At 54.6% G+C, this 207,337-nt stretch carries 197 protein-coding genes, 4 tRNA genes, 1 other RNA gene, 4 pseudogenes and 1 riboswitch; of the genes and pseudogenes, 117 read left to right on the top strand and 89 right to left on the bottom strand.

The window, feature by feature from the left end; genetic code table 11:
- Nucleotides 1-446: 446 nt before the first annotated feature.
- Together ACB040_RS04995 and ACB040_RS05000 are read left to right on the top strand one after the other, a co-directional pair.
- Complete coding sequence (locus ACB040_RS04995; RefSeq protein ID WP_257119733.1) at nucleotides 447-824, top strand: hypothetical protein; 378 nt, start codon at nucleotides 447-449, stop codon at nucleotides 822-824.
- 15 nt (nucleotides 825-839) lie between these two features.
- Nucleotides 840-1,220, top strand: coding sequence for a DUF2513 domain-containing protein (locus ACB040_RS05000; protein ID WP_019840385.1), 381 nt, complete (start codon nucleotides 840-842; stop codon nucleotides 1,218-1,220).
- A 370-nt stretch (nucleotides 1,221-1,590) separates the two neighbouring features.
- Here the strand turns inward: ACB040_RS05000 and ACB040_RS05005 are convergent, their stop codons facing one another.
- Together ACB040_RS05005 and ACB040_RS05010 are read right to left on the bottom strand one after the other, a co-directional pair.
- The gene (locus ACB040_RS05005) at nucleotides 1,591-1,989 is read right to left on the bottom strand and encodes a hypothetical protein (protein WP_128830517.1); all 399 of its coding nucleotides are present in this window, start codon (nucleotides 1,987-1,989) and stop codon (nucleotides 1,591-1,593) included.
- Nucleotides 1,990-2,252: 263 nt separating this feature from the next.
- Complete coding sequence (locus ACB040_RS05010) at nucleotides 2,253-2,816, bottom strand: hypothetical protein (RefSeq protein ID WP_371153582.1); 564 nt, start codon at nucleotides 2,814-2,816, stop codon at nucleotides 2,253-2,255.
- Between the two features lie 64 nt (nucleotides 2,817-2,880).
- Here ACB040_RS05010 and thiI point away from each other — a divergent pair, with 64 nt between their 5' ends.
- The gene (thiI, locus tag ACB040_RS05015; protein WP_371153580.1) at nucleotides 2,881-4,329 is read left to right on the top strand and encodes a tRNA uracil 4-sulfurtransferase ThiI; all 1,449 of its coding nucleotides are present in this window, start codon (nucleotides 2,881-2,883) and stop codon (nucleotides 4,327-4,329) included.
- 74 nt (nucleotides 4,330-4,403) lie between these two features.
- Here the strand turns inward: thiI and ACB040_RS05020 are convergent, their stop codons facing one another.
- Both ACB040_RS05020 and ACB040_RS05025 read right to left on the bottom strand, forming a co-directional pair.
- The gene (locus ACB040_RS05020; protein WP_047437431.1) at nucleotides 4,404-4,796 is read right to left on the bottom strand and encodes a hypothetical protein; all 393 of its coding nucleotides are present in this window, start codon (nucleotides 4,794-4,796) and stop codon (nucleotides 4,404-4,406) included.
- Nucleotides 4,797-4,896: 100 nt separating this feature from the next.
- Nucleotides 4,897-5,529 carry a trimeric intracellular cation channel family protein gene (locus tag ACB040_RS05025; protein ID WP_005333975.1) on the bottom strand — a complete coding sequence of 211 codons (633 nt, stop codon included), beginning with the start codon at nucleotides 5,527-5,529 and terminating at the stop codon, nucleotides 4,897-4,899.
- 373 nt (nucleotides 5,530-5,902) lie between these two features.
- Here ACB040_RS05025 and ACB040_RS05030 point away from each other — a divergent pair, with 373 nt between their 5' ends.
- From ACB040_RS05030 to ACB040_RS05065, 8 genes are all read left to right on the top strand, one after another.
- Entirely contained in the window at nucleotides 5,903-6,919 is a 1,017-nt protein-coding gene (locus ACB040_RS05030; protein ID WP_338771476.1) for a flagellin, read from the top strand.
- A 584-nt stretch (nucleotides 6,920-7,503) separates the two neighbouring features.
- Nucleotides 7,504-8,517 (top strand): flagellin, encoded by a 1,014-nt coding sequence (locus ACB040_RS05035; RefSeq protein ID WP_338771473.1) that lies wholly within the window; start codon nucleotides 7,504-7,506, stop codon nucleotides 8,515-8,517.
- Nucleotides 8,518-8,550: 33 nt separating this feature from the next.
- A complete protein-coding gene (locus ACB040_RS05040; protein WP_338771470.1) occupies nucleotides 8,551-8,991 on the top strand; it encodes a flagellar protein FlaG in 441 nt (146 codons plus the stop codon).
- Nucleotides 8,992-9,018: 27 nt separating this feature from the next.
- On the top strand, nucleotides 9,019-10,431 hold the full coding sequence (gene fliD, locus ACB040_RS05045; protein ID WP_338771467.1) for a flagellar filament capping protein FliD: 1,413 nt from the start codon (nucleotides 9,019-9,021) through the stop codon (nucleotides 10,429-10,431).
- Nucleotides 10,432-10,467: 36 nt separating this feature from the next.
- The gene (gene fliS, locus ACB040_RS05050) at nucleotides 10,468-10,881 is read left to right on the top strand and encodes a flagellar export chaperone FliS (protein ID WP_338771464.1); all 414 of its coding nucleotides are present in this window, start codon (nucleotides 10,468-10,470) and stop codon (nucleotides 10,879-10,881) included.
- Nucleotides 10,878-11,171: a hypothetical protein gene (locus tag ACB040_RS05055; protein WP_338771461.1), complete on the top strand. Its 294-nt coding sequence runs from the start codon at nucleotides 10,878-10,880 to the stop codon at nucleotides 11,169-11,171. Before fliS ends, ACB040_RS05055 begins: the two co-directional genes overlap by 4 nt.
- Nucleotides 11,172-11,183: 12 nt before the next feature.
- Nucleotides 11,184-13,268 carry a 6-hydroxymethylpterin diphosphokinase MptE-like protein gene (locus ACB040_RS05060; RefSeq protein ID WP_338771458.1) on the top strand — a complete coding sequence of 695 codons (2,085 nt, stop codon included), beginning with the start codon at nucleotides 11,184-11,186 and terminating at the stop codon, nucleotides 13,266-13,268.
- Nucleotides 13,269-13,476: 208 nt separating this feature from the next.
- Nucleotides 13,477-14,397, top strand: coding sequence for a hypothetical protein (locus ACB040_RS05065; protein ID WP_371153574.1), 921 nt, complete (start codon nucleotides 13,477-13,479; stop codon nucleotides 14,395-14,397).
- 453 nt (nucleotides 14,398-14,850) lie between these two features.
- Here the strand turns inward: ACB040_RS05065 and ACB040_RS05070 are convergent, their stop codons facing one another.
- The 14 genes from ACB040_RS05070 to suhB all read right to left on the bottom strand — a co-directional run bounded on the left by ACB040_RS05070 (nucleotide 14,851) and on the right by suhB (nucleotide 27,995).
- The gene (locus tag ACB040_RS05070) at nucleotides 14,851-15,186 is read right to left on the bottom strand and encodes a GNAT family N-acetyltransferase (protein ID WP_338775002.1); all 336 of its coding nucleotides are present in this window, start codon (nucleotides 15,184-15,186) and stop codon (nucleotides 14,851-14,853) included.
- Nucleotides 15,187-15,391: 205 nt separating this feature from the next.
- Nucleotides 15,392-16,438, bottom strand: a complete 1,047-nt coding sequence (gene pseI / locus ACB040_RS05075; RefSeq protein WP_338771452.1) for a pseudaminic acid synthase — start codon at nucleotides 16,436-16,438, stop codon at nucleotides 15,392-15,394.
- Nucleotides 16,439-16,569: 131 nt separating this feature from the next.
- A complete protein-coding gene (locus ACB040_RS05080) occupies nucleotides 16,570-17,208 on the bottom strand; it encodes a formyltransferase family protein (protein WP_331378286.1) in 639 nt (212 codons plus the stop codon).
- Nucleotides 17,209-18,162: a hypothetical protein gene (locus tag ACB040_RS05085; RefSeq protein WP_371164846.1), complete on the bottom strand. Its 954-nt coding sequence runs from the start codon at nucleotides 18,160-18,162 to the stop codon at nucleotides 17,209-17,211.
- Nucleotides 18,163-19,452 (bottom strand): aminotransferase class III-fold pyridoxal phosphate-dependent enzyme, encoded by a 1,290-nt coding sequence (locus ACB040_RS05090; RefSeq protein ID WP_338771445.1) that lies wholly within the window; start codon nucleotides 19,450-19,452, stop codon nucleotides 18,163-18,165.
- Entirely contained in the window at nucleotides 19,449-20,204 is a 756-nt protein-coding gene (locus tag ACB040_RS05095) for a glycosyltransferase family protein (RefSeq protein ID WP_338771443.1), read from the bottom strand. The genes ACB040_RS05090 and ACB040_RS05095 overlap by 4 nt, the downstream gene beginning before the upstream one ends.
- A complete protein-coding gene (locus ACB040_RS05100; protein WP_338771440.1) occupies nucleotides 20,201-21,046 on the bottom strand; it encodes an aldo/keto reductase in 846 nt (281 codons plus the stop codon). The genes ACB040_RS05095 and ACB040_RS05100 overlap by 4 nt, the downstream gene beginning before the upstream one ends.
- Nucleotides 21,037-22,179, bottom strand: a complete 1,143-nt coding sequence (gene pseC, locus ACB040_RS05105) for a UDP-4-amino-4,6-dideoxy-N-acetyl-beta-L-altrosamine transaminase (protein WP_338771438.1) — start codon at nucleotides 22,177-22,179, stop codon at nucleotides 21,037-21,039. The genes ACB040_RS05100 and pseC overlap by 10 nt, the downstream gene beginning before the upstream one ends.
- Nucleotides 22,176-23,180 (bottom strand): UDP-N-acetylglucosamine 4,6-dehydratase (inverting), encoded by a 1,005-nt coding sequence (gene pseB / locus ACB040_RS05110; protein ID WP_338771435.1) that lies wholly within the window; start codon nucleotides 23,178-23,180, stop codon nucleotides 22,176-22,178. Before pseB ends, pseC begins: the two co-directional genes overlap by 4 nt.
- Nucleotides 23,181-23,285: 105 nt before the next feature.
- Nucleotides 23,286-24,119 carry a cobalamin-binding protein gene (locus ACB040_RS05115; protein WP_371153570.1) on the bottom strand — a complete coding sequence of 278 codons (834 nt, stop codon included), beginning with the start codon at nucleotides 24,117-24,119 and terminating at the stop codon, nucleotides 23,286-23,288.
- Nucleotides 24,112-25,074: a cobalamin biosynthesis protein gene (locus tag ACB040_RS05120; protein ID WP_320545953.1), complete on the bottom strand. Its 963-nt coding sequence runs from the start codon at nucleotides 25,072-25,074 to the stop codon at nucleotides 24,112-24,114. Before ACB040_RS05120 ends, ACB040_RS05115 begins: the two co-directional genes overlap by 8 nt.
- On the bottom strand, nucleotides 25,071-25,763 hold the full coding sequence (gene mtnN, locus ACB040_RS05125) for a 5'-methylthioadenosine/S-adenosylhomocysteine nucleosidase (protein WP_021230869.1): 693 nt from the start codon (nucleotides 25,761-25,763) through the stop codon (nucleotides 25,071-25,073). Before mtnN ends, ACB040_RS05120 begins: the two co-directional genes overlap by 4 nt.
- Nucleotides 25,764-25,932: 169 nt before the next feature.
- Nucleotides 25,933-26,865, bottom strand: coding sequence for a ZIP family metal transporter (locus ACB040_RS05130; RefSeq protein ID WP_047440409.1), 933 nt, complete (start codon nucleotides 26,863-26,865; stop codon nucleotides 25,933-25,935).
- A 326-nt stretch (nucleotides 26,866-27,191) separates the two neighbouring features.
- Nucleotides 27,192-27,995 carry an inositol-1-monophosphatase gene (suhB, locus tag ACB040_RS05135; protein WP_005352992.1) on the bottom strand — a complete coding sequence of 268 codons (804 nt, stop codon included), beginning with the start codon at nucleotides 27,993-27,995 and terminating at the stop codon, nucleotides 27,192-27,194.
- Nucleotides 27,996-28,194: 199 nt separating this feature from the next.
- On the opposite strand from suhB, the gene ACB040_RS05140 reads away from it, so the two are divergent.
- The 3 genes from ACB040_RS05140 (at nucleotide 28,195) to emrD (ending at nucleotide 30,931) form a co-directional block, all read left to right on the top strand.
- Nucleotides 28,195-28,641, top strand: a complete 447-nt coding sequence (locus tag ACB040_RS05140; RefSeq protein WP_371153566.1) for a hypothetical protein — start codon at nucleotides 28,195-28,197, stop codon at nucleotides 28,639-28,641.
- A 168-nt stretch (nucleotides 28,642-28,809) separates the two neighbouring features.
- The gene (locus ACB040_RS05145) at nucleotides 28,810-29,472 is read left to right on the top strand and encodes a glutathione S-transferase family protein (protein ID WP_005333923.1); all 663 of its coding nucleotides are present in this window, start codon (nucleotides 28,810-28,812) and stop codon (nucleotides 29,470-29,472) included.
- Between the two features lie 262 nt (nucleotides 29,473-29,734).
- Nucleotides 29,735-30,931 carry a multidrug efflux MFS transporter EmrD gene (emrD, locus tag ACB040_RS05150; RefSeq protein WP_005333920.1) on the top strand — a complete coding sequence of 399 codons (1,197 nt, stop codon included), beginning with the start codon at nucleotides 29,735-29,737 and terminating at the stop codon, nucleotides 30,929-30,931.
- Between the two features lie 51 nt (nucleotides 30,932-30,982).
- On the opposite strand, the gene ACB040_RS05155 is transcribed toward emrD, so the two are convergent.
- Entirely contained in the window at nucleotides 30,983-31,891 is a 909-nt protein-coding gene (locus tag ACB040_RS05155; RefSeq protein ID WP_371153563.1) for a LysR family transcriptional regulator, read from the bottom strand.
- 160 nt (nucleotides 31,892-32,051) lie between these two features.
- Here ACB040_RS05155 and fdhD point away from each other — a divergent pair, with 160 nt between their 5' ends.
- A complete protein-coding gene (fdhD, locus tag ACB040_RS05160) occupies nucleotides 32,052-32,849 on the top strand; it encodes a formate dehydrogenase accessory sulfurtransferase FdhD (protein WP_346201297.1) in 798 nt (265 codons plus the stop codon).
- Nucleotides 32,836-35,127 carry an FdhF/YdeP family oxidoreductase gene (locus ACB040_RS05165; protein ID WP_371153561.1) on the top strand — a complete coding sequence of 764 codons (2,292 nt, stop codon included), beginning with the start codon at nucleotides 32,836-32,838 and terminating at the stop codon, nucleotides 35,125-35,127. Before fdhD ends, ACB040_RS05165 begins: the two co-directional genes overlap by 14 nt.
- 164 nt (nucleotides 35,128-35,291) lie before the next feature.
- Here ACB040_RS05165 and ssrS read toward each other — a convergent pair.
- Nucleotides 35,292-35,473: non-coding RNA, 6S RNA (gene ssrS / locus ACB040_RS05170), on the bottom strand.
- Between the two features lie 16 nt (nucleotides 35,474-35,489).
- Nucleotides 35,490-35,822, bottom strand: a complete 333-nt coding sequence (gene zapA, locus ACB040_RS05175) for a cell division protein ZapA (protein ID WP_005333910.1) — start codon at nucleotides 35,820-35,822, stop codon at nucleotides 35,490-35,492.
- 173 nt (nucleotides 35,823-35,995) lie between these two features.
- Between zapA and ACB040_RS05180 the strand changes: the two genes are divergently transcribed.
- The 6 genes from ACB040_RS05180 to gcvP all read left to right on the top strand — a co-directional run bounded on the left by ACB040_RS05180 (nucleotide 35,996) and on the right by gcvP (nucleotide 44,520).
- The gene (locus ACB040_RS05180; RefSeq protein ID WP_005333908.1) at nucleotides 35,996-36,565 is read left to right on the top strand and encodes a UPF0149 family protein; all 570 of its coding nucleotides are present in this window, start codon (nucleotides 35,996-35,998) and stop codon (nucleotides 36,563-36,565) included.
- Nucleotides 36,566-36,742: 177 nt separating this feature from the next.
- Nucleotides 36,743-37,966 (top strand): 2-octaprenyl-6-methoxyphenyl hydroxylase, encoded by a 1,224-nt coding sequence (ubiH, locus tag ACB040_RS05185; RefSeq protein ID WP_201906697.1) that lies wholly within the window; start codon nucleotides 36,743-36,745, stop codon nucleotides 37,964-37,966.
- A gap of 122 nt (nucleotides 37,967-38,088) precedes the next feature.
- Nucleotides 38,089-39,357, top strand: coding sequence for an FAD-dependent 2-octaprenylphenol hydroxylase (locus ACB040_RS05190; protein ID WP_371153609.1), 1,269 nt, complete (start codon nucleotides 38,089-38,091; stop codon nucleotides 39,355-39,357).
- Nucleotides 39,358-39,773: 416 nt separating this feature from the next.
- Nucleotides 39,774-40,871: a glycine cleavage system aminomethyltransferase GcvT gene (gene gcvT, locus ACB040_RS05195; RefSeq protein WP_371153558.1), complete on the top strand. Its 1,098-nt coding sequence runs from the start codon at nucleotides 39,774-39,776 to the stop codon at nucleotides 40,869-40,871.
- An 84-nt stretch (nucleotides 40,872-40,955) separates the two neighbouring features.
- Nucleotides 40,956-41,345 carry a glycine cleavage system protein GcvH gene (gene gcvH / locus ACB040_RS05200; protein ID WP_005333898.1) on the top strand — a complete coding sequence of 130 codons (390 nt, stop codon included), beginning with the start codon at nucleotides 40,956-40,958 and terminating at the stop codon, nucleotides 41,343-41,345.
- 298 nt (nucleotides 41,346-41,643) lie between these two features.
- Nucleotides 41,644-44,520 (top strand): aminomethyl-transferring glycine dehydrogenase, encoded by a 2,877-nt coding sequence (gcvP, locus tag ACB040_RS05205; RefSeq protein ID WP_371153555.1) that lies wholly within the window; start codon nucleotides 41,644-41,646, stop codon nucleotides 44,518-44,520.
- A 91-nt stretch (nucleotides 44,521-44,611) separates the two neighbouring features.
- Here gcvP and ACB040_RS05210 read toward each other — a convergent pair.
- Nucleotides 44,612-46,164, bottom strand: a pseudogene (locus tag ACB040_RS05210) (methyl-accepting chemotaxis protein).
- 203 nt (nucleotides 46,165-46,367) lie between these two features.
- Between ACB040_RS05210 and ACB040_RS05215 the strand changes: the two are divergent.
- Nucleotides 46,368-47,078, top strand: a complete 711-nt coding sequence (locus ACB040_RS05215; RefSeq protein WP_139747419.1) for an HAD family hydrolase — start codon at nucleotides 46,368-46,370, stop codon at nucleotides 47,076-47,078.
- Between the two features lie 125 nt (nucleotides 47,079-47,203).
- Here the strand turns inward: ACB040_RS05215 and ACB040_RS05220 are convergent, their stop codons facing one another.
- Nucleotides 47,204-48,274, bottom strand: a complete 1,071-nt coding sequence (locus ACB040_RS05220) for a permease (protein ID WP_157161002.1) — start codon at nucleotides 48,272-48,274, stop codon at nucleotides 47,204-47,206.
- 106 nt (nucleotides 48,275-48,380) lie between these two features.
- Between ACB040_RS05220 and ACB040_RS05225 the strand changes: the two genes are divergently transcribed.
- Nucleotides 48,381-48,707, top strand: coding sequence for a helix-turn-helix transcriptional regulator (locus tag ACB040_RS05225; protein WP_108542054.1), 327 nt, complete (start codon nucleotides 48,381-48,383; stop codon nucleotides 48,705-48,707).
- A gap of 88 nt (nucleotides 48,708-48,795) precedes the next feature.
- Here ACB040_RS05225 and ACB040_RS05230 read toward each other — a convergent pair whose 3' ends face one another.
- Nucleotides 48,796-50,178, bottom strand: coding sequence for an amino acid permease (locus tag ACB040_RS05230; RefSeq protein ID WP_371153552.1), 1,383 nt, complete (start codon nucleotides 50,176-50,178; stop codon nucleotides 48,796-48,798).
- A 386-nt stretch (nucleotides 50,179-50,564) separates the two neighbouring features.
- Here ACB040_RS05230 and ACB040_RS05235 point away from each other — a divergent pair, with 386 nt between their 5' ends.
- Nucleotides 50,565-50,861: a hypothetical protein gene (locus ACB040_RS05235; RefSeq protein ID WP_371153550.1), complete on the top strand. Its 297-nt coding sequence runs from the start codon at nucleotides 50,565-50,567 to the stop codon at nucleotides 50,859-50,861.
- A gap of 239 nt (nucleotides 50,862-51,100) precedes the next feature.
- Here ACB040_RS05235 and ACB040_RS05240 read toward each other — a convergent pair whose 3' ends face one another.
- On the bottom strand, nucleotides 51,101-51,913 hold the full coding sequence (locus tag ACB040_RS05240) for a pyruvate, water dikinase regulatory protein (protein ID WP_371153548.1): 813 nt from the start codon (nucleotides 51,911-51,913) through the stop codon (nucleotides 51,101-51,103).
- A gap of 347 nt (nucleotides 51,914-52,260) precedes the next feature.
- Between ACB040_RS05240 and ppsA the strand changes: the two genes are divergently transcribed.
- Nucleotides 52,261-54,633, top strand: a complete 2,373-nt coding sequence (gene ppsA / locus ACB040_RS05245) for a phosphoenolpyruvate synthase (RefSeq protein WP_338771402.1) — start codon at nucleotides 52,261-52,263, stop codon at nucleotides 54,631-54,633.
- Between the two features lie 102 nt (nucleotides 54,634-54,735).
- Here ppsA and ACB040_RS05250 read toward each other — a convergent pair whose 3' ends face one another.
- Together ACB040_RS05250 and ACB040_RS05255 are read right to left on the bottom strand one after the other, a co-directional pair.
- A complete protein-coding gene (locus tag ACB040_RS05250; protein WP_064342001.1) occupies nucleotides 54,736-55,194 on the bottom strand; it encodes a hypothetical protein in 459 nt (152 codons plus the stop codon).
- An 18-nt stretch (nucleotides 55,195-55,212) separates the two neighbouring features.
- A complete protein-coding gene (locus tag ACB040_RS05255) occupies nucleotides 55,213-57,087 on the bottom strand; it encodes a S8 family serine peptidase (protein ID WP_338771398.1) in 1,875 nt (624 codons plus the stop codon).
- Between the two features lie 607 nt (nucleotides 57,088-57,694).
- On the opposite strand from ACB040_RS05255, the gene ACB040_RS05260 reads away from it, so the two are divergent.
- Nucleotides 57,695-58,480 (top strand): MetQ/NlpA family ABC transporter substrate-binding protein, encoded by a 786-nt coding sequence (locus ACB040_RS05260; protein WP_050552791.1) that lies wholly within the window; start codon nucleotides 57,695-57,697, stop codon nucleotides 58,478-58,480.
- A gap of 85 nt (nucleotides 58,481-58,565) precedes the next feature.
- On the opposite strand, the gene ACB040_RS05265 is transcribed toward ACB040_RS05260, so the two are convergent.
- Entirely contained in the window at nucleotides 58,566-60,416 is a 1,851-nt protein-coding gene (locus ACB040_RS05265; protein WP_005352950.1) for a DUF3413 domain-containing protein, read from the bottom strand.
- A gap of 47 nt (nucleotides 60,417-60,463) precedes the next feature.
- A complete protein-coding gene (locus ACB040_RS05270; protein WP_005333874.1) occupies nucleotides 60,464-60,691 on the bottom strand; it encodes a YejL family protein in 228 nt (75 codons plus the stop codon).
- 73 nt (nucleotides 60,692-60,764) lie between these two features.
- Here ACB040_RS05270 and yejK point away from each other — a divergent pair, with 73 nt between their 5' ends.
- The 5 genes from yejK to ACB040_RS05295 all read left to right on the top strand — a co-directional run bounded on the left by yejK (nucleotide 60,765) and on the right by ACB040_RS05295 (nucleotide 67,240).
- The gene (gene yejK / locus ACB040_RS05275; RefSeq protein WP_371153545.1) at nucleotides 60,765-61,814 is read left to right on the top strand and encodes a nucleoid-associated protein YejK; all 1,050 of its coding nucleotides are present in this window, start codon (nucleotides 60,765-60,767) and stop codon (nucleotides 61,812-61,814) included.
- Between the two features lie 408 nt (nucleotides 61,815-62,222).
- Entirely contained in the window at nucleotides 62,223-63,404 is a 1,182-nt protein-coding gene (gene malE, locus ACB040_RS05280) for a maltose/maltodextrin ABC transporter substrate-binding protein MalE (RefSeq protein ID WP_005333871.1), read from the top strand.
- A 75-nt stretch (nucleotides 63,405-63,479) separates the two neighbouring features.
- A complete protein-coding gene (malF, locus tag ACB040_RS05285) occupies nucleotides 63,480-65,132 on the top strand; it encodes a maltose ABC transporter permease MalF (protein ID WP_005333870.1) in 1,653 nt (550 codons plus the stop codon).
- Between the two features lie 12 nt (nucleotides 65,133-65,144).
- Nucleotides 65,145-66,035 (top strand): maltose ABC transporter permease MalG, encoded by an 891-nt coding sequence (gene malG / locus ACB040_RS05290; protein ID WP_005333868.1) that lies wholly within the window; start codon nucleotides 65,145-65,147, stop codon nucleotides 66,033-66,035.
- A gap of 68 nt (nucleotides 66,036-66,103) precedes the next feature.
- Nucleotides 66,104-67,240 carry an ABC transporter ATP-binding protein gene (locus ACB040_RS05295; protein WP_005333867.1) on the top strand — a complete coding sequence of 379 codons (1,137 nt, stop codon included), beginning with the start codon at nucleotides 66,104-66,106 and terminating at the stop codon, nucleotides 67,238-67,240.
- Nucleotides 67,241-67,352: 112 nt separating this feature from the next.
- Here the strand turns inward: ACB040_RS05295 and ppk2 are convergent, their stop codons facing one another.
- Complete coding sequence (gene ppk2 / locus ACB040_RS05300; RefSeq protein WP_005361444.1) at nucleotides 67,353-68,168, bottom strand: polyphosphate kinase 2; 816 nt, start codon at nucleotides 68,166-68,168, stop codon at nucleotides 67,353-67,355.
- Between the two features lie 128 nt (nucleotides 68,169-68,296).
- On the opposite strand from ppk2, the gene ACB040_RS05305 reads away from it, so the two are divergent.
- Nucleotides 68,297-69,097, top strand: coding sequence for an alpha/beta fold hydrolase (locus tag ACB040_RS05305; RefSeq protein WP_338771395.1), 801 nt, complete (start codon nucleotides 68,297-68,299; stop codon nucleotides 69,095-69,097).
- Between the two features lie 111 nt (nucleotides 69,098-69,208).
- Here ACB040_RS05305 and ACB040_RS05310 read toward each other — a convergent pair whose 3' ends face one another.
- From ACB040_RS05310 to ACB040_RS05320, 3 genes are read right to left on the bottom strand one after another with little or no spacing between them, the layout of a single operon-like run.
- A complete protein-coding gene (locus ACB040_RS05310) occupies nucleotides 69,209-70,015 on the bottom strand; it encodes a MipA/OmpV family protein (RefSeq protein WP_338771393.1) in 807 nt (268 codons plus the stop codon).
- A 35-nt stretch (nucleotides 70,016-70,050) separates the two neighbouring features.
- The gene (locus tag ACB040_RS05315; RefSeq protein ID WP_005333851.1) at nucleotides 70,051-71,121 is read right to left on the bottom strand and encodes an AI-2E family transporter; all 1,071 of its coding nucleotides are present in this window, start codon (nucleotides 71,119-71,121) and stop codon (nucleotides 70,051-70,053) included.
- Between the two features lie 25 nt (nucleotides 71,122-71,146).
- Entirely contained in the window at nucleotides 71,147-71,380 is a 234-nt protein-coding gene (locus ACB040_RS05320) for a sulfurtransferase TusA family protein (protein WP_139731935.1), read from the bottom strand.
- Nucleotides 71,381-71,501: 121 nt separating this feature from the next.
- On the opposite strand from ACB040_RS05320, the gene ACB040_RS05325 reads away from it, so the two are divergent.
- Nucleotides 71,502-72,956, top strand: a complete 1,455-nt coding sequence (locus ACB040_RS05325; protein ID WP_005333848.1) for a M48 family metalloprotease — start codon at nucleotides 71,502-71,504, stop codon at nucleotides 72,954-72,956.
- 90 nt (nucleotides 72,957-73,046) lie between these two features.
- Here the strand turns inward: ACB040_RS05325 and ACB040_RS05330 are convergent, their stop codons facing one another.
- A complete protein-coding gene (locus tag ACB040_RS05330; RefSeq protein ID WP_115521799.1) occupies nucleotides 73,047-73,529 on the bottom strand; it encodes a TlpA disulfide reductase family protein in 483 nt (160 codons plus the stop codon).
- Nucleotides 73,530-73,589: 60 nt separating this feature from the next.
- Between ACB040_RS05330 and arsC the strand changes: the two genes are divergently transcribed.
- Both arsC and ACB040_RS05340 read left to right on the top strand, forming a co-directional pair.
- Complete coding sequence (gene arsC / locus ACB040_RS05335) at nucleotides 73,590-73,940, top strand: arsenate reductase (glutaredoxin) (RefSeq protein WP_128835936.1); 351 nt, start codon at nucleotides 73,590-73,592, stop codon at nucleotides 73,938-73,940.
- A complete protein-coding gene (locus ACB040_RS05340) occupies nucleotides 73,937-74,320 on the top strand; it encodes a DUF2069 domain-containing protein (protein WP_107684428.1) in 384 nt (127 codons plus the stop codon). Before arsC ends, ACB040_RS05340 begins: the two co-directional genes overlap by 4 nt.
- 56 nt (nucleotides 74,321-74,376) lie before the next feature.
- On the opposite strand, the gene ACB040_RS05345 is transcribed toward ACB040_RS05340, so the two are convergent.
- Nucleotides 74,377-74,985, bottom strand: a complete 609-nt coding sequence (locus ACB040_RS05345) for an ACP phosphodiesterase (protein ID WP_338771380.1) — start codon at nucleotides 74,983-74,985, stop codon at nucleotides 74,377-74,379.
- Nucleotides 74,986-75,372: 387 nt separating this feature from the next.
- Here ACB040_RS05345 and ACB040_RS05350 point away from each other — a divergent pair, with 387 nt between their 5' ends.
- Nucleotides 75,373-76,155, top strand: a complete 783-nt coding sequence (locus ACB040_RS05350; protein ID WP_019445361.1) for an ABC transporter substrate-binding protein — start codon at nucleotides 75,373-75,375, stop codon at nucleotides 76,153-76,155.
- A 66-nt stretch (nucleotides 76,156-76,221) separates the two neighbouring features.
- Entirely contained in the window at nucleotides 76,222-77,352 is a 1,131-nt protein-coding gene (gene iadA / locus ACB040_RS05355) for a beta-aspartyl-peptidase (protein ID WP_136501248.1), read from the top strand.
- Nucleotides 77,353-77,455: 103 nt separating this feature from the next.
- On the opposite strand, the gene ACB040_RS05360 is transcribed toward iadA, so the two are convergent.
- Nucleotides 77,456-78,358: a lysine exporter LysO family protein gene (locus tag ACB040_RS05360; RefSeq protein ID WP_338775000.1), complete on the bottom strand. Its 903-nt coding sequence runs from the start codon at nucleotides 78,356-78,358 to the stop codon at nucleotides 77,456-77,458.
- Between the two features lie 533 nt (nucleotides 78,359-78,891).
- Between ACB040_RS05360 and ACB040_RS05365 the strand changes: the two genes are divergently transcribed.
- The 11 genes and pseudogenes from ACB040_RS05365 to ACB040_RS05415 form a co-directional block, all read left to right on the top strand.
- Nucleotides 78,892-79,662 (top strand): ABC transporter ATP-binding protein, encoded by a 771-nt coding sequence (locus ACB040_RS05365; protein WP_005337310.1) that lies wholly within the window; start codon nucleotides 78,892-78,894, stop codon nucleotides 79,660-79,662.
- 49 nt (nucleotides 79,663-79,711) lie between these two features.
- The gene (locus ACB040_RS05370; protein ID WP_005337307.1) at nucleotides 79,712-80,485 is read left to right on the top strand and encodes an ABC transporter substrate-binding protein; all 774 of its coding nucleotides are present in this window, start codon (nucleotides 79,712-79,714) and stop codon (nucleotides 80,483-80,485) included.
- Nucleotides 80,486-80,696: 211 nt separating this feature from the next.
- The gene (locus tag ACB040_RS05375; protein WP_005352911.1) at nucleotides 80,697-81,437 is read left to right on the top strand and encodes an ABC transporter permease; all 741 of its coding nucleotides are present in this window, start codon (nucleotides 80,697-80,699) and stop codon (nucleotides 81,435-81,437) included.
- Nucleotides 81,438-81,440: 3 nt separating this feature from the next.
- Nucleotides 81,441-82,133 carry an ABC transporter permease gene (locus ACB040_RS05380; protein ID WP_005337302.1) on the top strand — a complete coding sequence of 231 codons (693 nt, stop codon included), beginning with the start codon at nucleotides 81,441-81,443 and terminating at the stop codon, nucleotides 82,131-82,133.
- A 176-nt stretch (nucleotides 82,134-82,309) separates the two neighbouring features.
- Nucleotides 82,310-82,969 (top strand): TIGR01621 family pseudouridine synthase, encoded by a 660-nt coding sequence (locus ACB040_RS05385; RefSeq protein ID WP_021230823.1) that lies wholly within the window; start codon nucleotides 82,310-82,312, stop codon nucleotides 82,967-82,969.
- Nucleotides 82,969-83,679: an HAD family hydrolase gene (locus ACB040_RS05390; protein WP_338771375.1), complete on the top strand. Its 711-nt coding sequence runs from the start codon at nucleotides 82,969-82,971 to the stop codon at nucleotides 83,677-83,679. The genes ACB040_RS05385 and ACB040_RS05390 overlap by 1 nt, the downstream gene beginning before the upstream one ends.
- A 224-nt stretch (nucleotides 83,680-83,903) precedes the next feature.
- Nucleotides 83,904-85,040 carry a 4-hydroxyphenylpyruvate dioxygenase gene (gene hppD / locus ACB040_RS05395; RefSeq protein WP_338771372.1) on the top strand — a complete coding sequence of 379 codons (1,137 nt, stop codon included), beginning with the start codon at nucleotides 83,904-83,906 and terminating at the stop codon, nucleotides 85,038-85,040.
- Complete coding sequence (locus ACB040_RS05400) at nucleotides 85,033-86,184, top strand: homogentisate 1,2-dioxygenase (RefSeq protein ID WP_267511446.1); 1,152 nt, start codon at nucleotides 85,033-85,035, stop codon at nucleotides 86,182-86,184. Before hppD ends, ACB040_RS05400 begins: the two co-directional genes overlap by 8 nt.
- A 10-nt stretch (nucleotides 86,185-86,194) precedes the next feature.
- Nucleotides 86,195-87,190: a fumarylacetoacetate hydrolase family protein gene (locus ACB040_RS05405; RefSeq protein ID WP_338771368.1), complete on the top strand. Its 996-nt coding sequence runs from the start codon at nucleotides 86,195-86,197 to the stop codon at nucleotides 87,188-87,190.
- Nucleotides 87,191-87,329: 139 nt separating this feature from the next.
- A complete protein-coding gene (gene maiA / locus ACB040_RS05410; protein WP_005361400.1) occupies nucleotides 87,330-87,965 on the top strand; it encodes a maleylacetoacetate isomerase in 636 nt (211 codons plus the stop codon).
- A gap of 66 nt (nucleotides 87,966-88,031) precedes the next feature.
- Nucleotides 88,032-88,513: pseudogene (locus tag ACB040_RS05415) on the top strand (IS3 family transposase); the annotation flags it as partial.
- Here the strand turns inward: ACB040_RS05415 and ACB040_RS05420 are convergent.
- The 3 genes from ACB040_RS05420 to ACB040_RS05430 form a co-directional block, all read right to left on the bottom strand.
- A complete protein-coding gene (locus ACB040_RS05420; protein WP_338771365.1) occupies nucleotides 88,476-89,393 on the bottom strand; it encodes an IS5 family transposase in 918 nt (305 codons plus the stop codon). The pseudogene ACB040_RS05415 and the gene ACB040_RS05420 sit on opposite strands and share 38 nt — an antisense overlap.
- Nucleotides 89,394-89,549: 156 nt before the next feature.
- On the bottom strand, nucleotides 89,550-90,425 hold the full coding sequence (locus tag ACB040_RS05425; RefSeq protein WP_338771363.1) for a flagellar motor protein MotB: 876 nt from the start codon (nucleotides 90,423-90,425) through the stop codon (nucleotides 89,550-89,552).
- On the bottom strand, nucleotides 90,403-91,161 hold the full coding sequence (locus tag ACB040_RS05430) for a flagellar motor protein (RefSeq protein WP_005351127.1): 759 nt from the start codon (nucleotides 91,159-91,161) through the stop codon (nucleotides 90,403-90,405). Before ACB040_RS05430 ends, ACB040_RS05425 begins: the two co-directional genes overlap by 23 nt.
- A gap of 324 nt (nucleotides 91,162-91,485) precedes the next feature.
- Here ACB040_RS05430 and ACB040_RS05435 point away from each other — a divergent pair, with 324 nt between their 5' ends.
- The 4 genes from ACB040_RS05435 to ACB040_RS05450 all read left to right on the top strand — a co-directional run bounded on the left by ACB040_RS05435 (nucleotide 91,486) and on the right by ACB040_RS05450 (nucleotide 94,219).
- Nucleotides 91,486-91,971 carry a hypothetical protein gene (locus ACB040_RS05435; RefSeq protein ID WP_338771361.1) on the top strand — a complete coding sequence of 162 codons (486 nt, stop codon included), beginning with the start codon at nucleotides 91,486-91,488 and terminating at the stop codon, nucleotides 91,969-91,971.
- Between the two features lie 129 nt (nucleotides 91,972-92,100).
- Complete coding sequence (locus tag ACB040_RS05440) at nucleotides 92,101-92,886, top strand: Sir2 family NAD-dependent protein deacetylase (protein ID WP_338771359.1); 786 nt, start codon at nucleotides 92,101-92,103, stop codon at nucleotides 92,884-92,886.
- 47 nt (nucleotides 92,887-92,933) lie between these two features.
- Nucleotides 92,934-93,200 carry a cyclic-phosphate processing receiver domain-containing protein gene (locus tag ACB040_RS05445; RefSeq protein ID WP_371164847.1) on the top strand — a complete coding sequence of 89 codons (267 nt, stop codon included), beginning with the start codon at nucleotides 92,934-92,936 and terminating at the stop codon, nucleotides 93,198-93,200.
- A 416-nt stretch (nucleotides 93,201-93,616) separates the two neighbouring features.
- Complete coding sequence (locus tag ACB040_RS05450) at nucleotides 93,617-94,219, top strand: hypothetical protein (RefSeq protein WP_338771357.1); 603 nt, start codon at nucleotides 93,617-93,619, stop codon at nucleotides 94,217-94,219.
- Nucleotides 94,220-94,604: 385 nt separating this feature from the next.
- On the opposite strand, the gene ACB040_RS05455 is transcribed toward ACB040_RS05450, so the two are convergent.
- From ACB040_RS05455 to ACB040_RS05495, 9 genes are all read right to left on the bottom strand, one after another.
- Nucleotides 94,605-94,692: transfer RNA gene (locus ACB040_RS05455), tRNA-Ser, on the bottom strand.
- 145 nt (nucleotides 94,693-94,837) lie between these two features.
- Nucleotides 94,838-95,455, bottom strand: a complete 618-nt coding sequence (locus tag ACB040_RS05460) for a TPM domain-containing protein (RefSeq protein WP_005337196.1) — start codon at nucleotides 95,453-95,455, stop codon at nucleotides 94,838-94,840.
- 20 nt (nucleotides 95,456-95,475) lie between these two features.
- Complete coding sequence (locus tag ACB040_RS05465) at nucleotides 95,476-96,201, bottom strand: YgcG family protein (protein WP_371153531.1); 726 nt, start codon at nucleotides 96,199-96,201, stop codon at nucleotides 95,476-95,478.
- Entirely contained in the window at nucleotides 96,198-96,788 is a 591-nt protein-coding gene (locus ACB040_RS05470; RefSeq protein ID WP_005346564.1) for a LemA family protein, read from the bottom strand. Before ACB040_RS05470 ends, ACB040_RS05465 begins: the two co-directional genes overlap by 4 nt.
- 85 nt (nucleotides 96,789-96,873) lie before the next feature.
- A complete protein-coding gene (mepA, locus tag ACB040_RS05475) occupies nucleotides 96,874-97,611 on the bottom strand; it encodes a penicillin-insensitive murein endopeptidase (protein WP_005359850.1) in 738 nt (245 codons plus the stop codon).
- Entirely contained in the window at nucleotides 97,605-98,510 is a 906-nt protein-coding gene (locus tag ACB040_RS05480) for an amino acid ABC transporter permease (protein ID WP_371153528.1), read from the bottom strand. The genes mepA and ACB040_RS05480 overlap by 7 nt, the downstream gene beginning before the upstream one ends.
- Complete coding sequence (locus ACB040_RS05485; protein WP_368177239.1) at nucleotides 98,510-99,331, bottom strand: transporter substrate-binding domain-containing protein; 822 nt, start codon at nucleotides 99,329-99,331, stop codon at nucleotides 98,510-98,512. The genes ACB040_RS05480 and ACB040_RS05485 overlap by 1 nt, the downstream gene beginning before the upstream one ends.
- A gap of 2 nt (nucleotides 99,332-99,333) precedes the next feature.
- Nucleotides 99,334-100,131: an amino acid ABC transporter permease gene (locus ACB040_RS05490; protein WP_371153525.1), complete on the bottom strand. Its 798-nt coding sequence runs from the start codon at nucleotides 100,129-100,131 to the stop codon at nucleotides 99,334-99,336.
- On the bottom strand, nucleotides 100,124-100,894 hold the full coding sequence (locus tag ACB040_RS05495) for an amino acid ABC transporter ATP-binding protein (RefSeq protein WP_075115892.1): 771 nt from the start codon (nucleotides 100,892-100,894) through the stop codon (nucleotides 100,124-100,126). The genes ACB040_RS05490 and ACB040_RS05495 overlap by 8 nt, the downstream gene beginning before the upstream one ends.
- Nucleotides 100,895-101,000: 106 nt before the next feature.
- Here ACB040_RS05495 and ACB040_RS05500 point away from each other — a divergent pair, with 106 nt between their 5' ends.
- Nucleotides 101,001-101,543, top strand: coding sequence for a hypothetical protein (locus ACB040_RS05500; RefSeq protein WP_368177241.1), 543 nt, complete (start codon nucleotides 101,001-101,003; stop codon nucleotides 101,541-101,543).
- A gap of 216 nt (nucleotides 101,544-101,759) precedes the next feature.
- Nucleotides 101,760-102,041: an RNA recognition motif domain-containing protein gene (locus tag ACB040_RS05505; RefSeq protein WP_371153523.1), complete on the top strand. Its 282-nt coding sequence runs from the start codon at nucleotides 101,760-101,762 to the stop codon at nucleotides 102,039-102,041.
- Nucleotides 102,042-102,112: 71 nt separating this feature from the next.
- On the opposite strand, the gene ACB040_RS05510 is transcribed toward ACB040_RS05505, so the two are convergent.
- Nucleotides 102,113-103,012, bottom strand: coding sequence for an aldo/keto reductase family oxidoreductase (locus ACB040_RS05510; protein ID WP_371153521.1), 900 nt, complete (start codon nucleotides 103,010-103,012; stop codon nucleotides 102,113-102,115).
- Nucleotides 103,013-103,159: 147 nt separating this feature from the next.
- Between ACB040_RS05510 and ACB040_RS05515 the strand changes: the two genes are divergently transcribed.
- The 3 genes from ACB040_RS05515 (at nucleotide 103,160) to ltaE (ending at nucleotide 105,488) form a co-directional block, all read left to right on the top strand.
- On the top strand, nucleotides 103,160-103,567 hold the full coding sequence (locus ACB040_RS05515) for a helix-turn-helix transcriptional regulator (RefSeq protein WP_033137628.1): 408 nt from the start codon (nucleotides 103,160-103,162) through the stop codon (nucleotides 103,565-103,567).
- Nucleotides 103,568-103,654: 87 nt separating this feature from the next.
- The gene (locus tag ACB040_RS05520; protein ID WP_371153518.1) at nucleotides 103,655-104,356 is read left to right on the top strand and encodes a short-chain dehydrogenase; all 702 of its coding nucleotides are present in this window, start codon (nucleotides 103,655-103,657) and stop codon (nucleotides 104,354-104,356) included.
- Between the two features lie 112 nt (nucleotides 104,357-104,468).
- Nucleotides 104,469-105,488: a low-specificity L-threonine aldolase gene (ltaE, locus tag ACB040_RS05525; protein WP_069527969.1), complete on the top strand. Its 1,020-nt coding sequence runs from the start codon at nucleotides 104,469-104,471 to the stop codon at nucleotides 105,486-105,488.
- 89 nt (nucleotides 105,489-105,577) lie between these two features.
- On the opposite strand, the gene ACB040_RS05530 is transcribed toward ltaE, so the two are convergent.
- From ACB040_RS05530 to ACB040_RS05540, 3 genes are read right to left on the bottom strand one after another with little or no spacing between them, the layout of a single operon-like run.
- Nucleotides 105,578-106,009, bottom strand: coding sequence for a PAS domain-containing protein (locus tag ACB040_RS05530; protein WP_201938066.1), 432 nt, complete (start codon nucleotides 106,007-106,009; stop codon nucleotides 105,578-105,580).
- 8 nt (nucleotides 106,010-106,017) lie between these two features.
- Entirely contained in the window at nucleotides 106,018-107,040 is a 1,023-nt protein-coding gene (locus ACB040_RS05535) for a response regulator (protein WP_201938065.1), read from the bottom strand.
- Between the two features lie 54 nt (nucleotides 107,041-107,094).
- On the bottom strand, nucleotides 107,095-108,033 hold the full coding sequence (locus ACB040_RS05540; protein WP_005337171.1) for a LysR family transcriptional regulator: 939 nt from the start codon (nucleotides 108,031-108,033) through the stop codon (nucleotides 107,095-107,097).
- Nucleotides 108,034-108,894: 861 nt separating this feature from the next.
- On the opposite strand from ACB040_RS05540, the gene ACB040_RS05545 reads away from it, so the two are divergent.
- The 5 genes from ACB040_RS05545 to ACB040_RS05565 all read left to right on the top strand — a co-directional run bounded on the left by ACB040_RS05545 (nucleotide 108,895) and on the right by ACB040_RS05565 (nucleotide 114,857).
- Entirely contained in the window at nucleotides 108,895-110,847 is a 1,953-nt protein-coding gene (locus ACB040_RS05545) for a bifunctional diguanylate cyclase/phosphodiesterase (protein WP_013723827.1), read from the top strand.
- A gap of 143 nt (nucleotides 110,848-110,990) precedes the next feature.
- Nucleotides 110,991-112,556, top strand: coding sequence for an AbgT family transporter (locus ACB040_RS05550; protein ID WP_338771340.1), 1,566 nt, complete (start codon nucleotides 110,991-110,993; stop codon nucleotides 112,554-112,556).
- Nucleotides 112,557-112,627: 71 nt separating this feature from the next.
- A complete protein-coding gene (gene nfsA / locus ACB040_RS05555; protein WP_338771338.1) occupies nucleotides 112,628-113,353 on the top strand; it encodes an oxygen-insensitive NADPH nitroreductase in 726 nt (241 codons plus the stop codon).
- Between the two features lie 191 nt (nucleotides 113,354-113,544).
- A complete protein-coding gene (locus tag ACB040_RS05560) occupies nucleotides 113,545-114,309 on the top strand; it encodes a hypothetical protein (RefSeq protein WP_005337161.1) in 765 nt (254 codons plus the stop codon).
- Entirely contained in the window at nucleotides 114,303-114,857 is a 555-nt protein-coding gene (locus ACB040_RS05565; protein WP_236272064.1) for a VOC family protein, read from the top strand. The genes ACB040_RS05560 and ACB040_RS05565 overlap by 7 nt, the downstream gene beginning before the upstream one ends.
- 142 nt (nucleotides 114,858-114,999) lie before the next feature.
- Here the strand turns inward: ACB040_RS05565 and ACB040_RS05570 are convergent, their stop codons facing one another.
- Complete coding sequence (locus ACB040_RS05570; RefSeq protein ID WP_338771335.1) at nucleotides 115,000-116,223, bottom strand: MFS transporter; 1,224 nt, start codon at nucleotides 116,221-116,223, stop codon at nucleotides 115,000-115,002.
- 95 nt (nucleotides 116,224-116,318) lie between these two features.
- Between ACB040_RS05570 and ACB040_RS05575 the strand changes: the two genes are divergently transcribed.
- Nucleotides 116,319-117,194 (top strand): LysR substrate-binding domain-containing protein, encoded by an 876-nt coding sequence (locus tag ACB040_RS05575; RefSeq protein WP_338771333.1) that lies wholly within the window; start codon nucleotides 116,319-116,321, stop codon nucleotides 117,192-117,194.
- Nucleotides 117,195-117,257: 63 nt separating this feature from the next.
- On the top strand, nucleotides 117,258-118,214 hold the full coding sequence (locus ACB040_RS05580) for a LysR substrate-binding domain-containing protein (protein WP_371153513.1): 957 nt from the start codon (nucleotides 117,258-117,260) through the stop codon (nucleotides 118,212-118,214).
- A gap of 81 nt (nucleotides 118,215-118,295) precedes the next feature.
- Here the strand turns inward: ACB040_RS05580 and ribA are convergent, their stop codons facing one another.
- On the bottom strand, nucleotides 118,296-118,889 hold the full coding sequence (gene ribA, locus ACB040_RS05585) for a GTP cyclohydrolase II (RefSeq protein ID WP_005351157.1): 594 nt from the start codon (nucleotides 118,887-118,889) through the stop codon (nucleotides 118,296-118,298).
- Nucleotides 118,890-119,137: 248 nt separating this feature from the next.
- On the opposite strand from ribA, the gene cmk reads away from it, so the two are divergent.
- From cmk to pyrF, 6 genes are all read left to right on the top strand, one after another.
- Complete coding sequence (gene cmk, locus ACB040_RS05590; RefSeq protein WP_120414083.1) at nucleotides 119,138-119,830, top strand: (d)CMP kinase; 693 nt, start codon at nucleotides 119,138-119,140, stop codon at nucleotides 119,828-119,830.
- 94 nt (nucleotides 119,831-119,924) lie between these two features.
- The gene (gene rpsA, locus ACB040_RS05595) at nucleotides 119,925-121,595 is read left to right on the top strand and encodes a 30S ribosomal protein S1 (RefSeq protein ID WP_005337148.1); all 1,671 of its coding nucleotides are present in this window, start codon (nucleotides 119,925-119,927) and stop codon (nucleotides 121,593-121,595) included.
- A gap of 92 nt (nucleotides 121,596-121,687) precedes the next feature.
- Entirely contained in the window at nucleotides 121,688-121,972 is a 285-nt protein-coding gene (ihfB, locus tag ACB040_RS05600) for an integration host factor subunit beta (RefSeq protein WP_005299934.1), read from the top strand.
- Between the two features lie 158 nt (nucleotides 121,973-122,130).
- The gene (locus ACB040_RS05605) at nucleotides 122,131-122,415 is read left to right on the top strand and encodes a LapA family protein (protein WP_005337143.1); all 285 of its coding nucleotides are present in this window, start codon (nucleotides 122,131-122,133) and stop codon (nucleotides 122,413-122,415) included.
- A gap of 9 nt (nucleotides 122,416-122,424) precedes the next feature.
- On the top strand, nucleotides 122,425-123,591 hold the full coding sequence (gene lapB, locus ACB040_RS05610; RefSeq protein ID WP_338771325.1) for a lipopolysaccharide assembly protein LapB: 1,167 nt from the start codon (nucleotides 122,425-122,427) through the stop codon (nucleotides 123,589-123,591).
- 18 nt (nucleotides 123,592-123,609) lie between these two features.
- Nucleotides 123,610-124,311 carry an orotidine-5'-phosphate decarboxylase gene (gene pyrF, locus ACB040_RS05615; protein ID WP_338771323.1) on the top strand — a complete coding sequence of 234 codons (702 nt, stop codon included), beginning with the start codon at nucleotides 123,610-123,612 and terminating at the stop codon, nucleotides 124,309-124,311.
- Here pyrF and rrtA read toward each other — a convergent pair.
- Entirely contained in the window at nucleotides 124,286-124,879 is a 594-nt protein-coding gene (rrtA, locus tag ACB040_RS05620; RefSeq protein ID WP_162838995.1) for a rhombosortase, read from the bottom strand. The genes pyrF and rrtA overlap by 26 nt on opposite strands.
- On the opposite strand from rrtA, the gene ACB040_RS05625 reads away from it, so the two are divergent.
- The 5 genes from ACB040_RS05625 to ACB040_RS05645 all read left to right on the top strand — a co-directional run bounded on the left by ACB040_RS05625 (nucleotide 124,878) and on the right by ACB040_RS05645 (nucleotide 127,766).
- Nucleotides 124,878-125,501: a tRNA-uridine aminocarboxypropyltransferase gene (locus ACB040_RS05625; protein ID WP_338771320.1), complete on the top strand. Its 624-nt coding sequence runs from the start codon at nucleotides 124,878-124,880 to the stop codon at nucleotides 125,499-125,501. The two genes, rrtA and ACB040_RS05625, sit on opposite strands and share 2 nt — an antisense overlap.
- 20 nt (nucleotides 125,502-125,521) lie before the next feature.
- Nucleotides 125,522-126,229, top strand: a complete 708-nt coding sequence (gene queC / locus ACB040_RS05630) for a 7-cyano-7-deazaguanine synthase QueC (protein WP_113740692.1) — start codon at nucleotides 125,522-125,524, stop codon at nucleotides 126,227-126,229.
- A 61-nt stretch (nucleotides 126,230-126,290) separates the two neighbouring features.
- Nucleotides 126,291-126,962, top strand: coding sequence for a 7-carboxy-7-deazaguanine synthase QueE (queE, locus tag ACB040_RS05635; RefSeq protein WP_204479532.1), 672 nt, complete (start codon nucleotides 126,291-126,293; stop codon nucleotides 126,960-126,962).
- Between the two features lies 1 nt (nucleotide 126,963).
- Nucleotides 126,964-127,194, top strand: a complete 231-nt coding sequence (locus tag ACB040_RS05640) for a DUF3820 family protein (RefSeq protein WP_005337126.1) — start codon at nucleotides 126,964-126,966, stop codon at nucleotides 127,192-127,194.
- Entirely contained in the window at nucleotides 127,191-127,766 is a 576-nt protein-coding gene (locus tag ACB040_RS05645; protein WP_026034843.1) for a cob(I)yrinic acid a,c-diamide adenosyltransferase, read from the top strand. Before ACB040_RS05640 ends, ACB040_RS05645 begins: the two co-directional genes overlap by 4 nt.
- A 69-nt stretch (nucleotides 127,767-127,835) precedes the next feature.
- Here the strand turns inward: ACB040_RS05645 and ACB040_RS05650 are convergent, their stop codons facing one another.
- Entirely contained in the window at nucleotides 127,836-128,240 is a 405-nt protein-coding gene (locus tag ACB040_RS05650; protein ID WP_005337123.1) for an H-NS family nucleoid-associated regulatory protein, read from the bottom strand.
- Between the two features lie 302 nt (nucleotides 128,241-128,542).
- Nucleotides 128,543-128,714: riboswitch (Lysine riboswitch) on the top strand.
- Nucleotides 128,715-128,802: 88 nt separating this feature from the next.
- On the opposite strand from ACB040_RS05650, the gene ACB040_RS05655 reads away from it, so the two are divergent.
- Together ACB040_RS05655 and ACB040_RS05660 are read left to right on the top strand one after the other, a co-directional pair.
- Entirely contained in the window at nucleotides 128,803-130,383 is a 1,581-nt protein-coding gene (locus ACB040_RS05655; protein WP_338771309.1) for a Na+/H+ antiporter NhaC family protein, read from the top strand.
- 91 nt (nucleotides 130,384-130,474) lie between these two features.
- Nucleotides 130,475-131,056 (top strand): thymidine kinase, encoded by a 582-nt coding sequence (locus ACB040_RS05660; RefSeq protein WP_005351181.1) that lies wholly within the window; start codon nucleotides 130,475-130,477, stop codon nucleotides 131,054-131,056.
- 80 nt (nucleotides 131,057-131,136) lie between these two features.
- Here the strand turns inward: ACB040_RS05660 and ACB040_RS05665 are convergent, their stop codons facing one another.
- On the bottom strand, nucleotides 131,137-132,474 hold the full coding sequence (locus tag ACB040_RS05665; protein WP_338771306.1) for a flavohemoglobin expression-modulating QEGLA motif protein: 1,338 nt from the start codon (nucleotides 132,472-132,474) through the stop codon (nucleotides 131,137-131,139).
- Nucleotides 132,475-132,632: 158 nt separating this feature from the next.
- Here ACB040_RS05665 and ACB040_RS05670 point away from each other — a divergent pair, with 158 nt between their 5' ends.
- The 7 genes from ACB040_RS05670 (at nucleotide 132,633) to ACB040_RS05700 (ending at nucleotide 138,161) form a co-directional block, all read left to right on the top strand.
- A complete protein-coding gene (locus ACB040_RS05670) occupies nucleotides 132,633-133,088 on the top strand; it encodes a YbjN domain-containing protein (RefSeq protein ID WP_005337119.1) in 456 nt (151 codons plus the stop codon).
- A gap of 134 nt (nucleotides 133,089-133,222) precedes the next feature.
- Nucleotides 133,223-133,310, top strand: a tRNA-Ser gene (locus tag ACB040_RS05675).
- Between the two features lie 137 nt (nucleotides 133,311-133,447).
- Nucleotides 133,448-135,172 carry a DUF6538 domain-containing protein gene (locus ACB040_RS05680; RefSeq protein WP_371153504.1) on the top strand — a complete coding sequence of 575 codons (1,725 nt, stop codon included), beginning with the start codon at nucleotides 133,448-133,450 and terminating at the stop codon, nucleotides 135,170-135,172.
- Between the two features lie 9 nt (nucleotides 135,173-135,181).
- A complete protein-coding gene (locus ACB040_RS05685) occupies nucleotides 135,182-136,120 on the top strand; it encodes a hypothetical protein (RefSeq protein WP_371153502.1) in 939 nt (312 codons plus the stop codon).
- Nucleotides 136,121-136,498: 378 nt separating this feature from the next.
- Nucleotides 136,499-136,636: a hypothetical protein gene (locus ACB040_RS05690; RefSeq protein WP_010674054.1), complete on the top strand. Its 138-nt coding sequence runs from the start codon at nucleotides 136,499-136,501 to the stop codon at nucleotides 136,634-136,636.
- A 112-nt stretch (nucleotides 136,637-136,748) separates the two neighbouring features.
- A complete protein-coding gene (locus ACB040_RS05695; RefSeq protein WP_371153500.1) occupies nucleotides 136,749-137,291 on the top strand; it encodes a recombinase family protein in 543 nt (180 codons plus the stop codon).
- A gap of 51 nt (nucleotides 137,292-137,342) precedes the next feature.
- Nucleotides 137,343-138,161 (top strand): tetratricopeptide repeat protein, encoded by an 819-nt coding sequence (locus ACB040_RS05700; protein WP_371153498.1) that lies wholly within the window; start codon nucleotides 137,343-137,345, stop codon nucleotides 138,159-138,161.
- Between the two features lie 498 nt (nucleotides 138,162-138,659).
- Here ACB040_RS05700 and ACB040_RS05705 read toward each other — a convergent pair whose 3' ends face one another.
- The 6 genes from ACB040_RS05705 to ACB040_RS05730 all read right to left on the bottom strand — a co-directional run bounded on the left by ACB040_RS05705 (nucleotide 138,660) and on the right by ACB040_RS05730 (nucleotide 144,755).
- On the bottom strand, nucleotides 138,660-139,358 hold the full coding sequence (locus ACB040_RS05705) for an AcvB/VirJ family lysyl-phosphatidylglycerol hydrolase (protein ID WP_371153496.1): 699 nt from the start codon (nucleotides 139,356-139,358) through the stop codon (nucleotides 138,660-138,662).
- Between the two features lie 11 nt (nucleotides 139,359-139,369).
- The gene (gene mprF / locus ACB040_RS05710) at nucleotides 139,370-141,919 is read right to left on the bottom strand and encodes a bifunctional lysylphosphatidylglycerol flippase/synthetase MprF (RefSeq protein ID WP_371153494.1); all 2,550 of its coding nucleotides are present in this window, start codon (nucleotides 141,917-141,919) and stop codon (nucleotides 139,370-139,372) included.
- A 153-nt stretch (nucleotides 141,920-142,072) separates the two neighbouring features.
- Nucleotides 142,073-142,255 (bottom strand): hypothetical protein, encoded by a 183-nt coding sequence (locus ACB040_RS05715; RefSeq protein WP_005337116.1) that lies wholly within the window; start codon nucleotides 142,253-142,255, stop codon nucleotides 142,073-142,075.
- 54 nt (nucleotides 142,256-142,309) lie between these two features.
- Nucleotides 142,310-143,635: a two-component system sensor histidine kinase RstB gene (gene rstB, locus ACB040_RS05720; protein WP_371153492.1), complete on the bottom strand. Its 1,326-nt coding sequence runs from the start codon at nucleotides 143,633-143,635 to the stop codon at nucleotides 142,310-142,312.
- A 21-nt stretch (nucleotides 143,636-143,656) separates the two neighbouring features.
- Nucleotides 143,657-144,367, bottom strand: a complete 711-nt coding sequence (gene rstA / locus ACB040_RS05725) for a two-component system response regulator RstA (RefSeq protein WP_338771295.1) — start codon at nucleotides 144,365-144,367, stop codon at nucleotides 143,657-143,659.
- A 312-nt stretch (nucleotides 144,368-144,679) separates the two neighbouring features.
- Nucleotides 144,680-144,755: transfer RNA gene (locus tag ACB040_RS05730), tRNA-His, on the bottom strand.
- 370 nt (nucleotides 144,756-145,125) lie between these two features.
- Between ACB040_RS05730 and ACB040_RS05735 the strand changes: the two genes are divergently transcribed.
- The 5 genes from ACB040_RS05735 to ACB040_RS05755 all read left to right on the top strand — a co-directional run bounded on the left by ACB040_RS05735 (nucleotide 145,126) and on the right by ACB040_RS05755 (nucleotide 153,063).
- Nucleotides 145,126-146,526 (top strand): tyrosine-type recombinase/integrase, encoded by a 1,401-nt coding sequence (locus ACB040_RS05735; protein ID WP_164091218.1) that lies wholly within the window; start codon nucleotides 145,126-145,128, stop codon nucleotides 146,524-146,526.
- A complete protein-coding gene (locus tag ACB040_RS05740; protein WP_182927755.1) occupies nucleotides 146,523-149,495 on the top strand; it encodes a VPA1269 family protein in 2,973 nt (990 codons plus the stop codon). Before ACB040_RS05735 ends, ACB040_RS05740 begins: the two co-directional genes overlap by 4 nt.
- Nucleotides 149,492-150,166, top strand: coding sequence for a gamma-mobile-trio protein GmtX (gene gmtX, locus ACB040_RS05745; protein ID WP_076575968.1), 675 nt, complete (start codon nucleotides 149,492-149,494; stop codon nucleotides 150,164-150,166). Before ACB040_RS05740 ends, gmtX begins: the two co-directional genes overlap by 4 nt.
- A 360-nt stretch (nucleotides 150,167-150,526) precedes the next feature.
- Nucleotides 150,527-151,852 (top strand): hypothetical protein, encoded by a 1,326-nt coding sequence (locus tag ACB040_RS05750; protein ID WP_245131231.1) that lies wholly within the window; start codon nucleotides 150,527-150,529, stop codon nucleotides 151,850-151,852.
- A 350-nt stretch (nucleotides 151,853-152,202) separates the two neighbouring features.
- Nucleotides 152,203-153,063, top strand: coding sequence for a TIGR02285 family protein (locus ACB040_RS05755; protein WP_245131229.1), 861 nt, complete (start codon nucleotides 152,203-152,205; stop codon nucleotides 153,061-153,063).
- A gap of 146 nt (nucleotides 153,064-153,209) precedes the next feature.
- Here the strand turns inward: ACB040_RS05755 and ACB040_RS05760 are convergent, their stop codons facing one another.
- From ACB040_RS05760 to norV, 4 genes are all read right to left on the bottom strand, one after another.
- Nucleotides 153,210-154,427, bottom strand: coding sequence for a 4Fe-4S binding protein (locus ACB040_RS05760; RefSeq protein WP_371153488.1), 1,218 nt, complete (start codon nucleotides 154,425-154,427; stop codon nucleotides 153,210-153,212).
- Between the two features lie 108 nt (nucleotides 154,428-154,535).
- A complete protein-coding gene (locus tag ACB040_RS05765) occupies nucleotides 154,536-154,877 on the bottom strand; it encodes a DUF1971 domain-containing protein (protein ID WP_017408673.1) in 342 nt (113 codons plus the stop codon).
- A 62-nt stretch (nucleotides 154,878-154,939) separates the two neighbouring features.
- Nucleotides 154,940-156,109, bottom strand: coding sequence for an NADH:flavorubredoxin reductase NorW (norW, locus tag ACB040_RS05770; protein WP_042024864.1), 1,170 nt, complete (start codon nucleotides 156,107-156,109; stop codon nucleotides 154,940-154,942).
- Nucleotides 156,106-157,587, bottom strand: a complete 1,482-nt coding sequence (gene norV, locus ACB040_RS05775) for an anaerobic nitric oxide reductase flavorubredoxin (RefSeq protein ID WP_371153485.1) — start codon at nucleotides 157,585-157,587, stop codon at nucleotides 156,106-156,108. Before norV ends, norW begins: the two co-directional genes overlap by 4 nt.
- A 170-nt stretch (nucleotides 157,588-157,757) precedes the next feature.
- Here norV and norR point away from each other — a divergent pair, with 170 nt between their 5' ends.
- Entirely contained in the window at nucleotides 157,758-159,284 is a 1,527-nt protein-coding gene (norR, locus tag ACB040_RS05780; protein WP_047437273.1) for a nitric oxide reductase transcriptional regulator NorR, read from the top strand.
- A 125-nt stretch (nucleotides 159,285-159,409) separates the two neighbouring features.
- Nucleotides 159,410-160,072: a response regulator gene (locus ACB040_RS05785; RefSeq protein WP_052200038.1), complete on the top strand. Its 663-nt coding sequence runs from the start codon at nucleotides 159,410-159,412 to the stop codon at nucleotides 160,070-160,072.
- Nucleotides 160,073-160,185: 113 nt separating this feature from the next.
- On the opposite strand, the gene ACB040_RS05790 is transcribed toward ACB040_RS05785, so the two are convergent.
- From ACB040_RS05790 to ACB040_RS05800, 3 genes are all read right to left on the bottom strand, one after another.
- On the bottom strand, nucleotides 160,186-161,145 hold the full coding sequence (locus ACB040_RS05790; RefSeq protein ID WP_123172652.1) for a sensor domain-containing diguanylate cyclase: 960 nt from the start codon (nucleotides 161,143-161,145) through the stop codon (nucleotides 160,186-160,188).
- A gap of 257 nt (nucleotides 161,146-161,402) precedes the next feature.
- The gene (locus tag ACB040_RS05795; RefSeq protein WP_107683372.1) at nucleotides 161,403-162,155 is read right to left on the bottom strand and encodes a hypothetical protein; all 753 of its coding nucleotides are present in this window, start codon (nucleotides 162,153-162,155) and stop codon (nucleotides 161,403-161,405) included.
- Nucleotides 162,156-162,343: 188 nt separating this feature from the next.
- Nucleotides 162,344-163,303 (bottom strand): sensor domain-containing diguanylate cyclase, encoded by a 960-nt coding sequence (locus ACB040_RS05800; RefSeq protein ID WP_245131223.1) that lies wholly within the window; start codon nucleotides 163,301-163,303, stop codon nucleotides 162,344-162,346.
- An 836-nt stretch (nucleotides 163,304-164,139) separates the two neighbouring features.
- Here ACB040_RS05800 and ACB040_RS05805 point away from each other — a divergent pair.
- On the top strand, nucleotides 164,140-165,705 hold the full coding sequence (locus ACB040_RS05805) for a diguanylate cyclase (protein WP_371153481.1): 1,566 nt from the start codon (nucleotides 164,140-164,142) through the stop codon (nucleotides 165,703-165,705).
- Between the two features lie 372 nt (nucleotides 165,706-166,077).
- On the opposite strand, the gene ACB040_RS05810 is transcribed toward ACB040_RS05805, so the two are convergent.
- Entirely contained in the window at nucleotides 166,078-166,629 is a 552-nt protein-coding gene (locus ACB040_RS05810; RefSeq protein ID WP_201976755.1) for an antitoxin Xre/MbcA/ParS toxin-binding domain-containing protein, read from the bottom strand.
- A gap of 12 nt (nucleotides 166,630-166,641) precedes the next feature.
- On the opposite strand from ACB040_RS05810, the gene ACB040_RS05815 reads away from it, so the two are divergent.
- The 4 genes from ACB040_RS05815 to ACB040_RS05830 all read left to right on the top strand — a co-directional run bounded on the left by ACB040_RS05815 (nucleotide 166,642) and on the right by ACB040_RS05830 (nucleotide 170,100).
- A complete protein-coding gene (locus ACB040_RS05815; protein WP_042032933.1) occupies nucleotides 166,642-166,833 on the top strand; it encodes a hypothetical protein in 192 nt (63 codons plus the stop codon).
- A 600-nt stretch (nucleotides 166,834-167,433) separates the two neighbouring features.
- Nucleotides 167,434-167,841, top strand: coding sequence for an H-NS family nucleoid-associated regulatory protein (locus ACB040_RS05820; RefSeq protein WP_216961655.1), 408 nt, complete (start codon nucleotides 167,434-167,436; stop codon nucleotides 167,839-167,841).
- Nucleotides 167,842-167,909: 68 nt separating this feature from the next.
- Nucleotides 167,910-169,790 (top strand): hypothetical protein, encoded by a 1,881-nt coding sequence (locus ACB040_RS05825; RefSeq protein WP_371153478.1) that lies wholly within the window; start codon nucleotides 167,910-167,912, stop codon nucleotides 169,788-169,790.
- 49 nt (nucleotides 169,791-169,839) lie between these two features.
- Nucleotides 169,840-170,100, top strand: coding sequence for a hypothetical protein (locus ACB040_RS05830; RefSeq protein WP_216961649.1), 261 nt, complete (start codon nucleotides 169,840-169,842; stop codon nucleotides 170,098-170,100).
- A gap of 76 nt (nucleotides 170,101-170,176) precedes the next feature.
- Here the strand turns inward: ACB040_RS05830 and ACB040_RS05835 are convergent, their stop codons facing one another.
- The 4 genes and pseudogenes from ACB040_RS05835 to ACB040_RS05850 form a co-directional block, all read right to left on the bottom strand.
- Nucleotides 170,177-171,004, bottom strand: coding sequence for a Fic family protein (locus tag ACB040_RS05835; protein ID WP_245131266.1), 828 nt, complete (start codon nucleotides 171,002-171,004; stop codon nucleotides 170,177-170,179).
- A 66-nt stretch (nucleotides 171,005-171,070) separates the two neighbouring features.
- Nucleotides 171,071-171,304, bottom strand: a pseudogene (locus ACB040_RS05840) (DUF4172 domain-containing protein); the annotation flags it as partial.
- Between the two features lie 610 nt (nucleotides 171,305-171,914).
- Nucleotides 171,915-173,018: pseudogene (locus tag ACB040_RS05845) on the bottom strand (DUF3289 family protein).
- Nucleotides 173,019-173,258: 240 nt separating this feature from the next.
- On the bottom strand, nucleotides 173,259-173,465 hold the full coding sequence (locus ACB040_RS05850) for a helix-turn-helix domain-containing protein (RefSeq protein WP_080631368.1): 207 nt from the start codon (nucleotides 173,463-173,465) through the stop codon (nucleotides 173,259-173,261).
- 118 nt (nucleotides 173,466-173,583) lie between these two features.
- On the opposite strand from ACB040_RS05850, the gene ACB040_RS05855 reads away from it, so the two are divergent.
- The gene (locus ACB040_RS05855) at nucleotides 173,584-174,150 is read left to right on the top strand and encodes a hypothetical protein (protein WP_201976688.1); all 567 of its coding nucleotides are present in this window, start codon (nucleotides 173,584-173,586) and stop codon (nucleotides 174,148-174,150) included.
- 104 nt (nucleotides 174,151-174,254) lie between these two features.
- Here ACB040_RS05855 and ACB040_RS05860 read toward each other — a convergent pair whose 3' ends face one another.
- Nucleotides 174,255-174,464, bottom strand: a complete 210-nt coding sequence (locus ACB040_RS05860) for a hypothetical protein (RefSeq protein WP_164091211.1) — start codon at nucleotides 174,462-174,464, stop codon at nucleotides 174,255-174,257.
- Between the two features lie 744 nt (nucleotides 174,465-175,208).
- Nucleotides 175,209-175,285, bottom strand: a tRNA-Pro gene (locus ACB040_RS05865).
- A 213-nt stretch (nucleotides 175,286-175,498) separates the two neighbouring features.
- On the opposite strand from ACB040_RS05865, the gene folD reads away from it, so the two are divergent.
- Nucleotides 175,499-176,353, top strand: coding sequence for a bifunctional methylenetetrahydrofolate dehydrogenase/methenyltetrahydrofolate cyclohydrolase FolD (gene folD, locus ACB040_RS05870; protein ID WP_064338144.1), 855 nt, complete (start codon nucleotides 175,499-175,501; stop codon nucleotides 176,351-176,353).
- Between the two features lie 117 nt (nucleotides 176,354-176,470).
- Here the strand turns inward: folD and cspD are convergent, their stop codons facing one another.
- Nucleotides 176,471-176,689, bottom strand: a complete 219-nt coding sequence (gene cspD, locus ACB040_RS05875; protein WP_005300025.1) for a cold shock-like protein CspD — start codon at nucleotides 176,687-176,689, stop codon at nucleotides 176,471-176,473.
- 229 nt (nucleotides 176,690-176,918) lie between these two features.
- Between cspD and clpS the strand changes: the two genes are divergently transcribed.
- Together clpS and clpA are read left to right on the top strand one after the other, a co-directional pair.
- Nucleotides 176,919-177,236 (top strand): ATP-dependent Clp protease adapter ClpS, encoded by a 318-nt coding sequence (clpS, locus tag ACB040_RS05880; RefSeq protein WP_005337111.1) that lies wholly within the window; start codon nucleotides 176,919-176,921, stop codon nucleotides 177,234-177,236.
- 59 nt (nucleotides 177,237-177,295) lie between these two features.
- Complete coding sequence (gene clpA, locus ACB040_RS05885) at nucleotides 177,296-179,551, top strand: ATP-dependent Clp protease ATP-binding subunit ClpA (protein WP_338771292.1); 2,256 nt, start codon at nucleotides 177,296-177,298, stop codon at nucleotides 179,549-179,551.
- Between the two features lie 68 nt (nucleotides 179,552-179,619).
- Here the strand turns inward: clpA and infA are convergent, their stop codons facing one another.
- The 3 genes from infA to aat all read right to left on the bottom strand — a co-directional run bounded on the left by infA (nucleotide 179,620) and on the right by aat (nucleotide 181,327).
- A complete protein-coding gene (infA, locus tag ACB040_RS05890; RefSeq protein WP_005300033.1) occupies nucleotides 179,620-179,838 on the bottom strand; it encodes a translation initiation factor IF-1 in 219 nt (72 codons plus the stop codon).
- 68 nt (nucleotides 179,839-179,906) lie between these two features.
- Nucleotides 179,907-180,623, bottom strand: coding sequence for an arginyltransferase (locus ACB040_RS05895; RefSeq protein ID WP_019445526.1), 717 nt, complete (start codon nucleotides 180,621-180,623; stop codon nucleotides 179,907-179,909).
- Nucleotides 180,620-181,327, bottom strand: a complete 708-nt coding sequence (gene aat, locus ACB040_RS05900) for a leucyl/phenylalanyl-tRNA--protein transferase (protein WP_236268225.1) — start codon at nucleotides 181,325-181,327, stop codon at nucleotides 180,620-180,622. Before aat ends, ACB040_RS05895 begins: the two co-directional genes overlap by 4 nt.
- Before the next feature lie 19 nt (nucleotides 181,328-181,346).
- Here aat and ACB040_RS05905 point away from each other — a divergent pair, with 19 nt between their 5' ends.
- A complete protein-coding gene (locus ACB040_RS05905; protein WP_338771282.1) occupies nucleotides 181,347-181,817 on the top strand; it encodes a glycine zipper 2TM domain-containing protein in 471 nt (156 codons plus the stop codon).
- Here ACB040_RS05905 and ACB040_RS05910 read toward each other — a convergent pair.
- From ACB040_RS05910 to ald, 3 genes are all read right to left on the bottom strand, one after another.
- Nucleotides 181,811-183,043 carry a diguanylate cyclase gene (locus tag ACB040_RS05910; protein ID WP_236295460.1) on the bottom strand — a complete coding sequence of 411 codons (1,233 nt, stop codon included), beginning with the start codon at nucleotides 183,041-183,043 and terminating at the stop codon, nucleotides 181,811-181,813. The two genes, ACB040_RS05905 and ACB040_RS05910, sit on opposite strands and share 7 nt — an antisense overlap.
- 100 nt (nucleotides 183,044-183,143) lie before the next feature.
- Nucleotides 183,144-184,094, bottom strand: a complete 951-nt coding sequence (gene trxB / locus ACB040_RS05915) for a thioredoxin-disulfide reductase (RefSeq protein ID WP_019445530.1) — start codon at nucleotides 184,092-184,094, stop codon at nucleotides 183,144-183,146.
- A 185-nt stretch (nucleotides 184,095-184,279) separates the two neighbouring features.
- Nucleotides 184,280-185,395 carry an alanine dehydrogenase gene (ald, locus tag ACB040_RS05920; protein WP_005337098.1) on the bottom strand — a complete coding sequence of 372 codons (1,116 nt, stop codon included), beginning with the start codon at nucleotides 185,393-185,395 and terminating at the stop codon, nucleotides 184,280-184,282.
- Between the two features lie 150 nt (nucleotides 185,396-185,545).
- Here ald and lrp point away from each other — a divergent pair, with 150 nt between their 5' ends.
- The 5 genes from lrp to serS all read left to right on the top strand — a co-directional run bounded on the left by lrp (nucleotide 185,546) and on the right by serS (nucleotide 192,461).
- The gene (gene lrp, locus ACB040_RS05925; protein WP_005300047.1) at nucleotides 185,546-186,037 is read left to right on the top strand and encodes a leucine-responsive transcriptional regulator Lrp; all 492 of its coding nucleotides are present in this window, start codon (nucleotides 185,546-185,548) and stop codon (nucleotides 186,035-186,037) included.
- Nucleotides 186,038-186,239: 202 nt separating this feature from the next.
- A complete protein-coding gene (locus ACB040_RS05930; RefSeq protein ID WP_371153470.1) occupies nucleotides 186,240-188,756 on the top strand; it encodes a DNA translocase FtsK 4TM domain-containing protein in 2,517 nt (838 codons plus the stop codon).
- A gap of 80 nt (nucleotides 188,757-188,836) precedes the next feature.
- Nucleotides 188,837-189,445, top strand: coding sequence for an outer membrane lipoprotein chaperone LolA (gene lolA / locus ACB040_RS05935; protein WP_041236057.1), 609 nt, complete (start codon nucleotides 188,837-188,839; stop codon nucleotides 189,443-189,445).
- 76 nt (nucleotides 189,446-189,521) lie between these two features.
- Entirely contained in the window at nucleotides 189,522-190,859 is a 1,338-nt protein-coding gene (locus tag ACB040_RS05940; protein ID WP_021230553.1) for a replication-associated recombination protein A, read from the top strand.
- A 306-nt stretch (nucleotides 190,860-191,165) separates the two neighbouring features.
- Nucleotides 191,166-192,461 (top strand): serine--tRNA ligase, encoded by a 1,296-nt coding sequence (gene serS / locus ACB040_RS05945; RefSeq protein ID WP_005351225.1) that lies wholly within the window; start codon nucleotides 191,166-191,168, stop codon nucleotides 192,459-192,461.
- Nucleotides 192,462-192,463: 2 nt separating this feature from the next.
- On the opposite strand, the gene ACB040_RS05950 is transcribed toward serS, so the two are convergent.
- Entirely contained in the window at nucleotides 192,464-192,640 is a 177-nt protein-coding gene (locus ACB040_RS05950) for a hypothetical protein (RefSeq protein WP_155396129.1), read from the bottom strand.
- Nucleotides 192,641-192,648: 8 nt separating this feature from the next.
- Here ACB040_RS05950 and ACB040_RS05955 point away from each other — a divergent pair, with 8 nt between their 5' ends.
- From ACB040_RS05955 to ACB040_RS05995, 9 genes are all read left to right on the top strand, one after another.
- Nucleotides 192,649-193,137, top strand: coding sequence for a CvpA family protein (locus ACB040_RS05955; protein WP_005337086.1), 489 nt, complete (start codon nucleotides 192,649-192,651; stop codon nucleotides 193,135-193,137).
- A 21-nt stretch (nucleotides 193,138-193,158) separates the two neighbouring features.
- Entirely contained in the window at nucleotides 193,159-194,679 is a 1,521-nt protein-coding gene (gene purF, locus ACB040_RS05960) for an amidophosphoribosyltransferase (RefSeq protein WP_005351229.1), read from the top strand.
- A gap of 205 nt (nucleotides 194,680-194,884) precedes the next feature.
- On the top strand, nucleotides 194,885-195,643 hold the full coding sequence (locus tag ACB040_RS05965; protein ID WP_005346385.1) for a tRNA-(ms[2]io[6]A)-hydroxylase: 759 nt from the start codon (nucleotides 194,885-194,887) through the stop codon (nucleotides 195,641-195,643).
- A 303-nt stretch (nucleotides 195,644-195,946) separates the two neighbouring features.
- Nucleotides 195,947-196,591, top strand: coding sequence for an adenylate kinase (adk, locus tag ACB040_RS05970; RefSeq protein ID WP_005337083.1), 645 nt, complete (start codon nucleotides 195,947-195,949; stop codon nucleotides 196,589-196,591).
- A gap of 98 nt (nucleotides 196,592-196,689) precedes the next feature.
- On the top strand, nucleotides 196,690-197,664 hold the full coding sequence (gene hemH, locus ACB040_RS05975) for a ferrochelatase (RefSeq protein WP_076494673.1): 975 nt from the start codon (nucleotides 196,690-196,692) through the stop codon (nucleotides 197,662-197,664).
- 34 nt (nucleotides 197,665-197,698) lie between these two features.
- A complete protein-coding gene (locus ACB040_RS05980; RefSeq protein ID WP_338771263.1) occupies nucleotides 197,699-198,091 on the top strand; it encodes an MAPEG family protein in 393 nt (130 codons plus the stop codon).
- Nucleotides 198,092-198,276: 185 nt separating this feature from the next.
- Nucleotides 198,277-199,581 (top strand): inosine/guanosine kinase, encoded by a 1,305-nt coding sequence (locus tag ACB040_RS05985; RefSeq protein WP_005337079.1) that lies wholly within the window; start codon nucleotides 198,277-198,279, stop codon nucleotides 199,579-199,581.
- 180 nt (nucleotides 199,582-199,761) lie between these two features.
- On the top strand, nucleotides 199,762-200,124 hold the full coding sequence (locus ACB040_RS05990; RefSeq protein WP_005337077.1) for a DUF2750 domain-containing protein: 363 nt from the start codon (nucleotides 199,762-199,764) through the stop codon (nucleotides 200,122-200,124).
- 175 nt (nucleotides 200,125-200,299) lie between these two features.
- A complete protein-coding gene (locus tag ACB040_RS05995) occupies nucleotides 200,300-200,794 on the top strand; it encodes a hypothetical protein (RefSeq protein ID WP_042055706.1) in 495 nt (164 codons plus the stop codon).
- Here ACB040_RS05995 and ACB040_RS06000 read toward each other — a convergent pair.
- Nucleotides 200,757-202,397 (bottom strand): EAL domain-containing protein, encoded by a 1,641-nt coding sequence (locus ACB040_RS06000; protein WP_371153462.1) that lies wholly within the window; start codon nucleotides 202,395-202,397, stop codon nucleotides 200,757-200,759. The genes ACB040_RS05995 and ACB040_RS06000 overlap by 38 nt on opposite strands.
- 189 nt (nucleotides 202,398-202,586) lie before the next feature.
- Here ACB040_RS06000 and glgC point away from each other — a divergent pair, with 189 nt between their 5' ends.
- Nucleotides 202,587-203,861 carry a glucose-1-phosphate adenylyltransferase gene (gene glgC, locus ACB040_RS06005; protein WP_005337070.1) on the top strand — a complete coding sequence of 425 codons (1,275 nt, stop codon included), beginning with the start codon at nucleotides 202,587-202,589 and terminating at the stop codon, nucleotides 203,859-203,861.
- Nucleotides 203,862-203,945: 84 nt separating this feature from the next.
- On the opposite strand, the gene ACB040_RS06010 is transcribed toward glgC, so the two are convergent.
- The 3 genes from ACB040_RS06010 to ACB040_RS06020 form a co-directional block, all read right to left on the bottom strand.
- Nucleotides 203,946-205,943, bottom strand: a complete 1,998-nt coding sequence (locus ACB040_RS06010) for a hypothetical protein (protein WP_371153459.1) — start codon at nucleotides 205,941-205,943, stop codon at nucleotides 203,946-203,948.
- Nucleotides 205,944-206,138: 195 nt separating this feature from the next.
- Complete coding sequence (locus ACB040_RS06015; protein WP_338771254.1) at nucleotides 206,139-206,690, bottom strand: lipoprotein; 552 nt, start codon at nucleotides 206,688-206,690, stop codon at nucleotides 206,139-206,141.
- Between the two features lie 325 nt (nucleotides 206,691-207,015).
- Nucleotides 207,016-207,337 (bottom strand): integrase core domain-containing protein (locus ACB040_RS06020; RefSeq protein ID WP_371153457.1); only part of this gene is annotated, 322 nt, incomplete at its 5' end.

Raw genomic sequence — 207,337 nt, forward strand, 5'->3', positions numbered from 1 at the left:
CCTTCATCTTCTTCCTATTGCTTCAACGGGAGTCCTTGTCGGTGTCACGCTGTCACATTAAGGTCTTAATCTGATGGGACTTAGATTATGAAACAGAAATGAGACAGTCAATAGCCCCGTGTGAAAGAAGTTCATTAGGGTATACCTCAATGGGACGAAGAGGCAGTCTGAGAGACACTGCAGGAGGCAATAGGAAGATGCAGGTGCTCGCCTGTGTGTTAGCAATAGGATGGCTTGGGGCAGGGACAAGGAGAGGGACAGGCAGGCGCTCGGACGGTGAGAGAAAGAGGACGGGAGGGCTGTCTAATGGCTGGTTCTTGTGGGGTGGACGGGGGGAAATCGCGGGCGCTTAATCACTGAAGAGGACATTCAGATTTTTCCAGAATTTACCGAAGGGTCCCTATTGGGTAAGATGTGATCTTGTCCAAATTTGACTGAGAACCCACATGGATCAAGCCACGAATACCTTAATAGCCCTTGGTGGGGGACTACTAATTGCTCTGCTAGGGTGGGCATTTTCATCTTCTAAAGTTGAAATGCAAGTGGTTGACGCCGATGATGCTTGGTCTCAGTTTGATGGGGTTACTTCTTTCCAGCTCACCTTCTATCGACAATCAGGGAATACCCATCGTGTCGTGCAAATTCATGGCACCCGAGAGGACGTAGAGGCAGAAATCAGGAAGGTGTTCAACCGCGCAGGAATAAGAGACCAGTACATGGTGGGAACACGAGGGGATGCAATTGATTACTGCCGTGCATACCATAACCACCGTGGGTCAAACGAAGGTAAAAAGGTCGGTGGTTGCTTGGTATCAGCAGTGTAATAACAAGGACAGAAGATGAAGCGTGATTGGGATACCGTAAGGGATGTACTTACAAAATTAGAAGGATTGCCAAACACAGACCACTACTTGTCACTTGGGAATTTTGAGCTTACCGATGCGAATGCCGCGTATGCAATCTCCTACCACATGGAGTTGCTGATTGAAGCGGGGCTAGTTGAAGGGAAAATGAGCCGAGTTCTTGGTGGTGGTCCCATAAACTTCACCGCGACGCGTCTTACATGGACAGGTCATGAATTCCTAGACGCAATCCGCAGCGATACCGTGTGGAACAAGACTAAAGAGACCTTTACAACCAAGGGGCTCGACATGACTTTTGAGACCATCAAAGCCGTTGCTGCTGCTGCAATGACCTCCATGCTTGGACTCTCTGCCTAACACTTATCTAACATTACTCCTACTTGAAATCTTAGCCTCTGTGGACCTGAAGTTTTTACGTAAGAACGCGTTATGATCTATGAGAATGATTTGCTTCAAACCTTGGTCCATTCTTCCTGCCCAGCACACTGTTGGAGGCCATAGGAAGATGTCGGGAATCGTCTATGATGGGCTGGGAGCAGGAGAGGGGCGACATGCGTTCAGACTGCGAGAGAAATAGGACAGCAGGCTGTCTAGTGCCTGATTATTGGGGGGGCACGGGGGAAATCATGGGTGTCTAATCACTGAAGAAACCGTTCAGATTTTTTGAGAATTTACCAAGGGGCAGACTCAATGCTGCTACCCCCTGTTCTCTTGCTCTCCCGCCTTCTTAGAGACTCTGGATAAATTGCATGGTCTCGAATGTATTATTGCCAGTACACAAATCTGTCACTAGCTCAGAAGGCACTTCTTTGACGCTCGCATTGTACGCATTATTTTGCTCAGCAAGCAGAAGACCAAGGTTCGAGACAAAGTAAACCGAAGTCCCCACATACGCACCAAGACGATTCTTCGCGTTAACTTCGACACAGTACCCCAACTCAGTCTTTACGATGTCGCCAAATTTCGCAGAGCCAGGATCAACAAGCGTCTTTTCAACTGCCTGCATAACATCACGGTTTTTCCCAAATAGCTTGGAAAAACTGAATGAGTCTTGGGTTGTGTAAATCGCCAGCGCGATCATAAATCCTGCGCCAAGTATTGAGTAACTAATCGCTTTAGTGCTCATGCTTGCTCCGTTTTGACTGTATTCTCAGCAATTTAACTCTCTTTATCTGGCTGGTCAAAGCTAAGCGAGAGAGTCGCTGGGGTACCATTGAAACCTCGGACCAGTCCTCCAGCCCTGCACACGGCCCGACCGCTTGCTCACCTTCCGGTACTCACCGCCCAGCAGTATTTCCCAAACGCTCCCATTCTCTCCCAGCACAGGGAATTCCTGGCCCTCGGTTATCCCCAGTCCAGCCTCCACGCATACCAGCTTTTTCTGTCCGTTCATCGTTGTGCCCTCAGCATGTCCTTGAGCTTCTGTAGGGCGTTCCTGTTGTGCTCTTGGCTGGCCTTCTTGCAGGCATCCCATTCCTCCGGTGTCTTGATGACTCGCTTGTGGTCGAACATGGCGAACTTACTAACAGACGAAGAAACGGGTGCGTGATCCTTGTTACTTTGTTTCTGTTTAGAAGAAGTCAAAGACTTAGCCGGACGCTTGGTGCTGGGGGTACGGAAAAGGGCTAGGAGTGCCGACCCGATTCGGTACACAGAGGCCAGATTCCAGTTGGCTATCTGGTCGTGCTTCCGGAACTCGGTCTTGAAGAAGCCGATGGCTTCCAGACGACGCAGAGAGTTACGGACAGTGCGGGTGGTGCAACCGATACCCTTAGCGATGGTCCGCAGGTAGAGACTCGCAGCCCAGCCTTGGGCCTTGTTAAGGTGCCGTGCGATGAAGAGGGCGACTTCCTTGGTGTAGTGGGTCCCGAAGGTGGACACTGGCTGCTTGGCAAGGGTGGTAACAAGCTGGTCGCTGTGAGATAATGTGTAGCTGTTCACGGGAACTCCCATTCTAACATTCGTTCCCACATCTATTTGTAAGTCATTGATTTACCTTAAAATTTAAAGAGCCCCCATGAAGTTCATTATCAAGCTGTTCCCGGAAATCACCATCAAGAGCAAGTCGGTTCGCCAGCGCTTTATCAAGATCCTGCAGGGCAATATCCGCAATGTCCTGCGCCGCTTCGACGACGATGCCCGCGTACGGATGGATTGGGACAAGCTGATCGTGAGCTCCCGCAACGACCAGTTCCGCGAGCAGGCTATCGAAGCTTTGGCCTGTATTCCGGGCATTCAGGCCTTCCTCGAGGTACAAGCCAGCAAGTTTACCGATCTGCACGACATCTTCGAGCAGGTGAAAGCCGTTTGGGGCGACCAGCTCAAGGGCAAAACCTTCTGCGTGCGCGCCAAGCGCCACGGCAAGCATGAGTTCTCCTCCCTCGAGGTTGAGCGCTATGTGGGGGGCGGTCTGAACCAGCACTGCGAAAGCAATGGTGTGCGCCTCAAGAACCCGGACGTGAAGATCAACCTCGAGATCGACGGCGAGGAGCTCTTCATCGTCAGCGCCATCCATCAGGGCCTGAGCGGCATGCCCATCGCGACCCAGGAAGATGTGCTGAGTCTGCTCTCCGGCGGTTTTGACTCCGGTGTGGCGTCGTTCCAGTTCATCAAGCGCGGCTGCCGTGTGCACTACTGCTTCTTCAATCTGGGCGGTGCTGCCCACGAGATCGGCGTCAAGCAGGTGGCCTATCACCTGTGGAACCGCTTCGGTTCATCCCACCGGGTACGTTTCACCGCTGTGGACTTCGAGCCGGTGGTTGCCGAGATCCTCGAGAAGATCGACAACGGTCAGATGGGCGTGGTGCTCAAGCGGATGATGATGCGTGCTGCCGCCAAGGTGGCCGACGAGTTCCAGATCCCGGCGCTGGTGACCGGTGAGTGTGTGGGTCAGGTCTCCAGCCAGACTCTCACCAACCTGAACGTGATCGACCGGGTCACCGACAAGGTGATCCTGCGCCCGCTTATCACCTGGGACAAGCCGGATATCATCAACGAAGCCCGCCGTATCGGCACCCTGGAATTTGCCGAGACCATGCCGGAGTATTGTGGCGTCATCTCCAAGAAGCCGACCGTGAAGGCCGATTTGGCGCGCATTGAAGAGGAGGAGGGTAACTTCGACTTCGCCATTCTGGACAAGGTGGTAGCCGAGGCCCGTTACCTCGATATCCGCCGTATCGGTGAAGAGACTGCCGCTGAAGTGCAAGAGGTGGAAACGACTCAGGTGCTGGGCGCTGACGAGGTGATCCTGGATATCCGCTCTGCCGATGAACACGACGAGAAGCCGCTGGTGGTGGAAGATCGTGAAGTACTGCATATCCCCTTCTTCAAGCTGGCCACCGCCTTTGGCGATCTGCCCAAAGAGAAGACCTACCTGCTCTACTGTGATCGCGGCGTGATGAGCAAGCTGCAGGCGCTTTACCTGAAAGAGAAAGGCTTTGCCAACGTCAAGGTGTACCGCCCGTAAGCGTGTTTTTCACTTTCAATAAAAAATCCGGCCAATGTGCCGGATTTTTTATTTCACAGAGTGAGCAATGACTATCAGGGACAGGGAACCGGAGTGAAAGAGTCTTGCCCCTGACAACGCCAGCCCATTTCCGCCTCCCGCATCTGCCACAGGTTGTTGCTGCGATAGAGGGTCAGAATGTAGATCATGTCGCTCTTGCTGCCGTCGAGGGCGACTGAGAGCACCAGATCATTGTCCAGTTGCTGGGCATGGATGCGACTGGGTGTGTCACCATGACCGACGAATCGCAGAGCTACCTCACGGTAGTCATTGACCCAGTTTTGCTGTTGATGGCTTGCCTGGCGTATCTGATGGTTGAACTGCTGCACCGGCGCCGAGGCCAGTCGTCCAAATACCACTTGTGCCTCGGCGTGGGCTGCCGTCACGTTCGCCAGGAGGAGGGTGGTAAGCATACCGATTTTGCGCATGAGAAGTTCCGGCTAACAACGACTGCTTCTATGACAACAGAAAAGCCTATTTGGTTCAACGCGCGGCCCACAGCGACATGATGACGCTGTGGGCCTGCTCTCAATTGCGTTGCAGGGAGAAGGTCGGTAGCGAAAGATGCCAGTAGATAGCCGCGACCCGCAGGCCAAACACGGCCGTCATGCAGATGAGCATGGCCGTTACCCTGTCCATGTTTGCCTCCAGCGCCAGGGTATAGAGAATGCCGCCGAGGATACAGGCGGTGGCATAGATCTCTTTTTGCAGCACCATGGGGACCTCCCGCGCCAGTACATCGCGGATCATGCCACCGGCTACCCCGGTCATGGTGCCCATGATCACGGCAATCAGCCCCGGGGTGCCGAAGTTGAGGGCCTTCTGGGCACCGATCACGGTAAAGAGGGCCAGTCCGAAGGCATCCGCCACCGGCAGTACATACCAGGGCATCCTGCGGGGCAGTTTGACCATCCACATACCGATCAGCGCCGTCGCAATGACGACCCAGATATAGAGCGGGTCTCGCACCCAGAATACGGGGGTGGCTCCCAGGATCATGTCACGGATGGTGCCGCCGCCGATGGCAGTGACCGCCGCCAAAACCATGACGCCAAACCCGTCCATTCTGAGTCGGCCAGCCACCAATACCCCTGAAAACGCGAATACCGCAGTACCAAACATGTCGCTGATGTAAACAATCTGCTCAACCAGTGTCTGCATGGAGAACAACTCACGCCAAATTGTTGATGGGGCCGCGATTTTAGGGGCTGGAGCGCCCAATCGCCAACTGTGCTCGACAAAATTGAGAGTCGGGACGGATTTTTTCTCGCGGCACGAACGGTAGTGTCTCGTTTGCCCCCTGCCGTTGGCGAGCTTCAGAAGGTTGAGTCTGTCACTGGTTTAGCCCCGATTTTTTCCTTAAGTTTCCCCTCGACTCACCGATATATAAGGTAAGCGGCGTTAATGCGATGAGGCGTTTAAAAAAATGCTAAAGACATCCAAAGACGAGCCGTTAAATAAGACGCATCGGGCACGAAACATAATAAAGCTCGAGCAAATAGAAGAGTAAATTTAATAGCTTAGGAGAATAGTCATGAGCCTTTATATCAACACTAACGTTTCATCGCTCAACGCCCAGCGTAACTTGATGAATACGACCAAATCACTGGATACGTCTTATACTCGCCTGGCATCAGGTTTGCGTATCAACAGCGCAAAAGACGATGCTGCCGGTCTGCAAATTTCCAACCGTTTGACCTCTCAAATCAACGGGTTGGATCAGGGTAACCGCAATGCCAACGATGGGATTTCGGTAGCGCAAACGGCTGAAGGCGCGATGGATGAAATTACCTCCATGTTGCAAAGAATGCGTACATTATCGCAACAATCTGCGAATGGTTCTAATAGCAAGGACGATCGTGATGCCTTGCAAGCCGAGTACAAGCAGCTATCAACAGAGATTAATCGGATTTCCAATGACACTACTTTTGGGGGACAGAAGTTGTTGGCCGGTGGTTATTCAGGCACTTTCCAGGTCGGTGCCGATGCAGGGCAAACAATCTCTTTCAAGATGACGAGTGCTTTTAGCATGTCAGGCATCGCCAGTGCAACCAAAGGTAGCGCCACCATTGCTAAGGCGACTGCGACCAGTGGCGATGATGCTTGGACTGTAACGCAGCAGAATGGAACAGCTTCGACAGCATCGGTTGCGTCTGTTGCTTCCACAGGAACCACAGCTGGAATCCCCGCAGTGCCGGCGCAACCAGCTACGGCTGCAACGCCAGTTAACTGGGCCAATATAGATGATATATCCGGGTCTACAGGTTCTAATGCCCAGCTGGCTTTTGCCAACCTTGACAAGATGATTCAAGTTGTTGACAGCAAGCGTGCAGAGTTGGGTGCGGTGCAAAACCGTTTCGATTCAACTATTCGCAATCAGGCAAATGTCTCCGAAAACGTCAGCGCCGCTCGCTCACGGATCCGTGACGCAGACTTTGCGACAGAAACCGCAAACCTGACCAAGCAAAACATTTTGCAACAAGCAGCCTCCACCATCTTGGGCCAGGCCAACCAGCGTCCTCAGTCAGCCCTTTCGTTGCTGCAAGGTTAATAAAAGAAAACAGGGCGGTTGTTCAGGCCGCCCTGGTCAAGAGATGGAACAAAGGGGTGTTCGGGTTGCACTCTGTTCTATCGGGAGAGATATAATTCTCTACTAGTAATGCCAAGTGTTGTACAGCTGTTCAGTTATGTCACGCTTGGTCATATTCTCCTGAGCATATGCTCATCTTTAGGCCGGTTTACCGGCCTCTTTTTATTGTGTCGTCAAATTGGCGACACTCTGTTTGTATCAAGCATGAATCATGCCAATGCACTCGTACTATTGACGAGAGACTTCGTCAGTGGTCGGTTACTGGACTCAGTCGCTTTGTTCACATTTGATTGCCGCTTACCGGAGAAAACTTGCCGCTTTAGGCAACAATTTTCCTAAAGCTTGTCTCTGCGCAGCCGTTAAATAAAGTGAAGCAATCGAGGGGTGTTCGGAATCCAACGTTTGCACTACTGCGGGTGACCTGTTCGTTCAAACAGACACCCGCCAGAAGAGACAGGCATGTTCAACCTGCTCTTCAAACGGTGGGACGTCGTCTCGTTTAGACGGCGCAACCTGCAGTCGCATGTTCTTCGGGAGAATTTTTTATGGCCATGTATATCAACACGAATACTTCATCACTGAACGCTCAGCGTAACTTGATGAATACCACCAAGTCCTTGGATACTTCGTATACTCGACTGGCATCCGGCTTGCGTATTAACAGTGCTAAAGATGATGCTGCCGGTCTGCAAATCGCTAACCGTTTGACCTCTCAGGTTAATGGTCTGGATCAGGGAAATCGTAACGCTAACGATGGGATCTCTGTTGCTCAGACTGCAGAAGGCGCAATGGATGAAGTGACATCCATGCTGCAACGCATGCGCACTTTGGCTCAGCAGTCAGCTAACGGATCCAATACGAAAGATGATAGGGATTCTTTGCAGGCTGAATACAAGCAGCTGTCTACCGAGATCAATCGTATTTCCAATGACACTACCTTTGGGGGACAGAAGCTGTTGTCCGGTGGTTATTCAGGCACTTTTCAGGTCGGTGCCGATGCAGGGCAAACAATCTCTTTCAAGATGACGACTGCTTTTAGCATGTCAGGCATCGCCAGTGCAACCAAAGGTAGCGCCACCATTGCTAAGGCGACTGCGACCAGTGGCGATGATGCTTGGACTGTAACGCAGCAGAATGGAACAGCTTCGACAGCATCGGTTGCGTCTGTTGCTTCCACAGGAACCACAGCTGGAATCCCCGCAGTGCCGGCGCAACCAGCTACGGCTGCAACGCCAGTTAACTGGGCCAATATAGATGATATATCCGGGTCTACAGGTTCTAATGCCCAGCTGGCTTTTGCCAACCTTGACAAGATGATTCAAGTTGTTGACAGCAAGCGTGCAGAGTTGGGTGCAGTGCAAAACCGGCTTGATTCTACGATTCGCAACCAGTCCAACGTGTCCGAGAACTTGAGTGCCGCACGTTCTCGTATCCGTGATGCTGATTTTGCGACAGAAACCGCCAACCTGACCAAACAGAACATTCTGCAGCAGGCTGCCTCAAGTATCCTGGCGCAAGCCAACCAAAGACCGCAATCTGCTCTGTCCCTGTTGGGTTAACGAGTAGCGATGAGATAGAAAAGGAGCGACGATATGGCCAATGACATTGGAATTCCCTCATCGGTCACTCCTTCTTCTCTTCAGTCAAGTAGCAAGAGCGGCCAATCGGCCGCTCAAGTGCTATCTGGCATGGCGGAAGAGCAGCGGGTGATGACACCGGATATTGAAAAACAGCAAGTGGAACGAGCAAAAGACACGGTTAACAAGTTCGATGTTTCTGAAAAGGAAATTGAAAAAGTGGTGCAAAACTTGCAGGAGTTTGGCAAGTTGCAGGGATGGACCGTTAACTTCAGCGTCGAAAAGGATCTCGAGCAGGTTGTTATCAAGGTGATGGACGCCAATACCAAGTCAATGATCCGTCAGATCCCAAGTGAAGAGTTGCTGGCTATCAGCAAGCGCCTCAAGGATCTACGTGAAGGTGATGTAACTGGTGGTGGCTCAAGAGTCGGATTACTGCTTGATAAAGAGATTTAATACGCAAGTTTTACGAGGAGAGTGAGAATGGCCACTATTACGTCTGCTGGTGCGGGTTCAGGACTGGAATTAGAGAAAGTCATTGCTGCTAGTGTTGATGCCAAAACGGCCCAACTGATGGGGCCCATCACCACCAAGAAGACTAACACTCAGGTCACTCTCTCTGGAGTAGGGCAGTTGAAGTCCGCGATTGCTTCGTTTGTGACAACACTAAAGGCCATGGCGAAAGACGATGCATTCAACAAGCGTACTATTAATGTTACTCAGGATAAGGACAAACCCGTACTCAAGGTGGAGAGTAAGGAGGGCGCATCCAACGGGCAATATGCTGTCAGTGTCGAACAATTGGCGAAGACAAGTAAATTTGACGGTACCTTCGACTCATCGACGACCCCGCTTATCACCCAAGACGGGAAACTGACCTTCAACGCTGGTGACAAAACTTTTGATGTTGATGTAAAGGCGGGGGATTCGTTACAGTCCATCCGAAAGCGTATAAACAATGACTCTGGTAATTTTGGTCTCAGCGTCAACATCATGAATACCTCAGATGGTAAATCCAGGTTGATGATTGATTCCGGAGTGAGCGGTACCGGTAAAGATTTGCAGATAACTGGTAGCACTACCGAGTTGACCGATCATCTCGTGTCCAAGCTGACTAAGAACCAAGATGCTCAGGATGCGAAAATAACTGTTGATGGCAATACACTGACCAGTTCGACCAATACCTTTGATGGCACAATTGTCGGGCTAAAACTGACTGTATTACGGGAGTCGGACAGCACGACCACTACCGATACCAGTGGTAATCCGGTCAAGATCTATAGCTCAAACAAAGTTGACGTAACCACCGACAAGGCTGGCATCAAAGACATGGTTAAAAGCTTTGTCGACGGCTACAATTCGCTGGTGAAGAAAAGCAATGAGCTCGGCAAGCGTAATACGATTGTTGAAGGGAAGAGCAAGAACGATGGCGGTGCTCTTGCGGGCGATGCGACGACGCGAGCCGTGGTCAACATGATGAATGGTATCATCACCGACCCCTCTCAAAATTCCTCCACTTATAAAACTATCTTCCAGATGGGTATAAAAATGGACAATAAGGGGGTGCTATCTATCGATGATACCAAGTTCAATGAGGCTATCGATAAAAACTTTGACCAAGTGGTTGCTTTATTTGGCGGTAAGGATGGGGTAGCTGACAAGCTAACCAATCAGCTTGATACTTATTCCAAGACCGGAGGACTGCTAGCAAAACGTGAAGATACTCTTAATTCTGAGCTACGTGATGTTAACCGTAAACAATCAGACGTTAATGCACAAGTGTTAAGATATGAAGAGAGTTTGCGAGCTCGTTACGGTAGTCTAGATACTCTATTGGCGAAAATGAATAAGTCAGCTTCATATTTGAGTATTATAAATTCCAAAAACTCCTCATAATGATATTTATGTCATGCCGAGTTGAGGTGGATTATTATGTCACTTAAAAACATCAAAGCATATACGACTCAGAATCTTCAGGCTGAAATGGCTGTGGCAGATTCATACCGGATTATTCAGTTAATGATGCAGGGGTTTGTTGAGCGTTTGGCTCAGTCAAAAGGTGCAATTGAGCGCAGAGATTTTGAGGCAAAGTCTATAGCTATATCTAAATGCATGGCCATATTAAATGGTTTGCAGGACTCACTTGATCTCTCTTATGGTAAAGTTCCGGAGAATTTATTTGCTCTTTATGATTACATGAGAATTCGCTTGCTTGATGCGAGTCGAGATATGGATATATCTCCCTTGGATGAAGTCTGTCAACTCATGTTAACAATCAAGAGTGGTTGGGATGCCATACCTTTAGACGAACGCGAAAAGGTGTTATCTAAGCAGGTAACACGATGAATGATGCTGAAAGATTATGTCAACTTACGCACAGCATCGCTGATGCTTTCGCGATAAATGATTTGTTATATGTAAATAAATTGATTGATGAGAGACTTCTATTATTAGAATGCATTTGCAACATGAAACCATGGAGTGTGGAGTTGAAGGCGGTAGCTAAATTAGTTTGTGAGCAGGATAAAATCATATCGTTGCGTATAGAGTCAGAAATGAATGATATACAACAGCATTTGGCTAATCGTGTAATCGCTATTAAAGCGGTCAAATCATATAAAAATCACTCCAAATGAAAGGTTAAACTCATGGATATACGTAAAGATATCGAGTTCCTTGAAGCAGAACTTTTACGATTAAAGAATCAAAGGACACAAGAAGCAGCAATGCTTGATGTACTTCCCATTCGATTTGAGCGTAACATGACGGCTTTTAAGAAATATATACCATCGATATATGAGCAGTTTCATAACTATACTCCTCAGAGGAGCTTTAAATTTTTCTGTAATGAAAATGGTATACCAAATTTGTTATGGGAAGATTCACTTAGTCCTTTTTACGGTGTGGATCCATATTTCGATTGTAAGACTCAGATTGAAGGCGTATTGAACAGTGGTAAATCTATTCAAACTGTGGGTTTTGCGATAGAGGATAATCCATTAGAATTTGTTCATTTGAATTTTATGAACAAGATGATGAATAAACAAATCGCAGCATTTGATTTATTACCTACACTAACATCTGTTGGTAGTGAAATACCTCTTATGCTTATGTATGGGGTTGGGTTGGGGTACCAAATTTCGTATATATATGAGAAATGCTTACCCAGTTTGTTCTATATTATAGAGCCGGATCTTGATCTTTTCTATGCATCGCTATTTGCATTTGATTGGTTTGATTTTTTAAACTTTATTGATAACGAAAACTTGCAGGTTCATATATTTATTGGTCAGGATAAAAATGACATCATATTGGACATTGTTGCTGCATCTGTTAAGTATGGTTCATATCTTTCAGCAGCAACAGTCGGGTTCTGGCATTATAAAAGCAAAAATATATTTGAGCTTATACAAAAAACAAAGAAGGAGTTCAGTTTACTGGTAAGTGGTTGGGGCTTCTTTGATGATAACACTATTGCCATGTCTCATACTATTGCTAATGTAAGACGAAACTTACCATTTTTAATTAAAGATAAGTTTATTGACAATAAATGGGAAAGCATACCAGTATTTATCGTAGGCAATGGTCCGTCTCTTGACTCAGCCATAGAAAAATTAAAAAAGTATCAGAATAATGTAGTTGTGTTGAGTTGTGGCAGTGCCTTATCGGCTTTATATAAAGTTGGTATTAAACCAGATATTCATGTTCAAATAGAAAGGACAAAAATAATACCTGACTCTCATAAGCTATTGAATGATGATGCTTTTTTAAAAGATATATTATTTTTAAGTGTAGATGTGATACATCCTGATTGTGCTGACCAGTTTGAACGTGTTGGTTTAGCTTTTAAAGGATTTGAAGCTGGGGTGTCATTTGTTGGCATGAATTGCCCTATTGCCGCTCAGAGAGATATTTTGCGGTCGGCCAACCCTTTGGTTGGAAATACCGGTGTCGCCACCGCGTGTCGACTTGGATTTAAAAATATCTATCTTTTTGGTATAGACAATGGATTTAAATGTGATGGGCATCATCACTCTAAATTGAGTTTTTATTTTGATGATAAAGGTAATTCAAAAGAAAAGCTATTGCCATCTGTGATGCTGAAAAAAAACAATTATCGATTACCTGGAAATTTTGGGGGGGAAGTTGAAACTACCAATGTAATGTTACATTCAAAAATTGTTATGGAAAAGCTAATTCTCTCATATAAAAATATAAATGTTTATAATTGTTCAGATGGAGCCATGATTGAGGGTGCTAAGCCACTTGGTCTAAATGATATTGATATCGGTTGTGGTTTGGTAGATAAGCAAGTATTGATTAATCATATTTTTAATGATATTTATAGACCTATGGATATTAATGTTGATATGTTGTCCAATAATCTCAGGAGCGATTTGTTTGATGACTTTGTGGACAGGTTTTTATTGGATTGGGGGAGAGAGTTTTCTTCTAGACAACAAATCATTTCATCTATGCACACAAGTCACTCTAATCTGAAAGTCATATCTATGTGTGGTTATGAATATATATACAGACCTTTGATTGGTTCTCTAAATTATTCTTTTAGCGTTATATTATCGACATTATATAAATTTGAAGAGTCAGAATCATTGTATTTTATGATTAATGAAATGATTGGTGAAATGAGAGAATACTTTCGTACGATGAAAGAGAAGTATAAAAATACTTTAGACTGCGTAGATAGAAAAGCACACGGCCTATTTGATTAATTATTACTCATGATTGGTCTTTAGTTTTTGTTAAACCATATATAATAACAAAATGATTATTACATGTCGCGGTTTTTATTGATAGTGCTTTGCATGTTAAGTTTCTTAAATGGGTAAATTCCTCCATGACTGTTTTGTGGAAACTAGTTGTTTTTATTTAATAGCTACATTATTTACCCGCTAACATTTACGTTTAGTGAAGGTACTTATGGAAAAGAAATACTTAGAAATTATAGACGCGAGAAAAGCGTATTCAGAAGGTAATAATGTTACCGAATTGTTGCGTATTCAAAATGGCATTAACATTAATACTCCTGATATTATTGAGGTCGCTTATGATTTACAAGCCGGGACATATATCGATTTTGTAACAGAACACCATAATGATGCATCTTTATTTGCAACCGAAGTTGGGAAGATTTTAGATAATAACATCACACATGGAGATACATTGCTTGATATTGGAGCTGGTGAGCTTACAACATTAAGTTTAGTTTTATCTAGCATGGAAATGAGACCCAGTGAGATATTTGCTTTTGATATTAGTTGGTCAAGAATATATAAAGGTATTTCTTTTGCTAAGAATAACATGGGAGTGGACTATAAAAATTTAAAAGCATTTGTTGGTGACATAAGTGAGATACCTTTACATGACAAATCTATCAATGTGACTACTTCTTGTCATGCGCTAGAGCCGAATGGTGGAAAGTTAAAAGAGTTATTGCTAGAGTTATTTAGAGTGACGATTGATAAGTTGGTTTTATTCGAGCCATGCTACGAAATAAATAGTGAGAAAGGGAAGGCAAGGATGGATAAGCTCGGATATATTAAAGATATTGAAGGTGTTGTTAAGAAACTAGGTGGCGAAATAATTGAAATATTCAAAATTGAAAATTCTATAAACGAGTTAAATCCGACGGCATGTTTTATTATTAAACCCCCAGTAATAGCTGATCAAACTATTAATAAAGATACAGGTGGTTATTCTTTGCCTGGTACAAATATGTCTCTCAAAAAAGTGGGAGATTTTTACCATTCAATAGAGACAGGTTTAACCTTCCCTATATTAAAAGGTATACCAGTGATAAAATCGAAATGTGCAGTTCTCGCTACATCACTAACAAAATAACGGTGTTGCTGCCCAAATGGATATGGATGCAGCTTGAATGGAGCTAACTTAACCATAATCCCCTTCAAGTCTGCATCATGGGCACATCGCTTTATTCCATTGCCAATCGGCCTAAATACAAAAAGTCTTTGATTAACTGCGGTTTACTCAACTTCTGGATTGATGCCAACATCATGAACAGCTTGTTCAGGACTTTTTTGCTAAAATTTATGCGACACCACCGATTGGAAGCCGTATGATCATTCCCTTTTGTGAACGACTGTCAGGTTAATATCATTTCCATACAAATGGTCAGATGAGTACGGTCTGAATATGCATTATATTGTAGCTCCTTCGACATAGACTTTAAAACGGTATGTATAGCGTTTTAAAATCTATTCCTAAAATAATTGACTGATATGTCATTTCATTTAAGCTTACCTAAAAGAATTAATGAAGTCCAACCGTGAGACATCAAAAAATGCTCTTTCTTTCACCCTCAATGTAATATCCATTTTTTAAAAATGCTTTTATGGAACCTAAGTTTTCTTTATAAGCACCAGCGGTGACCTTATGTAGCTCTAGTTTTGAAAAACAATAATCAGTGGCTAAATTGATTGCTTCTGTTGCTACACCCTTCCCCCAATAATCCTTATCGTCAATTAAAATCCCTAACTCAGCTCTGCGATGTATTTCATCGATGGCAGATAGTTTTAGATTTCCTATATGTTTGTTGTTTTTTTTATCTATGATAGCCATCAGTATATCTATATCATCGTTGATTAGATAATAGTGACGCAGTTTCTCGATGTCCCAATAATTAGTCGTGCTTCTAGATAGCGATTAGTATCGGGGTCATTCAACCATGAGCAATATGTCTCATTAATATCAGAAAGCAAAAGCTTTCTGAGGGTTATGTTATTACCTTGAATTGGATTATATTTAAGGGGAACTAAATCAGTCATATATTATCACTCATATCACATATCATGTTATAAATCGGTCTTGCTTCACACTATATGAAATCATCCATACTAACAGCTTTGCCACGATGTATGTTGTGATGAGTCTTCTTTCCAAGTATTTGCGATAGGACTTCAGGGGGTAATCCATAACCTGGCCGGATCCGCCGAATGTGTTCCGGTTTTATGGTGGTGCCAGCAGGAAGGTCGACGACAAAATAAAGAGAACGACGAAATATTAAGCTGGATTTTTCAGCATGGTTGTTACCACTCTCACCGGATCCCAATGCTTGCCAACAGAGGTTGGTCTGGTCGCATAATGCTTTCAATTCATCTGGCTCTAAAGAAAATTCAGCATCAGGTCCACCATCTGCGCGAGCAAGAGTCACATGCTTCTCGATGGCAACCGCGCCCAAGGCGACAGCCAGCTGAGCGGCGGTATTGCCCAGTGTATGATCAGACAGGCCTACGGGTACTGAAAAAGTTTCCGCTAAACGAGTGATTCGTTTGAGGTTGATATCGGCAAGCGGTGTCGGGTAGCCGCTTACACAATGAAGCAATAGAATCTGTGTGCATCCATTGTCACGTAGAATGGTCAGAGCTTGGGCTATTTCAGCTTCACTAGACATTCCTGAAGAAATAATGACTGGTTTTCCTTGCTGGGCCACATACTTTATCAAAGGGTGATCTGTGATTTCGAATGAGGCAATCTTGTATGCAGGTGTGCCTAGACTCTCTAAAAAATCGACAGCACTCTCATCAAATGGTGTCGAGAAAATAATTAGTCCTCTAGTTTTTGCTCGCTCGAAAAGTGCTTGATGCCATTCCCACGGCGTATGGGCTTGTTTATATAAGTCATACAGTGTATACCCATCCCATAATCCACCTTGAATATGAAACTCTGGCAAATCGATATCCAATGTCATTGTATCAGCAGTATAGGTTTGTAATTTTATGGCATCAGCACCAGCATCCGCAGCTGCATCGATGAGCGCTAGTGCATTTTCTAATCTCCCATTATGATTACCTGATAGCTCCGCAATAATGAAGGGTTTTTTGTGATGCCCAATCTCTCTTCCATCAATAGAAAAATATGACATGGTGTCCTACTTGCTTAACATGTGATCATAGTTGAAGTATTCATTTTTGCAGGCAATCTGTCAAATAAACAGTTACCATCATAAAAATTGACTACATTGCCTTTTGCTATGTATTACTTACTCGAAGTAAATTATTTTATGATTTTTTCAATTTTTATTTTATACGTGTGACCATTTCTTTCAAAGAAAGCGGGATAGCGTTCTGGATCGGCCACGCGTAGCAAGTTAAATTGCTCATCAATGGTCTTTTTGATATCAATTCTACTATCTTCAGGTGTTCGCTTTCTGTAGAAAGTTGGTTCACCAACTTGTTCAAATGGAGAGGATGTGTAAATATTTTTTATTGCCCATGACATCAACTCTATTTCGGATGAAAAAATTTTATTATTTATTTCATCGAAAAGCTCACTACCATCAAAGAATATTTCTTTTTGTTTCCATATTTTCCCAGAATCTAGTTTGTCTTCTGCATCTAAAAGTGTTAGGAGAATACGGTTTTTCCCTTCAACTATTTGCCAAATATGAGGAGACATGCCCCTTCCATAAGGCAGATTACTTGCGTGGAGGACTAGTGTATAATCGAAATTGTCTCTTGTTTCTTTATCTATTATTTCATGGCAAGAAACTAAAAAGAGAATGTTGCCTGTGGTTAACTGGTTTGATTTAGTTACTATGTTGATCTCGTGTCGTGCACTTATATTGTGCGCCCAAGTGTGAATCCAACTATTTACAGGGTGGTTACTCTCGGAACAAATTATTGATATCTTCATTTAAGAACCTATCAGCACATTAATTAATTTGTTAACGCCCTGCCCATCGATGAGTGATTGTGCATGTTTGGCAATTGAATCTCTATATATGGGGGATGACATTTTCGTTAACTGAGTGGCTATTTTTTCATCAAACAATGGATCATCCCAATATATCCCATCTGGGAATAAGCTATTTTCCTGACTCCATTTAAATTGTTTTTTTTGATTGTCAACAACACAAACCAAAATGCTAGGTAAGCCACATTTAGCAAGTTCAAACATGGTTTGTCCCGCCGAACTAATGGCAAGGTCACATTGAGACATCAATTGCAACATCTCAATGTCATTAATATTTTTGTAGATGGTGCACTCTTTATTAAACGCAACATCTTGATTGTTTGAAATAATATTTACATGTGCGTTTGGATACATGGCAATAACTAGGTTGAATATACGCCCAGTCAGATTTCTGATATCTGTTGCACCCATAACAATTAAAATATTAGTAATGTCGCTGGTCGATTTTTCCCTCACAGCAGTATTCCAAAAAGCTGGCCTCAATGGTTGCCACTCAATACCCATAAGCCATTTTGCATCAACAAGATGATCAGGTTTTTGCTCTGGTATACAGTGAACTGCTAATCCATTCGGATAATTCAATCGGAAAGTATCATCAAGATACACAGTTTGTAAAAAACAATCAGAAATCTTTTTTAAAACAGGTGGTGATGCATAGTAACTATCAATAAGTGCAAAGCCAGTGATGCTATTAACTACCCCCGGATTATCTTGCCAGCATATCCAGGAGATATTTTCATTTGGAATAAAATTCTGCGCACATGAATCTCCATCTATTATCCAATAGACGTCACCCCCTCTTTGTTTCCATGCACATGCATAGGCGCTACAGCGGCTTATATGTCCCATGCCGCGCTGTAGATCTCCTTCGGTAAATATCCATAGTGGTAGCAATTATCTCACCTTGAATACAGGTTGAATGGACTCGCCATCAAGCGCACTGGCCAGTGTCAGATCTCTATCGTGGCGAATGAGCGCTGGCAGTATGTCGCGATAGGCGGCCAGCAAAGCGGCCACATCCTGTTCGCTGTGTGCCAGATTCATATTGTGACTGCCAAGGGTGAGGATCCCTTGCTTGCACAACTCCTGGAGCAGATAGCTCTTGAGAAGCCAGGTTGAGTGGTTTACTGAATCCGCAACCAGCAGAAAGCTCCAGCTCGGATGTCCGGCGGTATGCAGCCAGTCCGGGGCATCGATCTCTTTTAGCAAGCTATCGAGCCCATCCAGTACCTGTTGTCCCCGCTCTGCAAGCCTCTTTGGTACATCCAGTCGCTGCATCTTCTTGATGACGGCGTTGGCGGCGGCGAGCGCAATCACGTCCCCGCCGAAGGTGCCGGAGAAGAAGATATCTTCCATCCGTTTCATATATTGGCGGCGGCCAACAACGGCGGAAATCGGGAAACCATTGGCCATGCCTTTGCCGAACGCAGCAAGATCCGGCGTCACACCAAAGAGGCTCTGTGCCCCGCCCAAGTGGTAGCGAAAACCGGTAATGGTCTCATCAAAGATAAGTAGTGCGCCATGGGCATCGCAGAGTTGGCGCAGACCGGGCAGAAAATCCGGGGTTGGCCAGGTTACATTCATCGGTTCCAGAATGACGGCTGCAAACTCGCCCGGGTGAGCTTCCAGCAGGCACTGCAGCGAGGCAAGATCGTTGTAGTCAAATCTGTGGGTCAGCTCTCTCACGCACTCGGGGACCCCCAAATGGCGGGTGGTTGAGCCGATGTACCAGTCTTGCCAGCCATGATAGCCACAGACGGCTACCCTCTCGCGGCCTGTGACTGCTCTGGAGAGCCTGATACAGGCTGAGGTGGCATCAGTCCCGTTTTTGCCAAAGCGAACCATTTCGGCGCAGGGGATGAGCTCAATGAGCTGTTCAGCGACTTCAGTCTCCAGCCGGTGGGGAAGGGAGAAGATCGAGCCAAGACTGAGTTGCTCCATTACCGCTTCATTCACATCTGGATCGCAATATCCAAGACTGATGGCCAGTAGGCCGCTGGCAAAATCAAGATACTCGTTGCCATCTACATCCCAAACATGCGCCCCATTGCCGCGCTCGATAAAGAGTGGGGCTGCGCCATAGGGGAAACAGAGGCGACTTTTGGAGAAGGTTTGGGAGCCGAGTGGAATGCTCTGTTCCGCCCGAACCGAGAGAGCGAGTGAATGTTGATAACGTGAGGTCATATATGATTCTCCTTGGCCAGCGAATTAGCCAATCCTTCGTTGCGCTTGTGCCGGGTATTCAGTGTTGTCAGCTCCGGTTGCTGCGCCAGCAGGGCGAGGATATCGTCGGTCGTAAAGGTTGGGTTGACAGGATAGAGAGTCTTATAAATGTGCTCTACCAGCTCAAAATCGGCAGGCTCATCGACAGTCCAGCGCAGGTGGGCCAGCGAAGGCGAGCGCTGCAGTTCACCAATGGAAAACTGCTCGGGATGACAGCGAACGTAATAGGTGACATGTTCCCGCTCGGTCTGCGTGGTGGCCTTTTCCTGCAAGGTTGCCAGAGTCGCTCCAGTCATGATCTCGGCATCCAGCCCATCCGGATAACTGGGATTACCGCAGTTGCTGCTGTAGTCGAACTTGCCCGAGAGATGGAGGGCTATCAGCTCGTCTATTACCATTGGGTCTGCCAGTGGGCAGTCAGCTGTGAGACGCACAACATGGGTCGGACTATAGGGTTGGGCCGCCAGATAGAAACGCAGCAATACATCGTCAAGAGGACCGCAGAAACAGGGGATATGCAACTTTTCGCACAGTTCGGCAATGGCACGATCTTCTGGCTTATCGCTGGTGGCAACCAGCAGCTTGTCCAGTAGTTTGCTCTGTTGCAGCCGTTCAATCTGCCTTGCCAGCATGGGTTCGCCCAGCAGTTCCTTCAGTACCTTGTTGGGCAGGCGGGAAGAACTGGTTCTGGCCTGCAGAATACCTAGGATCATCGTGTTCTCCAGAGTCCGGGGTTGATAAGTTCCTGTTCCATAGACGCCAGATGGGAGATATCGGCCTCGTAGCAATCGTGCAACGCTTGACTGGCCGCAACGATAGCGGCCAGCTCTTGGGCATGACAAACACCGACAACAAAGCGGCTTACCTGTGGTAGGGCCGTCATGATGGAGAGGGCTCTGCCAAGCGGGGCCATTGAGGGATGCCAGTGGTCAAACCGTTCAAGTGCGGTAGCGAAACGCTGAAAATAGTCAGGTCGCTGTGCTGGCTGCATCAACAACAGTCCCTGCAAAAAGAGCGAGCGAACATGGATTTCACACCCCATATCTACCAGTTTGTCGAGCCATCCAGTGCGTAAAAAGCGTTGATCGAGCAAATTGGCAGGTAATTGCACCAGTTCCAGAGGATAGCCAGCAGCGCTCCAGGTATCGAGCTCCTCCGGGGAGTAGACGGAGAGCCCGAGTTTTCCGATCGTGCCCTGTTGCTGCCAATCGGTGAGTAACTCGAACAAGGCAGGTGAGGCATCTTGGCTACGGTGCAGCAGCAAACCATCGAGCCGTTTTCGCCCCAGCCAATGCAAGCTGTTGTTGAGCGCTGCCTTGACATCGGACAGCGGTAGCCCTGGTGCCAGCTTGTCGATGAGAGTGAAGTCGGTGATATCTCTTTGCCCCAGCCTCTGCTCGGCATTGCCATAGGCTTGCGCCGTATCCAGGGTATCGATACCTGCTTGACGAGCTAACGCAATGATCCCGTCGAGTTCCTCATCGCTGACTTGTCCGTCGTGATTGCTGATCCCGTAATCCAGACCGAATTGCACTGTGCCCAGAGCTAGCCGCATAGTGCCTGCTCCAGCGCATCTACGACCTGTTGCTGATCCGAGTGTGTCAGAGCCGGGAACAGCGGAAGGGAGATTGCGCCCTGATAGTAGGCTTGCGCGCCCGGATAGTTTGCTGGGTTATGTCCCAGCCCACGGTAGTAGGGTTGGGCAGGGATAGGAATATAGTGAACGTTGACGCCAATGCCGGCAGCCCGCAGGCGGGCAAACACCTGATCGCGTTCAGCCACCTGAATGACATAGAGGTGATAACCGCTCTGGCGATTATTACTCTGCTGCAACGGCTGGACTGGCAAGAGGGATAACAGCGCGTCATATCGTCTGGCAAGTTCACGACGCTGGGTAATGAACTGATCAAGACGGCTCAACTGACTAAGCCCTAGTGCCGCCTGAATGTCGGTCAAGCGATAGTTGAAGCCCAGAAGTTGTTGCTCGTAATACCATTCTCCGGGAGAGGGCATGAACAGCGCTTGCGGATCGCGAGTTATCCCGTGGCTGCGATAGAGTCGCAATTTGGCTGCGAGTTCCGGATCCCTGGTGGTGATGGCGCCTCCTTCTGCGGTCGTAATCGGTTTGACTGGATGAAAGCTGAAGACCGTCATATCGCTGTGACGGCAACTACCGATAGGTGACCCCTGATAGTGGGCACCCAGTGCATGGCAGGCATCCTCGATCAGAACGATTCCGTACTGGCGACAGAGCGCACCGATCTCTTCGAGATCGCAGGGCTGTCCGGCCAGATGTACAGCAATCAGCGCTTTTGGAAGGGAGCGGGTGAGCACTGCTTGCTGTAGTTTCTTATCCAGTGCTAATACATCGAGGTTACCGGTAGCAGGGTCAACGTCGACAAAATCAACGTTGGCATTGCAGTAGCGAACGCAGTTCGCCGAGGCAACAAAACTGACCGCAGAAACCCAAACTGTATCTTTGGCGCCAAGCTCCAGTACTGCGCAGGCCAGATGAAGCGCAGTGGTGCCGTTACTGCAAGCAACCACATGCGGCACGTGGCAGTAATCGGCCAGTCCTTGTTCGAAAGCGGGAACGGCTTCGCCTTGGGTCAGATAATCAGATTTCAGTACGGTAACGACAGCTGAGATATCGGCATCGCTGATCGATTGGCGGCCATAAGGGATCATTCGGATAACACCTGCTGGTTCATGCTCTGTAGTTCAGCTATCGACAGAAAGTGCTGATTATTTAGAGAATTGTATTCAAAGCCCGGTGCAACCAGCGTGGCTGTTTCACCCAGAGCATTAATGCTGAAATCATTGTTGCGGCTGGTGAAGCTGATGCTGGGGGCAATCACGTAGTAATCATTGAACTCATAAGTGTGGAAAGAGTCGTCAGCCGGACACATCACCTCGTGCAGCTTCTCCCCGGGGCGGATGCCGATGATCTCCTGTTGAAGGGCCGGTGCCATGGCCGCCGCCAGATCGGTGATCTTGACCGATGGAATTTTCGGCACGAACAATTCCCCACCGCGCATACGATGGAAGTTGCTAAGAACAAAGTCTACGCCTTGCTGCAAGGTCAGCCAGAAGCGGGTCATCTCGGGGTGGGTGATAGGCAGCGTACTGGCGCCGCTCTTGATCAGATTGTCGAAGAAGGGAACTACTGAGCCCCTTGAGCCGACCACGTTGCCATAACGTACCACCGAGAAGATGGTCGGGTTCTTGCCCGCCATATTGTTGGCGGCGACAAAGAGTTTGTCAGAACAGAGCTTGGTTGCCCCGTAAAGGTTGATCGGGTTGGCAGCCTTGTCGGTTGAGAGTGCAATGACCTTCTGCACGCCATTGTTGAGAGCGGCCTTGATGACGTTTTCGGCTCCTCCAACGTTGGTCTTGATGCATTCCATCGGGTTGTATTCGGCAGCTGGCACTTGCTTGAGCGCAGCGGCATGCACCACAAAGTCGACGTCGCGCATCGCCATGTCGAGGCGCTCGGCATCGCGAACATCGCCGATAAAATAGCGCATGCAGGTATGGTTGAAACGCTGCTGCATTTCAAACTGCTTGAGCTCATCACGAGAGTAGACGATCAGTCGTGCCGGTTGGTAGCGGGATAGCACGGTTGCGATGAATTTTTTGCCAAATGACCCTGTGCCACCGGTAACCAGGATTGTTTTTCCATTAAACATGACGGTGTCCCATGATGAAGATTGGTATCTATGGAATTCTAAAGCACTTTTTATGCCATTTGCAGACGTAAATTGGAAGGCGTGATCTGAATGGCTGTTTTTTGGCTATTTGTTGCTGCGTTGGGCAATGGCTCGGCAAGCCTGCTCCACTGCATTGAGGGCTCTCGGCGTGAAACGGTGCAGCTCATCCGAGTTGATCAAATCGAGTCGCTGATGCTGCACCGCGTCGAGATTTGGCCACTTTCGCCAGTGACGCAGGGCGTCAGGATCTTGACTCCCGGCCAGGATCAGAGCTGGGTTGGCCCTGATGACCTGTTCAATATTCACCTGAGGGTAGGGTGTTCTGGCATTGCTCATGACGTTGACTCCGCCACAGAGCTCGATGGCCTGAGCGGGCCAGGCATTGCCGCTCACACTGGTGAGGGGGGGATACCAGAGCTGGTAGAACACCTTGACGTCGGTTGGCCTGCCATAGCGCTGTTGCAGGGAATGCAGGCGTGCCAGATAGCGATCGGCGGCTTCGTTGGCGCTCTTTTCCACCCCCAGCAATTTGCCCAGCGCCCGCATCTCGGCAGCCAGCGAGACAAAATCGGTAGGCTCAGAGTAGAAAACCGGGATACCCAGCTGCTCCAACGGGGCCAGCATCCGTGATTGAGCCGAGCGCCAGCCGAGAATGAGGTCCGGCTTTTGCGCCAGCAGGGCCTCGACATTGATGCTGCGATAATTCGCCACCTTTGGCTTGGTTTTGACCTCGGGGGGATAGTCTGAGGCATCGTCGATGGCCACCAGCTTGTCACCGGCGCCGATGTCATAAAGCAGCTCGGTAAGATGGGGTACTATGCTCACCACCCGGGTCGGCGTTGCGGCCTGCAGGGCACCGGGCAACCAGGCAATCAGTACGCAGGGCAGCCAGAGCGGCAATCGCAACCATCTAACCATGAAGTAACCCCGCCACAGTGACAAGCAGCGCCAGCATCAACCAGCCCCAGCCAATTCCTTGCAGAATATTGAGCACCTTGCGCGGTGTCTCGCTCTCTGGCTCAGCACCAGTGCCGATGACGGGCCAACGCTGGAGAGTCCCCTGATAGTAGCGGGGGCCGCCAAGGCGGAGCCGGCACTTGTCAGCAAGTAGCGTCAACAGCATCCCGATGGTGGGAGAGGGCCAGAGCGTCCCACTGCGCAGCAGTTGAGTGGCTTGCTTGAGCCGCGGGAGCAGGAGTGGCAGCCCCAGCAGCAGGATGATGGGTGCATTGAGCCCCTGATAGAGGGCGCTGGCGGCGCGACCAAAGTGGTCGAAGGCGGGATCTTTGCGACTCCAGCTCTGATTCATCAGCTGCACCAGTCGCCAGAGCAGGGCGCCCTGTACGCCAGCCAGGGCAAATCCCAGCAGCGGGCCAGCCCATTGGCCGATCAGACGCAGGGCGCAGCTCTCCGTCACCGCTTTGGCGAGCCCCATGGCCGAGAGTTTGCCGGTTTCCCGTTTGAGCCAGGGGGCGGACTGCAATCTCGCCAGCGGCAGCGTCTCCTGCGTAGCGAGCGAGCGGGTGGCATGGGCGAGTTCGCGCAGCGGACGGGATTCGAGCATCAGCAGCAGGAACAGCAGGTCGAAGATCGGCTCGCTCAATGCCAGATTGCGCAACGACCACAGCCCGGCGGCGCAGGGTACCCATACCACCAGCATCGCCAACATACCTGCTTGCACCTGCTGGCGTGGCGTGCCATCGGCCCTGTGCACCTTGCGCCCCAGCCGGGTCAGCAGGGGCGTGACGGCCGAAAGACGCAGATGGGATGGCCACGGGATCACCGCCTCCAGCAGGGCTGCCCCCACCAGAATGGCCGCCATCGTAGAAAGGAGGGCGTCGGCCATCAAATCAAGCGAGCCGGTCTCGATCACAGCTTGCCGAGCATCTTGATGATCACTTCGGCGGAGTGCTTGCCAGCCACTTCGATAAAGGCATCGAAGGATTCAACCTGTTCCTTGCCAGCGATATCGGACATGGCGCGTACCACCAGATAGGGCACCTTGAACATGTGGCACACCTGACCGATCGCTGCACCTTCCATCTCGACCGCCAGCATCTGCGGGAAGTCGGCGCGAGCCTTGGCGATGGCGTCCGGTTTGCACATGAACTGATCGCCGGTGCAGATAAGGCCGACCTTGGTCTGGTGTTTGCCTTGTTCGGCGATGCAATCCTGAGCGACCGCGATGAGTTTCTCGTCGCAGGGGAAGGCGGCGGGTTGCTGCGCCATCTGGCCCATCTCGTAACCAAAGGCGGTCACGTCCACATCGTGGAAACGCATCTCGCTGGCGATCACCACATCACCGATATGCAGGTCTTGGGCAAAGCCGCCCGCAGAGCCGGTATTGATGACGCAGTCGGGGGCAAATTTTTCCAGCAGCAGGCTGGTAGCCACGCTGGCGGCGACCTTACCGATACCGGAGCGGGTCAGGATCACCTCTTTGCCTGCCAGCTCCCCTTGATAGAACTCGCAGCCGCCCAGTTGCAGGGTAGTGGGGTTGCTCATCTGGCTGCGCAGCAGGGCCACTTCTTGCTCCATGGCGCCGATAATACCTACTTTCATTGCTGACCTCGTCTTGATAGCCGTGTGGCTGAATTTAAGTTGCTGTAGATCATAACAAAAGATGGCGTCGGCGCCGAGAGGCACAAGCGAAAGGAGAGATGAAACGCGGCGCTCCATATGGGAGCGCCGCAGGTGACAAAAAGCATTGATGAGAGAGGGGCTAGTGTCTTTAGCCGAGCGCGGTATCGAGGGTCATCATCAGGGCAAAGCCTGCCATCAGGCCGAGGGTGGCATAGGTCTGGTGACCGTTGCGGTGAGTCTCCGGAATTACCTCGTGCGAGACCACAAACAGCATGGCGCCGGCGGCGAGCCCAAGTCCGATGGGGTAGGCGATGGCAAGGCCGCTGGAGAGCCCGACCCCGAGCAGGGCGCCAACCGGTTCGAGCAGGCCGCTGGCGATGGCGACCAGCACCGCCACCGAGGGGCGAAAACCGGCGGCGCACATGGCCAGCGCCACCGCCAATCCTTCCGGAATATCCTGCAGTGCGATGGCAGTGGTAAGCGGCAGCCCCACCGACATATCCCCCTGCGAGAAGCTGACCCCGATGGCCATCCCCTCCGGCAGGTTGTGCAGGGCGATGGCAAAGACGAACAGCCAGACCCGGGAGCAGCTCTCGTGGCCGGGACCGCAGGGGCCGGTCTTGTCATGCTCGTGCGGGGTGAACTGATCCAGCCCCAGCATCAACAGCACCCCGAGGGTCATGCCGACCACCACCACGGCGGCGGCGCTAAAGCCGTTGCCGGTAATCCCCTCGGCGGCCTCCAGCCCCGGCAGCAGCAGGGAGAAGGCACTGGCCGCCAGCATCATACCGGCGGCAAAGCCCAGCATGGTGTCCTCAACCTTTTGCGGTACCGAGCGCAGAAACAGGGCGGGCAGGGCGCCGATGGCGGTGGCGGCAAACCCGGCAGCACCACCGACAAGGCCGTAGCGCACGCCGCTGGTCACCTCTCCGGTAGCGAGCATGATGAGACTCTGCAACAGTAGCAACAAGACGGCAGCCAGCGCGATAAAGAGGCCGAGAGCAGTGAGTGGGCGACTTTGCATCTGGCTGCGCAGTTGCTGTGACCAGGATAACGGAGGAAGAGCTGAGAGATGGTCCATGGTATGACCTCAAGGTGTGCAAAGTGGATGGTGGCATTACATCCACTTGGCCACCCCTTGTCCATGTCTGCAAGGCGATTGCCGCTATCTGAAAATCTGGAAAGAGTTTATCCAGGCAAACACATGGGAATCTTATCGGTAGCCAAAGGCGGGGGGGCAAGAGGGGTTGTCTGCAAATGACTGAAGTGGATGTTGAGTGGCAAGTGGGGATGCATCGCTAACTCTTTTAAATCAGCTGCAGATGTCTGCCTTGGTGTTCGGATAACAGAAACAAAAAAACCGGCTTGCGCCGGTTTTCTTGTCTTGGTGAATGCTGGGGAGCTGGCTTATTTGGCCAGGGACTCCGGCAGCTCTTCACGGATCTTGCCCAGCATCTCTTTCAGGACGCGCGGGTTGGCAACCACGATGTTGCCGGAGTTTTCGTAGTTATGACCACCTACGAAGTCAGTGACGATGGCGCCGGCTTCTTTGGCCAGCAGTTCACCGGCAGCTGTGTCCCAAGGCTTGAGGCCGATTTCCCAGAAACCGTCGACGCGACCGGCAGCCACGTAGGCCAGATCCAGTGCGGCAGAGCCGGAGCGACGGATGTCGGCACATTCGATGAACATGCTCTGGAACATCTTCAGGTAGGACTCGATGTGGTGCTTTTGCTTGTAGGGGAAACCTGTGGCCAGTACGGTGCCAGCCAGCTCTTTGGCTTTGCCGACACGAATGCGGTAGCCGTTCAGCTGGGCGCCGCTACCACGGGTAGCAGTAAACAGCTCGTCACGGATGGGATCGTAAACAACGGCTTGTTCAGTCTTGCCCTTGACACGCAGGGCGATGGAGACGGCAAAGTGCGGAATGCCTTTGACCAGGTTAGTCGTGCCATCCAGTGGGTCAATGATCCATTGGTAGTCCGGATTGGTACCGGCAATCTCACCAGACTCTTCAGCAACAATGCTGTGCTCCGGGTAAGATTTTTTGATGGTGTGAATGATGGCCGCTTCGGCTTCACGGTCAACGTTGGTCACGAAGTCATTGCTGCCTTTTTGGATAGCCTCAATGTTCTCAGGCTGGGAGAAGGCTTTTACTACAACTTGACCGGCGTTGCGCGCAGCGCGCACGGCGATATTCAGCATCGGATGCATAGGTTCACCACTGGATGTTAAAGAACGGGGGATAAAAGGACGCGATATGATACCAGTATTTTGTGCGATGGCAACTGTTATCCCCCTACGACCAATTGATTACCACTGCCAGATTTGACGGCTCCAATATAGACCAGATCTGCGCTAGTCTTATCCCAGCAGCCGGATACAGGCTGTCATGAGCATAGGGATGTGAACCATGAATTTGTCATTAGTGAGTCAGAACGTGTCAGCGGCCAGCGAGGGATTGTTGGCCATCTTGCGGTCATCACCCGAGTATGGTGATCACTTTGCCCACATCACCGTGACCCCCCTGGCCCAGTGGCAACCGGCCAAGACGGAGGCGGCGATCCTGCTGATCGACGGCGATGCGCCCTGGCAGGATGCCGGATTTGCCCGGGGAGAGGATGAGACGATCGGTTTGCCGGTCTTGCCGCTGCTGGTCCGCAAGGGGGACAAGGAGCTGACGGTCTACGGGCCGGATGTGCGTGACTATTTTGTCTCAAACGGCATCGTGCTGGATGAGTCAGAGCTGGCCGAGCCTGCCTGCAGCCGGGTGCTGTTGCGCAAGCTGGAGTCCTACTTCCCGCTGCTTTCCCGCCTGATCATGCTGCGCCAGCGCAAGCCGGTCGCCGTGATCAACTAATATCTACCATCGCCAGAGCGCACCAGCGGCGCACCGTGGCCTTGTTTGGCCTACGGTGCGCCGCTTTTTAATGGTCTGGAGCCGGTCACTTGTTGCAAGATGAGGCGACTATGGTGTTGCACCCTGTTCCAACCGTGCAATCTGGCTATGACCAACAAGGAGTGAATCATGATCGACTTTTACACCGCCGCGACCCCCAATGGTTTCAAAGTGGCGATCGCCCTCGAAGAGCTGGGTTTGCCCTATCGGGTCATTCCTCTCGATCTCTCGGCGCTGGATCAGAAGAAGCCCGAGTTTCTTGCCATCAATCCCAATGGCCGCATTCCGGCCATCGTCGATCGGGATAACGACGATTTCGCCGTATTCGAGTCGGGGGCCATCCTCATATATCTGGCGGAGAAAGCAGGCAAGTTGCTGCCCGCTGATCCCAAACGCCGCTCTCAGGCCATCCAGTGGCTGATGTTCCAGATGGGCGGGGTAGGACCCATGATGGGGCAGGCCAATGTCTTCTACCGCTATTTCCCCGAAAAGATCCCCGCCGCCATCGAACGTTACCAGAAGGAGGGGCGCCGTCTGTTCGAGGTGCTCGACAGCCATCTGGCCCACCACGAATATCTGGCGGACGAGTACAGCATCGCCGACATTGCCACCTGGCCCTGGGTGCGTATTTATGACTGGAGCGGCATCTCCATCGAGGGATTGCCCCATCTGCAAGCCTGGATGGATCGCATGGCAGAGAAGCCTGCCTGCCAGAAGGGGATCACCATACCGCCGCGTAAGGAGCAGCCCGATGAGCTGATCAAGCAGGCGCAACAGATGGTAACTCGTTGATTTTTAACTGCTGACGGGGCGAAGTGCCCCATAATATTAGAAAAACTAAGGCAAGCCGATTATAAAGATTCGTTCGTTTTTTGTGAGCTGAATCACTATGATGCCCCCATACCACCAAACGTCCTGTGCGGTGGCTTGGCGGGCTCCCCGCCTACTGTTTCCAACACTGTTTTTGATTGCATCACAACCTCTGTGATCAGATTCCTCTGGGCCATTTTGTGCCAGAGGGGCGGCAGCATTTTTTCGATTTTTTGGGACTGATATGGATCGGCACAGTTTTTATCCGTTGTTTTTATTGACCATTCTGATGGTCGCTGTGGGCCAGATGACCCAGACCCTTTATGTTCCCTCCATTCCCATGATGGCGGGGGACTTCAATGTGGCCTCGGGCCAGTTGCAGGCGGTGATGGCCTGTTACCTGATCCCCTATGGCCTTTCCCAGTTTGTCTACGGGCCGTTGTCGGATCGCATCGGCCGTCGCCCGGTGCTGATCGTCGGCATGATGGTGTTTCTGGTGGGCACCCTGATCATTCAGGTCATCCCCCATTTTGCCGCCCTGCTGGTGGGTAGCTTTATTCAGGGGCTGGGTACCGGTGCCGGTGGCGCCATGAGCCGTACCGTGATGCGCGATCGCTACAACGGCGCCGAGCTCAACCGCGCCAACAGTCTGGTGAGTATGGGGGTGATCTTCTCCCCGCTGCTGGCACCGGTGCTGGGGGGATGGCTGACCGAGCTGTTCAACTGGCGCGCCGGTTACTGGTTCCTGTTCGGTTTTGGTGCCGTAGCCACCCTGGCGATCATGGCCTGGTTTGGCGAGACCCTGCCTGCTGCTGCCCGTCAGCCACTGCGCGTCGGTGCTGCCTATCGTCATGTGCTGGGCAACCCCAAGTTTCAGGGCAACCTGCTCTGCCTAATGGCGACCTTTGCCGGTTTGGCAGTGTTCGAGGCTGCGGCCGGTGTGCTGCTGGGCGATGTGCTGAAACTGAGCGCCCGTACCGTGAGCGTGCTGTTCGTGCTGCCGCTGCCCGGCTATCTGTTCGGGGCCTGGCTCTCTGCCAAGCTGAGCTTCCGTTTGACTCAGGGCAAACTGATGCGTCTGGGAATCGCCTTTCTTGCGCTCGGCTCACTCATCATTCTGGTGCCGGGGCTGTTCGGGGTGGTGAGTGCCGCCTCGCTGGTTGGTGGTGCGGCTGTCTACTTCATCGGTAGCGGTATTCTCTACCCGACCGCAACTTCCTGTGCCATCGAGCCCTTCCCGGGTCAGGCCGGCACTGCGGGGGCCATTCTCGGCGGGATGCAGAATCTGGGAGCGGGCGTGGTGACCCTGCTAGCGGCCGGTTTCCCGATGACCGGTCAGGTGACCCTGGGGGCCATCATGACACTGATGGTGCTGATCGTGGCGCTGAGCTTTGTCTGGCTGCGTCACCACGGCTCCCCCCACGAGCAGATGGCCATCTAAATTTGCTTGCCAGTTGCAAAACAAAGCCCGCCTGTTTGGCGGGCTTTGTCGTTATGGCTGCTTGTTGGCGGGGCCATCTTCCGCCACCAGATCGAGAAAGGCCCGCATGGCGGGGGTGACACTCTGCTTGCGAGTCAGAAAAACGGTGGTACCGGCATCGAGCGGTTCGAGGGACAGACAGACGAGATCTGAGAGCTGGCTGGCAGAGCTTGCAAGCCCGGCACTGACGATGGCCCAGCCCAGCTGGTGGCGCACCGCGCTTACCAGATGGAACATGGAGTCGGTCTCCAGCACCACATTGAGCGAGACCCCGGCCCGCTCGGCTGCGAGATCCAGATAGTTGCGAAACTGCATGGTGCGGCTTGGCAAGACCAGCGGCTGCTGTTGCAGGCTGGCAAGGGTCATGGGGATATCGGAGGGGAGGGGCGTTGCCGCGCTGCGGCGCATCAGCACGGCCATCCGGTTTCGCCCTTGCGGATAGATGTGAAAGGCCCGCTTGTCGGGATCGCTGGCGGGAACGTCAAATCCCAGCCCGATATCGCATTGATGGAGCGCCAGCTGTGACAGCAGGACCTCGTTGCTTAGCACTGACAAGCGGATGACGATATCGGGGTAGCGCTGCTTGCACCTGGCGATAAACGGCATGATGTCGACATTGGATTGCGGCACTATGCCGATGCGCAAGGTACCTGATAATTCGCCATGAAACAGCGCCAGCTCCTGTTTGAGTGCCTCCTGCTCCAGCAACATCCGCTCGGCATACTGGCGCACCAGCTCGCCCGCCTCGGTCAGGGCGACAAACTGGCTGGTGCGTACCACCAGATCGGTGCCGACACTCTTTTCCAGCGCGGTAATGCTGGCCGAGAGGGTGGGTTGGGTGATGTGGCAGGCTTTGGCCGCTTTGGCAAAATGTCGGTGTTTGGCCAGCTCGTGAAAGTAGTGCAGTTGCTTGATGTTCATCTGGTTGTAGGGGAGGCAGTGGAACCGGCTATTGAAAATTAATCAATTGAAAAAACATCTTCGATAGAACAACTCTATCAGGATATAGATTTATTTCATTGGTTTTGCGTCAGTCGCCTCTCTAAACTTGAATGCAGTTTGCATTTTTAGGCCAACCTGCATGCCTGCCTACACGCCTGTCGACATCCCCGTCAATTTGCCTGCCTCGCCTTCATTGGATCATCTGGTGGAGGAGGTCGCCGTCGCCATTAACATCAATGGCATCAATCATGCGGTGATGATGGCGACCCCGGACGATCTCGACGACTTTGCCGTCGGCTTTCTGTTTGGCGAGGGGATCATCCGGCATAACCACGAGGTCCACGACATCGAGAGCGTGCCAGCCGAACAGGGTATTGTGCTGGATGTGACCATCGCCAACCGCTCTCTGGCCGAACACAAGCGCCGGCTGACCGGGGCAACTGGCTGCGGCATCTGCGGTGTGGCGGCGGTAGAGCAGGCGTTGCCCGCACTGCCTGTGTTGCCGCTGACGCCGCCGCTGGATGGGGCCTTGCTGGCGGGGCTGCGTGCGCAGATCGCCCAGTGGCAGCTCAAGGGTCAGCAGCACGGCGCCCTGCATGCAGCGCTGGCGCTGGATGCCGAGGGCCGGGTCCTCCACTGCCGGGAAGATATCGGGCGCCACAATGCCCTCGACAAGCTGATCGGCCTGCTGCTGCGTCAGCAAAGTGCGTGCGACACCCTGGTGGTGACCAGCCGCTGCGGTAGCGAGTTGGTGCAAAAAGCCGTCCGCTTCGGCGCCCGTCATCTTATCTGCCTGGCATCGCCCAGCCAGCTGGCGGTCAGGTTGGCCCTCAAATACAACCTCAACGTCGTTCATATTCCCAAGTTTGATGCCCCGGTCAGCTATTCGAGCTATCGCCCGGCGGATCCCATCGGAGAGTGCCATGAGTCATATTGAAAAGCCCGCCAAAGCCGGCGGTTTTTCGTCCCTGCAATCCACCATGAAACAGGTGCTACGCAGCCAGAAGACCCGTCAGAACATCAAGAACCTGCTGCGGGTCAACCAGACCGACGGTTTCGACTGCCCGGGGTGTGCCTGGGGTGACAACGACCACGGCACCTTCCAGTTTTGTGAAAACGGCGCCAAGGCGGTGGCATGGGAGTCTACCGGCAAGACGGTGGGGGCCGAGTTTTTCGCCGCCCACTCGGTGCGCCAGCTGGCCAGCCAGAGTGACTACTGGCTCGAGTATCAGGGGCGGCTGACCGAGCCGATGCGCTACAACCCGGCGACCGATCACTACGAGCCGGTAAGCTGGGACGACGTCTTCACCCTGATTGCCGACACTCTCAAGGGGCTAAATAGCCCAGATGAGGTGGAGTTTTACACCTCGGGGCGTGCCAGCAACGAAGCTTCCTACCTCTATCAGCTGTTTGGTCGCCTGTTTGGCACCAACAACTTCCCCGACTGCTCCAACATGTGCCATGAGGCGAGCGGGGTAGCGCTGATCCAGTCGGTCGGCATCGGCAAGGGCACTGTGGTGCTGGATGACTTCGACCAGGCCGATGCGGTGTTTGTCTATGGCCAGAATCCGGGTACCAACCACCCGCGCATGATGAATGCCCTGCGTCAGGCGGCGCGTGGCGGCTGCAAGATCGTCAGCTTCAACAACTTGAAAGAGGTGGCGCTGGAGCGCTTCGCCAGCCCGCAGAGCCCGCTTGAACTGCTGACCCCGGCGGCCACCACCATCAGCCACCAATACCTGACGCCGAAACTGGGGGGCGATATGGCCGCCATCCGCGGCATGGCCAAGTACATCCTGGAAGAGGCGCCAGAGGCGGTGGATCGCGACTTTATCGCCCGCCACACCCACCACTTTGCCGAGTATGAGGCACAGGTGCGTGCCACCGACTGGGCGGCGATCGAGCAGCAATCCGGCCTGACCCGCGCCGACATCGTGCAGGCGGCCCGGGTATTTGCCGCCAGCCAGCGCATCATCAGCTGCTGGGCCATGGGGGTGACCCAGCATCTGCACTCGGTCGATACTATTCGTGAAATAGTCAACCTGCACCTGATGCGCGGCCAGATTGGCAAGCCGGGGGCGGGGCTTTGTCCGGTACGGGGCCACAGCAACGTGCAGGGCAACCGCACTATGGGAATCAACGAAAAGCCGACCGCCGCCTTTATCGACCGGCTCGAGCGTCACCTGCAGGTGAGCCTGCCGCGGGCTCGTGGTCACAACGTTTACGAGGCGCTCAAGGCGCTGGACGAGGGCAAGAGCAAGGTGCTCATCTGCCTGGGTGGCAACCTGGCTGCAGCGGCGCCCGACACCTACTTCACCTACGGGGCGATGAAAAAGGCCGAGCTCAACGTGCAGATCAGCACCAAGCTCAACCGCAGCCATCTGCAGGTGGGCAAGGCGGCGCTGATCCTGCCCTGTCTCGGTCGCACCGAGCTCGATATCCAGCGCAGCGGCAACCAGAAGATCACGGTGGAGGACACCTTCAGCATGGTGCACGCTTCGACCGGCGCGGCCGAGCCGGTATCGCCCCTCTGCCTCTCCGAGACCGACATAGTGGCGCGGATGGCTCATGCCACCGTGGGCAGCGAGCGGGTCGACTGGCTGGCCCTGCGCGATGACTATGCGCGTATTCGCGATCTCATCGAGCAGACCATCGCCGGTTTTGCCGATTTCAATGCCCGCATCCAGCAGCCGTGCGGTTTTCATCTCGATAACTCTGCGGCGCAACTGACGTGGAATACCCCCAGCGGCAGCGCCGAGTTTCGTGCCAGCACCCTGCCGCGCTCTGTGCTGCCGGAGTGTACCCGCCATGCCGAGCAGATGGTGGATCAGCCGGTGTTGCTGCTGCAGAGCCTGCGCTCTCACGATCAGTACAACACCACCATCTACGGCATGGACGATCGCTATCGCGGCATCAAGGGCCAGCGCAACGTGGTGTTCATGAACGGAGCGGATGCCCGTCGCCTCGGTTTTGCCGAAGGGGACAAGGTCGATATGGCGGCCATCTGCAACGATGGGCGTGAGCGCATCGTGACCGGCTTTAGCGTGGTGATCTATGACATTCCGCAGGGCAACATCGCGGCTTATTACCCGGAGACCAATCCGCTGGTGCCCATCGACAGTATCGGGGCCGGGTCGTTTACCCCGACCTCCAAGTTGATCCCGGTGCTGGTGACGGCCTCCCGCCAGCCAGAGAATCTGTTGCTGGTCAAATAAAAGCGTTAACGCGACTGGCTGCGTTAACACAGCCTGCACAGAGAATGCGGTGATGCCCCGAGTGAGTTTTTCATCCGGGGCATTTTTCAGCTCTGAAAGGGGTAGGGATCGTTGATCATCAGGCAAAGAAAAAGCCCGTCACGCTGGTGACGGGCTTTTGCTGTTGGTACCCCGAGATGCCGTTGCCGGTTTGGGCCCTTGAACCGTCGGTTCAAGGCGGGGATCGGATCTGACCGCAGGCTTCTCGGTCGTGCCGAGCATGCGCAATAGCCAGAAGGCAGATCCCCTGTTTGGTATGAATATCGGCTCGGGGACTTGAACCGGCTGACAAACATCCCAGGGAATTTTAAAACGGTTTGCGATTAGGGCTGTTGCCCCTCTTCGCTGGAATCACCATATTGTCCGTGCTCGATCAGGGCCGCTTCGATGGTGCGCTGCAGCATCTTGATCCGCTTGTCCATGGTCTCAGAGTATTGGTGGTTCTTCTCTTTTTCAAGGCAGAGCTCATGACAGAAATTGAGCGCCGCCATGATAGCCAATTGCTCGTTGCTGGAGACTTTGGAGCGTTGACGCAGGTCGATCAACTTGTCGGTCAGCTGCTCGGCGGCCTGGCGCAGGGCATCCTGCTGTCCCAAGGGACAGGATACCTTGTAGGGACGTCCCAAAATGACGATTTCTACGGCCTCTGTGCTCATGCCTTCCTCAATACGGCGGAGCTGATTTCCGCCTTTATCCACGTGGACAACTGGGCGGGACTATATAGCGCAGATGCATAAGTTTCAAGGCCTTGCTGGCTCTGCAAGAGGGAGAATGCTAGGATCCTGACCATTAATTCTGCAAATTTGACTGAACTTTGAGCGGATCCTCGATGAGCAAAACGAACCCCCTTAAATATGCGGCAGTGGCCGACATCATGGAACAACATGAGCTGATGGCCAGCGCAGTAGAGGCCCATGGTGTGATCTGCGGTCTGGTGTGCGGCGGTGTGGCACTGGACGACAAGAGTTGGCTGCCCCATTTCAATGATCTGGTGAACGACGGTTTCGGCCTGCCGGCCCCGGTGCGCCAGGTGATGACCGATCTTTATCACAATGTAGTCGAGAGCCTGATGGCCCAGAAGGGCGTCGAGCTGCTGCTGCCAAGTGATGATGCCCCCCTCGACGAGCGCATCGATTCGCTGGTGGACTGGTCACAGGCGTTTCTGGCCGGTTTCGGCGTGGTGCAGCAGGAGCTCTCCCGCGCGTCGGAAGAGCTGCAGGAGATGATCCAGGATATCGCCAGCATCACTCAGGTCTCTGCCGAGTTCGATCAGGAAGATGACGAGAACGAAGCCTCCTTCCTGGTGCTCTACGAACACGTCAAGCTGGGGGTCATGATGGCCTTCGAAGAGTTTGGCAAGCGCCCCGATACCCCGAGCGCGCCGCCGACCCTTCATTGAGGTGCGGGTCAACGCGACCCTTACTGAATCTGCAAGAGCGCCTGATGGCGCTCTTTTTTATGGCGCTGTTGTGGCTAACCCTGTGAGGCACAACCGGTTTTTTGCCGTTGACCTCGCATTCGGCCTGCGGCTTTGTGATAGCATGAGGCCACCTTTTTCACTTCTTCCTCTCTGCTTATGTCTCAATCTGATGTGCGACAGGTCGATGTCACCTTGGTCGGCGGTGGAATGAGCGGTGCCGTGCTGGCCCTCTCGCTGGCAGCCCTGCTTCGATCCGATGGCTCCCCCCTCGAGATCCTGCTGCTGGAGGCAAGCGTCCCCGAACAGCACACCCATTCAGGGTTCGACGCACGCGCCATTGCGCTCTCGGCCGGTACCTGTGATGCGCTGTTGCGACGCGGACTCTGGCCGCTGTTTGCCCCCCATTGCGCCCCCATCACCCAGATTCATGTTTCGGATCGGGGCCACTTCGGTCAGGCTCGCCTGTCGGCTGCCGAATACGGTCTGCCCGCGCTGGGCCAGGTGATCGAGCTTGCATCCGCTGGCAAGGAGCTGCAACGGGCGATGGCGGCCTCTCCCAATATCCGGGTCTGTTGTCCGGCCCGGGTGAGCGAGATTGCGCCCGATGAGGAGAAGGTGACCCTCACCCTCGAGAGCGGTGAACAGATTGAGACCCGCCTGCTGGTGGCGGCAGACGGCGGCAACTCCTTTGTGCGTCAGCACTTCAAGTTGCCGGTGACCCGCCACGACTTTGAGCAGCACGCCATCATCGCCACGGTCAAAACGGCGCAAGACCCTGAGGGATGCGCCTTCGAGCGTTTTACCGAAGGGGGGCCGCTGGCCCTGCTGCCGATGCAGGAGGGGCTCTCCTCGCTGGTGTGGAGCGTCGGGCAGCATGAGGTGGATGAGCTGACGGCCCTCGATGAGGCGGCGTTTCTTGCCCGTCTGCAGCAGGCCTTTGGCTGGCGGCTTGGTCGCTTCGAGCGATGCGGCGTGCGTCACGTCTATCCGCTCATTCTGACCGCCTGCGATTACCCGCTGGCCCAGCGCACCGTGCTGGTCGGTAATGCCGCCCACGCCCTGCACCCGATTGCCGGACAGGGCTTCAACCTCGGGATGCGGGATCTCGACCTGCTTACCGGCGCCGTAGCCAAGGCGTTGGCAGAGGGGGAGGATATCGGTAGCTTCAAGGTACTGAGTGGCTACTGGCAGCAGCGTCAGCGCGATCAGGAGCAGACCGTCTGGCTCACCTCTTCGCTGGCCCAGCTCTTCTCCAATGGTCACGATCCGCTGGTGGCGGGGCGCAATCTGGCGCTCACCCTGATGGGGCGATTCCCGTGCCTCAAGGCGCCGCTTGCCTCGCGCACCCTGGGCTTTGTCGCCGATGTGTGCGGCAACTAGCCAGCACTTGTTGAGTGGAACCTGTTGACCACCATTCGTTGAGCAAAACCTATTGAATAAAGAGGTGATGCCTGCGGGCGTCCCCTCGCTGGCCAGCCGGTCAGCCCTGAAAGGATGAGATGATGCAGATGCAAAATGTGGATGTGGTGATTGTCGGTGGCGGCATGGTGGGGCTGGGGCTCGCTGCGGCCCTGAAACATAGCGCCCTCAAGGTGCTGGTGGTGGAGGGACAACTGCCCGACCCGCAGCTGGGGGAGGTGGCCGATAACCGGGTCAGCGCCCTGAGTCTGGCCAGCCAGCAGATCCTGCGCCATGTTGGCGCCTGGGACGGCATTGAAGCGCGCCGCCTGCAGGCCTACGACAAGATGGCGGTGTGGGAGCAGGACAGTTTTGGCCATATCGACTTCGATGCCGCCAGCCTGCGTCAGGCCAACCTCGGCCACATCGTCGAGAATCGGGTGATCCAGCTGGCGCTGCTTGAGGCAATTGAAGGTGCCAGCAATATCCAGTTGCTGACCCCCGCCAGAGCCAAGAGCCTGCAGAGCGGCCCGGCGGGCGCCTTGCTGCTCCTTGAAGATGGTCAGGCCATCTCTGCCAAACTGGTGGTGGCCGCCGATGGCGCCCACTCCTGGGTTCGCCGTCAGGCTGATATCCCGCTCACCAGCTGGGATTATGGCCACCACGCGCTGGTGGCGACGGTGCGCTGCGCCGAACCCCATGAAGCTGTTGCTCGCCAGATCTTCACCCCGGATGGCCCGCTCGCCTTTTTGCCGCTGTGGCAGGAGAACCTCTGTTCCATCGTCTGGTCGCTGCCTGCGGCCCGCGCCGAGGCGCTCTGCGCCTGCGATGACGAGCAGTTCAATCGCCAGCTTACCGCCGCCTTCGATGTCCGGCTCGGCCTGTGCAAGGTGGAGGGGCCGCGCAGCGCCATTCCCCTCACTGCCCGCTATGCCCGCGACTTTGCTCGCGAGCGGTTGGTGCTGGTGGGAGATGCCGCTCATACCATCCACCCTTTGGCGGGGCAGGGGGTCAACCTTGGCCTGCTGGATGCTGCCGCGCTGGCGGAGCAGATCTTGCAAAATCATGCCGCGGGCGAGGATATCGGCCTGCTCGCCAACCTGCGCAGCTACGAGCGCTGGCGCAAGAGCGAGGCGGCTCGCATGCTGGCGGCGATGGAAGGGCTCAAGCGGCTGTTCAGCGGGGCCAACCCGCTCAAGAAGCTGGTGCGGGGCGTGGGATTGCGCGCGGCCAATCTGCTGACGCCCTTCAAGGAGGGGGTGATCCGCGCCGCCATGGGATTGGAGGGCGAGTTGCCCGCATTGGCCCGTCCTGACTGGGTCGTTGCGGCGACCAAGGGCAGTGCCATGCAGGCCAAGGGTGAAAAAAACTAATATTACTCGCCATTTTTGACAACAAAAGTAATCCGACAAGGCTGATGACCCATTTTGGGTGTCAGCCTTTAATTTTGCTCTGGAGCGAAACGTTTTTCTGCAAATTGTGACGAAACGGTAAAAATCAAAATTTAATCTCGCCTGAGTCGGCTTATGGCTGTTTTTATCACTGCATTTATCTTAGTGTCTGGGGTCAGTTTTACGAGAGGGGATTAGTTTTTTTTGAGCGGCACGCTCGCCTGCTTGTCATATAATCCGCTCCGTTCAAGGAATCCCTCTTGCCTGGCAAGGGCAGGAGCGAGCACACACTTTTGGATCCGGTCGCTTTTTGCTGTACGTAGTGCAGTCAGAGCGGTGGCACGGATCGCAAGGGTGGTCGCCAAAGCGAAAAGGCTTTTTGCTAAGGAAAGAATGCGATGATCCAGACTACTGTACTGCATCCCAAACACCTGGAAGCCGGCGCCAAGATGGTGGACTTCCACGGTTGGGAAATGCCCATCAACTACGGCTCCCAGCTGGAAGAGCACCACGCGGTGCGCAGCGATGCCGGTATGTTCGATGTCTCCCACATGACCATCGTCGATTTGACCGGCGAACGGGTTAAAGCCTTTCTGCAACACCTGCTGGCCAATGACGTGGCCAAACTCACTGCCCCCGGCAAGGCCCTCTACAGCGGCATGCTCAATCCGGAAGGCGGCGTGATCGATGATCTCATCACCTATTACCTAACCGATACCTTCTACCGGCTGGTGGTCAACTCCGCTACCCGCGAGAAGGATCTGGCCTGGATCCGCCATCACGCCATCGATTTTGACATCACAGTGACCGAGCGTCCGGAGCTTGCGATGATTGCGGTGCAGGGCCCCAACGCCAAGGTCAAGGCTGCGGCCGTGCTGAGCGCCGCTCAGCGTACCGCCGTGGTGGGGATGAAACCCTTCTTCGGCGTGCAGGCTGGCGATCTCTTTATCGCCACTACCGGCTACACCGGCGAAGATGGTTATGAAATCGTAGTGCCGCAAGAGAAAGCCTGCGAGCTGTGGCAAGCGCTGCTAGATAACGGCGTGGCCCCGTGTGGTCTCGGTGCTCGCGATACCCTGCGCCTCGAGGCGGGGATGAACCTCTACGGTCAGGATATGGACGAGTCAATCTCTCCACTCGCCGCCAACATGGCCTGGACCATCGCCTGGGAGCCGAGCGATCGCAATTTCATCGGCCGTGATGTGCTGGAAGCGCAGAAAGCGGCGGGCAACCAGCCCAAGCTGATGGGGCTGGTGATGGAAGAGAAAGGGGTGCTGCGTGCCGGTATGCCCGTTACCTTCACCGCGGCAAACGGTGAGAAGCGGGAAGGTGTGATCACCTCCGGCTCTTTCTCCCCCACCCTGGGCTACAGTATTGCCCTGGCGCGGGTGCCCCGCGATATCGGTGAGCTGGCCGAGGTGGAGATCCGCAAGAAGCTGGTCACCGTGAAGGTCACCAAGCCCGCTTTCGTCCGTAACGGCCAGAAGCTGGTTTAACATCGTCTTGGGGGAGGGCAGTGCCTCCCCCATCCCTTTTCATATTCGTTTTTAAACGCGACTCAAAGATCAAAGGAAGCACAAATGAGCCATATCCCGAGCGAACTGAAATATGCCACTTCCCACGAGTGGATCCGTGTAGAAGCCAACGGCGAGGCCGTGGTCGGTATCACCGAGCACGCCCAGGAGCTGCTGGGTGACATGGTGTTTGTCGAGCTGCCGGAAGTGGGCAAGCAGGTCAGTGCCGGTGACGACTGCGCCGTGGCCGAGTCGGTCAAGGCGGCCTCCGACATCTACAGCCCGGTGAGCGGCGAGATCATCGCCGTCAACGAAGAGCTGGAAGGGAGCCCCGAGCTGGTCAACTCCGACCCCTACAGCGCTGGCTGGCTGTTCCGCATCAAGCTCGATGACGAGAGCGAGCTGGCCAACCTGCTGGATGCCGAAGGCTACCAGAACGTGGTGGACGAAGAGTAATGCCCCCGGGCCCTGCCAACACCGCAGGGCCCCTTTGTATGACCGCCAGCCGGGCAAGCACCGGCCGGTGGAAGGGTGAAGTCGCCCGCGCCTGCCGTTTGCTTGCCTGCTTTTGCCAGGGCAAACGGGCCGGTTCGCAACAAGGCGATCCCCTCTTGATGCTGCCGCAGCATCCGGTGCCGCACCCTCTCTGCGGGCCCCAGAACATGAGTGGCGTCGGTATCAGCCGACGATCAGGAACATCAGGTCTTGGTTATCAGGATGTCATGCCAGGACTTATTTATCAGGAAATAGGGAAATGACCCAGTCACTGTTTGAACTCGAGCAAAAAACCGATTTTGTCCGCCGCCATATCGGCCCGGGCGAGGAAGAGCTGCGCCAGCTGCTGGCGACCGTCGGGGCCGAAAGCCTGGACGATTTGATTGAACAGACCGTGCCCGCCGCCATTCGCCTGCCGGGTCCGCTGGGGATCGGTGCCGGCATGACCGAAGTGGAGGCGCTGGCCAAGCTCAAGGGCTATGCCGCCCAGAACAAGATTGCCAAGAGCTACATCGGCATGGGTTATCACGATACCCATGTGCCCCACGTTATTTTGCGCAATGTGCTGGAAAATCCGGGCTGGTATACCGCCTACACCCCCTACCAGCCCGAGCTGGCACAGGGCCGTCTCGAAGCCCTGCTCAACTTCCAGCAGCTGACGCTGGATCTCACCGGCATGGATCTGGCAAGCGCCTCCCTGCTGGATGAAGCGACCGCCGCCGCCGAGGCGATGGCGCTGGCCAAGCGGATGGCCAAGTCCAAATCCAACCTCTTCTTTGTGGCTGATGATGTGCACCCGCAGGTGATCGACGTGGTCAAGGAGCGTGCGGTTCACTTTGGTTTTGACGTGGCGGTTGGCGCCGCGAGCGATGCAGTGAGCGAAGAGGTGTTTGGTGCCCTGTTCCAGTACCCCACCACCACAGGTGAGGTGAAAGATCTGCGTGCCCTGATTGCCGCGGTACAGGCCCAGAAAGGACTGGCCTGCGTCAGCGCCGATCTGCTCTCCCTGCTGCTGCTCAAATCCCCGGGCGAGCTGGGCGCCGACGTGGTGTTGGGCTCCGCCCAGCGCTTTGGCGTGCCCATGGGTTACGGTGGCCCCCACGCCGCCTTCTTCGCCACCCGCGATGCCTACAAGCGCTCCATGCCGGGCCGCATTATCGGCGTCTCCAAGGATGCCCGTGGCAAGGCTGCGCTGCGTATGGCGATGCAGACCCGCGAGCAGCATATTCGCCGCGAGAAGGCCAACTCCAACATCTGTACCGCTCAGGTGCTGCTGGCCAACATGGCGAGCTTCTACGCCGTCTACCACGGCCCGGTAGGGCTGAAAACCATCGCCTCCCGCGTGCACCGTCTCACTACCATTCTGGCGCTTGGCCTCAAGGCCAAGGGCGTGGCCCTCAAGCATGCCAGCTGGTTCGATACCCTGACCGTGCAGACTGCTGACAAGGCCGCGCTGATCGCCAAGGCCGAGGGGCTCGGCATCAACCTGCGCGCCGATCTCGACGGTGCGGTAGGGGTCTCCCTCTCTGAAACCACCACCCGTGGCGATGTGGTTGAGCTGTTTGATCTGTTCCTCGGCCAAGGCCATGGACTGGATATCGAGGCCCTCGACAAGGCGGCCCAGACTCATCACGCCATTCCGCTGGATCTGCTGCGCACCGACGCCGTGCTGACCCACGAGGTGTTCAACAAGTACCATTCCGAAACCGAGATGTTGCGTTATATCCACCGTCTCGAAGCCAAAGATCTGGCGCTCAACTACGCCATGATTTCGCTCGGCTCCTGCACCATGAAGCTCAACGCTACCGCCGAGATGATCCCGGTGACCTGGCCCGAGTTTGGCAAGTTGCACCCGTTTGCCCCGTTGGCGCAGGCCAAGGGCTACCAGCTGCTGCTGGCCGACCTCGAAAACTGGCTGGTGAAAGTGACCGGTTACGATGCGGTCTGCATGCAGCCCAACTCAGGTGCGCAGGGCGAATACGCAGGTCTGCTCGCCATCAAGAAATATCACGAGTCTCGTGGTGAAGGGCATCGCGACATCTGCCTGATCCCAGCTTCTGCCCACGGCACCAACCCGGCCTCTGCCCAGATGGCGGGGCTCAAGGTGATCGTCACCGCCTGTGACAAGTCCGGCAACGTGGATCTCGACGACCTGCGCGCCAAGGCGGCCGAGGCGGGGGATCAACTCTCCTGTCTGATGGTGACCTACCCCTCCACCCATGGGGTGTATGAGGAGACCATCAAGGAGGTGTGCGACATCGTTCACCAGCACGGTGGCCAGGTCTATCTGGACGGCGCCAATATGAACGCGCAAGTCGGGTTGACGGCGCCGGGCTTTATCGGGGCGGACGTCTCTCACCTCAACCTGCACAAGACCTTTGCCATTCCTCACGGCGGTGGCGGCCCGGGCATGGGCCCCATCGGTGTGAAGAAACATCTGGCACCGTTCGTGGCTGGTCACGCCGTGGTCAAGACCGACAAGGAGAGCCGTGACAATGGCGCCGTGTCGGCGGCACCGTTCGGTTCGGCCAGCATCCTGCCCATCAGCTGGATGTATATCGCCATGCTGGGTGACGAAGGGCTGAAGAGATCCACTCAGGTGGCCATCCTCAATGCCAACTATCTGGCCAAGAAGCTGGGTGAATCCTTCCCGGTGCTTTATTCCGGACGCAACGGTCGGGTAGCTCACGAGTGCATTCTGGATATCCGTCCGCTCAAGGAGGCTTCCGGCATCAGCGAGATGGACGTGGCCAAGCGGCTGATGGACTACGGCTTCCACGCGCCGACCATGAGCTTCCCGGTAGCGGGCACCTTGATGGTCGAGCCGACCGAGTCGGAATCCAAGCGCGAGCTGGATCGCTTCGTCGAGGCGATGACGTCCATCCGCGCCGAGATTGCCAAGGTGCAGGAGGGGCAGTGGAGCCGCGCCGACAACCCGCTGGTCCATGCACCTCACACCCAGGATGACGTGATGGATGCAGAGTGGTCCCGTGGCTACAGCCGCGCCGAGGCGGTCTTCCCGTCCGAGGCGGTACGCGCTGCCAAACTGTGGCCGTCAGTCAACCGCATCGACGACGTCTACGGCGATCGCAACCTGTTCTGCTCCTGTATCCCGACTGAGGATTACGCCAAGTAAGTGGCGTTTAGGAGCTACAGTTAAGCCTTATAAACAACAGGGCCACCCAGACGGGTAGCCCTTCGTTTACATGGACTTTATCTGCATGCTGCTATCCAAATGTCCGGCTTAAGTCCTTGAGCTGGCTCGCTTTGCTCTGCAAATTGGCACTGGTTTCACTGACCTGATCGATTTTGAGACTGTTATCGTGAGAGAGCGAGGATATCTGGTTGATATTGCGACTGATCTCCTCGATGACCGCTTGTTGCTCGGTGGCCGCGGCGGTGATCTGGTTGGAAAAATCAGAGACCTTGTCTATCTCGACCACAACCTGATTCAGGTTGCCGGTACTTGCCCGGGTGGTGGCGAGGCAGGCGTTGGTTCTGGTCACATTGAGATGCATCATCTCTTTCCATCCCCCCAAGGTTTGCTGGATATGGCCAATGCTGTTCTGGATCTGCTCTGTCGCCTTGTGAGTTCTGGTCGACAGGCTGCGAACCTCGTCCGCCACCACTGCAAAGCCGCGCCCCTGATCGCCTGCCCGTGCGGCTTCGATGGAGGCATTGAGCGCCAGCAGGTTGGTTTGATCCGCAATGCCGCGAATTTCGCTCATGATGGTGCCGATCCGCTCGGATTCGCTCGCCAGCTCGACAGCTGACTGAAAGGCTTGCTCCGCCTGGGTGGCCAGCGCCGACATCTCTTCTCCCGCTTCCGAAAGCTGGGTGCTGGTGGTGATGCAGTGGCGGCGGGCCTCTTCAATCTGGCTGTTGCTGTCTTGAATATTGCGGTTGATCTCCTCGGCGGCCGAAGCCATCTGGGTGACGGCGGTGGCAATCTGCTGGATCTGCGTGTCTTGCGAAGAGATATCCTGGCTGGCCAGCGAGGCGGAGCCGCGCAGGTCATTGGCCATGGCATTGAGCGACGCGGTGGTGTCATCCACCCGGCCGAGTACGGTACGGATCCTCGCTTGCCCGAGTTTGATATGGAAATCGGCGATGCTGTGGGGGGCATCCCCCGAGAAGATAAGGCGGCTGATGCTGTCGTAATCCTGCTCGAGCTGCTGCAAGAATCGCGGCGTGAGGAAGAGAGGGTGGCGATTGAACCAGATTATTGCCAAGAGGGGTATGATGACCCAGAGCGCCTGCAGCGGTGAGATCAGCCAGAGCGCGCTGATCACGCTGACGAGCAGCAGGGGGATGGTCATCATGGCTGGCGTGAGTTGACGCAGGCCCATGTGAATGGCAGAGCCGGTTTCACGGGCTTTAAGGGTTTTGTACATCTGGCTGGCACGCGCTTTGTGCTCTGCGGCGGGGCGGCAGCGGACGGATTGGTAACCCACCATCTTGCCATCTTCATAAATCGGGGTGACATAGGCATCAACCCAATAATAGCGACCATCCTTGCAGCGGTTTTTTACCATGCCTCGCCATGGTTTGCCCGCCTGCAGGTGGGCCCAGAGATCGGCAAACGCTGCCTTGGGCATGTCGGGTGGTGCACCAGATTGTGATGTTGCCCCAACATCTCTTCCAGGCGATAGCCTGCCACCTGACAAAACGCCGGATTGGCGTAGGTGATGTCCCCTTTGAGATCGGTCGTCGATACCAACTGGATATCGTCGGCAAATTCAACCTCGGTATCTGTGGTGTGAAGCGAGCTGGTTACCATGATCAGACTCCGGTTTCGGCGTAACGGAATACTTCGTCTGAGTATGGCAGAGGATGTTCATTTATTGTGTTGTTGCACATTAACTCTTGTGCTACTGCGTGGGGACGGGATGGGTCTCACATTTTTACAGCGCGGTTTGGCGAGGGGAGGCAAGCCAAGTAACATGGCGTGACTTATGGCTGTGAAGCGAGACAGGTAACGCAATGAAGTTGGATGCGATTTTATGGGATTATGACGGTACTCTGGTCAATTCGGTGCCGAAGAATATCGATATCACCAAGCAGATCCTGGCTGAGGTCGCCCCCCATCTGACCGGAGAACATCTGCCGCGCTATCTGCGCAGCGAAGCGGAGTATCACCATGCCAATCACGCCGCCAAGAACTGGCAGGCGCTCTATATGGATTACTACGGTTTGTCGCGGGACGAGATGGTGCTGGCTGGCAGTCTGTGGGCCAAGCATCAGGAGATGAACCGGACCGAGGTGCGTTTTTTTGCGGGGCTGGAGGCGGTGATTGACCATTTCTCTGCCATTCCCCACGGAATTTGTTCGCAGAACTCCCAAAAGAACATTCGCCGGGTACTGGAGCAGCATGGCGTGAACAGCCTGTTCAAGGCTGTGGTCGGCTATGATGACGTGCCCGGACAGCAGCAAAAACCCCATCCTTACGGTGGCCTCAAATGTCTGGAGTCTATCTTCGGCCCAGCTAGGTGCCAGTCGCTGATCTATATCGGTGACCATGAAGCGGATGTGCAGTTTGCCCGTCATTTGCAAGCGGCGCTTGGCGAGCAGAGCCGTGTGATATCGGTGGCTGTCGCCTATAGCCGCGCGACTCCGGAGCGCTGGGAACACCAACCCGACCATATCGCCCGTGACGTCGAGGATCTGCTCCCCATCGTCGGGCAATATCTGTAACGCCGGTTGCAGATTGCCGTACGGAATAGACAAACGCCGATCAGTTGATCGGCGTTTGTCTATGGGAAGCCTGATGGTTTCACACTCTGCTGGCTTAACACCCTGTCTGTTTAATGATGGGCGACTTAAAACAGCAGTTGTATCAGGTAGCCCATCAGTATCGCCATGCCGAGGATCACGGTAAGGAAGGCCGCAATCATCGGGGTTCTGAACATGGATTTGAGCAGGATCACCTCGGTCAGGCTGGCGCCGGCACTGCCGATGATCAGCGCCATGACGGCGCCCATTCCCATCCCTTTGCCCAGTAGTACCGACGCCAGCGGGATCACGGCCTCGGCACGGATGTAGAGCGGGATCCCGACGATGGCGCTGAAGGGAATGGCCAGCGGGTTGTCGGCACCAGCATGGGCGGCGATCCACTCGGCCGGAATAAAACCGTAAATAAATGAGCCGATAAGCACCCCAAGCAGCAGGAAGGGCAATACCGCTTTGAACTGCTGCCAGGCATCAATGCGAGCTTTGACCCAGGCGGTGGGGAGTTGTGGCGCACGGGTCAGGGTTGCCGTGCCATCGCCGCAGCAGGAAAGGGTGGACTGCTCTGCCATCTCTGGTTGCGGTGCCGGGCAGCACGCTGCCCCGTTGAGGGGTTTGATTGCGCGAATGGCGCCGCGTTGGTTGTCACTGCAATGTGCTTGAGTGGTGGTGCGGGTCGCCGGGCCACAGCCACTACCGCAAGAGGGGGTGGCCTCTTTGGGGTCGATGACATGGCGCTCGAACCCCAATCTGTCGAGCAGCATGCTCGCCATGACGGAGACGCTGGCGGCGATCACGGCGTAGAGCAGGGTCACTTTCCAGCCAAAGGTGGCCCACATCAAGCCGACGATGATGGGGTTCAGCAGTGGGGAGATAAACAGGAAGGTGAGAGTGGGGCCAAAGCCAGCCTTGGCCGAGAGCAGCCCTCTCAGCATGGGGATGGTGGAGCAGCTGCAAAAGGGGGTGACGGCACCGAGCAGGGCCGAGAGCAGATAGCCCTTGCCATGTCTCGCCCCCAGCATCCGCTGGATCTTCTCGTCGGGGATCTTCTGACGGATCAGGCTGACCCCGGCGCTAATGACCAGAAACAGCACCGACAGCTCGACAGCCAGAAACAGGAACATCTGGGCTGCATCGGTCAGCATGGTTAACCACTCATTCATTGTCGTATCCTCACTTGGTTTCTATATTTCCAAAATAATCGAAATGAATGGTCGGTCAAGATATTTCTGGTATTATCGAAATATCAAATTCGTGGAGGGCGCAGAGATGCAACTAGAAGAGGTCGCCAAGGCATTGAAAGAGCTGGGTCATCCGACCCGGCTGTTTATCTTCAAGCATCTGGTCAAGGCGGGAGAGCAGGGGCTGCCGGTGGGTGAGCTGCAAAAGCAGCTGGCGATCCCCGCTTCCACCCTCAGCCACCATATCGCGGCGCTGGTCTCGGTGGGGCTGGTGAAGCAAAACCGGGAGAGTCGCACCCTGCTTTGCGTCTCTCAATACGCGGTGCTGGAGGAGATCATCGCCTTTTTCCGCGATGAGTGTTGCATCAACAGCCCGGAGCATCGGCAAGATCAAAGGCAAGAGCTGCCTTCCTGAGGGCTATGGCTGCTAGTAGTGCTGCTCGCAATAAAAAAACGCCGATCATGCGATCGGCGTTTTGCATTGTTTTTCTCAGTTGCGGGTATTAACCCAGATTGGCTGCAACCTTGCTTTGGGCCTGTCCCTTGCGCTTGATGACAAAGCCAATGCCCAGTACCACCAGCCAGGCGGGGATCAGTTCGACCGAGATGCGGAAATCGGGGGTCATGTACATGATCACCAGGATACCAGCCATGAACGCGAGGCAGAGGTAGTTGCCGAAGGGATACCAGAACGCCTTGAACTTGGGCTGGACGCCTTCTGCGACCTTGGCCTTGCGGAACTTGAGGTGCGCGAGGCTGATCATCGCCCAGTTGATCACCAGTGCGGAGACCACCAGCGCCATCAGCAGGCCGAACGCCTTGCCCGGCATCAGGTAGTTGATCAGCACGCAGAGCAGGGTGGCGATGGCCGAGACCGAGAGGGCAACCAGTGGCACGCCGCTCTTGTTGGTCTTGAGCAGGGCTTTCGGGCCGTTGCCCTGTTTGGCCAGACCGAACAGCATCCGGCTGTTGCAGTAGACGCAGCTGTTGTAGACCGACAGTGCCGCCGTCAGCACCACGATGTTGAGTACGGTGGCGACCAGATTGCTGTCCAGAGCGTGGAAAATCATCACGAACGGGCTGCCGCCTTCCACCACTTTACCCCAAGGGTAGAGGGACATCAGGATAGCCAGAGCACCGATGTAGAAGATTAGGATGCGGTAGATCACCTGATTGGTGGCCTTGGGAATGCTCTTCTCGGGGTTGTCCGCTTCGGCGGCGGTAATGCCCACCAGCTCCAGACCGCCGAAGGAGAACATGATCACCGCCATCGCCATCACCAGACCGCTGATGCCGTTGGGGAAGAAACCGCCCTGAGCCCACAGGTTGGTGACGCTCGCCTCGGGTCCGCCGGCACCGGAGATGAGCAGATAGCCGCCAAAGCCAATCATGCCGATGATGGCGACCACCTTGATGATGGCGAACCAGAACTCCATTTCGCCAAACGCTTTGACGTTGGAGAGGTTGATGGCGTTGATCAGCACGAAGAAGAAGGCGGCCGACATCCAGGTCGGGAGCTCGGGCCACCAGTACTGGACATAGATGCCCACCGCGGTCAGCTCGGCCATGCTCACCAGCACGTAGAGCACCCAGTAGTTCCAGCCGGACGCAAAACCGGCAAACTCACCCCAGTATTTGTAGGCAAAGTGGCTGAAGGAGCCGGCTACCGGCTCTTCCACCACCATTTCACCGAGCTGGCGCATGATCAGGAAGGCGATAAAGCCGCCGATGGCATAACCCAGCAGGACTGAGGGGCCTGCCATCTTGATGGTTTGGGCAATGCCCAGAAAGAGGCCGGTGCCGATGGCGCCGCCCAAAGCAATCAACTGAATGTGGCGGTTTTTAAGGCCGCGCTTCAGCTCCTCACCGTCTTGTTTCAAATCCATGGGTCTGTCCTTACGTCTCTGTTGTCTCTGGTCGGTGTTGGGCTCATCCTGAGCAGGCCGCAGTGCGTAGCCAAAACCTGACGAAATCTGTATTTATTTCGTTACGCCATGCCATTTTCAATTTTTAGTGTTGGCTGGCAACCGAAGCAGAATAGTGATAATCCGCCATGAATGCACCTATTTTCCATCTCTAATGGCCGTATTTTGTACCAAAGGCAGCTTTTTCATGATTTGAAGAGGCTTCTTGGTAGTTTTTGGTTGATGTTTGTGCAATCGAATTCTGTTTTGTTGACATTTTGTCTTGTTAGTGCGCTTTTGTGGTGCCGAGCCACAAATGGATGCAAATGATGCCAAACAAGCGAGAGTACAGGGAAGAGTGCAGGGAGTTGGAGCACAGGGAACGCGAAAGCGTGCTGCAACAAGGGGTTGCCCGGAGTGTGCTGGTGGCGCTCTGGTTAGGGATTGCCGCCAGTCCGCTGCTGTTGCTGGTGGTCGCCACCATGCTGCTGGGTTGGCTGTTACTCGGTGATCAGGAGTTGCTGCACTACTGGCAGTCGCTGTTGCTGGTGGGTGGGGTAACGGGGGCGCTCGTTGGCGGCTGGCTGGCGGAGCGGGTTCGCCTGCGCCACGGTTTGCTGGCCTTCTATGCCCGGTTGATGAACAACCCTGAGCTCAATCGTTAGTTAACGCTGGCTGTTTGCCGAGCGCAGCAGAACGGAATCGAATAGCGGCTAACTGGCAGCAGGTGACAAGGGCACAACGCCAAGGTCGACAAGAAGAGGGATAAGCATTTGTGGTGCTTATCCCTTTTTTATCCACGCTTTTCACTGTCATCTATGTGAATTGCAGTTCGCCACAGCTGACTTTCGCCGCGACACTGTAATTTTTATCTTTTGTTGATGCCGATAGCTGTCAAGCTGGCTTAACAGAGCTGGCGGCGCAGACCGGTCGCCTCGAGGACCTTGGCGCTGATCTCCTCCACCGAGTGGGAGCTGGTATCGAGGAAGCGTATCGCCTCCTGGCGAAACAGCCTCTCCACGCAGGCCAGCTCCTGCTCGCACTGTTCGATGGAGGAGTAGCGGCTGTTGGCACGGCGCTGGTTACGGATCTCGTGCAGCCGCTGCGGCGCTATGGTGAGGCCAAACAGCTTGTGACGGTTGGCCTTGAGGGGGGCGGGCAGCTCCAGCATCCCCATGTCCTGCTCGATAAAGGGGTAGTTGGCGGCGCGAATGCCAAACTGCAGCGCCAGATAGAGGCTGGTGGGGGTCTTGCCGCAGCGGGAGACCCCGATCAGGATGATGTCCGCTTCATCGTACTCCCTGGTGGTGATGCCATCGTCGTTGGCCAGCGCAAAGTTGACCGCCTCGATGCGATCGTCATAGAGCTTGCGATTCTCCATACCGTGGGTGCGGTGGAGGCGGGGCTCGGCTTTTACCCCCAGCTCCTGCTCCAGCGGGCTGACGAAGGTGTTGAGAAAGTCGTGGCCGCACGCTTCCGATTTCAGTACCTCTTCCCGTACCAGCGAGTCGACGATGGTGTGAAACAGGATGGGGCGCACCCCGGTCTGGCGAAACTGTTCGTCGATCCGCATCCGCACCTGACGCGCCTTCTCCAGTGTCTCCACAAAGGGGATAGTGATCTGCTCGAAGGCCAGCGGAAACTGGCTCAGTACCGCGTGACCGAACACTTCGGCGGTGATGGCGGTGCCGTCTGAAACATAAAATACGGTGTGCACGTAGGGCTCCTGTGATACCGCGGGTGGGGTCGCATGGGGTAAGGGGTGAGAAGTATCTCCCGAAACCATACCAGTTTTGTCAACCGGTCTGCTGTGCCCAAGTTGTGAAGTGGCTTGCAAACCTGAATCGTTATCTTTTTGTGTCGCCATTGTAGAATGTTCCGGTCATTCGACCATCCCCAACGCTTGCTCGGGGATTTTTTTGAAAATAAATAGAAAACGTTTTCATGGTCGTTGGCAACAAAAGAAACAGACAATAACGCACCTGACTTACCCATAACCTCATCGATTAAATCGGGCGCACGAGGTGCTATGGCATCGGTGCCCACCAACCTGGAGACATCCAAGTGCAACAGTACGTGCTCTGGTACGAACAACTCGGAATGCAGGACGTAGAACGAGTTGGCGGCAAGAACGCATCCCTTGGCGAGATGATCAGCAACCTCTCTGGCGCCGGCGTATCCGTGCCGGGGGGCTTTGCTACCACCGCCTTTGCGTTTAACGAGTTTCTGGAGTCAAGCGGCCTAAACGGCAAGATCCACCATCTGCTCGACAATCTCGACGTGGACGATATCGCCGCCCTCAACCGGGCCGGTCAGCAGATCCGCGACTGGGTGATCGAAGCCCCGTTCCAGCCCGAGCTGGAGCAGGCTATCCGGGTTGCCTATGAAAAGTTGAGTGCCGGTGTCGAGGCCTCGTTTGCGGTGCGCTCCTCCGCCACCGCCGAGGATATGCCGGACGCCTCCTTTGCCGGTCAGCAGGAGACCTTCCTCAACGTACGTGGCATCGATGCCGTCATGACGGCGGTCAAGCATGTGTTTGCTTCCCTGTTCAACGATCGCGCCATCTCCTATCGGGTGCATCAGGGCTATGACCACAAGGGTGTTGCCCTCTCGGCCGGGGTGCAGCGGATGGTGCGCTCGGATCTCGCCGCCTCCGGCGTCATGTTTACTCTGGATACCGAGTCCGGTTTCAACGACGTGGTCTTTATCACCGGCGCCCATGGTCTTGGCGAGATGGTGGTGCAGGGAGCGGTCAACCCGGATGAGTTCTATGTGCACAAGCCGACCCTCAAGGGGGGGCGCCCGGCGGTGGTGCGCAAGACCCTCGGCTCCAAGCTTATCAAGATGACTTACTCTGACGATGCTGGTCACGGCCGTCAGGTGAAGATTGTCGACACCAATGAGGCCGAGCGCAGCCGCTTCTGCATCACAGATGAGGAGGTGATGGCGCTGGCCAAGCAGGCTCTCATCATCGAGCAGCACTATGGCCGCCCGATGGATATCGAGTGGGCCAAGGATGGTCAGGATGGCCAGCTCTATATCGTGCAGGCCCGCCCGGAAACCGTGCGCAGCCGCCAGGAGGCCAACACCCTCGAGCGTTTTGCCCTCAAGCAAGCGGGCAAGGTGCTGATCGAGGGGCGGGCCATCGGCCACAAGATTGGCGCGGGTCCGGCGCGGGTCATCTCCTCCATCAGCCAGATGGACGAAGTGCAACCCGGCGACGTGCTGGTCACCGACATGACCGACCCGGACTGGGAGCCCATCATGAAGCGGGCCTCCGCCATCGTCACCAACCGGGGCGGGCGTACCTGTCACGCCGCCATTATCGCCCGTGAGCTGGGCATTCCGGCAGTGGTGGGCTGTGGCAACGCTACCGATCATATTCAGCCGGGCCAGCGGATCACCGTCTCCTGCGCGGAAGGGGATACCGGTTTTATCTATGACGGCGAGCTGGACTTCGACGTGGCGGTGACCGAGGTGGGTAATATGCCGCGCCTGCCCATCAAGATCATGATGAACGTCGGCAACCCGGACCGCGCTTTCGACTTTGCCCAGTTGCCCAATGCCGGGGTAGGGCTGGCGCGCCTTGAATTCATCATCAACCGGATGATCGGCGTGCACCCCAAGGCCTTGCTGGAGTTTGACCAGCAAACCCCAGAGCTCAAGGCCACCATCGGCAAGATGATCGCCGGTTACGACAGCCCGCGTGAGTTCTACGTGGCCAAGCTGACCGAGGGGATCGCCACTCTGGGCGCTGCGTTCTGGCCGGAGCGGGTGATCGTGCGGATGTCGGACTTCAAGTCCAACGAGTACGCCAATCTGGTGGGCGGTCGTGGCTACGAGCCCCACGAGGAGAACCCGATGATCGGTTTTCGTGGTGCGTCCCGCTACATTGCCGACAGCTTCCGCCCCTGCTTTGCCCTCGAGTGCGAGGCGATCAAGCGGGTGCGCGATGTGATGGGGCTGACCAACGTCGAGGTGATGATCCCCTTCGTGCGCACCGTGGGCGAGGCGGAGCAGGTGATCGAGATCCTGGCCGAGAACGGTCTGCGCCGTGGCGAGCGGGGGCTCAAGGTGATCATGATGTGCGAGATCCCAAGCAATGCCCTATTGGCAGACAAGTTCCTCGAGCACGTGGATGGCTTCTCCATCGGCTCCAATGACATGACCCAGCTCACTCTTGGGCTGGATCGGGACTCGGGGCTGATTGCCCATCTGTTCGACGAGCGTAACGAGGCGGTCAAGGCGCTGCTGGCGATGGCGATCCAGGCTGCGCGCAAGGCGGGTAAGTACGTGGGGATCTGCGGTCAGGGGCCATCCGATCACCCTGACTTTGCCGCCTGGCTGGTGGAGCAGGGGATCGATTCGGTGTCGCTTAACCCCGATACCGTGGTCGATACCTGGCTCTATCTGGCGGAGCAGCATGGCGCCAAGTAAGTCACTGTCAAAATGAGCAGCATGGCGCCAAGTAAGTCACTGTCAAAATGAGCAGCAGAAAGGGGGCCATAATGGCCCCCTTTGTTATCTGTGTGTCGCGACCTATTTCGGCTGCTGTTCGGCCCCCGACAGCTCGATCTGCACATTAACCCCTTCGCTCTTGAGCTTGGTGGCGATGGCGTTGAGATCGGTGCCCGATTTGGCCTCCAGCAGGGCGATACCGCCGCTGCTCTGTTTGAAGTTCAGGCCGTGGCGAGTCGCCAGCGCCTTGGCGCTGGCATCGTCAGCTTCCACCAGCAGGGTGCCGCTTACAGTCAGCTCCGGGCTAGCGGCCCCTTGCATCAACACGTCACCGCGGCGCAGGGTCTGTTGCGGGACCTTGCTGTCAAGGCTGCGGGCGACCCGCTTCTTGCTGCCGTTGTCAGGAATGAGGTAGGTCTGGCCGTTCACCTCTATGGTGCTGTACTGCTTGCCATCCATGGTGATGGACTCCTGTGCGCAGAGCTGTCCCGAGAGGGGGGCCAGCAGGGTTGCCAGAAGCAAGGTAACAGGTTTGTTCATGGTAATACTCCTAGCGTGTTAGCTGCGGTTGGCATCGTGACCCAGGACCCGCAGGGACCATGAGATCAGCTTGCCCGGTTGGCGATTGTTGCGCTCGGTCAGAGTGGTACGCTCACGGGTTTCGCGATTGAGCAGAGAGACCTGACGGGTTCCGTTGGCAACATCGGTTACTTCCAGTCGCCATGTGCCTTGCGCCGATTCGCCGTAGAACTTGTTGGATAGCATCCGCATGTCGCGCAATCCCTTGGTTCGTACAAAGCCCAGCTGCTGCTGGTCGAGAGATTGGCCGACCAGGCTGTTGAAGGGGCTCAGCAGGATGCTGCGGGTGCCGGCGGGGGAGACCAGTTCGATCAGCAGATCGGGCAGGCGCTGATGATCCAGACTCACCATCACCTGAACCGCTTCTACCGTCAATGGTGTCGCGATGCGGGTAGTGGAACGGGTCGGGCTGTTGCCCACATCCGGGATGGCGGCGGCACTGCCGCTGACATTGATCTTCTGCCACGGCAGTTGCACCAGCGGGGGCAGGGGCTGGTGATTGGCTGCCAGCTCAAGGGCCTTGTTGACGTCGATCAGACCAAAACCGTAAGTGGGGTTGAACCACATGCCGGCGGCATTGCGCTCCCACCCTTCCAGCCCTTTCACATCGCGCACTTTGCCGGTGCTGCTGGTGTAGCTGACCATCACAGGTTTCTGTGTGGCATCGACCCGGGTTGCGCTGCGCGCCAGCAGATCCCGCAGGTCACGTACCGACAGATCCGGGTAGGCAGACATCAGCAGCGCCATGGCGCCGGAGGTGCTGGGGGTGGCGGAGGAGGTGCCGTTCATCACGCCGTTGTAGTCGCAGCTGGCATCCAGTTGCGGGTTGCCGTGCAGCCGGTTGGTGCTGGGATCGTCGGTGCGGTTGTAACCCATGTCGCAGCCGGGCAGATCCGTGGTCACCATCGCCGGAGCGTCGGTACCGTACTCGCCGCCGGTCGCGCTCAGGAAGATGTTGCTGCCGACGCTGGAGTAGGAGGATCTGACGCCATCGGCGTTGAGCGCGCTCACCACCAGGTTCCAGAAGTTGCTGTTGGAGGGATCGAGGTTGCTGTTTTCAAACGGCAATTTGGGACCATTGCCGGTGCGGTTAAGCACATAGCCGCCCGCCGCTATCTTGTTGAAGCCGTTGCCGGCGGCCTTGATATAGGCCGCGCCCTGCGCCTTGAGGGTCTGCTGTTCAAACAGGCGATCAAGCTGGGATTGATCCAGAGAGTTGGCAGAGCGGGGATCCACCACACTCATGCCGTAGCTCTGGTTGAACACCCGGTTGTCGCGGCTGGCATCGCTGTCGCCAAGGGCGTAGAGCCAATCCTTCTGCAACTGCTGGCTGTTGTCATCCAGCAGGTTGAACCCCTGCAACTGGGCTCGCGGGGCAATCCCCTTGGTACCGATGGCGTTGTCCACCGCCGCAATGATGCCGGAGACCGAAGTGCCGTGGGCCGTATCCGGATCGGTCGGTGTCGGGTCATCGCTGCCGGTCACCACGTTTTTCGAACCCGGACGCACGTTGTCCGCCAGATCCGGGTGGGTGATGGCCAGACCATCATCCACCACGGCCACATTGACTCCCTGGCCCAGCACGCCGGTGCGATGAGCCCACCAGAGGTTGAGATCATTGCCCGCTATACCGCCACGGGCGCTGAATCCATCCTGGCCGCTGTTGAGCAGATACCACTGCTGATCCTGCAGGGGATTGGCACCTGGCAGGCAGCGCTCGGTGCTGCTGCGTCCTATATCCATGCCGCTCTCCTTGCCGGTGAGCGGCGCACAACCTTCATTTGCCTGAACGAGGGCACTGGGCAGGGTCGACAGCAGTGCTGTGATCGCCAGTGCTAACGATGTTTGCTTCATTATTTTTTTAACTCCATCTTGGATCGCACCATCCTGAGTGCGACGGAAATCTATACACGGGTGGTAGGGGTTCAAAAAGAGCCATTTTCAAAAAACGCAATGAGGTTCAAAGAAATCCGATCTGGTTTGTGGTAGGTATTCCAATGACGCTGGTTATGTGTTTTATTGAGAATGGTTCTCACCGCTCACTACTGATCTTTTTATCTGTAATTCACTCCTCTCGCGACTCTCCTTCGCCGCAGCCATCTCGATTCGGAGCAATCCCGAGGGGAGCTCGTGCGCTCTTGAACGTGAGTGGCATGGTTGTGTGTGCCAACGTGAGTGCAGCTATGCATTCGGGGGTGACAGCAAGGGTGATGAGGTGGAACCAGCGGTTTATTGCTTGGCGGCGGTGGATGGCTCTGTTATGGTAGTCAAAATAGCCGTTTGGATGGCTAGATTGCTGCGGTTTGAGGGGGGAGGGTAATCTCTGAGAGCCACCCCGCCGCAGTCCCATAGCTTGATGCGTACCTGACAGGGAGTCCCTATGCCGTTTCGTTCCTTCTTATCTTCTCCTTTGACTGCTTCCTTGCGCGCCACTGCTGGCGCCAGCACCTTTATTGCCGCGATGGCGGTCGGGAGCCTCTCTTTTTCCGCGGTTGCCGCCGATGCGTCCTTGCCGACCAAACAGGAGATCGTGATTGGCACCACTGTGGGGGATTTTGCCGACATGGTGACCGATTCCATCAAGCCGCAGCTGGAGGCCAAGGGGTATAAGGTCAAGCTGGTGGAGTTCACCGACTATGTGACTCCCAATATTGCTCTGGCTGACGGATCACTGGATGTGAACTGTTTCCAGCACAAACCTTATCTGGAGAGTTTTGCCAAAGATCGCGGCTTGTCGCTGGCGCCCATTACCCAAGTGCCAACCGGTCCGATGGGGCTCTACTCCGGCAAGTTGGCAGCACTCGACAAGGTGAAAGAGGGGAGCACGGTGGCCATCCCCAACGATCCCACCAATCAGGCGCGGGCGCTGCTGATGCTGCAGGATCTTGGTTGGCTCACTCTCAAAGAGGGGATAAACCCGCTCAAGGCGAGCGAGTTTGATGTGGTGAACAATCCGCACAATCTCAAGCTGGTACTGCTGGAAGCCGCGCAACTGCCACGCTCGCGGGAGGATGTGGATTTCTCGGTGATCAACGGTAATTTTGCCGCCTCCAGCGGTATCCCGTTCAGTGAAGGACTGTTTCTGGAGCGCAGCTACGATTTCATCAACTGGGTGGTGGTGAAAAGCGCAGATGCGGATCAGCCTTTTGCCAAAGATGTGGCGGCGGCCTACAACTCGGCGGCTTTCAAAGCCTATGCAGCCAAGCGTTTCGTCGGCTACAAGTACCCGCAAGGGTGGGGTGGCTAACAGTCGTGAACGTGGCCCGGCTATACAACGAAAAACGCCCCGAATTCGGGGCGTTTTTTATGGTATCAAGCCATCAACGGGCGCTTCACTGGTTGCGATAGAAGCGGTTCAGCTCGTTCATCACCTGGATCATGGCGCCCATATCCGGGGTACCGTGCTTGATCGGGCGATAGCTGTTGCGCTCCAGCAGTTCGAAGTCACCCTGCTTGTTGAAGTGGGTGATGGTGTCCCCTTCATAGATGGCGAAGTCATTCTGATCCCCGGCCAGCAGCCAGTTGCGCGGGCTGGTATCAAACAGCGAGCGGCCAACGCTGTAATCGCGCGCCGGATTGCGCACACCCAGCATCCCCTGCATCAGGGTCGGCGCCAGATCGAAATGGCTGCTTGGTTGTTCCCGAACATCACTGCCGCGCCCCGGCCAGGCCAGTACCAGCGGTACCTGCACCTGATAGGGTGAGTAGTTGCTGCCTGCGCCCCAGCTGTTGCTGCGGGTGTCGTTGAACTCCTGACCGTGGTTGGAGGTGATGACGACGATGGTGTTGCTGTCCATCCCCTGCGACTGCAATTTGGTCAGCATCTGCTCAAGCAACTGGTCGGTATAGAAGACCGAGTTCTTGTAGCGGTTCTCCAGTTTTTGCAGGTTCTCCGCCCGATAGGCGGTCGCCGGATTGAAGTTGGCGAGCTCCGGTTGGAACGGCCCCTTCATGGTGGCGGGCAACTGGTAGTCGCCGGGGCTCGAGAGATAGACCAGCGAGAACCAGGGACGCTCGGGAGAGCGCTTCTCCAGCCACTGTTGCCAGTCGGTCAGCAGCTTGCCATCGTCACTCTGTTCGGAGACAAACACCTGTTTGCGCAGACCGGCGAGGATGCTCTTGCGATACTTCTGGGCATCTTCCATCGCGCCGAACAGCCCGAACTGGTAATCCTGACGCAGCATCTCGTCGAACAGCACCGGCGGACGCTTGTCGCTGCTGATGTCCTTGTAGTAGTGACCGGGCAACCCGTAGAAGAGGCTGAACATGCCCATCAGGTCGTCATTGCCACCACTCAGGTGATTGCGGAACGTCAGATGCTGATCCGCATAGCGCTGCAGATTGGGCATGTTGATGTTGTTGAGCATGTCAAAACGCAATGAGTCGACCACCACAATCAGCAGATTGTTGTGAGTCAGGGGGGCGTTGACGTTGAGCGGGCGCAGCGGATAGTGCATCCGGCTGTCGCTGTTATCCCCCTGGGAAGCAGCCTGCTTCTCGTACTGATCCAGATCCAGCCAGCCATGTTTGGCCAGGAAGGAGCGGGCCGTCATGGGGTAGGAGAGGGGGAAGTTGGCTCTCTGCATGGTGATGGGCTGATAGAGGGTCGCATCCGCCCAGCTGTTGACCACGTGGGTCAGAATAAAGCAGATCAGCAGGGCCAGCCCCACCTGATTGCCGTACTGGCGGCGCTTGCGCTTGTTGATCTTGCGCCAGACATAGGCCGACAGCAGCAGTTGCAGCAGGAAGATGGTGGGCACGGCAACGAAGATGATGCTCCAGATTGAGCCCTCTTCGGTTTGCGCCTGATCCAGCAGCAACTGCCACACCTGACTGTTGAGGTGGAACTTGAACAGCCGGAATACCTGGGTGTCGATCAGCAGCAGCACCAGCGCCAGGGTAGCGATGATGGCCGAGATGAACCGCAACGACTTCTCCTTGGGCAGCACGAAGCTGAGCGGGAAGATCGTCAACAGGTAGGTGACAAAACTCAAAAACGAGAAGTGGCCAATCCAGCTTACAACGAGATAGATCACGCCAAGCGTGGTCGATGGCCAGCTGATGGCACCCAGATAACGGGTGGCGATGAGCATGGCCAGAATAATGTTGAAGAAGGAGAACCAATGCCCCCAGGTGATCAGGCGAGAGACATTATCACGATAGGGGTTACCGGTTTCGACCATAGTGATCCATCTGCGTTGAGAAACGTCAAATCAACAGAGTCGGGGACTCAGTGTGCGTCGTGGCGATTATCGACCGATGCGGTCAGGGCCTGGACAAACTTTTCAGTGATGGCCTGGCGCTGGGCCGGTGCCATACCGTTGATGATATTGGTGGTCAGATTGCCAAGCACCATAAGGCTGAGATCCACCGGCGCTTTATGCTTTTCCAGGGCGGTGATCAGGTCGTTCATCAGGGCGTCAAATTGCTCGTTATTGTACTTTGATACGATAGGCATAATCTTCAGTTCATCTCGGTTCAAAGCGCCTTATAATACTTCACCCTTTCGGCTAACACTATGGCTTTGTGACATGAGTCTCGATATCGACAAGATCATTCTTCACTCCTTGCGCCAGGGCGGCGATGGTCAACCCCACGCCGATACCCGCAGCCAGACCCTGCCCCCTGATGAGGCGGTACAGGGACTGATGGCGGAACTGCATCGGATCTACAACGGCAAGGGCGGCAAGGGCTTTGGCTTCTTTGCTGACCCCGAGGCCGCCGTCGCCGAGCTGGCCGACGGTGAAGAGGCTCCCAAGCAGCCTTCACCCGCGTTTCGTATCGCCCTCGAACAGCTGCTCGACGAGCAGACCGAATTCGTTCCCTTCTCGGTCACCGTGACCCAGATGCTGGTCAAGCAGCTGGTGGAGCACGCCCTCGATGAGCAGGGGGTGCTGCTGTTTGCCAAATATAACTACGTCGGGGTCGATTATCTGCTGATTGCCCTGCTGGAGGGCAAGGAGAGCGTCACCGTCAGCGAAGCGCTGGAATTGCGCCATATCCAGTATCTGGATATCGGCAAACTCAATCTGGTGGCCCGTATTGATTTGACCGAATGGAAAACCCAACCTGATTCGCGCCGCTATATCACCTTCAGCAAGGGGCGCATTGGTCGCAAACTGGGCGACTTCTTTATGGATCTGCTGGGGGCCCGCGAGGGCATGGATGCCAAGGTACAAAATAAAGGCTTGCTGCAGGCGGTTGAAGATTATTGCGACAGTCGTCAGCTCGAACCGACCGAGCGCAATAACTATAAAAAGCAGGTCTTCAAATATTGCACCGAACAGGCGAGTGCCGGTGAAGAGATCGAAATCAAGGAGCTGTCTGCAGAATTGCCTGGCGACGGTGACCTCGATTTTTACAGCTTTATCGGTCAGGAGTATGAGCTGGAAGAGCGCTTCCCGGCGGATCGCTCTACCCTGCGTGGTTTGACCAAGTTTGTTGGCTCCGGCGGCGGTCTGACTCTGAGCTTTGAGCAGAAGCTGTTGAACAGCCGGATCTTTTACGACCCTCAGACCGACACCCTGACCATCAAGGGTGTGCCGCCCAATCTTAAGGATCAGCTGCTGCGCCAGTCGTAGTCATGCTCCCGAGTGTGATCAACTCGTCATTTCTGGCAAAAAGAGACTCCGCCCCGGCGTGGTCTCTTTTTTTATCGCGCCCGGGCAGACCTCGAAACTGGCGCGGTACTTTGTTAACAAATCAAACAAAATAAACCACCTGAAAGGGTTTTCATTGAGGTGAAAACCCTTTCATTAATGAAATTTTATTTCATTTTGGTAATTATTATTCTGTGGTTGTCTGGAATTAAGCCGATAAATGGCCGTAATTCCCTGAAATAAGAAAATGTTTTCAAAACTTTCTGGAAGGAAATACGTAATTGCATTTCAAAAATGCGAGTTGCGTCATGTGAGCCGTTTGCCGCTTGGGATAATATTCATCTCGCACACAATGCTCTTACAGCGCGGAACTAATACAAGGAAAGGCTCATGAAAAAGAAATTGCTGTCATCCCTGATCGGTCTGGCCACTCTTGGCGTCGCTTGCTCTGCTACTGCTGCCATCGATGAAGGCCAGCTGACCATCTGGATCAACGGTGACAAGGGATACAACGGTCTGGCTGAAGTGGGTAAGAAGTTTGAAGCAGAAACCGGCATCAAGGTTACTGTGGCTCACCCGGATCAGGTTGAAGTGAAATTCCAGCAAGCCGCCGCCACTGGCAACGGCCCGGACATCTTCTTCTGGGCTCACGACCGTTACGGTGAGTGGGTCAAAGCCGGTTTGCTGGTTCCGGTAACGCCGAACGCTGCCACCAAAGGCAAATTTGAACAGCTGGCATGGGATGCCATGACTGTTGATGGCAAAACCTATGGCTACCCGGTTGCCATGGAAGCTGTCAGCCTGATCTATAACAAAGACCTGCTGCCCGAGCCGCCGAAAACCTTCGAAGAGATCGCCAAGATTGACGAGACTCTGAAGAAAAATGGCAAGCGCGCCATCATGTGGGCTTATGACACCCCGTACTTCAGCTATCCGCTGGTGGCTGCCAACGGTGGTTATGCCTTCAAGAAAACCGCTACCGGTTATGACGTCAAAGATACCGGCGTGAACAACGCAGGTGCCAAGATGGGCGTGGGCTACATCTCCGAGATGATCAAGTCCGGTCACCTGGAAAAAGGCATCGACTACGGTGTGATGGACGCCAAGTTCAACAAGGGCGAAGTGGCCATGATGATCAACGGTCCCTGGGCCTGGAGCAACCTGGACAAGAGCGGCATCAAGTACGGCGTAGCGCCGCTGCCGACCCTGAACGGCAAGCCGGCCAAAGCCTTCGTTGGCGTACTGGGTGCCACCATCAACGCTGCCAGCCCGAACAAGGATCTGGCTATCGAGTTCCTGGAAAACTACCTGCTGACCGATGCCGGTCTGGCGCCGGTTAACGCCGACAAGCCGCTGGGTGCCGTTGCGCTGAAATCCTTCCAGAAGACCCTGGAATCCGATCCGCACATCAAGGCCACCATGCTGAACGCCCAGGCTGGTGAGCCGATGCCATCCGTTCCCGAGATGAGCCGTTTCTGGTCTTCCTTCGAAACGGCCCTCAAGAACGTGACCTCCGGTCGTCAGGGTGTTGACGAAGCTCTGGATACCGCTGCCAAGCGTATCGTTCAGTAAGCACGCACTACCCGGGAGGCCGTCATGGCCTCCCACTCTCTCAAATCTCTCTTGGCGTTATAAAGGTTAATTGGCATGGAAGTAGTACCTTCTGTTGAGTCCTATGCCGGTCCGAAGGATAAGCACACCTGGCTTAAGTGGACCATAGCGGCCCTGGTTGCCATCCTCAACGGCTACGCAGCCGTGATGATGTACGCCAGTGGCGAGTGGGTATTCGCGCTGCTGGATCTGGTGGTGGTTTCCGTCGGTCTGTATGTCTTCATGAACAAGAAGACCTATGCCCATCGCTACATCTTTCCGGGTGTTGCGGGCATGGTTGTGTTTATCATCTTCCCTCTTGCCTACACCATTGGCATTGCCTTCACCAACTATTCGGGGTCCAACTTGCTCTCCGTGGAGCAGGCGCGGGACTACCACCTGAAGAAAACCTACAAGGTGGCGGGCGGTGAATTCGATTTTACCCTGCTGGGTGGCGACAATGGCCAGTTCCAGCTGCTGCTGACACAGGATGATCAATCCTTTATCAGCCAACCTGTTTCCCTTATGACCAACAAGGCCCGTGAGCTGGCGTCCCGCGAGGGCCGTGTGCAGAACACCCAGCAAGTGGTCGAGCTGCAGCCCTTCACTGGCGAAGCGGCCAGCAAGGCCGCACCGATCCGCGCCATTGTTGAACATCGTACTCATCTGAGTGACCTTGATCTGGTACTGCCGGATGGCGGTACCCACCTGACCCTGAGCAGCCTGCGCAAGTTTGCCGCCCAGAAGCAGCACTACACCCGTCTGATGGATGGTGCCGTGCTCAAGTCCGGCGTGGTGATCAAAGACAGCAACCTGCTGCGTGATACCCAGAATGGCGAGCTGATGCTGCCCAATGGCGAGACCGGCTTCTATCAGTACATCGACGAACAGGGTCAGTTTGTCGGCAAGGGTATTGCTCCGGGCTTTGTGGTGAGCGTCGGTTGGAAGAACTTCGCGCGCATCGTCACCGATCCGGGCATCCAGTCACCCTTCCTGCAGATCTTCATCTGGACCGTGATCTTCTCAACCTGCTCCGTCGCTTTCACCTTGGCTATCGGCATGGTGCTGGCCTGTCTGGTGCAGTGGGAAGAGCTCAAGGGGCGCGGTTTCTATCGGGTCATGTTGATCCTGCCCTATGCGATCCCGGCGTTTATCTCCATCCTGGTGTTCAAGGGGTTGTTCAACCAGAACTTCGGTGAGATCAACATGTTCCTGGAAGCGGCGTTTGGCATCAAACCGGACTGGTATACCAACCCCTTCCTGGCCAAGGTGATGATCCTGATAGTCAACACCTGGCTCGGCTACCCCTACATGATGATCCTCTGCATGGGCCTGCTCAAAGCTATTCCGGAAGATCTCTATGAAGCGTCCGCCATGGACGGTGCCGGCCCGGTACAGAACTTCTTCAAGATCACCGTGCCGCTGCTGATGAAGCCGCTGACACCGCTGTTGATTGCATCGTTCGCTTTCAACTTCAACAACTTCGTGCTTATCCAGTTGTTGACCAACGGTGCGCCCGACATCATCGGCGCCAGCACTCCGGCCGGTACCACCGACTTGCTGGTGAGTTATACCTACCGGATTGCGTTCCAGGGATCGGGTGGTCAGGACTACGGTCTGGCCAGTGCCATCGCCACAGCTATCTTCCTCATCGTGGGTGCGCTGGCGCTGCTCAACCTGAAATTGTCCAAAGCCGACAAGCAGCTGTAAGGAGGCTTCAACATGGCAATCGTACAACCCAAATCAGTCAAATACCGGGTGTGGGCAACCCACCTGGTCATGTGGGGCTTCCTGGCGTTGATCATCTTCCCGTTGATCATGGTTATCGCCATCTCGTTCCGTAACGGTAACTTCGCGGTAGGGGAGATCATCCCCTCCAATCCGACGCTGGATCACTGGAAGCTGGCGCTGGGCATGTCCATCACCAACGCCGACGGCAGCATCACGCCGCCGCCGTTCCCGGTGCTGACCTGGTTGTGGAACTCCATCAAGATCGCCGGCATCACTGCCCTGATGATCGTGACGCTCTCCACCACCTGTGCCTACGCCTTTGCCCGCCTGCGTTTTCGTGGCAAGTCCACCATCCTGCAGGGCATGCTGATTTTCCAGATGTTCCCGGCGGTGTTGGCGCTGGTAGCCATCTACGCGCTCTTTAACAAGATTGGTGACTACATCCCCTGGCTCGGTCTCAACACCCACGGTGGCCTGATCCTGGCGTACATGGGTGGTATCGCCCTCCACGTCTGGACCATCAAGGGCTACTTCGAGACCATCGACTCCTCCCTGGAGGAGGCGGCGGCCATCGACGGTGCGACCCCGTGGCAGGCATTCCGTCTGATCCTGTTGCCCCTGTCGGTGCCCATCCTGGCGGTAGTGTTTATTCTGGCCTTTATCGGTTCCATTACCGAGGTGCCCATGGCCTCCATCCTGCTGCAGGATGTGAACAATCTGACCCTGGCGGTCGGGGCCCAGCAGTACCTCTATCCGCAGAACTATCTGTGGGGTGATTTCGCGGCGGCCGCAGTGCTCTCCGGTTTCCCCATCACTGTGGTCTTCCTGTTGGCACAGCGCTGGTTGGTTGGCGGTCTGACTGCTGGCGGTGTGAAAGGTTAAGTTTATGGCCGGGGGAGCAGACTCCCCCCGCTATCACGATTTGCAAAGATTCAAGAGCGGAGCTCGTCATGGCTGAAGTAGTACTCAACAACGTTCGCAAAAATTACGATCCGGCTGTTCACAAGGACACCCTGCGCAACATCAACCTCTCCATCAAGGAGGGCGAATTCATCGTCTTCGTCGGCCCGTCCGGCTGCGGTAAATCCACCCTGCTGCGGATGATCGCGGGTCTGGAAGACATCACCAGCGGTGAGCTGACCATCGGCGGTCGCTACATGAACGACGTGCCGCCGGTAGAGCGCAACGTCGGCATGGTGTTCCAGTCCTACGCCCTTTATCCGCACATGAACATCTACGAGAACATGGCCTTTGGTCTGAAGCTCAAGAAAATGGACAAGGAGAACATCCACAAGCGGGTGATGCGCGCCGCCGAGATCCTGGGTCTCGAGCCGCTGCTGGACAGAAAGCCCAAGGCGCTCTCCGGTGGTCAGCGTCAGCGTGTCGCCATCGGTCGCTCCATCGTGCAGCAGCCGCAGGTGTTCCTGTTTGACGAACCGCTCTCTAACCTGGATGCCGCGCTGCGGGTCAAGATGCGGATCGAGATCGCCAAGCTGCACAAAGAGCTTAACTCCACCATCATCTACGTGACCCACGATCAGGTGGAAGCCATGACCCTGGCCGACAAGATTGTGGTGCTGAGCCCGCTCAAGGCCGAAGCTGCCACCAACCTGGAACAGTTCGGTTCACCGCTGGATCTCTACCACAACCCGGACAACAAGTTCGTGGCGGGCTTTATCGGCTCTCCCAAGATGAACTTCCTGGCGGGCGAGCTGCTGGAGATTGGCGAGCAGGAGTGCCTGGTCAAGTTGACCTCTGGCGATACCGTGCGGGCCCGGGTCGATGCCCGCAGTGGCGCTGTGGGTGACAAGGTGGAGCTGGGTATTCGCCCCGAGCACCTGATGCCGCTGGATCACCCCCATGCGCACAGCAAGGTGAGCGGGATCGTGCAGGTGGCCGAGCACCTGGGGGCCGAGTCCTTCGTTTATATGGATGTGGATGGTCACGACTTTACCGTCAAGGCCACCTCGGATGTGGATGTGGCGACCGGTCAAACCTACAGCGTGGGTATCCCGGCCGAAGCCTGCTATCTGTTCGATGCCAAGGAGCAGGCGTTCCCCCGGACCGCCAAATATATCCGTACCTGATTTTTTGTTGTGCTGGTTTTCCTTTCTTAATAATCAATGCCTTTTTGCCGGTCGTCAGACCGGCTTTTTATTGCCTGCGATCTGAACATGCAGATAGGCAAGGTAACCCGGTTCAAGCCTCGAGTTCGGCGGTAATATCGGGCACAAAGGTCTGGCTGGCCAGCGGCGGGCGCTCATACCCTTCGGTCTTGATGGGGGGGAGCTTGATAGGCTCGTAGTGGATCGCCTCGTAGGGCACCTTGCTCAGCAGATGGGCGATGCAGTTGAGGCGGGCACGGCGTTTGTCATCTGCCTCCACCACGAACCAGGGACAATCCTCGGTGTCGGTGTAGGTGAACATGTCATCCTTGGCGCGGGAGTACTCCACCCAGCGTGAGCGGGATTGCAAATCCATCGGGCTGAACTTCCAGCGCTTGATGGGGGTGTTGATCCGCTCCTTGAAGCGCTTCTCCTGCTCCTCATCGCTGACCGAGAACCAGTATTTGATCAAGGTGATGCCGGAGCGGATCAGCATCCGCTCAAACTCGGGGCAGGCGCGCAGAAACTCGCGATACTCGGCATCGCTGCAAAATCCCATCACTCGCTCGACTCCGGCCCGGTTGTACCAGGAGCGGTCAAACAGCACCATCTCGCCAGCGGCGGGCAGGTGGGCCACATAACGCTGAAAGTACCACTGGGAGCGCTCTCGATCGGAGGGGGCGGGCAGCGCCGTGACCCGGCAGACCCGGGGGTTGAGCGGCTCGGTGATCGCTTTGATGACGCCCCCTTTACCGGCGGCGTCCCGTCCCTCGAACAGCACCACCACCTTCAGTCCCTCCTGCTTGACCCACTCCTGCAGCTTGACCAGCTCCTCCTGCAGATGGGCAAGGTGGTGCTCGTAGCACTTCTTGTCCAGACGCGGCCGCTTCTTGCTCTTCTCCTTCGCCATGGGCTTCTCCTTTTGGCATCCTTTCATGGGTGACTTCTTTGAGTCACTGTCAGCTTGCACCAGGGAGGCGTCACCTGCCAAGGGGGACGTGATACACTGCCCGCCCATCGCTGGCAACAGGAGATAACATGAAGCATTTTATGGAGATAGCGGGCCGCCGGATGGCCTATCTGGACGAAGGGCAAGGGCCGGTACTGCTGTTTGGCCACAGCTATCTGTGGGACAGCGCCATGTGGGCACCGCAAATCGAGGCGCTCAAGGGCAGCTATCGCTGCATCGTTCCCGATCTGTGGGGCCACGGTGATTCCGACCTGCTCCCCGAAGGTGGCTGCTCCCTGGCGACGCTGGCGCGGGATCACCTGGCGCTGCTCGATGCCCTCGGGGTTGACGAGTTCGTACTGGTGGGCCTCTCCATCGGCGGCATGTGGGGTGTTGAGCTGGCGCGCATGGTGCCAAACCGCCTCAAGGGGCTGGTGCTGATGGATAGTTTTGTCGGCCTCGAGCCGCAGATCACCTGCGAGCGCTACCTCGGCATGCTGGCGATGATCGAGCAGCTTGGCACCGTGCCGGCGCCCATCGTTGAACAGGTGGCGCCGATCTTCTTTGCCAGCCAGCCTGATGAGGCGCTGATGAGTGGTTTCAAGGCGCGTCTTGCCGCTTGGCCAAACGAGAAGATCGCCGCCATGGTGGCGGTGGGCCGCAGCTTTGTGACCCGCGAAGATCGTATCGAGTGGCTGGAGGAGATCACCACTCCCGCGCTGGTGATGACAGGCTGCGAGGACAAGGCCCGTCCGGTGCTGGAGGGCTATCTGATGGCCGAGGTGCTGGGTTGCCCGTTCAGGGAGATCCCGATGGCTGGCCACATCTCGTCGCTGGAAAATCCGGCCTTCGTCAATCAGGCGCTGGCTGAGTTTCTGGCGGCGCTGTAAGCCTGAATTGGACGCCTGAGCAGGCTGTACGACCAGCCTGATGGTCGTGAAAAAGGGAGCCAAGGGCTCCCTTTTGTTTGGTCGTGTCTCACGGTTCAAGACTCATAACCGTTACCAGATATAGCCCAGCGCAAAACCCGCATAGAGCTCGCCATCGTGCTGGACGATGGGGCTGTTTTTGATGTCCCGATCATACCATTCGTAGTTCATGGCAAACATGCCAATCCAGTTGGGGCTGAAGCGGTAGCTGGTGATGAGGGCCGCCATCGGGGATAGGGTGGTGCCGGTATTCCAGGCGGGCCGCTGGGCAGTCGCCTCGCTCTCGGAGATGCCGCCGAAGTAGTAGTTGGCCATCTTGTCGCTGCGCAGCATCAGCCCCATCCCCGGCATGATCAGCAGGTTGTCACGCAGGATGGGGAAGTCGGCCCACAGCAGCAGCTCCTGACCCTTGCTGCGGCCGGTGACATCGCTGTTGGCACGCACGGTCAGCAGGGCGTAGGGGGTGATGATGTTGCCACCGATCCCGCCTTCCAGCTGCCATTTTCGCTGCTCCATGCCAGTAAAGGCTGGAGAATCCTCGGGATCCAGATTGCCAAAACGGACCCGGCCATAGCCGTAGAGGGCGACGTTCTCATCCTTGTGGAAGTAGTAGCGGGCCCGATCCCCCAGAAACATAAAGTCGTCGCCGAAGTAGATAAAGCCCGGGATGGCGTAGAGGCTGTTATCTTGCGCTTCATAACGGGCCTGTCCCCCGATGAGCGCTGCACCGGCGACAAAGCCCTGTGGCACCGGGCTGGTAGGGCTGTCGCTGGTGAGCAGATCCATGGCGCCAAGATCGATATCGGCACGCGCTGGCATGGCGGCAGCGAGGAGCAGGGCCGTCAGTCCTGCCGTTCTGATTTGACGAAAAAAGGTCATGGACACTCCGTTGTCACGATTGCAGGGGAAGCAGGTTATTTTGCGGCACCGGGCATCTCTTCGCGTTTTGGCCAGGCATTGATCACCGCCTTGACCAGGGTGGCGAGGGGAATGGCGAAGAAGACTCCCCAGAATCCCCACAAGCCGCCGAAGACCAGCACGGCGATGATGATGGCCACCGGATGGAGGTTGACCGCTTCCGAGAAGAGCACCGGCACCAGCAGGTTGCCATCGAGGGCCTGAATGACCAGATAGGCCACCATCAGCCAGGCGAACTCGGGGGTGAGCCCCCACTGGAACAGGGCGACCATGGCGACCGGTACGGTCACCACGGCGGCGCCAATATAAGGGATCAGCACCGAGAAGCCGACCGCGACCGCCAGCAGCACCGAATAGCGCAGCCCCATCAGGGCGAAGGGAACATAGGTGGCGATGCCGACGATGAGGATCTCGATCACCTTGCCGCGGATGTAGTTGATGATCTGGTTGTTCATCTCGACCCATACCCGGTTGACCAGGGTGCGGTTGCGCGGCAGGAAGCGGCGCAGGCTGCCCATCAGTACCCGCTTGTCTTTGAGCATAAAGAAGACCATCAGCGGTACCAGAATGAGGTAGATCATGATGGCGACCACGTTGACCAGCGAACTGAGGGAGGCGCTCACCAGATGCTCGCCGCCACTGAGGATGCGCTGGCGAATATTGTCGATGACGGTCTCCACCAGACTGACGTCGATGAGCTCGGGGTATTTGTCAGGCAGGGTGCGCACATAATCCTGAGCGTGGGTCAGCATGGCCGGCGCCTCTTTGGCCAGATTGATCCCCTGACTCACCAGCGTCGGGATAAGACCCAGCAAGGAGGCGACTGCTACCGCAATAAAGAGGATCAGAATGACGCTGGTGGCCAAGGTGCGCGACAGCCCCGCTTTTTGCAGCCGGGCGACCGGCCACTCCAGCAGATAGGCCATTACCAGCGCCACCAGCAGGGGGGCCAGCAGATCGCCAAACAGCCAGATGATGGTGAAGCAGAACACCAGCAACAGAAAAAGGGTAACGGCATCGGGATCGGAAAAACGGGTCTGATACCAGCGCTTCAATACTTCTAACATGACGGCATCCTTACATCACTGGGGCTCAAGATGGTTGTTTCGCCCCGACAACCAACTGCAAAGAGAGGGTTTTGTCCGCTTCTTGCTGCACCTCGACATGGTGGCCCTGACGGTGCAGATAGGCCGGAATATCCTGCCGGGAGCCCGCATCGGCCAGCCGGATGGTGACGGTTTGACCGCTTTGGGCCCCCCTTAACCAGAGCTTGAGCCGGATCAGCGGCTCGGGGCAACGCCAGGGGGTCAGGTCGAGAATTTCCATGGGGGCTCCATCAGGCAGGTGGCCGCTATTATGGCCGTGATAAGAGCATGAAACAACGCTTGTAGCCCTTGATGGGCAAGGGTATTCTGCCGAGGCCCTTTCTGATGGAGATAGAGATAACGTGGCACGTTTTTCCCCCCTGATGGCATCGCTTCCCCTGCTGGCTTCCCTGATGGGCGCCACGTTTCATGCCGAGGCCAACAATCAGCTTCCCGACATCGGCACGGCCGGGGTTGCTGCCCTGCCCATCGAGCAGGAAGTGCGTTACGGCAACGCTTTTATGCGCTTTGCCCGTGCGGGTCTGCCGATCATCGATGATCCGGTGCTGAGCCAGTACATTGACGATCTGGGTCAGCGACTGCTGACCAACGCCGATGGGGTGCGTTTCCCGTTTACCTTCTTCCTCATCAATGATCCCAGCATCAACGCGGCCGCCTTCCTCGGCGGGCGGGTCAAGGTGCACACCGGCCTCTTCCTCTACGCCGACAGCGAGAGCGAGCTGGCCTCGGTACTGGCCCACGAAATCACCCACGTGACCCAGCGCCATATCGCCCGTTATATGGAAGCGCAGGCGAGCAGCTCGGCGGTGACCCTGGCCGGTCTGGTGGGCTCCATCGCGCTGGCGGTGATCAACCCGACTGCCGGTATCGCTGCGTTGCAGACTACGCTGGGCCTCTCCATGCAGTCGGCCATCAACTACACCCGCGACAACGAATATGAAGCGGATCGCATCGGCATGAAGACCCTCTATGATGCCGGTTTCGATCCCATGGGGATGGCCAACTTCTTCCAGAAACTGGCTGCCGAATACCGTTACGCCAGCAAGCCGCCGGAAATGCTGCTCACTCACCCGCTGCCGGAGACCCGGATCAGCGAGGCCCGCGCTCGGGCGGGCAGCTATGGCCGCCGCGACTTGCCGCCCAGCCTCGACTTCTGGCTGGCCAAGGTGCGGATTCAGGTGCGTTTTGGTACCGATACCCCGCAGGGGCTGCTGAGCTACTTCGATAGCCGGATCCAGAAGGGGGATTATCCGCTCAAGGATGCCGCCATCTATGGCAAGGCGCTGGCGCTGATCCAGCTCAAGCGCACAGACGAGGCTGATACCCTGATGCAGGAGCTGGCGGCCCGTCATCCGGAAGATCTCTTTATCGTCGATGCCCAGACCGACATCGATCTGGCCAAGGGGCGCAGTGCCCAGGCCATCGCGCGCCTCGAGAAGTTCCGCAGCCGGATGCCGGATAACGAAGTGGTGGTGGTCAACCTCGGCAACGCCTACCTCGAGAGCGGCAACTACAAGAAGTCCATCGCCATCCTTGACCCTTATGCCCGTGCGCATGAAGAAAACAATCTGGCCTGGAACCTGCTGGCCGATGCCTATCGCAAGGCGGGCAGAATGACCGAGCTGCATATGGCGCGGGCCGAGATGCTCGCACTGCGCGGGGATTATCAGGCGGCCATCGACGAGCTGATCGTGGCACGCGGTACCACCAGCGATCGGATGACCCTGGCTCGTCTGGAGGCGCGCATCACCGAGCTGGAGCGGGCCAAGAAGGATCTCGACAGCCTCAAGGGCTAACGAAACCTATCAAACAAGGGCGCACTCTGGTGCGCCCTTGTTGTTTATGGCGGTGGCGTTGATGTGGGGGACGGTGATAGCAGCTATAGGCTAGTGACTCAGGCTGCTGGCGGTCGCCTTGAGCATCTCGATCTGCTGCTGGTCGAGCTCGCCGACCAGCGTCTGCTTGAGCTTGCCCTCGCTATCGAGCAGATAGCTGGTGGGCAGGCCGCTTGGGCGAGGGAAGGGGAGCCTGGCATCTTCATTGGCAATAAGGAGCGGCACCTTGATGTGATACTGCGCAGCCAGCTTGTTCAGCTCTGCTGGCGTGGTCGGGTCGTAGTTGATGGCCACCACTGTGATCTGGCCCTCCGCTGCCAGCCCGTTGAGGCGCGGCATCTCCCGCAGGCAGGGGGCGCACCAGGGGGCGAAGTAGTTGATCAGCAGCGGCTTGCCGGCAAAGTGGCGCAGGCTGACCGACTTCCCTGTTGCATCGGTAAATTCGGGGGCGGGTGTGCAGGCGCCCAGCAGGCCAGCCACAATCAGCCAACAAATTCGTTTCAATTCCTTTCCACTGCCGCTTACCCTGACCATCACTTTCCCCTACAATAGCGCCGTTTCTAATCCCATCTTGCGATTAATCAGGGAGTTACCATGAGCGAGACCCAAATCTACCACAATCCGCGCTGCTCCAAGAGTCGCGAAACCCTGGCCCTGCTGGAACAGCACGGGATCGCCCCTGATGTGGTGCTCTATCTGGAGCAGGCCCCGAGCGAAGATGAGATCCGCAACCTGCTCTCTCTGCTCGGCTTTAACGATCCCCGCCAGCTGATGCGCACCAAGGAAGAGCTCTACAAGGAGCTGGGATTGGCCGATGTCAGCGGTGATGCCCTTATTCGCGCCATGCACCAGCATCCCAAGCTGATCGAGCGTCCCATCGTCATCAAGAATGGTCAGGCCCGCATTGGTCGCCCGCCGGAGCAGGTGCTGGAGATCCTCAAGTGAGCACCCGCTTCGCACGTTGGCTGACTCTGGTCGGCTTCTTCGGCCTGCTGGGCTGGGTCATCCTCTGGCATCTGTGGCTGTCTCCTCATCCGGACCTCAACCCTTGGCTGCTGCCGGTGATCTGGACGGTACCGCTGCTCTTCCCCCTCAAGGGGATAGTGCAGGGCAACCCCTACACCCACGCCTGGGGCAACTTCGTGTTGATGCCCTATTTCCTCCACGCCCTCACCCTGATCACCACGGATGAGGGGGAGCGGTGGCTGGCGGTGGTGGAGCTGCTCTTCACCACTCTCGCCTTTGTCGGCACCATCTATTACGCCCGACTGCGTGGTCGCGAACTTGGCTTAAGCATTCGCAAAAAGAAAGACGAAGCCAACTGATGACAAACGCCCCGCAAGGGGCGTTTTTTATGGGGAAGCTGCTCTATCCAGAGGGATCACTGTGCCCCTTGGGCTGCCCGATATTGGGCCAGCTGCTGCTGGCTAAAGGCCATCAGCTGGGGATAGAAGCGCAGAAATCCCGCCTCGCATGTTTGCCACTGCGACTCATCAAGGGTCAGCAGCGCCTCTCCCAGTTGTACCGGGCGGCGCAGTCGGCGACCTATGCCATTCAGCGCTTGCCCCAGCCCCTCCCTGTGGCGGTAGGAGGCGATCCAGTTCTGCTCGGCCATCCGCTTGAGGGGAAGCGGCAGTCCATCCGGCAGGCGTGGGTGATCGGCCAATAGCTGATCATAACTGCGTTGCAGGAAGCGGGGCAGGGGTTCGGTACTGAACAGCCCCCAATGCTGGCTCAGCCAGTGGTCGTAGATCATATCCACCACTATGCCACCAAAGCGGCGCCAGGGGGCCTCGAAACAGGCGACGGCCGCCTTGTGCTCTGGGTGGCTGTCGGTGAAGGCATCAATTTTGCGGTGTAGCCAGATCCCCTTATCGAAGTGGGCGGCAAGCCCCGTGGGCAGCGTGCCTTTGACGAAATCGCCGAGCAGATTGCCGGTGAGGGAGCTTCGGGTGTGGGCAGCCAGATGGAGATGGGCCAGAAAATTCATCGGTTGCTGTGGGTCTGTTATGGGATGGCAAGGTGCTTCGAGCCTAACGGATCCTGCCCGCCTTGACCATGATCGGGATTTTGCTACTGCTCGGCGGCTGCCTCTTGCCGGGCAAATTTGGGGCGTGCTAAGGTGATTGCCATCTTTGTCACAGGACGCGACAAACCACCATGATGCGCAAAGCCAGAGGCTTTTTTCTGGCCTTCTACTTCAAGCCTTTCTATCTCTCCGAGTGGTTCGACGAATAGATCGAACCCCTGGAGCAGTCCACTGACGCCCGCTCGGGCGTGATCTCGCTCATCCAGATTTTGCCGCTTTTGGTCATCGCATGCATTCGCCTGCGGTGCCTTGTCCGCGCCTGTGCGCTTTTTATGTAATGGAGTACACATGATGAAGATCAGACTGACCCTCTCAGCCCTGTTTGTTGCCAGCCTGCTGGCCACCCCCGCCATGGCCAAGGAGTGGAAAACCGTGCGCTTCGGGGTGGAGGGGGCCTACCCGCCCTTCTCCTGGACCGATGCGTCGGGCGAGATCAAGGGGTTTGATATCGATCTCGCCAACGCCCTGTGTCAGCAGATGGCGGTCAAGTGCGAGCTGGTGGCGCAGGATTGGGACGGCATGATCCCGGCCCTGCTGTCGCGCAAATACGACGCCATCATCGCCGCCATGTCGATCACCGACGAGCGGCGCCAGAAGGTCGATTTCACCGAGAAATATGCCCATATTCCCAATCGCTTTGTGGCGGCCAAGGGGACCGAGCTGACATTGACCCCGGAAGGCATGGCGGGCAAGCGCATCGGGGTGCAGCGGGCCACCACCCACGATAAGTACCTGACCGACAATTTTGGCTCGAATGTCACCATAGTCCGCTACGGCAATGCCGATGAGGCCTATCTCGATCTGAAAGCGGGTCGGGTGCTGGCCCTGCTGGCCGATGCCTCTGCCATCGAGCAGGGGCTGCTTGGCAAAGAGGGGGGCGACAAGTTCGACTATGTGGGGCCCGCCCTGACCGATCGCCAGTGGTTTGGTGATGGGATGGGGATCGCCGTGCGCAAGAGTGATAAGGAGCTCAAGGGCAAGCTGGACGAGGCGATCAAGGCACTGCGTGCCAACGGCACCTATCAGCAGATCAACCAGAAGTACTTCAAGTACGATATATATGGTGGTTGACGGGGGGAGGGAGCTTGCTCCCTCTCTTTTCATTGGGCAAGCGACAATCGTGCAAGGAGGATCGCCATGTTGACCCTGATCGAGGGAGCCGAGATCTTCAACCCCACCCACCTTGGCCAGCAGGATCTGCTGGTGGCTGATGGCCGTATCGCCTGGATGGGCCAGGGGCTGACCGTGCCTGAAAACTGGCCGCTGCACAGGGTCGATGGTCGAGGCCGCTATCTGGTGCCCGGGTTGGTGGATCCGCTGGCCCATATCACCGGCGGCGGCGGTGAGGGGGGCTTTGCCTTTCGCACCCCGGAGCTGGCGGTGAGCGAGGCGCTCAAGGCCGGCGTCACTACCTTGGTGGCGGCGCTTGGCACCGACAGCCTGACCCGCACTCCCGCGCAGGTGCTCGGCAAGGTGCGAGAGTTTCGCGCCGCCGGGGTGAGCGCCTTTATGTATACCGGCTCCTACCATCTGCCGGTCAAGACCCTGACCGGCACTGTGGAGTCGGACATCATCCTGATCCCCGAGGTATTGGGGGTGGGGGAGGTGGCCATCAGTGACCACAGATCCAGTGCGCCGACCCACGATGAGCTGGCCAGACTTGCCAGCGAGGCGCGAGTGGCCGGGCTGCTTGCGGGCAAGAGCGGGGTCAGCTTCTTCCATATCGGGGATGGCAAGGGGGCATTGGCCCCCCTGCGGGCCCTGCGCGATGAGACCGACATTCCGCTGCGCCAGCTCTATCCCACGCACTGCAACCGCAACCCCTGGCTCTTTGCCGAGGCCATCGAGTGGGGCAAGGCGGGAGGCTGGGTCGACCTCACCACCTCGAGCTTTCCCGATCTGCTGGAGGATGGCGAGCGGCTTGCCGCCGATGCGCTTCTCGAGCTGCTGGCCGCCAATGTGCCTGTCGAGCGCATCACCTTCAGCTCGGATGCCAACGCCAGTCTGCCGCGCTTTGATGGCGAAGGGCGGCTAATCGAGATGCGCTGCGGCCAGATTGCCAGCCTGTGGCAGCAGTGCGTGTGCGCGACCCGGCTCGGTGTCTCGCTGGAGACGGCATTGACCGTGGTGACGAGCAATCCGGCGCAGGCGCTGGGGCTTGGCAGCAAGGGGCGTATCGGGGTCGGGCAGGATGCGGATCTGCTGCTGGTGCACGACCGGACGTTTGCTATCGAACGGGTGATGAGTGGCGGCCAGTGGCGCGAATAAGGCTGCGGGCAATATCGTAGTCAGTGCGAGAGCGTGGTTGCTCCAAACAGCCAAAGCCCGACAACAAGGTCGGGCTTTTTGATCTGCAATGTGGGAATAAGGCTTAGATCGCCAGAAACCCGAGGATCAGGATGGGGCCGAGCAGGCTCAGGATAAAGCCGGAGACAATGGCCACCGGCACCACCTGAATGCCCCCTGATTTCTGGATAACCGGCAGGGTGAAGTCCAGCGCCGTGGCGCCGCCGTAACCGATGGCCGCCGAGGGGTGGCGTCGCATCAGGACCGGGATGATCAGAATGGCGATAAGCTCGCGCCCAAGATCGTTGATAAAGGCAGCAGAACCGAGCACCGGCCCCAGTTTGTCGGCCACCAGAATGCCGGAGAGCGAATACCAGCCGAAGCTCGAGCTCATCGCCAGACCATGGGTAAAGGGCATGCCCAGCAACTGGGCCGCCAGCAGGCTGCCCAGCCAGCTGCTGAGGATGACGGTGGCGGCTATCTTCATCCCCCAGGGATTGAGCAGGATCTGGCGCAGCCGCATGCCGGAGTTGCGCATCTGCACCCCGATGAGAAACAGCAGCAGCATCAGGGCCCATTCGCTCCACTTGTCGATGGGCAGGGCGCGCAGATCCACCAGCAACCCGAGCAGCACACCGCCGAGCACCACAAAGCAGAGCTGCAGGGATTCCCACAACAGGTGCAGCTTGCCCGGCATCTTGGCATCGCTCGCCTCATGGGTCGGCGGCGTGCGCTTGTCGAGCCACCAGAGGGCCAGCAGGTTGCAGAGCGTGATCGCGGTGAGCATCACCCCGGCGACCTTGAAGATCACCGCCAGATTGCTGCCCAGGTTCTCCACATAGGCAAGCCCGAGCCCCATCAGAAACAGAATGAGGTAGACCATCTTGCCCAGACTCTGGTTGACCAGCTTGATCAGCCGGGCAGAGGAGAGGGGAATCAGATAGCCGATTGCCAGTGGCAACAGGATCAGCAACACATTGAGCAGCATCGAGGCCTCGATCACAAAAACTGATAAAAACACCACCTTATCATTACTTATTGGCTCTGTGTCACATATCTATCGCTTTCATGGCCGAAAACAGCCCTTTTGGGGGCGGATTGTTACTTTTTTGCCACAACCTCTCTGTTTGATAAGGTTCTGTGCGAGCCCGAGTGCACCAATGAAATCAAGTTGATCCGATCGGGGGGCCGATATTTCGCTCGGCAAGGGGGTGCATAAAGCCATTTTGGTGCCGGTTTGGCACACATCACGCTTTTCTCTTGCCACTGATATGATTGGGGTATAAAAAGGCGTTATCGGAATAGCCATTGAAACGGCTGTTTATGCAAACAAAGTGCTGAAAAATACGCAAAGAGCGAATAAAAATAGAGCGAATCCCCTGAAGACCCTCGTTCTGTATTGTTTTTTCACTATCCGGGTGATATTTTCGCTGAAGGTTGCCATCGGTTAACTTTTTGTTAAATGGACGATGGTTGAGTCACGCCCCCTGCGGCGTCTAGGGACAGACAAGGTTGTAATGGATGAGCGACGTTGCCGCACTGGAAGTACGTGATCTGCACAAATATTTTGGCACCCACGAAGTGCTCAAGGGCATCGACATGACCGCCCACAAGGGGGATGTGATCTCCCTTATCGGCTCCTCCGGCTCGGGGAAGTCGACCTTTCTTCGCTGTATCAATCTGCTCGAAACCCCCTCATCCGGCACCGTCTCGCTCCATGGCGAGTTGATCCGGATGAAAACCAGCCGCGCCGGCGAGCGGTTGCCCGAGGATATGCGTCAGGTTGAGCGGATCCGCAGCCGGCTGGCCATGGTGTTTCAAAGTTTCAATCTCTGGTCACACATGACCATCATGCAGAACATCATCGAAGTGCCGATCCAGGTGCTCAAGGTACCTCGCGCCGAAGCACTGGCCAAGGCAGAGCAACTGCTCAACCGGGTTGGACTCTGGGAGCGGCGTGACTACTATCCCGGCCACCTCTCCGGTGGTCAGCAGCAGCGGGCCGCCATTGCCCGTGCGCTGGCGGTAGAGCCCGAGGTGATGCTATTCGATGAACCCACCTCGGCGCTGGATCCCGAGCTGGTGGGGGAGGTGCTCGGCCTGATGCGCGAGCTGGCCGAAGAGGGGCGCACCATGCTGGTGGTGACCCACGAGATGTCGTTTGCCCGGGATGTATCGAACAAGGTGATGTTTCTGCATCAGGGGCGGGTGGAAGAGGAGGGCAACCCCAAGGAGATTTTCGCCCATCCCAAATCCGAGCGGTTCAAGCAATTCATCTCCTCCATCTACTGATGGCGGGATGCCTGGTTACCCAATCAACTGTTTTATCAAGGAGAGATACATGAACAAGCTGATGCTGGCGACAGCCGTAGTTACTGCCCTCGCGTCCGGTAGCCTTATGGCCAAGGAGTGGAAAGAGGTCCGGATCGGGGTTGAGGGTGCCTATCCCCCCTTCTCCTGGACCGAGCCCAGTGGCGAGGTGAAAGGCTTTGATATCGACATCGCCAACGCCCTGTGCGAAGAGATGAAAGTGAAGTGCACCCTGGTCAAGCAGGACTGGGACGGCATCATTCCGGCGCTGCTGTCGCGCAAGTTTGACGCCATCATCGCCACCATGGACATCACCGAAGAGCGCAAGAAGAAGGTGGACTTCACCCAGAAGTACCAGCACATTCCGGCCCGCTTTGCCGCCAAGAAGGGCACTGACGTGCAGCTCGACAAAGCCTTTATGGAAGGCAAGTCCGTCGCGGTGCAGCGTGCAACCTCCATGGATACCTTTATTACCGACAACTTCCCCAACGCCACCATCAAGCGTTACGGCACGGCCGATGAAGCCTATCTCGATCTGAAATCCGGTCGTGTGGACTATGTGCTGGCCGACTCTGCCGCCATCACCGACGGTCTGCTGAAGAAAGAGGGCGGTGATGCCTTCGAATTCGTCGGCCCGAAACTGACCGATCCCAAGTGGTTTGGCGAAGGCGCCGGTATTGCGGTGCGCAAGGCTGACAAGGATCTGAAAGAGAAATTCAACGCCGCCATTCTGGCGCTGCGTGCCAACGGCAAGTACAAGGAAATCAACGACAAGTACTTCGAGTTCGACGTTTACGGAGAGTAAAACAAAGAGATGTTTACGGCGAGTAAGTCCAAAGACGTCTACGGCAAGTAACGACAGGTTGATCCCGTCAGTAGTCATCGGGCCCGTCACCTCCCTGAGGGAGTTTACGGGCCCGCATTGATTGCAATGGAGCTGCACATATTTCATTCGGACTGCTATGGAGCCTTCTGGTTAGCAGGTGCGTGAAGATTCAGTGGCGATGGAGCTGCATATGTTTGATTTGAAAGGATACGAAGCCTCGCTGCTGGAGGGCGCCTGGGTCACCCTGGAAGTGGCGCTGGCCTCCCTGCTGCTGGCGTTGCTGCTGGGGATGCTGGGGGCGCTGGCCAAACTCTCTCCCTACAAGTGGGCCCGGGCCATCGCCACCGGCTACACCACCATTATTCGCGGCATCCCCGATCTGGTGCTGATGATGCTGCTCTTCTTTGGCGGCCAGGTGCTGATCAACGGCATTTGCACCTGGGTCAACGAGACTTACAACAGCTGGTTACTGGAGAGTAATCCCAATCAGGAGTGGGTCTCCCTGCTCCCGGACTATATCGACATCAGCCCCTTTGTGGCCGGTGTCGCGACCATCGGCTTTATCTTCGGCGCCTACATGACCGAGACCTTTCGCGGCGCCATTCTGGCAGTGGACAAAGGCGAACTGGAGGCCGCACGGGCCTTTGGCATGCGGGCAACCCAGGTGTTTGTGCGGATCCTCTTCCCCCAGATGATGCGCCACGCTCTGCCCGGGTTTGGCAACAACTGGCTGGTGCTGCTGAAAACCACCGCGCTGGTCTCCATCATCGGCCTCGATGACATGGTGCGCAAAGCCTCGCTGGCGGCGGGCTCGACCCAGCAACCCTTCACCTTCTACATGGCGGTGGCGTTGATCTTCCTGATCTTCACCGCAGTCTCCACCTCGGCGCTCAAGTGGGCCGAGCGTCATTACGCCATCAAGACGAGGTAAGCCATGGATTTCTCAATCATTCTCAAAGAGTGGCCCACCTACTGGGAGGGGCTCTATACCACCGTCTGGCTGGTGGCCCTCTCTCTGATCCTTGGGTTGATGCTGGCGGTGCCCATGGGCATCCTGCGCAATAGCCGCAACTGGCTGATCAAGGGGCCAATCTGGGCCTATATCTACTTCTTTCGCGGCACCCCGCTGCTGGTGCAGCTCTTTATCATCTACTACGGCGCCGCCCAGTGGGAGTGGCTGAAGAACAGTGCCGCCTGGTCGCTCTTCTCCGAAGCCTGGTTCTGTGCGCTGCTGGCCTTTACCCTCAATACCGCCGCCTATACCGCCGAGATCGTGCGCGGGGCGGTACACAATATGCCGCGTGGCCAGATTGAGGCAGCCAACGCCTTTGGCATGACCCGCTGGCAGACCCTGACCCGGATCATTTTGCCCAACTCGTTTCGTCGGGCACTGCCGGCTTACAGCAACGAGGTGATCTTCATGCTGCAGGGCTCGGCGGTGGCGGGCATCATCACCATCGTCGATCTGACCGGCGCGGCGCGGATCATCAACTCCCGCTACTACAGTCCGTTCGAGGCGTTTTTGACCGCAGGGCTGCTCTATATGCTGCTCACCTTTGTCATCGTCTGGCTGTTCAAGAAGTGGGAAGCGCGCTGGCACGCTCACCTGCGCCCGCGCAATGTGTAAGGGTTGAGCTGCCAAGATGAGCGAAAATGGCTCCGCCTGTTGCAGGCGGGGCCATTTTTTATCTTTATCCTCTGCCCGCCCGGTTTGCCAAATGGCGGACGAGCAGGGAGAATGCAGCACTCCCGAGCGCCGCCAGCCGTTGGCTGCGTGCCTTATACCCCAGTTCCCGAGGTTCTATGTACCGGATATTGTTTGAGCATCCCGCTTTCCTGGTTATCGACAAGCAGCCCGGTATCGGCATGCACGACGAGAAGGGCGACGGTGAGTCGGTCAATCCGGGACTGGTCAATCGCGTGAAGGCCGATACTGGGCTCACCCTCTATCCGGTGCACCGGCTCGACAAGATGACCTCCGGCTTGGTGCTGCTGGCCCGCACCACGGAGGCGAATCGCGAGCTGAGCATGGCCTTTGCGGCCCGCGAGGTGAGCAAACAGTATCTGGCGCTCTCCGATCGCAAACCCAAGAAGAAGCAGGGCTGGGTGAAGGGGGATATGCAAAAGGGGCGTGGCGGTAGCTGGATGCTGGTGCGCACGCTGGATAATCCTGCCATCAGCTGGTTCGATTCGGTGTCGGTGCGCGAGGGGCTGCGGCTCTATCGCATCAAGCCCCAGACCGGCAAGACCCACCAGATCCGGGTTGCCCTCAAAAGTATCGGTGCCCCCATCCTCGGGGATGAACGCTATGGCGGCACGCCAGCCGAGCGCGGCTATCTGCATGCCTGGCGGCTCAGCTTTACCCTTTCGGGCGAGTCGTTCGATTTTGTCTGCCCGCCCGATGTGGGGAGTGAATTTGTCACTCCCGAGCTCACGGCAGCCATCGCTGCCCTTGCGCCCTGATGCTTATGCGCCCAGCGTCTGACACCATTATCCATTCAGCGATAGATCGTGATCCTGACGGGGGCACTCCGCGCTGGATCCTGGCCGACTTTGACGACACCCTGGCCCCCGGCGACAGCCACGCCGGTCTGCTGCGCTATATCCTGCGCCGCCGGATCTGGCCGCTGCTGCTGTTGCCAGTGATTGCGCTGGGTCGGTTGGTCTATTTGTTGCCAAGTCAGCTGCTACCCAGCCAGCGGCGGCGCGGTATCTCCCTTATCTGGTGGGCCATCACGTTGGGGCTTTCCCCTTTGGGCTGGCGCAAGCTGGTGCGCGCCTACTGCCGCACCAGGCCGGGGCTGTATCGTCAGGCTCGCGAATTGCTGCAAAGCGAGGGGGCGCGCTGCTGGGTGATCTCCGCCAGCCCCTGCGCGCTGGTGCGGGCCCAGCTCTATCAGCAACTGCCCGGCCAGTTGCCCCACCGGATCATTGGCTCGCAGATGCACTACCGTTTTGGCGGCCTGATGCCGCGCTTCTATTGCCACGGCCATCACAAGCTGCTGCCGGAGATTTGCGCCCTCGATGCCGAGCTGGCCTTGAGCGACAGCCTGCACGATCTGCCGCTGCTGGGGTTGGGGAAAGAGGCGTGGTTGATCAATCCGACGCCTGTGCGACTGCAAAAGGCCCGGGCCTGCTTGCCCCATCTGATGGTCAAAAACTGGCAACTGTAATGCAAAGCTGACAGCCATGCGGGTCGTCACCGTTTGATCCGCAAGGCTGCAGCTTGAATGTCACAATCTATTTACATTCTTTGCTGCCAGCTGCGAAAAACTATCTGCAACCCGCCTCTTCTCTTCCTGCTACGCCCTGCTTCTAATGAAACAAGTTGTTAACACTTGCCGCGCCGCTGGGTGCCGCAATCCGTTTTAACCGAATCAAGAGCAAGGAGCGCCCGATGAATGCCACCTCTTCCGCCACCCATACCATCAATCCGTTAGGCACAGACGGTTTCGAGTTTGTCGAGTACACAGCCCCCGATGCCAAGGGGATTGCCGCCCTCAAGAGCCTGTTTGTTTCGCTCGGGTTTGCCGAGGTCGCCAAGCACAAACACAAGCAGTGCTGGCTCTACCGGCAGGGGGATATCAACTTCGTGGTCAATGCCGAGCCTCACTCCCAGGCGGAGCAGTTTGCCAGCCTGCACGGGCCGAGCGTTTGCGGCATGGCATTTCGGGTGAGCGATGCGGGCAAGGCCCAGCAGTACGCCATCACCAAGGGGGCCAAGCCCTTTGTCGGCAAGATTGGCCCGATGGAGCTCAATATTCCCGCCATCTACGGTATCGGCGAAAGCACCCTCTCCTTTGTCGACCGTTATGGCGACAAGGGCTCCATCTATGACGTGGATTTTGTTTTCTACCCCGATTGGCAGGCCCGGATGGCAGAGGTGGATGCTGGTCTCATCGAAATCGATCACCTGACCCACAACGTCCATCGCGGCAATATGGATGTCTGGTCCAACTTCTATGAGCGGATCGGCAACTTCCGCGAAATTCGCTACTTCGATATCGAGGGCAAGCTGACCGGGCTGCACTCCCGTGCCATGACCGCCCCCTGCGGCAAGATCCGCATCCCCATCAACGAGTCGGCGGATGACAAGTCCCAGATTGAGGAGTATCTGCGTCAGTACAAGGGGGAGGGGATCCAGCACATCGCCATGGCTTCCAGCGATATCTACCACACCATCCGCACCCTGCGCAGCCGCGGTACCGGCTTTATGCCGACCCCGGATACCTACTACGAGAAGGTGAACAGCCGGGTCGAGGGGCATCAGGAGGATCTGGCGGCCCTCAAAGAGCTGCGCATCCTCATCGACGGCTCCCCTACCAAGGATGGCATCCTGTTGCAGATCTTCACCGATACCGTGATAGGCCCGGTCTTCTTCGAGATCATCCAGCGCAAGGGTAACGAAGGGTTTGGCGAGGGCAATTTCAAGGCGCTGTTTGAATCGATCGAGCTGGACCAGATCCGCCGCGGCGTGCTGGATGGCGGTGAGGATGAGAAGGGTGCCCGCAAAGAGGGAGCGAGCAATGCGTAACTGGATTAACTTTCCTCATCGGGAGGGAACCCACTCCCGACAGGCCCATGCCGACCTGCCGGAGCAGGCTATCTATGAGCGCGAACTGGGGCGCAGCGGCTTTTTCGGCCCCGCCACCCACATGCACCACAAGCATGCCCCCACCGACTGGAGCAGTTGGGAGGGGCCGCTGCGGCCACGGCTGTTTGACCTCAATGCCCTGCAAGAGGAGGTAAGCTCGCTCTCCCCCTGGGTGGCTCCCGACATTCTCAGCAACCCCCACTGCCGCTATCGCATCTGGCGGCTCTCCGAGGCGATGCCGTTTCTGGTGCGCAACGCCGACGGTGACGAGCTGCTCTTTATCCACGAAGGGAGCGGCGAGTTCTTCTGCGACTACGGCCACCTGAGCCTGCGGGACGGCGACTATGTGGTGATCCCCCGTGGCACCATGTGGCGCATCGAGCCGACAGCGCCCCTGTTCATCCTGATGATCGAGGCGACCAACGACAGCTACCAGCTGCCGGACAAGGGGCTGGTGGGCAATCACGCCATCTTCGACCCGGCGGCGCTGGATGTGCCCGCCATCAACGAGCGCTTTTTGGCCCAGCAGGATGAGAATCCCTGGTCGCTGCAGGTGAAGCGCCACGATCAGGTGTCGGTCATCACCTGGCCGTTCAACCCGCTGGATGCACAAGGGTGGCACGGCGATTTGTGCGTGGTGCGCCTCAACTGGCGGGATATCCGCCCGCTGATGAGCCACCGCTACCATCTGCCGCCGTCGGCTCATTCGACCTTTGTGGCGAGCCGCTTCGTGATTTGTACCTTCGTGCCGCGCCCCATCGAGAGCGATCCCGGCGCCCTCAAGGTGCCCTTCTACCACAGCAATGACGACTACGACGAAGTGCTCTTTTACCACGCGGGGGATTTCTTTAGCCGGGACAATATCGAGCGGGGCATGGTCACCTTCCACCCCGCCGGTTTCACCCACGGCCCCCATCCCAAGGCGTTTGCGGCAGGGCAGGCCTATGCCAAGAAGTTCACCGACGAGGTGGCGGTGATGTTAGATACCCGCGATGCGCTGAACGTCGGCAGTCTGTGCGAAGGGATCGAGAACACCCGGTATGTCTCCAGCTGGCAGCGCCCGGACGCTGCTGCCGGCAAATAAGGAATCGCTTATGAAATTGGCAACATTGAACAATGGCAAGCGCGATGGCGCTTTGGTGGTTGTGAGCAGGGATCTGGCCCGGGCGGTGCGGGTGAGCGAGATTGCCCCGACTTTGCAGGCCGCCCTCGATGAGTGGGCCGAGGTTGCCCCCAGGCTGGAGGCTGTCTATCAGCAGCTTAACGAGGGCCGTGCGGTAGAGGCGTTCCCCTTTGATGAAGCGTCTTGCCTCTCTCCGCTGCCGCGTGCCTATCAGTGGGCCGATGGCAGCGCCTACGTCAATCATGTGGAGCTGGTGCGCAAGGCGCGCGGCGCCGAGATGCCAGAGAGCTTCTGGCACGATCCGCTGATGTATCAGGGGGGCTCCGACAGCTTTTGGGCTCCCCGTGGGCCGATTGTGATGGGTTCGGAAGAGTGGGGGATCGATTTCGAGTCGGAGGTAGCCATCATCACCGACGACGTGCCGATGGGGGTAAGCCCGCAGGGGGCCGCCAGTCACGTCAAGCTGCTGATGCTGGTTAACGATGTGAGCCTGCGCAACCTCATTCCGGGGGAGCTCGCCAAGGGATTTGGTTTCTTTCAGTCCAAACCGTCCAGCGCCTTCTCGCCGGTGGCCATCACTCCGGACGAGCTCGGCGATGACTGGCGTGATGGCAAGGTGCTGTTGCCCCTGCGCACCCATCTGAACGGCGCCCTGTTTGGCGCACCGGATGCCGGGGTGGATATGACCTTCAACTTCTTCGAGTTGATTGCCCATGCGGCCAAGACCCGCCCCCTTGGTGCGGGCTGCATCATCGGCTCCGGCACCGTCTCCAACTACGATCGTAGCGCCGGTTCATCCTGCATCGCCGAGCGCCGCATGTTGGAAATTCTTGATTGTGATCAAGCTATAACCCCCTATTTGCAGTTTGGTGATAGAGTGTCGATCGCGATGGAGGATCGCTCTGGCCAAAACCTGTTTGGCACCATCTCTCAACAGGTGGTGCCAGCGAGCGGTCAGGGAGGTTGATGACCCGCGCCGGTTGGCGGCAAGGATATTCGGGATATGTCCGGATCACGACGAGCCCTCAACCGGTGCCGGATACACAAGGAGGCAGGTGGTGAGCACCTGCCGGGCTTCGGGCCCAGATAAGATGCAGGGACAGATTATGTTGCAGTTGTTTGGCTATTGGCGTTCGTCGGCAAGTTTTCGGGTGCGGATCGTGTTGCAGCTCAAGGGGCTCGCCTACGAGCAGCATCCCATCAATTTGCGGCAAGGCGAGCAGAGCGAGAAGGCCTATCGCCGGATCAACCCGCAAGGGCTGGTGCCGTTTCTGGTGGATGGCGATGTGCAGATCGGTCAGTCGGTCGCCATCATGGAGTACCTTGACGAGACCTATCCCGCCTATTCTCTGATGCCCTCTTCCCCCGACGCGCGGGCCCGGGTGCGCCAGATCGTCAATATGATCGCCTGCGATATCCACCCGCTCAACAATCTGCGGGTACTCAACTATCTGGAAGAGCACTTCAGGGCCAACAACGAGCAGGAGGCTCGCTGGTATCGCCACTGGATTGACGAGACCTTCACCGCCCTCGAACAGCTGTTGATGACCACCGCCGGTGTCTACTGCGTCGGCAACGAAGTGACCCTGGCCGACTGCATGCTGGTGCCCCAGGTCTACAACGCCCGCCGCTACGACATGACCCTGGACGATTACCCCACCATCCGCCGCATCGTCGCCAACTGCGAACAGTTGCAAGCCTTTATCAAGGCGGCCCCTGCCAACCAGCCGGATGCGCAGTGACCTACTGACTTGAATCGCGGGATGGCATCAACACGCCATCCCGTGCGCTATTTTCCCGTCATCTCAGTCTGGACCTGTGATATCACCTATATCGCCACCGACGAAGGTTGGCTTTATCTGGCTGGTCTCAAGGATGTGTTTACCTGTGAGATAGTGGGTTATGTGATGGGAGAGCGAATGACCACCGGGTTGGTCAGTCAGGCGCTGTTTCGGGCTGTGCAGCAGAAGAGGCAGCCTGTTGGGCTTATCCATCACACAGACCGGGGGGTGCCAAGGCTTACCGGGCTCTCCAGGTACGATTTGGTATGCAGACCTCCATGTCACGCAAGGGGAACTGCTTCGACAATGCCCTGATAGAAAGCTTCTGGGGGACTCTTAAAAATGAACTGGTTCACCACCATAGATTCAAGACGAGAGCGGAGGCCAAGGCAGCGATCCAGGAATACATAGAGATTTTTTACAACCGCCAACGTCGGCATTCACGACTTGGCAATGTCAGCCCGACGGAGTTTAACAAGAGGTATTGGAGAACAGTTCAGGCTGCTTGATCCGGGACAGTCCGATCTTGTCAGGACACCTCATTTCTCCCACTTGTCCGTTGTAATTACGCAGACTGATTTTCCCCGCCAGCAACTGCTTGAACCGATACATCGCCGTCTCTGCCAGCGATCGACGGTGATACCCCGATATCTTCTTCCAGTGCGCCAGCCCTTCCTTGCGCATTACCAGCACGGCCTCATTTCTTGGGTGCCCCTTTTTCCATAACCCCGCGTTCTTGCGGGGCGGGATGCAGGCTGTCGCCCCTTTGCGCGAGATAAGCTGATGGCTGGCTTTGCTGTCATACGCGCCATCCGCATAGACACGGCCCAGCTTGCGCCGCAGTGGATTGAGTAAGGTTGGCAGCACCTCGGCATCATGGACATTCTCCAATGACACTTCTGCTGCCACGATATCATGGGTTGCTGGGTTCACCGCCAAATGCAACTTGCGCCACACTCGGCGCTTTTCGGCGCCGTGTTTCCTGACTTTCCACTCACCTTCACCAAATACCTTGAGGCCAGTCGAGTCGATGACCCGGTCGGTGATACGTCCCTTGGCGGGCTGTCGATAGGCCACCGTCACCGTGCGGGCCCGCTTGCTTACACAGCTATAGTCCGGTGCGCACAGCGGCACATTCATCAATTCGAACAGGGAGTCGAGTAGCCCCTGAGTTGCGCGAAGCGTGAGGCTGAAAATCCCCTTGAGCATCAGGAAGGTATAAATGGTCTGGTCAGTGTAAAGCTGGCTGCGGCCCCGCAGCCCATGATGGTCGTGGTGGAACCAGTTGTTCATGGCCTCGGCATCAACCCAGAAAGTGAGTGAACCACGGTTAATCAAAGACTTGTCGTATTGAGGCCAGTTGGTGATGGGGTGAAGCGATATGCCCATGATGCAGACTTGAAGGGGATGGTGGTGATCAGATCACCAAGTCCTCAGTTAGTTCCTTGATTGGGGCAACAACGCCCGATTTGGGCAATAACACAAATAGACATAACAGGACTCTGTGTTCAAAAGAGGCTCCCGCGTGAAGCGGGAGCGGGGGGATCAGGGCTTGAGCAGTTGCAGCGACTCTTCTGCGGCCTTGCCCTGGGAGAGGGTGATATCGACCCGGCGGTTCGCCTGGCGATGTTCGGGGGTGTCATTGGCAAAGCGGGGTTGAGTGTCGGCAACACCCTGAGCGATGATTCGTCTGGCATCCAGCTGGGGATTGGTCAGCATGGTCTGCACGATGGAGGAGGCCCGCAGCACAGAGAGCTCCCAGTTGTTGCGATAGAGCTCCACCGGCGCTTGGGAGTTGTCGGTATGACCGGTGACCACTACCTGCCCCGGGATGTTGGCCAAAATTCCGGCGATCTTGTTGACCAGCGGGATGAACTGGGGCTGCAGGAACGCCGAATCGGCGGGAAACAGCGCCTTCTCGCCGATGCGGATCACCAGCTGACTGCCAAGCTGCTCGACCTCCAGATCCTTCGAGTCAATCTGGGCCTTTAGCTGCTGCTCCAGCTTCTGCTTGGTCACCTGCACCCACTCCTGCTCCTTGGTCTTGTGGGGCCAGGCTTCGGTGGCGCTCGGTTTTTCCGAGGCACCTATGGTCTCGTTGAAGGGGTCCGATGCCGCCATGGGGGCATCTTTCTCCAGCACAGTCTCCTCTTTCGGGCTGCTCGGCGTAGTTTTTGATTCTGGCTCGAGAATCCCTGTGCCCCCCTGCATCAAAGGTGAGCCGGCAGGCGGGGAGATGAGGCCGATTTTACCCAGCGACTCGATAAAGCCCTGGATAAGCACCCGGGTTTCGGACTGCTTGGCCATGGCAAAGGAGTAGAGCACCACAAACAGGGCGAACAGCAGGGTCATGAAGTCGGCATAGGAGACCAGCCAGCGTTCGTGGTTCTCCGGTGCTTCAGCCTTTTTCTTTTTGGCCACCGTGACCTCCCAGATAAGGTTCGAGGGTAACTTGCAGGCGCGCTTGGGATTCGCCATCCACGATGCAGAGAATGCCGGTCAGGGTCATCTCCTTGTAGTGGCGGATCTGGTGGGCGAACCCTTTGTAGCGGTTGCCGAACGGCAAGAAGATCAGGTTGGCGGCGGATACCCCGTAGATGGTGGCGATAAAGGCCACCGCGATGGCGCCACCCAGTTTGTCGGGGGCATCAAGCAGACCCATGGCGTGGATCAGGCCAAATACCGCCCCGACGATCCCCATGGTCGGGCAGTAGCCGCCCATGGCTTCATAGAATTTGACCGTCTGTTCGAGATCTTCCTGTTCAAATTCGATCTCGTTCTCCAGCACCTCATGGATTTTGGCCTTCTCGTAGCCATCGACCATCATCTGCACCCCTTTCTTAAGGAAGGGATCCTTGATCTCCTCGATCATCCCTTCCAGCGCCAGCATACCGCTGCGGCGGGCGTTGCCTGCCAGGGTCTCCAGCAACTGGGCCTGTTCCAGCAGGTCGAGTTTGAGGGGAGAGAGCAGCCATTTGAAACGCCTCATGGTGCTGCCGACGACGGAGAAAGGGAACTGGGTCAGCGCAGCACCTATGGTGCCACCTATCACGATAAGAAATGCGGGCAGATCGAGCAGTGCACTGGGATGACCACCCTCGATCATGTTGCCGCCAAGGATGGCGATCAACGCCAGTACCAAGCCAATCAAGCTCATCTTTTACACGTCCCTGCATGTTGATAATGGCTAGTGTAGCTACTTAAGTATCAGTTTTTCAAAATGAAATCCAATCGCTGAGCAATTAATGGGCGCTGGGTAACGTCCGCAAAGGGAGGTATGTTGAAGGGGAGCAAATCGATGAAGCTTGAAGGAAAATAACCAAGGGGGCGGTGATCTGATCTCCGCCATCCTCTTCAAATCTGTATCATGGGTAAGTTGCTTCACCTCGTCACAGAATCGTCCCCAGCATTAACTCAAGGCTTCTAAATCTTCCTTACACGAGTGTGCTTTACGCTAAATACTGTGTGAGTAAGAGCAACCATGATTTCAACTAGAAAAGTCCTGCAAATCCATCGTTTCGTCAGTCGTGCCATTGATCAAAAACCCACTATAACCACCCAGGGTATGTTGCAAATCCTGGACTGGACCATCATGCGGGTCCAGCAAAATAAAATAAGGGAGGAGGCCTATCCCTGTATCTTTGCCAGAGGGGCTGAACTGTTTTATCTGATTAGTTCAATCCGACCGTTTAGGCGATACAACCAGTTAACCGCATTGTGTGCTGTTGACTGGTGTGTCCGACAACATGGCTTTGGCCTCAAAGCTCTGTATCTGGATGAACAGCAGGCCATAACGGAGCGCATAAGACGCGATTACCGAGAGCCACTCTTGCAGGCATGTGATCATTTTGCTCAGGAGTATCGCTACTGGTTTTTCATGCATAGCGAACCCTTCAGTAAACAAAGTGCCAAGTCTGCCAGTGCAATAACATCCATTAGTCGCAGCTTGTTTGAGCTCAGCTGGTAACTGCCGCTCCCCCTCATTTTTACCTCAACGAGGTGAGTAGGAACATAGTCATGAGGTGTGATCCCAACCCCCTGGTTCAGTAACAAATCAATCGGGTGGGCCGGTCACACCTTAACAAAAGGTGGTCGTATGCAACCAATCTCTTCCCGAGCACGAAGACATCAGCGCCGTCACAGAGAAAAAAGAGCACAAGCCTCGGTAACAGGCCAACACTACCATCCCACAATCCTCTTTTTTACCGGGGCGGGCTTATCAGCGGAAAGCGGTGTGCCCACGTTTAGAAGTGAAGGCATTTGGCGTAATCATGAGAACTGGCGCTATTCCCACGCTAGTAGCATGAGTACGGATCTGGCTGGTTTCTTGGCCTTTCACAACAAACGGCGTCAAACCATGTTAGAAGCCGCCCCCTCACAGGCGCATTATCTGATAGCCCTGCTACAACAAAAATGTACTGTTAGGGTCATCACCCAAAATATTGATGACTTACATGAGAGAGCAGGTAGCCATGAAGTCCTTCATCTACATGGTTCAATCCAGTTTTTGGTTCCCATAGGTTTTCGTAGCAAAAAATATCGGCTGCCTTGGCATGAGGATGTTGCGATCGGTGATCGCAGCCCATCCACTGGCTCACAATTGCGTCCAGATATCGTGCTGTTTGGTGAAAAAATTTATGAGTATCAACAAGCTCGTCGCTGGCTCTGCGAGGCTGATACCGTAGTAGTTGTCGGCACCAGTTTGCTTGTTGAGCCTGCGAGCTCTCTGTTACAAAACATCAACCCTGGCGCATGTGTCTACTACATCGATCCCGATCTTGGTTTGTCATCCAGACTACCGTTTCCCGGTGAGCTGATTGTTGATGGGGCCTATCGCGGTATTGCTCACGTATTGGAACTGAACCTGGAAAAAATGGTATGAAATTGTATCTGGACGATGAAAGAAAAAATCCGGTAGGGTAGATTCGTATCTTTTGGCCGGACGAGGCGATTGCATGGCTAATAACAGAGATGGTGACTGAAATTAGTCTTGATTATGACCTCGGTGATGATAGAGGAACCGGATACGACGTGATTCTCTGGATAGAAAATGAGGTAATGACAAATCACTTCATCCCTCCCAAAATTCATATTCATTCAGCAAATGTCTCCGCAAGAATAAAAATGGAACTGGGCATTATGGCCATAAATAGCTTTTTAGGGAATTCAACATGCCAAGTCCAGAGCTGTGGCTAAACTCCAGAGATAGTAAATTATGTCACTATGTATAAAGCACTCTGGAACTTGGGGAAGAATTGATATCTGCAATGAACTTTCAACAGTTAAAAATCACTCCCCCCCCTGAAAAATAAAAAGGCTTCTAAAATCGACAAGTACGAGTAATGAAATTTTCCTTTTAAAACATAAATGGTAAAAACGCTATCTTGTTGACTTTTATTTAATTCAGAATGACAATCTAACTTCCACTTTGACGATGTAATGGACAATGTATGAGTACGGATATCAATTTCTTGTGTAAAGAGAGTCTGTTTGTGTTCATCCAAAAAAAATATGATAACTTAAAGAATGATATGATATGATATGATATGATATGATATGATATGATATGATATGATATGGGATGGGACCTACTTTTCTGTAGGCATGATAACATGCTATCCCCTCAGTATCCTGTCGCATTCTTTGGTATAAATCCAGGTGGTGGACCATGTGATACCAATGCGATTTCAGTGGAGTCTGAATGTGCATACTACAGTGAACCCTGGAAGGGCTGCGAGGAGGGTGAAGCACCGCTACAACAGCAGATGAGAGCCTTATATACAATGATTGGCGATGAACTGGGTGTATCATACAAACAGCTCATGGATGGCTCTCTGATGACAAACTATATTCCCGCTCGCTCACGAAATTGGCATACATTAAAAGGAAAGGATGAGTGGCTTGAACATGCTCGTGAAATATGGAATGAGCGTATAAAGCAGGTTCACTGTAAACTCTATATCGCGATTTCGAAAATCGTATTTGATGAACTGGATAGCCATTTAATCAAGCATGGTTTCCAGATGGTTGAAAAAATCAATGAACAGATTGGCTGGGGGAGAGTCAGATACCAAATTCAGCGTTACGAACGGGGTGATCAAGTTTCCTTGCTTGTACGCCTCCCTCATTTGTCAACATACAAAATATTTAGTCGTCCAGCATGTCAACCATCAATAGATCGAATCAAGTGTGAAATATCTAAAACTATAAAATGATCATGTACAGGGCCTTAAGCATTGAGTTCTTTTAACATACTCTTCAAGGTCCTGTTCCGTGTCTATTATCCCTGCTTGGTTTGGTGATCAGATCACAGAGCCCTCAGTTGGTTCCATTCAAGCTGTATTGATTTGGGAAACAACGCCTCTTGTTGCTCCTGTTGTGACAGGAAGGAGCGCTTGTCGGGTGGGGCAATCACAAAAGCAAGGTAGGGGGCGGGTGCTGGCAATATGAAAAGCTGTGATGTTCCATCAGGGCTTTGCAAACCGGGGGATGAGAGAGTGGATGATCTGCCACTGCGTGGCTCTGGCTCACTTGTCGGCATAGGTGTTTGCGTTTGCCGGAAAGCAAAAAACCGACCCTGAGGTCGGTTTTTTTTAAATTTGGCGGTGAGGGAGGGATTCGAACCCTCGATACGTTGCCGTATACACACTTTCCAGGCGTGCTCCTTCAGCCACTCGGACACCTCACCAAATTTTCGTTCGCTGCGCTGTTGTGCTGGAACGGGGCGTAATTTAGGGGAAAGGGCTGTGTGGGTCAACCTCTTTTCCCCTTATTTTTCATAATCTTTTCCGAATGCCTAACCCTTGTGCAGAATGCCGATTTTTTAAACCGGATCAGGGCTTGTCGAGGATGATCAGACTGTCCGGCAGCTCGTTTTGATCTCGGGTGGCCGGGAAGGCGTCGGTCAGAATGGCGCTAACGCGCTCTACGCACTCCAGAAAACCCTGTTCGATCTCCTTGTTGCGCACTCGTGCCACGAAGTCGTCGATGATCTCCTGCCACTGGCCGTTGTCGATATGCTGGGCGATGCCATCATCCACCAGTATTTCTACATAGTGCTCGGCGGCCGAGACGAAGATCAGCACCCCGAGCCGGTCGCGGGTACGGTGCAGCCCCTGCTCGACAAATTGCAGGCGAGCCATCAGGGCAGCCCGGTGCTGGCGAACCTTCTTCGGGATGAGCCGCATCTTGATGGGGGTCCAGTGGAACAGCAGGCTCAGCAGCAGCCAGACCGACCACTGCACCAGCAGGATTTCGTACCAGCCGAGCCAAAAGCCGAGCTGGAACACCAGCAGCGGGGTGAGCATCGCCAGCAGCGCCGCCCAGAGGGTGGGAATGTAGCGATAGCCATCGCTGGCCGGGGCCAGCACGGTGACCAGTTCAGCATCAGTCTCTAGCTCCGCTTCACGCACCTTGGCCTGAAGCGTGTGGAAGAACTGTTTAGAAATCATGATTTGTCTCTTTACTCCTGTTACCAGCCACCGGAGGCTCCGCCGCCGCCAAAACTGCCGCCGCCACCGCTGAATCCGCCGCCGGAGCGACCACCAAAGGAGCCGGCACCCAATCCACCAGCCATGTAGGTCGACCGACGTCGTCCTCCCGGCCCACCGCCACCACCCCCGCGCAGGTTGTGGAGCACGATCATCGCAATCACCACCAGAATAAACAGCCAGGGGCCGCCACCGTTGTCACTCTTTGGCTGCTCGACCGGCTGATATTCTCCGGCGAGTGCCTTCATGATGCTCTGGCTGCCCGCCATGATCCCGGCCACCATATCGCCGCGCTTGAAGGCGGGCAGGATGCGGCCATGGATGATGTTGGCTGCGATGGCGTCGGGCAGGGCGCCTTCCAATCCATAACCTACCTCGATCCGCACCTTGCGTTCATCCTGGGCGATCAGCAACAGCACGCCATTGTTTTTGCCTTTCTGGCCGATCCCCCAGTGGCGACCGAGCTGGTAGCCGTACTCCTCGATAGTCTCCCCATCGAGGCTGTCGACGGAGACCACCACCAGCTGGATGCCGCTGCGCTTTTCAAAGGCGGTCAGCTGTTGGGTCAGTTGATGGGCCTGTTTGCGGGACATCAGACTGGCTTCATCCACCACCCGTCCGCTCAGCGTCGGGAAGTCGGGTGCCGCTTGCAGGGCACTGGCCCAGAGCAGCAGACAGGGAAGAAACCAGCGCAGCATCATCTTCATTGGAAGCTGACCTTGGGCGCCTCATCGGCACCGGGTTTGGCACTGAAACTGGGTTTGGCTTCCAGATCCGAGTAGAGCAGCTTGGACCAGATAACGCCGGGGAAAGTGCGGATCTCGGTATTGAACTGGCGTACCGCCTCGATATAGTCGCGGCGAGCCACCGAGATGCGGTTCTCGGTTCCTTCCAGTTGGGCCTGCAGGGCAAGGAACTGCTGATCCGCTTTCAGCTCGGGGTAGCGTTCTACCACCACCATCAGGCGGGAGAGGGCGCTTGAGAGCTGGTTCTGCGCCGCTTCAAACTCCTTGAGCTGGGCAGGATCGCTCACCTGTACGCTGCCGACCCGGGCACGAGCATCGGTGACCGCCTTTAGGGTCTCCTGCTCATGGCTGGCGTAGCCCTTGACGGTTGCCACCAGATTGGGAATGAGATCGGCACGGCGCTGATACTGGTTCTCCACCTGCCCCCAGCTCGCCTTGACCTGCTCATCCAGGGTCGGAATATTGTTCATGCCGCAGCCGGTCAGGCCGAGCAGCAGGGTCAGGGTCAACAGGCTCTGCGTGGTTCTGCGCCAGAGTGATGTGGCCATCTTGTTGTTCTCCTTTGATATTTCGAGTCGATAGTGCGCCATGGATGGTGTACGACCAAGAGTGCATAACCATACCAGCTTGGGGTCAGTTGCCACAACGCGCAGGTAGCTCAGGTCGCTTGTTGATGCCGGATACCTTGGGCAGCTGGGGCTTGTCTTTTAGCCAGGATGCCAGCTCTTCCCCACAGCCATTGCCGGGCGGAATGGGAGCCTGGGGTTCACAATCGGGGCTGCCCACCGGGCAGCGCAGCCGCACGTGGAAGTGGCTGAAGTGGCCCACCCAGGGGCGTAGCTTGGCGACCCAGGGTTCGTTACCAGCTTGTTGGCAGACCGCGGATTTGATCACCGGATTGACGAAGATGCGGGCCACCTCGGGTTTGCTGGCCGCAAGCCGCAGCAGGGTGAGCTGCTGTGGGCCAAAGCGGCCCGGTAACATTTTGTAGCTGGGTTCGTCGATCAGTGCCCACTCCTTGGGGGCATCCTGCTCCCACTTGCTGATGGGACGGTTGGCCATGCGAAACCAGATATCGGCATCAAGTCCGGTCTGATGGCTGCGATGGCCAGAGGTAAAGGGGCCGCCCCGGGCCATCGCCAGATCGGCGATATAGAGATCCGGCAGCCCGGCCATGCGGGTCTGGTTGGCCAGCGCTTGCAGATAGTGGATGAGGTCGGGGTGGCCGTAGTAGCGCAGCCGTTTGGTACGGATCACCTGATAACCCGGCCCTTCGAGGGGTAGGGATACGCCGTTTTTCAGGCAACCGGCGGCATAACCACCGATGGCTTCCGCTTGCAATACAGTCGCCAGCAACAGGGACGTCAGCATGTACGTGCTCCTTGTCTTGCTTCGAGTCGGCTCAGCAATACGAACAGACTCAAACATATAAATAAATAGGCCGCGGCCACCAGCAGCCAGATCTCGTAGACCAGTCCGCTGGAGTTGGCCATCTCGGTGCCGACGAAGGTGAGCTCCTGCACCGAGATAAGGGAAACGATGGCGGTATCCTTCACCAGCGCAATGAGCTGGCCGGTGAGGGGGGGGAGCATCAGCAGCATGGCCTGCGGCAGGATCACATGGCGCAGCCGCACCCAGGGAGAGAGCCCGAGGCTCTGCGCCGCCTCCCACTGGCCACGGGGGATGGCGGCCAGCCCGGCGCGGACGATCTCGGCGACGAAGGCTGCGCTGATCATGCCAACGCAGAGGGTGCCTGAGATGAGGTTCTCCCAGCGGGCAGGTGGGCCAAACAGCGCCTCTTGCCACGGGGAGAGTGATACGGTGCCGAGCCAGCGGGAGAGGCCGCTTGCAGGCAGCAGCTGGTTGGCGATAAAGAAGTAGAAGATGAAGATAAAGACCAGCGGCGGCAGATTTCGGATCAGCTGGATAAACAGGGTCGTGGGCATCACCAGCCAGGGTCGGCGGCTGAAGGCGGCTACCCCCAGCGCAGTACCGAGCAGCAGCGCCAGCACCATGCCGAGCAGGGCGATGCGCAAGGTAGTGAGCAGACCGCTGAAAAAGTAGGGCAACTCGCCGTGAGGGCCAGGGGTGAACAGCAGATCGAAGGCTTCATGCCAGTGCCACTGATAGGCTACCCCGATGTGCAGGCGGCTGGCCAGCCAGAGACCAGCCAGCAGCAGGATCAGGGCGATCGCCCCATCCAGCCAGTTAATGCGCCGAATTGGCGCCCGGACGATGCGCCGGATGGTCTCTTTTAGAGCAATCAGCATCAGGGGTTGGCGACCTGCGCTTCCCAGGCCAGCGACTTGAACCAGTAGTCATGGCGCGCCTTGAGCCAGCCATCGGCCTGACGGGCGGCGATCCACTCGTTGAACTGCTCAGCCAGGGCATCATCCCCCTTGCGTAGGGCAAAGCCTTCATCGCCTTGTGCCAACGGCTCGGCAAACGGCATAAAGAGGGCATCGGGGTGGCGCAGCGCCTCTTGCTCGGGTTTCGGGGAAGATGAGAGGGCGCCGTGGGCGCGGCCGTTCAGCACCTCCTGAAATACCTGTGACTCGTCATCAAACTGGCGCAGGGTGGCCTTGGGGAAGTGTTCTTTTGCCACCTGTACCGGTGAGGCGCCACGACGTACCGCCAGGATCACCCCGCGCTGGTTGAAGTCCGCCACGGTTTTCTTCTCTTTGGCCATGGTGCTGGAGGCGGCCAGCTGCACCCCCGAATGGGAGTAGGCCTGGGTGAAGCGCACGCTCTTCTCCCGCTCGGGGGTGATGGTGAGGCCGCCGATGATGACGTCATATTTTTTCGCCAGCAGGGAGGGGATGATGCCATCCCAGGCGGTAGGCACGAACTCTACCTGCCAGCCGTTATCTGTGGCGAGGCGATGGGCCACGTCAATCTCGAAACCGATCAGGGCCCCCTGCTTGTCGCGCATCGCCCAGGGGGCAAAGGTGGACATGCCGACCCGCAGGGTACCGCTCTGCTCGATCTGCGCCTGGGTGTCGGAGGGGGCAGTTTGTGCCAATGCGGGAGTGAGCAGGCTTGTCAGTAGCAGGGCCGCGCCCGACAGGGCGGTTTTGAACGATAAATTCATGGTTAGCGTCCTTGTTGATCCGGATTCAGGTGACGGGCCAGCGCCCGCGAACAGGCTGACAGCGTCAGGGTTAACAGCAAATAGAGGGCAGCCACGGTAAACCACACCTCAAAGGTCAGAAACGTATCGGCAACCAGAGTACGCCCTTCGTTGGTCAGATCGAAGATGGCGATCACACTCACCAGCGCCGAATGTTTGATAAGGGAGACCAGCTCGTTGGTCAGCGGCGGCAAGGTGATGCGCACCAGCTGGGGCAGGATCACCTTGCGCAGGGTGATGGTTCGCGACAAGCCAAGCGACTGGGCTGCCTCCCACTGTCCTTTGGGAATGGCCTGTACGCCTGCACGCAGCACTTCGGCGGTGAAAGCGCCCTGATAGAGGGAGAGGCTCAACACGGCGCAGGCAAGGGGGGCCAATCCCAGCATGGGGCCCAGCAAGAAATAGAGAATATAGAGCTGCACCAGCTGGGGCGTGGTGCGCACCAGCGCCAGATAGGCGATGGCGAGCCAGGGGCCGAGCCTGGAGGGGAGCAGCCGCAGGCTAACCACGCACAGACCGACCGCCATCGTGCCCAACAGACTGAGCAGCGCCACCTGCAAAGTGACCAGCAGGCCGTTTAGCAAGGGGCCGGCATAAAAAGTTCCCTCATCCCATTCGCCGAGAAAGGGCAACACCCGTGGCCACTGCCACTCATAGCCCATCTGGCGAGCGCCGCTATAGAGCGCCCAGCCCAGTAGCGCACAGAGCATCACAGTGCCTGACAACCAGCCAAGCAGGCGGGGGCGTTTGAGCCTAGCCATGATAGCTGAGCACCTGTTCGAGGAAGGCCCGGGTACGTGGGTGACGAGGGGCGTTGAACAGTTGGGCGGGCGGGGCCGACTCGATAATCTTCCCTTCATCCATAAAGAGCACCCGATCCGCCACCTGACGGGCAAAGCCCATCTCGTGGGTAACGCAGATCAGGGTCATCCCCTCGTCAGCCAGCTCGCGGATCACATCGAGCACTTCGCGGATCATCTCGGGGTCGAGGGCGGAGGTGGGCTCGTCAAACAGCATCAGCTCGGGTTGCATGCAGAGGGAGCGGGCGATGGCGACCCGCTGCTGCTGGCCGCCGGAGAGCTGGTGAGGGTACTTGTCGGCCTGAGCCTGAATGCGCACCCGCTCGAGCAGACCGAGCGCCCGGGCTTTGGCCTCCTGGGGGCGCAACCCCAGGGTATGCACCGGCGCCACCATCAGGTTTTCCAGCACCGTCATATGGGGGAAGAGGTTGAACTGCTGAAACACCATGCCAACCCGACCTTGCAGGCGGCGCAGGTAGGAAGGGGTCACCGGCTCGCCAAACAGGAACAGCTGGCCGTCGTCGATCCCCTCCAGCCCGTTAATGGTGCGGATCAGGGTCGATTTTCCCGAGCCTGACGGACCACAGATGACCCACTTCTCTCCCCGTTCAATGGTGAGATCGATGTGATGAAGAGCCTGAAAGTCGCCATAGAATTTGTCGACGCCACAAAAGCGCACACAGGGTTGCGAGCTGGTCAAGAAGCGGGTTCCACTGAGAATCATTTACGCCATGGTATTGATTTTATAGGGGGATGACAAAGAAAACCCCCTTGTCAGCATCCTGATGGCTATTCACAATGGCGCCATTTCGTGATGACAGGAGCTTTTCATGCGTATTACATCCTTGCTTGCCGGTTCCCAGGTGCAGCTGTTGATGCCGCCAGCGGTTCGCTATCGCTGCGTCATTTTTCTGCTGTTGCTGGTGAGTTGGGGCGTGGTGGTGGCCTCCTTGTGGGATGGCTGGGGCGCCATGGCGCTGCTCAACTGGGTGGGCGTGGTCTTTGGTGGCATCACCGGGATCATGGTGTCGCTGCCCCGCAGCTGGCAGCCCTGGCGCCTGGCGGAACTGGGGTGGGACGAACAGCATATCTATCTGCTCAATGGCAACAAGGATGAGGCGCTGGCGCTGCCCCGCAGCCAGCTGGTGGCGCTTGAACGGGAGCGGCGAGTGGGCCACGACGGCCAGTGGCTCGACTTTAGCCTCGATCTGCAACTGAGTGCAGAGGAGCTGGCGGCGGCCATTGCCTTACTGGATCTCAAGGCGGGGGAGCTCCATCTGGTGAGCCCGTCTGTCTATCGCTTCGGCTTTAAACGGGCCTGGCACGGTCGCCGGATGCTGGCGCAACGGTTGTCAGATCTGCAATCGGCCTGAGTCGACTATTTTCTCGACAATTCCCGGCAAAGCTCAGATACTGCCAGTGACTCGAATTGATCTTGTCTGCACTGTTAACCCAAGAGATCAATCACTTGACGACAGTGTGGAGAAGGCCACGGCATGAAGCCATGGCAGGTCCGGCATAGGGGTTGTGCCCTTACCGTTATGCTGGGAATTGCATAGAGAAGGCACCTTGAATCGAGAGTGGATGGCATGAAGATTTACGTAGGAAATCTGTCGTACCGGATGACGGCCGACGAACTGAAAACCCTGTTCAGCCAGTTTGGACAGGTCGACAAGGTTGATATCATTATCGACCGCGATACCGGCCAGTCAAAGGGGTTTGGTTTTATTGAAATGCCGGTCAATGGTGATGCCGAGAAGGCCATCGCTGGTCTGCATGGCACTGAAGTCGGTGGCCGTACCATCACCGTCAACCAGGCCAAACCGAAGGCAGATGCTCCCCGTGGTCGCCCGCAACAGCGCCACCGCTAAGGTGCCTCGGCAATAAAAAAACGGCATGGGTTTCCCCCATGCCGTTTTTGTTTCTGGACGTTTTGTGGTGATCAGGGGACGTCGTAACCGAGCGCCGCCTTGCGGATGCGGAACCACTGCTGGCGATTGAGGACGATGGATTCGGCGGCCACGGCGGCAGCAATCCGCTCTCGTTTGCCGGAGCCAATCAATGGCAGCGGCTGGCTTGGTAGCATCATTACCCAGGCGTAGACCACCTGCTCGATAGTCTGGGCGCTCACTTCCTGACGGATCTGCTCCAGTTCGGCACGCAGCGGGGCATAGGCGTCATCGCTGAACAGTCGGCCGCCGCCGAGACATGACCAGGCCATCGGCTTGATGCCAAGCTGCTGGCACTGATCCAGGGTACCATCGAGGGTTCCCTCCTGATGAAGCGGTGAGATCTCCAGCTGGTTGGTGACCAGCGGGAAGGGGAGGCGCGATTGCAGTAGCTCGAACTGACGGGCGGTGAAGTTGGATACCCCAGCGTGCTTGATCTTGCCCGCCTGTTTCAGGGTGATAAAGGCGTCGGCCACTTCATCTGCGTTCATCAGGGGATCTGGGCGGTGGATCAGCAGCAGGTCCAGATGGTCGGTGCCGAGCTTGCGCAGCGAGGCCTCGGCGCTGGCGATGATATGGTCCTTACCGGTGTTGTAGTGGTTGAGAGCATGCTCCGGCTTGGCGGTGAGGGCGATGCCGCACTTGGTGACGATCTCCATCCGGCTGCGCAGGGAAGGCTCGAGGCGCAGGGCGTGACCAAAGGCCTCTTCACACTGGTAGCCGCCATAGATATCGGCGTGATCGATGGTGGTGACCCCCAGATCCAGATGATATTTCATCAGGTCGAGCAGAGCGGCCGGAGAGAGCTGCCACTCCATCAGGCGCCAGTAACCCATGATGAGGCGAGAGAAGGTGGGGCCTTGCAGATGCAGGGCGACACGAGATACAGACATGGTTGACTCCTTGAAAAACACGATGCGAAAACGATGTGCAACATAGATGACTGCGGGCATCTTGGCCTCATGTGGCTGGCAAAGCAATAATGGGCAGTAGCATGATTCGAACTTTGGTTCTGATCGCTGAGTAGGAGAGAGAGTTGGATGGAAGGATTTGCCGAGCGCTTGCAGAGCCTGATCGGGGAGATGAGCGTGAGCGCGTTTGCCCGCAAGGTGGGGCTCAGTGAAGCGCTGATCCGCAAATATTTAAAGGGAGCCGAGCCTGGCCTGGCGCGGGCCAACCAGATCGCCATGGGGGCCAACTGCTCGCTGGAGTGGCTGGCAACCGGCTGCGGTTATCTTTACCGTCAGGCGGAAGTGGTAGACAGGGAGGCGCTGGCAGCGGCGCAGCAACTGCTGGGCGAGCAGCAACCCGGGGTGGGGCTGCCCGATGAGGAGGCACTGGTCACCCTGCTCGCCTATTACCAGTTTTTGCGCACCCACAAGAAAGCGGACGGTTTTCTCGACTTGGCGCTGGCGCGGGAGTTTGGTCGCCATCTGGGGGAAGCGTGATGAGGGGCATATTACCCTTTGGTCGTGTCACGGCCGGTTGATTATTCTGATACGCTCTAAGCAAGATAACTCTCCATGGAATGGGCGATGAGCTACTTGATCCTCGGAAGCGGTGCGCTGGGCTCGGCGCTGGCAAGAGAGCTGATGGCAAGGGGGGAGTCCTTCCTTCTGGCCGGGCGCACCTATCCAAAAGGGATCGAGATGGGGGCTTTCTTCCCGCTGCAAGAGGTGGACGCCATCTCGTTCGACGCCCTGTTTACCCTCTACGACACCGATCCGCTTCCCACTGTGGTGATCAACACCATCGGCCTGTTGCACGATGTCAGCTTTATGCCAGAGCGGCGGGTCGAAGAGGTGCACCCCAAGTGGCTGTGCGACAGCCTGCTGGCCAATGCCTGGCCAACGCTGGCGCTGGCTGCCCGTTTCAGTCGGTTGATGGGCAATGACCATCCGCTGTGGCTCTGTGCCATCTCTGATCTGGCGGGCTCCATCACCGCCAATCTGGAGGGGGGGCGTTACAGCTACCGGATGAGCAAGGCGGCCCTCGACATGGGGGTGAAAACCCTGGCCCTTGAGTGGACGCAGCGTTTCCCGCAAGCAGGGGTGGTGGCCGTTGCGCCCGGCTTGATGGACTCCCCGATGAACACCCCCTTTCTGAGCGAGTTGCCCGCGGATCAATTGCAGGAGCCTGCCGAGGTGGCGGTGAAACTGCTCAATCTCATCAAGGGGTTATCGTTGACCCAATCGGGTCAGCTACTGGATCTCAACGGTCAGCCGCTGCCTTGGTAAATCCCGCCTGCGGGTTCTATGGACGTCTATTGGCTTCACATTCTGCTCATGCGCCCCTTGCCAAGCGAGGGGCGCATGGCTAACGTCACTCTCCTGTTTCAGGAGGGATCTCATGCGCTATATCGATTTACGAAGTGACACCGTCACCCAGCCTACTGACGCCATGCGTCAAGCCATGCTCCACGCCGAAGTCGGTGACGATGTCTATGGTGAAGATCCGGGCGTCAACGCGCTGGAGGCCTTTGGGGCCAGATTGCTGGGCAAACAGGCGGCGCTGTTTGTGCCGTCCGGCACCATGTCCAATCTGTTGGCGGTGATGAGCCACTGTCAGCGCGGTGAGGGGGCCATCCTCGGCAACGCCGCTCACATCTATCGCTATGAAGCGCAGGGGAGTGCCGTGCTGGGCTCCGTAGCCCTGCAACCCTTGCCGATGCAGCGCGATGGCACGCTGGCATTCGATGATATCAAGGCTGCGCTGGCCCCTGATGATGCCCACTTCGTCCAGACTCGCCTGATCTGCCTTGAGAACACCCACAACGGCAAGGTGCTGCCGCTCTCCTATCTGCAGGAGATGGGGGCATTTGTTGCTGAACGTGGCTTGAAGCTCCATCTCGATGGCGCACGGCTCTTTAACGCCGCCGTGGCCAGCGAGACCCCGGTCGAGGTGATCGCTGCACCGTTTGACAGCATCTCGATTTGTCTCTCCAAGGGGTTGGGGGCACCGGTGGGCTCGCTGCTGGTGGGCAGCCACGATTTCATCGCCCGTGCGCGCCGCCTACGCAAGATGCTGGGGGGCGGCATGCGTCAGGCGGGCATTCTGGCGCAAGCCGGTTTGTTTGCCCTAGAGCAGCATGTGACCCGTCTGGCCGATGATCACCGCCGTGCCAAACGGTTGGCCGAAGGGTTGGCTGCACTGCCGGGCATCGAGCTCGACCTCTCGCTGGTGCAGAGCAACATGGTGTTCCTGCGGCTGCATGAGGGGGAATCGGCCCCTCTGCTCGCTTTTATGAAGGAGCGGGGGATCCTCTTCTCCGGTTACGGCGAGCTGCGGCTGGTGACCCATCTGCAAATCAACGATGACGATATTGAAGAGGTGATCGACGCCTTCACCGAGTATCTCGGAGCGCGTTGAGACGGCTGGTGAGGTAGAGGTTATACCAAGACCTGTTCATACCGAAATAACAGAGGGCGCCGCGGCGCCCTCTGTTATTTGCTGCAAGCTCAAGCCTGCCGCTGGCCGCTCATCAGCATGGCCTCATCGGTGGCGTCGTAGATCATCACCGCGATATGGGTTACTTGACCGCCGAAATCGGCCAGTGGCACCAGGGTCAGATTCTGGAACATATGGGGGGCAGAGCCGGTAATGGGGCGATAGTTGGAGAAATGTAGCAGATAGGGCTTCTGCTCCCAGGTGCTGAAGGCGCGGTTGTTGAGTTTGAAGACCATGTTGGCCTTGCGTTCGAACCAGGCTCTGTCCACATCGGGGAAGAGCTCGAACAGTACGCCATCGCGCACGTCACTGGCCAGTCGGCCGCTGTGGCTCTCCATAAAGCCGTTCCACACCTGAACCTTGTACTCCTTGTCGAGCACTACCAGGCCTACGTCCAGGTTCTGGACTATGTTCATCAGCCAATGAAATTCACGGATTTCCATAGTCACTCCTAGAGCATGTGCATGATTTTGTTGTTCATGGTGGCGATGGAATCTTCGGTGAACAGCAGCAGCAGATCACACTGCACCGCGTAATCCTGGATCCGGTAGTTGATCTCGATGGCGAGCGTGCGGCGCCAGCGACTCTTGTTGGTGTTGATCAGCTCGTTGATGGGTCTGTGCTGGCCGAGCACCACAGGGTGCCCCTGACTGAAGGGGGTGTCGAGCTGGTTGGCGTAGCCGCGCAGGAAGGCGCCGATCAGCACGTTGGCGGTATCCATCAACAGCTCCAGTTCGGCGGTGCGATCCAGCGTCCCCTGATGGTTCATCAGCTTGGCCAAATCTTTGAAGCTGGAGTCATGGAACAGGATCAGCGCTTCACCGGCGATCCCCGCTCCGATAAACCCCTGACAGACGGCGGAGAGGGTATCTGAATCCGCAGCGGCCGAAAGGGCCATGTGCAGCTCGGAGACCTCCAGCACGTTGACGTTGGGGATAGGCAGTACCACGAAGGCGTTGAGTAGACGAGCCAGCAAGTCGGCGGCCTGACCCATGGAGACGTTGGCCAGCTCCTGATAGACATCGCGGATTTCGGGGGTGATCTTGACGCCTGCATCGGCTACAACGCCGTTTGGCTGCAGTTCGGGGACGCTTGCTTGACCGCTCGGGGCGGCACTCCAGAAATCATGCTTTTTGAGCAGGGCGAGCAGGGTTTCTGGGGCGGCGGGTTTCTTGATGAAATCGAGCGCCCCCAGCCCCATGACCCTTTGATAGGCCTCTGGTTGGATATCCCCGGAGACCACGATCACCTTACTGCGTAGACCCTCCCGTTGGAGGGTCTCCAGCACGCCGTAACCGTCCATTTCCGGCATGGTCAGATCGAGGAAGATGAGATCGCCATGACCCATCAGCACCTGTTCGATCCCTTCGAGACCATTGGCTGCGTAGTGCAAATTGACTTTCCAGTCGGCCGGGAGCGCCCGCGCCAGCTGTTTGCGGGCGAACCCGGAGTCATCACATATCAATACATTCATGGCGTTAGGCAGGCTCTGTTGGCAAGGGATGCTATAAGTGTGGCCCGCTAACGGTCAGATGCAATGGGTGAGGCTATCACCTTGTGAAAATTGGTTGTCCCACTGCCGATTGCGATAGCGTGCTGAGTATTTTTCAACAAATTCAACGAACATCTTAACACGCAACGGAGCGAACTGGTGCTGGCAACACAACATGTAGAAGGGGCGATTGCCGGTTTGCCAGTCGGTCAGTACCGGCACCAGCTGCTCGTCATGGAGGAAGCTGCTCAGATAGTGCAGCGGGGCGTTGACGATCCCCAGATGACGCCGGGCTGCACGTACCGCGGCCTGGGTCTGGTTGACGGTCAGTTTGGCGCTGCGTTTGATGCAGACGCTCTGGCCATCCTTGTCGGTCAGCTGCCAGTGCTGGTGAGGCCAGCAGTAGATGAGATCGTGCTCTTCCAGCTGGTTGGGATGGGAGGGGGTGCCCTTTTTGGTCAAATAGAGTGGTGAGGCAAACAGGCCGTACTCGATATGGCCGAGACAGATCGCATTTGGCAGCGACTGGGGTAGCTCACCGTTGAAGAACACCAGATCCCGATCATTGTCGAACAGGTGCTGGTGATCATTGGTCTGGGTGATATCGAACTGTACCTCGGGATAGTGCAGCCCGAATTCGGCCAGCATATCGATGAGGATGGTGTTGGAGAGCGCGATGGGCGCAGCTATCCGGATAAGCCCTGTGATGTCGGCCTCTTGACCCTGGATCTCGCTGGTGGCCTGCTCGATTTGCGCGAGTGGCGTGCAGAGACGTTCGTAGTATCTGAGGCCATCATCGGTAAGGCGGAGCTTGCGGGTAGAGCGATGTAGCAGGGAGCAACCCAGTTGCTCTTCCAGCTGGGAAATGCGTCGACTGATGGTGCCTGTTGGCATGCCCAGTGCGGCTGCAGCGTGGGAGAATCCTCCCTCTTGCACCACCTTGACGAACAGGTAGAACTCTTCGATGTGCTTCATAAACGCTGTTCTGGGTGTAACAAGGGGGCAACCATAAAAAGAGCGTTCCGGGTTGGCAAGGTTAATTCAGCGTTTAATTGATCTGGATTCGATTTCTGTTGATACCAGTTCTCCACCCGCCCGTCATCTCAGTTTCCCCGAGCTGGTGATTATTCCGGCACGATGCCAAATGGTACTGCGGCAGTGATGTTTGCCATATTCCCTGATTTGTTCCGCTATAACCGCAGGCGAAGGCCGATATTGCAACCTGATGGAAGGGCGCCGGGTTGCTCTGCGTACTCAGCCGGGGTGGTTTGCCATCCACTGCCAATGTGATGCAGATCATATATTCGGGTTTTGCTCATTGCCTGTTGAAAAATGAATTTGGGGTATATCAATTCCGCCTTAGTGAACTATTTTTGTCCGTTTTGGCGTTTTTTTGGCTGTTTATCCATCCGCTTGGTTAATTAATGGAAGCTTTGTGACAGAGAGTGATGACTATTTCCACCATTGATTTAAATGTTAATAACAAATTTATCGCAGCAAATATGCAATTGCTCTTTCAAGGTCTCGAGTGGATAGCTCTTAGTGCTTGTTTTTACTGGGGAAAAAAGTTAAAAATCGACTATATGATTTGCCTGGATTAACAGGGTCCTTGGCTGAGTCCTTTGTAGTATTGCCGTACAGGCTGCCCTGTTGTTGATATCTGAAATAGTTTTGTCCGCTCTTGGCTATGTGAAAAGGGATAATGGCCGAGAGGTATTTGCACCTTGCATTCTGCAGCTAGCGGTTTGCCAGATCTGTTTTCCGGTTAACCAGTGACCATCCAGCATGAATGACCTTGACCAGATGAATACGCTTGACGAACGGTTACTGAAGACGATGGATGTTCTGCATACCCCGATCTGGGTTTATGACATCGAGCATCACCATATTTTCTGGGCAAACAGCGCCGCGCTCTCCGTGTGGGAGGCGACGTCTCTCGACGAACTCTGCTCCCGCGACTTCTCTGCCGATATGGCAACCGCCATCGATCTGCTGCTGCAGCGCTATCTGGGTGATTTTCAGCAGGGGCGCAGTTACAACGAGTGGTGGACCCTCTCCCCAAAGGGGGTCAAGAAGCAGATCTATCTACGCCTCTCCGGTATTCAGCTGGCTGGCCGGCTGATGATGATGACCGAAGCGGTGCTCGACTCCGATACCCTCTATCAGGAGTCCTCGCTGGCAACCGGCGATACCCTTGCCTGCCTGTTCGATAGCCATGGTGTGTTCGAGAGTGGCAACTATCACTTCGAAATGTGTTTCGGCCACCAGATCGCCAAGCTCTCCCAGGTTTTCTCCGGCAATGATGACAGCTTCTACCAGAAGCTCTCCCGTCTCGATGAAGTGGTGACCGAGGGGGAGTGCCGTACCCTCAAGGGGATGCGCTGGTTCCAGTATCAGTTCCGCTATATCCAGCAGGGGGCCCGCATTCTGCTCACCATGCGGGATATTACCGATCGCAAACTCGAAGAGCTGGAGCATCGCCACCTCGCCTGGCACGACTCCCTGACCGGCCTGCTCAATCGGTATGGCTTGATGAAATCCCTTGAGGCCTATTGCGGGCTGGGGGAGCGTTTCGCGCTGGTGTTCATGGATCTGGACAACTTCAAGCTGGTCAACGACAACTACGGCCACAAGGCGGGAGATCGCCTGCTGGAGCGGGTCGCCGGTCGCCTCAAACAGATTTGCCCGCGGGATGTGGAGCTGGCTCGCCTCGGTGGCGATGAATTCACCGCACTGGTGCCGCTGGGCAATCAGGGGGATCGGGCGCAAGAGGTGGCCGATCAGATGCTCTCCCAGATGACCAAGCCGCTGCAACTGAGCGGGCTGCCGGAGGTGACCATCGGTGGCAGTATCGGTATCGCCATCTATCCCGATGATGCGGATGACGGGGACAACCTTATCACCCGTGCCGATATGGCCATGTATCAGGCCAAGCAGATGGGGCGGCTGCGCTGGCAGCGTTTCACCCCCAGCATGCAGCAGACCCTGCAGCGCAAGCTCAATCTCAAACAGTTTCTGGCCAAGGCCATCGGCCGTCAGGAGCTGAGCCTCTGTTACCAGCCGCAGGTCGATGCCGCCAAACGGCGTCTGATCGGTTACGAGGCACTGCTGCGCTGGTACAACCCGGTGCTCGGCCATGTCTCGCCGGTGGAATTTATCCCGCTGGCCGAAGAGATGGGGCTGATCCGCGAGATCGGCAGCTGGGTGCTCTCCACCGCGCTGGCACAGGTAGCCAGCTGGCAGAAGCGCTTCCATCAGCGGGTGCCGGTCTCCGTCAACCTCTCCGGTTTCCAGCTCTCGTCGGCGTTGCCCGGGCAAGTTCGCCAGCAGCTGGAGCTGCACGGGGTGGATGCCTCCCTGTTGACGCTGGAGCTGACCGAAACCGTGCTGATGCTCGATATGAAGGGGTGCCTCGGCATTCTCGATGATTTGAGCGAGCAGGGGATCAAGATTGCCATCGATGATTTCGGTACCGGCTACTCCTCGCTGGCCTATCTCAACCGGTTGCCGATCAACAACATCAAGCTGGATCGCTCCTTCGTGGTCGGCCTCAACTTGCCGGTGATCCGGGCGACTGCGGCCATGGCCACCAATCTGGGGTTGGGGATCATGGCGGAAGGGGTGGAGGAGCCTCACGAGCTGGCCGCACTGCAGACCCAGGGGTGCCATGTGTTTCAGGGATATCTGTTCAGCAAGCCGCTGACAGTGGCACAAGTCGAGGCGAGCGGTTTTGTGGTGGAGTGCCAGGTTGGGCGTTATCCACTGCTAGATGCCGTGATGGCAGAGTAACAAGTGTGCGTTAAGCCACAACTTGGGATTTTATTCCGCAATATTTAATCAAAATTAATCATTCTTTTGCGATCGGTCATGAGACGGATTGGCTGGAATTGCTAGCATGCGACCTCGTTTCTAGGGAAAGGAGTATCGCAATAATGAGTCATGCTGCTGTCAATGACCGTCCGGCCAGCCCTCCCAAAGGTTGGCTGAACCGTTTCCTCAATGGCGTCGAGAAAGCCGGGAACAAATTACCCGACCCCGCCATGCTGTTCCTCTACGCCTTGCTGATCGTCTGGGTCGGCTCCTGGGTGTTGTCACAATTCCAGTTTGATCTGGTCAACCCCCGTACCGGGGAGGCGGTAGTGGTCAACAACCTGCTGACCGGTGCCGGTCTGGCCGAGTTTCTCTCCACCATGGTGACCACTTTCACCGGCTTTGCCCCGCTGGGGATCGTGCTGGTGGCCATGCTCGGGGTCGGGGTGGCCGAGCAGTCCGGTTTTATCAATACCGGTCTGAAAAAGTTACTGAAAGTGACGCCTGCCCGTTTTCTCACTCCCATGCTGATCCTGGTGGCGATCGTCAGCCACACCGCCGCAGATGCGGGCTATGTGCTGGTGATCCCCATCGGTGGCATCATCTTCCACGCTGCCGGACGCCATCCGCTGGCGGGGATCGCAGCTGCCTTTGCCGGTGTCTCCGGCGGTTTTGCCGCCAACTTCCTGCCCTCCGGCGGGGATGCGCTGCTGCAGGGTTTTACCCAGTCCGCCGCTCAGTTGCTCGATCCTGACTACATGGTCAACACCCTGTGCAACATCATCTTTACCGGTGCCTCTTCGTTGCTGATCATCTGCGTCGGCTGGTTCGTCACCGAAAAGGTGGTGGAGCCGCGCCTCAAGCATGTGGCGCTCAACGAGGATCTGGAGAGTGCCGACGAGATGGGGCGCTACAGCGCGCAAGAGAGCCGGGCCTTCAACTGGGCCGCGTTTGCCATGCTGGCGGCCATCGTGCTGCTGGCGCTGGCGCTCTCCCCGAGCGATTCACCGCTGCGTGCTGCCGATGGCTCCCTGACCACCTTCGCCGCACCGGTGATGAAGTCCATAGTGCCGCTCATTTTCCTGCTCTTTATCCTGCCCGGGATTGTCTACGGCTTTGTCGCAGGCAGCTTCAAGAGTGGCAAGGATGTGATCGATGCCATGTCGGCCACCATGAACAAGATGGGCTCCTACATGGTGATGGCCTTCTTCTGCGCGCTCTTTATCAAGGCGTTTGGTGACTCCAATCTGGGCACCCTGCTGGCCCTCTCCGGTGCCGAAGTGCTCCATGCGCTGGCGCTGCCCGGTGAGGTGACTATCGTCGGGATGATCCTGCTCACCGCCAGCGTCAATCTGGTGGTGGGGTCGGCTTCGGCCAAGTGGGCGCTGATCAGCCCGATCCTGGTACCCATGCTGATGGCGGTGGGGATCTCCCCCGAGCTGACCCAGGCGGCCTATCGGGTAGGGGATTCCGCCTCCAACATCATCACCCCGCTGATGGTCTTCTTCCCGCTGGTGGTGGTCTATTGCCAGCAGTATGTGAAGAGCACCGGGATCGGTACTCTGGTCTCCATGATGCTGCCCTACTCGCTGGCCTTCCTGGTGAGCTGGACGATTTTCCTGCTGCTCTACTGGGCGCTCGGCTTCCCGCTCGGGTTGCAAGCCCCTTACGTCTATCCTGTCCCTTAAGCTGGGTGTGCGAGGGAGCCTTGGGCTCCCTCGTTTTTTTCGCTATGGTGTTACCTCATTTTGGAGGTGCCATGAATCAGACCATCGATCTTATCCTTTCCCATCGCTCCATTCGTCAGTTCACTGCCGAGCCGATCGCCCCGCAGCAGCTGGATGCCATTCTCGCCGCCGCCCAGTCGGCATCGACCTCAAGTTTTCTGCAGGTGACCAGCATCATTCGGGTGACCGGGCCTGAAGCGCGCAAGCAGCTGGCACAACTGGCGGGCAATCAACCCTATGTTGAACAAGCGGCAGAGTTTCTGGTGTTTTGCGCCGATTACCACCGCCACAGCCAGATAGTGCCAGATGCCCAGACCGGCTATGCGGAGCAGCTGCTGATCGGTGCCATCGACGGCGCCCTGATGGCTCAAAACGCCTTGCTGGCGGCGCAGTCGCTGGGGCTGGGCGGGGTCTATATCGGCGGCATTCGCAACCATCCGGCCGAGGTGAGCGAACTGCTCGGCTTGCCCCATCAGGTGATCCCGCTGTTTGGCCTCTGCCTTGGTCATCCTGCCCAGCAGCCGGAACAGAAACCCCGTCTGCCTAGGGGATTGGTGGTGCATCAGGAGCGCTACCAGCACGAGTTGGATCGCGACCTGCTGGCCCGGTACGATCAGCAAATCGCGGACTACTATCAGGCTCGCAGCAGCAACAACAAACAGCAGACCTGGAGCGGCCAGATCCGCGCCATTCTGGGCAAGGAGTCCCGTCCTTTTATGCTGGGATTCCTGCAATCGCGGGGCTTTAACCTCAAGTAATGGCGCTGATGGGCGATACTATGGGGAGGTGACCGTCATGGTCATCATCCCCTGATCCTGCAATCTCTCCCTGAGACCGGGGGCACAGCTTGGTGACAAATCGTGGGCAAGGGGGGATCTGCAGGCTACCTTAAGTGGGTAAGCTGTTGTAGGATCACGCAATTGGATAGGAACAGGGGTTTGGACATCCTATGATTTTAACTTTGGTATTGCTGTCTATTGGCGCACTCCTGTTTTTGGTTATCGCCTATAACGTGGTGCAGCAATATAAGCAGAAGGCAGAGGCGGACAAGCGTCACGCCGTTGCCAGACACAAGACGGTGGCTGACGAGACCGAAGAGGTGTTGCTGAACGTCAATCTGGTGCCTTTCTCCAAGAACATGGTGTTGCTGTTGCAGCACCGGATCCTCGATGCCTATCGCGCCATCGCCCAGGTGATGCCCAACAATCAGATCAAGCAACGCATCGTTGATGTACAGACCCAGATCAAGAATGTGCAGGAGAACTACAGCGTGCAGGATGAGGGGCAGTTCAAGACCCCGGAGTCCGATCGTCAGGCGATCCAGATGCTGCAGCTGGTCAAGAAGATGCGGGCCGTGCTGCGAGTCGAGCACAACAAGGGCAAGATTGACCCTCAGGGATTTGCCCAGGAAGAGCGCCGCCTCGAGCTGATGCAGCTCAAGATCAACATCTCCAATCTGGTCAAGCGGGCGATGGATGCCCGCATTCAGGGCCAATATGGTACTTGCCGCCAGCTCTATACCAAGGGTCTGTCGGCCATGGCGAGCGTGGGCGACAAGGATCCCTATCTGCTGGCCCGTGAAGAAGATATGCGTCAGGGGCTCAAGGAGCTTGAAGAGCTGCAGCAGCAAAATAGCGCGCAGGATCTGCAAAACATCAAGGACAAGGAAGCCGACGAGCTCGATGTCCTGTTTCAACCCAAGAAGAAATGGTAAGCATGTCCCACCCACTCGATTCCACACTGGGGCCAATGGCCCCATTTGTTTCTCAGCTGTTGGCAGAACTGGCCGCCACTGGCGTCACAATTTCCCGGCCAACGGTCGATCACCTCTGTTATCGGGCGGCTACCCTGCAGGAGTACCGCGCGCTATGTGCTGTGCTGGCTGAGGCGGGCTCCTTGCTGGTGGAGGGTATGATTGGCGGGCGCCCTATTGCGACTTATCAGTTGCATCAGCCGCTGTTGGCTGGTGAGGTACAGGTACCCTGTATCGAGCTGGCTGCACCGAAACCGGGTCGCGTCCATCAGGCGGGGCTGGAACATATCGAGCTGGTGGTCGCTTCACTGCAAGATCTGGTAGCGTGCTATCCCGAGCTGCCATTCAAAACGGGCAACATGCAGGATATCCGCAACCCCGATATTGGCCTGATGTTGCCTTCCGGACAGATCAAGTTTCATCTGCGCTCGCTGGCTGAGGTGATCGCCGAAGAGGTGGTGACCGGTGCTGTGGTCGCGGTGCCTGCGGATTATTTCGATCAGGAGTGATCCTGCGCTCAATGTGCGGGCCTGACAGGCTCTTGAATAACGCAGCAAAAGGGGTCACCGGTGTGACCCCTTTTGTTATCTGGCGGTGCTGGGTTGCGAGAGCGCCATCTGCTCGTTGGTGACCCTGTTTGCGCTGAGCCTGTTACCGGTGTCGGTGGGGGGGCTGGGCGGGCAGTGACGATTGGCTTCGCTGCTTGAGACGGCCGAGCCAGAGGCTCAAGCCTGCCGTCAGGATAAGGACCAGTTCAATACCCATGACCAGACCGCCCAGCTCGCCTTGCTCCCAGAAGGGGTGCAGGTAAAGCCCACCCAGACTGGCTCCCAGATAGTAGGCCACCAGATAGAGGGAGGAGGCGAGGGCCCGGTTGTGTTCGACATGATGACCCACCCAGGCACTGGCGCAGGCGTGTGCCAGGAAAAAACCGAAGCTGGAGACCAGCAAGCCGCTCAGGATCCCGAGCAGACTGCCCTGCAGCAGCCACAGATTGCCGATAGCCATCAGCGCAATCCCGACCAGCAGCATGCGTTGTGCCCCCCAGCGATTGGCAAATCGGCCGCTCAGAGAGGAGGCCACCGTCCCCGAGAGATAGGTGAGAAACAGCATGCCGAGCCACTGGGTGGGCAGGGAGAATGGGGGCTTGGCCAGCAGGAAGGTGAGATAACTGAACTGGTTCAGAAACACCATAAAGTTGAGCCCGCCGATAAGGTAAGCCCCTACCAGCAAGGGATTGGTCAGGTGTTGTTGCAAGGCGCGGGCAAATTGGCCGCGAACGGGGGCGCTCGCCACAAAGCGGGTCTGATGGGGCAGCAGCCAGAAGACCAGCGGCAGCAGTGACAGGCTGATCACACCAATCCCCAGAAAGGTATGCTGCCAGTCGCCAAACCAGCCCGCCAACAGGCCGCCGACCACCCGACCGGCAATGCCACCGAGGGAGTTGGCGGCAATATAGACACCCACCGCAGAGAGGAGCGCCCGTTTGCTGAACTCTTCCCCCATATAGGCAATCGCGGTCGCGGGCAGTCCTGCCAGCAGCGCGCCCTGCAGGATGCGTAGTAGCAGCAGGGTGCCAAACTGCTCAACCAGCGGGATTAACAGTGAGAGCAGGATCGCCAGGGTGAGGGTACCCAGCATGACTTGCCGACGGCCATGGCGATCCGCCAGTCTGGCGCAGATCAGCAGGGAGGCGGCGAGGCCAGCAGTGCATCCTGCCAGGGTCCAGCTGGCCGAGAGGGAGTTGACCGAGAAGACCTCGGCGATCAGGGGTAACAGGGGATGGGTCTGGTAGAGATTCAGAAACACCAGAAAAGAGCCCAGGCTGAGGGCCAGGGTTGCACGTATCCACTCGCGACTTCCAACTTCAATCATTGCGTATTGTCCTGACTACTTTTGGTCAGGGTAGAGCCCTTGCGGTTATAAATATAATATATTTAAGTTATCTATCTCATAAGATGAATTGATACATGGATCTGAAACAGCTCACCTATCTGCTGGCGGTCAGGGATGCCGGCTCATTTACCAAGGCAGCCAACAGTCTGCATGTGGCACAACCGGCCATCAGCATGGCCATCGCCAAGCTGGAGCAGCAGCTCGAATTGCGCCTGTTTGATCGACAGGATCGGGCGGTACGGCTGACGCCGGAGGGAGAGGTGCTCTGTCGCCATGCCGAGCGCTTGTTGTTGCAGATGCATCAGGCCGAGGCCGAGATGGCCGAGCTCAAGGGGCTGGAGCGGGGGGAAGTGCGGATCGGGATCCCCTACATGATGGGCTCCTACTATTTCCCCCCTCGTCTGATGGCCTTCAAGCATCGCTATCCCGGCCTCAAGATCCGGGTCGAAGAGGCCGGCACCCGTGAGCTGCTCAGCCGGATGGTGGATGGCTCCCTCGATCTGGCCATTCTCATCACCAGTGATCTCCCCCCCGCCATTGAGGGGGCACATCTGCTGAGCGAAGAGATGTTGATGGTGGTGGGGGACGATCACCCCTTGCGTGGCACATCGGCCGTCACCCTCTCGCAGTTTTTCGCTCAGGAGCTGGCGCTGTTTCGCCGTGGCTTTTATCACCGGGAGCATATGGAGGCGCTGGCCCAGAGCCTGGGCGTTGAACCCGATATCGCCTTCGAGAGCAATCTTATCCCTCTGCTCAAGGCGGTGGTGCGGCAAGGCTTTGCGGTGACAACCTTCTTGCGGATGGTGCTGGAAGAGGAGCCGGATCTGAGTGGCGTGCCCTTCGACCCGCCCATCTATCTCGATCTCTGCGTGGCGTGGCGGCGTGGCGATCCGCTCTCCATGGCCAACCGTGCCTTGCGCGATTTTCTACTTAAGGATCGCCCAGCCTGATGGTGGCGGGCCATTGCTGAAAGTTTGTTACTATTAACGGTGGGTTCGCTTGAGGGCTACACCATGAAATTGCAGCAATTGCGCTATATCGTCGAGGTGGCCAACCACAGGCTGAATCTGTCGGCCACCGCCGAGAGCCTCTTTACCTCCCAGCCCGGGATCAGCAAACAGGTGCGGATGCTGGAGGATGAGCTGGGGATCCAGATCTTCGAGCGCAGCGGCAAACACTTGACCCAAATCACCCCCATAGGTCGTGATGTGATCAAAGTGGCCGCGGAGGTGCTGGACAAGGTCGCCACCATCAAGGTCATGGCCAGGCAGCATGTGCATCCGGAGCAGGGAACCCTCACCATTGCCTCCACTCATCTGCAAGCCCGTTATATTCTGCCCGCCATCCTCAAGGGTTTCATGGCCCGCTTTCCCAAAGTTGCCGTAACTGTGATGCAAGGGAGTGCTGCGCAGTGCCGCGCAGCCGTGCATGATGGCGCGGCCGATCTGCTGCTGGCGGATGAACCGGAGGAGGGGAGCGATCTGCTCATGCTCCCCTCTTTTCAGTGGCAACGGGGCTTGGTGCTACCCAAGGATCATCCGTTGGCCAAAGCAACATCGCTGACCTCGGCCGAGCTGGTGGAGTTTGCATTGGTGACCGATGGAAGGGCGCTCTCTGCCGCTCATGGCACTGATTGCGCTCATGCCGAGAGCCGGATCGCCTGCTGTGCGAGCGACAGCGATGTGCTCAAGACCTATGTCAGACAAGGGATGGGCATCGGGGTGATGGCAACTTTTGCCTGGGAGCCCCAGCGCGATGGCGATCTGGTGCTCAAAATGGCGCCCTGGCTACCAGGCGGTGTGGCCGCTATCGGGTTGCGCAGAGGGGCATTTTTATGCGGCTATCTCTACGATCTGATTGAACGTCTCGCGCCGCAATTGACCCGCGAGCGGGTCGAACAATACTGTGCTGCCCGCACTGGCGATGAGCTTGAAGCTCTGCTGGCCAATTTGACCGTGCCACTTAGATAGCTTGGGTTGATGTGTGGTCATCCCAAGAAAAACGCCTCCCAATGGGAGGCGTTTGACTATCTGACATTCGTCAATGCTGGCTCACTTCTTCAGCATATGATCCAGCTTGTTGGCCTTGGTCGACAGATAGAACTCGTTGTGGGGATTGCGTCCTTCCTGCAACGGAACCCGTTCGGCCACCGGAATACCGAAGGATTCCATCGCTTTCATCTTGCGCGGGTTGTTGGTCATCAGTTTGAGAGACTTGACTTCAAGCTGCTTGAGCATGTCGGCGCAGATGGTGTAATCGCGCATGTCGGCGGCGAAACCAAGGGCCACGTTGGCCTCCACGGTATCGGCCCCCTGATCCTGCAGGTGATAGGCGCGGATCTTGTTGAGCAAGCCGATGCCACGGCCCTCTTGACGCACATACAGCAACACGCCACGACCGGCTTTGGCGATATTTTCCATGGCCGCCTGCAACTGGAAACCGCAGTCACAACGCAGGCTGAACAGGGCGTCGCCAGTCAGGCACTCTGAGTGGATCCGGCCCAGCACGGGCTCGTCACCGGTAATGTCGCCCATCACCAGTGCGGCGTGGTCTTTGCCTGTGCCGGTTTCCTGAAAACCTACCAGCGTGAAGGTGCCCCAAGGGGTTGGCAATTTGGATTTGGCCACGAGGGTAACGCTGCTCATAGGTTGCTCCTTACTACTAACGGCTCAAAAAAGGGGGCCAGTTTAGCGCGCCTTGTCAGGAACGACCATAAGAACAAGTCCCTGCATTGCTTAATGAAATCTCCAAATGAGATACAAGCACAGCTGTCCGGCGGGGTTTTGGCCCTTTGTGCGGATTGATGACTGCCAGGCTCACCACATTCGGGTATAATCGGCGCCCATTAACCCACCCCTTCGGGATGGGAGCAACACAGTGCAGGAGAGAAGTTATGCCTCAGATGGCCCCCGTAATGACAATTGATGGCCCCAGTGGTGCAGGTAAAGGCACCTTGTGTCAGCTGCTTGCTGAGAAGCTGGGTTGGCACTTGCTGGACTCGGGCGCCATCTATCGGGTGTTGTCCCTGGCCGCCCTGCATCACGATGTAGAGCTGGACAATGAAGCCTCACTGGTGCCTCTGGCTGCCAATCTGGATGTGCAATTTCAGGTAGAAGGCGATTTGGTCAAGGTGATCCTGGAAGGGGAAGATGTCTCCCGCACCATCCGCACCGAAGAAGTGGGTAATGCTGCCAGTAAAATCGCTGCCTTCCCCCGGGTGCGCGAAGCCTTGCTGCGCCGTCAGCGTGCATTTCGTCAGGCCCCGGGTCTGATTGCCGATGGTCGTGACATGGGGACCGTGGTTTTCCCTGAGGCCGAGGTGAAGATTTTCCTCGACGCCAGTGCCGAAGAGCGGGCCCAGCGTCGCTATAAGCAGTTGCAAGATAAGGGCTTTGATGTTAACTTTGAGCGTCTTTTAACCGAGATTCGGGAACGTGACGATCGCGACAGAAATCGCGCTACTGCACCCCTGAAACCGGCAGAAGATGCTCTGGTGGTAGACTCTACCGCCATGACCATAGATGAAGTGCTGGCAACAGTACTCGCCTATGCAGAGCAACAACTTGGTGATGCCAGCGCAAGCTGACATCCGGTCGTCTGCACCAAGGATGGCGCAGATTATTTAAAACAGCCCCGCTTGTGCCGGATTGCAAGTGGATGTTTCATTTGTGACATAAACAATGATCGAATCTTTTGCTCAACTCTTTGAAGAGTCCCTGAACGCCGTTGAAACCCGTCAAGGTTCCATCGTCAAGGGTACTGTCGTTGCTATCGAGAACGGTTTCGTACTGGTTGACGCCGGTCTGAAATCCGAGTCCGCTATCCCGGCTGAAGAATTCAAGAACGCCATGGGCGAGCTGGAAATCAACGTCGGCGACACCGTTGACGTGGCTCTGGACTCTATCGAAGATGGTTTCGGCGAAACCAAGCTGTCCCGCGAAAAAGCCAAGCGCCACGAAGCCTGGCTGCAGCTTGAGAAGGCTTACGAAGAGCAAGCTACCGTTATCGGTATCATCAACGGCAAGGTCAAGGGTGGTTTCACCGTTGAACTGAATGGCATCCGTGCCTTCCTGCCGGGTTCTCTGGTTGACGTGCGTCCGATCCGTGACACCGCTCACCTGGAAAACAAAGAACTCGAGTTCAAAGTCATCAAGCTGGACCAGAAGCGCAACAACGTTGTTGTTTCCCGTCGTGCCGTGATCGAGACCGAGAACACCTCCGAGCGCGAAAGCCTGCTGGCTAACCTGCAAGAAGGTCAAGAAGTTAAGGGTATCGTCAAGAACCTGACCGACTACGGTGCATTCGTAGATCTGGGCGGTGTTGACGGCCTGCTGCACATCACCGACATGGCGTGGAAGCGCGTTAAGCATCCTTCCGAAATCGTCAACGTTGGCGACGAGATCGCTGTCAAGGTTCTGAAGTTCGACCGCGAGCGTACCCGTGTATCCCTGGGTCTGAAGCAGCTGGGCGAAGATCCCTGGGTTGCTATCGCCAAGCGTTACCCGGAGACCACCCGTCTGTCTGGCCGCGTGACCAACCTGACCGACTACGGCTGCTTCGTTGAAATCGAAGAAGGCGTTGAAGGCCTGGTACACGTATCCGAGATGGATTGGACCAACAAGAACATCCACCCGTCCAAAGTTGTTAACGTTGGCGACGTGGTTGACGTGATGGTTCTGGACATCGACGAAGAGCGTCGTCGTATCTCCCTGGGTCTGAAGCAGTGCAAATCCAACCCGTGGCAGCTGTTTGCCGAAACTCACGCCAAAGGCGACCGTGTTTCCGGCAAGATCAAGTCCATCACTGACTTCGGTATCTTCATCGGTCTGGATGGCGGCATCGACGGCCTGGTTCACCTGTCTGACATCTCCTGGAACAACCAGGGCGAAGAAGCCGTGCGTGAATTCAAGAAAGGCGACGAGATCGAAGCCGTTGTTCTGCAAGTGGATCCGGAGCGTGAGCGCATCTCCCTGGGTGTCAAGCAGATCGAAGAAGACCCGTTCAACAAGTACCTGGCTGACAACAAGAAAGGTGCTATCGTGAAGGGTAAGGTTACTGAGGTTGATGCCAAAGGTGCCGTTATCGAACTGGCTGATGGCGTAGAAGGCTACCTGCGTGCCTCCGACGCTGCTCGTGACCGCGTAGAAGACGCCACTCTGGTGCTGTCTGTTGGTGACGAAGTTGAAGCTAAATTCATGGGCGTTGATCGTAAGAACCGCACCGTAAGCCTGTCTGTCCGTGCTAAGGACGAGGCTGATGAGCGTGTTGCTATCGATAACCTGAACCAACAAGAAGAAGTTGTGTTCAGCAATGCTATGATGGAAGCGTTCAAAGCCGCCAAGGGTGAGTAATCCTTGATGCAAGAAAAGGGCGGCATTGCGCCGCCCTTTTTTATCCTGGCAAAATGAATATTGCATGTGATCGGGGAAGGAGATTTAACGTTATGACCAAATCAGATCTCATCGAACAACTGGCAGCCAGCCGCATGCATATGCCGGCCAAGGATGTCGAAGCCGCCATCAAGGAGATCCTTGAGCAGATGGCGTCGACCTTGCAAAACGGCGACCGGATTGAAATCCGCGGATTTGGCAGTTTTTCACTGCACTATCGTGCGCCCCGTGTGGGCCGCAACCCCAAGACTGGGGACAAGGTTGAACTGACCGGGAAATATGTCCCGCACTTCAAACCAGGTAAAGAGTTGCGCGAGCGCGTCAACATCATTGAATAATGCAGAAATGGGCATACCTCGGGTATGCCTTTTTTCTTTTTGGCACCGATTCCTGTGCCAATCGTCTTGTTTCTTAAACTCTTTTCCCATTCACTCTAGAGTCTGCCTGCGATTTTAAGGATAATCAGCCTCTCATTAGATACTGACAGGGAGCTCTTATGAAGCGTATTTTGGCCCTCATTCCGCTGGTGCTGGTGTTTGTTCTGACCCTGGCGCTGGGCTCACAAAATGGCCAGCTGGTTCAGTTCAATTACCTGATCGCTCAGGGTGAGTTTTCGCTTGCCATGCTGTTGGGCTTCTTCTTCGCTGGCGGTTTTTTGCTGGGCTGGCTGGTATTCGGCCTGCTGTTCCTGCGTCTGAAAATGCAAAACCGCACCCTCAACCGCACTATGCGTCGTCAATCCCGCGAGTTGGAGCTGGCCCGGTCACCGGGTAAGGAATAATGTTCCTCAATGCTTGAACTGCTTTTCCTGCTGTTGCCCATCGCCGCCGGTTATGGTTGGTACATGGGCCGCAGGAGTGTTCGCCAGGACACCCAAAAACAGAGTAACCAGTTTTCCCGCCAGTATGTGGCGGGCCTCAACTATTTGCTGTCCGATGAATCCGACAAGGCGGTGGATCTCTTTATCCAACTGCTTGAGGTGGACAGTGAAACCATCGAAACACACCTCTCCCTCGGCAACCTGTTTCGCCAGCGTGGGGAGGTCGATCGTGCCATCAAGATCCACCAGAACCTGGTAACCCGCCAACTGACCCGGGAGCAGCGACAGCTTGCCCTGCAGGAGCTTGCGCGCGACTTTTTGGCTGCTGGTCTGCTGGACCGAGCGGAAGCGCTCTGGAATGAGCTGTGTGATGACAGCGACTATGAAGAGACGGCGCTGGCACAGCTGTTGATCATCCATCAGCAGTTGCGGGACTGGGATAAGGCCATCGATGTGGCGGTTCGTCTGCAAAAATTCCAGGGCAAGAAGCTGGCCGACTCCATCTCCCATTTCTATTGCGAGCAAGCCGAGATCGCGCTGCGTGAGGGCAATAAAGGGGAGGGGCTGGCCAAGCTCAAACGGGCGCTCAGTATCAATCCGGCATGTGCCCGGGCCAGTTTGCGCCTCGCTGAGCTCGCCATGACAGATGGAGAGTATGAGCAGGCCAGCAAGGAGCTGCTGCGGGTGTTCGAGCAGGATATCGACTTTGCCTCCGAGGCGATGCCCAAATTGCTCGAGTGCTATCAGCAGTTGGGGCGCACGCCTGCGTTGATCCCGCTGCTTGAGAAGGCAGTGGAAGATCACGCCGGTGTCAGCGTGACCCTGGCCCTTGCCAAGCTGGTTGAAGAGCGTGATGGCCTGAGTCAGGCCCGTTCGCTGGTGCTGCGTCAGCTGCGTCGTCATCCCTCGATGAAAGGTTTTTACCAGTTGGTGGGTTTTCAACTGGCCAGTGCGGAGGAGGGGCCTGCCAAGGAGAGCCTCGAGCTTCTGCAACAGCTGGTCGGCGAGCAGATAAAAATCAAGTCAACCCACAAGTGTCGGCAGTGCGGCTTTGCCACTCACTCGTTGTTCTGGCAGTGCCCGTCTTGTCGCCAGTGGGGTTCCATCAAGCCGATCCGCGGTCTGGACGGTGAATAACAAGCAATAGGATGTGAGATGCAAGATCCCAAAGTACTGGTAGCGCTGGATTATCAGCACGAGGCAGATGCCTTAGCGTTCGTTGAACGTATCTCTCCGGCCCAGTGCCGTCTCAAGGTAGGCAAGGAGATGTTTACCCTGTTTGGCCCGCAGTTTGTACGCCAGCTGGTGGCCAAGGGATTCGATGTCTTTCTGGATCTGAAATTTCACGATATTCCCAATACTGTTGCCAAAGCCGTGGCAGCCAGTGCCGAGCTCGGTGTCTGGATGGTCAACGTGCATGCCAGTGGTGGTGAGCGGATGATGCGTGCCGCCAAAGAGGCGCTGCTGCCTTATGGCGACAAGGCGCCATTGTTGATCGGAGTGACCGTGCTGACCAGCATGGAGCAGTCCGACATGATCCCTCTTGGTCTGGATGTGAGCCCTGCCGAGCAGGTGATCCGGCTGGCTACCTTGACCAAGGCATCCGGCTTGGATGGGGTGGTCTGCTCTGCCAACGAGGCCCATGAGCTTAAAGCCTTGCTGGGCGAAGATTTCAAGCTGGTGACCCCGGGTATTCGCCCGACCGGTTCAGCGGCCGGGGATCAGCGTCGGGTGATGACACCGAAAGCGGCGGTCGAGGCGGGGTCCGATTATCTGGTTATCGGTCGCCCCATTACGCAGGCTGCCGATCCGGCCACCATGCTGGCCAGCATCAATGCCGAGCTGGCTGGTGCGTAACAGGCTCACTCAGTGATACGCGGTGCAGGCCGAGTAACAGGCCTGCACCGGCCCCGATAAGATGAGAGCCGATGTGTACCCTGGCATTGATCAGGGTGGAGATCGGACTCTCTCCTGCGTTGTAGAAGTCCATCACCAGCTTGAGCCCCATCCCCGCTAGCAGCAGCCAGCCCGATGTGCGGCGTCCGTGACGAATATCCTGCATTGCCCCCCAGACAAACAGGCCATGCAGCGAGCCGGATAGCCCCATGTACCATTGGGTCTGCGGGCACCACCACCAGATCCCCAAGCCCACTGCCAGCCAGAGCAGCAACATCAGCAGCGGCAGGCGAGCCCCACCCAGATAGTCGCGAAACAGGCTATAGAGGATGGCGAGGCCGCCCAGATTGAGCAGCAGGTGCCACAGATTGGTATGAGCCAGATTGCCTGTTATGATCCGCCACCCTTCGCCCCCGGCGATCAAGGGCCGATCGAAGGAGAGCTGAAGATTGGGAACGGTAAAGAAGAGTAGCAAGCTGGTGAGAGAGAGCGTGATAACCCAGAGCAATCCAGATTTGTCTGACAACATGAAACAGTCCAACGACAAGAACAGTCGATACTGTACACGTTGCACCCGAGCCCTCAAAGCCTGCCTGTGCGATTATATTGTGCCGGTTGACAATCACACGCCCCTCTACATCTTGCAGCACCCCAACGAGGTGGCACATCCCAAGGGGACTGCGGCGCTGCTGGCGGCCTCTTTGCAACAGTGCGAGATCCATGTGGGGGAGGACTTTTCCCGCGATGAGTGGCTCAATGTGCTGCTGGCTGACCAATCCCGTCGTTATTATTTGCTCTGGCCGGATGAGGATGCCATTTCGCTGACCGATCTTCGCCAGCAGTGGGAGAGTGAATCCTCTGGCTGCGCATCCGTCGCCTTTATCTTGCTTGACGGCACCTGGCGCAAAGCCTATCGCATGTTGCAGAGCAACCCGGCACTGGCCCGCTTGCCCCGCATCGGCATTGGTGCCATTGCCGGTCAATATGCCATTCGCAAGAAACCCTTTCCCGATGCCCTCTCTACCATAGAGGCGGGCTATCACCTCTTGTCCCGGTGGGAGGGGAGGCCGGAGCACTATGCGCCCTTGCTGACCCTGTTTAACCGGTTGAATACCCAGTGGCAGGACTTTGCCGAAGGCCGCCGCGCGTGACATTTGAAGGAGTTATCAAGATGAAAAAAGCAGTCGTGGTTTTCAGTGGCGGTCAGGACAGCACCACCTGTCTGGTACAGGCATTGGCTCAGTATGATGAAGTGCACGCCATCACCTTTGACTATGGCCAGCGCCATCGGGAAGAGATCGACACCGCGCGTCGTCTGGGCAGTGCTCTGGGGATCGCCGCCCACAAGGTGATGGATGTGACGCTGCTCAATGAGCTGGCGGTCTCTGCTCTGACCCGTGACGACATCCCTGTCAGCTGCGAGCTGCAGGATAATGGCCTGCCCAACACCTTCGTGCCGGGTCGTAATATCCTGTTCCTGACCCTGGCTTCCATCTATGCCTATCAGGTGGGCGCCGAAGCGGTGATCACCGGTGTCTGCGAGACCGACTTCTCCGGCTATCCCGATTGCCGTGACGAGTTCGTCAAGGCCCTCAATCAGGCGGTGTCGCTGGGGTTGGATCGCGGCATCCGTTTTGAAACTCCCTTGATGTGGCTCGACAAGGCCGAGACTTGGGCTCTGGCGGATCACTATGGTCACCTCGACACGGTGCGCCAGCAGACCCTGACCTGCTACAACGGCATTGCCGGTGACGGTTGCGGCACGTGTCCTGCGTGTGAACTGCGCCGTCGCGGCCTGAACAACTATCTGGCCGACAAGGCGGGCATCATGGCCAGACTGTTTGAGAAAACCGGGCTGGGCGAGAAAAGCGCAGAGTGAGCCTGCGTCTTGCCGTGGCTTGGGGTATAATCCGCGCCTTTTGCAACAAGCCGTGATCGAGATGCACTACCCAATCAACGAGATTTTCCAGACCATCCAGGGGGAGGGCATCTTTACCGGCCTGCCCGCCATCTTTGTTCGCCTGCAGGGTTGCCCGGTGGGCTGCCCCTGGTGCGATACCCGTCATACCTGGGTTGTTGATCCGGTTCGTGAAGTGGGTAAGGCGGCGGTGCTGGATCGTTCCAACGAATCCGATTGCTGGAGCCAACTCAGCACCGCGCAGATTATCAAGAGCTTTGGCGATCTGGGTTATCAGGCGCGCCATGTGGTGATCACCGGTGGGGAACCCTGCCTCTACGATCTGCACGAACTCTCGTCAGCCCTGCTGGCGGCGGGTTATCAGGTGCAGATTGAAACCAGTGGCACCAGCGAGATCAAGACCCATGAGCAGACCTGGGTGACCGTCTCCCCCAAAATTGGCATGAAAGGGGGGCTGCCTGTGCTGGTCTCGGCGCTGGAGCGGGCCAACGAGATCAAGCATCCGGTGGCCACCGAGCACCATATTGAAGAGCTGGATACGCTGCTCGCTACTGCTACCCTGCGCCCTGATGTGGTCATTGCCTTGCAGCCGATCAGCCAGAAGCCAAGGGCCACCCAATTGGCGATGGATACCTGTATCGCGCGTAACTGGCGACTCTCAATCCAGACTCATAAATATCTGGATATCGATTAATATGGATTGGCTATCCGACGAACAGGTACTGCTGACCCTGACCAACAAGATGCCTTACGGTAAATATCAGGGGCGGCGTATCATCGATATTCCAGAGCCCTATCTGGTGTGGATGGCGCGCAGCGGTTTTCCGGCGGGTAAATTGGGCCAGACGCTGGCGTTGGCTTATGAAATCAAACTCAATGGACTCGAATCCATGATTATTCCCATTATTAACAGGATGTCGGTATGAGAATATATACGAGGCAGGGTGACAAGGGCATGACCCGGCTGGCCGATGGTATCCAGTTGCCAAAGGATCATTTGCGGGTCGAGACCTACGGTTATATCGATGAGCTCAACTCCCATATTGGCTTGCTGATTTGTGATGTGCCGTCGCAAGAGCTCTGCTTATTGGCTGATTTACAGCTGTTGCAACAGGAGTTGTTTGATCTGGGGGGGGAGTTGGCATTCTCCAGTGACGCCCAGAATGAATCGATTTGGCAGGTTAATGCCGCTTGGACAACTCGCCTTGAACAGCAGATAGATCGTTATAGTGAGCCATTGCCACCGCTGCGCCAATTTATATTGCCCGGTGGTTCCCGTGCCGCGGCGCAAGCACATGTGGTGCGTACTCTGGTGCGTCATTGCGAGCGCTTGCTGCTGACATTGAGCCGGGAAGAGCGGGTCAATCCCGAGGTGCTGCCCTATCTGAACCGGATGAGTGACTGGTTCTTTACCGTTGCCCGCTATCTCATCTGCGTGGCAGGGGATCGTGAAGTGCTGTGGGTCAAGGCAGCAGATCGCCCGCAATCGGCTATCTGATATGTCACATTTAAGCGGCAATAAAAAACCTCGCCTTGGCGAGGTTTTTTATTAGCAACGAGATTGAGATCAGATAGCAAAGTCTTCCAGTGATTTGCCTGCTGCCACTGCGCTGGCAATAGCCGAAGGCATACGGCCCTGGCCGGTCCAGGTTTTCTCTACGCCATTATCCTGATAGCGATATTTGGCAGGACGTGGCGCCCGCTTGGCTTTTTCTGATTTGCCGGGGTTGGTAGCAACAGCGCTTACCAATTCTGCCGGGTCAATACCGGCGGCTTTCAGCATTTCGCTATATTCGTTAATTTTCCGCAGATGCTCTTCCCGGGCCTGACGCTCGGCAGCTTCATCCTGCTGACGCTCAGCAACGATCGCAGAGAGTTTTTCCAGTGCCTCTTCCAGTTGTTCCAGAGAAAGTTCGCGGCAGGTCGCACGCAGACTGCGGATATTAAGCAGTACCTTTAAAAATTCATTCATAGGAGTTACCACGTCGAGTCAGAGAAAAATATTATGTTCCAGCTGATTCTTGCTTGGTGATTTAAATAAGTCAAGCCGGGTTAAATATTATATCCGTGGGGAACATCAATACAGATATTTAATATGGCCAGCAATAGGCTTGGTGATTGGATGCCAATGAAACCGCAGTAGGTGAAAATAGCGTCAAAACAGGCGTTGTCGCATCATTTGACTACCATTTTTCAACCTTGATATGTTTATCGTGACTATTTAATCAAAAAACTTGCTATAAGCTGCCATCTCGATAAAATGTGCGGCGAATACCTTTAAGTAGAGGCGCGCTGCCTATGAGTATTTGTGCGGAGGGTGATGCCTGTGATGCACAAGGAAAGGAGTCAGCGCCGAAGTGGCCAGGCCATCATACCGGGCTGCTGGTTCTGCATCTAATAGGTGCAGGACTGCCATAGTCATCCACTATGGAGCGCTACCTGAAGGGGCTGAGGAGTATGACCTCCCCATAGGTTTTGTTTCTTTAGATCCTCTCGGTAGATCTCCACCTGTAATCTTTAGGTGCAAAGAGATCATGGACATTAGTCATTTCGCCGACTCCGGTTGGTCCGTTCTTCCCCCCCTGTTGGCTGTCGCGCTGGCGATCATGACCCGCCGCGTGCTGCTGTCCCTTGGTGTGGGCATCGTCACCGGCAGTTTGCTGCTCAATCAGTTTTCACCCCTCGAATCCCTGCATTACATGTTGAATACCGTGCTCAAGATCTTCTGGGTCGATGGCGCGCTCAATCGTGACAATGTCAACATGATCCTGTTTATGCTGCTGCTGGGCGGCCTCATCAGCCTGATGAGCGTCTCCGGGGCGACCCGTGCCTTTGCCGAGTGGGCCGAGCGTCGTGCCAAGACCCGCAAGGGCGCCAAAGCCCTGACTGGGATGATGGTGTTTGCCTTCTTTATCGATGACTTCTTCCACAGCCTGTCGGTGGGGGCCATCTGCCGTCCGGTGACCGACCGCTTCCAGATCTCCCGTGCCAAACTGGCCTATCTGCTGGACTCCACCGCGGCGCCGGTCTGCGTGCTGATGCCCATCTCCTCCTGGGGGGCTTATATCATCGCCCTGGTTGGCGGCATCATGGCGGCCCACGGTCTGACCGAGCAGAGCCCCATCGCGGCATTTGTCGAGATGATCCCGATGAACCTCTACGCCGTCTTCACCCTGATCATGGTGCTGGTGGTGATCGCCTGTCAGCTGGATATCGGCCCGATGCGTCAACACGAAGCGTGGGCGCTGGAAGGCAAGCTGTGGGATGAGTCCAAGGGCCGCCCCATCGGTATGGATATGGAGAGCCCGGAGGAGAGCAACGGCGGCATGATCGACATGGTACTGCCGATCCTGACCCTGACTGCGGCCACCATCTATTTCATGATCGATTCCGGTGCTGCGGTGCTGAGCGAGAAAGGGCTGCCCTTCAGCGTGCTCGGCTCGTTCGAAAATACCAACGTCGGCTCTTCGCTAGTCTACGGTGCCCTGTGCAGTCTGGTGGTCTCCATCGGTCTGGCGATGCGCCTGAAGCTGGGAGCCAAGAACTGGATCAAGGCCGCTCCGCAGGGCGTCATGGCCATGCTGCCAGCCATCAACATCCTGCTGTTTGCCTGGACCATAGGTGCCGTGGTGCGTGACGTGGAGACCGGCAAGTACCTGGCTTCGCTGGCTAACGGCAACCTGCCGATCGAAGTGCTGCCCGCAGTGGTCTTTATCCTCTCCTGTGCTATGGCGTTTGCCACCGGTACCAGCTGGGGAACCTTCGGCATCATGCTGCCACTAGCCGGCGACATGGCTGCCGCCAGCGACATCAGCCTGATGTTGCCGATGCTGGCCGCGGTACTGGCTGGCTCGGTGTTCGGGGATCATAGCTCGCCCATCTCCAGCACCAGCATCCTCTCTGCCACCGGTGCCGGTTGCCATCACATCGATCACGTGATGACCCAGCTGCCTTATGCACTGGCCATTGCCTTCGGTGCGGCCATCGGTTACCTGGCGATGGGCTTGATGCACTCCAGCCTGGCCGGTTTCAGTGTCAGCGCCCTCTGGTTCGTGCTCTTTACCAGCTATCACCTGAAAAAGGCCAAAGCGCGGCCAGAGCTGGCCACCGCGTAACATTTATAGAGCAAGGGGCCCGCGGGCCCCTTGGTTTTGTCAGGGGCTTTGGTTAGCATGCGCCCCATAAATTCAGTTTCGGAACAGTATCATGGCTTCACTGCACTACAAATTTGCCACCATGAATTCAGGCAAATCCACCCAGCTCATTCAGGCGCACTTCAACTATCTGGAGCGGGGCATGCATCCTCTGGCGATGACGCCAGCCATCGATGACCGTTTCGGGGTCGGGGTGATCAGTGCCCGGGTTGGCCTTGAACTGAAGGTGGACGTGTTCAGCGACAGCTGCGATCTGTTTGAAATGGTGAAAGCGCGCCATGCGAAGAAACATATCGATGTTTTCATCGTGGACGAGGCCCAGTTCCTGACCCGTGAGCAGGTCTACCAGCTGGCCCGCATCGTCGATGAGCAGGATATTCCGGTGATGGCCTATGGCCTCAAGACCGATTTTCGCGGCGAGCTGTTCCCGGGCTCCTACCATCTGCTCTGTCTGGCCGACAAGTTTGAAGAGCTGAAGAGCATCTGCTGGTGTGGCAACAAGGCTCACATGAACTCCCGGGTCAACGAAGCGGGGCAGGTGATGCGTGATGGCGAACAGGTGGAGATCGGCGGCAACGATCGCTATGTATCGCTCTGTCGCAAACACTATCTCGAAGGTCGGGCCTACAAGTAATTCGGCTGCGATATTTGAATCGTCGAGCAGGGCGCCAATCTGGCGCCCTTTTTATTTTCCCCAACTTCTATCGCTGTGGTTCAGTCGATCTCGATATCCACCGGCGCAATGATGGGGTCGGCCACCGGCAGGCGTTGAAACAGCTGGCGAAAATGGTGCTGTACCCGGCCGATATCCACCAGCGACATGCCGGAGGCAAAACCGAACCAGACATAGAGGCCGGTGAGATCGCGAAACATCGGCGGCAAATAGCGGGGGGCGGCGATCAGCCCCTCCAGATAGTGCTGATAGAGCACCGGAATGTCATCCAGTGTCACCTTGCCGACAAACAGCATCGGCAGGATCTCGGGCACCCCTTCCAGCACGGCGCTGCGGATAAAGTTGACCGTCTCCACATAGCCACGCACGTAGGAGAGATCCTTGGTAAAGCAGGAGCCGCCGCGCACCATGCCACCACGAAAGACCCGCTGGGTGATCTTGTAGGCGTCGTGCTCGCTGGTGCCCTGCTGCACGAAGTGCTGAAACACCTCGATAAAATCGGCGCCGTGCTCGGCCATGTCGATGGCCATCACCCGATCGGAGATACGCTTGGCCCGATCCGGAAAAGAGCTGAAGGTGAGGGTCTCTATCAGGACAGCCAGCCCCTCCTGACAGGCGGTGATCCGCGGTGAACCGGCGCTCAGCCAGGTGGCGTAAGGCTGCTGGCGACCGTTGAGGGTGGTGCCGACATGGACCCACCCCTCGTGTACTTCCAGCACCTGCAAGTCCAGCTCGGAGAAACGGGCGTGGGAGTTGAGCTTGATGTAGTCGCCACCGGCCGCGGCATCGGAGACAATCCCATCGCTCAGCTTCACCTGCACTGTGCCGTCACTGAAGTAGCTCGACAGCTTGCCCTGCAGTTTGGCGACCGCGGCCTCTCCTTCGAACTCCTTGGGGTAGGGGCGCACCAGATGGCGGGCGCCGGGTAGGGAGAAGATATCGCACAGGCGGGCGCCCAGCTCCTTGAGAGTCTTGCGATCCCCGCGCAGGTGATCGCTGGCAGAGCCATAAAGCAGCTGGCTGTAACGCTGAAAATCGGGTTGGCCCCGCTGGCGCAGCATCTCGATCACCACCATGTACTGATCGACCGTCTCTTGCAGGATCTGGCCAAGATCGTCCTGTGGCCCCAGTTTTCTGCGGATCCGGTCCCGCAGCTCCTTGAGCTCCAGATACTTGTTGCGCGGATCGAAGCCGAGGGGGAGGGCATCATAGAAGTGCCTGTCGATAGCGGGCAGCTCCCTGCCTCCGCTTGCCAGAAAGCGATCCTGCAGATGGCGTGGCCATTTGATGGCATCCAGAATGCGGATGGGTTTTTGCAGGGTGAGCAGCTCATCCGAGAGTGATTTCAGATGAAGGCGATACTTTTCTTGGATAGTCATGGGGCCCCCTGTGGGGCAAGCGTCATCGTGGATTTGGCTGAGTATATGCATAGCGCTTGCCAAAAAGAAGCGAGCCGCAGGGTTATCGGGTTGGCGTGCTTTTTGTTGATAGCAAATTGGTTTAGACTGCGCCCCTTGATCCCAATCTTGTCGTGGAAATGATGAATATCCCCAGCTCCGAAATGATAATGCGTTGGTTGCAACAGGCTCGTATCGAGCACTATGTCTGCGACCAGTGTCACGGTATCCACATTGTCTCTTTGCAGTCGGTCGATGGTATTCAGGAGAGCCGGATCTTCGTGGAAGAGGAAGGCCTGCTGTTCTCCTCCGAGCTGGAAGTGCGCCCCTCCGCAATGCTGCCGCTGGTTGCCGAACTGGGCCGACTCAATATGCAGTACCCCTCCCTCAAGGTGTTCCTCGATATCATCGATGACAACCTGCCGCGGCTGGTGGTCGGCCACACCGTCTTTACCAAGGCCGGACTCAGCGTCGAGCAGTTCCTGCTGTTCGTGCAAAGCACCATCGCCGCCACCCACGAACTGGTTGCCGAATGCGAACGTTCCGGCTTCCTCAACCTGCCGGAAATTCAGGTTGCACCGGAATCTGTGCATTAAGTGTTCGAACGGTTCGCCAGGTGAAAAAAGCCGTTGACGCGGGCGGGGCTTTCCCCTAAATTACGCCCCGTTCCAGCGCAACAGCGCAGCGAACACCGTGTTGGCTGAACACGTTAAACCACAGACCAAAATTTGGTGAGGTGTCCGAGTGGCTGAAGGAGCACGCCTGGAAAGTGTGTATACGGCAACGTATCGAGGGTTCGAATCCCTCCCTCACCGCCAAATTGAAAACCCCTGCTTTCGAGCGGGGGTTTTTCGTTATAGGTCAAAAACTTCCTGATTTCATAGCGATTTTGTGATCAACCCTTCCATCCCGGAACTTCCGAGGTGGTACAAAAAGGTGGTACAAAATGAGGTCTATGAGCAACCTAATCCAGAACCGTTATGGCAAGTGGTACGCCCGCCTTGTCATCCCCAAAGCACTCCGCCCTGTTATACAGAAGGGTGAACTCAAGCGATCCCTAAACACCACGATCGAGTCTGAAGCTCGCCGGGCTGCCCTGCCTGTTCTGGATGAGTTTTATCGTCTACTAGAGGCTGCCAAGATTGATCTGGTGGTGCAACCCCTCGACCTCTCCAACGCGGCGGACTGCTGGTATAACGTGATGATTGAGCGTCTTGACGAACCGGATGTACGTGCTCGTTTCATCCCCCTGCAAGATACAGGTTCTACCATCGAGCCAGCAGATATCTTGCAAACCTTACTGGCTGATGTGGAAAGAGGCCAACCGGGTCTCTCTGACAAGGACAAAGCCGCAAGGCTCGCCCGTTTCCTCACGTGGATGAAGCCTTACACTGACGAGGCACTTCGGGCATCAGGCCTCTGCCTATTTGTCGGTTCGGCCAACTATCAGGCTCTTGCTCGGCTTCTTGCGGGCAAATTCCTACAGCTGTCGGTGGCCGTCCAGCAGAATACCCGTACTAACGCCATGCAGAGACGCATCGGCCAGCCAGAGATCCCCCTTGTGCCGACTGGCAACATCACCGTCCCCACAATCAGCCCACGGGGGACTCGTCTATCTGCCCTGTTTGAGCGTTACAAGGCCACCATCAAACGGCGGGAACCAAAGAAAGCTGATACCCGTATCCTTGAGTATCAGGTGGCTGTTGAGCGATTTATCGAGCTGATGGGCGATAAGGGCATCGAAGATATAACAAAGCGTGACGTTGCCGAATTCCGCAACTTGATGGAACAACTCCCCGCTCGCCCTAAGCGTCATGTGTCAGCCATGCCGTTACGCCAACAGATCGCCTGTGCAGAAGAGCACAATTTGCCTCGTCTGACTGCTGCCACCGTCAAGAAACTGGGCCGAGCCCTGTCAGCAGTCTTGGGTAATGCGGTGGAGGATGGCCTGCTGGAGCATAATCCGGCCCATGGGGCCAAGTACACGGAAAGCGTCATCAACCCGCTGGCCGAACCGGAACGTCCGTACACCTCGACCGAGCTGGCGACCATGTTCGGTTCCCCGTTGTTCGCCAGACGTACCCAACATGCCCGATTCGGTGAGGCCCACTACTGGGTGCCGTTGATGCTCTACTACACGGGGGCCCGGGCCGAGGAAGTTTGTCAGCTCTATGTGGCGGATGTCATACAACAAGATGGCGTCTGGTTCTTCCGGGTGGCGGAGTTGCGGGGAGACCAGAGCGTGAAGAATCGCAGCAGTAACCGTGACATTCCGGTACACCCCCATCTATTGACGCTAGGCTTGTTGGACTATCTCCGTTCGTTACCTGCCGATGGCCGCCTATTCCCCCTTTTGAACCCCTCTGGCCAAAAGCAGAGCTACCATGTACGGCTGGGAGTCTGGTGGCAGCGGCATTTACGTGAAAAGCTCAAGATCACACGGGAAGATATTCAGCCGTTCCATAGCTTCCGACATACCTTTATCACCCTGCTACGGACTGCTGAGGTTCGTGAGGACGTGCAAAACGCCATCACGGGACACAGCCAGCATAGCGATAGAACGGCAACAGGCCGAAACTATGGAGCCTATACGTTGAGCCAGAAGCTGGCAGCAGTCGAAGCCATTCCTTTGGCTCCCATACCAACCTATGACGAACAACTACCAGCAGAGACACAGTAGGAGGCCGCATTGGATATCAGTCAACTCTTCATCGGCCACCCCTCACTAGGCCTCATTAGTCCACGGGGAACGCTCTCGCAGATACCTGGCTTCAATGGGCGGTACAGTCAGTACGTCAGGCGGGCAATCGCCAACATCCGGCAGGTGCAGGGGCTCGACCTGCCGGAAGTTCCCGAACCGGATAATGGATTAGGGACGTGGACTCCCTTACAAGCCTTGGCCGTGTTGACCTATGGCCCTAGCTCTCACTTAAACCTGAGGCTAATAGCGGAGATCGAGCAGCTTACCGGGCTGGAGTTACCACACGATGAAAGGCAAAGTCGCCATGAGGCTGCATTTTATGTGGAATACTTGGCCCCGCTGGTTACTTACTTTCAAATGCAGCAACCGGGTTTGCGAATGGAGGTGATCCCGCAGTTCGACTGCGACCCTTACCGAATAGATTTCCGAGTCGATTTGCAGTGGTTCGACCCGGACGGAAAGTATTTTGACACACCGATTCGGCAGGAGGCGTACTTGCTGGAGTTTGACGAGGCCTATCATCTGGAGCCAGCGAACCGCCAAGCAGACCACCTGCGTGATGCCTACATCGAGCAGCAGACGGGCATCAGACCGCTCAGGATTCGCCATGAGGAGCAAGAGCTGTGGGCTACCATTTGCCGGACTCAGGGACGCATCCTAAGCGTGGAGGAGTACCTGCAAGGGCTGCTGGGGACGATGGCAGAGCCGGGCGATAGCCGACATTTCGACATCACACGGGAGTCTGCCCAGAGTGCTTATACCTGTGATCCTGCCGGGTATCTGCGATATCCAGCTCAGCCGGGGCGAGACCTTAAAGCGATAGCAGAGCGACTTGGCTGGCGGTTGAGCCAGAGGCATAGCGGTAATCTGGCCTATCACCGTCTGACCCCGCCGCGAGTGACTGCTAATCGACACATTTTGGGGTAATGTGTCTGGTCGATTTGAGTCTCATCGACACATCCAGCAGCGTATTCATGGGCTTTTCGGCGGCATGTGTCTGGTGTTCCAGCTGTTCCAACCCGATATATATACCCGTTTAGTTACTCAGACACTTATCTATTTACTGCACCGAGGGGGGAGCATACCAGCCACCCGAAGGAGAGATTCCGAGAAGATTGCAACGATCTTGCCCGGTTGATTGCCCGGCAAAAACAATCCCAAACCCCACCAGCACAAGGAAAACGAGCAGGCAACATTCAGACCAAACGCCGGTATAAGCCAGATGAGACCAACACCATAGGAGAATCCCATGGAATACATCACATCTGGCACCTTGTCGGGAACCATCCAGCAAGGAGCAGGCGTATGAATGAGCAGCAAGGAAACCCGTTACTGAAAGCGTTGGAGGCAGCACTGCTGGCAGCCTTGGGCGTCCTCATTAAGGAAGCCGTCAACTCGATGCAGACACCGCCGCCTCCGCCGAAGGAGCCGGACGCTCAATAGACCATGCCCGTGTGACAGACCGGAAGCCCCCCGGCAACCCCTGTCACACGGGTTGGTTTTCGAGTTTTGACACGTTTTTCTTGCAGGGTCCTGAGCCTATTGGGAGGCCATCATGGCAATCATCGGATATGCCCGTGTCTCGACCACGGGGCAATCGCTGGAGCAGCAACTGATAGCTCTGGCGGATTGTGAAAAAGTTTTTCATGAGCAGGTCAGCGGTAGCAAGACGGATAGGCCGCAACTACAGGCAATGCTCGAATTTGCCCGCTCTGGAGACGTGCTAAAGGTGACCAAATTGGATCGTCTGGCCCGGAACACCCGGCACTTGCTGGAGATCACAGACCAGCTACACGCCAAAGGGGTAACATTACAGATCCAGAATCTGGGCATCGACACGGCCACTCCGACAGGCAAGCTGATGCTGACGATGATCGGAGCCATCGCCACGTTCGAGCGGGAAATCATGCTGGAGCGTCAGGCGGAAGGGATCGCCTTGGCAAAGGCCAAAGGGGTCTACAAAGGCCGCAAGCCGACAGCGATGGAGAAGCGGGACGAAGTGCTGCATCTTCTATCGCAAGGCATCGCTAAAGCATCAGTGGCAAAGCGGTTGGGTATCAGCGTGTCGAGTGTCCATCGAATAGTTGGTCAGAGGTAACGACCACCATCGCCAAGTTTATGTTTAGAAACATTGTTCAAAGGAAACTCTATGTTCTCCCAAAAGGGATTATTAACAGCTCTACTAATAGTGGTCAGCATAGCTCTGAGCGGGGTTACTGAGGCGACAGGGACTGAAATTGATGCCGCAATGGCTCAACGAATTCAAGAGTCAGCCAAGCAAGGGGAAGCTGATGGGCAATACGCACTAGGCTGGATGTATGAACAAGGGCAAGGGGTAAGCCAAGACGATAAGCAAGCTGTGAAGTGGTATCGTAACGCCGCAAACCAAGGCTATGCACTAGCTCAGTATGAGCTTGCTAGGATGTATGCTTTAGGTAAAGGGATACCTCAGGATGAAAAGAAGAGTGTGGAGCTGATCATTAAAGCAGCAGATCAAGGGTATGCCCAAGCTCAATATCAACTGGGACGTTTGTATCAAGCTCCTCTGATGGACCTTGGCCCGTTAACCGAACAAGCTCCATCGGCTTTTGTTCAAGTTGATGATAAGCAAGCTGTTATGTGGTATAGAAAGGCCGCTGAACAAGGCCATATTGATGCTCAATTTGCACTCAGCAATATGTATTACTACGGGCACGGAATTCCTCGGAGTAAAACGCAAGCCTATGCTTGGGGGCGGAAAGCTGCTGAGCAAGGTCATGCCCAGGCACAACGTGCTGTTAGTTACTATTTGCTAGGTGAGAATAATTTAGTTGAAGGGTATGCTTGGTTATTGACAGCGTCAGCAAATGGTGACTCTGTAAGTAGTCATATGCTCCATGAGCATGAAAAAAAACTCAACAAACAAGAATTAGGCAAGGCTGAAGCTTTAGCAGAACGATATTTTCAAGAGTATCAGCCCAAAAATTGAGTCGTAGTAGCTAACTTGAGGCCCTGAGTTAATGGATTGCATTGGGTTTAGCAGTAAGTGATCTAATGCGTCTAGTGGTACAAACTAGTGGTACAATCGGCAATGTTACAAGTCATTGCATCGCAATGAAATCAGTGGTTTACATAATCGTGGATAGTATCGAGGGTTCGAATCCCTCCCTCACCGCCACATTGCAAAGCCCTGATGGAAACATCGGGGCTTTTGTTTTATGGCGCAATCCCGAGCAGTTGTCAGCATAGGACTGCAAATCCTCATTGTTGATAGCCCAGCATCTGGCTGAGCCGATTGGCCAATTGGAGTGAACAGCCGCAGTGATCTTGTTGCCGAACCCAAGCCTAATCCTGTCAAACTTGCTGTCGAATTCAGTTAAAGGGCCTCTCGCAAGAGAGGCCCTTTTTATTGCTCGCTGATTTGCCCTGCTCGGTACTTAAAAGGCATTCCGTGGTGATACCGGTTAATGCTCTACAGGCTGCTGATTCAGGGCACGTTCAGCTGCTTGGTGATGGCCTGATAGAGCTGGGGGTAGTTATCGTCAAAATGGTGTCCTCCCGGTAGGGTGATGCTGGTGACATTGGGTTGGTTGAGGCGGGGGCAGAGGCGGTCGCCGTCATCGTCATCGGCTCCTTGCAGGCAGAGCATCGGCAGGTCGCGGATGGTCTTCACCTGCGGCTCGGTCGGGTAGCTGCGCGCCTTGTGGGTCAGCATGTCGCTGACGTGGACCTCGAAGTCCGAGCTGGTTGAGGGGGAGAGCATCACGGCCCCGACCAGCCCCTGACGATAGTGCTCCGGCAACCGGTTGATGACGAAGGGGACAATCTCGGCACCAAACGAGAAGCCGACCAGCAGCCAGCGGGGGCGCTGCCAGCGAGTCTGGTAATCATCGAGGATCCGCTCCAGATCGGCGGTCACCTGCTCCGGGGTTTTCTTCTTCCAGTAGTAGGTCAGGGAGCTCCAGCCCACGACCGGCATGCCGTGCAGCTGAAACTGGGCGCTCAGCCCCTTGTCGAGGGCCGCCCAGCCACCATCGCCGCTGAGAAAGATCACCATGGGGGCGTCGGATGGCTGCTTGACCGGCAGCTCAATCAGGCTCAGGTCATCCTTGACTTGGGCGGCGTGCGCCGCAAACGACGAAACGGGCAGTACGAAACTGAGTAACAGCAATATCAAGGCTCTCATTGGCCATGCTCCTATTTCTTGATCAGCCCCAGCGAGCCGCGGCTAATCAGGGTGATCAGGTGAGTCAGAGTTCTGGGCAGTACCAGCTTGCTGCTGCAGAGCAGGTAGCGGGGTTCCCAGCGGGGCGAAAATTTCTCCTTGTAGCGTCTGAGCCCCTGAAAGTTGTAAAAACGGCTGCCACGCACAAACAGGGTATTGCCAAGGCGGGCCCAGTAGCTGTTGAGCGGGTGATCGTTGAAGCCGGACATGGGGGCCATCCCCAGATTGAAGCTGGCGTACCCTTGCGCCTTGCCCCACAGCAGCAGTTCGACAAAGAGAAAATCCATGATGGGGGCGGTGCCGGTATCCAGGCTGTAGCGCATCAGATCGATTGAGAGGGTCTCCTTGTTGTCGCTCACCCAGAGATTGGCAAAGCCGACGATCTGCCCCTCGTGCCACACCAGCGCAGCCGGGCTTAAAGTCAGGTAGTCAGGCTCGAAACGGCCGACCGAGAAGCCCTTCTCCTTGCCCATCTTGCTCTGCAGCCAGGTATCGGAGACGGTCTGCAATCTGGGCAGCAGGGGGGCTACGGCACTGGCCTCGACCACCTCGAAGGTCAACCCTTCCCGTTTGCCCTTGGCGTGACTCTGGCGCAGGTTGCGCAGCCGGCTGCCCGCCAGATCGAAGGTAGCCAGATCGACCATCGCCTCTTCACCGAGCTTGAAGGGGATCAGCCCCAGCTCCAGATAGAGCGGAAGATAGCGGGCCGACACCTGATAAAAGACCGGGTTGGCGTCGTGCTCGTCGCAGCGCTCGCGAAATTGCCAGAGCAGCTCTTCGATCTGCTCGGGGCGACCGACCGGATCCCCCATTACAATCCAGCTGTTGCCCTCGATGCCATACATCAGGAAGGCGTCGCCGGCCGGGTGGAACAGCAGGGACTTGTCCTGCAACTGGGCCAGATAGCCGTGGATCCCCCCTTCGCGCACCACCAGCTCGTGGGCGCGCGCCAGCGTCTCCTTGTCCGGTTTTTCACCGACTACGCGCAGCGGCGCAAGCAACTGGGCAACCCCGGCCACGGCCAGCACGGTCACCACGCTCCCCATGGCGCGCAGGCCGCGGGCCGCCCCGCCATGGGGCGAGAAGTGGAACCAGAGGGCCTGGTCATACTCCACCTGACGGTAGGAGAAGAGCAGCAGCCACAGCGCCCCCAGCAGCACGGCGCCGACCGAGATGAGCCAGCCCGGGGTGTACTGGGGATAGAGCAGCGACCCCTTGCGATAGAAGAGAGAACGGCAGGGGGTCATGATGAGCAGGACGCTGCCGAGCAGCAGGGCAGACTCCCAGTCACCGCCCTTGAGCAGGGAGAAGGCGATACCCAGAGCCAGCAGCAGCTGGGTGATGCGAAACGCGGCGTCGTGACGGCGATAGAGGCTGCGCGCCAGCAGGATCAGGAGGATACCGCTCACGCTGCCGAGCACGTGGGAGAGCTCCAGCAGATGGAGCGGCAACACCTGCAGCCACACCTCGATGTGGCTGCGCATGGTCGGGATCATCCCCGAGCAGAGCAGCAGGCTGCCGGCGGCGAAGGTGCCCATGCTGATAAGGGCAGGCAGAAATTCGCGCACCGCGCTCATCAGCCCCTGTAGCCGCTGCCAGCGCGCTTTTTGTTGCAGCATCTCCTGACTCGCAAAGAGCAGCAGGGCACAGAGAAAGGGAAGCAGGTAGTAGATGCAGCGATAGAGCAGCAGCGAGGCGAGCAGCTTGTCGGCCGGCAGGTAGTGGGCCAGCAGCAGGCTCATGCTCGCTTCGAACACGCCGATCCCGCCCGGCACGTGGGCCAGTACCCCGAGGAAGCTGGCCAGCACGAAGGCACTGAGCAGAACGGGGTAGGGGACGCTATCTGCAGGCAACAGCACAAACAGCACTGCGGCGGCGGCCATCCAGTCGGCCAGCGCGACCAACAGTTGCAACAGACGAACCTTGAAGCCGGGCAGGATCAGGCTGTGTTCGCGCCAGGAGAGACGGTGTGTGGGCCAGCAGAGGTAGCAGGCCACCAACAGCAGAGCCATCATGCCCGCCAGCTTGAGCAGGGTATCTGCCCATTGCGGCCAGTCAGGCAGCAACTGTGATACATCGCAGGTCAGTAGGGCGCCACCTCCCCACGCCAGCAGGCCGAGGAAGAAGGTGATGGAGCAGAACAGCACCACGCGGGCCACTTCTCCGGTGGCGAGCCCCAGTGCGGAGTAAAGGCGATAGCGTACCGAGGTGCCGGTCAGCAGGGCAAATCCCAGGGTGTTGGAGAAGGTGTAGGCGATAAAGGAGGTGATGCTGACCTGCTGCCAGGGAAGGCGCTTGCCCAGCGCATGGAGCGCCAGCATGTCATAGCTGCAGAGGCAACCATAACTGAGCAGGGTCAGCAACAGGGCGCCCGCTAGTCGCGGCAGGGGTTGGGACCAGATGGCCACACGAATATCGTGCCAGTGCCATGCCTGGGTCAGGTGATACAGCACGGTCAGTGCGGTGCCGAGCAGCAGCAAGCTGCACAAGGGGCCGAGCCATTTAAGCAGATGACGCCACATGCCATGTTCCTGTGGTCATTGACCGTTTCCCGCAAAGGGGGAGCCGGGTCGTGGATCCGGTTTGGACGAGGGAGGCGCTCGTCAGGAAAATTTCGGGAAGAGATGGAAAGGGAGGCGTCAGCCTCCCTCTGTGTTATCCAGTGACCGGTTGGATCACTTGGTTTTCGGCGCGACTTTGACGGCAGGGGTCTTGGCGTGGGTGGCTTTATGGTGTTTTTTCACCACCTTGGTCTGGGTAGCCTGCGGTGTGGCTGTCTTGGTCGGGGTGGCCGCCATGGTGAAACCGGAAGTGAGGGCGAAGACGGCTGCCAGGGTCAGAGGAATGATCTTTTTCATGTTCAATTTCCTTATTCGGGTTGATGTTATGGAGCGTTCTCCATGACAGTCATCCTATGACGGTTGCAGCGGCCCTTCAGTGAGCGGTTGGTGACGGTTTGTATCCAAATGTACAGGCAGGGTGAGGCAGAAGCGGGCGCCGTGGTCACTGGCCAGCAACGCCACATCCCCCCCGTGATGACGGGCAATGCTGCGCACGATGGCCAGCCCCAGTCCGGTGCCGCCGGTGCGACGATCCCGGCTCTGATCAAGGCGTACGAACGGCTCGAAGATCTGGGGCGCCAGCGCGGGATCGATCCCCGGCCCATCATCGCTAACCTCCAGCAGATAGTTTTCCTGCAGCCGCGAGATGGAGAGGGTAACCTCGCTCTCGGCGTAGCGCAGGGCATTGCCGATGAGGTTCTCCACCGCGCGCGTCAGCAGACGCTGATCGCCGCACCAGGGCATGTGGCGTGGCGGCAAATCGAGGGTGAGCCTCTTCTCGGGTGCCAGCGCTTTCCAGTCGCCGAGATGCGCTTGTGCCCAGTGGCTGAGCTCCAGCTCGTCTTGCTGCAGCGGCAGTTCGGGTCTATCCAGCTTGGCGTAAGTGAGCATCTCTTCGATCAGGGCGTCCAGCGCTCCCAGGTCTCGCTCCAGCGCCTGCTGCTCCTGCTCGGCAGGGGCAGGATCGAGCATGGCAAGCCGATAGCGCAACCGGACTAACGGGGTGCGCAACTCGTGGGCGATGGCATCGGTCAGCTGCTTGCGGCTGGCAATCATGGCCTGCAATTGGGTCGCCATTTGATCGAAGGTGCGTCCCACCCGGGCCAGACTGCTGCCCGGTGGCAGATTGGTTCGGCAGGAGAGATCCCCATCGCCTACGCGACGTGCGGTTTGCTCCAACTGCTGCAATCCGTGCCAGTGGGGACGCAACCAGAGCAGAATGGGCAGGCCGAGGGATAGGCCGATCACCAGCAGCAGCCCCACATCGACCCAGTGCAGCTCGTGCAGGTAGGAGAGGTAGGGTACAGGGCCGACAATCAGCACCCGGTCGGTATCGGGGATGCGCTGCAGGAAGGTGTCATCCTCCTCGACGATGACAATGTTGCCGGCAGCCAGAAAGGCCTGATCCTCGCTGGTCAGGGGCTGGCGCACCAGCTCGCCGATCTTGAGGGGGAGGGTAAACTGACTGCTCTGCTCGGCCAGTCGAGCGGGCCTGCGCTCTGGCGGGGTTCTTGCCAACTCGCCGGTCAACAGGCCAAGAGTGCCCTGCATCATGCGTTCGAGATAGCGATCACCCGCCCGTTCGGCGGTCACCTGATAGACCACGCCAACCAGCAGGATGGCCAGGGTGAAGCAGCCGATCAGCAACAGATAGAACTGGATAAAGAGGCGGCGCATGGCGGTGCTCCCGAAAGAGGGTTATTCCCAGGCGTGGGGGACGAAGAGGTAGCCTTTCTGGCGCACCGTCTTGATCCGGGTCGGGTTGTCGGGGTTATCACCCAGTTTGCGGCGCAGGCGGGAGATGGCCACATCCATGCTGCGATCTTGGCCGTCATACTCCCGGCCGCGCAAGCTGCGAAAGAGGGCTTCCCTACTCAAGATTTGGCCCGCGTGGCAGGCGAGCTCCCACAGCAGATCAAAGTCGGCGGTCGAGAGGGCAATGCTCTCGCCATCGAGGCGCACATCTCGTCCCGGGCCATCTACCCGCAGCCGACCAAATTGCAGCTGCTGGGGAACGCTACTGGTGGCTGCCGGTTGGGTTGATGCTTGCGGGTGCTGGCGAAACTGCACCCGAAGTCGGGCCAGCAGCACGGGGGGGGGGGTGGTTTTAAGGATGTAGTCGTTGGCGCCCAGCTCCAGACTAAGGATCTGGTTCATGTCGCTATCCAGCGAGGTGAGCATTACGATGGGGCCGTCGAAGCGCGGCCGCAGATCCCGACAGAGGGAGATGCCATCCTGCCCCGGCAACATGATATCGAGCAGCACCAGATCGGGCTGTTCGGTCTCGACCCGAGCCAGCGCCATATCCCCTCTGGGCTCGAGGATCACGTCCATATCGTGGCGACCGAGCCAACTGCTGATGAGCTGGCCAATCTCGGGATCATCTTCGACAAAAAGAATGCGTTGCATAGAAAAGCTCCAACGGAAAGCAGGAGAGAAGAAGAGCGATCAGCATATCAATGGCGCTTGGGAAATACAGAAAAAGAACCGGGCAGGCTGGTGCGTGGGGAAGTGTGGCTGTGTGTATCGATGGGGAGGCGCACATCGTGACAAATGGGCAGAGCCGCGTTTATCGGTCTGGAGGATGGCCTTGCAGACAAGGCATGGCACAGTCGAGCGCAAAACAAAAAACCGGCCAAGGCCGGTTTTTCGCGGAGCAGACTAGAAGGTCACTGCACAAAGTCGATGGACATCACCTTGCGGCGATTATCGACAGAATAATGGGGTGGCTGATGGGGCTCGAACCCACGACAACCGGAATCACAATCCGGGACTCTACCAACTGAGCTACAGCCACCACTGAAATTTTCATCAACGCTCGCCAATCCAAAAGGAAAGGGGAGCATTAATGGCGCGCCCTGCAGGATTCGAACCTGCGACCCACGGCTTAGAAGGCCGTTGCTCTTCTAACCCCTTTACTTAGGTTACCACAAGTTACTACTAAGCGCTTTATGGTGCGGATGATAGGCTGATAAGTCGCATAAATCAACAAAATTTTATAGCTTATTGATTTGACCAACCCCCTATTAGATCTTACCATTAAGTTAACACATGGAACGTCATGTTAAAGGAGTGTTGCTTTGAGGTTGGGTGAGAATTCTCCAATAGGTAGGTCTCATGTTGTGATCATCCAGAAGTTGGCTGATGTCTCAACCATGAAGCTACCAATGTTATACTTGATTACTCCAAACGGGCTGTCTGTTTTCTGGCCTCTTGTTGAGTACTTCAAAGCTCGCCCAAATACTAGCTTGTCGTGGGCCAGACAAACGTCTAGAGCGCTGGGCCTGCTATATGATTTCTCCGTTGCTGTCGCCGATTTAGGTCTATCAAGACAAGAGCTTTTCCGGCGGTTCTCGCTGTCCCTTTGCCATGGCACTATTGATCCCGAGACCTATCAAGACAAGACAGGTCTTTATTGGGCCCCTGGTTCGGTTTCTGTGCAAAAAAAGATGTGCTCTAGCATAACTAGGTTTATCGCTTGGAAAGATGAAACCAGCAGGAAAGAGGATCCGGTTTTCCTTCGGTATTTAGAAGAAGTCCCACCTAGCCTAAGGAGGCTGCTGACGGCTAGTAAAATAATAGCCAGTAAATCCATGCTATATCACACCAAGGACGTCAACATGCTGGCGGAAGGGTTGGATAAGGCGAGGAAGTTTTTTGGTATGGAATTGGGTAATGATCCACGAGAGTCGATAGGTAACATTCGAACTGTCAACAACTTCCCTTCAGAGCTAATTCCTCAGCTAATAACACATGGCTTTATTCGTGATCCTCATGCAACTGATCCATTTGAACGAGAGGACATCACGGCCAAAATGATCACTATATTGCTTGCAGGCGGTGGGCTTAGAAAAGGGGAACCATTTCATCTCTGGTTTAATGATGTCGTGCCTGAACCTGCTAGAGGGTGCGCAGTAACCTTATTTCATCCCTCAGGCTCACAAACAGGTTTTAGAGGCAACAAACAAACCAGAGAGCAGTACCTAGCTCAGAGGAAAATGTTACCTAGAAATCGGAGTGGTGCTAGCAGAAGTCACCATGCTACTTGGAAATCTCTGGCCGTAGATAAAAAAACGCTGTCAGCGCCTGTTTATTTCATACATGAGTCGTACTCGTTCCTGTTTTGGGAAATGTATTTGCTCTACATGAACCGCTATCGTCCTTCACTAATGAAGAGTTACAAGGCTAATCACGGAACAGAACATCCATTTTTATTTGTATCTAATGGTGAAGATCGTGGGGCAGGCATCAGCTATCGAGGTGCTCCTTACTCAATGGCTGCATTCGATAAATCTTTTGAGAGGGCTCTAGGGCGGTTGGAGAAAAAACTTGGGCGGAAGTTGCCGCGTGGTCGAGATTATGGACTCAATCCGCATGCGTTACGGCACCACGTTGGACATGTAATGGCCGAAGCTGGAGTTGAGCCCCAGATAATTAAGGATGTAATGCACCATCGAACCATTGATGCTCAAGAAGTATACAAAAAACTACCACCAGATAAGGTTCAGAAGATCTTGGCCAGTTACACACTTAGCTCACAACTAAACAATATAGGAATGGTCAAATGAAATTGCGCGGTATCAGTGTAAGAAATGGCAACGCAATTGAACAAAATGATGAAATAACCCTATCTGTGATGATCATTTCTCCTTTTGCTGCATCCAAGGTTTCAAGAGAGGTTGAAAATGCGTTTGAGCGTTTGATAAAAAACTACAAAACGTGTAAATGGATGGTAACGTCTGAATTTTTTTACGCTAGATATGGGCAGTCGTACATGCCCAAAAATTTAAGAAGGCTACTTGTCCCAAAGTCAATAGTAGATAGGCTTGAAAAGGATATAGCCTCTCATGGGGTTGCTAATAGCCCAAAAAGTGAGCAAGCAAGAGCCACTCTCGTCAATAATATTATCACTGCTGCGAGTGAACTTCTTTTTCTGATGGAAAGGGAATACCTTAATGACGTCACTATGGAGGACTGGGAGGAGTTTTTAGCTCCTATAAGAACCGCCGACGGGGACCGGTATATTAATGATCTAAGCATTCATGATAAAGCAGGTTTAAAGGGGGTAGCTCAACTACTAACTTTAATGGTAGAAGGGTATAACTTCTCTAAGGCGATTCACGTAAAACGCTCAGATAAAGTCAACAAAGGCGAGGATCTTCTGGCTAAGCCGCCTGAGCATCTTGTTTCATGGGTTGAGCGTTGGAACCACTATATAGAATCAACTCGTAACTTTACGCTAAAAACTTATCATACTGCATTTCATCGATTTCGTATCTTCTTGGAAGATGTCTATTTTGGCACCCAAATACCATCGCCAGAAGAGTTCTTTAGCTCACAACCACCCGTAGATTTCATAGCATGGTCGGAAGCAAAGTTTCATGAAAAGTTATTTTCCAGTGAGGCCGCTCTCTGCGATTTTGTAAGATACAACACGAACTTTTCCAACTGGTTTATCGAAACCTATTTATCTGACACCGAAGAAAATGGTGATAAATTTTCTGCCGCATACCCATTAGTTCGTCCGCAAGCACTTAAATCTTTTTTTAATTCGCATAAAAGTGATTTGGATGTGCCAGGATCTTCTACCAAGGAGGTTATGCCATTATGGCTTAGAATGAGGTTAAGGGATTTGCTCTCAGGAGAAGATTATGCATGGCCAAAAACATTAAGTAGTGAATATAGTGACCATTTAACAAACGAACTAGGTGAGCCTCTCTGGTTACCTTCAGTTACATATATCTACCTGATGATGTTAGAAATTCCAGTTCGGCGTATCCAGTTGCTACGGTGTGATTCTGGAGAGGGCGATACTAAGCAATTCTCACCAGAGTTAAATAAATGGATTGCAAATAAATCAAGTACCGCTAATTTTTGGAAAAACGATCCTAAAGCTAGAGTTTATGACCGTGGTTTACTGAGAGAATCTCGCTCATTTGAAGAAAGTGACCAGAATCTGGTTCTTTACATAAACTCCAATAAAACAGCAGACAAAGATGTGGGGTTTAGTGAATTCTCTGGTTATGAAATTCCTTGGAAGCATCCCGAAATAATCCGTCTGGCAACAGAGTTAAGAGCATGGCAGGAAAAGTATAATCCGTGTTACAATCCTGTCTCTGCCAGAGAAATTCCAGATTCTGTATTTCCTCAAACAGCCAATCAGGCTATCGCAGATAGTATTCCTGACCGTTTTTATCTTTTCCGTTCGGGCATAAACTCGAAACGAAGTGCTGCAACTAGCATGGTCCCTCCAACTGAGCGTTCTCTAGTTCAGTATTGGAATCTGGCAATGGCTGAACTGGAAAAACAGCTTAATGAAGAGGGACTGGATATCCAACTTGTTCTTAATTGGAATGAGGTTGGACAACCCCAATTAGTATTCTTTACACCTCACGGATTAAGGGTTGCGGGACTAACCTCACTGGCAGAACAAGGGGTTCCAATTGATGTGCTTAGTAAGCTTGTTGCTGGGCACAAAAGCTTGACCATGACCCTCTATTACATAAAACATTCGGTAGCTCACGTCACAGAAATACTGAATGAGGCCAGTCACAATATCCTGCTAAGGGAACAGGAAGACTTTGCTCGGTGGATTAAGAGTTCTTCGTGGGATGAGGTGAAAAAATATGCAGCATACAATAGTGAAGATGCTGCAATCGCATTAAGCAGAAATTGTACTGCCATTGTCGGTATTTGGAATGCAACCCATCTAGGAATTTGCCCATACGGTGGTACGAGGTGTTACGATGGTGGAGAAGTTATTCGTAAAAATGGGAAAACTAATACTTATGGAGCGGTTTCAGATAAAGACTGTATTAATTGCCGTCATTTCATTACCGGTTCTCCTTGGAAAATGGAGTTGATAGTACACGGAAACAAATTACTACTTGAGATAGAGAAAAAGATAAAGGCAACTCAAGATGCCACCGAAAATGTGAATAAACTTCAGGTTAATTTGAGAACCGCCGTGAAGGCTGGAGAAAAGCCTGATGCAAAATTGAGGACTGATATTAACAAATTACACTCAATAATTGAGCGCCTTAGTAATGAAACAGATACTCTGATCCGTTCGCTTCATGCGACTCATAATCTCATCAGTAAAATTCGTCAGATACCAGATGGAAGTCCTGAAGGGGGGATTGATCTTGTTGTGCACTCACAAAGCCACTTCGATATAGAATATGCTGAGTCACCTAGCAATTTCAAAACACTAGATCTCGTTGTTCAGGCTAGCAGAATTTATATCAATGACCGTGATGAAAACTATGAGCGAGAACGTGATGAGGTGATGAATATTATCCTTCTAAACAACGGATATAAGCCGCTCATGATGCTACCGCTGACAATAGATGAAAAACGGAGAGTCGCAGATAGCCTGGCAAAACTGCTTGTAACTAGAGCCACAGGAGAGGAGATAGTAGCATTGCAATCAGGTAGTGTGACCCTAGAAGAGCTTGGCTTTACCCCTAGTATGCCGCGTGAAATGGCAAGACTACAGTTATCTAGTCAGATTTTGCACAAGGAAAATGATCAATGACACCCGTAACAATTAGCCAAGTAGAGGATTTGTATCAGGAATTATCAAAAAATAGAAAAGCAGACCAAAGGAAAATGCTTGCGAATATCCATGAGGTTTGTGCAAAGCTGGTAAAACAGGGTTCAACGCCTTCTGCCGCATCTGTAGTAAAAATATTAGGAACACAAGGGTATAAGATCTCGACTAGAACTATTTACAACAAACGTAATGGCCAAAATCCTTATCCCATTTTAATCGATGCTTGGATAGAGGTTCTGGCGGCGAAGAAGGTTAAGATTACTGAGACAATTGATAATGGAGTAATCCAAATTGATGAACAAGATTTAGCAAAAATTAGTGATCCAGTTCTTCAGCATAAAATGATGATATTCATTGGCCAAGTCCGTTCGCTAAAGGCTCAAAATGACGCATTGAGAAACATCGAGAAATTACCAGTTGTATCTATGGAGATAGGGACTACTAATTTGGTAGCAACAATATTGAGTGAGTTGAATCGGGAAGTTATCTCAAACCTGCTCAATCAATCTAACCCGAGTTTGTCTTTCAACAATGATGGGTGTCTGATAGCTAAGCGGCCGATTCCAGCAGGAACAGTACTTTCAGATCCAGGATTAGCAGAGGCGTTGGAAGCAATTCTGGACAGTCAAGATTTAGACTATAAGCAGAAATGACTTGTGAGGTTCTAATTATCACAAGACACCGACCTAAAATCGGTGTCTTGTTTACGCTACTTTCGTGCGCCCTTCCTTTGGTATCAATTCCAGAGCCCATTCAACGTGCTGTAGGGGATTCTGCTTGCATGACCCTGTTGGTCTGCCTGTCCCTGCCCATCCTCTAGGGCCCAATTAGCTCGCCTGGGGAGTGGTCATATCTCTAAAATCCAATTGGAACTTGATGAAGTTCAAAGTAATTAACTGTAACTATATGATTTTTCATAAAAATGTTGTAGTTACTCATGTGGTGAAAGCATCTAAATGAACTAAAAAAAATGATGCGTTCTATTACATAATTCATTTATAGGTTGAATAGATATGGCAAGAATCCTGATGACTCGTGCTCTTGACGACAACGGCCATATAGTTGATGTCAAAGACGTTGTGAGTGGAAAAGCATGCAATTGCATATGCATAGGTTGTCAGGGCGTTGTCTGGGCAATGAAGGGGCAAGTTAAAGCCCATTATTTCTCTCATGAGCCTAATTCAGTCGAACAGAATGCCTGTACCTGGAAGCCGGAAACGGAAATACATATCCTAGCTAAAGAGGTTTTAGCAACGGATAGGCAGTTGTTACTGCCTATTGGAACTATAAATCCAATACATCAAAATATAGCCTTTGATGAGATGGTATGTGAGGTTTATGAAGGCAGAGTTATACCTGATGTTATTGGGTTCATCGAGGGAGAGAAGGTTCTCATCGAAGTTGCAGTTACGCACTTTTGTGGTCGAGAAAAAATTAAAGAATTAAAAATGGTGAATGCAACCTGCGTTGAACTTGACCTTAGTCTATTTCGTGTGAAAGGAGAGATAATCTCAAAAGAAGAGATTAGAGATTATCTTAAAAAATGCCCTAAAAAATGGGTGTCTGTGGCTCCTATTGGCAACTTCTCCGAAATGATGTACTCCCATAATAGGCAGCAGTTATTATCTTTACAGCATCAGTATTCATCATTGAGTTCAAAACATGATGCAGAGGTTAAAAGGCTTAATGCAGAATACAACGCGATAAAAAATACGAGTCAATCTGAGCTAAGTGATATGCAGCGAGTAATTCAACAGTCTCGGCATGCAGAAGGCAAGGCTAACGCAATTCTGAGAAGATGGGAGAGAGTATTAAAAGAAAAAGAGTTGTCTATTTTAGAGGCACAGGAAAAAATAATCCTATTGGAAGATCAATACAGAAGCTTTGAAATGGAATTGAAAGACCGTCTATATCATATACAAGATGAAGTTGATCAAAAGCAAGATTTACTACGTGACCTTCTTAATTTAGATGAACTTAAGGCAGAGTTTTATTCACAGGTTGATGATATAAATAGAACAATTAAAGCTAAAGAGGCTCAGCTTGATGCTGGTGAAGTCGAAATACGTAGGCGTTCAGCCTCCTTAGACCTAATACAGAAGAATTTAAATGATAGCCTCATCTCGCTGCAAGAACGAGAAGAGGCTCTAACAGAAAAATCAAAAGACTTGGCAAGCATCATTGATATTAAAGCAAGAGAGCTGGCTAAAGTAATGTTTGAGCAGTTGTTGAAAGAAAAATCAAATGAGATAAAAGCACTAGAGGAAAAAGAAAGGAAAGCAAAAAAAGATATTGATGATTTAAGGCGAAAATATAGTTCATATATCAAAATTCCATGATTTTCAAATACTGATTGTGTAGGTGTGGTTCTCACCTGAAAACCATTTTTTATCTAACCATTGACTGACAGCACTTGATCTCAAGAGCACGCCACATAGCGTACAAGCTCTATGGGCTCTATGGGACAGCAACAATCAAGCCTCATGCTGCCGTGTATGGCGACAAGCGGGAGAGTTCGGCGTATCAACGTTCAGCACCATCCTTGACGATACAGAAAACCAGAAATTTCTACGTTAGTAGGTTTACGAAAGCGCATACGTATGCCAATATTTTCTTGTGAAGATGTTAGTGTTGCTGACTAATCGCCGCACTATGGTTTATATCAGTATAATAGAGAGGTGAAATTGCCATGAAAAGGATTCTTCTAATACTCATCTCTTTTATTATATCTGTCGATGTAACTGCAAAAGAGACAATCCATTGGGTTCAATATGATATCCCTCCATTTTATATTAAGGATGGTAGCTATTCAGGTAGAGGTGTGGTTGATGTTACTGACGCTATGATCAGAGCTGAATTGCCCCAGTATAACCATGTGATCATATGGGCTAACATCGCCAGGATCCGGCATATGATGGAGCAAGGACAGAAAGTTGTTTGTGGAAATATGATAAAGACACCTGAAAGAGAGAAGTATCAAACATTTTCTACTTTTCATAAAACACTATCAACTGCACCACATGTAATCATACCATCCAGTGAGCTTAACACTTATAAGCAGTATATAATTGATGGAGACGGTGTTGATTTGCTTCGGTTGATTCAATCGAAGGATAAACTTGGCTATTTCATAGCATCTCGTTCATATGGAAGTAAATTTGACCTCGCAATTAAAGATAAAACAAATAAGAGAGTTAACTACTCTCTCAATGCTCCGATGGGTAATGTCCTGGATATGCTATTAAAAGATGTAAATGGTTTTACCATCGCATACCCAGAGGAAATTATCTATTACACAGAAAGTAAGTTTGGGTATGGCTCATCAACAGTATCTGATTTAAATAAAAAGGCTTATCTAGGGAAGTTCAAAGTTCTTCCGATAGCTGGACAGCCAAAAGAAATATCAACTTATGTAGCTGCACCGAAAACTGAGTGGGGTTATAGAGTTATATCTGATATCAATGAAGCGCTATCAAAGTTAAAATCTAATCCAGCATATATTAATGAAGGCTATATGTGGCGTGACTTACCTAACCATGATATGCGTTAGGTATATAGTGATTCTATCCATTGAATACATATACCATAACGCTATCTAAGTTAATATACCAACTATCGAAATCTAACCTCGATACACCTTGTTACATCAATTTCTCTTATTTATTCTTTATGCTTTTGTGAGATAAAACATCAACTCTAATGTGAAAGACTCGGCAGAATATTCAATAGATAACGGCGTTGTTCTAATGGTGTGTTGCTTGTCCAAAAATCGAAAATAATATGAGCAAACAATGGCATTAAGAGAAGTAAAACACACAACATTGTAAGCAGATTTTTTGCTGAAACCATTTTATTCGCAGTACCAAAATGAATCGCATTAGCTTGTTTTGGGCATGCAGAGATACAAGTTAAACAGTTTGTACACTCAATATTTCTGACTGATATAAGTTCATGAACCAGTATCCTTGATGGACATGCTCTACTGCATTTATCACAATCGTATCCCTTGCTTCGTAAACAGCTGCTGGAAGACCTGCGAATACGTAATGGTGTCAGAAGCCCCAACAAGGAAAGCCATCCACCATAAGGGCATAGGTATCTACAGAAGCCTTGCTTGAAAAACATCGTGATACTTAATACCCAAACAAAAAAAATACCTGATATAAAGTTCAAGTTGAAAAAGAAGGCTCCCATTTTCATGTCAGCAGCTTGGTGATACTGGCTCATCAAGTACCCTGGCAGTGCAACATTTGGAACAGCAAGAATAACTATGAACATCAGAAATGATAGAACTAGAAATTTTTGAGATTTGAGCAGTAGGTCTAGCCATTTTGGCGGAGCCCACTCACCTGGTAGCAGCAAATTTCGAAAATGATGCAGCCATTCACCGACAACCCCAAGAGGGCAAAACCATGAGCAGAAGGCACGACCTAAAATGAGTCCAGATAAGGAAATAACCAAGACTGTGATTGTTGCAGCTGGATGGTGGTAATCAGTAATGCCCAAACTCAACAACGCCCGCAAGCCAAGACCGCCCGCTATAGGTAGAAAGCCATCTACGATATCAGGTCTAGACAGCCAAGGTAGGTCACCCTGGTGGAGTTGAAAAATATAAACACCATACTGTATTGTTACAAATCCCCACGATGTAACTAAGAAATATCTAACTAAACTACGAAGTTGTTGATCTCTTGAATCATAAAATGCGGATATTAATTTATATCTATAAAGCATGACAATAGCGACAGCAAGCACGATTAAACTACTTAGTGGTGGCTTGGCTGCTACCGTCAACCATACAGCGGCGGTTAGCATCAGGAACAGCTGCCAAGACCAACCTGAACGCTCATGCCACTGGAACAACAACAGATACACCAAGCCACTCAGCATGGTTATGGTTTCAATCCCACTCATCTAGCCAACTCCCATCGCAAAAACAGCCAATCATAAACAACATTACAGTTATTCATTTTGATCTGGATGGGCAGTTGGCCTAGTTTGTGGCGATGACAAGATTGTAATTTATTCTCTTGTCTTAATGAGTGGGGTGTCTGAGCTTACGTTTTCAGCCCAAAAATGGATATTGAATCTAGCATCTTCAGACAGTTCAACCCTGTGCCAATACTGAGGTGGGCTGGTTGCAAACTCTCCGGCTCGGATTACAAGCGTAATTTCAGGTATCTCCGCTGTTTCATCAGCAAAACCGTAATATGTTACCGTCCCCTCCATTACACATAACTGACCGAATACGCCAGCAGCTGTATTGTGATGGGTTAATAGAGCCTGTGGTACGTTTTCATTTGTAAAGAATGGGGTTGAACGGCGAACAACCCAATGAGCTGGTATACTATGCAGTAGCGACATGTTTTATCCTTAATAATCTATGAAATTAAGTAAGGCTGAGCATATGCTCAGCCAGCAATTATTCATCTAGAAAGAAGGCGTAGAAGTGGGAATGCAGCTCCCATTTGGTCTCCACCTACGACAAAGCCGCACATTTCACCATCCTCGCTGCGAGCTTCTGCGACCATTCCATTTTTATTCCACTTAAACTGCCATGAAAGGTCTGTACCTTTTGTTCTACCAGCTAACTGCAAAGGATATTGAAGTGTTTTTACCTTCACTAGCATTGGAGGAAGCGTTAGTGGTGTTGGCTTACCAATCAGAGTTTTAGATAATGCATTGGCACCGAGAACAATTGGCTGCAAAAAGGGGCGTAATTCACCTTTCCACTCAACGCAATCACCAAGCGCATAAATGTGCTCACTCGATGTTCTCAGGTATTCATCCACTACAATTCCACGCCTTACAGCCAGTCCCGCATTCATCGCTAAGGATAGATTCGGTTGTAGACCTATAGCTGAAATGACAAGATCCTGTTCACTGAAACTGCTGTCAGTGAGCTCTATCGTAAAGGATTCGTTGGCATCTCCTCTTTGTATCGACTTGATACCTCGACCAAGTTTTAGGTCAACCCCCTGCTCCCGTAAGGCTTGCAGTAACGGTTGACTCAATGCAGCTGGCATTAATGTACTTAGGGGGCTGTCCGCCAGATCTACAAGCGTCACAATTCGGTCTTGGCCCACCATATCCATAGCCAACTCACAGCCGATCAAACCTGCTCCGAGTACCATAATGCGTTTTGCATTCTTAATTAATTGTTCGGCATTGGCATAATCATTTTGGCTATTGAGGGTTACCATTTTATCCGAGTTGGGAACGGGAGGCAGTATAGAACTGGCCCCAGTTGCCAGCACTAGCTGGCCATAAGAAAAATCGCCATTATTTGTGTGTACCATTTTGTTATTCGGACTAATGCTATGCACAATCGTATTAGGTGACAGAATGATACGTTGCTGTTCAGCAAATTGAGCCCCCGTCAACTTTGTCATTGCGCTGGCGGTGTAACCACGACTGACCACATGACTCAAGTCCGGTTTGTTATATTCATTGCCATTATCAGCGGTAATAAGACGGATCGGTCTTTCACCATCTAATTTACGCAAGCTTTTTACCAACTGCTGAGCGGCAAAGCCGCTACCGATGATGACTATATCCTGGCTGGAACCAGCATAATGCTCATTTAATGCGCTCATACACATGCCTCCACTGCGCATGGTTCGAATACCTCCTTGCCGATGCCGCAACCAGGGCAAAGGAAACTCTCCGGTACAAGGCTCCAGGGAGTGCCAACCGCAACCAATTGATCCGGTTCACCTAAGGCGGGGTCATAAACCCACTGGCAGACTGTGCAAAGCATTGCTTGCTCATCGTCTACTCCGGCTACAACTGACTGGGTGGTCTCCTCTCCAGGGGAGATATCAACAGTGAATGGCACTTGATGGGCTGCTTTTTCTGGGCGAGGCACCTCAATAGGATGTAACGCCCATTGACGAGCGAGCTGGCGTCCATGCTCTCGGCACTCTGCCAGTGCAGAACCATCTGGTCGCCATTTGGCTTTCAGAGAAATGCTGATATCAAAGCCTGCATCCATCAATCGGGTCTGGATACGATCTACTGCACCACCAGTCCAGCCGTAACTGCCGAATGCAGAAGCACGCTTGTTTCTAAAGCGCAGGCCAGTTATCTCCTCCAGCATGCCTGCCACCTTAGGCATCATGACGTTGTTCATTGTGGATGAGCCCACGAGTATTCCCTTGGAGCGGAACACTTGTGTCAGGATCTCGTTCTTATCGTGGCGGGCTACGTTGTAGATCTTGACTGCGACCCCAGGGTCAACTTCGTGAATACCCTGTGCGATGGCATCGGCCATCATACGGGTGTTGTTTGACATCGAGTCATAGAACAGGGTGATACGATCTTCTTGGTAGTGGTCTGCCCACTCCAGATACTTGAGAATAATTTGGGTCGGATCCTCACGCCAGACAATACCGTGGGAGGTTGCCACCATGCTTACTGGCAGGTTGAATCCAAGCACCTCTTTGATTTTAGCTGTCACAAGTGGGCTGAATGGGGTGAGGATATTTGCGTAGTACCGTTGGCACTGCTCCATCAATTCGGTTTGATCTACTTCGTCATTGAACAGATGCTCATCACAATAGTGTTGACCGAAGGCATCGTTAGAAAACAACACTGCGTCCTCAGTCATGTAGGTCATCATGCTGTCGGGCCAGTGCAGCATAGGTGTTTCAATGAACACCAGCTGCTTGCCATTACCGATGTCGAGACTGTCGCCTGTTTTGACTGGATGGAAGTTCCATTCAGGATGATGATGGTGTCCCGTGATTGAGTCGATAGCGTTGTGAGTGCAGTAAATCGGAGTGCCTGGGATACGAGCCATCAATTCGGTCAGTGCCCCTGCGTGATCTTCCTCAGCATGGTTGATCACCACATAATCGATAAGGTTAAGGTCGATCTCTGCTGCAAGGTTTTGAACGAACTCTCGGCTGAACTTATGATCGACTGTATCAATCAGCACGTTCTTCCCTTCACGGATGAGATAGCTGTTGTAGCTCGTCCCCTTGTTTGTCTTGTACTCAGTACCATGAAAATCTCGAACTTCCCAGTCCCGTTGGCCGACCCAGTGAATGTTGTTTTTGACATGAATGGTCATCTGGCAATTCCTCAGTATGTAATAGTTGGTATTTCTTGATATCAACTATTGCAGCTAACATGCCAACCCATAACTTATTGTTTTTATGAGATTTAATTTATTGATTTGTTAAAATGACATAGCGTTGATATTGTTTAAATGACAGCATTAATGTCATTTGGACACTAACGATGATTTCGACAGACAGTTTGGCTCGTATTGCTATAGACATACAGCTGGGGATTTCACATCAAGACAGATTCCACCGCCTTATCCAGAGTATTCGCAGCCTACTGAACTCAGATGCGTCAGCCTTGCTACGGTACGAAGGAGGCCAGTTCATCCCGCTCGCCATCGATGGCTTAATGCAGGACGTATTAGGACGCCGTTTCGCCATCAAGGAGCACCCACGCATGGAGGCAATTGCTCGTGCTGGTGACGTAGTACGCTTTCCGGCAGATAGTAACTTGCCAGACCCCTATGATGGCTTGATCCCTGATCATGCAGAATTTAAGGTGCATGCTTGTGTTGGTTTACCTTTGTTCTCCGATCAAGTCTTGATTGGTGCATTGACCATCGATGGAATGAATCCTGCCCAGTTTGATGACATTAGCGATGAAGAGTTGCGTTTAGTTGGTGCGCTAGCGGCAGCGGCGTTAAGTAACTCATTACTACTAGAGCGTTTAGCTCGCCAGAGCAGTGAGCCATTAATACCTTCAACACCAACAGGTGCAGATAGGTTCGAGATAATCGGGCATTCTCAGGCGATGCAGCAGCTAAAGCATGAGGTAGATATAGTTGCTAATACTGATTTAAACGTCCTGATTTTGGGCGAAACGGGTGTAGGTAAGGAGTTAATAGCAAAAGCTGTACATCTTGGCTCGCCACGTGCAGATCGCAAATTGGTATATCTCAATTGCGCAGCTCTACCGGAATCCGTAGCAGAGAGTGAACTATTTGGACATGTGAAGGGAGCGTTTACAGGCGCTATTCATAACCGTGCGGGTAAATTTGAACTAGCGGATAAGGGCACATTGTTCCTGGATGAAATTGGTGAATTATCCTTATCATTGCAGGCAAAATTGCTACGTGTCATTCAATATGGAGACTTGCAGCGGATTGGTGATGACACTCCACTAAAAGTCAATGTACGTGTGCTTGCTGCAACGAATCGAGACTTGAAGAAAGCGGTCATCGATGGCGAGTTTCGAGCAGACCTCTATCATCGCCTGAGTGTTTTCCCTATACATGTACCAGCCTTGAGAGACAGAGAGGATGATATCTCCTTGCTGGCTGGTTACTTTTGCGAGTGCTGTCGAGTGAGTATGGGGTTAGAGCAACTGCGGATCCAACCTCAAGCACTGCATCTTTTGAAGGGCTATGACTGGCCTGGTAATGTGCGCGAACTGGAGCATGCCATTCATCGTGGTGCCGTATTGGCTAGAGCAGAGCAACGAAGTCCGGTTCTGACGCTTGCAACCCATCATTTCAGTATAGCTATACCACCAATGCCTCAATCTGGCATAAGTCCTACCGAAAATATGGATGACTTCGCTAGTAACCAAATGGGTTTGAGAGCATCAACTGATGCATTTCAGTCTGCGTTAATTAAAAAGGTACTAGCAGATCATAATGATAATTGGGCTGCAACAGCACGAGCCTTAGACATTGATTGTGGTAACTTACATCGTCTAGCCAAACGACTGGGGTTAAAATGATAAAGATACATAGCTATGGGCCATTATAGAGTTGCATCCTGCATATTGGTTAACGTGTTGATTTATAGTGTTTTTTATGCGCGTATGGTGTAATGTGACGCTAGCATGGTATTGAGAATGTAGTTATGGATAACAAAGTTTCAATCGAAGAAATGCAAGCATTAAAAGTATTGCTTGTAGATGACCACGCTATATTGCGGGCAGGAGTCAAAGCTACACTCTCAACAGATCACCTTATGAAGGTAATTGCAGAGGCTGGCAATGGTAAAGAAGGATTAGATCTGGCAGTAGAATATGAACCAGATTTAATATTGCTTGACCTTCAAATGCCAGTGCTTAATGGATTAGAAACGCTGAAGAGAATCAGAGCAAAGAAAATAAAAAGCAAGGTCGTTATCTTCACCGAGTCAGATTTGGAAATTGATGTTGTAGAAGCGTTTAGGTTCGGAGCAAATGGATATCTTTTAAAAGATATTGAACCGCTTGATTTAATCAGCTACATTAAGAGTATATGTGCAGATGCATCAGTTGAAAGCCCTCAGCCAAAAAATAAACTCATGTTAAGTTTATCATCAGAAATAAATGTTGGCATTATCGAATCATTAAGCCATAGGGAAATTGATGTAGTAAAGCTTCTTGCTGAGGGCCACTCGAATAAAGTTATATCCAAACTTTTATTCATATCACCAGGGACTGTAAAAATACATGTGAAAAATATTTTAAGAAAACTTAATCTAAAATCAAGAGTCGCCGTCACTATATGGGCGCACAACAGAACTATTAAGTAGATTTAATAATCTGAATGAGCACAGATAAAAAAGTTCATGTTGCTCTTATCATTGTAACTCATTAATCTCCTGCTGAGAACACATAATTAATTTACCCATGGCTAGCATCTAATTTATCCATCTTGCTTGCAACGATACATTTCGTCATCTGCTAATCGAAGTAACATGTTTAGATCTGGTGGAGTCGTGGGATTATAGCTCACTATACCTACTGAGCAAGATAGGGTGTAGGCTTTACCGCTGTGTAAGTTGAATTCATCAAATGAGATATTTATCCTACTACGCATATATTGTAAATACTCATTGTTTGTCTCAGGAACTAAAACTACATATTCATCACCACCTAATCTTGCACAAATATCAGAGTTTCTAAAAACCATATTTATTAGTCTGGCAGCTTGGCACAATGCATCATCTCCCACATCATGACCAAAGCGATCGTTTATCGATTTAAAATTATTCAAATCGATAAACAATAATGAAAGACTTCTCTTTGTTCTAAATGCATGCTGCAAATATTTCTCAGCTAAAAGAATAAACCCTCGTCTATTAGTGATCCCAGTAAGTTCATCTATTGTAGCCATTTGTACAGCACGTAACTCGCTCTCAACTGTAGATGCTAAGTCAGTAAATAAAAGTCTCTCTTTGTCACCAAAAACCCTTGGCTTCCGATCTATAATGCACAAGGAACCAATGTGCAGTCCATTCGTTATGACTAATGAGTGTCCAGCATAGAAGCGAATATATGGCTCCCCAATAACCATCGGATTCTCAGCATATAGGGGATCTTGAGTTGTATCCTCTATAACAAGCATGCTCTTTGTGAGAAACCCTTTTTTACAAAAGGAGATATTCGGAAGTGGTTCATGCATGTTTAGACCATAACAAGGTTTAGCCCATCCATGCTCATTATCTTCAAAGGATATTAGGGCAATAGGCACGTCAAAAATATTACGAGCCATCCTTGTTATACGAATGAAACGTTCCTCTGTAGGGGAATCAAGTGCTTGAAGACGGCGTAACGCATCTAGGCGTAGAAAGTCGGGATCTGAGGTTTCATGAAGAGGTTGCATCCTTGCTTCCTTTTTTCATATCGGTTTTAAACGCAAATAGTATGGCATTCTTTGAGATGCAACAGAATGGAATGTAGCATTACATATGACGGATTTTAGTTGTAGTGTGATCGTTAACACATTAGCTTCTCGCATGGGATTCAACTCGACAGGAGACCAAGCCAGCATCACATCATGAGCGGCCTCAATGGAAGCCTTGCGGCTAAGGGGAGACCATGGAGGATGATATTACAATGCGCGGCAAAAAATATTTCTAGTTAATCATGGTAGCAATATTTATCTTTCAACTGTTCAATCTTATTTTCCACTTTCATCATGTTTAGCGTAGAGGCTAATCTTTGTGCTAGCGTAAAATGCCTATTATTAAGATAGGCATAGCCTTCTAATTTATCTACAACGCCAGCCGAATGTACTTTTTCGTATTCTGGTGAGCTTTCAAGTAGGTCTTTTTTGTTTTTATCAAATACAAGGGTTTGCTCAATAAATATATCTGTACGCCCTTTTATCAGTTTTTTCAATCCCTGTTCTGTCGTATTCACATCAGTAAGTAAAGATGGTTTAATCAACTTTGAGAGAACCTCTCCTGCGCGCTTAGAACCTCTTCTAAACTCAATCTTTAAACCATCTTTGTTTAAGTCATCCCAAGAATTAAATTCTAACTTTTTATCATATACATATGCCTCGATAGTCACATAAAAATGTGACTCGTTCACTCTAATCATATTTTTTGTTTGTTGCTGATATTCTAATGGTCGATGTATCTCTCCATCGACACTTCCATTCTCAGCCAGAATTGGGGCTCGTCCACCAGGAACGCCACGATAAATTAGTTTATATCCTAGTCTGGAGAATGCCTCGCTGTAAATATTATGAAGCCAACATCCATACCTTGATTTGAAGGTGTCATCTGAACTCACCAAAACTATAGTGTTTTCAACAGCACTTACACCTAGCGAGAATATAATGAAAAAAATATAAAATATGTTTTTTATAAGGTTTTGTGAAAACATATAGATCTCACATTGACATATCATACGCTCTATATAGCTCAAAATTAAACTTTCTTCATTTTTAAATGAAAAATATATGATGACTACTGGATTGCTTTGTAATATTTACATATTTAACTTTAAAGATTACTCGCACGCCCTGTATCTAGAGTTACAACGCCGAACGACATAGAATGAATCGATGCCTATTATGAACGCTGCCCTTTGCATACATACATCTCCTCATCTGCTTGCCGGAGTAGTTGATCTAAATCAGGTGGAATACTAGCATCGTAAATAACAATTCCTAAGGAGCATGACAACTGGTATGGCTTACCACTATGACTATTGAAGTCATCTATTGCATGATTCAGCCGCTCTTTAATTCTCTGACAATGTTCACTACCAGTGCCAGGTAAAAGGACAACGAATTCATCCCCACCAAGGCGAGCGAATATATCAGCATCGCGGAATACTCGGCATAACAACTCGGCCATATGTCGCAACGCGTCATCGCCAATGTCATGACCAAACTTATCGTTAATTAGTTTGAAGTGATTTAGATCTAAAAAAAGTAAGGCCGCTGGGTGTTTTACACGAAATGCATATTTCAAACTTTTTTCGGCGAGCAGCATGAATCCTCTACGGTTAGTTATCCCCGTCAATTCATCTATGGTTGCTCTCTGAACGGCTTGTAACTCACTCTCAACCATGGATGCCAAATCAGCTAACAGCGCTTGGTCTCGTGGGCTAAAACCCCTGGGTTTAGAGTCTATGATGCACAATGTACCCAGCTTCAAACCGTTCCCAACTTCTAGTGGATGGCCTGCATAGAAGCGAATGTGTGGTTCCCCCGTGACTAAGGGGTTGTCAGAAAATCGTGGATCTTGGGCCGCGTCTTCAACTACAAACAGTTCTTCACCGAGAATTGCATGACCACAAAAAGAAATGTCTCGCGGTGTCTCCAATACCGGCAACCCACAACATGACTTGAACCACTGTCTGTTTTCATCCACCAATGAAACCAATGCGATGGGCACATCAAACATGTTGCGAGCCATCCTGGTAATCCGGTCAAAACGCTCCTCTGCGGGGCTATCAAGTATCGCTAAACGGCGCAATGCGTCTAAGCGAAGCGGTTCGTTATCCGGTACTACAGGGCTTTGCATCAACATCTCCTTGTTGTGTGGGCACTGTACGCTGCCAACATATACTGTGCATCTGTAGATCTGATGTACTGACAGTATATTACAGTAGGTAGACCTATGATTTCGAGCCATCTCATCTTTGATGACAGGAGCAGTGTTTGCACTCTTGGTAGCGTGGTTGTCGCTCGCTCGACAAACAAGAGCTCGCCTAGAATCCCCCTAGTTTTATTCGACCATCCTAGCAAAAAGCCATTCCGCAGTTAACTTGTTTGTCATTAATGAACTAACCTCATATCATCAAGTCTCCCAGTTTTTGCATCTGGATGTTTCACGATGGTCAGAGTCATTTTTCAAGCCAAGGTACATACCTCCGTTGACTCAGGCGGGTGGGTCGAAGTCCCACATTTATGCTTGCAACACTGCGTTATAGAGGACTTTAAGGCTCACCCTCGCTGGAGAAGATCCATCTCATCTTTAGAGCTGGATGAGATTCTCGAACAGCACACCACTAGGTTGTTTGGGGAGGCCAGGCGATTAGATCTGAACACTGTGCCTGAAGGTGTCTCTGTAGATGTGTTCGGGGCTTTGGCTATTGTTACTATAAATTTGATGCAGTGTGACACATACCATTGAAAATATAATATATTCAGACACTTATGACTTTAAAGCTCAGGCCATCGTCTTCATCGTAGACAAACCTTAACGTTCAGATTGTATGAACGGTAGTAAGTAGTTATCGAGCAAGTCGTCCTGAGGGGCTCGTTCAGGTTCGAGGAGGGTGATCACAATGATGGGCTCATTTAAAGCTTTCTGGTATGGTTAGCCCATCAGATTTTTTCAGACAGGATGTCTGTGTAATGAGTGATAAAACCCAGTGGAAAACATGGTCATTGATTTCCCGCATGCGTCTTGGGTTAGTTCTGCTTTTCGTCCCCATATTAATTCTCGGGGCCATTTATTACTATCATATGACCGTCACTCTGCAACGTGATTTACAGCAACAGTTAGTATCCAAGAATGATCAACTTCATAATGTTTTGATTAAGCCATATCTTGATACCCTCACAACACAGTTTGAGCTTATCTATCGCAAGGTTGATTATAAAGACTTTATAAATAATAAGATCACGCATCAATCTGAATACTTACACGACTGGCGGCGTTATCAGGAAACTGCTGGGCTACAATACATCTATGTTGGCACAGAGCATCGACAATTGCTTGTTCATCCTGAATGGCAACCAGACTCAAATTTTAACCCACGCATAAGGCCATGGTATCAACTTGCCGTTAAAAATAAAGGCAAGATGGTTTGGACTGAACCATATTATGACTACATTTACGGAACGCTATCCCTCTCATTAGCTAAAACAATTGAAGACCCGACAGGGAAGTTAGTTGGTGTCTTTTCAATTGATACATTACTTCAACCTATATCAAAGTGGCTTAATTATAAGCAAGATGCTGGGTATCAGATGTTGGTGAATGGGGCTGGTAAGATGCTAGTTCATCCTGATAAAGAACTAATGTTTACTCCCATGAAAGATATGACCTGGCTTTCAAAGTTCACAAAAGAAAAAGGCGTATTCCATGATAAAGAATCTGGGATGTTTGTGGCATATAACAAAGTCGATGGTCAAGACTGGATCTTGGTTAGTGTTGTTCCAGAATCTACATTACAAGGTGTCATTGAGAGTGTGTCGCTTAATGTTCAAGGTGTCATCGCGCTAACATGCATCCTTTATTTGTTACTCGCATTGTCATGGTCTCGTTATTTTCAACGCATGCTCAATGAGCTATACAATGTTATAAGGTCAAGTCGTAACAATTCATTAAAATCACCTAAGAATAGAATGGTTGAGTTATCACATGTGTATGACGAAGTGGCAAAATCGACACATGAATTATCAGAAGCTCGCTTACAGGCTAATGTTGACCAACTGACAGGTTTATACAACCGTAGATTTTTTGACATAAAGCTTTCTCAGCTATTAAAAAAGCAAGAGCCATTTTATTTAGCACTGTTAGATTTAGATGACTTTAAAAAAGTGAACGATACGTTCGGACACCAAACTGGTGACTCTGTATTAAAAAGAGTAGCGAAACTTGGAAATTCAATTTTTTATGAGTATGGCTGGTTCTGTCGATATGGTGGAGAAGAATTAGCTGTATTGTTTGAAGTGGGCTCAGGGAACTTAGCGATATCTTTACTGGAGGCATTAAGGCATGGTGTTGAGCATCTGGACTGGCGTGAAGATGCTCTTCGAGTAACACTCAGTGGTGGGGTTGCTGTTAGTAAAAAAGATATTAGTGCAAAAGAGCTTATAAATGCAGCTGACATTCAGGTTTACAACGCTAAACGCGATGGTAAGAATCGAATTTACGAGTGCATATCAATAACTACTCTTCATGACACCATGTAGCGTGAATCCCATATGATTGATATATATGCAAGAAATAAATTGAAGTTTTACTATTCAGTGCCTTAGGCACTAATTTAACCAGTTATTGTAAGGGTATCTCCTTCGATAGAATTCGTTATTAGATTGTTATGACCTTCAATTATGAGTGTTTATTGATGAAATAATAGCCGTGGGTGTACAAAACTGGTTTATCTTCGCTGCGTAGCAGCGGAATAATGGTGAGCGGCTTAAATTTCATTGAAGCTCTCATAATTAGTAAATGGACAGTTTTCCGAATTTTTCAAGTGGGGTAAATGAAATAAATTTCAAAAAATGATGAGATTGGTTGTTTTTGAAGCATTCTGTGGGGATTCGCCTATCAGAACCCTCGATTTAGTTGCACACCCCATGCTGAATCCGCCCCACCAAATTCACAACAGCCTGAACCCCCATCGGTGTATTCAGCAATGTGGCTGGAGCCACGCCACCGAGGCCCCAGGCTGGTCTGTTTATCCATGACAACGCCTTGGCAGTATCGTTCTTGTTGAGGGATAGTGCCGCATTGAGGGCCTGTACAACGCCGTATACCCTGGCACCCTGAGAGATTGATAGGGGAGCCCCAATCCTCAGCTTGCGAGCAACAGTGTGGCGGCTAATGCCTGCTAAGCGGCATATCAAACCTATGTCTGCACTCATCAATTCAGCCAGTCGATGAATGATGCCAGGAGCAACGCCAGCCACGATCCATAGATGTGCTCCTAGTGGGTCACGAGGAATACCAAGACCTTCTAGGAGACGGTTCGGAGTAACTGCGTCACTACTAGGATGATAGGTTGCATAGGGCATCATGTAGCACTCCTCATTGTACAAACACGACCTCTCATGAGCTATCCTACCCCAAACTGTCGTTTTGAGTGGAAAATTAACAACCAAATGCCCCTGCATTGAGGAGGGCTGATGACCGAGTTGGTCTGTACTGAACCAGGTTTAGGCATTGAGCTGGGGACTACTTTTCAGGTTCTATCGGAGAACGGCTCTGAATGGGAAATCCTGTTGGGGAATGAATACCGCAGGATCAACAAACGCAGCGGGCGCGTTACAGGTTGGAAAACACCTCCAAAATTTGAGTGCAAAGACATCCAAAAATAACATATCAAATGAGTGCTCAATGCTGGTTATGCCAGTAATAATGTTGACTAGCGGCTTCACCTTCTCATAAAATCAAGACATAGGGAGAGTCGCTACCCTAAGTGCGAAGTTGAAACAAGGGAGAGTCGCTACCCTGAGTGCGAAGTTGAAAAAAATGCTGAAACCCTGCCTCGTTGCGGGGTTTTTTGCTTTCTGGAGACATGGATGTGTAGTGGCCTAGTCATCCAAGACTACCTCTTAAGTTAAGAGGGGCGAAGTGTCTGGATCCTCAAGGGGCAAATCTAAAATTTCTTATCATCGACTCATTCTGTGAGCCAATGATATTGTCCTATCGGCTCATTTCGTGAGCCGATCAAGATCGTTCATCGGCTCATCTGGTGAGGTGGTCTCAACGCTCACTACCACCTAGATTTAATTTTTGGCTACATAGTTTCATATAAGATTGGAGCTTGGTCACCAAGCGACTCCAAACGCGATTTCGCTCACGTCTTTTTGAATAATGCTATTTCTATAATCGTCTTGGTGCCAAAAACAGTGGTGCTAATACTGGGGTTGAGAGATAATTTCACTGATATAAAAATGTGATACATGAGGATAAAAATGAACGATTTTTTGAAAACCTTGTTGAATATCCGTAGTCTGCGAGCTGCATTGCGTGAGTTGTCATTTGAGCAACTGGTCGAAGTTAAAGAAAAATTTGATGAGGTTTTTGCTGAGCGTGAGCAGCAAGAAACCAAATTGAGAGAGGAATCTGCCGAGCGCCTGCAAAAATTGGCTGAGTTTACCGCGATGCTGAAAGACGCTGGCATCGATCCGAGCGAGCTGGTTGGCACTGCGGCTCCAGCGAAATCTGAGGGTTCAGCTAAAGCCAAACGCGCTCCTCGTCCTGCAAAATACAAGTACACCGAAAACGGTCAGGAGAAGACCTGGACGGGTCAGGGGCGCATGCCTAAGGCTATCGCAGAAGCTGTTGCGGCTGGCAAGACTCTGGAAGATTTCCTGATCTAATGCTGAGAGCCCATGCCTGTGTGGTATGGGCTCTTTCTAGCTACCATAGATATGTGTAGAGGTTAATTATGAGTGATAGCTTTCCTTATAGTCTTCCAATAATGGATGTGATCCGTCATGACTATGAGAGATTTAGGTTTGACACTCATAAATATACACATAAGGGATTGTTTACAGATGGTGATTTATTATTTGCTGTGATACTAGAAGTAAACAGTAACAAGGAGCTTCTAGAGGAGCTAAGTCAGCAGTATCATCATTTTAAAACAGCTGGAATTCCAGCCGCAAAAATTGTTGGGGAGATCTTAGATAGCTATAAGCCTATAGCGCTGCGAAATTCAATTGAGAAAAGTCATCTTCATGGTCATCCTATGAATATGCACGAAACAATTAATGAACTGAATTTACATATTCCTAAAAAATATCATCCATTCTACGTTGACTTTAAGTATGGGACTAACAAGTTCCAGATTACCTTAAAATGTAATTTCACAGAAAGTGACAAGGAAGAAATTCAGTTGATATGTGAGTCTCTTGGTTATCAAGGGTATGATTACGTATTTATACACAATGATAGAATAAAGGACTACCCTGGCGAAGTTCACTATAAACCAAATCAAAATGGCAACTTATTATTGGCTGCTAGCGGACTGATTCATAAGCAATTCCCAAAAGAATTACTTGCATGCTATGAAGAAGATGAAGACTTTTGGCTTGAGAATCGACATTTTATTTTTAGTGGGAATCATTCTGATTCGGCAGCGAGTTACTTATTGCCTGGTTTTGATAAAATCGGAACACGCTGTTTTGTTGATGCATCAGTTTTCTCTCGTCTAAATATTAGGGTCTATTTGACGCTATATGAACAGGTGGTTATCGCATTGCCGCTTGAGCAGTCCAATGAGCATTTTTATGAAATGTTTAAAATTAATAGGTTTGAGTTGCGTGAATTGATTTTTCGTGGGCGATTATTATTTGTTGTCCCACAAAATCTCGCTAGGTATTCTCAATCCTTGCTCCTTGATATCATTTCAGTTAATCCTAATTCTATTATTTTCTCTAGACGTTTAGCCGCAGCAACCATTCAAGGTATCCAAGAAAAGAGTGGTGTTGTTGGGACTACTTTTTCGAGTGATGAACAATATAATTTCGTTCACCACTGCTCTCGTTCTGGAAATATAGGATTGCAGCGACTAGCGGATATGCTTTCGGCACAATGGCAATTCGGAGAGTATATTACAAATAAAGAAGGTGCGGTAGGTGCACATTATTTGGGACTATCTGGAATGGCCATAATGGGATTTAAAGAAAAAGGAAAAGACTATACTATAGAATTATCTAGTGCGAGCTCTAGCTACGAGTTTTCCCAAGGATTAAAGGCCCATCACTTTCCATTCGACTCTAGTGGTTACTCAGAGGTTAATGCTTGCCAAATTATTAGTGGCTTATATAACGGAGTTGTTAGTACATCACAAACCATACGAGAGTCTGAGATATCGACAATTTTGAGTAAAGTGTTTGCAGTTAATAATGACATGAGCGTACTGGAACTCGATGATGCATTATCACGCAGTCTTATTAGAACTCTACCAAAAATTATAGGTGAGTTTTCTAGGCTTAGTGAGGAACAAAGAACAGAAAAGCTCTACTGCTTAAACAAAGAAATACAAAGGATTGAAAAAAATCAAACGAGAGTAGCATCTCTGGATTTTGCTGGTGCATTTATTCCCGCAGCTGCTGGGGCTGTAATGGAATACTCAAATGTTATGGGGGCTGGCTATATATCACTGGGTGGATGGGCGATTAAAGCACTTGAAATGTATACTCGCAACTCTGACTTAATAAACAATCCGGTATATATTAAGTTATCGAGTCTAAATCATCTAGTTTCTCAAGATGCTGTGATAGTGAAACATGTAAGAGATGCCTTTTCTACTGTTAATGGATAGCATTTTCTGCCAAATGGCCTAGCCATTTATTATAAGGTATCTGATGTCTATGAGTAAAAAATTGGAAGATTTAATCGAATCACAACCATTTGAGGTAGCTCAGAGCACAAAGGAGCTTGCCGAAGTGCTGAGAGTCCGTATCGCTCTGACCAAATTGCTTTCAAATCTCATGGCTGGTGATGTTCCTGAAATTGATGCCGATGTTCTCGATGGTTTGTTGTCGCTCAAAAGGTCAGTGGAGAGCCAAGACTGTCGGCTAAGTTTATTCGTCCATATGCCAGATGGTACGCATCATGGCGTCAACATTTAACTAAAGTGCGTCATTAGTACGTTAATCGCAGATCTCATCTACCAAACGAAATTAACGCTCCCATGGCGATGCTTTTTCAAACTCCCTCGGTGTGCAAGCGGATCTGATAGCGTGTATTGCGTCCGCCACCAGGTAATTTCTCAATGCACCCCCTACCCACCAATTCGGCCAGATGGCGTGTAGCCGTCGCCTTGCTGACTCCGGTGACTTTTTGATATTGGCTGGCGTTGATGCCATTTTCAAAACCTTGTTGGCCGCCATCCAATAAACGGTTAATAACCTTGGTTTGCTCTGGACTCAGACCATCATGACAGTGCTGCAACCAGAAATGTTTTTTGGCAAGAGAACGCTCAATAACCTGTAATGCCAGCTCTATGGCGTAATCCAGTGTGTCGAGGAACCAACAGATCCAGGAGGTAATATCTAGCGAGCCCCTCTGCGCTGACTCAAGCGCTCGATAGTAGTCACCCCGCAGCTCTAGAATCGCAACTGACATGGCATACAGCCGGATGCTGTGGCTGTCAGCCTGTGACAGCGCGAGATCGGTCAATGCCCGCGTGAGCCGCCCATTACCATCATCAACGGGATGCAGGGTCACGAACCAGAGATGGCAAATCGCCGCACGAAGCAGTGGATCCATCGTGGGGTCATGCTGAGTCTGGTTAAACCAGGGGATGAACTCGGCCAGTTGATCGTCCAGAGTTGCTCTGGGCGGTGCCTCAAAATGCACGGTGGGGCGATCTACACGTCCAGAGACAACCAGCATCGGCGCATCTCCTCGCAACTGCCCTACATGCAGCCGCTTCACCGACCATTCGTTGACGGGGAACAACCAACGATGCCATTGGTAAAGCCGCTCAATCGTCAACGGCTGTCCATGATTGTCGATGGCATCCAGCATCATGGCCGCGAGCCCCTCTGAGCGCTCTGATACTGGATAGGACTGAGTTTGTGAGCCTCCTAACCGCCTATCCAGAGAGGAACGCACGGATTGTGCATTGAGGCGTTCGCCTTCGATAGCGGACGAGGCGATGATGTTAGCCAATAACGTGTCCAACGTTTGGTCGGGGTTCCCCAACCTGGAATGACGACCGATTAGAATTCCCTGCCTGCGTTGAACCTGCCGTAATCTGGGCAATATCTCGCTATCCCGCCAACGAAAATGGGGCCAATCTGCTTGTTGCCAAATCCAAAATGGTTCCATTATTTCCTCATCCAACGTGCTAGGGTCTCAATAATGAGCCGACCCAGCCCATAATTCGGCTCAACATCTGAGCCGAATATAACACATGCAGCAGACCAGCAGAGCTGGAAATGAGGATGGAGATCCAGGCTGAAAATCTCAGACCGGAGCTGACGAAAAACTGGATTTATTGCTGCTGTGTGGCGCTACAGCAACCAGTAGATAGACGAGGCGGGAAGCTCGTTTTCGTTTCGAATGGTTCTTGTGAGCTTGCAGCTTGCGCTGCATGAATCCACCCCCAAGATAATGCCGTTCGGTCTACTCATTCATATGCCTGACGATACTCACTAATATTGGAATGCCAGTCTAAGCCACCAGAAGAGAAGAATTGAACCACCGAGTAGATTGCCTGCGAGGTATTTCCAAGATCGATCTGACAAGAACAAAATCGCCCCCAGTATTGTTATCAAACCCCAGAGATAGGGCATGAGCAGTACATATAGGCCAGTCAGGGAGTATTCATCGTTAAACCAGTCATAGACAGGCTGAATGAACAGGATCGATGCATTCAAGAGGTGATAGAGCATGAACAACACGAATACCCATGTTCTCTCTGTCTTCACTGCTGCGCTCACTTTAGTTCCCCTTGGAATGGATAGCTGAGTTCAATGACGGTCAAAAATGGCTTGTAGGCAAAGCGCTTGTAGTGTTGAAGAACAAACCAGCTTCTGAAACCGGACGCCAGGCCCTAGAACTTGACTCTTCCGGTTGTGGGGTCAGGGCCAATGTCAGGATAATCGAGACCGAAGTGGTCATATAGCGTTACTTTGATCGTGCCCTTGTAGAAATCGCCAAACTTTTCATATGTCGTGATTTCCGCCTTGCCTGCCCAGACATCGTTCACCGCAATTGTGAGGCCTTGCACCTTATCTACCGCAGAGTTGAAGATGGGTAACCGAAAGCCGGAGGTCTTGCTGTATTGCTGCATCAAGTCACTCAGAACAAGCTTATTCACATCACCATCAACTTCGGCCAGCTTTGCCTTCACTTCCTTGATAAGGGTATCTGAGAACTTGATCGTGGTCGGGTGAGCTCGCGCTGCTCTCGTCAATGCTTGGTTCCGGTATTCACCCCCCTCAGATTTTTCGAACTTGGCGATCATGGCCAGAATGTTCATCTTCAAGTCACCAGTTGCAAACAATGTGGCCATGTTGCGGAAGCTACTAAAGAACACCTTGGGGTCACTCTTTTCGAGATCGCCAATAAAGCCGTCATCTCCCATCTTCCCTACGAACATGGGGATAGCCTTGATCTGCTCAGCCGTCATCGTACCATAGGTCATATCTTCGGCAGGGCTACCATCAACGTTCTTACCTGGCTCACGCTTCGACTTGTAAATGAGCACAGGCACACGATAGGTTGTGGCTGACGTTGTATCGGTTTTTGGCTTGAGAGCAGGAGGTATGGTTTCTGTTTTCGGACGCTCTTTCTCTGCCGAACCAAACCACATTGTTGGCTTGGCCTGGGCATATGCCGACTTGATGGCCTGCTCAAACCTGGGCGTCCCTCTCACCGAGATTTGGTCTCCCTGAATAGTACAGCAAGCAAACACATCAGATTGCATCCCCAATACGACCTTTGAACCATCATCAAGGCTTCCTGCCACAGGGCCTAGAATGCGCTTGAACTCGTCCTTGGTGAGTTGGCTGATGTCTCTGAGGTCTGGTTTCTGCATGTATAGAGGGCTCGATGAAAAGTAGTGAGAGGATCACTTTATCATCAATGCGCCAATCGAGACCATGTAGGCATTTTCTGAAAACGGCAGTTTGTGACGCTTTCTATCGATGGACGCGGGGGATTAATAGCTAATAGACAAATGCTAAGGATGGCAATGATGCTAATTGCCATCACTGTGAATAATTATAGGGAAATTTGGTTTTATCTGGGTAAAGAGATAATTACTTGGCAAATATATCTATGGCAGCAACTCGCGAATGTCACACCCCATTACTCTGGCAAGACGATAAGCCTTTTCCAGGGTGATATTAACCTCACCACGCTCAATTCGTCCTACGTAGCTTCTATCAATTTCGGCCGCATATGCGAGTGCATCTTGCGATACGCCCAATTGAAGCCGTCTATCACGCACAGCATCACCAAATTTTTTTGCTAGATCTTGCATGTCTCGCCTCTCACTGGCGAGCACTATCTCTGGTTGTCTGGCTAACGACCACGGATTATAATCCGCAATCGAGTTTAGATTTCCACTAAATGTTTTCGTTCGAGGCTGAGTATTGCTTATGAGCTCCCAGACTGTGTGGTTACCAACCGCGCTCTACACCGCACTCATTCGATTGCAGATGGATGACTTCACTGCGATAGGATTTGTAAATGCCATTTTTGGTGACAAAGCAGAATCGCAGATACGTAAGCGGCGTTATACCTTCATTTATCGGCATCTGATTAAGCTCGTAAATCAGGGACTTCTAAAAAGGAAGAACGTTGATGATGGGAGGCGCTTTTCTCATTTCATCAGGACTCCCAAGTTCGATGAAGTGCATTTCAAAGAGGAATTTATTGGGCCGGATGCGCTTGTAACGGAATCGGGTAAGGAGCGAGAATTGGAAACGTATGAGTCTGTCTTGGAGGGGCTGAGTGCGAGAGCACAGCACTACCGTCAAGCGTTGCAGGAATGTGATTCAATGCTCACTGAGTACCAGGAGTTAAGATCCGACTTCTCCATATTGGATCTAGCGATTGAAAGGGCCATCAACCATACCGTTGCAGAAAGTCGCGATTTGCGGGGCAGGCTGGAGGCCGTGGAGAGGCTTTTGAGGGGGCTGATGGCGTTTAGAAGCGCCTCTTGATGTAACCGTTCAGCGTCAGGGGATTGATGCACACAGTTCGGAGTGAATGGGGTAATCCGTTTCTCGATGCGGGCTCGGATAATTGTATGCAGTCACTCTTGGGGTCAATGTCCCAAGTGTTTGGTCGTCTCAACCAACGAAAGTAAGCGTTGACGAAACAGCTCCCCACTCAGGGCGATAATAGCCACGTTGCGCAGTACATGGGCCCAGCAAAGCAGGCGCAGACTCGTGCAGAACTCCAGCAGGCGCTTGGCGACATCAATGCCACGCCCGTTGGCTGTCACAAAACAGACCGCTATCTTGCTCAGAGCCATACACACATAGATCCGATCGATAAGGTTGTCATGAGCCAACACTTTGCCGTGGAGGAGGTGATGAGGGCGTACTCATCCAAAGACCAATAAGGTCGTCATTGGTTGTCCAATGGGGGAGGGGGGGATTTAATTGAGAGGTTATAGAAGTAAAAAAGCCAGCTAATGCTGGCTTTTTTACTTCTGAAAATGGCGTCCCGTGCAGGATTCGAACCTGCGACCATCCGCTTAGCTTACCACTACAGCTTTCACTGCCACCCGAGGGTGTTTGTGGTCTGGACTATATCTTCACCCACAGCATTATCTGTTTGGGTGGAGGGCGCTAATGATGTATTCCGCAATGAGATCGCATTGCACCATCTAGTCTCTGCACCTTCTCTACACGCTTGTAGAGCTTGGCTCAAGATTACCACCGCCATTACGCGCTGAGGCTTCCTTGAATTCACCCTCTCCACTGTATAGGTTTCCCTGTACAGGCTCCTAATAACTTAAAGGCGGATGCTCTATCCGACTGAGCTAACGGGACAAATTTTACAAATCAACAACATCTTAAGAGCTATGCAAAATGGTAACTCTTTTTTGTAAGGAGTAACAGCAAGGCTTTACTAGGTAACCTTACCATCTCTCCAGCCCTTGCCTACTCTAGTCACCTCAAAAAGTGGTAACACTTTGGGGGTTAGTTTTGCTCTATCCAACTGAGCTAAGGGCGCTTTGTACCAACACGTCTTGAGGACGAGTCGATGAACATGGTCGGTGATAAAGGATTCGAACCTTTGACCCTCTGGTCCCAAACCAGATGCGCTACCGGACTGCGCTAATCACCGAAAATCCCTGACCAGCATATCGACAAGAGTCGTACTGGGCAACGGGCGGGCATCATAGCCAAGCGTAAGGGCCAGCGTCAACGACTTTTTCCCCCAGTAAATTCAAGTGCCTACTTATTGCCCGCTACAGGTCTGGCGTGCGTCTGCCGCTAACATCCCGGCTAAAAAAATGCGACAATGCGCGGCAGTTGAACACATGGTGAGTGGAGAACGATGTCTGCCAAAATCATAGATGGAAAACAGGTTGCGCAAACGATTCGCAGCCAGGTCGCGGCGCAAGTCCAACAGCGGTTGGCGGCAGGGAAACGGGCTCCTGGGCTGGCAGTCATTCTGGTGGGGGCGGATCCCGCCTCTCAGGTCTATGTCGGCAGCAAACGTCGGGCGTGCGAGGAGGTGGGGTTTCTCTCCCGCTCCTATGATCTGAGTGCAACCGCCAGTCAGGAAGAGCTGCTAGCGCTGATTGACCAGCTTAATGCGGATAGCCACGTAGATGGCATTCTGGTTCAGTTGCCGTTGCCGGATCACTTTGATACCACTCAGGTGCTGGAGCGGATCCAGCCTGACAAGGATGTAGATGGATTTCACCCGTATAACGTCGGCCGTCTGGCCCAACGTATTCCGGCGCTGCGCCCCTGTACCCCGAAAGGGATCATGACGCTGATCGAGACCACCGGCGTGAAGACGCACGGTCTGCATGCGGTCGTGGTGGGAGCGTCCAACATAGTGGGGCGTCCCATGACCCTCGAATTGTTGCTGGCGGGCTGCACAACCACGACCTGTCACCGTTTTACGCGGGATCTGGAAGAGCAGGTTCGCCGTGCCGATCTGCTGGTTGTTGCTGTCGGCAAGCCCAACTTCATTCCTGGCGAGTGGATCAAACCGGGGGCACTGGTAATCGATGTGGGCATCAATCGCTTGGCTGATGGCTCGTTGGTCGGGGATGTGGAGTTTGAGACGGCGCGCAGCCATGCCGCCTTCATTACCCCGGTACCCGGTGGCGTCGGCCCAATGACGGTCGCCAGCCTGATGGAAAATACCCTGATCGCCTGTAGTGAATATCACGACTGATCATGGCTGGTGATAACCCTGTGATCCCGTGAGGAGGCAGGATTCGCCAGAAATCTGACAATAAAAAACCGGTTGCTCAGAGAGGAACCGGTTTTTTATTTATCCAACGGGCGTTATTTACATATTTTGTGCTTCGTTTGGCACAATCACAGAGGCGTGATTTCCTTTCGGCCCCTGTTGCAGTTCAAAATTGACAGCCTGACCCGCTTTCAGGGTCTTGTAGCCCTCCATTTGAATCGTGGAGTAGTGAGCGAAGATATCCTCACCGCCCCCTTCCGGACAGATAAACCCAAATCCTTTTGCGTTGTTAAACCACTTAACTGTGCCGGTTGCCATACTTCTACATCCTTTTATTGATTACCCAGAAGTCGTTGAGTAACCTGCGCCAGCCCTTTATAACTAGGGACATGGGCCCATAGCAGACGGGCACAGATTAGCAAGTAACCAATCTAGTCTAACTTTTGAGCGAGTCAAGAAGTTGTTAACAGCTGATGTGATCTGGTTAACAAGTCTATTGACAACCTTGTGTTAGACGGTAGTAATCTAGAGGTACCAAAGCGCGATTATGAGCAAGCAGAAAGAACTCTTTGCTAATGAAGAGATTGCAGAAGCAGAGAAAACAAAGCTGCAGCCGCCACCCATGTATAAGGTTGTGTTGAACAACGATGACTACACGCCCATGGAGTTTGTGGTGGAGGTGCTGCAAAAGTTCTTTGGTATGGATTTGGACAAGGCGACTCAGGTCATGCTGAGTGTGCATTATAGTGGTAAGGGTGTCTGCGGCATGTTTACCGCAGAGATCGCCGAAACCAAGGTTGTCCAGGTCAACACCTATGCACGTAACAACGAACATCCACTGCTCTGTACTATGGAAAAGGCTTGAATCTGATGACTTGATGGCGAGTGTGACACCACATTGTAGCTGTACTAGGGGAGGTGCCTATGTTGAATAAAGATCTAGAAAAGACGCTGAACGAGGCTTTCAAACTGGCCCGTGACGAGCGCCACGAATTCATGACCGTCGAGCACCTGTTGTTAGCCCTTCTGGATAACAGTTCAGCCCATGAGGCGCTGAGCTCCTGTGGTGCCGATGTCGAGCAGATGCGCAAAGAGATCCGCGCATTCATCACCCAAACTACTCCGCTCATACCGCGCGACGATGAAGATCGTGAAACCCAGCCGACACTGGGCTTCCAGCGCGTGTTGCAGCGTGCCGTCTTCCATGTGCAATCCTCCGGCAATACCGAAGTCAGCGGCGCCAATGTGCTGGTCGCTATCTTCAGTGAGCAGGAGTCACAAGCTGCCTATTTCCTGAAAAAAGCCGAGATCAGCCGTCTCGACGTCGTCAATTTCCTCTCCCACGGGGTGCGCAAGGACAGCAAGCCTGATCTCGGCAGCAATAACAATCCCGAGTCTGATGATGATGTCTCGGCCGCCCAAATTGAAAGCTTTGCCACCAACCTGAACCAGCTGGTGCTGGAAGGGCGTATCGATCCGCTGATTGGTCGTGATCAGGAGCTCAACCGTACCATTCAGGTGCTCTGCCGCCGTCGCAAGAACAACCCGCTGCTGGTGGGGGAAGCTGGCGTGGGTAAAACCGCCATTGCCGAAGGGTTGGCTTACCGTATCGTTAAAGGCGATGTGCCCGAGGTGATTGCGGGCAGTACCATCTATTCGCTGGATATGGGTTCTCTGCTGGCTGGCACCAAGTACCGTGGTGATTTCGAGAAGCGCCTCAAGGTACTGCTCAAGCAGATTGAGCGTCAGGAAGGGGCCATCCTCTTTATCGACGAGATCCATACCATCATCGGTGCCGGTGCGGCATCCGGTGGTCAGCTGGATGCCGCCAACCTGATCAAGCCGCTGCTCTCCAATGGTTTGCTCCGCTGTGTGGGATCCACCACTTATCAGGAGTACGCCCAGATCTTCGAGAAAGACCGTGCGTTGGCCCGTCGCTTCCAGAAGATCGATATTGTCGAGCCGACTATCGATGACACCACTCGCATCCTGATGGGGCTCAAGAGTCGCTATGAAGCTCACCACGGCGTGCGCTATACCGCCAAGGCGATCCGTGCAGCTGCCGAGCTCTCTGCCAAGTACATCAACGATCGTCACTTGCCCGACAAGGCGATCGACGTGATCGACGAAGCGGGTGCCGGTCAGCGGTTGCTGCCGGCGAGCAAGCGCAAGAAAGTGATCAATGTGCAGGAAATTGAGTCCATCGTAGCCAAGATCGCCCGCATTCCGGAGAAATCAGTTTCTTCCTCGGATAAAGAGGTACTGAAGAACCTGGAGCGCAATCTGAAGATGGTGGTCTTTGGTCAGGATAAAGCCATCGAGGTGCTGACCGATGCGATTCGCCTCTCTCGTTCAGGTTTGGGTAACGAGCGTCGCCCGGTTGGTTGCTTCCTGTTTGCCGGTCCTACCGGTGTTGGTAAAACAGAGGTGACCCAGCAGTTGGGCAAGGCATTGGGTGTCGAGATGCTGCGCTTTGATATGTCCGAGTACATGGAACGTCACACCGTCTCACGTCTGATTGGTGCGCCTCCCGGCTATGTTGGTTTTGAGCAGGGTGGTCTGCTGACTGATGCGGTGATCAAGCATCCTCATTCCGTTGTGTTGCTTGACGAAATTGAGAAAGCTCACCCGGACGTATTCAATCTGCTGTTGCAGGTGATGGACAACGGTACCCTGACCGATAACAACGGACGCAAGGCAGATTTCCGTAATGTGATCCTGGTAATGACCACCAACGCCGGTGTGCAGGAGACCCAACGCAAATCGATTGGCTTCCAGCAACAGGATTTGAGCCACGATGCCATGGCGGTGATCAACAAGACCTTCAGTCCGGAGTTCCGTAACCGGCTTGATCACACCATCTGGTTCAACCATCTCGATATGACGGTGATCCATCAGGTGGTCGACAAGTTCATTGTCGAATTGCAGGTTCAACTGGATGCGAAGGGAGTTTCTCTCGAGGTGTCCGAGCGTGCCCGCCACTGGTTGGCGGAGAAGGGGTATGACAGAGCCATGGGGGCCAGACCGATGAGTCGGGTAATCCAGGAGCACCTCAAGAAACCCCTGGCCAACGAGATCCTGTTTGGTTCACTGGTTGACGGGGGGATAGTAAAGGTTGAGTTGGTAAATGACAGCCTCAGCTTTGATTTTCAGGTCAATGTTGAAGCTGTTTCCCACTAAGCGTCAGTGATCAGAAAACGACAAAAAACCCCAACCGAAAGGTTGGGGTTTTTTGCTGAATTCCTGGCTTAGCGAGAGCGGAAAACAATACGTCCCTTGGAGAGATCGTAGGGAGTCAGTGCTACCGTTACTTTGTCTCCAGTCAGGATACGAATGTAGTTTTTGCGCATCTTGCCTGAAATATGAGCGATAACCACGTGACCATTCTCCAGTTCCACACGGAACATGGTATTGGGCAGGGTTTCGAGAATAGTGCCCTGCATCTCAATACTGTCTTCTTTAGCCATTGAATCCTCTTGATAAGCCACAACAAAAAACCGCTGGATCATGCCGGATTTAAGGCTATGTGTAAAGTTTACTCGGGCTTGGTGTCGATATTTTTCCATTCCCCCTGAATTAACAGCTCATGAGGGAGATAATTGCGCTTGTAATTCATCTTGCGACACGCCTCCACCAGATAGCCAAGATAGAGCCAGCTTCGCCCGGTTCGCCTGGCCAGATCGAGCTGGCAGAGGATGGCAAAGGTGCCCAGGGAGCGATCGGCATAATCCGGATCGAAGAAGGTGTACATAGCGCTCAAGGAGTGGGGTAGCAGGTCTGTGGTGGCCACGCCGATAAGACGGCCCTCCTTGCGCATCTCCAGATAGAGTGGCGGCATCCAGTCACAATGGAGAAATCCGCGATACTGGCTACGGTTGGGGGGATACATGCTGCCATCGTGATGGCGTTCGCGGATATAGCGTTCGTAGAGCAGGTAATACTCGGGTTTGTCATCATAGCTCAGGACGATCTCGATATCCCTGTTGAGCTGGCGGATCCGTTTCTGGCCGCGGCTGGGGCGAAAGCGCTCGCTGTGAATACGAAGGGATTGGCAGGCATGGCACGCCGGGCAGTGGGGGCGATAGATGTCGTTGCCACTGCGGCGAAAACCGGCAGTCAACAATCGCTCGTAGCCGTTGGCGTTGAGCAGATTGTGATCCATCAGCACCAGCAACTGCTCCTGTTCATGGTCCAGATAACTGCAGGGATGCTTGGGAGTCAGCCCTACTTTGAGGATCACTTCTTCAGTCATAAGCTGATCTCCCCCTCTTGCCAGCAGGAAGCCAATAGTGGTTGATGGCCAAGGCGCGCCAGCTCAGCCAGAAAACGGGCCCGTGGCCACTCCTCGATACCCAGGGTCGCCAGAAACGGGTTTTGCATCTGGCAATCGATGAGGGCGCCGTGATGGCGGGCGAAGTGGCGACAGAGTGCCACCATGGCAAGTTTGGCGCCGTTATCAATCCGGCTGAACATGGATTCACCGCAAAACAGTCGGCCGATAGAGAGGCCATACAGTCCCGCTTGCAGCTCTCCCTCCTGCCAGATCTCGATAGAGTGGGCATGACCCAGTTGGTGCAACTGCTGGTAGGCCTCGATCATGGGTTGGCTGATCCAGGTGCCATCGGCAGTGCGACGAGGGGCGGCGCAGGCGGTAATGACTTCATTAAAGGCGCGATTGACAGAAATATCGAATGGGGTACGGCGGATAATCTTCTGCAGTGTCCGCCCCACATGGAGTTGGTCGGGACGGATCACCCCGCGGGGATCCGGTGACCACCACAGGGTCGGCTGGTGGGGTTCATTCCACGGGAAGATTCCCTTGTGGTAAGCTGCCAGCAATCTGGCAGGGGAGAGATCCCCGCCGATCGCCAGCAAGCCGTTGGGCTCTTCCAGCGCATGGCCGGGGTCGGGAAACCAGCAAAGCTCATCATCCAGTTGGGTAAGATAGCGAGACATAAGGCAACGAGGTTCATAGATGAAGGCCATTATCCTGATAGTATCCAGCTTGTTCTGCTTTGTCACGGCGCCTGCCGTGGCGGAGGTCTACCAGCGCAATACCGCACGGCCGGTCAATCAGGTGGTGTTTGGTCAGGTCGAAACGGTGCGCAATATTACCCAGCGCCAGATCCTGGAGTCCGAGCACTCTGGCTGGAAGACGCTGGGTGGTGCCGTGTTGGGCGGTCTGCTTGGCAACCAGTTTGGCGGCGGTCATGGCCGTGAAATCGCCACCGCCGTCGGCGCGCTCGCAGGTGCTGCAGCTGCGCAGCAATACCAGTCCGGGGGAACCGTGGTGGAAAACAAGTTGGTGGAGCTGCTGATCCGCAACGAACAAAATGCTCTTATCAACGTGATCCAGGATTATGATCCCGCCATGGTCTTTGCCAATGGGGACAAGGTGCGCATTCTCTACTTCGATGATGGGGTGCGGGTGGATAAAACCTATTGATGCTCATGTTGCATGATGCAGTTGCGGCCAGCATGCTTGGCTTGATAGAGCAGTTGGTCTGCATCGTTGAGTAGGTTACCTAGCTCATCCGATGGGGTGTTGGTGATGCCAAAACTTATGGTTATCGAAAAGACAGCATTGTCTACCCTGATCTCTTCCTGTGATATTGCCACTCTAAACTGGTCTAGTCTCTCAAGCAGGCATGAGAAACTTGGTTGTTTACTGAGAATGCAAAACTCTTCTCCGCCGAGTCTGGCCACCAACTCTTCCTTGAAGTATTCCTTTAACTTCTCTGCGACCAGTTTAAGTACAGTGTCGCCGATGTGATGCCCATGTTGGTCATTGACACGTTTGAAGTGATCGATATCGAGTAAACAGGCCGTCAGCGTAGGCTGTTCTTGCAGCCATTTGTTGCCGTGTTCGAACAGAAAACGGCGGTTGTAGAGATTGGTTAGATAGTCGCGATTGGCTGTATCACGGATGGTATCCATTAGCTCCAGTGTCTCCAGATTATGGCCAACCCGGCAGTAAAGCTCTTCGGGGGTGAACGGTTTGCTCAAAAAATCATTTGCCCCCAGTTTGATGAATCGGGCTGAAAGCGTTTTGTCTTCAGAGCTGGAGAGTCCAAGAATAGCGAGAGACTGTTTATCGAAGATGTCCCGTAGTCGCCGAACCAACTCTATACCATCCATCTGTGGCATTAGATAATCGGTCACGATAAGACGAATGGTAGGATGCTCCCTGAGCAGTTGTAACGCTTGTTGGCCAGATTCGGCTTCAAAGACGGTCAATAACTGACGACGTAGCAGGTTGGCAATATGGTGGCGTGACATCATTGAATCGTCCACTACCATGACCTCGATAGCGCGGTTATTAGAGAGGCGTCTTACCATACTGACAGTGTATTGAGCACTGAAGCGGGAATCCTTGATGATGTAGTCAAGTGCGCCTTGTTCGAGCCAATAGCGTCTGGAATCTTCGTTGAGGTTAGCAGTCAGGATAATGACAGGCACCCCACGAGCTAATAATGCGCTGGCCGCTTCACCATTTGGTGCATCGGGCAATGTCAAATCGACTAACGCCACAAAATAGTCACCATGATGCTTGGCTAGACACTCGGTCAGGGTATATACAGCATCCACTTCCAGATTGAGATGTTGGCGGATGGCTTGTGTCAGCATACGGCTTATGGTCTGACTATCTTCCACCAGAAGAAGTTTATTCATTACGCGAGTTCCCTGCGAGAGCGACATTCTATCCAATAAAGCAAAAGGTATACCAGAGTATACCTTTTGCCAGTCATTGCGTTGTTAGAGAGCCGTGCTTTTATTGCGCGTCAAGGTAGCGTTCGGCATCGAGGGCTGCCATGCAGCCGGTACCGGCAGAGGTGATCGCCTGACGGTAGTTGTGGTCGGCCACATCGCCGGCAGCGAAGACACCTTCAATGCTGGTCTGGGTGGCAAAACCGTCGAGGCCGCCGCGTACCTTCAGATAGCCGTTTTGCATCTCCAGCTGGCCATCGAAGATCTGGGTATTGGGCTGGTGGCCGATGGCGATGAAGACGCCCATCAGCGGCAGCTCGCTGGTGCTGTTGTCCTGAGTGTTGCGCAGGCGCACACCGGTGACCCCCATCTGATCACCCAGCACTTCGTCCAGGGTCTGGTGGGTGTGCAGCACGATGTTGCCGCTCGCAACCTTGTCGTGCAGACGCTTGATCAGGATCTTCTCGGCACGGAATTCGTCGCGGCGGTGGATCAGGTGCACCTTTTTGGCGATGTTGGCCAGATACAAGGCTTCTTCAACTGCGGTGTTGCCGCCGCCGATCACCGCCACTTCCTGATTGCGATAGAAGAAACCGTCACAGGTGGCACAGGCAGAGACGCCGCGCCCCTTGAAGGCCTCTTCGGAGGGCAGACCCAGATACTTGGCGGAGGCACCGGTCGCGATGATCAGGGCATCGCAGGTGTACTCGCCGTTGTCGCCCTTGAGACGGAACGGGCGCTGAGTCAGTTCGACACTGTTGATGTGATCAAACAGGATGCGGGTATCGAACTTCTCTGCATGCTCTTTCATGCGCTCCATCAGGGCAGGGCCGGTCAGCCCTTCCGGATCACCTGGCCAGTTTTCCACTTCGGTGGTGGTGGTCAGCTGACCTCCTTGCTGCATGCCGGTGATGAGCAGGGGATTGAGGTTGGCGCGGGCGGCGTAGACGGCCGCGGTGTAACCGGCCGGGCCTGACCCTAAGATCAGCAATTTGCTGTGAGTGACTTGGCTCATGATGTCATTTCCGGGATGTGATGAGTTTGCGCGATTGTAGGTAATTCGTGATCCGGGGTCAAAGGCTGGTGAGTCGATTGCACTAATCGTGTTCACAAGGGGTGACATACAAAATAAAGGAATAAAAAAACCGCCCATCGCGGGCGGATTTTCACTCATCTCCAACTGGCGCAGGCCAGCGCAGATCAGTTCAGCAGGGTCAGGGGATCCGTGTAGGCAAGGCCATGTGCCACGGCCACTTCCTTGCAGGTGAGTTTGCCCTCCATCACGTTGAGCCCGTGCAACAGGTTGGGGTCGCTCAGCAGTGCCTGACGATATCCTTGCTGGGCCAGCTTGATGATAAAGGGGAGGGTGGCATTGTTGAGCGCCACGGTCGAGGTGCGGGCCACCGCCCCCGGCATGTTGGCGACACAGTAGTGCACCACCTCATCGACAATATAGGTCGGATCCTGGTGGGTGGTGGCGTGGGAGGTTTCCACACAGCCGCCCTGATCGATGGCCACATCGACGATGGCAGAACCCGGCTTCATGCGCGCAATATGGTCACGGCGGACAAGTTTTGGCGCAGTGGCACCCGGCACCAGCACGCCGCCGATGACCAGATCGGCCGCCAGCAGATGGCGCTCCAGTGTCTCGCTGTTGGAGTAGACCACCTTGGCCGCTCCCTGGAACTCGTTATCGAGACGACGCAAGGTATCGACGTTGTTGTCGAGGATGGTGACATCCGCGCGCAGGCCAATGGCCATGCGGGCTGCATTGGAGCCGACCACGCCGCCACCGATGATCACCACCTTGGCTGGTTCGACACCGGGTACGCCGCCGAGCAGCACACCGCTACCACCGCGCGATTTTTCCAGCGCCTGGGCACCCGCCTGAATAGACATGCGTCCGGCCACTTCCGACATGGGGGCCAGCAGGGGCAGGCCGCCACGGCCGTCGGTGACGGTTTCATAGGCGATACAGATGGCGCCGCTTTTCAGCAGGGCTTCGGTCTGGGGCAAGTCTGGCGCCAGATGCAGATAGGTAAACAGGGTTTGACCCGGGCGCAGCATGGCACATTCTACAGGCTGAGGTTCCTTGACCTTGACGATCATCTCGGCTTTGGCGAAAACCTCTGCTGCAGAGGCCAAAATTTCGGCTCCAACAGCGATATAATCTGCATCGCTGAAGCCAATGCCGTTTCCGGCACCGCTTTGGACGAAAACAGTATGGTTTCGTGCTGTCAGTTCACGTACACTGGCCGGAACCATGCCTACGCGGTATTCATGGTTTTTTATCTCTTTAGGTACACCGATAATCATGCTATCCCTCGTCTATAGATTGGTGTTTCATGTTGCCAAAATGTTAACCAACATTTGCGCCTAGTATATTCAGGTATTGACAGGATTTGTGACCATAATTATAAAATGACTGGTGATTCTTACCAAAAAATAGCCAAAGGATGGAATAAAATGATGGAAGCTAAGAGTCGGCTAAAGGATTTGGACAGGATTGACCGCAACATTCTTAATGAACTGCAAAAGGATGGCAGGATTTCGAATGTTGAGTTGTCCAAGCGAGTTGGCCTGAGTCCTACACCGTGTCTGGAACGGGTTCGTCGCCTCGAGCGACAAGGTTATATCGAAGGATATGCCGCTATTCTGAACCCTCATTATCTGGACGCATCTCTGCTGGTGTTTGTAGAGATAACCCTCAATCGCGGGGCGCCTGATGTGTTTGAACAGTTCAACAAGGCTGTTCAGGTGCTCGAAGAGATCCAGGAGTGTCATCTGGTTTCCGGTGACTTCGACTATCTGCTCAAGACCCGAGTCAGCGACATGTCGGCTTACCGCCGTCTGTTGGGGGAAACCCTGCTGCGTCTGCCCGGTGTCAATGACACCCGCACCTACGTGGTGATGGAAGAGGTCAAGCAGAGCAGTCGTCTGGTGATCAGCACCCGATAAAGCAGGTTATGCCGTGGTATCTTTTCCATATGAGACACCATGACAGTCAGAAACGAGCGGCCGGTCCGCTCGTTTCTTCTTGTAAAGATAATTGCAAATATGGCCCCGTCCCATCAGGCTCTGGCTGACAATCGATGGGCTTTTCGGGGATACTAGGCCCCCTTATTTCCTGCATTACATGTTTTCAGAAAGGAGCCGGAGTTTGGCCGATAAAAAGCTGTTTACTCCTTTATCAGGTACACAACGGATCTTCGAAGCCGTCTTGATCGCCATCACCCTGATGGCTGCTTATCTTCTGCTTGCCCTGTTGTCCTATCATCCCGCTGATCCCGGCTGGTCCCAGACCTCCTGGCAAGGGGAGGTGAAGAACCTCGCCGGTAGTGCCGGTGCCTGGCTCGCCGACATCACCATGTTTACCTTTGGTGCTTTCTCCTATCTGGTGCCGCCGCTGGTGGTACTGCTAGGCTGGAGTCTGTTCTGGCGCCCGAGCCGTCTGCTCGATGTGGATTACCTCACCCTGGGGGTGCGGATCATCGGCTTTATCCTGACTGTGCTCGGCATGTCGGCCATTGCCAGCATGAACTTCAACGATATGCAGAACTTCTCCGCCGGTGGTCTGGTGGGGGATGTAATAGCCTCCGCGGTGGTGCCGCTGTTTGGCGGCGTCGGGGCCAACCTGATGCTGCTCTGCTTCGTGGCAACCGGCATCACCCTGTTTACCGGCTGGTCCTGGCTCACCATCGTCGAGCAGATCGGCGCGGCCTGTACCGGTTCTGTCAGTGCTGTTTACCACTTCCCGACCACCCTCGGCCGCTGGCTGACCGGTGGCTGGCGTCAACCCCGCAACGAGGGGCCGGATCCCTTGCTGGAAGGCGGGGTAGGGGCCATCGCGTTTGATGACGAGGAAGATGAGCCGCACACCAGCTGGACGCGCAAGCCCAAGGGCAAGAACCAGAAGGCTGCCTCCGAAGAGTGGCTGCCGGAACTCGACGACGATACCTTCGAGTTCGACCCACAGTTTGATGATGAAGATGATGAGCCGGCTCCGGCTGCCAAGCCGAAACGTGCGGTGGCGGCCGCCAATGGTCGCCGCCAGCCGGTACTGGCTGTGGCCGATGACGATGATGAGGACGATCTGGATCTGCCCTGGGCCGAAGGGGACGACGAGGTTGCCGCGCCGGTAGCCGTCGCACCAACCAAGCCCAAGCGTCGTCCACAATCTACGCTGCCGCCGTTGCCGAGTATCGAGCTGCTCGACCGTCCACCAGCCAAGACCCAGATGATGAGCAAGGATGAGCTGGATCGCATGGGCCGTCTGGTGGAGGCCAAGCTTGCCGACTACAACGTGCAGGCCAAGGTGGTCGGTGTCTATCCGGGCCCGGTTATTACCCGTTTCGAGCTGGATCTGGCGCCGGGTATGAAGGCGAGCAAGATCACCAACCTCTCGCGCGATCTGGCCCGCTCCCTCTCTGCCAGCAGTGTGCGGGTGGTGGAAGTGATCCCGGGTAAAACCTATGTCGGTATCGAGCTGCCCAACCGGGTGCGTCAGACCGTTTACCTGCGCGAAACCCTCGACTGCGATGCCTTCCGCGATAGCCGCAACCCGCTCACCATGGGCCTGGGTCAGGACATCGCAGGGGAGCCGGTGGTGGTGAACCTGGCCAAGATGCCGCACCTGCTGGTGGCCGGTACCACAGGTTCAGGTAAGTCGGTGGGGGTCAACACCATGATCATCTCGATGCTCTACAAGTCATCCCCCGATGACCTGCGCTTTATCATGATCGACCCCAAGATGCTGGAACTCTCGGTCTACGAAGGGATCCCGCATCTGCTGACCGAGGTTGTGACCGACATGAAGGATGCCGCCAACGCTCTGCGCTGGTGTGTGGGGGAGATGGAGCGCCGTTACAAGCTGATGTCGGCAGTCGGGGTGCGCAACCTCAAGGGCTACAACGACAAGGTACTGGCCGCCATCGAGGAGGGGGAACCCCTGCTGGATCCGTTGTGGCGTCCGGGTGACTCCATGGATCAGATGCCGCCAGAGCTGGAGAAACTGCCCCACATCGTGGTGGTGGTGGACGAATTTGCCGACATGATGATGATCGTCGGCAAGAAGGTGGAAGAGCTGATCGCCCGTATCGCCCAGAAGGCGCGGGCCGCCGGTATTCACCTCATTCTGGCGACCCAGCGTCCGTCGGTGGATGTCATTACCGGTCTTATCAAGGCCAACATCCCGACCCGTATTTCGTTCCAGGTATCGAGCAAGATCGACTCCCGTACCATCATCGATCAGGGCGGCGCCGAATCTTTGCTCGGTATGGGCGACATGCTCTATATGCCGGCCGGTACCTCCAACCCGACCCGGGTACACGGTGCGTTCGTCGATGATCACGAAGTGCACAAGGTGGTGGCAGACTGGAAACTGCGCGGCGAGCCGAACTACATCGAGGAGATCCTCTCCGGTGAGTCGGGTGGCGAAGGTGGCAGCGGCGAATATGGCGGTGGTGGCGATGAAGAGCTCGATCCCCTGTTCGACGAGGCGGTCGCTTTTGTGGTGGAGTCCCGCCGTGGCTCGACCTCCAGCGTCCAGCGCAAGTTCAAGATTGGTTACAACCGGGCAGCCCGTCTCATCGAGCAGATGGAGAATCAGGGCATCGTCAGCTCACCGGGTGGCAATGGTCAGCGCGACGTGCTGGCACCGCCTCCGGTGCGGGACTAAGCCTCACCGTTTCATACTATCCCTGGCCATGCCCTCCGCGGGCGTGGCCTTTTATCGAGAACGTCTTTATGAAGAGCGTGATGAAAAAACAACTGTTGATGGGTACCGTGCTGCTGATGGCCAGTAGCCAGGTGTGGGCCGATGCGGCCAGCGATCTCAAACAGAAGCTGGCGGGGGTGAGCCTCTTCTCCGCCAAATTTGCCCAGACCGTCTATGACAGCAAGGGCAAGGAGCTGCAAAAGGCCAGCGGCGACCTGCTGGTGCAGCGGCCAAACCGTTTCAACTGGCACACCACCTCGCCGGACGAGAGCCTGATCGTGGCCGATGGTCAGGATGTCTGGGTCTATGATCCCTTCGTCGAGCAGGTCACCGCCCTCAAGCTGAAAGATGCGGTGCTCAACACCCCCTTTATTCTGATTGCCGGCAATGACGACAAGTTCTGGAAGAACTATGACGTGACTCAGGAGGGGGATGTCTATACCGTCACCAGCCGCAACAAGGATGAGCTGATCGCCTCCTTCCGTGTCACCTTCGACAGACAAGACAACATCAGTCGTTTCGATGTGAAAGAGGCGCAAGGGCAGTGGAGTGAATTCACCCTGAGCAGCTTCAACCGCAAGCCGGTGCTAAAGGGCAACGAATTTGTTTTCAAGATCCCGAAGGGGGTCGAGCTGGACGACCAGCGCTAATGAGCAAGCGGTCGTTGGATTGCTCGCCACAGCGCCAGTCAAAGGCGAGTGGCGTGACGCTGGGTGGTCAATACAGATGAGCAACTTGTCGCTGGATTTCTCATCGGACTTTCGTCCGCTGGCGGCCCGGATGCGGCCGCAAAACCTCGACCAGTATATCGGTCAGCAACATATCCTGGGGGCTGACAAGCCCCTGCGCAAAGCCATTCTGGCGGGTCACTGCCACTCGATGATCCTGTGGGGGCCGCCCGGTACCGGCAAGACCACGCTGGCGGAGCTGATGGCTCACTACTGTCAGGCGGAAGTGGAGCGACTCTCTGCGGTCACCTCTGGCATCAAGGAGATCCGCGCCGCCATCGACAAGGCGAAGGAGAACAGCTGGCGCGGGGTGCGCACCATCCTGTTTGTGGATGAAGTGCACCGCTTCAACAAGAGCCAGCAGGATGTGTTCCTGCCTCACATCGAAGATGGCACCATCACCTTTATCGGTGCCACTACCGAAAACCCCTCGTTCGAACTCAACAACGCACTGCTCTCACGAGCCCGGGTCTATCTGCTCAAGCGACTGGAGGAGAGCGATATTCTCGCCATGCTCGATCAGGCGATGACCGATCCCCGTGGTCTTAATGATCCGGCACTCACCTTCGCCCCCGGCGTCAAAGAGGCGTTGGCTAAGGCAGTTGATGGGGACGGGCGAAAATCCCTCAACTATCTGGAGCTGTTGGCCGACATGGCCGAAACCGACAGCACAGGGGCGCGGGTGATCGACAGTGCCCTGCTCGCCGCCGTGGTGGGGGAGCACGTGGCCCGCTTCGACAAGGGGGGGGATCACTTCTACGACCTTATCTCGGCGGTGCACAAATCCATTCGCGGTTCGGCGCCGGATGCGGCGCTCTATTGGTACGCCCGTATGGTGAGCGCCGGTTGCGATCCCCTCTATATTGCCCGCCGCTTGCTGGCGATTGCCTCGGAAGATGTGGGCAATGCCGATCCGCGCGCCATGCAGGTCGCCCTGTCGGCCTGGGATTGTTTCCATCGGATCGGTCCGGCGGAAGGGGAGCGGGCCATCGCCCAGGCGATCGTCTATCTCGCCTGTGCCCCGAAAAGCAATGCGGTCTACACCGCCTGGAAGGCGGCGCTTCATGATGCCAAAAACCTGCCTGACTTCGAGGTGCCGGTACACCTGCGCAATGCGCCGACCAAATTGATGAGCGATCTGGGCTATGGCGCCGAGTATCGCTACGCCCATGACGAGCCGGGCGCCTATGCTGCGGGCGAGCAGTATTTCCCGCCCGAGCTTGCCGGCAAGCAGTACTACCAGCCCACCGATCGCGGCCTTGAAAAGCAGATTGGCCAGAAGCTCGATTACCTCCATGAACTGGACAGGCAAAGTCCGCAGCAACGGGGCAAATAGCCCCTTTGTTACCTCGCATGGCTGAAAATTGGTCAGGCGTTTGAATATGCAGGACGGTTTGCATGCCAAAGTCGGTAAAAACGACACAAATAGTCCCTGTTCGGGCGGGGGGGCGGTCTGCTACACTGCCCGTCTGACCCCGCTTGTCTTGGCCTTGCGCCATCTTCTTGATCTCGAAGGCCTGATTGTTGAGGCCCGATTCTGAAGACGATTGGGGTGCGCCAACCGATGTTAACTTCCGGATCTGTTTCCCAGCCCGTCATGACGACTCAGGCCCAGATCCCATTTTAAAAAAGTAGGTAAACCATGCTGGATCCCAAATATCTGCGCAGCGATATCGAAGAGGCTGCCGCTCGTCTGGCGACACGTGGCTACGTTCTGGACGTAGCGGCTGTCAACGCTCTGGAAGAGAAACGCAAGGATCTGCAGTCCCGTACCCAGGAGCTGCAGGCCGAGCGCAACGCCCGCTCCAAATCCATCGGTGAAGCTGCCCGTCGTGGTGAAGATGTTGCCCCGCTCAAGGCCGAAGTGACCAAAATCAACGACGAGCTGGAAACCAGCAAGGTCGAGCTGGATGCCCTGCTGGCCCAGCTGAAAGCCATTGCCGACGCCATCCCCAACCTGCCAAGCGAGACCACGCCGGTGGGCCGTGACGAGAACGACAACGTGGAAGTGCGCCGCTGGGGTACCCCGCGCGAGTTCAGCTTCCCGGTACGCGATCACATCGATCTGGGCGAAGCGGCCAAGGGCGTTGATTTCAAGAACGGCGTCAAACTCTCCGGTACCCGTTTCGTGGTGATGAAGGGTCAGATTGCCCGTCTGCACCGTGCCCTGGCTCAGTTCATGCTGGATCTGCACACCCAGCAGCACGGTTACACCGAGTGCTACGTGCCCTATCTGGTGAACCCGGACAGCCTCTATGGCACCGGCCAGTTGCCGAAATTTGCTCAGGACCTGTTCAACACCGGTATCGAAGGTGAAGGGGAAGAAGAGGGCAAGCTGCGCAAGTTCTCTCTGATCCCGACCTCCGAAGTGCCGCTCACCAACATGGCCCGTGACGAGATCTTTGACGCGCAAGAGCTGCCAATCAAGATGACCGCTCACAGCCCCTGCTTCCGCTCTGAAGCCGGTTCCTACGGTCGTGATACCCGTGGCCTCATCCGTATGCACCAGTTCGACAAAGTCGAAATGGTTCAGCTGGTTCACCCGGAGAAATCCTGGGATGCGCTGGAGGAGATGGTGGGTCACGCCGAGAAGGTGCTGCAACTGCTGGAGCTGCCGTATCGCGTGATGGCGCTCTCTACCGGTGACATGGGCTTCTGCGCTTCCAAGACCTACGATCTGGAAGTGTGGCTGCCGGCCCAGAACACTTACCGCGAGATCTCCTCCGTCTCCAACTGCACCGACTTCCAGGCGCGCCGCATGCAGGCTCGCGTGCGCATCGACGGCAAGCCGCAGCTGCTGCACACCCTGAACGGTTCCGGTCTGGCGGTGGGTCGTACCCTGGTTGCCGTGATGGAGAACTACCAGCAGGAAGATGGCCGCATCGCCATCCCGGCTGCGCTGCAATCCTACATGGGTGGCCTGACCCACATCGGGTAAGCTCACACCGCAGACCACAACGCCATGGCATTGCCATGGCGTTGTGCATTCTGGCGCCGATCAACCGTTTTAGTGCTGAAAAAATGCGGCTTTTCGGCGTCGCTTTGAACAGTTAACACATTTTTATCAAGCAATGCGCAATCGTTTTTGTTAGACTGCGCCGCAATTTCGCAGGACATCTTTTTCTATGGTCTGGATTGATTACGCCATCATCGGCATCGTCGGTTTCTCTGCTCTCATCAGCCTGGTGCGCGGCTTCGTCAAGGAGGCCATGTCTCTTGTCACCTGGTTCGTCGCCTTCTTTATTGCCAGCCATTTCTATCCCGATCTCGCCGTCTATTTTACCTCCTTCTCCGACGCGCTGGTTCGCAACGGTCTGGCCATCGCGGCGCTGTTTGTGGCGACCCTGATCCTCGGCAGCGTGGTCAACTATGTGGTGGGCCTGTTGGTGGACAAGACGGGTCTCTCCGGTACCGATCGGGTGCTCGGGGTCTGCTTCGGTGCAATTCGCGGGGTGCTGATCGTCAGTGCCCTGCTTTTTTTCATGGATACCTTCACCAGCCTCTCCCAGAGCGACTGGTGGGTGGCGTCCAAGCTGGTGCCGGAGTTCAAGCCGGTGATCCAGTGGTTTTTCGGGTTCATGTTGAACTCATCCAGTTTTCTTAAACAGGTATAGTGACTTCGAGGTAGCAAAGACATGTGTGGTATTGTCGGTATAGTTGGCACCACCCCCGTCAATCAGGCCCTCTACGACGCCTTGACGGTGTTGCAGCACAGGGGACAGGATGCCGCCGGGATCGTGACCATTGATAGTGGAAACTTCCGGCAACGCAAGGCCAATGGCCTGGTGAAGGACGTGTTTGAAGTGCGCCACATGCAGCGTCTGCAAGGGAACATCGGCATAGGTCATGTCAGATACCCCACCGCAGGCAGCTCAAGTGCCGCTGAAGCCCAACCTTTTTATGTGAACTCTCCCTACGGCATGGTGCTGGCCCATAACGGTAACCTCACCAACGCCAAGGAGCTCAAGGAGCAGCAGTTCAAGGTCGCCCGCCGTCACATCAACACCACCTCCGACTCGGAAGTGTTGCTGAACGTGCTGGCCCACGAGCTGGATCGCTGTGACAAGATGGCCCTGCGTCCCGAAGATATCTTCGCCGCGGTGCGCAGAACCCATCAGCAGATCCGCGGTGCTTATGCGGTGGTCTCGCTGGTGATCGGCCATGGTCTCATCGGTTTTCGTGATCCCAACGGCATTCGCCCACTGATCCTCGGTCGTCGTCAGGACGAGCAGGGCCAGGTGGAGTACATGCTCGCCTCCGAGAGCGTGGCACTCGACGCCATCGGTTTCGAGACGGTGCGGGATATTGCGCCGGGTGAAGCCATCTACATCACCGAGCAGGGCCAGCTCTTCTCCGAGCAGTGTGCGGAAAACCCGCAGATGAGCTCCTGCATCTTCGAATACGTCTATTTCGCCCGTCCCGATTCGTGCATCGACAAGGTCTCGGTCTACGCCGCCCGCCTCAACATGGGTCGCAAGCTGGGTCAGAAGATTGCCCGCGAGTGGGAAGATCTCGACGTCGATGTGGTTATCCCCATCCCCGAGACCTCCTGTGACGTGGCGCTGGAGATCGCTCACACCCTGGATCTGCCATATCGTCAGGGCTTTGTGAAGAACCGCTACATCGGCCGTACCTTCATCATGCCGGGCCAGACCCAGCGCAAGAAGTCGGTGCGCCGCAAACTCAACGCCATCAGCTCCGAATTCAAGGGCAAGAAGGTGTTGCTGGTGGATGATTCCATCGTGCGTGGTACCACGTCCGAGCAGATCATCCAGATGGCCCGTGAAGCGGGGGCAGCCAAGGTCTACTTCGCCTCGGCGGCGCCGGAAATTCGCTTCCCCAACGTCTATGGCATCGATATGCCCACAGCCAACGAGCTGATCGCCCACGGCCGTGAAGTGGAAGAGGTGTGCAAGCTGATTGGCGCTGACGGTCTGATTTTCCAGGATCTGGAAGATCTGGAAGCCGCCGTGCGGGAGATCAACCCGGATCTGCGTCACTTCGAGACCTCGGTCTTCAATGGCCACTACGTCACCTCCGACGTGGACCAGTCCTATCTGGATCACCTCAACGCCCTGCGCAACGATGACACCAAAGCGGTGCGTGAATGGCAGGAAGGCACCAGCAATCTGGAAATTTTTAACGAAGGCAGTTAAACGTTTGCGGTTTTTCCGGATGGGATAGCGAGATGGGGGCCAGTGGCCCCCATTGTCGTTTTTGCCTCACACCGGCAGAAGGGGGAGGAGATATCTGTTTGAAAAATATCCGCTTATTTTGCCGGATATGGGCATGGCCAGCGGGATCCGCTAGCATAGGCGGCAACATATATGATCGATACGCTTTTAAGAGACGAGAGTTCAGATGGATGATCTGCTAGCCCCAGTGCGCCAGTTTTTGCAGTGCGAGACCCCGGATGAGTGGGTGGAGATGGCGCGGGATCCGGCCCGTTTACCGACCCTGCTCATCGATCACGCCAACTGCGAGACCAAGGCCGCACTCACTGCCCACAGTCTGGTGCGCCGCTACTGCCTGCCCAAGGGCAAGCGCCATCTGCTGCCCAAGCTGGAGTTTTATCGCGAGTTGGATGCCATCCCGGAGAAGGCCGAGATCCTGGGCAAACGCAGCATGGGGGAGTCTGATCGCACCGTCTTTGCCGAGCTGGAACGCAATCCGCTGCTGTTTCCCATGGTGCGGCTCATTCAGGAGGAGCTGCATCACTTCGAGCAGGTGCTGGAGATCATGCAGGCCCGCGGCATCGAATACGGGCCGGTGACGGCCTCCCGCTATGCCCGTCAGTTGATGCAGCATGTGCGCACCCATGAGCCGGCCACCATAGTTGACAAGATGATCATCGGCGCCTACATCGAGGCCCGCTCGTGCGAGCGGTTTGCCAAGCTGGCGCCCCATCTGGACGAGGAGTTGAGCCGCTTCTATGTCTCTTTGCTACGCTCCGAGGCGCGCCACTATCAGGATTACCTGAGCCTGGCCGAACAGTACGCAGGGGAGGATATCAGCGAGCGGGTGGCCTTCTTTGGCAAGCTGGAAGCCGAGCTAATCTGCTCGCCGGATCCGCAGTTCCGGTTCCATAGCGGCCTGCCTGTCACATCTGACAGTTGTTGACGCACAGGGGGCAAACTACTATTGCCCTGTTCCTACTACGAGCGACAAGTAGTTACTTTTGAGCGCAATTCCCGGCCCTGAGCCGGGATCTTTTTTTCTGCCGTACCTCCTTCCTGCTTTTGGCGCTCTATGCTGAATCCCTGGCTATTTTTGCGTCTTCCCCTTGCGATGAAATCCTGTTCGATCAGCCGGTTATTGTGGTGATAAAGTGCTCATTCAAGTGGCTCACCCTTGTAGAAACGGGCGAAACCGTGTACTTTTTTGCCTTCGCAAGATTTGAATAACCAATCAATAGGAGCGTGTATGCGCATTGTTCTGTTGGGGGCTCCGGGCGCCGGCAAAGGTACCCAGGCTCAGTTCATCATGGAAAAACACGGTATTCCCCAGATCTCCACCGGCGACATGCTGCGTGCGGCGATCAAAGCGGGCACCGAGCTCGGTCTGAAAGCCAAAGCTGTGATGGACGCAGGTCAGCTGGTCTCTGACGACATCATCATCGGTCTGGTCAAAGAGCGCATCGCTCAGCCGGACTGCGCCAAAGGCTTCCTGTTGGACGGTTTCCCGCGCACCATTCCCCAGGCGCAAGCCATGAAGGACGCCGGTGTCGTGGTTGATTTCGTGCTGGAGTTCGATGTGCCGGACGAAGAGATCGTCAAGCGCATGAGCGGCCGTCGCGTTCACTCCGGCTCCGGCCGTACCTACCACGTGGTGTTCAACCCGCCGAAAGTGGAAGGCAAGGATGACGTGACTGGTGAAGATCTGGTGATCCGAGCCGACGACGAAGAGACCACAGTACGCAAGCGTCTGGATGTATATCATCAGCAGACCGCGCCGCTGATCGGTTTCTACGGCAAAGAGGCGGAAGCGGGCCACACCCGTTACGTCAAGATCGACGGCACCCAGCCGGTTGATCTGGTCAGCAAGCAGCTTGCCACCATTCTGGGCTGATCTTTGCTGCCGGCACTGTTTCCCGTGCCATCAGATAAATAAAGAGAAGGGCCCTGTCGGGCCCTTTTTGCATAATGACAGATAGACAGGAAGCCAACGTGACCACGAAAACCGGAATATTGCTGGTCAATCTGGGTACCCCAGCCGCACCGACCACCGCTGCCGTCAAAGCGTTCCTCAGCCAGTTCCTGCACGATCCCCGTGTGGTTGACCTGCCACGCTACCTCTGGTGCCCGCTGCTCCACTTCATCATCTTGCCGACGCGCTCGCCCAAAGTGGCCAAGCTCTATCAGCAGGTCTGGACCGAGCAGGGCTCGCCGCTGATGGTGATAAGCAAGCAGCAGCGCGCCGCACTGGAGCAGGAGCTCAAGCGGGAGGGGGTCGAAGTGCCGGTGGAGCTGGCGATGACCTATGGTTCCCCGTCAGTGAATGATGGCTGGCAGGCGCTCAAGGCCAAAGGGGTCAACCGGGTGATCCTGTTGCCGCTCTATCCGCAATATTCGGTCAGTACCACCGCCTCGGTCTTCGATGCCTGGGGCAAGGCGATGAAGAGAGAGCGCAATCTGCCAGTGGTACGGCTCATTCGTGATTATCACGCCCACCCCGAATACATTCAGGCGCTGGCCATGAGCGTTCGCCGTCACTGGGAGCAGCACGGTCAGGGTGATCACCTGCTGATGTCGTTCCACGGCATTCCCGAGCGCTACGAGAACGAAGGGGACCCCTATGGTCACCAGTGTCGCCATACCGCCAGCTTGCTGGCCGAGGCGCTCGGGCTGGAGGCCGGGCAGTGGACGGCCAGTTTCCAGTCCCGCTTTGGCAAGGAGGAGTGGCTCAAGCCCTACACCGACGTGACTATCGCTGGCCTGCCGGCCGCCGGGGTCAAGCGACTCGATGTGATTTGCCCTGCCTTTGCCGCCGACTGCCTCGAAACCCTCGAGGAAATTCAGGTACAGAACCGGGAGATCTTCATGGAGGCCGGTGGCGAGCGCTTTGAATATATTCCGGCCCTCAACAGCGATCAGGCCCATATCAGGATGATGGTCTCGCTCATTTGCCGCGAATTGGCATGAGTGACCGGCAGTCAGTCAAACAAGGAGTCGAGTCATGGTACATATCACGCTGATATACGCAGGCCTGCTGGGGCTGCTGTTTTTGGGGCTATCTTTCTGGGTGGTCAGACGTCGTGCCCAGTTCGGGGTGATGATAGGGCAGGGGGAGGCCCCCGAGCTGCTGGCGGCGATCCGGGCCCACGGCAATTTTGCCGAGTATGTGCCGCTGACCCTGCTGCTGATGGCGCTGTGCGAGCTATCCGGTGCTGGTGCGCTCTGGCTGCATGCCGGTGGCGCCATGCTGTTGGTCGGCCGCATCCTGCATGCCATTGGCATCCAGATCCCCAAAGCCCCCAATGTGCCCCGTTTTCTGGGCACCTTGCTGTTCTGGCTCGCCCTCGGCCTCTTCTCGGTGCTGGCTCTGTTGCAGGGGATGGTGGCCGCCTGAAAACAGGTGCTTTGTATGCTATTGAACCACCTCGGGCGGGGTGGTTTTTTTATGGTGAAAAGGCAAACGTTTTTCCTTGCGGGCCTTGTCTATACTGACTCCATTATTTAAACAGGGCGACTTTTCGGGGCGGCGGATTGTGTTAAAATCCCGCCCCTCTTTCCCCCAGAGCACAGAACATTGCCATGAAATTTCCCGGTCAGCGCAAGTCCAAACACTACTTCCCTGTCGACAGACGCGATCCCCTGGTTCCGCAAAATCCCCTGTTAACCGAGCTGGGCAAAGCCTACGTCGTCGGGATTGATCAGACCCTGGTTGATATTGAAGCCCATGTGGATGAAGACTTTCTGACCCGTTATGGTCTGAGCAAGGGGCACTCCGTCGTCATCAATGACGACGTGGCCGAACGGATTTATGACGAGCTCAAGGCCAATAACATGGTAGTGAGCGAGTTTGCCGGTGGCACCATCGGCAACACGGTACACAACTACTCGGTACTGGCCGATTCCCATTCCATCCTGCTGGGTGTGATGAGTCAGGACATTCGCATCGGCTGCTACGCCTACCGTTATCTGTGCAACACCTCTTCCCGCGTCAATCTGGACTATCTGCAGCCGGTTGATGGCCCCATCGGCCGTTGTTTCACCTTCATTACCGAGTGCGGCGAGCGCAGCTTCGGCATCAACGCCGGCAAGATGAACCAGCTGGATGTGCAGCACATCCCGGAAGATGTGATCAAAGGGGCATCTGCCCTGGTGATCACCGCCTATCTGGTGCGTGGTGACGATGGTGATCCGATGAAAGAGGCGGCCATGACCGCTGTGCGTTATGCCCGCGAGGCCGGTATTCCCGTGGTGCTGACCCTGGGCACCCGTTTCGTCATCGACGAAAACCCCCAGTGGTGGCGCGACTTCATTGCCGAGAACGTGACTGTGCTGGCGATGAACGAAGACGAAGGTGAAGCCCTGACCGGTATCGCTGATCCGCTCGGTGCGGCCGACAAGGCGCTCGACTGGGCCGACATGGTGCTCTGTACCGCAGGCCCCATCGGCCTCTACATGGCGAGCTACACCGACGAGGACTACAAGCGCGAGACCACTCATACCCTGCTGCCGGGCGTTATCCCCGAGTTCAATATGTATGAGTTCAGCCGCCCGATGGCCCGTGCCAAGTGCCGTAAACCGGCCCGTATCTACTCCCACATCTCCCCGTACATGGGTGGCCCGGAGAAGATCAAGAACACCAACGGGGCAGGGGATGGCGCCCTTTCCGCCGTGCTGCACGACATGGTGGCCAACTCCTATCACCGGATGAATGTGCCCAACTCCGCCAAACACATCTCCGAGTTCCTGACTTACTCCTCACTGGCCCAGGTGTGCAAATACGCCAACCGCGTCAGCTACGAGGTGTTGGCCCAGAGCAGTCCCCGTCTCTCCCGCGGTTTGCCGGAGAAAGAGGACAGTCTGGAAGAGGTTTACTGGGAGCGTTGATCTCCTGAATCTGCAAGACGCCTCCATCGGGAGGCGTTTTTGCAGGCAAATATGAGTTATCCCGGCTTTTTTCCCGGAATAACCCCAATATGCTTGAGTCCATGTCACTTTTACGACACCATTTGGCCATCGTATTGTCGCCCGACAATGCCGCAGCACCCGAAAGAAAGAGAGAACCCCATGAGCATGCTTAACGACAACCTTGACGCCAATTTCCAACTGTTTATCGAACAAGTCCGCGAGTCGGGTCAGGTGTGGGGTCTGCGCTATGGGGAAGACTGGGTCGTCTGCCGCTCAGCCGAATTTGAAGATGCCGACGTGATGCCGCTCTGGTCTGCCGAAGAGGACGCTCGTCTGCACTGCGTCGACGAGTGGGCCGATTACGAGCCGGAAGTGATCGATCTGGAAGAGTTTCTCGATATCTGGATCAACGATCTGGATGAAGACGATGTACTGGTCGGCCCGAACTGGAACGCAGATCTGGAAGGCCAGGAGCTCGAACCCATCGAGCTGGCCAAGGCACTGGTTGAACTGGACGCCTGAAAGCGCTTCCATTGATGGCCTGAACACACAGGCCATCGGGACAAAGACCGGCATCCGTGAGGGTGCCGGTCTTTTTTATGGTCGAATGGCCCGATTGATGAGTTAAAAGCCGATTTGCCTTTGCACCTGTCAGGGGGATGGTCCATCATCAACCTTTTGCCAAGGGAGGAGCGCCATGTTTGTATTCGACGTAACGGGAGCTGCGGGTGAGAAGGCCAGCATTCGGGTGCAGGCCCTGGATTGGGCGCAAGCCGGACCAGTGACCTTCCAGTGCGATGATGATCAGCTGGCGGTCGTGCTTCTGAGCGGTTGTCGTTGCGACGCGGTGGGCTTTTTCAACCTGTTGGCGGGGTGTAAACCTCTCTATATCGAACAGTGGCTCAGCTATCTGCAGGAGAGTGGTCGCATTGGCAAGTGGAGCCATCAGACCGAGAGTCCCGCCGATGGGGACTATCTGGCCAGAGCCGGTCTGGAACACGATGAACTCAATACCCTGCTTGGCCAGGTCTATCAGGTGGCGGGGTTCAACCGGTTGCAGATCAACCGTTACCTCAAAAACCGCCACAATCCTACTACACTGGCTACCCGTTACGATCAGAAGGAGCTGGAGCGTTATCGCCAGCTCAATGACATCATTCTGACCCTTTTGAAGCTGAAGCATCCTCAGTAAAGAGCCCCAGCTGGCTGATATCCGGTCGCAGCGGTTGCGGCCGGGCGATCAGATAGCCCTGCAAGCCATCCACGTACATCCCCTGCAGCAGCTGTTTCTGGCCAAGCTGTTCTACCCCCTCTGCAATCACCTGGCACCCCATCCGATGTGATACATCGACGATCATCCGCACGAACTGCTGGTTGGTCTGATCCCGCTCCAATCCGGTGATAAGGGCAGGATCCAGCTTGATGTAGTCGGGCTTGAGCTCGCGAAACAGGGTAAAGGAACCGATCCCCTTGCCGAAATTGGCGATCGCCGAGCGACTGCCGTTGCGGCGCAGCAATTCAAACACCCGCTTGGCGCCGGTGAGGTTGCGTTCCAGATGCTCTTCATCCAGTTCGAATACCAGATTGGCGCTGGTATTGGGATCTTTGAGCAGCTGGCGGTCAAGCCAGATCAGGAAGGCGCTGTTTTGCAGCAGGTTGGGGGAGAGGTTGATCCCCCAGCGACTCTGGTTGGCACCAAAGGCCCGGTACTGACGCATGATGTGGGTAATGACCAGCTGCTCCAGCCGCATCACCATATCCAGCCGCTGGGCCATGGCAAACAGGGTGTCGGTGGGCAGGGCGGTGCCGTCATTGCCGCTGAAGCGGGTGTAGATCTCGTTGTAAGCCAGCATGCTGCGGTGCAGGGGCTGGATTGGCTGATAGGTAAAGCTGAGTCGCTCCTGCGCCAGCACTTCGGTCAGCACGTCGCGCCAGTGGTGTTGCCCCTGCAGATCGGAGGCGCTGTCATCCTGCTGGATGGCCCAGCCGTTGATGGTTTCGGTCTGGGCGCGAGCCAGTGCCAGATCCGCTCTGGCCAGCACGGCTTCGATTTTCTGGCCGCTGCTGAGCTTGGTCAGCCCCGAGTAACCGGTGCTCTCCAGCTCGTGCTGATCCTGATAGTGATCGAAGGCCACCTTCAAATCCTGCCCCAGCAGATGGGGGGGAATATTGGCCACCGGTTGCACCAGCACGGCAAAATCGGCCCCCGAGATGCGGTAGACCTGATTGCCCGGGAAGCGGCTTACCACCCGCTTGATGAGAGCGGCCATGTCCTTGATGTAGGCATCACCAGACTGGAATCCGCGCTGGGCGTTGATCTTGCCAAGCTCGGTGGCACGGATCAGCACCAGGGTAGCGGTCTGGGTGTCCTGATCCCGCTGCAGCAACTCGGTCATGTCGCGGCGAAATGCGTGGCGGTTGAGAAGCTGAGTCAGCTCGTCTGTGGTGGCCAGATTGCTGAGTTCGGTCAGCTGGCGATGAGCGCTCTGCTCGGCGCTTTCGAACTGCTCCAGCAGCTGTTGCAGCACCTCCTGGGAGGCGGGCTCATCGAGTTGTGAGGGATCCCGCCCTCTGATCGCCTTGACCCAGGTGAGCTCCTGATGCTGGAGCATGCCATCCATGGTGCGGATGGCCAGCATCAACAGCAGGATCATGCCAAGCAGTGTGGTGGCCAGAATAATGGCCAAAGTGAGCGGTGTGCTCTGAAGGGCCAACCAAACTGCTTGCAGGAGCAGCAGGGGTATGGTCACTATGGTGGCGATCAGAAAGAGGGTACGTCCGAGCTTGTGAACCATCTTGTCATCCTTGAAGTGGCTGCTTTGTGGGGGAATTTTAACCAAGCTGGCGGAGCAAAGCATGCTATTCCTCGCAACTCGGTGAAAAGGGTCAATTGAGATCGGTTAAATGTGAGTGAAACCACTTTCACCGGTGCCGAAACAGGCGAAGATGAGTTGAAAATAGATCAAACAAGGCAGAGGTAAATCATGTTGTTAGAGCCCGAAAATAGTGCCAAAGCACGACAATTATTGAACCAGAGTATGGCACTGGTGCTGGCGGGTGGACGTGGTAGTCGCCTGAAGCAGTTGACTGACAACCGCGCCAAGCCTGCCGTCCATTTCGGTGGCAAATTCCGGATCATTGATTTTGTGCTCTCCAACTGTATCAACTCGGGGATCCGCCGCGTTGGTGTAGTCACCCAATACAAATCCCACAGCCTGCTGCGTCACCTGCAATCGGGCTGGTCCTTCCTGCGTTACCAGATGAACGAATTCATCGACCTGCTCCCTGCCCAGCAACGGGTGGACGAGGTGCACTGGTATCGCGGCACCGCCGATGCCATCTATCAGAACGTCGATATCATCCGCGACTACGGCCCCAAATACCTGGTGGTGCTGGCGGGGGATCACATCTACAAGATGGATTACGCTGCCATGCTGCTCGACCATGTGCGCCTTGGCGCCAAGGTGACTGTGGCTTGTATCGAGGTGCCGCGGGCCGAGGCATCCGCCTTCGGGATCATGGATATCGACGAGCAGCGCAAGATCCGCGCCTTCGTCGAAAAACCGGCCAATCCGCCCGCCATGCCGGGTTGCGAAGATCGCTCGCTGGCCTCCATGGGGATCTATATCTTCGAGGCGGAGTACCTCTATCAACTGCTGGAGGAGGATATTCACAATCAGGACTCCAAACACGACTTCGGGATGGACGTGATCCCCCGCATCGTGGAGGAGGGGATGGCATTTGCTCACCCCTTCAACATGTCCTGTGTCGGGGCGCGCGAGGGGCAAAAGCCCTACTGGCGAGACGTGGGTACGCTGGACTCCTTCTGGGAAGCGAACATGGATCTCGCCTCCGTGCTGCCCGAGCTCGACATCTACGATCAGAACTGGCCCATCTGGACCAGCCAGACCCTGACGCCACCGGCCAAGTTCGTGCAGGATCGCAATGGTCAGCATGGCATGACCATCAACTCCATGTTCTCGGGCGGTACCATCGTCAGTGGGTCATTTGTGCTCAACTCGGTGCTCTTTACCAATGTGCGGGTGCACTCCTTCTGCACCCTGGATCAGGCCATCATCTTCCCCGGGGTCGAGATCGGCGCCGGTTGCCGTCTGCGCCGGGTGGTTGTTGACAAGGGATGTGTGCTGCCCGATGGGCTGGTGGTGGGCGAGAATGCCGATGAGGATAGCCGCCGCTTCTACCGCTCCGAGCAGGGGATTGTGCTGGTGACCAAGGAGATGCTGGACAAGCTGGTTTGAGGAAGGCCCTTGAAACTGTGTCAGACGCTGTAATGCAAAGGGAGCCAATCTGGCTCCCTTTTTCATGCTGGTGAATGGCGAAGATTACTCGCTGACCACCGCTTTGGCGGCCATCACCATGGCGGTGCCGTGCTTGCCACCGGCGGCAGTCACTTGCGGTACGCCATCTTCGTCGGTGTCGCTACCGGCACCTTCGATGATGTTCTCGCCGGAGTCACCGATCCACTCAGCCATCTGCATGCCACCGTTGACGGTGCCACGGAACCAGCTGACGTACTGACCGGTCAGCTTGGCCAGCTCCAGCTCGGGCGCCTTCTCGGCCCCTTCGTTGCGCAGGTTCAGCATGGCAGAGCGCAGGGCGCCGGAGATGGCAGCCTGGGTCCAGGGAGTGTATTCACCCTGTTTACCCGCCAGCCAGGTGCCCGCCTTGGCATTGAAGTAGGCCTTGTCGGCAGCGATAAACAGCTCGCGGGCGGCAGTGCGGTACTTGGCATCGGAGGTAGCGAGGAACGCAGCGGTCAGACCACGGATGGCGGCGAACTGTGCATCGATGGAGTGGCCGGCATCGAGCTTGCCACCCAGCGTGATGCCGTCATGCACCAGACCATTTTTGCCCTTGAGGTTGGCAAGGATGAAATCGGCCTGCTTGCGGATAAGCTCAAGCGCTTGCTGACCCTGCTTGGTCTTGAGGTTCAGCTCGCCATTGTCACCGGCGGCGTAACCGACCGGCAGCGCGTCCTGAGCGCGCTGGAAGATCTGCAGGGCGACCAGTGCGTAAGCGGCGTCAAAGGTGGTGACGTGCTTGCCCTGTTTGCCTGCCTGCCAGCTGTCGACCAGGGTACCAGCCTTGGCATCAAAGTGCAGGGCTGCCAGGTTCTTGAAGGTGAGGTTTGAGAGATTGATCGCCAGCGAGAAGGCATCGCTGCCCGCAACCGCTTTGCCCAGGTCATTGACCTGGTTGGCAGCCGGTGCGGCGGCAAACGGCGCACCGTCAAACACGGCGTGGAAGGCCGGGTTCTGGTTGGTGTTGGCGCTGCGCTGATCGCTGAAGGCATAGAACTCGGAGAGTGGCCACAGCATCATCCAGGCATCGCGCAGCTGGGCGGAGCCATCCACCACCTCCAGCTTGCCGATGGCACCGGCATCGTTGTTGCTGGTTTCGGTCACTTTCACCTGATGGGGGAAGTAAATCACGCCCTTGGCCGGATCGTACTGCGGGGTGATTTGGGCGCCCAGTTGCTTGCCATCGAAGCCAAGCTGGTTCTGCATGATGGCCAGCTTGTCGATGGATTGTTCGGTCAGCATCATGCCGTTGAAGCCATCGGCGGCAGAGACGCCCAGCTTGTGCTTGCCATCCTGATCCATGGTGGCGGAGGCGGCTTCTACCTCTTCATCGGTTTCGGCTACGTGCATGCCGCCGAGGAAGTCCTGGGACCACATCACCTCTTTGAGCAGGATACCGCCCACCGCTGCGGGCACCAGCAGGTTGTCGCTGCCGCTCCAGCGCAGGGTGCTGTAGTCGCGGAAGTAGGCGGGCACCTGGGTCTTGACGGTTTTCTCGGTCCCTTTGGCGGTCTTGATGGTGATCTGGTCGCCATTGACCGGGGTGGCGTTGACGGCCTGGGCAAACTCCGGATTGGCGGAGGCGTAGGGCAGGGAGAGGGGATACATGCCCTGCGGCACTTCATCAGCCGGGAAGCCAACGGCGTCGGCCATGGCCAGCACCCGTTGCCCCAGAGAGGCCATGGTGCCGCCACGGGCCAGGTTTTGCGGCCCGTTCACCAGATGCGGGCCCATGCCGGATTGGTAGTTGAGGGCGTACATCGCCTCTTCGGAGTATTCGTAGGATTCGATGCCGGCAGCGAAGTCGAACGGGGTCGGCTCATCGGCACGGTTGGCATCCAGCACATCCAGATCCAGCCCCAGCGCTTCGGCAAGCGGCTCACCGGAGAGCTCGAATTCGGTATAAGCCAGCATGTTGGCGGCGGTATTGAATGTCTTGTCTTCGACTTTGACGGCTGCGTGTGCGGCGCCGCTGATCAGTGCGCAGGCGATCGCCTGAACCAGTACGGTTTTTCTCATGTCCCTTCTCACCATTGGTTTTATTATTGACGCTTCTCATGACGAATCTAAATGAGAATGGTCTGCATTATGCTGTGTTCACGGGGACTTGAGAAGTAAAAAACCGCCCCATTCGGCTGCACGTTAAACCGGATGTGCGCTGTCGAAGAGGACGGTTATCTGTTTATTGCGATGAAAGTGCCAGCGCTGCGGGGATCAGAGCAGCTTGAACGGGATGACCAGACGGCCCGGCTCTACCTTGAGGGCTTCGACCTTCTCCTTGATCCTGGCTTCGTTCTTGCGGCTGCTGTCGAGGCGGTAGACCGGCGTTTGCGACAGGAACAGGGAAAGGGACTGATTGAAGGTGGGCAGCAGCGGGGTGAGGGCGGCCCCGATATCGGCCGGCTCGGTCTTGACCGAGACAAGCTCAAGGTCGCGCAGATAGATGGCGCCTTGATCGGCCACATAGTCCGGACGGGCGCTCAAAGCAAAGCGGATCTTCATCTGCTGGCTGCCAAGGGGACTGCTCACCTGCAGGTCGCCAGCGGCATCCAGCTCGATGCGATCTGCTTGTTTGCGGCCGATACGGCTCTGCATCTCATCCAGACGGATCTTGCTCGACATGATACCGGGGATCCCCAGCTGTTTTTCAAAAGAGACCTGATCCTTGAGGTACTGGTTGATTTCGGTCTCGCTGACGTTGTACTGGGTCAGGGAGCAGGCTCCCAGCAGCAGGCAGAAGGGGAGCAAAAACAGGTGCTTTAACATGATTGGTTCCGTGGTTGGGACTTGGGTCATCAAGATGGCGCCATCTTAGGAGGAAACGGCGTGCGCTGCCAGCGTGAACATCCTCATCCCTTTCTTGTTGCAACCCCGTATGGAACCATATCAATGTCTCCAGACAAGCAATCTTGCGTAGAGAGGCAGGAAGGGCGGGGTCGATTCCCCATAGGCCATCACCACAGCAAGAGCCCAATGTCTGGTGTCATGAAAAACCCATTGACCGGGGGATGAGGTGTCCTGGCAAGATCGGACAGTCCCGGATGTACAGATCTAGTTATCACCTGACACCGGCCTCAAGCCGGTGTCTTGTTTACGCTACTTTAGAGCGCACTTCCTTCGGTATCAATTTCAGACCCTTTTTGAACATGCTGTAAGGGGTCTGCCCCTCCATCATCCTGCCTTGATGTGGCCGCTGGGTGTTGTAGTGCTCTAGGTAGCTATCCAGGTCTGTCTGCATCTGCTCTACCGACTCATACCAGGTCGTTCTCCCCTTGATACGGAAGTGTTCATCCAATAAGGTTCGATGTAGCCGCTCGATAAAGCCGTTGCTCTGTGGCCTGCGCACCTTGGTGGTTCGGTGCTCAATCCCCTCCAGTTGCAGGAACAGCTCGTAGGGATGGTGGTCAGGTCGT

The sequence above is a fragment of the Aeromonas sp. S11(2024) genome, from assembly GCF_041402345.1.
GTDB classification, from domain to species: Bacteria; Pseudomonadota; Gammaproteobacteria; order Enterobacterales; family Aeromonadaceae; genus Aeromonas; species Aeromonas veronii.

What these genes read in the sequence shown, in the direction of transcription:
- ACB040_RS04995 (WP_257119733.1), top strand. Translation starts at nt 447, where the DNA reads ATGGATCAAGCCACGAATACCTTAATAGCCCTTGGTGGGGGACTACTA.
- ACB040_RS05000 (WP_019840385.1), top strand. Translation starts at nt 840, where the DNA reads ATGAAGCGTGATTGGGATACCGTAAGGGATGTACTTACAAAATTAGAA.
- ACB040_RS05005 (WP_128830517.1), bottom strand. Translation starts at nt 1,989, where the DNA reads ATGAGCACTAAAGCGATTAGTTACTCAATACTTGGCGCAGGATTTATG.
- ACB040_RS05010 (WP_371153582.1), bottom strand. Translation starts at nt 2,816, where the DNA reads ATGGGAGTTCCCGTGAACAGCTACACATTATCTCACAGCGACCAGCTT.
- thiI (WP_371153580.1), top strand. Translation starts at nt 2,881, where the DNA reads ATGAAGTTCATTATCAAGCTGTTCCCGGAAATCACCATCAAGAGCAAG.
- ACB040_RS05020 (WP_047437431.1), bottom strand. Translation starts at nt 4,796, where the DNA reads ATGCGCAAAATCGGTATGCTTACCACCCTCCTCCTGGCGAACGTGACG.
- ACB040_RS05025 (WP_005333975.1), bottom strand. Translation starts at nt 5,529, where the DNA reads ATGCAGACACTGGTTGAGCAGATTGTTTACATCAGCGACATGTTTGGT.
- ACB040_RS05030 (WP_338771476.1), top strand. Translation starts at nt 5,903, where the DNA reads ATGAGCCTTTATATCAACACTAACGTTTCATCGCTCAACGCCCAGCGT.
- ACB040_RS05035 (WP_338771473.1), top strand. Translation starts at nt 7,504, where the DNA reads ATGGCCATGTATATCAACACGAATACTTCATCACTGAACGCTCAGCGT.
- ACB040_RS05040 (WP_338771470.1), top strand. Translation starts at nt 8,551, where the DNA reads ATGGCCAATGACATTGGAATTCCCTCATCGGTCACTCCTTCTTCTCTT.
- fliD (WP_338771467.1), top strand. Translation starts at nt 9,019, where the DNA reads ATGGCCACTATTACGTCTGCTGGTGCGGGTTCAGGACTGGAATTAGAG.
- fliS (WP_338771464.1), top strand. Translation starts at nt 10,468, where the DNA reads ATGTCACTTAAAAACATCAAAGCATATACGACTCAGAATCTTCAGGCT.
- ACB040_RS05055 (WP_338771461.1), top strand. Translation starts at nt 10,878, where the DNA reads ATGAATGATGCTGAAAGATTATGTCAACTTACGCACAGCATCGCTGAT.
- ACB040_RS05060 (WP_338771458.1), top strand. Translation starts at nt 11,184, where the DNA reads ATGGATATACGTAAAGATATCGAGTTCCTTGAAGCAGAACTTTTACGA.
- ACB040_RS05065 (WP_371153574.1), top strand. Translation starts at nt 13,477, where the DNA reads ATGGAAAAGAAATACTTAGAAATTATAGACGCGAGAAAAGCGTATTCA.
- pseI (WP_338771452.1), bottom strand. Translation starts at nt 16,438, where the DNA reads ATGTCATATTTTTCTATTGATGGAAGAGAGATTGGGCATCACAAAAAA.
- ACB040_RS05080 (WP_331378286.1), bottom strand. Translation starts at nt 17,208, where the DNA reads ATGAAGATATCAATAATTTGTTCCGAGAGTAACCACCCTGTAAATAGT.
- ACB040_RS05090 (WP_338771445.1), bottom strand. Translation starts at nt 19,452, where the DNA reads ATGACCTCACGTTATCAACATTCACTCGCTCTCTCGGTTCGGGCGGAA.
- ACB040_RS05095 (WP_338771443.1), bottom strand. Translation starts at nt 20,204, where the DNA reads ATGATCCTAGGTATTCTGCAGGCCAGAACCAGTTCTTCCCGCCTGCCC.
- ACB040_RS05100 (WP_338771440.1), bottom strand. Translation starts at nt 21,046, where the DNA reads ATGCGGCTAGCTCTGGGCACAGTGCAATTCGGTCTGGATTACGGGATC.
- pseC (WP_338771438.1), bottom strand. Translation starts at nt 22,179, where the DNA reads ATGATCCCTTATGGCCGCCAATCGATCAGCGATGCCGATATCTCAGCT.
- pseB (WP_338771435.1), bottom strand. Translation starts at nt 23,180, where the DNA reads ATGTTTAATGGAAAAACAATCCTGGTTACCGGTGGCACAGGGTCATTT.
- ACB040_RS05115 (WP_371153570.1), bottom strand. Translation starts at nt 24,119, where the DNA reads ATGGTTAGATGGTTGCGATTGCCGCTCTGGCTGCCCTGCGTACTGATT.
- mtnN (WP_021230869.1), bottom strand. Translation starts at nt 25,763, where the DNA reads ATGAAAGTAGGTATTATCGGCGCCATGGAGCAAGAAGTGGCCCTGCTG.
- ACB040_RS05130 (WP_047440409.1), bottom strand. Translation starts at nt 26,865, where the DNA reads ATGGACCATCTCTCAGCTCTTCCTCCGTTATCCTGGTCACAGCAACTG.
- suhB (WP_005352992.1), bottom strand. Translation starts at nt 27,995, where the DNA reads ATGCATCCGATGCTGAATATCGCCGTGCGCGCTGCGCGCAACGCCGGT.
- ACB040_RS05140 (WP_371153566.1), top strand. Translation starts at nt 28,195, where the DNA reads ATGAATTTGTCATTAGTGAGTCAGAACGTGTCAGCGGCCAGCGAGGGA.
- ACB040_RS05145 (WP_005333923.1), top strand. Translation starts at nt 28,810, where the DNA reads ATGATCGACTTTTACACCGCCGCGACCCCCAATGGTTTCAAAGTGGCG.
- emrD (WP_005333920.1), top strand. Translation starts at nt 29,735, where the DNA reads ATGGATCGGCACAGTTTTTATCCGTTGTTTTTATTGACCATTCTGATG.
- ACB040_RS05155 (WP_371153563.1), bottom strand. Translation starts at nt 31,891, where the DNA reads ATGAACATCAAGCAACTGCACTACTTTCACGAGCTGGCCAAACACCGA.
- fdhD (WP_346201297.1), top strand. Translation starts at nt 32,052, where the DNA reads ATGCCTGCCTACACGCCTGTCGACATCCCCGTCAATTTGCCTGCCTCG.
- ACB040_RS05165 (WP_371153561.1), top strand. Translation starts at nt 32,836, where the DNA reads ATGAGTCATATTGAAAAGCCCGCCAAAGCCGGCGGTTTTTCGTCCCTG.
- zapA (WP_005333910.1), bottom strand. Translation starts at nt 35,822, where the DNA reads ATGAGCACAGAGGCCGTAGAAATCGTCATTTTGGGACGTCCCTACAAG.
- ACB040_RS05180 (WP_005333908.1), top strand. Translation starts at nt 35,996, where the DNA reads ATGAGCAAAACGAACCCCCTTAAATATGCGGCAGTGGCCGACATCATG.
- ubiH (WP_201906697.1), top strand. Translation starts at nt 36,743, where the DNA reads ATGTCTCAATCTGATGTGCGACAGGTCGATGTCACCTTGGTCGGCGGT.
- ACB040_RS05190 (WP_371153609.1), top strand. Translation starts at nt 38,089, where the DNA reads ATGCAGATGCAAAATGTGGATGTGGTGATTGTCGGTGGCGGCATGGTG.
- gcvT (WP_371153558.1), top strand. Translation starts at nt 39,774, where the DNA reads ATGATCCAGACTACTGTACTGCATCCCAAACACCTGGAAGCCGGCGCC.
- gcvH (WP_005333898.1), top strand. Translation starts at nt 40,956, where the DNA reads ATGAGCCATATCCCGAGCGAACTGAAATATGCCACTTCCCACGAGTGG.
- gcvP (WP_371153555.1), top strand. Translation starts at nt 41,644, where the DNA reads ATGACCCAGTCACTGTTTGAACTCGAGCAAAAAACCGATTTTGTCCGC.
- ACB040_RS05215 (WP_139747419.1), top strand. Translation starts at nt 46,368, where the DNA reads ATGAAGTTGGATGCGATTTTATGGGATTATGACGGTACTCTGGTCAAT.
- ACB040_RS05220 (WP_157161002.1), bottom strand. Translation starts at nt 48,274, where the DNA reads ATGAATGAGTGGTTAACCATGCTGACCGATGCAGCCCAGATGTTCCTG.
- ACB040_RS05225 (WP_108542054.1), top strand. Translation starts at nt 48,381, where the DNA reads ATGCAACTAGAAGAGGTCGCCAAGGCATTGAAAGAGCTGGGTCATCCG.
- ACB040_RS05230 (WP_371153552.1), bottom strand. Translation starts at nt 50,178, where the DNA reads ATGGATTTGAAACAAGACGGTGAGGAGCTGAAGCGCGGCCTTAAAAAC.
- ACB040_RS05250 (WP_064342001.1), bottom strand. Translation starts at nt 55,194, where the DNA reads ATGAACAAACCTGTTACCTTGCTTCTGGCAACCCTGCTGGCCCCCCTC.
- ACB040_RS05255 (WP_338771398.1), bottom strand. Translation starts at nt 57,087, where the DNA reads ATGAAGCAAACATCGTTAGCACTGGCGATCACAGCACTGCTGTCGACC.
- ACB040_RS05260 (WP_050552791.1), top strand. Translation starts at nt 57,695, where the DNA reads ATGGCGGTCGGGAGCCTCTCTTTTTCCGCGGTTGCCGCCGATGCGTCC.
- ACB040_RS05265 (WP_005352950.1), bottom strand. Translation starts at nt 60,416, where the DNA reads ATGGTCGAAACCGGTAACCCCTATCGTGATAATGTCTCTCGCCTGATC.
- ACB040_RS05270 (WP_005333874.1), bottom strand. Translation starts at nt 60,691, where the DNA reads ATGCCTATCGTATCAAAGTACAATAACGAGCAATTTGACGCCCTGATG.
- yejK (WP_371153545.1), top strand. Translation starts at nt 60,765, where the DNA reads ATGAGTCTCGATATCGACAAGATCATTCTTCACTCCTTGCGCCAGGGC.
- malE (WP_005333871.1), top strand. Translation starts at nt 62,223, where the DNA reads ATGAAAAAGAAATTGCTGTCATCCCTGATCGGTCTGGCCACTCTTGGC.
- malF (WP_005333870.1), top strand. Translation starts at nt 63,480, where the DNA reads ATGGAAGTAGTACCTTCTGTTGAGTCCTATGCCGGTCCGAAGGATAAG.
- malG (WP_005333868.1), top strand. Translation starts at nt 65,145, where the DNA reads ATGGCAATCGTACAACCCAAATCAGTCAAATACCGGGTGTGGGCAACC.
- ACB040_RS05295 (WP_005333867.1), top strand. Translation starts at nt 66,104, where the DNA reads ATGGCTGAAGTAGTACTCAACAACGTTCGCAAAAATTACGATCCGGCT.
- ppk2 (WP_005361444.1), bottom strand. Translation starts at nt 68,168, where the DNA reads ATGGCGAAGGAGAAGAGCAAGAAGCGGCCGCGTCTGGACAAGAAGTGC.
- ACB040_RS05305 (WP_338771395.1), top strand. Translation starts at nt 68,297, where the DNA reads ATGAAGCATTTTATGGAGATAGCGGGCCGCCGGATGGCCTATCTGGAC.
- ACB040_RS05310 (WP_338771393.1), bottom strand. Translation starts at nt 70,015, where the DNA reads ATGACCTTTTTTCGTCAAATCAGAACGGCAGGACTGACGGCCCTGCTC.
- ACB040_RS05315 (WP_005333851.1), bottom strand. Translation starts at nt 71,121, where the DNA reads ATGTTAGAAGTATTGAAGCGCTGGTATCAGACCCGTTTTTCCGATCCC.
- ACB040_RS05320 (WP_139731935.1), bottom strand. Translation starts at nt 71,380, where the DNA reads ATGGAAATTCTCGACCTGACCCCCTGGCGTTGCCCCGAGCCGCTGATC.
- ACB040_RS05330 (WP_115521799.1), bottom strand. Translation starts at nt 73,529, where the DNA reads ATGGTCAGGGTAAGCGGCAGTGGAAAGGAATTGAAACGAATTTGTTGG.
- arsC (WP_128835936.1), top strand. Translation starts at nt 73,590, where the DNA reads ATGAGCGAGACCCAAATCTACCACAATCCGCGCTGCTCCAAGAGTCGC.
- ACB040_RS05345 (WP_338771380.1), bottom strand. Translation starts at nt 74,985, where the DNA reads ATGAATTTTCTGGCCCATCTCCATCTGGCTGCCCACACCCGAAGCTCC.
- ACB040_RS05350 (WP_019445361.1), top strand. Translation starts at nt 75,373, where the DNA reads ATGATGAAGATCAGACTGACCCTCTCAGCCCTGTTTGTTGCCAGCCTG.
- iadA (WP_136501248.1), top strand. Translation starts at nt 76,222, where the DNA reads ATGTTGACCCTGATCGAGGGAGCCGAGATCTTCAACCCCACCCACCTT.
- ACB040_RS05360 (WP_338775000.1), bottom strand. Translation starts at nt 78,358, where the DNA reads ATGCTGCTCAATGTGTTGCTGATCCTGTTGCCACTGGCAATCGGCTAT.
- ACB040_RS05365 (WP_005337310.1), top strand. Translation starts at nt 78,892, where the DNA reads ATGAGCGACGTTGCCGCACTGGAAGTACGTGATCTGCACAAATATTTT.
- ACB040_RS05370 (WP_005337307.1), top strand. Translation starts at nt 79,712, where the DNA reads ATGAACAAGCTGATGCTGGCGACAGCCGTAGTTACTGCCCTCGCGTCC.
- ACB040_RS05375 (WP_005352911.1), top strand. Translation starts at nt 80,697, where the DNA reads ATGTTTGATTTGAAAGGATACGAAGCCTCGCTGCTGGAGGGCGCCTGG.
- ACB040_RS05380 (WP_005337302.1), top strand. Translation starts at nt 81,441, where the DNA reads ATGGATTTCTCAATCATTCTCAAAGAGTGGCCCACCTACTGGGAGGGG.
- ACB040_RS05385 (WP_021230823.1), top strand. Translation starts at nt 82,310, where the DNA reads ATGTACCGGATATTGTTTGAGCATCCCGCTTTCCTGGTTATCGACAAG.
- ACB040_RS05390 (WP_338771375.1), top strand. Translation starts at nt 82,969, where the DNA reads ATGCTTATGCGCCCAGCGTCTGACACCATTATCCATTCAGCGATAGAT.
- hppD (WP_338771372.1), top strand. Translation starts at nt 83,904, where the DNA reads ATGAATGCCACCTCTTCCGCCACCCATACCATCAATCCGTTAGGCACA.
- ACB040_RS05400 (WP_267511446.1), top strand. Translation starts at nt 85,033, where the DNA reads ATGCGTAACTGGATTAACTTTCCTCATCGGGAGGGAACCCACTCCCGA.
- ACB040_RS05405 (WP_338771368.1), top strand. Translation starts at nt 86,195, where the DNA reads ATGAAATTGGCAACATTGAACAATGGCAAGCGCGATGGCGCTTTGGTG.
- maiA (WP_005361400.1), top strand. Translation starts at nt 87,330, where the DNA reads ATGTTGCAGTTGTTTGGCTATTGGCGTTCGTCGGCAAGTTTTCGGGTG.
- ACB040_RS05420 (WP_338771365.1), bottom strand. Translation starts at nt 89,393, where the DNA reads ATGGGCATATCGCTTCACCCCATCACCAACTGGCCTCAATACGACAAG.
- ACB040_RS05430 (WP_005351127.1), bottom strand. Translation starts at nt 91,161, where the DNA reads ATGAGCTTGATTGGCTTGGTACTGGCGTTGATCGCCATCCTTGGCGGC.
- ACB040_RS05435 (WP_338771361.1), top strand. Translation starts at nt 91,486, where the DNA reads ATGATTTCAACTAGAAAAGTCCTGCAAATCCATCGTTTCGTCAGTCGT.
- ACB040_RS05440 (WP_338771359.1), top strand. Translation starts at nt 92,101, where the DNA reads ATGCAACCAATCTCTTCCCGAGCACGAAGACATCAGCGCCGTCACAGA.
- ACB040_RS05450 (WP_338771357.1), top strand. Translation starts at nt 93,617, where the DNA reads ATGCTATCCCCTCAGTATCCTGTCGCATTCTTTGGTATAAATCCAGGT.
- ACB040_RS05460 (WP_005337196.1), bottom strand. Translation starts at nt 95,455, where the DNA reads ATGATTTCTAAACAGTTCTTCCACACGCTTCAGGCCAAGGTGCGTGAA.
- ACB040_RS05465 (WP_371153531.1), bottom strand. Translation starts at nt 96,201, where the DNA reads ATGAAGATGATGCTGCGCTGGTTTCTTCCCTGTCTGCTGCTCTGGGCC.
- ACB040_RS05470 (WP_005346564.1), bottom strand. Translation starts at nt 96,788, where the DNA reads ATGGCCACATCACTCTGGCGCAGAACCACGCAGAGCCTGTTGACCCTG.
- mepA (WP_005359850.1), bottom strand. Translation starts at nt 97,611, where the DNA reads ATGCTGACGTCCCTGTTGCTGGCGACTGTATTGCAAGCGGAAGCCATC.
- ACB040_RS05480 (WP_371153528.1), bottom strand. Translation starts at nt 98,510, where the DNA reads ATGCTGATTGCTCTAAAAGAGACCATCCGGCGCATCGTCCGGGCGCCA.
- ACB040_RS05485 (WP_368177239.1), bottom strand. Translation starts at nt 99,331, where the DNA reads ATGAATTTATCGTTCAAAACCGCCCTGTCGGGCGCGGCCCTGCTACTG.
- ACB040_RS05490 (WP_371153525.1), bottom strand. Translation starts at nt 100,131, where the DNA reads ATGGCTAGGCTCAAACGCCCCCGCCTGCTTGGCTGGTTGTCAGGCACT.
- ACB040_RS05495 (WP_075115892.1), bottom strand. Translation starts at nt 100,894, where the DNA reads ATGATTCTCAGTGGAACCCGCTTCTTGACCAGCTCGCAACCCTGTGTG.
- ACB040_RS05500 (WP_368177241.1), top strand. Translation starts at nt 101,001, where the DNA reads ATGCGTATTACATCCTTGCTTGCCGGTTCCCAGGTGCAGCTGTTGATG.
- ACB040_RS05505 (WP_371153523.1), top strand. Translation starts at nt 101,760, where the DNA reads ATGAAGATTTACGTAGGAAATCTGTCGTACCGGATGACGGCCGACGAA.
- ACB040_RS05510 (WP_371153521.1), bottom strand. Translation starts at nt 103,012, where the DNA reads ATGTCTGTATCTCGTGTCGCCCTGCATCTGCAAGGCCCCACCTTCTCT.
- ACB040_RS05515 (WP_033137628.1), top strand. Translation starts at nt 103,160, where the DNA reads ATGGAAGGATTTGCCGAGCGCTTGCAGAGCCTGATCGGGGAGATGAGC.
- ACB040_RS05520 (WP_371153518.1), top strand. Translation starts at nt 103,655, where the DNA reads ATGAGCTACTTGATCCTCGGAAGCGGTGCGCTGGGCTCGGCGCTGGCA.
- ltaE (WP_069527969.1), top strand. Translation starts at nt 104,469, where the DNA reads ATGCGCTATATCGATTTACGAAGTGACACCGTCACCCAGCCTACTGAC.
- ACB040_RS05530 (WP_201938066.1), bottom strand. Translation starts at nt 106,009, where the DNA reads ATGGAAATCCGTGAATTTCATTGGCTGATGAACATAGTCCAGAACCTG.
- ACB040_RS05535 (WP_201938065.1), bottom strand. Translation starts at nt 107,040, where the DNA reads ATGAATGTATTGATATGTGATGACTCCGGGTTCGCCCGCAAACAGCTG.
- ACB040_RS05540 (WP_005337171.1), bottom strand. Translation starts at nt 108,033, where the DNA reads ATGAAGCACATCGAAGAGTTCTACCTGTTCGTCAAGGTGGTGCAAGAG.
- ACB040_RS05545 (WP_013723827.1), top strand. Translation starts at nt 108,895, where the DNA reads ATGGATGTTCTGCATACCCCGATCTGGGTTTATGACATCGAGCATCAC.
- ACB040_RS05550 (WP_338771340.1), top strand. Translation starts at nt 110,991, where the DNA reads ATGAGTCATGCTGCTGTCAATGACCGTCCGGCCAGCCCTCCCAAAGGT.
- nfsA (WP_338771338.1), top strand. Translation starts at nt 112,628, where the DNA reads ATGAATCAGACCATCGATCTTATCCTTTCCCATCGCTCCATTCGTCAG.
- ACB040_RS05560 (WP_005337161.1), top strand. Translation starts at nt 113,545, where the DNA reads ATGATTTTAACTTTGGTATTGCTGTCTATTGGCGCACTCCTGTTTTTG.
- ACB040_RS05565 (WP_236272064.1), top strand. Translation starts at nt 114,303, where the DNA reads ATGGTAAGCATGTCCCACCCACTCGATTCCACACTGGGGCCAATGGCC.
- ACB040_RS05570 (WP_338771335.1), bottom strand. Translation starts at nt 116,223, where the DNA reads ATGATTGAAGTTGGAAGTCGCGAGTGGATACGTGCAACCCTGGCCCTC.
- ACB040_RS05575 (WP_338771333.1), top strand. Translation starts at nt 116,319, where the DNA reads ATGGATCTGAAACAGCTCACCTATCTGCTGGCGGTCAGGGATGCCGGC.
- ACB040_RS05580 (WP_371153513.1), top strand. Translation starts at nt 117,258, where the DNA reads ATGAAATTGCAGCAATTGCGCTATATCGTCGAGGTGGCCAACCACAGG.
- ribA (WP_005351157.1), bottom strand. Translation starts at nt 118,889, where the DNA reads ATGAGCAGCGTTACCCTCGTGGCCAAATCCAAATTGCCAACCCCTTGG.
- cmk (WP_120414083.1), top strand. Translation starts at nt 119,138, where the DNA reads ATGCCTCAGATGGCCCCCGTAATGACAATTGATGGCCCCAGTGGTGCA.
- rpsA (WP_005337148.1), top strand. Translation starts at nt 119,925, where the DNA reads ATGATCGAATCTTTTGCTCAACTCTTTGAAGAGTCCCTGAACGCCGTT.
- ihfB (WP_005299934.1), top strand. Translation starts at nt 121,688, where the DNA reads ATGACCAAATCAGATCTCATCGAACAACTGGCAGCCAGCCGCATGCAT.
- ACB040_RS05605 (WP_005337143.1), top strand. Translation starts at nt 122,131, where the DNA reads ATGAAGCGTATTTTGGCCCTCATTCCGCTGGTGCTGGTGTTTGTTCTG.
- lapB (WP_338771325.1), top strand. Translation starts at nt 122,425, where the DNA reads ATGCTTGAACTGCTTTTCCTGCTGTTGCCCATCGCCGCCGGTTATGGT.
- pyrF (WP_338771323.1), top strand. Translation starts at nt 123,610, where the DNA reads ATGCAAGATCCCAAAGTACTGGTAGCGCTGGATTATCAGCACGAGGCA.
- ACB040_RS05625 (WP_338771320.1), top strand. Translation starts at nt 124,878, where the DNA reads ATGAAACAGTCCAACGACAAGAACAGTCGATACTGTACACGTTGCACC.
- rrtA (WP_162838995.1), bottom strand. Translation starts at nt 124,879, where the DNA reads ATGTTGTCAGACAAATCTGGATTGCTCTGGGTTATCACGCTCTCTCTC.
- queC (WP_113740692.1), top strand. Translation starts at nt 125,522, where the DNA reads ATGAAAAAAGCAGTCGTGGTTTTCAGTGGCGGTCAGGACAGCACCACC.
- queE (WP_204479532.1), top strand. Translation starts at nt 126,291, where the DNA reads ATGCACTACCCAATCAACGAGATTTTCCAGACCATCCAGGGGGAGGGC.
- ACB040_RS05640 (WP_005337126.1), top strand. Translation starts at nt 126,964, where the DNA reads ATGGATTGGCTATCCGACGAACAGGTACTGCTGACCCTGACCAACAAG.
- ACB040_RS05645 (WP_026034843.1), top strand. Translation starts at nt 127,191, where the DNA reads ATGAGAATATATACGAGGCAGGGTGACAAGGGCATGACCCGGCTGGCC.
- ACB040_RS05650 (WP_005337123.1), bottom strand. Translation starts at nt 128,240, where the DNA reads ATGAATGAATTTTTAAAGGTACTGCTTAATATCCGCAGTCTGCGTGCG.
- ACB040_RS05655 (WP_338771309.1), top strand. Translation starts at nt 128,803, where the DNA reads ATGGACATTAGTCATTTCGCCGACTCCGGTTGGTCCGTTCTTCCCCCC.
- ACB040_RS05660 (WP_005351181.1), top strand. Translation starts at nt 130,475, where the DNA reads ATGGCTTCACTGCACTACAAATTTGCCACCATGAATTCAGGCAAATCC.
- ACB040_RS05665 (WP_338771306.1), bottom strand. Translation starts at nt 132,474, where the DNA reads ATGACTATCCAAGAAAAGTATCGCCTTCATCTGAAATCACTCTCGGAT.
- ACB040_RS05670 (WP_005337119.1), top strand. Translation starts at nt 132,633, where the DNA reads ATGATGAATATCCCCAGCTCCGAAATGATAATGCGTTGGTTGCAACAG.
- ACB040_RS05680 (WP_371153504.1), top strand. Translation starts at nt 133,448, where the DNA reads ATGAGCAACCTAATCCAGAACCGTTATGGCAAGTGGTACGCCCGCCTT.
- ACB040_RS05690 (WP_010674054.1), top strand. Translation starts at nt 136,499, where the DNA reads ATGAATGAGCAGCAAGGAAACCCGTTACTGAAAGCGTTGGAGGCAGCA.
- ACB040_RS05695 (WP_371153500.1), top strand. Translation starts at nt 136,749, where the DNA reads ATGGCAATCATCGGATATGCCCGTGTCTCGACCACGGGGCAATCGCTG.
- ACB040_RS05700 (WP_371153498.1), top strand. Translation starts at nt 137,343, where the DNA reads ATGTTCTCCCAAAAGGGATTATTAACAGCTCTACTAATAGTGGTCAGC.
- ACB040_RS05705 (WP_371153496.1), bottom strand. Translation starts at nt 139,358, where the DNA reads ATGAGAGCCTTGATATTGCTGTTACTCAGTTTCGTACTGCCCGTTTCG.
- mprF (WP_371153494.1), bottom strand. Translation starts at nt 141,919, where the DNA reads ATGTGGCGTCATCTGCTTAAATGGCTCGGCCCCTTGTGCAGCTTGCTG.
- ACB040_RS05715 (WP_005337116.1), bottom strand. Translation starts at nt 142,255, where the DNA reads ATGAAAAAGATCATTCCTCTGACCCTGGCAGCCGTCTTCGCCCTCACT.
- rstB (WP_371153492.1), bottom strand. Translation starts at nt 143,635, where the DNA reads ATGCGCCGCCTCTTTATCCAGTTCTATCTGTTGCTGATCGGCTGCTTC.
- rstA (WP_338771295.1), bottom strand. Translation starts at nt 144,367, where the DNA reads ATGCAACGCATTCTTTTTGTCGAAGATGATCCCGAGATTGGCCAGCTC.
- ACB040_RS05735 (WP_164091218.1), top strand. Translation starts at nt 145,126, where the DNA reads ATGTTATACTTGATTACTCCAAACGGGCTGTCTGTTTTCTGGCCTCTT.
- ACB040_RS05740 (WP_182927755.1), top strand. Translation starts at nt 146,523, where the DNA reads ATGAAATTGCGCGGTATCAGTGTAAGAAATGGCAACGCAATTGAACAA.
- gmtX (WP_076575968.1), top strand. Translation starts at nt 149,492, where the DNA reads ATGACACCCGTAACAATTAGCCAAGTAGAGGATTTGTATCAGGAATTA.
- ACB040_RS05750 (WP_245131231.1), top strand. Translation starts at nt 150,527, where the DNA reads ATGGCAAGAATCCTGATGACTCGTGCTCTTGACGACAACGGCCATATA.
- ACB040_RS05755 (WP_245131229.1), top strand. Translation starts at nt 152,203, where the DNA reads ATGAAAAGGATTCTTCTAATACTCATCTCTTTTATTATATCTGTCGAT.
- ACB040_RS05760 (WP_371153488.1), bottom strand. Translation starts at nt 154,427, where the DNA reads ATGAGTGGGATTGAAACCATAACCATGCTGAGTGGCTTGGTGTATCTG.
- ACB040_RS05765 (WP_017408673.1), bottom strand. Translation starts at nt 154,877, where the DNA reads ATGTCGCTACTGCATAGTATACCAGCTCATTGGGTTGTTCGCCGTTCA.
- norW (WP_042024864.1), bottom strand. Translation starts at nt 156,109, where the DNA reads ATGAGCGCATTAAATGAGCATTATGCTGGTTCCAGCCAGGATATAGTC.
- norV (WP_371153485.1), bottom strand. Translation starts at nt 157,587, where the DNA reads ATGACCATTCATGTCAAAAACAACATTCACTGGGTCGGCCAACGGGAC.
- norR (WP_047437273.1), top strand. Translation starts at nt 157,758, where the DNA reads ATGATTTCGACAGACAGTTTGGCTCGTATTGCTATAGACATACAGCTG.
- ACB040_RS05785 (WP_052200038.1), top strand. Translation starts at nt 159,410, where the DNA reads ATGGATAACAAAGTTTCAATCGAAGAAATGCAAGCATTAAAAGTATTG.
- ACB040_RS05790 (WP_123172652.1), bottom strand. Translation starts at nt 161,145, where the DNA reads ATGCAACCTCTTCATGAAACCTCAGATCCCGACTTTCTACGCCTAGAT.
- ACB040_RS05795 (WP_107683372.1), bottom strand. Translation starts at nt 162,155, where the DNA reads ATGTTTTCACAAAACCTTATAAAAAACATATTTTATATTTTTTTCATT.
- ACB040_RS05800 (WP_245131223.1), bottom strand. Translation starts at nt 163,303, where the DNA reads ATGCAAAGCCCTGTAGTACCGGATAACGAACCGCTTCGCTTAGACGCA.
- ACB040_RS05805 (WP_371153481.1), top strand. Translation starts at nt 164,140, where the DNA reads ATGAGTGATAAAACCCAGTGGAAAACATGGTCATTGATTTCCCGCATG.
- ACB040_RS05810 (WP_201976755.1), bottom strand. Translation starts at nt 166,629, where the DNA reads ATGCAGGGGCATTTGGTTGTTAATTTTCCACTCAAAACGACAGTTTGG.
- ACB040_RS05815 (WP_042032933.1), top strand. Translation starts at nt 166,642, where the DNA reads ATGACCGAGTTGGTCTGTACTGAACCAGGTTTAGGCATTGAGCTGGGG.
- ACB040_RS05820 (WP_216961655.1), top strand. Translation starts at nt 167,434, where the DNA reads ATGAACGATTTTTTGAAAACCTTGTTGAATATCCGTAGTCTGCGAGCT.
- ACB040_RS05825 (WP_371153478.1), top strand. Translation starts at nt 167,910, where the DNA reads ATGAGTGATAGCTTTCCTTATAGTCTTCCAATAATGGATGTGATCCGT.
- ACB040_RS05830 (WP_216961649.1), top strand. Translation starts at nt 169,840, where the DNA reads ATGAGTAAAAAATTGGAAGATTTAATCGAATCACAACCATTTGAGGTA.
- ACB040_RS05835 (WP_245131266.1), bottom strand. Translation starts at nt 171,004, where the DNA reads ATGATGCTGGATGCCATCGACAATCATGGACAGCCGTTGACGATTGAG.
- ACB040_RS05850 (WP_080631368.1), bottom strand. Translation starts at nt 173,465, where the DNA reads ATGCAAGATCTAGCAAAAAAATTTGGTGATGCTGTGCGTGATAGACGG.
- ACB040_RS05855 (WP_201976688.1), top strand. Translation starts at nt 173,584, where the DNA reads ATGAGCTCCCAGACTGTGTGGTTACCAACCGCGCTCTACACCGCACTC.
- ACB040_RS05860 (WP_164091211.1), bottom strand. Translation starts at nt 174,464, where the DNA reads ATGGCTCTGAGCAAGATAGCGGTCTGTTTTGTGACAGCCAACGGGCGT.
- folD (WP_064338144.1), top strand. Translation starts at nt 175,499, where the DNA reads ATGTCTGCCAAAATCATAGATGGAAAACAGGTTGCGCAAACGATTCGC.
- cspD (WP_005300025.1), bottom strand. Translation starts at nt 176,689, where the DNA reads ATGGCAACCGGCACAGTTAAGTGGTTTAACAACGCAAAAGGATTTGGG.
- clpS (WP_005337111.1), top strand. Translation starts at nt 176,919, where the DNA reads ATGAGCAAGCAGAAAGAACTCTTTGCTAATGAAGAGATTGCAGAAGCA.
- clpA (WP_338771292.1), top strand. Translation starts at nt 177,296, where the DNA reads ATGTTGAATAAAGATCTAGAAAAGACGCTGAACGAGGCTTTCAAACTG.
- infA (WP_005300033.1), bottom strand. Translation starts at nt 179,838, where the DNA reads ATGGCTAAAGAAGACAGTATTGAGATGCAGGGCACTATTCTCGAAACC.
- ACB040_RS05895 (WP_019445526.1), bottom strand. Translation starts at nt 180,623, where the DNA reads ATGACTGAAGAAGTGATCCTCAAAGTAGGGCTGACTCCCAAGCATCCC.
- aat (WP_236268225.1), bottom strand. Translation starts at nt 181,327, where the DNA reads ATGTCTCGCTATCTTACCCAACTGGATGATGAGCTTTGCTGGTTTCCC.
- ACB040_RS05905 (WP_338771282.1), top strand. Translation starts at nt 181,347, where the DNA reads ATGAAGGCCATTATCCTGATAGTATCCAGCTTGTTCTGCTTTGTCACG.
- ACB040_RS05910 (WP_236295460.1), bottom strand. Translation starts at nt 183,043, where the DNA reads ATGAATAAACTTCTTCTGGTGGAAGATAGTCAGACCATAAGCCGTATG.
- trxB (WP_019445530.1), bottom strand. Translation starts at nt 184,094, where the DNA reads ATGAGCCAAGTCACTCACAGCAAATTGCTGATCTTAGGGTCAGGCCCG.
- ald (WP_005337098.1), bottom strand. Translation starts at nt 185,395, where the DNA reads ATGATTATCGGTGTACCTAAAGAGATAAAAAACCATGAATACCGCGTA.
- lrp (WP_005300047.1), top strand. Translation starts at nt 185,546, where the DNA reads ATGATGGAAGCTAAGAGTCGGCTAAAGGATTTGGACAGGATTGACCGC.
- lolA (WP_041236057.1), top strand. Translation starts at nt 188,837, where the DNA reads ATGAAAAAACAACTGTTGATGGGTACCGTGCTGCTGATGGCCAGTAGC.
- ACB040_RS05940 (WP_021230553.1), top strand. Translation starts at nt 189,522, where the DNA reads ATGAGCAACTTGTCGCTGGATTTCTCATCGGACTTTCGTCCGCTGGCG.
- serS (WP_005351225.1), top strand. Translation starts at nt 191,166, where the DNA reads ATGCTGGATCCCAAATATCTGCGCAGCGATATCGAAGAGGCTGCCGCT.
- ACB040_RS05950 (WP_155396129.1), bottom strand. Translation starts at nt 192,640, where the DNA reads ATGTCCTGCGAAATTGCGGCGCAGTCTAACAAAAACGATTGCGCATTG.
- ACB040_RS05955 (WP_005337086.1), top strand. Translation starts at nt 192,649, where the DNA reads ATGGTCTGGATTGATTACGCCATCATCGGCATCGTCGGTTTCTCTGCT.
- purF (WP_005351229.1), top strand. Translation starts at nt 193,159, where the DNA reads ATGTGTGGTATTGTCGGTATAGTTGGCACCACCCCCGTCAATCAGGCC.
- ACB040_RS05965 (WP_005346385.1), top strand. Translation starts at nt 194,885, where the DNA reads ATGGATGATCTGCTAGCCCCAGTGCGCCAGTTTTTGCAGTGCGAGACC.
- adk (WP_005337083.1), top strand. Translation starts at nt 195,947, where the DNA reads ATGCGCATTGTTCTGTTGGGGGCTCCGGGCGCCGGCAAAGGTACCCAG.
- ACB040_RS05980 (WP_338771263.1), top strand. Translation starts at nt 197,699, where the DNA reads ATGGTACATATCACGCTGATATACGCAGGCCTGCTGGGGCTGCTGTTT.
- ACB040_RS05985 (WP_005337079.1), top strand. Translation starts at nt 198,277, where the DNA reads ATGAAATTTCCCGGTCAGCGCAAGTCCAAACACTACTTCCCTGTCGAC.
- ACB040_RS05990 (WP_005337077.1), top strand. Translation starts at nt 199,762, where the DNA reads ATGAGCATGCTTAACGACAACCTTGACGCCAATTTCCAACTGTTTATC.
- ACB040_RS05995 (WP_042055706.1), top strand. Translation starts at nt 200,300, where the DNA reads ATGTTTGTATTCGACGTAACGGGAGCTGCGGGTGAGAAGGCCAGCATT.
- ACB040_RS06000 (WP_371153462.1), bottom strand. Translation starts at nt 202,397, where the DNA reads ATGGTTCACAAGCTCGGACGTACCCTCTTTCTGATCGCCACCATAGTG.
- glgC (WP_005337070.1), top strand. Translation starts at nt 202,587, where the DNA reads ATGTTGTTAGAGCCCGAAAATAGTGCCAAAGCACGACAATTATTGAAC.
- ACB040_RS06010 (WP_371153459.1), bottom strand. Translation starts at nt 205,943, where the DNA reads ATGAGAAAAACCGTACTGGTTCAGGCGATCGCCTGCGCACTGATCAGC.
- ACB040_RS06015 (WP_338771254.1), bottom strand. Translation starts at nt 206,690, where the DNA reads ATGTTAAAGCACCTGTTTTTGCTCCCCTTCTGCCTGCTGCTGGGAGCC.